This is a genomic window from Klebsiella sp. RHBSTW-00215 (genome assembly GCF_014103785.1).
Lineage (GTDB): Bacteria > Pseudomonadota > Gammaproteobacteria > Enterobacterales > Enterobacteriaceae > Klebsiella.
Map to the genome: position 1 here is coordinate 1,720,495 of NZ_JABXQS010000001.1, position 230,686 is coordinate 1,951,180.

Sequence of the window (230,686 nt, forward strand, 5' to 3'; positions counted from 1 at the left end):
ACTATTTAAAAAACACTAACTTTTGGATGTTCGGCTTTTTCTTCTTCTTCTACTTTTTTATCATGGGTGCTTATTTCCCTTTCTTTCCTATCTGGTTACACGATGTAAACCATATAAGCAAAGGGGATACCGGGATCATTTTCGCCTGTATTTCACTCTTTTCGCTCCTGTTCCAGCCTGCCTTCGGTCTGCTCTCCGATAAGCTTGGTCTGCGTAAACACCTGTTGTGGATCATTACCGGGATGCTGGTGATGTTCGCCCCGTTCTTTATTTACGTTTTTGGTCCCTTATTACAGGTAAATATTTTACTGGGGTCGATTGTTGGCGGGATCTACCTTGGCTTTATTTACAATGCCGGCGCACCGGCGATTGAAGCCTATATTGAAAAAGCCAGCCGCCGGAGCAACTTTGAATTTGGCCGCGCCCGTATGTTTGGCTGCGTAGGCTGGGCGCTATGCGCCTCGATTGCCGGAATTATGTTCACCATCAATAACCAGTTTGTCTTCTGGCTGGGTTCCGGTTGCGCCGTTATTCTGGCATTGCTGCTGTTCTTTTCAAAAACAGATGCGCCTTCTTCTGCGAAGGTCGCCGATGCGGTGGGGGCCAACAACTCAGCTTTCAGCCTGAAGCTGGCGCTGGAGTTATTTAAACAGCCTAAACTCTGGTTCCTCTCGTTGTACGTGGTCGGCGTCTCCTGTACTTACGATGTATTTGACCAGCAGTTTGCTAACTTCTTCACCTCTTTTTTTGCTACCGGTGAACAAGGTACCCGCGTATTCGGCTACGTCACCACCATGGGTGAGTTACTGAATGCCAGCATCATGTTCTTTGCGCCGCTGATTGTGAATCGTATTGGCGGAAAGAACGCTTTGCTGCTGGCAGGCACGATCATGTCGGTAAGGATTATCGGCTCGTCTTTCGCCTCCTCCGCACTGGAGGTCGTGATCCTCAAAACGCTGCATATGTTTGAAATACCGTTCCTGATCGTCGGCTGCTTCAAATACATCACCAGCCAGTTTGAAGTCCGTTTCTCCGCCACGATTTATCTGGTCTGTTTCTGCTTCTTCAAGCAGTTAGCGATGATTTTCATGTCCGTTCTGGCCGGGAATATGTATGAGAGTATTGGCTTCCAGGGGGCTTATCTGGTGTTAGGGATAATTGCGCTGAGCTTTACGCTGATTTCTGTATTTACCCTTAGCGGGCCGGGACCTTTTTCCCGCTCTTTCGCACAATCGGGTAAACAGGCATGAATACAAAAAATAAAGAGGGAATATCATCGATGAACATTTCTATGAGAGACAGAATAAAAGCAGGAGAACTGTTTACCGATATGTGCGAGGGCCTGCCCGAAGAGAGATTACGTGGCAAAGAACTCATGTACGAATTTAATCACACGCGCCCATCAGAGGTTGAAAAAAGAGATAAACTGATTCGTGAGATGTTTGGAAAAGTGGGAAAGCATGTGTGGGTAGAACCGCCGGTTTATTTCTCTTACGGAACCAATATCTATATTGGCGATAATTTCTACGCGAACTTTAATTTTACCATTGTAGACGATTACACGGTCACCATTGGCGATAACGTTTTAATTGCGCCAAATGTGACGATCTCTGTCACAGGGCATCCCGTTCATCACGAGTTGAGAAAAGCCGGAGAGATGTTCTCCTTTCCGGTTACCATCGGCAATAACGTATGGATTGGCAGCAATGTAGTTATCAATCCAGGTATAACGATCGGAGACAATTCGGTTATTGGCGCGGGTAGCGTTGTCACCAAAGATATCCCGCCGGATGTCGTTGCCGTCGGTGTTCCTTGTAAGGTGATCAGAAGTATTAATGAAAGAGATAAAATATTTTATTACAAGAATTACGCTGTTGAGTCAGAGGGGCATGGCGCCAAGTGAGGGCGATTACGCTCATTGGCTTTCAGGATGAATAAATGGAGGCTCCGAGTCCTCAGAGTCTATGATTCCTGGTTTTGTTACGTTGATCGTGATGGTCATTGCCGGAGGTTAGCAATGCCGCCTCCGGCCCCTGATTAATGATGCAATTAGCTCTAGCCTCGCTTCCCGCCATATTGCGCAAACCATGCCAGCATTCGCTGCCAGCCATCCTTCGCCGACTCTTCATGATAGCTGGCGCGATAGTCGGCGTTAAAGGCGTGGTCGGCCTGCGGGTAAACCACGATTTCTGCCGTAGCGTTAGCGGCCCGCAGCGCCTGACGCATGGTTTCAATCGTATCCTGCGGGATGCTGTCATCTTTCGCGCCGTAAAGCCCTAAGACCGGGGCGTTCAGATCAACGGCAATGTCCACCGGATGTTTCGGTGAGTTTAATGTTTTCTCACCGACCAGCTTGCCGTACCAGGCAACGGCGGCTTTTAGCTGCGGGTTATGTGCGGCGTACAGCCAGGTGATGCGACCGCCCCAGCAGAAACCGGTAATAAGCAGACGATGGGCATCGCCACCGTGGCGGGAAGCCCAGCTGGCGACGTGATCGAGGTCAGCCAGTACCTGAGAATCCGGCACCTTTTTGACCAACCCCTGAAATAAAGAAGGAATATCGTTGTAATCATTGGGATCGCCCTGGCGGAAGTACAGCTCTGGTGCGATAGCCAGATACCCTTCCTGCGCCAGACGACGACAAATATCGCGGATATGTTCATGCACGCCGAAAATTTCCTGTACAACGATGACGACCGGTAGCGGAACGTCGACGTTGCCCGGACGGGCATGGAAGGCTGGCATGTTATCCCCCTGAGAAGGGATTGATGTCTCCCCGGAGATGATATTTTCATCTGACGTGTGAACAGCAGTTGAGGCATGCGGCGTGGCTGCAGGTGCAAAGCCGGGTTGCTTAGTTGTGGTCATGGTATTCTCCGTACCCTTATTAATGTATTAGCGCATCGATAACTATAGACGTTTTATACCCGTCATACTTCAAGTTGCTTGTGCGTTGGCTACGCGCACTCACCCGAATCACTTACTTGAGTAAGCTCATCGGGACTATCTTGCTTGCCGCGTTACTCGGCCTGCGGCCTCGCCCCTTCGGGGCCAGCGCAATCGCTGTTCAAGGCACGAGTGCCTTGTCCTGCAACTCGAATTATTTAGGTTATAGACCGGACGTTAACAAACCACAGTGCCCGAAACAGGCTATCTTTTGTTCAGTACTCTCCAGATTAACTTATTAATGTGATTTGTATCACCATTCAATGGCAATCTATTGCAATGAATTTCATCCATGGTGATTGGTGTCACAAAATAGTCTCAGCAGCTTCTGTAAAGTACCGTTTTGCTTCTGCTGATAATTCGACCCACAGAGGAGTTTTTTATGTCTAAGTCTGATGTTTTTCATCTCGGCCTCACCAAGAACGATTTACAAGGGGCTACGCTGGCTATCGTCCCTGGCGATCCGGAGCGTGTGGAAAAGATCGCCGCGCTGATGGATAAGCCGGTCAAACTGGCATCTCATCGCGAATTCACTACCTGGCGTGCTGAACTGGATGGTAAAGCAGTGATTGTCTGCTCTACCGGTATCGGCGGCCCATCTACCTCTATTGCCGTGGAAGAACTGGCCCAATTGGGTATCCGTACCTTCCTGCGCATTGGCACCACCGGCGCTATTCAGCCGCACATTAATGTGGGCGATGTTCTGGTGACCACAGCTTCCGTTCGTCTCGACGGTGCAAGCCTACACTTCGCGCCAATGGAATTCCCGGCGGTAGCCGATTTCGAATGTACTACCGCGCTGGTTGAAGCGGCGAAATCCATCGGCGCGACCACGCATGTCGGCGTTACTGCCTCTTCTGACACCTTCTATCCGGGCCAGGAGCGTTACGACACCTTCTCCGGTCGCGTGGTGAGCCGCTTTAAAGGTTCGATGGAAGAGTGGCAGTCGATGGGCGTGATGAACTATGAAATGGAATCCGCCACTCTGCTGACCATGTGCGCCAGCCAGGGTCTGCGTGCCGGGATGGTTGCCGGGGTTATCGTCAACCGTACCCAGCAGGAAATTCCAAACGCGGAAACCATGAAGCAAACCGAAAGCCATGCGGTGAAAATCGTCGTGGAAGCAGCGCGCCGCCTGCTGTAGTTCTTATCCTTTCTGTCAAAGGCCGGGCTCTCCGGCCTTTCTTTTTTGCGTTGCTCCTCGCAGGAAAAACCTTTCCAACTGGACGTTTGTACAGCACAATTCTATTTTGTGCCGTAAGTGGTTGCCGCAGGGGGCGTTGTGGATATCTCGATTATTATTAGTGCCGTTGTGGCGCTGGCCGCTGGGCTGATTGTGGGCTGGCTGGCGACCAAAGCGCGCGCCGACCAAATCCGAGCCGACCTCATCGAAGAGCGTCGCGAGCTGGATATTGAGCTGAGCGCCGCCCGCCAACAACTGGTGCAGGAGTCCCACTGGCGCGAAGAGTGCGAGCTGCTCAATAACGAATTGCGCAGCCTGCGCGATATCAATACGTCGCTGGAGGCCGATCTCCGTGAAGTGACCACCCGCCTTGAATCCACGCAAATGCATGCGGAAGATAAAATTCGCCAGATGGTCAACAGCGAGCAGCGCCTTAGCGAGCAGTTCGAGAATCTGGCAAACCGAATATTCGAACACAGCAACCGACGGGTGGATGAGCAGAATCGCCAGAGTCTGCACGGGCTGCTGACCCCGTTACGTGAGCAACTGGATGGTTTCCGCCGCCAGGTTCAGGATAGCTTTGGTCAGGAGGCGCGGGAGCGTCATACCCTGGCTCATGAAATCCGCAACCTTCAGCAGCTTAATGCGCAAATGGCGCAGGAAGCGCTAAACCTCACGCGCGCGCTGAAGGGTGATAACAAAACTCAGGGCAACTGGGGGGAAGTGGTATTGACCCGTGTGCTGGAAGCTTCCGGACTGCGGGAGGGTCACGAATATCAAACGCAGGTGAGTATCGAAACCGACAACCGTTCACGGATGCAGCCGGATGTGATCGTGCGTCTTCCGCAGGGCAAAGACGTGGTTATTGATGCCAAGATGACTCTGGTCGCCTATGAACGCTACTTTAATGCCGATGATGATTACACCCGCGAAACGGCGTTACAGGAGCATATTGCTTCCGTACGCAATCATATGCGTCTGCTGGGGCGTAAGGACTATCAACAGCTGCCGGGGCTACGTTCACTCGACTACGTCCTGATGTTTATCCCCGTTGAACCCGCCTTCCTGCTGGCGATTGACCGTCAGCCGGAGCTGATTAGCGAAGCGCTGAAGAACAACATTATGTTGGTTAGCCCGACTACGCTGCTGGTCGCACTGCGTACCATCGCCAACCTGTGGCGCTATGAGCATCAGAGCCGTAACGCGCAGAAAATTGCCGAAAGAGCGGGGCGCCTGTATGACAAAATGCGCCTGTTTGTCGACGACATGTCCGCTATCGGCCAGAGCCTGGATAAAGCACAGGATAACTATCGTCAGGCGATGAAAAAGCTCGCTTCCGGGCGTGGCAATCTGCTCGTTCAGGCAGAATCGTTCCGTGGCCTGGGCGTGGAAGTCAAACGTGGGATTAATCCTGACTTAGTCGAACAAGCAACCGCGCAGGATGATGAATACCGTCTTGAGGACGAAGACAACCCACGGGAAGATAACGATTTTTCATCAGATTCCGCAGCTGCTGCAGTGTACGATGGTCGCTCTCAGCCGCGTTGAAGCGTATGGGAAGCGCGCTAAACCTGTTACACTCGACGAACATTTTCTTGATAAGCAAGCAGGCATTGAGATGGTTGAGGATTCACAAGAAACGACGCATTTTGGCTTTCAGACTGTCGCCAAAGAACAGAAAGCTGACATGGTGGCGCATGTATTTCATTCTGTAGCTGCAAAATATGATGTGATGAACGATTTGATGTCGTTCGGTATTCATCGTTTGTGGAAGCGTTTCACCATCGATTGCAGCGGCGTCCGTCGTGGGCAGACCGTGCTGGATCTGGCCGGCGGTACCGGCGACCTGACGGCGAAATTCTCCCGTCTGGTGGGCGAAACCGGCCGCGTGATGCTGGCGGATATTAATGATTCTATGCTGAAGATGGGCCGCGAAAAGCTGCGTAATATCGGCATTATCGGTAACGTGGAATATGTCCAGGCTAACGCCGAAGCGCTACCTTTTGCAGATAACACCTTTGACTGCATCACCATCTCTTTCGGCCTGCGTAATGTCACCGATAAAGAAAAAGCGCTGCGCTCTATGTATCGCGTGCTCAAACCGGGCGGTCGCCTGCTGGTACTGGAGTTCTCGAAGCCAATAATGGAGCCGCTGAGCAAAGCCTACGATGCCTATTCCTTCCATATCCTGCCGCGCGTGGGCGAGCTGGTTGCGAAAGACGCCGAAAGCTATCGCTATCTTGCTGAATCTATTCGAATGCACCCCGATCAGGACACTCTGAAAGGCATGATGCAGGACGCAGGTTTCGAAAGCGTCGATTACTACAACCTGACGGCCGGTATCGTTGCGCTGCACCGTGGTTACAAGTTCTGACAGGAGGGACGCTATGCCTTTCAAATCACTGGTTTCCGCCGGTATTGAGACGGTCCTGAATACTTTCCTCTGGCGCGACCAGGCGCTTAAACCCGCCCGGCAGCGGCTGCTGGGGAAAGTGCTGCGCGTCGAGTTGCAAGAGCTTTCCGCACCCGTGGTGCTGGTTTTTAGCGAGCGTCAGGTAGACGTGCTGGGCGCATGGGAAGGCGAAGCCGATTGTACTGTGATTACTCGTCTAAGCGTGCTCCCGCAATTACGTAACCGCCAGCAGCTGACGGCGCTGATTCGCAGCGGCGATCTCGAAGTGCAGGGAGATTTGCAGGTGGTGCAAAATACCGTCACCCTGTGCGATCTGGCTGAATTCGACCCGGCTGAACTATTGGCCCCGTATACTGGCGATATCGTTGCGGAAGGCTTCAGTAAAGTATTACGCGGCGGCACTCGCTTTCTTTTACAGGGCGCTCAGCGCCAGCAGCGTTATGTCGCGGAGGCGATCACCGAAGAGTGGCGTCTGGCACCGGGACCGCTGGAGCTGGCCTGGTTTGTTGAGGAAACCGCTGCTGTGGAACGAGCCCTGGCCGCGCTGGAAAAACGGCTGGAAACGCTGGAGGGCAAATGACGCCAGGAGAACTACGGCGCCTGTATTTCATCATCCGCACCTTTTTGAGCTACGGGCTTGATGAGCTCATTCCCAAAATGCGCATCACGCTGCCGCTGCGAATCTGGCGACGTATGCTGTTCTGGATGCCAAACCGCCACAAAGAAAAACCTCTCGGCGAGCGCTTGCGTCTGGCGTTGCAGGAGCTGGGGCCGGTGTGGATTAAGTTTGGTCAGATGCTCTCAACTCGTCGTGACCTGTTTCCGCCGCAAATCGCCGATCAGCTAGCCATGTTGCAAGATCGCGTCGCGCCGTTTGACGGCCTGCTGGCCAAAAAGCAAATTGAGCAAGCGATGGGTGGCCTGCCGGTGGAGGCCTGGTTTGACGATTTCTCCATCGAGCCGCTGGCTTCTGCCTCTATCGCCCAGGTACACACTGCGCGCCTGAAAGAGAATGGCAAAGAGGTGGTCATCAAGGTGATCCGCCCGGATATTGTGCCGGTTATCAAAGCGGATATGAAACTCATCTATCGCCTCGCGCGCTGGGTACCGCGTTTGCTGCCGGACGGTCGTCGTCTGCGCCCACAGGAAGTGGTTCGCGAATACGAGAAAACGCTGCTGGATGAACTCAACCTGCTGCGTGAATCGGCCAACGCCATTCAATTGCGCCGCAACTTTGAAGACAGCCCAATGCTCTATGTCCCTGAGGTTTATTCAGACTACTGCAGCGAAGGCATGATGGTGATGGAGCGGATTTACGGCATCCCGGTTTCCGATGTCGTTGCTCTGGAAGCGCAAAATACCAACATGAAGCTGCTGGCCGAGCGCGGCGTGCAGGTCTTTTTCACTCAGGTCTTCCGCGACAGCTTCTTCCATGCCGATATGCATCCGGGCAATATTTTTGTCAGCTATGAACATCCGGAGGACCCGCAGTACATCGGTATCGACTGCGGTATTGTCGGCTCGCTGAACAAAGAAGATAAGCGCTACCTGGCGGAAAACTTCATCGCCTTCTTTAACCGTGATTATCGCAAAGTTGCGGAGCTGCACGTTGATTCCGGCTGGGTACCTGCGGATACCAACGTTGAAGAGTTCGAGTTTGCCATCCGCACCGTCTGCGAGCCTATTTTTGAAAAGCCGCTGGCGGAAATCTCTTTTGGCCATGTGCTGCTGAACCTGTTTAACACCGCGCGACGCTTCAATATGGAAGTGCAGCCGCAGCTGGTTCTGCTACAGAAGACATTACTTTACGTAGAAGGTGTAGGTCGCCAGCTCTATCCTCAGTTAGACTTGTGGAAAACGGCGAAACCGTTCCTTGAGTCGTGGATTAAGGATCAGGTTGGCATTCCGGCGCTGGTGCGCGCGTTTAAAGAAAAAGCGCCGTTCTGGATTGAGAGAATGCCGGAAATACCTGAGCTGGTGTACCAAAGCTTGCAACAAAGCAAGCAGTTGAAGAATAGCGTCGATACCATCGTGCGTGACATCCAGGTGCGGCACGTACGCCAGGGGCAGTCTCGTTACTTGTTTGGTATAGGTGCGGTTTTACTGCTGAGTGGTACGCTGCTATTCGTCCACCGTCCGGAATGGGGCATGATGCCCGGCTGGCTGATGGCCGCTGGCGTCGTAACCTGGCTTATCGGCTGGCGAAAGACGAACTGACGGCAGTCGCCTTTATCACTGCGCATAATATGTATAATGCGTCCTATTAATTCATCATCTGTCATAGGGGAATGTGTATGGGTGGTATCAGTATTTGGCAGTTACTCATTGTTGTCGTCATCGTGGTTCTGCTTTTCGGGACAAAAAAGCTGAGCTCGCTCGGTTCGGATTTAGGCGCGTCGATCAAAGGCTTTAAAAAGGCCATGAGCGACGAAGATAAACCGGAGAAATCCGCGCCTGATGCCGATTTTGCGGCGAAAACCCTCGCTGAAAAACCGGATGAAGCAAAGAAAGACGAGACCAAACGCCACGACAAAGAGCAGGTGTAATTCGTGTTCGATATCGGTTTTAGTGAACTACTGCTGGTGTTCGTAATTGGCCTCATCGTTTTGGGGCCACAGCGACTGCCTGTCGCGGTAAAAACGGTAGTCAGTTGGATCCGCACGCTGCGGTCTCTGGCGGCTACCGTGCAAAATGAAATAACCCAGGAATTAAAGCTGCAGGAGTTCCAGGAAAGCCTGAAGAAAGTGGAAAAGGCCAGCCTGGATAATCTGACCCCTGAGCTAAAGGCATCGATGGACGAACTGCGCGAAGCGGCTGAATCCATGAAGCGCTCCTATACCGCCAACGATCCTGAAAAAGCCAGCGACGAAGCCAACACGATTCATAACCCGGTAGTGCAGGGTAGTGAAGAGCAGCGCAAAGACATCACGCCAGCGACGGCTGAACATCAGGCCAGCGCGCCAGAGCATGCCCCAGAAAGCGTTGCTGAAGAACCCCTTGTTTCGCAGGTAGAACTTCCGTCTGCGAAAGAGAAAGTCGCCGTGACAGCTTCCGATTCCTCTCCCGCATCGAGTGATAAACAGTAAACATGGGCGTAGACGATACACAACCGCTAATTACGCATCTGATTGAACTGCGTAAACGCTTGATCAACAGCATTCTCGCGATTCTGGTGATTTTCCTGGCGTTGGTTTATTTCGCCAACGATATCTATCAACTGGTTTCTGCGCCGCTTATTCGGCAGATGCCGGTTGGCGCAACGATGATCGCCACGGACGTGGCCTCGCCTTTCTTCACGCCGATCAAGCTGACCTTTATGGTGTCGATCATTTTGTCGGTGCCGGTCATTTTGTACCAGGTCTGGGCCTTTGTGGCGCCTGCGCTGTATAAGCATGAACGTCGGTTGGTGATGCCGCTGCTGGTCTCCAGCACGCTGCTGTTTTACATCGGTATGGCCTTTGCTTACTTCGTTGTGTTCCCGCTGGCGTTTGGTTTCCTGACGCACGCAGCGCCGGAAGGGGTGCAGGTTTCAACCGATATTCGCAGCTATCTCGATTTTGTCATGGCGTTATTTATCGCTTTTGGCGTCTCGTTCGAAGTGCCGGTGGCCATCGTGCTGCTGTGCTGGATGGGGGTAACAACCCCGGACGATCTGCGTAAGAAAAGGCCTTACGTGCTGGTGGGCGCATTCGTCGTTGGGATGTTGCTGACACCGCCGGATGTATTCTCGCAAACGCTATTGGCGATCCCGATGTACTGTCTATTCGAAGTCGGGGTTTTCTTCGCCCGGTTCTATACAGGCAAGCGCATGACGCGTGATGAAGATGCCGCCGCCGAAGAGGCGCAGGGCAAAGAAGAATAAATACCAGCCGCCCGCAAGGGCGGTTGTCATATGGGAGTAGTGATGTTTGATATCGGTGTAAATCTGACCAGCCCGCAGTTTTCTCGCGATCGCGATGAGGTTGTTTCTCGTGCGCAGGCGGCAGGAGTTACCGGCATGCTGCTGACGGGAACGAACCTGCATGAAAGCGCGCAGGCGCAGCAGATGGCACGCCGCTACTCTGGCTGCTGGTCAACCGCCGGGGTTCATCCACACGACAGTAGCACCTGGACGGAATCCGTCGCGGCGGCAGTCTTTGCGTTGGCCCGCGAGCAGGAAGTCGTCGCGATTGGTGAATGCGGACTGGATTTTAACCGTAACTTTTCGACGCCGCAGGAGCAGGAAGCGGCGTTTAGCGCTCAACTGGCTCTGGCGGCGGAGCTGTCGATGCCGGTGTTTTTGCACTGCCGCGATGCGCACGAGCGCTTCCTGGCCCTGCTGACGCCCTGGCTCGATAAATTACCGGGGGCAGTGGTGCATTGTTTTACCGGTACGCGCGAAGAGATGCGTGAATGTGTGGATAGAGGTTTATCCATTGGTATCACCGGCTGGGTGTGCGATGAGCGTCGAGGGGTAGAGCTGCGAGAGTTGCTGGTTGATATTCCGGTCGACCGTCTGCTGGTTGAGACCGATGCGCCTTATCTACTGCCGCGCGATATGCGCCCGAAACCCTCTTCCCGCCGTAATGAACCTGCTTATTTGCCGCATATTTTGGCGAGTATCGCAGGGTGGCGTGGGGAAGACGCGAAGTGGCTGGAAGAAGTCACCGATGCTAACGTCAGAAGACTCTTTGGCGTGCGCTTTTAAGCGCGTCGTCAGATTTTATAAAAGTCCGTATTTTTGACGCTCTGCAATACCTGCTTGTTAAGCAGATTTAGCAGCAGCATAGAACGGGCTTCGCCATCCGGTTCGGTAAAGATTGCCTGTAGACCTTCAAAGGCACCGTCAGTGATTAGTACGTTGTCGCCTTCATGGGGCGTTTCCGGATCGGTAATGCCTTCCGGCTTGTAGATGGAGAGCTGATGAATGACGGCGGATGGCACGATAGCGGGCAGTGCGCCAAAACGCACAAAGCTGTTCACACCGCGAGTCGCGTTGATGGTGGTGGTATGAATAATTTCTGGATCAAACTCGATAAACAGATAGTTTGGGAACAGGGGTTCGCTGACCGTCGTGCGTTTACCGCGGACAATTTTTTCCAGTTCGATCGTTGGCATCAGGCAATTGACGGCCTGCCGTTCGAGATGTTCCTGGGCGCGTTCAAGCTGCCCACGTTTGCAATAAAGTAAATACCAGGCTTGCATAATGACTCTTTCCACAGCTACTGGCAGCAAGCATAACAAAAGCCCGATGCGATCGCGAAATCATTGCGGATGAAAACGAAATTTCAGCGTTCTTTCACGCTAATTTAACAAAAATACAGCATCGCCCTGATGAACGCCGTATAATCAGCCGCCTGTATAGAGGTCAATAACAACTCCATGAAATACCACGATCTACGCGATTTTCTGACATTACTGGAGCAGCGGGGGGAATTGAAACGGATCTCCCTGCCGGTCGATCCTCACCTGGAAATTACCGAAATTGCCGATCGCACTTTGCGTGCTGGCGGTCCTGCCCTGCTGTTTGAAAACCCGAAAGGCTACTCCATGCCGGTGTTGTGCAACCTGTTCGGCACGCCGAAACGCGTTGCGCTGGGGATGGGTCAGGAGGACGTCAGCTCGCTACGGGAAGTGGGTAAACTTCTGGCTTTCCTGAAAGAGCCGGAACCGCCAAAAGGCTTTCGCGATCTGTTCGATAAGCTGCCGCAGTTCAAACAGGTACTGAACATGCCGACTAAGCGCCTGCGCGGCGCGCCATGTCAGCAGAAAATCATCCAGGGCGATGATGTAGACCTGACCCGAATCCCGATCATGACCTGCTGGCCGGAAGATGCCGCTCCGCTTATTACCTGGGGGCTCACGGTCACTCGTGGTCCGCATAAAGAGCGGCAAAATCTGGGCATCTATCGCCAGCAGCTGATTGGCAAGAACAAGCTGATTATGCGCTGGTTGTCCCATCGCGGCGGCGCGCTGGATTTCCAGGAGTGGTGCGCAGCGCATCCTGGCGAACGTTTCCCGGTCTCCGTGGCGCTGGGTGCCGATCCGGCGACCATTCTCGGTGCGGTGACGCCGGTTCCGGATACCCTTTCTGAGTATGCGTTTGCGGGCCTGCTGCGCGGAACAAAAACTGAAGTCGTGAAGTGCGTTTCTAACGACCTGGAAGTGCCGGCCAGCGCGGAGATCGTGCTCGAAGGTTATATCGAATCCGGGGAACTGGCGCCCGAAGGGCCGTATGGCGATCACACTGGCTACTACAATGAAGTGGATAGCTTCCCGGTGTTTACCGTCACACATATCACCCAGCGGGAAGATGCGATTTATCACTCCACCTACACCGGACGCCCGCCGGATGAACCGGCAGTATTGGGCGTCGCGCTGAACGAAGTCTTCGTGCCGATTCTGCAAAAGCAGTTTCCTGAAATTGTCGATTTTTACCTGCCGCCGGAAGGGTGTTCCTATCGCCTGGCGGTGGTCACCATGAAGAAACAGTACGCGGGTCATGCTAAGCGCGTGATGATGGGCGTCTGGTCGTTCCTGCGGCAGTTCATGTACACCAAGTTCGTGATTGTCTGCGATGACGATGTTAACGCGCGCGACTGGAATGACGTGATTTGGGCGATTACTACCCGTATGGACCCGGCGCGTGATACGGTATTGGTAGAAAACACGCCAATTGATTACCTGGACTTTGCCTCACCGGTTTCCGGTTTGGGTTCAAAAATGGGGCTGGATGCCACAAATAAATGGCCTGGTGAGACCCAGCGCGAGTGGGGTCGTCCCATTAAGAAAGATCCCGAGGTGACGGCACGTATTGACGCCATCTGGGATGAATTGGCCATCTTCAAATAACAGTAAGCGGGGCTAACGCCGCTGTTTTGCACAATAGACCCGATAGAGGGGACGCATGACAACCTTAAGCTGTAAAGTGACCTCGGTGGAGGCGATTACCGATACTGTGTATCGCGTTCGATTAGTGCCGGAAGCGGCGTTTTCCTTCCGTGCTGGTCAGTATCTGATGGTCGTGATGGACGAGCGCGACAAGCGTCCGTTCTCCATGGCCTCTACGCCGTCGGAACACGAGTTTATCGAGCTGCATATCGGCGCATCTGAACTCAACTTGTATGCGATGGCGGTGATGGATCGCATTTTGAAAGAACGTGAAATCGAGGTCGATATCCCGCATGGCGAAGCCTGGCTGCGCGATGATGAGGAGCGCCCGCTGATTCTGATCGCCGGGGGGACGGGCTTCTCCTATGTGCGTTCCATTCTGCTCACCGCGCTGGCGCGCAATCCGAACCGTGATATCGCTATCTACTGGGGCGGGCGTGAAGCCAAGCATCTCTATGATCTGTCCGAGCTGGAAGCGTTAAGCGTGAGACACCCTGGTTTACGCGTTGAGCCGGTTGTTGAACAGCCTGAAGAAGAGTGGCGTGGTCGTACCGGAACCGTACTTACGGCGGTTTTACAGGACTACGGAACGCTGGCCGAGCATGATATCTATATTGCTGGCCGCTTCGAGATGGCTAAGATTGCCCGCGACCTGTTCTGTAATGAACGCGGCGCGCGTGAAGATCGTCTGTTTGGCGATGCTTTTGCGTTTATCTGATAGTTATTATAAAAGCATCCGGGATTTTGGCCCGGATGCTTTATTTATTTGGCATCGCTAAAGTAAACGTACAGTGGTCGATCGTTCTCCAGCAAACAGAGCATTTTTCCGACGGTTTTTCCCTCTTTTTCCAGCGTAGCGGCTAACTGCGTCGCGATATACTGGCTACCTATCTTCTCATCGTAGCGTTCGGTATTGATATTGGTGATGACCAGGTTCTTTAGCTGTTCGCTTTCCGGATTCTGCACCATTTTATTCATTCCCCAGGAGAGACATGCCTGAGCGTTATCTTGCTCATCGGCGAGAGCTGCACCAGAGAATGTAGCAAGCAGAAGAATGAGTGGGAGTGTTTTCATAAGTTGTTATTATCCTTAATAATCGTTACCTTCCTGGTGATCATAACTGAATAGCAGAAATAAAAAACCCGCCCCTGACAGGCGGGAAGAACGGCAACGATTAAACCCGCTCAAAGACGGTGGCGATGCCCTGGCCTAAACCAATACACATGGTAGCCAGGCCGAACTGCGCGTCTTTGCGCTCCATCTGATTAATTAACGTTGTGCTAATGCGCGCGCCGGAACAGCCGAGCGGATGGCCCAGAGCGATCGCGCCGCCGTTGAGGTTGATCTTCTCATCTATTTGCTCCATCAGCCCCAGATCTTTAATACACGGCAGGATCTGCGCGGCAAAAGCCTCGTTCATTTCGAAAACGTCGATATCGCTGGTAGAGAGTCCGGCCTTTTTCAGCGCCAGCTTTGAAGCTGGAACCGGGCCATAACCCATGATTGATGGATCACAGCCGACGACAGCCATAGAACGCACTCGCGCGCGCGGTTTCAGGCCCAGCTCGCGAGCGCGGCTTTCACTCATTAACAGCATTGCGGCAGCACCGTCGGAGAGTGCGGAAGATGTTCCCGCCGTTACCGTACCCGTGACCGGATCGAATGCGGGCCTCAGCGCAGCCAGCGCCTCTACCGTCGTTTCAGGACGAATAACTTCATCATAATTGTATGACTTCAGCACGCCGTCAGCATCGTGACCACCGGTAGCAATGATTTCCGTCTTGAACGCGCCAGACTGCGTGGCGGCCCAGGCGCGAGCGTGGGAGCGGGCGGCGAACTGGTCCTGCATTTCACGGCTGATGCCGTGCAGACGCGCCAGCATTTCTGCAGTCAGCCCCATCATACCGGCGGCTTTAGCGACGTTACGGCTCAGGCCCGGGTGGAAATCCACGCCGTGGCTCATCGGGACGTGGCCCATATGTTCCACGCCGCCAATCAGGCATACGCTGGCGTCACCGGTCATGATCATGCGCGCTGCGTCATGCAGCGCCTGCATCGAAGAACCGCAAAGGCGATTGACCGTGGTGGCCGGTACCGAGTGCGGGATTTCCGCCAGTAGCGCGGCATTGCGGGCAATGTTAAAGCCCTGCTCCAGGGTCTGCTGCACGCAACCCCAGTAGATATCGTCAATCGCGCTTGCTTCAAGCGATGGGTTGCGCGAAAGCAGGCTACGCATCAGGTGCGCAGAGAGGTCTTCCGCGCGCACGTGGCGAAAGGCGCCGCCCTTCGAACGGCCCATCGGGGTGCGAATTGCATCGACAATGACAACCTGTTCCATTGTGACTCCTTAAGCCGTTTTCAGGTCGCCTACCGGGCGGGCAGGTTCAACCGGGGGATAGTACGCTTCGTTATGGCGTGCTTTACTGCGCAGGCCTTCCGGCACGTCATACAGTGGGCCGAGGTGCTGATATTGCTGCGCCATATCGAGATATTTTGCGCTGCCGAGCGTATCCAGCCAGCGGAATGCACCACCGTGGAATGGAGGGAAGCCGAGGCCGTAAACCAGCGCCATATCCGCTTCCGCCGGGCTGGCAATAATGCCTTCTTCCAGACAACGCACCACTTCGTTAACCATAGGGATCATCATGCGGGCGATGATTTCTTCGTCGCTGAAGTCGCGTTTCGGCTGGCTGACGTCTGCCAGTAGGCTATCCACAACCACATCTTCTTCTTTCTTCGGCTTACCCTTGTTGTCTTCTTTATAACGCCAGAAGCCGAGGCCATTTTTCTGACCGAAACGGTTAGCCTCGAACAGGGCGTCGATCGCGTCGCGATAATCTTTCTGCATCCGCTGCGGGAAGCCTGCGGCCATGACTGCCTGGGCGTGATGTGCGGTATCAATACCGACCACATCCAGCAGATACGCCGGGCCCATCGGCCAGCCGAACTGCTTCTCCATCACTTTGTCGACTTTGCGGAAGTCCGCGCCGTCGCGCAGCAGCTGGCTGAAACCGGCGAAATAGGGGAACAGCACGCGGTTAACAAAGAAGCCGGGGCAGTCGTTAACCACAATCGGCGTCTTGCCCATTTTGCTTGCCCAGGCGACCACTTTGGCGATAGTGTCATCCGAGCTTTTCTCGCCGCGAATGATCTCAACCAGCGGCATCCGGTGAACCGGGTTAAAGAAGTGCATGCCGCAGAAGTTCTCCGGGCGCTTCAGGACGCTGGCCAGTTCGCTAATCGGAATGGTGGAAGTATTTGACGCCAGCACGGTGTCCGGACGCACTTTATCTTCAGTCTCCGCCAGCACCGCTTTTTTCACTTTCGGATTCTCAACGACCGCTTCGACCACCACGTCCACGCGTTCAAAACCGGCATAGTCCAGCGTCGGCTGAATGGTTGAAATGACGCCAGCCATCTTCAGACCGTCGATCTTGCCGCGCTCCAGCTGTTTATTCAGCAGCTTGGCGGCTTCGGTCATACCGAGCGTCAGCGATTTGTCGTTGATATCCTTCATCACCACCGGTACGCCTTTCCAGGCCGACTGGTAAGCGATGCCGCCGCCCATAATACCCGCGCCCAGTACGGCAGCGTGTTTTGGCGTTTCGGTATCTTTAGTGAGATTCTTCGCTTTCGCTTTGACGTACTGATCGTTGAGGAAGATGCCGACCAATGCGCGAGCTTCGCTGGTGTGCGCCAGCGGCACAAAACTCTGGTTTTCCAGGTTCAGCGCTTCTTCACGACCAAAGCGTGCGGCAGCTTCAATGGTTTTCACTGCGGTACCAGGAGCTGGATAATGTTTACCCGCGGTTTGTGCGACCATGCCTTTGGCGATGGTAAAACTCATCGTGGCTTCAATTTTACTGAGGTGAAGAGGCTCCAGCTTCGGCTGACGCTTGGCCTTCCAGTCGAGATCGCCGTTAATCGCCTGGCGCAGAATGGCTATCGCGCCATCGATCAGCTTCTCATGCTTTACCACACCGTCGACGAGACCGATTTTCAGCGCCTGATCGGCACCAACATCTTTCCCGGCGGCAATAATTTCCAGCGCGCTGTCCGCACCAAGCATCCGCGGCATACGCACCGAGCCGCCAAAGCCCGGCATAATGCCCAGCTTCGTTTCCGGCAGACCAATACGCAGGTCAGGCGTCGCCAGGCGATAATCGGTTGCCAGAACGCATTCGCAGCCGCCGCCCAACGCATAGCCGTTAACTGCGGCAATGGTAGGGACTGGCAAATCCTCCAGACGATTGAAGACACTATTGGCAAAATGCAGCCACTGGCTGAGCTGTTCTTGAGGAACCAGGAACAGTGAAAGGAATTCGGTGATATCCGCGCCGACGATAAAGGCTGCTTTCTCAGAGCGGAGCAGCAACCCTTTAAGATCTTTTTGTTTTTCGAGCACATCCAGCGCCTGGCCGAGGCTGGCTACGGTTGCGGTATCGAGCTTATTGACCGAACCGGGGGCATCGAACACCAGTTCGGCAATGCCGTCTTCCCGCCAGTCGAGGTACAGGGTGTCGCCTTTGTAGAGCATGTCAGTCTCCTGAATCCAGCAATATGATCTGGTCGTACCAGATGAGATGGAGTGTGGAATTTATGTTAATAAATTGCAAATAACTCTTTAAATAAATGCTGGTCGGATCACACCCGGTAGAAATCACCCCGCCTGAGGCCAATGTGCTAAGATGCGAAGAATCACGATCCAATAAAATCAAAGGATAAAAGATGGAATCACTGGCCGGTCTCTATAAAAATCATATCGTTACCCTACAAGAACGTACTCGCGATGTTCTGGCCCGTTTTAAGCTGGATGCGCTGCTGATTCACTCTGGTGAATTGGTTAATGTCTTTCTCGACGATCATCCGTATCCGTTCAAGGTCAACCCACAGTTCAAAGCCTGGGTACCGGTAACGCAAGTCCCTAACTGCTGGCTGCTGGTGGACGGCGTCAACAAACCGAAACTGTGGTTCTATCTGCCGGTTGATTACTGGCACAACGTAGAACCGCTGCCGACCTCATTCTGGACCGAAGAGGTGGAAGTGATTGCCCTGCCGAAAGCTGACGGTATTGGCAGCCAACTGCCCGCAGCCCGCGGCAATATTGGCTATATCGGTCCGGTTCCGGAACGTGCGCTGGGTCTGGAGATTGCGGCGGATAAGATCAACCCGAAAGGCGTTATCGATTATCTGCACTACTATCGCTCCTATAAAACCGATTATGAGCTGGCTTGTATGCGTGAAGCACAGAAATCGGCGGTTAATGGCCATCGTGCAGCGCATGAAGCATTCCTTTCAGGGATGAGCGAGTTTGATATTAACCTTGCCTATCTGACGGCGACCGGCCATCGTGACACCGACGTGCCATACAGCAATATCGTGGCGTTGAACGAACATGCCTCCGTGCTGCACTACACCAAACTGGATCATCGCGCGCCGGCTGAAGCGCGTAGTTTTCTGCTGGATGCTGGTGCGGAATATAATGGTTACGCGGCCGATCTGACGCGCACCTGGGCGGCGCATAGTGATAATGACTATGCTCAACTGGTTAAAGACGTCAATGACGAACAGCTGGCGCTGATTAGTACCATGAAGGCGGGCACCAGCTATGTGGATTATCATATTCAGTTCCATCAGCGTATTGCCAAACTGCTGCGTAAGCATCAGATAGTCAAAGATATGAGCGAAGAGGCGATGGTGGAGAACGACCTGACCGGGCCGTTTATGCCACACGGCATTGGCCATCCGCTGGGCTTGCAGGTTCATGACGTTGCGGGCTTTATGCAGGATGATACTGGCACCCATTTGGCGGCGCCGTCAAAATATCCCTACCTGCGCTGCACGCGCGTGCTGCAACCAAGAATGGTACTGACCATTGAGCCGGGCATCTACTTTATCGAATCTCTGCTGGCCCCGTGGCGCGAAGGGCAGTTCAGCAAGCACTTCAACTGGCAGAAAATCGACGCATTGAAGCCGTTTGGCGGGATTCGTATCGAAGACAACGTGGTTATCCACGAGAATAATGTCGAAAATATGACGCGTGACCTGAAACTGGCGTAATGGAAAGTTGGTTGATACCGGCTGCGCCGGTGACCTTTGTTGAAGAGATCAAAAAAAGCCGCTTTATTACGCTGTTGGCGCATACCAACGGCGTAGCGGCGGCAAAGGCGTTTGTTGAATCCGTCAGAGCTGAGCACCCGGACGCCCGCCACCATTGCGTGGCATGGGTAGCCGGGCCGCCGAACGAATCACAACAGTTGGGCTTTTCTGATGATGGCGAACCGGCTGGCACGGCGGGGAAACCGATGCTGGCCCAGCTTATGGGCAGCGGCGTTGGGGAGATAACCGCTGTTGTCGTGCGTTACTACGGTGGTATTCTGCTGGGCACCGGCGGCCTGGTGAAAGCTTACGGCGGCGGTGTCCATCAGGCGCTTGCTCAGCTAACAACGCAGCGCAAGACGCCGCTGACCGCATATACTTTGCAGTGTGAATATGGGCAGTTGGCCGGGATTGAAACGCTGTTAGCTCAGTTCTCAGGGAAAATTGTCGAAAGCGAATATCAAGCCTCTGTTCAGCTGCGCGTGGCGCTTCCTCAAGCTGAAGTGGCGCTATTTTCAGCAAAGCTGGCTGATTTTAGTCGTGGTTCGTTGCAATTACTGAAGATTGACGAATAATCCCCACCTGATTTTTTTGCATACCAAAGGAAGCGCCAGAGATGCATTTTCGCGCGATAACCCGAATCGTTGGACTGCTGGTCATTCTATTTTCGGGAACTATGATCCTCCCGGGATTAGTAGCCTTAATATACCGCGATGGTGCGGGGCGGGCGTTTACCCAGACCTTTTTTGTCGCGCTGGCGATCGGCTCGCTTCTGTGGTGGCCTAACCGTCGTGAAAAGGGCGAACTGAAATCCCGCGAAGGATTTCTGATAGTCGTCCTCTTCTGGACCGTATTGGGCAGCGTGGGTGCGCTGCCATTTATTTTCGCTGAACAGCCGAACCTGACGGTAACGGATGCGTTTTTTGAATCCTTCTCGGGCCTGACAACGACCGGGGCGACTACGCTGGTGGGGCTCGATTCGTTACCCCATGCCATCCTTTTTTATCGTCAGATGCTGCAATGGTTTGGCGGTATGGGGATCATCGTGCTGGCGGTAGCGATACTGCCAATCCTTGGCGTCGGCGGTATGCAGCTATATCGGGCGGAGATGCCGGGACCGTTGAAGGACAACAAGATGCGCCCGCGAATTGCGGAAACGGCGAAAACGTTGTGGCTTATCTATGTCTTGCTGACTGTGGCCTGCGCGCTGGCGCTGTGGTTTGCCGGAATGCCGGCATTTGACGCTATTGGACATAGCTTCGCTACTATCGCGATTGGGGGGTTCTCTACCCATGATGCCAGCGTCGGCTATTTTGACAGCCCGACGATCAACACCATTATTGCAGTCTTTCTGCTGATCTCCGGCTGTAACTATGGTCTGCACTTCTCTTTACTTAGTGGCCGCAACCTGAAAGTTTACTGGCGCGATCCGGAATTCCGCATGTTTATCGGGGTGCAGTTGACGCTGGTAGTGATCTGTACCCTGGTGCTGTGGCTACATGATGTCTATGCCTCGGCGGTTACCACGCTGAACCAGGCCTTCTTCCAGGTGGTGTCGATGGCGACGACTGCAGGTTTCACTACCGACAGCATTGCGCGTTGGCCGTTATTCTTGCCGGTGTTGCTGCTATGCTCGGCTTTTATCGGCGGTTGCGCCGGTTCGACGGGCGGCGGCTTGAAAGTTATTCGTATTCTGCTGCTCTTTAAACAGGGTAACCGTGAGCTTAAACGTCTGGTACACCCTAATGCGGTATACAGTATTAAGTTGGGTAACCGAGCGCTGCCGGAACGTATTCTGGAAGCCGTCTGGGGATTTTTCTCCGCTTATGCGTTGGTATTCATCATCAGTATGCTGGCGATCATCGCTACCGGCGTGGATGACTTCTCTGCTTTTGCTTCAGTTGTCGCGACGTTAAACAACCTTGGTCCTGGGCTGGGCGTTGTGGCGGATAACTTTGCGACGATGAACCCGGTCGCGAAATGGATATTGATTGCTAACATGCTGTTTGGTCGTCTGGAAGTGTTCACCTTGCTGGTGCTATTTACTCCGACTTTCTGGCGCGAATAACAGGAGTGCCTGTGAAAACTTTGATTCTATTCTCTACCCGCGACGGACAAACGCGTGAAATCGCCTCCTTTCTGGCATCTGAATTAAAAGAGCAAGGAATTGATACGGATACGATTGACCTTAATCGCACCAATGAGATCGATTGGCCTTTATACGATCGCGTAGTGATTGGTGCATCAATCCGTTATGGCCATTTTCATCCGGCGCTGGAGCGGTTCGTGAAAAAACACCTTCAGGCGCTGCAGGCGCTGCCGGGTGCTTTTTTCTCGGTCAATCTCGTGGCGCGTAAGCCAGAGAAGCGAACGCCGCAGACGAACAGCTACACGCGTAAGTTTCTGCTCAACTCTCCGTGGCAACCTCAACGTAGCGCTGTATTTGCTGGGGCACTCCGTTACCCACGTTATCGTTGGTATGACCGCTTTATGATTCGTCTTATTATGAAGATGACCGGAGGCGAAACGGATATCACTAAAGAGGTTGTCTATACCGACTGGCAGCAGGTCACGCTTTTTGCCCGGGAAATCGCACAAATGACCAGCAAATAGGGTGTTAAAACACCTTGATGATGGAAAGTTGAGCGAACAAAAGAAAATTTGAAATTTCCTCTTGTCACGTCGGAATAACTCCCTATAATGCGCCACCACTGACACGGAACAACGGCTTACAGGCCGCCGGGTTAGCGGGGTTCAGCGATGAACGCCGGCAGAGAAAAGCGAAATTAAACGCTTGACTCTGAATGAGGAAAACGTATTATACGGGACCTCGCAACGGTGAGCGAAAGCCGCGTTGCACTGCTCTTTAACAATTTATCAGACAATCTGTGTGGGCACTCAAAGTGACATGGATTCTTAACGTCGCAAGACGAAAAATGAATACCAAGTCTCTGAGTGAACATACGTAATTCATTACGAAGTTTAATTCACGAGCATCAAACTTAAATTGAAGAGTTTGATCATGGCTCAGATTGAACGCTGGCGGCAGGCCTAACACATGCAAGTCGAGCGGTAGCACAGAGAGCTTGCTCTCGGGTGACGAGCGGCGGACGGGTGAGTAATGTCTGGGAAACTGCCTGATGGAGGGGGATAACTACTGGAAACGGTAGCTAATACCGCATAACGTCGCAAGACCAAAGTGGGGGACCTTCGGGCCTCATGCCATCAGATGTGCCCAGATGGGATTAGCTTGTTGGTGAGGTAATGGCTCACCAAGGCGACGATCCCTAGCTGGTCTGAGAGGATGACCAGCCACACTGGAACTGAGACACGGTCCAGACTCCTACGGGAGGCAGCAGTGGGGAATATTGCACAATGGGCGCAAGCCTGATGCAGCCATGCCGCGTGTATGAAGAAGGCCTTCGGGTTGTAAAGTACTTTCAGCGAGGAGGAAGGCATTGTGGTTAATAACCGCAGTGATTGACGTTACTCGCAGAAGAAGCACCGGCTAACTCCGTGCCAGCAGCCGCGGTAATACGGAGGGTGCAAGCGTTAATCGGAATTACTGGGCGTAAAGCGCACGCAGGCGGTCTGTCAAGTCGGATGTGAAATCCCCGGGCTCAACCTGGGAACTGCATTCGAAACTGGCAGGCTAGAGTCTTGTAGAGGGGGGTAGAATTCCAGGTGTAGCGGTGAAATGCGTAGAGATCTGGAGGAATACCGGTGGCGAAGGCGGCCCCCTGGACAAAGACTGACGCTCAGGTGCGAAAGCGTGGGGAGCAAACAGGATTAGATACCCTGGTAGTCCACGCTGTAAACGATGTCGACTTGGAGGTTGTTCCCTTGAGGAGTGGCTTCCGGAGCTAACGCGTTAAGTCGACCGCCTGGGGAGTACGGCCGCAAGGTTAAAACTCAAATGAATTGACGGGGGCCCGCACAAGCGGTGGAGCATGTGGTTTAATTCGATGCAACGCGAAGAACCTTACCTACTCTTGACATCCAGAGAACTTAGCAGAGATGCTTTGGTGCCTTCGGGAACTCTGAGACAGGTGCTGCATGGCTGTCGTCAGCTCGTGTTGTGAAATGTTGGGTTAAGTCCCGCAACGAGCGCAACCCTTATCCTTTGTTGCCAGCGGTCCGGCCGGGAACTCAAAGGAGACTGCCAGTGATAAACTGGAGGAAGGTGGGGATGACGTCAAGTCATCATGGCCCTTACGAGTAGGGCTACACACGTGCTACAATGGCATATACAAAGAGAAGCGACCTCGCGAGAGCAAGCGGACCTCATAAAGTATGTCGTAGTCCGGATCGGAGTCTGCAACTCGACTCCGTGAAGTCGGAATCGCTAGTAATCGTGGATCAGAATGCCACGGTGAATACGTTCCCGGGCCTTGTACACACCGCCCGTCACACCATGGGAGTGGGTTGCAAAAGAAGTAGGTAGCTTAACCTTCGGGAGGGCGCTTACCACTTTGTGATTCATGACTGGGGTGAAGTCGTAACAAGGTAACCGTAGGGGAACCTGCGGTTGGATCACCTCCTTACCTTAAAGAACCTGCCTTTGTAGTGCTCACACAGATTGTCTGATGAATGTAAAGAAGCAAGACGGCTGCGAAGTCGCGACACCTCGTGTCCCCTTCGTCTAGCGGTTAGGACTCCGCCCTTTCACGGCGGCAACAGGGGTTCGAATCCCCTAGGGGACGCCACTTGCTGGCTGTGAGTGAAAGACACAACCTACCGATATCTCAAAACTAACTCAGTGAGTTACGTTTGAGATATTTGCTCTTTAAAAATCTGGATCAAGCTGAAAATTGAAACGACACGCTGCGTCTGTTCTCCGTAAATAAGAACAGCATGACGGTGTGTTCGAGTCTCTCAAATTTTCGCAATCATGAAGTGTTTTACGAAACATCTTCGGGTTGTGAGGTTAAGCGACTAAGCGTACACGGTGGATGCCCTGGCAGTCAGAGGCGATGAAGGACGTGCTAATCTGCGATAAGCGTCGGTAAGGTGATATGAACCGTTATAACCGACGATTTCCGAATGGGGAAACCCAGTGTGTTTCGACACACTATCGTTAAGTGAATACATAGCTTAACGAAGCGAACCGGGGGAACTGAAACATCTAAGTACCCCGAGGAAAAGAAATCAACCGAGATTCCCCCAGTAGCGGCGAGCGAACGGGGAGGAGCCCAGAGTCTGAATCAGTTTGTGTGTTAGTGGAAGCGTCTGGAAAGTCGCAGGGTACAGGGTGATACTCCCGTACACAAAAACACACAGGCTGTGAACTCGAAGAGTAGGGCGGGACACGTGGTATCCTGTCTGAATATGGGGGGACCATCCTCCAAGGCTAAATACTCCTGACTGACCGATAGTGAACCAGTACCGTGAGGGAAAGGCGAAAAGAACCCCGGCGAGGGGAGTGAAACAGAACCTGAAACCGTGTACGTACAAGCAGTAGGAGCCCACTTGTTGGGTGACTGCGTACCTTTTGTATAATGGGTCAGCGACTTATATTCTGTAGCAAGGTTAACCGTATAGGGGAGCCGCAGGGAAACCGAGTCTTAACTGGGCGTTAAGTTGCAGGGTATAGACCCGAAACCCGGTGATCTAGCCATGGGCAGGTTGAAGGTTGGGTAACACTAACTGGAGGACCGAACCGACTAATGTTGAAAAATTAGCGGATGACTTGTGGCTGGGGGTGAAAGGCCAATCAAACCGGGAGATAGCTGGTTCTCCCCGAAAGCTATTTAGGTAGCGCCTCGTGAACTCATCTTCGGGGGTAGAGCACTGTTTCGGCTAGGGGGTCATCCCGACTTACCAACCCGATGCAAACTACGAATACCGAAGAATGTTATCACGGGAGACACACGGCGGGTGCTAACGTCCGTCGTGAAGAGGGAAACAACCCAGACCGCCAGCTAAGGTCCCAAAGTCATGGTTAAGTGGGAAACGATGTGGGAAGGCACAGACAGCCAGGATGTTGGCTTAGAAGCAGCCATCATTTAAAGAAAGCGTAATAGCTCACTGGTCGAGTCGGCCTGCGCGGAAGATGTAACGGGGCTAAACCATGCACCGAAGCTGCGGCAGCGACACTATGTGTTGTTGGGTAGGGGAGCGTTCTGTAAGCCGTTGAAGGTGGCCTGTGAGGGCTGCTGGAGGTATCAGAAGTGCGAATGCTGACATAAGTAACGATAAAGCGGGTGAAAAGCCCGCTCGCCGGAAGACCAAGGGTTCCTGTCCAACGTTAATCGGGGCAGGGTGAGTCGACCCCTAAGGCGAGGCCGAAAGGCGTAGTCGATGGGAAACAGGTTAATATTCCTGTACTCGGTGTTACTGCGAAGGGGGGACGGAGAAGGCTATGTTAGCCGGGCGACGGTTGTCCCGGTTTAAGCATGTAGGCGGATGTTCCAGGTAAATCCGGAACGTCATTCAACGCTGAGGTGTGATGACGAGGCACTACGGTGCTGAAGTAACAAATGCCCTGCTTCCAGGAAAAGCCTCTAAGCATCAGGTAACATCAAATCGTACCCCAAACCGACACAGGTGGTCAGGTAGAGAATACCAAGGCGCTTGAGAGAACTCGGGTGAAGGAACTAGGCAAAATGGTGCCGTAACTTCGGGAGAAGGCACGCTGATGGTAGGTGAAGTGACTTGCTCATGGAGCTGAAATCAGTCGAAGATACCAGCTGGCTGCAACTGTTTATTAAAAACACAGCACTGTGCAAACACGAAAGTGGACGTATACGGTGTGACGCCTGCCCGGTGCCGGAAGGTTAATTGATGGGGTTATCCGTAAGGAGAAGCTCTTGATCGAAGCCCCGGTAAACGGCGGCCGTAACTATAACGGTCCTAAGGTAGCGAAATTCCTTGTCGGGTAAGTTCCGACCTGCACGAATGGCGTAATGATGGCCAGGCTGTCTCCACCCGAGACTCAGTGAAATTGAACTCGCTGTGAAGATGCAGTGTACCCGCGGCAAGACGGAAAGACCCCGTGAACCTTTACTATAGCTTGACACTGAACACTGGTCCTTGATGTGTAGGATAGGTGGGAGGCTTTGAAGTGTGGACGCCAGTCTGCATGGAGCCATCCTTGAAATACCACCCTTTAATGGCTGGTGTTCTAACGTGGACCCGTAATCCGGGTTGCGGACAGTGTCTGGTGGGTAGTTTGACTGGGGCGGTCTCCTCCTAAAGAGTAACGGAGGAGCACGAAGGTTAGCTAATCCTGGTCGGACATCAGGAGGTTAGTGCAATGGCATAAGCTAGCTTGACTGCGAGCGTGACGGCGCGAGCAGGTGCGAAAGCAGGTCATAGTGATCCGGTGGTTCTGAATGGAAGGGCCATCGCTCAACGGATAAAAGGTACTCCGGGGATAACAGGCTGATACCGCCCAAGAGTTCATATCGACGGCGGTGTTTGGCACCTCGATGTCGGCTCATCACATCCTGGGGCTGAAGTAGGTCCCAAGGGTATGGCTGTTCGCCATTTAAAGTGGTACGCGAGCTGGGTTTAGAACGTCGTGAGACAGTTCGGTCCCTATCTGCCGTGGGCGCTGGAGAATTGAGGGGGGCTGCTCCTAGTACGAGAGGACCGGAGTGGACGCATCACTGGTGTTCGGGTTGTCATGCCAATGGCATTGCCCGGTAGCTAAATGCGGAAGAGATAAGTGCTGAAAGCATCTAAGCACGAAACTTGCCCCGAGATGAGTTCTCCCTGACTCCTTGAGAGTCCTGAAGGAACGTTGAAGACGACGACGTTGATAGGCCGGGTGTGTAAGCGTAGCGATACGTTGAGCTAACCGGTACTAATGAACCGTGAGGCTTAACCTTACAACGCCGAAGATGTTTTGGCGGAATTGAGAGAGATTCAGCTTGATACAGATAAACAGAATTTGCCTGGCGGCGACAGCGCGGTGGTCCCACCTGACCCCATGCCGAACTCAGAAGTGAAACGCCGTAGCGCCGATGGTAGTGTGGGGTCTCCCCATGTGAGAGTAGGGAACTGCCAGGCATTAATTAAGTGAAGAGCCCATCCTGACGGATGGGCTTTTTGCGTTTTTGTATACCAAAAATTTTATGCTTGTCAGAATTGCCTGGTCGGCCATAGTAGAGAGTTATCGCTAACGTACTACTGACAATCAGGCAAGCCTTCCCCTGCTATATACGGTAAACTAATGCTGATTTTGCATCAGGAAACCACTATGAACCACTCCCTCAAACCCTGGAATACCTTTGGCATAGACTGCTCGGCCAGAGAGCTTGTACGCGTCGAAAACGAACAACAGCTGGTTGCTGTCTGGCAAAAGGCTGTTACAGCAAAACAACCTGTTTTGATCCTGGGAGAAGGAAGCAATATTCTCTTCCTGGAGGATTATTCTGGTACGGTAATTATCAACCGTATCATGGGTATAGAGGTTAGTGAAACACCTGATGCCTGGCATTTGCATGTTGGGGCGGGGGAGAACTGGCATCGGTTGGTGCAATTCGCGTTGAATAATAAAATGCCTGGTTTAGAAAATCTTGCATTAATCCCTGGCTGTGCCGGATCTTCCCCGATTCAAAACATTGGTGCCTATGGAATTGAACTACAGAGCGTTTGTCAGTATGTCGATTGCGTTGAGTTAGCCACTGGTCAGAAGCGGCGCTTTTCCGCCGCTGAGTGCCGCTTTGGTTATCGCGACAGTATTTTCAAGCATGAGTATAAGGACCTCTACGCTATTGTGGCCGTAGGCCTAACTTTGGCAAAAGTATGGCGACCGGTCTTAACTTACGGTGATTTAACCCGCCTTGATCCTGAAAGCGTTACGCCGCATCAGGTTTTTGATTCCGTTTGTCACATGCGAATGACTAAGCTTCCTGATCCAAAAGTGACGGGTAATGCGGGCAGTTTCTTTAAGAATCCAGTGATTAGTGCTGAAAATGCGCAAGGTTTGCTGGAGCAATATCCAGGTATTCCTCACTACCCGCAGCCTGATGGCAGCATAAAGCTGGCAGCAGGATGGCTCATCGATCAATGTCAGCTTAAAGGCAAGGTAATTGGCGGTGCAGCGGTACACAACCAACAGGCATTAGTATTGATTAATTACGATCGGGCAACCAGTGAAGATGTGGTTAAATTAGCCCACTATGTTCGCCAGCAGGTTGGGGATAAGTTCAATATCTGGCTACAACCGGAAGTGCGTTTTATTAGCAAAACAGGTGAAGTCGATGCGGAGGGGATCATTGTATGAAAGATTATACCGTTCCTCTGACGTTGATATCGATACTGGCCGACGCTGAGTTTCACTCAGGTGAGCAACTTGGCGAGCGCTTAGGAATGAGCCGGGCGGCAATCAATAAACATATTCAAACCTTGCGTGACTGGGGAGTTGATGTATTTACCGTCCCAGGTAAAGGCTACAGCTTGCCGGAACCTATACAGCTATTAGACGAAGAACAGATTTCGAAGCAGATTGAACATGGACGGGTAACCGTGCTACCGGTTATTGACTCTACGAATCAGTATTTACTGGATAGGCTTAGTGAACTGCAGTCTGGTGATGCTTGCGTAGCGGAATATCAACAGGCTGGTCGCGGTCGTAGGGGGCGTAAGTGGTTCTCGCCGTTTGGTTCTAACCTCTACCTTTCAATGTACTGGCGTCTTGAGCAGGGGCCCGCTGCTGCCATTGGTTTGAGTTTGGTAATCGGGATTGTGATTGCCGAGGTACTTCAAAGCCTGGGGGCCGATAAAGTACGGGTGAAATGGCCGAATGATCTCTATTTGCAGGATCGGAAACTGTCAGGGATCCTGGTGGAACTGACGGGTAAAACCGGTGACGCTGCACAGATAGTTAGCGGGGCAGGTATCAATCTTATGATGCGTCGTGTTGAGTCTGATGTTGTTAATCAAGGCTGGATCAGCTTACAGGAAGCAGGAATCTCTATCGATAGGAATACTCTGGCCGCGCGGTTGATTAAAGAATTGCGGGCTAGTCTGCAGCTTTTTGAACAGGAAGGTTTGGCACCGTATCTAAAACGCTGGGAAAAGTTAGATAACTTTATTAATCGTCCGGTTAAACTTATTATTGGTGATAAAGAAATCTTTGGTATTTCCCGCGGGATTGATGCTCAAGGTGCCTTATTGCTGGAACAGGATGGAGTAGTAAAACCCTGGATTGGTGGCGAGATATCGTTGCGCAGCGCTGAATGAAAAAAGGGAGCTAACGCTCCCTGTCTTATTTTCGTAATCGAACTTGATTGACGGAATGATTTGCACTTTTAGTCATTATAAGACTAGCTCGCTCACGAGTTGGAAGGATGTTTTCCTTTAAATTCAAAAGGTTAATCTCGTTCCATAACGATGTAGCAATGTTGATAGCTTCATCTTTAGAAAGCTGTGCGTAATTATGGAAATAAGAGTCGGGGTCGGTAAATGCCCCTTCACGAAATTTCAGAAAACGATTGATATACCATGTTTTGAGCAAGTCTTCTGGCGCATCGACATAAATTGAAAAATCAACAAAATCTGAAACAAATACATGATGTGGATCGTGTGGGTAATCCATTCCACTTTGTAAAACATTTAATCCTTCAAGAATTAAAATATCCGGCTGGGTAACTGTTTTATCCCCATCAGGAATAACATCATAAATCAGATGCGAATAGACAGGAGCAGTGGCGTTTGGAATGCCTGATTTCAGGTCGGAAACGAATTTAACTAAGCGATGCATATCGTAAGACTGCGGGAAGCCCTTCTTCTTCATCAGGCCGCGTTCTTTCAATACCGCGTTAGGGTGCAAAAAACCATCGGTAGTGATCAATTCAACATGGCGATGTTCGGGCCAGCGACTGAGTAAAGCTTGCAGCACGCGCGCAGTAGTACTTTTGCCGACAGCCACGCTACCCGCAATACTGATGATATAAGGGATGCGTTGACCATTGGTACCGAGGAATTGTTCCAGTACCGCCTGGCGGCGCAAGTTAGAACTGATATAAAAATTGAGCAAGCGCGACAGTGGCAAATAAATCTCTGCAACTTCTTCAAGGGAAAGATCTTCATTGATGCCTTTTAACCGCGTGATTTCTTCCTCTGCTAGCGTCATCGGAACAGAATCACGAAGTGCAGCCCATTGGTCGCGGTTAAATTGTAGGTACGGTGTCATTAACGTTTGCTCTTTTTGGCTCATAAGCATGTTCTTGCAGTCGCCGAATGAAAGAAAGGCGGGGGTGCTTCACACTAGTTAATCAGGACAATGGGCAGGAGGGTAACACCAGATTGCAAGGAATAATAAGAAAAAAACTCATTGAATGATGCTTTCTAACGGTACCATCACAGAGGCGAATGAGTTGGTGGTGGCATATAAAGTCTTCTACAGGGCTGCCAGTGTTAATTAACTGAGACCACGGGTAGCTCGTAGCGGTAAGGATGTTATATCAAAAGGGGATTTTACATTTTCAGGAATTACCTCTAAGTAACTTTGTGCGATGAATGGTGTATTTTTGTGCTTCGTTGTTTGAATTTACACCGTTTTTTCTCGATTAAGCACAAAATGTGAGCGATAGAACGTTTTATGCAATTTTTTAGTTGCATGAACTCTCAGGTCTCCCTAGAATGCGCGCTACTTGATGCCGACTTAGCTCAGTAGGTAGAGCAACTGACTTGTAATCAGTAGGTCACCAGTTCGATTCCGGTAGTCGGCACCATCAAGTGCCTGGTGGGGTTCCCGAGCGGCCAAAGGGAGCAGACTGTAAATCTGCCGTCATCGACTTCGAAGGTTCGAATCCTTCCCCCACCACCATCTTTCGGCAACGCTTTGCGAAGCCAGGGTTGATTGGTTAAACTAGTCAACTCAAACAGAAAAAGAGATTCATCTCTTTTTTTTGTTATAGAAAGAACTGGGTAGCCGAGTTTCAGGATGCGGGCATCGTATAATGGCTATTACCTCAGCCTTCCAAGCTGATGATGCGGGTTCGATTCCCGCTGCCCGCTCCAGACGTGCTGATATGGCTCAGTTGGTAGAGCGCACCCTTGGTAAGGGTGAGGTCCCCAGTTCGACTCTGGGTATCAGCACCACTTCTTTATCTCTCCTCCCTGTTTCTCTCTATTCTATTGCATTCAACAAGTCGGGCATGTTGCCTGGTTGATGTGGTGATATCACCGATTTATCCGTGTCTTAGAGGGACAATCGATGTCTAAAGAAAAGTTTGAACGTACAAAACCGCACGTTAACGTCGGTACTATCGGCCACGTTGACCATGGTAAAACAACGCTGACCGCTGCAATCACTACCGTACTGGCTAAAACCTACGGCGGTGCTGCTCGCGCATTCGATCAGATCGATAACGCGCCGGAAGAAAAAGCTCGTGGTATCACCATCAACACCTCCCACGTTGAATATGACACCCCGACTCGCCACTACGCACACGTAGACTGCCCGGGCCACGCCGACTATGTTAAAAATATGATCACCGGTGCTGCGCAGATGGATGGCGCGATCCTGGTTGTTGCTGCGACTGACGGCCCGATGCCGCAGACCCGTGAGCACATCCTGCTGGGTCGTCAGGTAGGTGTTCCGTACATCATCGTGTTCCTGAACAAATGCGACATGGTTGATGACGAAGAGCTGCTGGAACTGGTCGAAATGGAAGTTCGTGAACTTCTGTCTCAGTACGATTTCCCGGGCGACGACACTCCGATCGTTCGTGGTTCTGCTCTGAAAGCACTGGAAGGTGACGCTGAGTGGGAAGCGAAAATCATCGAACTGGCTGGCTTCCTGGATTCTTACATCCCGGAACCAGAGCGTGCGATTGACAAGCCGTTCCTGCTGCCTATCGAAGACGTATTCTCCATCTCCGGTCGTGGTACTGTTGTTACCGGCCGTGTAGAGCGTGGTATTGTTAAAGTTGGCGAAGAAGTTGAAATCGTTGGTATCAAAGAGACTGCGAAGTCTACCTGTACCGGCGTTGAAATGTTCCGCAAACTGCTGGACGAAGGCCGTGCTGGTGAGAACGTAGGTGTTCTGCTGCGTGGTATCAAACGTGAAGAAATCGAACGTGGCCAGGTACTGGCTAAGCCGGGCTCAATCAAGCCGCACACCAAGTTCGAATCTGAAGTTTATATTCTGTCCAAAGATGAAGGCGGCCGTCATACTCCGTTCTTCAAAGGCTATCGTCCGCAGTTCTACTTCCGTACAACTGACGTGACTGGCACCATCGAACTGCCGGAAGGCGTAGAGATGGTTATGCCGGGCGACAACATCAAAATGGTTGTTACCCTGATCCACCCGATCGCAATGGACGACGGTCTGCGTTTCGCAATCCGTGAAGGCGGCCGTACCGTTGGCGCGGGCGTTGTTGCTAAAGTTCTCAGCTAATCACTGATAACATTTGACGCAATGCGCAATAAAAGGGCATCATTTGATGCCCTTTTTGCACGCTTTCACACCAGAACCTGGCTCATCAGTGATTTTTTGAGTCATAATCATTGCTGAGACAGGCTCTGAAGAGGGCGTTAAGTCCGAAACGCAACAGAGCATTTCGGTTTGGTCGCCTCGTATTTCATGCGGGGTGAAGATATTTGTCTGAATTCTTGTGACAGGTTGGTTTATGAGTGCGAATACCGAAGCTCAAGGGAGCGGGCGCGGCCTCGAAGCGATGAAGTGGGCGATTGTTGCCGTGCTGCTGATTATGGCTATCGTCGGCAACTTCCTCTATCGTGACATTATGCTGGCAGTGCGTGCGTTGGCCGTAGTGATTCTGATCGCTGCAGCAGGCGGCGTCGCGCTGTTAACGACAAAAGGTAAGGCGACAGTGGCTTTCGCTCGCGAAGCGAGAACTGAAGTCCGCAAGGTTATTTGGCCAACTCGGCAGGAAACGTTGCACACTACGCTGATTGTTGCCGCAGTGACTGCAGTAATGTCACTGATCCTGTGGGGACTGGATGGTATTCTGGTTCGCCTGGTATCCTTTATCACTGGCCTGAGGTTCTGAGATGTCTGAAGCTCCTAAAAAACGTTGGTACGTCGTTCAGGCGTTTTCCGGTTTTGAAGGTCGCGTAGCTACCTCGTTGCGTGAACATATCAAATTACACAATATGGAAGAGTTGTTTGGCGAAGTCATGGTGCCGACGGAAGAAGTGGTCGAGATCCGTGGCGGCCTGCGCCGTAAAAGCGAGCGTAAATTCTTCCCTGGTTATGTACTGGTCCAGATGGTCATGAATGACGCGAGTTGGCACCTGGTACGTAGCGTGCCTCGAGTGATGGGCTTTATCGGCGGCACCTCTGACCGTCCGGCTCCGATCAGTGATAAAGAAGTGGACGCGATCATGAACCGTCTGCAGCAGGTTGGTGATAAGCCGCGGCCGAAAACGCTATTTGAACCGGGTGAGATGGTACGCGTTAGCGATGGTCCGTTCGCAGACTTTAATGGCGTCGTCGAAGAAGTTGACTATGAGAAGTCGCGTCTGAAGGTGTCCGTTTCTATCTTCGGTCGTGCAACTCCGGTTGAACTTGATTTTGCTCAGGTAGAAAAAGCTTAACTGCCGATCAAAAAAACAGCGATTTAATCATTGCCTGAGGCGCGAAATTGACATACAATTTCGCGCCTTTTGTTTTTATGGGTCATATGCCCATAAAGCGATATTTATCACGGGGAGCCTTTTTTAAAGGCGTTACACCCAAACGAGGAAATTTAAATGGCTAAGAAAGTACAAGCCTACGTCAAGCTGCAGGTTGCAGCTGGTATGGCAAACCCGAGTCCGCCGGTTGGTCCAGCACTGGGTCAGCAGGGTGTGAACATCATGGAATTCTGCAAAGCGTTCAACGCTAAAACCGAATCCCTGGAAAAAGGTCTGCCAATCCCGGTTGTTATCACCGTTTACGCTGACCGTTCTTTTACCTTTGTTACTAAGACTCCGCCGGCTGCTGTTCTCCTGAAGAAAGCTGCAGGCATCAAGTCTGGTTCCGGTAAGCCGAACAAAGATAAAGTAGGTAAAATTTCCCGCGCTCAGCTGCAGGAAATCGCGCAGACCAAAGCTGCCGACATGACTGGTTCCGACATTGAAGCGATGACTCGCTCCATTGAAGGTACTGCACGTTCCATGGGCCTGGTAGTGGAGGACTAAGAAATGGCTAAACTGACCAAGCGCATGTCCGTGATCCGTGACAAAGTTGATGCAACTAAACAGTATGACATCAACGAAGCCATTGCCCTGCTGAAAGAGCTGGCGACCGCTAAGTTTGTAGAAAGCGTTGACGTTGCTGTAAACCTCGGCATCGACGCTCGTAAATCTGACCAGAACGTCCGTGGCGCAACTGTACTGCCGCACGGTACAGGTCGTTCCGTTCGCGTAGCCGTATTTGCCCAGGGCCCGAACGCTGAAGCAGCTAAAGCTGCAGGCGCCGAGCTGGTAGGTATGGAAGATCTGGCTGACCAGATCAAAAAAGGCGAAATGAACTTTGACGTTGTTATTGCTTCCCCGGATGCAATGCGCGTTGTTGGCCAGTTGGGCCAGGTTCTGGGTCCACGTGGCCTGATGCCAAACCCGAAAGTTGGTACCGTAACTCCTAACGTTGCTGAAGCAGTTAAGAATGCTAAAGCAGGCCAGGTTCGTTACCGTAACGACAAAAACGGCATCATCCACACTACCATCGGTAAAGTGGATTTTGACGCTGACAAACTGAAAGAAAACCTGGAGTCTCTGCTGGTTGCGCTGAAAAAAGCAAAACCGACTCAGGCAAAAGGCGTGTACATCAAGAAAGTTAGCCTCTCCACCACCATGGGTGCTGGCGTTGCCGTTGATCAGTCTGGTCTGACTGCGACAGTGGCGAACTAATATTCGCCTTTACGTGGGCGTAGGATTTGTCTACAATTCTACCCCCACGTTTGTTAACGAAAGTTAGCAAATAACAGATTTGTTCGTTGGAGCCTGGCCTATCCAGGCCTCCGTCGAAGACCGCAGGTGTTTCGCAAGAAACTTAATGCCCTGCGTAGACGGTGACAGAACGCTAAGATTATTTTTGGATACTCTGGCTTGTTTCTGCTCACCGTATAAAGACGCTCTTTCGTTGGAAAGAGTGAAGTGAGTTCCAGGGCATAAGCTCTGGCAAACATCCAGGAGCAAAGCTAATGGCTTTAAATCTTCAAGACAAACAAGCGATTGTTGCTGAAGTCAGCGAAGTAGCCAAAGGCGCGCTGTCTGCAGTAGTTGCGGATTCCCGTGGCGTTACTGTAGGCAAAATGACTGAACTGCGTAAAGCAGGTCGTGAAGCTGGCGTTTACATGCGTGTTGTTCGTAACACCCTGCTGCGCCGCGTCGTTGAAGGTACTCCGTTCGAGTGCCTGAAAGACACGTTTGTTGGTCCGACCCTGATTGCATACTCTATGGAACACCCGGGCGCAGCTGCTCGTCTGTTCAAAGAGTTCGCGAAAGCGAATGCAAAATTTGAGGTCAAAGCCGCAGCCTTTGAAGGTGAGTTGATCCCGGCATCGCAAATCGATCGCCTGGCAACCCTGCCGACCTACGAAGAAGCAATTGCACGCCTGATGGCAACCATGAAAGAAGCTTCGGCTGGCAAACTGGTTCGCACTCTGGCTGCTGTTCGCGATGCGAAAGAAGCTGCTTAATCGCAGTTGTCTTTGTAAAGCATCTGCTTACGTATAAACTTATTCTGATATTCAGGAACAATTTAAATGTCTATCACTAAAGATCAAATCATTGAAGCAGTATCCGCTATGTCCGTAATGGACGTTGTTGAGCTGATCTCTGCAATGGAAGAAAAATTCGGTGTTTCCGCTGCTGCTGCTGTAGCTGTAGCTGCTGGCCCGGCTGAAGCTGCTGAAGAAAAAACTGAATTCGACGTAATTCTGAAAGGTATCGGCGCTAACAAAGTTGCCGTTATCAAAGCAGTACGTGGCGCAACTGGCCTGGGTCTGAAAGAAGCTAAAGACCTGGTAGAATCTGCTCCGGCCGCTCTGAAAGAAGGCGTGAGCAAAGATGACGCTGAAGCACTGAAAAAATCTCTGGAAGAAGCTGGCGCAGAAGTTGAAGTTAAATAAGCCAACTTTTCCGGTTGCAGCCTGAGTAATCAGGCTGATGGCTGGTGACTTTTTGGTCACCAGCCTTTTTGCGCTGTAAGGCGCCAGTAGCATTTCACACTGTTTGACTACTGGTTGTCCTGACAATGCTTGTTTCTATAGACGACTTAATATACTGCGACAGGTTAGGGCTCCTGAGCTGTGTAAATTGCAATGAAATGGTTTAAGCGTGATAGAAACAGGTATTGCGGAAAGTGTTCCATTTTCCGGTCAACAAAATAGTGTTGCATAAAAAACTGCCTTATGTGGGCAGATGGGTCGACTTGTCAGCGAGCTGAGGAACCCTATGGTTTACTCCTATACCGAGAAAAAACGTATTCGTAAGGATTTTGGTAAACGTCCGCAGGTTCTGGACATACCTTATCTCCTTTCTATCCAGCTTGACTCGTTTCAGAAGTTCATCGAGCAAGATCCTGAAGGACAGTATGGTCTGGAAGCAGCTTTCCGTTCCGTATTTCCGATTAAGAGCTACAGCGGTAATTCTGAGCTGCAATACGTCAGCTACCGTCTGGGCGAACCTGTTTTTGACGTTAAAGAATGTCAGATTCGTGGCGTGACCTATTCGGCACCGCTGCGTGTAAAACTGCGTCTGGTGATCTACGAGCGCGAAGCGCCGGAAGGCACAGTCAAAGACATTAAAGAACAAGAAGTCTACATGGGCGAAATTCCGCTCATGACTGACAACGGCACCTTTGTTATCAACGGTACCGAGCGTGTTATCGTTTCTCAGCTGCACCGTAGCCCAGGCGTCTTCTTTGACTCCGACAAAGGTAAAACCCACTCTTCGGGTAAAGTGCTGTATAACGCGCGTATCATTCCTTACCGTGGTTCCTGGCTGGACTTCGAGTTCGACCCGAAAGACAACCTGTTTGTCCGTATTGACCGCCGTCGTAAGCTGCCAGCAACGATTATTCTGCGTGCGCTGCAGTACACCACTGAGCAGATCCTTGACCTGTTCTTCGACAAAGTGGTCTTTGAAATTCGCGATAACAAGCTGCAAATGGAGCTCATTCCTGAGCGTCTTCGCGGTGAAACAGCTTCTTTTGATATCGAAGCCAACGGCAAGTTGTACGTCGAAAAAGGCCGCCGCATCACTGCGCGCCACATTCGCCAGCTGGAAAAAGACGATATCAAACATATCGAAGTTCCGGTTGAGTACATTGCGGGTAAAGTTGCATCTAAAGACTATGTTGACGCATCTACTGGTGAGCTGATCTGCTCTGCGAACATGGAGCTGAGCCTGGATCTGCTGGCGAAGCTGAGCCAGTCTGGCCATAAGCGCATTGAAACTCTGTTCACCAACGATCTGGACCACGGTGCGTATATGTCTGAGACTATACGCGTCGACCCAACCAACGATCGTCTGAGCGCACTGGTAGAAATCTACCGCATGATGCGCCCTGGTGAACCGCCGACTCGTGAAGCAGCTGAAAATCTGTTCGAGAACCTGTTCTTCTCCGAAGACCGCTATGATCTGTCAGCGGTTGGTCGTATGAAGTTCAACCGCTCTCTGCTGCGTGATGAAATCGAAGGTTCCGGTATCCTGAGCAAAGAAGACATCATCGAAGTGATGAAAAAGCTCATCGATATCCGTAACGGTAAAGGCGAAGTCGATGATATCGACCACCTCGGTAACCGTCGTATCCGTTCCGTAGGCGAAATGGCGGAAAACCAATTCCGCGTTGGCCTGGTGCGTGTTGAGCGTGCGGTGAAAGAGCGTCTGTCTCTGGGCGATCTGGATACCCTGATGCCTCAGGATATGATCAACGCCAAGCCGATTTCTGCCGCGGTTAAAGAGTTCTTCGGTTCCAGCCAGCTTTCCCAGTTTATGGACCAGAACAACCCGTTGTCTGAGATTACGCACAAACGTCGTATCTCCGCACTCGGCCCAGGCGGTTTGACCCGTGAACGCGCAGGCTTTGAAGTTCGAGACGTACACCCGACTCACTACGGTCGCGTATGTCCTATCGAAACGCCTGAAGGTCCGAACATCGGTCTGATCAACTCCCTGTCCGTGTACGCACAGACTAACGAATACGGCTTCCTTGAGACTCCGTACCGTAAAGTAACCGACGGTGTTGTTACCGACGAAATTCATTACCTGTCTGCTATTGAAGAAGGCAACTACGTTATCGCTCAGGCGAACTCCAACCTGGATGACGAAGGCCACTTTGAAGAAGACCTGGTAACTTGTCGTAGCAAAGGCGAATCCAGCTTGTTCAGCCGCGACCAGGTTGACTACATGGACGTTTCCACCCAACAGGTGGTTTCCGTCGGTGCGTCCCTGATCCCGTTCCTGGAACACGATGACGCCAACCGTGCATTGATGGGTGCGAACATGCAACGTCAGGCGGTTCCGACTCTGCGTGCTGATAAGCCGCTGGTTGGTACCGGTATGGAACGTGCTGTTGCCGTTGACTCCGGTGTAACTGCGGTTGCTAAACGTGGCGGTCTGGTTCAGTACGTGGATGCCTCCCGTATCGTTATCAAAGTTAACGAAGACGAGATGTACCCGGGTGAAGCAGGTATCGACATCTATAACCTGACCAAATACACCCGTTCTAACCAGAACACCTGTATTAACCAGATGCCGTGTGTGTCTCTGGGTGAGCCAATCGAGCGCGGCGACGTGCTGGCAGATGGCCCGTCTACCGACCTCGGTGAGCTGGCGCTCGGTCAGAACATGCGCGTGGCATTCATGCCATGGAATGGTTACAACTTCGAAGACTCCATCCTCGTATCCGAGCGTGTTGTTCAGGAAGACCGTTTCACTACCATCCATATTCAGGAACTGGCATGTGTGTCTCGTGACACCAAGCTGGGGCCGGAAGAGATCACTGCTGACATCCCGAACGTGGGTGAGGCTGCGCTCTCCAAACTGGATGAATCCGGTATCGTTTACATTGGTGCAGAAGTTACCGGTGGCGACATTCTGGTTGGTAAGGTCACGCCGAAAGGTGAAACCCAACTGACGCCAGAAGAGAAACTGCTGCGTGCAATCTTCGGTGAGAAAGCGTCTGATGTTAAAGACTCTTCTCTGCGCGTACCAAACGGTGTTTCCGGTACGATTATCGACGTTCAGGTCTTTACCCGCGATGGCGTAGAAAAAGACAAACGTGCGCTGGAAATCGAAGAGATGCAGCTGAAGCAGGCGAAGAAAGACCTGTCTGAAGAATTGCAGATCCTCGAAGCTGGCCTGTTTGGTCGTATCTACGCGGTGCTGGTTTCCGGTGGTGTTGAAGCTGAGAAGCTCGACAAACTGCCGCGTGACCGCTGGCTGGAACTCGGCCTGACCGACGAAGAGAAACAAAATCAGCTGGAACAGCTGGCTGAGCAGTATGACGAACTGAAACACGAGTTCGAGAAGAAACTCGAAGCGAAGCGCCGCAAAATCACTCAAGGCGACGATCTGGCACCAGGCGTGCTGAAGATTGTTAAAGTGTATCTGGCCGTTAAACGTCAGATTCAGCCTGGTGACAAAATGGCAGGTCGTCACGGTAACAAGGGTGTTATCTCTAAGATCAACCCGATCGAAGATATGCCTTACGATGAAAACGGCACGCCGGTAGACATCGTACTGAACCCGCTGGGCGTACCGTCTCGTATGAACATCGGTCAGATTCTGGAAACCCACTTGGGTATGGCTGCGAAAGGTATTGGCGAGAAAATCAACGCCATGCTGAAACAGCAGCAAGAAGTCGCCAAACTGCGCGAATTCATCCAGCGTGCCTACGATCTGGGTACAGACGTTCGTCAGAAGGTCGATCTGAATACCTTCACTGATGAAGAAGTTCTGCGTCTTGCTGAAAACCTGAAAAAAGGTATGCCGATCGCAACGCCAGTATTCGACGGTGCGAAAGAGTCTGAAATCAAGGAACTGTTACAGCTGGGTGGCCTGCCGACTTCTGGTCAGATCACGTTGTTTGACGGTCGTACCGGTGAGCAGTTCGAGCGCCAGGTAACCGTTGGCTACATGTACATGCTGAAACTGAACCACCTGGTTGATGACAAAATGCATGCGCGTTCTACCGGTTCTTACAGCCTGGTTACTCAGCAGCCGCTGGGTGGTAAGGCGCAGTTCGGTGGTCAGCGCTTCGGGGAGATGGAAGTGTGGGCGCTGGAAGCTTATGGCGCGGCATACACCCTGCAGGAAATGCTCACCGTTAAGTCTGATGACGTGAACGGTCGTACCAAGATGTATAAAAACATCGTGGACGGCAACCATCAGATGGAACCGGGCATGCCGGAATCCTTCAACGTACTGTTGAAAGAGATTCGCTCGCTGGGCATCAACATCGAACTGGAAGACGAGTAACTCTCGCTCAAACAGGTCACTGGTGCCGGGATAATTCCCGGCGCCAGATTGTGCTAACTCCGACGGGAGCAAATCCGTGAAAGATTTATTAAAGTTTCTGAAAGCGCAGACTAAAACCGAAGAGTTTGATGCGATCAAAATTGCTCTGGCCTCGCCAGACATGATCCGTTCATGGTCTTTTGGTGAAGTTAAAAAGCCGGAAACCATTAACTACCGTACGTTCAAGCCTGAGCGTGACGGCCTTTTCTGCGCCCGTATCTTTGGGCCGGTAAAAGACTACGAGTGCCTGTGCGGTAAGTACAAGCGCCTGAAACACCGTGGTGTGATCTGTGAGAAGTGCGGCGTTGAAGTGACCCAGACTAAAGTGCGCCGTGAGCGCATGGGCCACATCGAGCTGGCGTCTCCGACTGCGCACATCTGGTTCCTGAAATCGCTGCCGTCCCGTATCGGCCTGCTGCTCGATATGCCGCTGCGCGATATCGAACGCGTACTGTACTTCGAATCTTATGTCGTTATCGAAGGCGGTATGACCAACCTGGAACGTCAACAGATCCTGACTGAAGAGCAGTATCTGGACGCGCTGGAAGAGTTCGGTGACGAATTCGATGCGAAGATGGGTGCGGAAGCAATCCAGGCCCTGCTGAAAAGCATGGATCTGGAGCAAGAGTGTGAAACTCTGCGCGAAGAGCTGAACGAAACCAACTCCGAAACCAAGCGTAAAAAGCTGACCAAGCGTATCAAACTGCTGGAAGCGTTCGTGCAGTCTGGTAACAAACCAGAGTGGATGATCCTGACCGTTCTGCCGGTTCTGCCGCCAGATCTGCGTCCGCTGGTTCCGCTGGATGGTGGTCGTTTCGCAACTTCAGATCTGAACGATCTGTATCGTCGCGTGATTAACCGTAACAACCGTCTGAAACGTCTGCTGGATCTGGCTGCGCCGGATATCATCGTACGTAACGAAAAACGTATGCTGCAGGAAGCGGTCGACGCCCTGCTGGATAACGGTCGTCGCGGTCGTGCGATCACCGGTTCTAACAAACGTCCTCTGAAATCTTTGGCTGATATGATCAAAGGTAAGCAGGGTCGTTTCCGTCAGAACCTGCTTGGTAAGCGTGTTGACTACTCAGGTCGTTCTGTTATCACCGTAGGTCCATACCTGCGTCTGCATCAGTGCGGCCTGCCGAAGAAAATGGCACTGGAGCTGTTCAAACCATTCATTTACGGCAAACTGGAGCTGCGTGGCCTGGCCACCACCATCAAAGCCGCTAAGAAAATGGTTGAGCGTGAAGAAGCTGTCGTTTGGGATATCCTGGACGAAGTGATCCGCGAACATCCGGTACTGCTGAACCGCGCACCAACACTGCACCGTTTGGGTATCCAGGCCTTTGAACCTGTACTGATCGAAGGTAAAGCTATTCAGCTGCACCCGCTGGTTTGTGCGGCATATAACGCCGACTTCGATGGTGACCAGATGGCTGTTCACGTACCGCTGACGCTGGAAGCCCAGCTGGAAGCGCGTGCGTTGATGATGTCTACCAACAACATCCTGTCCCCAGCGAACGGTGAACCTATCATCGTTCCTTCTCAGGACGTTGTATTGGGTCTGTACTACATGACTCGTGACTGTGTTAACGCCAAAGGCGAAGGCATGGTGCTGACTGGCCCGAAAGAAGCCGAGCGTATCTATCGCGCTGGCCTGGCCTCTCTACATGCGCGCGTTAAAGTGCGTATCACCGAGTACGAAAAAGATGAAAGTGGCGAATTCGTCGCGAAAACCAGCTTGAAAGACACGACCGTTGGCCGTGCCATTCTGTGGATGATCGTACCTAAAGGTCTGCCGTTCACCATCGTGAACCAGGCGCTGGGTAAAAAAGCGATCTCTAAGATGCTGAACACCTGTTACCGTATTCTGGGCCTGAAACCAACCGTTATTTTTGCGGACCAGACGATGTACACCGGCTTTGCTTATGCAGCGCGTTCAGGTGCATCCGTTGGTATCGATGACATGGTCATCCCGGAGAAAAAATACGAGATCATCAGCGAAGCGGAAGCTGAAGTTGCTGAGATTCAGGAACAGTTCCAGTCTGGTCTGGTAACTGCGGGCGAACGCTATAACAAAGTTATCGATATCTGGGCTGCGGCGAACGATCGTGTATCTAAAGCGATGATGGATAACCTGCAAACTGAAACCGTGATTAACCGTGACGGCGAAGAAGAGCAGCAGGTTTCCTTCAACAGCATCTACATGATGGCCGACTCCGGTGCGCGTGGTTCTGCTGCACAGATTCGTCAGCTTGCTGGTATGCGTGGTCTGATGGCGAAGCCGGATGGCTCCATCATCGAAACGCCAATCACCGCGAACTTCCGTGAAGGTCTGAACGTACTTCAGTACTTCATCTCCACGCACGGTGCGCGTAAAGGTCTGGCGGATACCGCACTGAAAACAGCGAACTCCGGTTACCTGACTCGTCGTCTGGTTGACGTTGCCCAGGACCTGGTTGTCACTGAAGACGACTGTGGTACCCTGGAAGGCATCACCATGACCCCGGTTATCGAGGGTGGCGATGTTAAAGAGCCTCTGCGCGATCGCGTACTGGGTCGTGTGACTGCTGAAGATGTTCTGAAGCCGGGCACCGCGGACATTCTGGTTCCACGCAATACGCTGCTGCACGAGCACTGGTGTGACCTGCTGGAAGAGAACTCCGTTGACTCCGTCAAAGTGCGTTCCGTTGTATCCTGTGACACCGACTTTGGTGTATGTGCGCACTGCTACGGTCGTGACCTGGCGCGTGGCCACATCATCAACAAAGGTGAGGCCATCGGCGTTATCGCGGCACAGTCCATCGGTGAGCCGGGTACACAGCTGACGATGCGTACGTTCCACATCGGTGGTGCGGCATCTCGTGCGGCTGCTGAATCCAGCATCCAGGTGAAAAACAAAGGTAGCATCCGTCTGAGCAATGCGAAGTCGGTTGTGAACTCTGCCGGTAAGCTGGTAGTGACCTCTCGTAACACCGAGCTGAAGCTGATCGACGAATTCGGTCGTACCAAAGAGAGCTATAAAGTTCCTTACGGTGCGGTGATGGGCAAAGGTGATGGTGAGCAGGTTGCTGGCGGGGAAACCGTAGCGAACTGGGATCCGCATACCATGCCGGTAATCACTGAAGTAAGTGGTTTCATCCGCTTTACTGACATGATTGACGGCCAGACCATTACTCGTCAGACCGACGAGCTGACCGGTCTGTCTTCGCTGGTGGTTCTGGATTCTGCAGAGCGTACAGCGGGTGGTAAAGACCTGCGTCCGGCCCTGAAAATCGTTGATGCTAACGGTAACGACGTTCTGATCCCTGGCACCGATATGTCTGCGCAGTACTTCCTGCCAGGTAAAGCGATCGTCCAGTTGGAAGATGGCATCCAGATCAGTGCGGGTGACGCTTTGGCGCGTATTCCTCAGGAATCCAGCGGTACCAAGGATATCACCGGTGGTCTGCCGCGCGTTGCGGATCTGTTCGAAGCACGTCGTCCGAAAGAGCCAGCAATCCTGGCGGAAATCAGCGGAATCATTTCCTTCGGTAAAGAAACCAAAGGGAAGCGTCGTCTGGTTATCACTCCGTTAGACGGTAGCGATCCGTACGAAGAGATGATTCCGAAATGGCGTCAGCTCAACGTGTTCGAAGGCGAACGTGTAGAACGTGGTGACGTGGTTTCCGACGGTCCGGAAGCACCGCACGACATCCTGCGTCTTCGTGGCGTACACGCGGTAACGCGTTACATCACCAACGAAGTACAGGACGTATATCGTCTGCAAGGCGTTAAGATTAACGATAAACACATTGAAGTTATCGTTCGTCAGATGCTGCGTAAAGCGACCATCGAAAGTGCTGGTAGCTCCGACTTCCTGGAAGGCGAGCAGGTTGAATACTCCCGCGTCAAGATTGCTAACCGCGATCTGGAAGCGAATGGCAAAGTGGCGGCAACTTATTCCCGCGACCTGCTGGGTATCACCAAAGCGTCTCTGGCAACCGAATCGTTCATTTCTGCCGCATCGTTCCAGGAGACCACGCGTGTCCTGACCGAAGCAGCCGTTGCGGGTAAACGCGACGAACTGCGTGGCTTGAAAGAGAACGTCATCGTGGGTCGTCTGATCCCGGCCGGTACTGGTTATGCTTACCACCAGGATCGTATGCGCCGTCGCGCAGCAGGCGAACAGCCAGCTGTACCGCAGGTGAGTGTTGAAGAAGCTTCAGCTAACCTGGCAGAACTGCTGAACGCAGGTCTGGGTGGCTCTGACAACGATTAATCGTTGATTCGCTAAGCGCTTAAAAAGCCAGTCGGGTTTCCTGACTGGCTTTTTTTATTGTCATTTCTGAACATGGACCCTCTTCTCAGAGGGCCGTCATCTAGCGCCTGCCAACCGATCGGCATTCTTCATCACATCCATTTTAATTTACATTTTATTAATGTTAATAACCCAATTGATTATCAATTGAATGTGCATATAAATTATTAATTGCTATTTATTAATTGCGTCATCAATTGATGGGCGGAAATTCTACACGTATCAAAAAATAAGAACCGTAAACTCTATATAGTCAAAAAACTCAAATAATCATGTGATTACTTTCCCTGTTCTTTTCGGTTTACCACAACTGAGGGGATTGCAACGCCTGTCGAAAAGGCGATAGAGGAGGTGAGCAAATAAAAACAAAGCGTGAGCATTGCCGTTATTTAATAGATAGTTTCTGGGGGATGCATGGAATTTGCTATACAGCTCATCATTATCTTAATTTGTCTGTTCTATGGCGCGAAAAAGGGCGGAATTGCGCTCGGTCTTTTAGGCGGCATTGGGCTAGTTATCTTAGTCTTTGTTTTTCATCTTCAGCCGGGAAAACCGCCCGTCGATGTCATGCTGGTGATTATCGCAGTGGTCGCCGCTTCGGCAACATTACAGGCCTCCGGCGGTTTAGATGTCATGTTGCAGATTGCCGAGAAACTCCTGCGGCGCAACCCGAAGTACGTCTCGATCGTCGCGCCATTTGTCACCTGTACGCTGACGATTCTTTGCGGCACTGGTCACGTCGTTTATACGATTCTGCCTATTATATATGACGTTGCCATTAAGAATAATATCCGTCCGGAACGGCCTATGGCGGCAAGTTCTATCGGTGCGCAGATGGGAATTATCGCCAGCCCGGTTTCCGTTGCGGTTGTCTCACTGGTTGCCATGCTTGGTAATTTCACGTTTAACGGTAAGCATCTTGAATTCCTCGATCTCCTGGCTATAACTATCCCGTCCACGCTATTAGGTATTCTGGCTATCGGTATTTTTAGCTGGTTTCGTGGTAAGGACCTGGATAAAGACGAAAAATTTCAGGACTTCATCTCGATACCGGAAAATCGCCATTATGTTTACGGCGATACGGCCACGCTACTGGATAAGAAGCTGCCGACCAGCAACTGGATTGCGATGTGGATTTTTCTCGCATCGATCGCAGTGGTTGCCTTACTCGGTGCCTTTTCCGAACTGCGCCCGGCGTTCGACGGTAAGCCGCTGTCGATGGTTCTGGTGATCCAGATGTTTATGCTGCTCTCCGGAGCGCTCATCATTATCATTACCAAAACTAATCCGGCATCGATTTCCAAAAATGAGGTTTTCCGTTCGGGTATGATCGCCATTGTTGCGGTGTATGGTATCGCGTGGATGGCGGAGACCATGTTCGGCGCGCACATGACCGAAATTAAAGGCGTGCTGGGGGAGATGGTCAAAGAGTATCCGTGGGCCTACGCCATCGTGCTGCTGATGGTGTCGAAGTTTGTTAACTCCCAGGCGGCTGCGCTGGCGGCGATTGTCCCGGTGGCGTTGGCGATTGGTGTCGATCCTGCCTATATTGTGGCTTCTGCGCCTGCCTGCTATGGCTATTATATTCTGCCGACCTACCCAAGCGATCTGGCGGCGATTCAGTTCGACCGTTCAGGTACCACGCATATCGGTCGCTTTGTGATTAACCATAGTTTTATCCTGCCAGGATTAATTGGCGTCAGCGTCTCTTGCGTCTTTGGCTGGGTATTTGCGGCGATGTACGGCTTTCTTTAAGAGGAGACAGGCGCCGATAGCGGCGCCTGTTAAATGGTCGAGGTTATTGTGCGAGCGGAATACGGCGATAGAGTTCAATCATATCGGTCGCCAGATCCTGAATGACCATCGCGTTCATCAGGTGATCCTGCGAGTGAACGGTAATCAGGTTGACCGGAAGCTTACCGGTACCCTCGTCCAGACCGATGAGCTGAGTCTGGATTTTATGTGCATGCTTAACGAATTCGTGGGATTCAGCCATGGCCTGCTCGGCGGCGGCGAAATCACCTTTACGCGCCAGCTGCAGAGCGGTTAAGGCTGAACTACGTGCTGAACCGGCGTTAACCAACAACTCCATAATGATCGTTTCTAAATCTTCCATCTCTTACTCCATCAACTTCAGGGCTTTATCAAGCACGGCATCGCCTTTCATCATGCCGTAATCCATCATATCGATAACGGCGACTTTTTTACCGAACGGATCGGCCTGCGCCTGTAGTTTCGCCTGCTCATACTTCACTTGTGGTCCGAGCAGGATAATATCGGCAGCCGCGAGGTTATCTTTAAACTCGGCGACCGGTACGGCTTTGATGGAGACTTCGATACCTTTCTGTTGCGCAGCCGCCTGCATGCGTTGAACCAGCATGCTGGTGGACATACCCGCAGCACAGCATAAAACGATATTCTTCATAGTTCGTGGCCCTTGTGTTCCTTGATATACCATCTTTATCGCGGGCAAGAGGGCGGAACAACCGCTTTACGATGATTGTGTGTAAGTCATCACAAAATAATGAAACCGGTTTCTTTTTTGTGGCTGAAAATATCAATAAAGCCCAGCGAAGTGGGCTTGTAGAAGCTGATTATCTCAAGTGCGAATGATACGATTCTTTCCCTGCTGTTTGGCTTTGTAAAGTGCCTCATCGACTCCCATTACCAATTGCTCTAGTGGTTCCATATTCCATTCGCCTAAACCCGCGCTGAACGTTACCGTCAATCCCTCTTCACGCCAGGAGCGCTGTGCGACGTTGGCTCGCCAGTTTTCCAACAACATCAGGGCATTATCGATATGCTCAGCGGCAAATATTACCGCAAATTCTTCGCCACCGTAGCGATAGAGTGAAACGTGCAAAGGTTGCAAGACCTGCAGACCCTCACGGGCCACGTTACGCAGGACGATATCGCCATTGAGATGGCCCCAGGTATCATTTATCGATTTAAAGTTATCAATATCAACCAGCGCGAGGGCGAAAGGCTGATGATCGTTCATCAGCGCGGCAATATCGTTGTCGAAGGCCCGGCGGTTTTTGCAGCCAGTTAGCGCGTCGATGGTTGCCTGACGAACGTAGGTCAGTTCGCGCTGCTTATTGCTCTCAATGGCCTTGCTGAGCATGGCCTCAAGGCGCGGCGCACGCTTAACGTCCCCGGTCTTAATTGCATTGATGATGTTCATCAGTACGGTGCGTGACGCATGGCGTAGGTATAGCCCAAACAGAACAATGACAATGGCGGCAAGGGCAAAACCCCAGGACACAATGTTGGTTTCGTGGCGTGTTAAGTTGATTAGCGTCGAATTGGCGACACGGTAGATAATGAACCAGTCAGGATTGGTAAAAGAGTAGTAATAGTACCAGACGTCTTTATCTGCATCATAAAGCTGGCCTTCGCCGCTGGTCATACTGTCCATCAAGGTGCTGCTAACATAGGGTTTAAACAGAGCGCCAGGATCGGGATGAAGAACGACTTTACCATCGCGTTGCACGACAAAAAATTCGCCCTGAACAGGTGCAACCATTTGTCGTAACGCGTAACCCATTGATGTCAGGTCGAGATGAAAAGCGAGGCTCCCTTTGAGTCGCCCTTCTGGAGAGATAATGGGTTTATAGAGAGTAATGGTTGGATGATGCGTGAAATAGTCGTGATAGGGACTGGTATAGAGGCTGACAGTGCTGGCTTCTGCCTGTTTGATAAACCACGGCCGCGATTTGGCATCAAAGGTCCGACTATCTTCGGTTTCAAGCACCTCGGGCACGCGTAGATAGTGCCCGTCTGTATCTGCCAGCGAGATTGAGGAAACTGTCTGCATCATGTTTTGCAACTGCATTAACAGCATTAAACCTTTTTCAGGGTTGATGTTAACGGCATTGTTTAATTCATCATTACGCGCAAAGAAAGTGGCTGCGCGAGCGAGGATAAAATCATTTCCCCGGAGCAGCGTTTCCGTGTAATTCGTCGCCATGTTATGAGTGAAGTTGCGGTTTGTGTGATGATAACCCTCAATAAAATCGTTGCGCTGAGTCTGAGTGACAAACACCGCGATCAGCAAGAAGCTGAGTAAAATACCCGCAAACCCGATCAAAATCGGCGTGGTGAAAGAGAGTTTTCTGTTATGACGAGCCATGAGTCGTAAATCGTTCCAGAAGAGATAAACCGTGGGTTTAGCCAGCATGCCTGCTGAGCGAATCAGATAAAACTCCGTTAATTATAACTCTCGCTTTGTAAGATGGATTTATTTATATGCGATAACAATGTGAGAGTGGAGCAGGGCGAAAATGAGGAAGAGCTATCATTCGCCCTGGACAGCATCCACTGCTGACGAAGACAGGGTAGAGAAACGGAAATCTGACAACAATCTCCCGTTTCTCTTCTTACGAGCATGCACGAAGAACTTTTAAGGAATTACATTCCTCTTCATGACGACCGGGAAGCGCGTCCCAGCCAGCTGTCCCAATCCTTCCAAACTGGCTGAAGCCCACTGGCAACCAGCGCGCTGGCGACCTCTTCGGGACGACGGTCATCGTGAGGCGCAAACTGTTCGAGCTCAGGATGGTTATCGGCATAGCCACCTGGCTGGGTTTTCGAAAATGCACTGACGTTGTTAATGGCCAGTGGAATGACCCGATCGCGAAACCAGGGAGATTCGCGGGTTGAGAGCGAGAGTTCGATTTCCGGAGCCAGCAGACGGAAGGCGCAAATAGTTTGCACCAGTTGACGTTCATCCATGAGCGAGGCCGGTTCGATGCCTCCGGCGCAAGGTCGTAATCGCGGAAAAGAGATGGAGTAGCGGCTGCGCCAGTAGCGCTGCTGGAGCCACAACAGATGCTCCGCCACCATAAAGCAATCCACGCGCCAGCTGTCGGAGAGACCGATTAATGCGCCGAGGCCAATCTTATCAATCCCCGCCTGGCCGAGCCGGTCCGGCGTATCTAAGCGCCAGAAGAAGTCCTGTTTTTTCCCTTTCAGATGGTGCTTCGCATACATGCTTTCATGGTAGGTCTCCTGGTAGACCATTACTCCGTCCAGACCGAGAGTTTTGAGTTCGGCATACTCCTCCATCGCTAGCGGCTGAACTTCCATATGTAGCGAGGCGAACTGGCGGCGAATAGCGGGCAAATGCTGACGAAAATAATCCATACCGACTTTACCCTGATGTTCACCGGTGACCAGCAGCAGATGCTCAAAGCCCATTTCACGGATTGCCGCGCACTCGCGAGCGATCTCATTATCGTCCAGAGTCTTGCGCTTGATGCGGTTGCTCATTGAGAAGCCACAGTAGGAACAGTCGTTGGCGCACAGATTGGAGAGGTACAGCGGGACGTAAAAGCTGACGGTATTACCAAAACGCTGGCGGGTCAGACGCTGTGCACGCTGCGCCAAAGGTTCCAGATAACCCGCGGCGGCAGGCGAGAGGAGGGCCATCATGTCATCGCGGCTGAGCTGTTTTGCTGCCAGTGCGCGTTCGACGTCAGCCAGGGTTTTACTGTTAATACGCAGGCGAATGTCGTCCCAGTCCAGTTGCCGCCAGCGGTCAGTGAAAGTTTTCATGCCAGCGCCTCCAGAAAGCCGGTCAACGGGCTGGTGGCCTGCGCCTGGCTGCTGCGAGCACCGGGCCCGGCCTGTCTCGCCAGCAATCCTGCCTCGATCGCTAAGCGGAACGCGCGGGCCATGGTTACCGGATCGTCGGCAACGGCGATAGCGGTATTGACCAGGACCGCATCAGCGCCCATTTCCAGCGCCTGCGCCGCATGGCTCGGTACGCCAATACCTGCATCAACGACCACCGGTACCGTGGCCTGTTCGATGATAATCTCCAGCATCGCTTTGGTTTCCAGCCCCTGGTTGGAGCCGATAGGCGCGCCGAGCGGCATCACCGCCGCGCAGCCCGCTTCTTCCAGACGCTTGCACAGCACAGGGTCAGCGCCGCAGTAAGGCAGTACCACGAATCCTTCCCGCACCAATATCTCGGCTGCTCTTAGGGTTTCAATTGGGTCAGGGAGAAGCCAGCGGGCATCTGGATGGATTTCCAGCTTCAGCCAGTTTGTGCCCAGCGCTTCCCGCGCCAGACGGGCGGCAAAGACGGCTTCTTCCGCCGTTTTCGCCCCTGAAGTATTGGGGAGCAGGCTCACACCCGCCGCCAGCAGCGGCGCGAGAATAGCGTCATTATGCTGACGCAGGTCGACGCGTTTCATCGCCAGCGTAACCAGTTGGCTACCGGAGGCGCGAATGGCCTCAACCATGACGTCGGGGGCTGCGAATTTCCCGGTGCCGGTGAAAAGACGCGATTCAAAAGTTTTATCTGCGATACGTAACATGTCAGCCTCCAGCGATAACCTGAAAAAGCAGGATCTGGTCGCCTTCCTGCAAATGTTGATCTTCCCAGCGCTCGCGCGGCAGGATGTGTTGATTGAGCGCCAGCGCGACGCCCGGTTGCTGTTGTTCCAGTTGAGCGAGCAGATCCGCAACGGATGTCGCTTCGGCGCACTGTAACGGCTCATCGTTAAACCACACTTGCATGCTGCCCTCCACATACCGGGCAGCCCTGAGCCCGCTGAAGCGCAAGAGTGCGCCAGTTGCTGGTCCGGGCATCGAACAGACGCAGGCTATTGCGCGGGGCCGCCATACCGCTGAGCAGTTTGATTGCCTCCAGCGCCTGTAAGGTGCCCATCATGCCGACCACCGGGCCGATAATGCCCGCCGTGCGACAGTTGCGTTCCGGTTCGGCAGCGTCCGGCCATAAGCAGCGATAGCACCCCTGTTCCCAGGGCGGCGTCAGCACCATCAACTGGCCTCCGAGTCCCACGGCGCTGGCAGTAATTAGCGGTGTTTCAAGCGCGACGCTGGCGGCGTTAATTTCCTGACGAGTCGCCATGTTATCGGTGCAATCCAGCACTACATCGGCCTTTGCCACTTCGTCCTGTAGCGCCTGACCGCTTAATCGCTGCTGTAGCGTAATCAGTTCAATCTGCGGGTTGAGGCGCGCCAGCCGTTCTCGGGCGGCGGTGGTTTTTGGCTGCGCAATATCATCGCTGGTGAACAGAATTTGCCGCTGTAGATTGCTGACATGCACGTCATCGTCATCGGCCAGCACCAGCGTGCCGACGCCTGCGCCTGCGAGATACAGCGCAGCGGGCGAGCCCAGTCCGCCGAGACCAATAATCAATACCCGGCTGGCCAGCAGCTTTTGTTGACCCTCAATGGCGATATCCTCCAGCAGCAGCTGGCGGCTATAGCGCATAAAATCGCTGTCATTCATCGCCAACTCCTGCTATTTCCAGCAACTGTGCTGTTGCCTGTCGCCAGTCAGCCGCCTGCGTGATGGCGCTGACGACCGCAATACTGCCAACGCCAGTTGCCAGTACCGCCGGAGCGCGCTCAAGGCTAATACCACCGATGGCGACCGTCGGATAATCCCCAAGACGTTGGATATGCTGAGCGAGCTGTTCCAATCCCTGAGGGGCGGAAGGCATCTGCTTGGTTTGCGTCGGGAAAACGTGGCCGAGGGCGATGTAGGAGGGACGAGCCGCCAGCGCGATATCCATTTCCATATCGTCGTGAGTAGAGACGCCAAGGCGCAGCCCGGCGTTGCGGATTGCGCTGAGATCGGTGGTTTCGAGATCCTCCTGGCCTAAATGTACGCCGTAAGCCTGATGTTTAATGGCCAGGTGCCAGTAGTCATTAATAAACAACCGGGCATTGTGCTTGCGCCCCAGGGCGATGGCGGCGATTACATCGTCTTCAACTTCGCTATCGCGTTTATCTTTGATGCGCAGCTGAATGGTACGAACGCCCGCAGTCAATAAACGTTCAATCCACTCTACGCTATCGACGACCGGATAGAGTCCTAAGTGGAAAGGGACGGATGGGAAATCAGGTTGATACATCAGGCTTCCTCCTTTTTCAGATAGATTTCGCCGCCGCGGGCACGGAAGCTATTCGACATATCGCTCATGCCAACTTCGATATCCTGGCGGGCTGCATAATCGCGCACTTCCTGGCTGATTTTCATTGAGCAGAATTTGGGGCCGCACATGGAGCAGAAGTGAGCCACTTTGCCGGACTCCTGCGGCAGGGTCTCGTCGTGGTACGCGCGAGCGGTGAACGGGTCGAGGGCAAGGTTAAACTGATCTTCCCAACGGAATTCGAAGCGTGCTTTTGACATCGCGTTATCGCGGATCTGCGCTCCGGGATGGCCTTTGGCAAGGTCAGCGGCATGGGCGGCGATTTTGTAGGTAATCAGCCCTTGCTTAACGTCTTCTTTGTTCGGTAGGCCGAGGTGCTCTTTTGGCGTGACGTAGCAGAGCATCGCGCAGCCGAACCAGCCAATCATTGCGGCGCCAATGCCCGAGGTGAAGTGGTCATAGCCCGGTGCGATATCGGTGGTGAGCGGCCCTAAGGTGTAGAAAGGTGCCTCGTGGCAGTGTTCCAGCTCCTCGGTCATATTGCGCTTGATCATCTGCATCGGCACGTGGCCCGGCCCTTCAATCATCACCTGTACATCGTACTCCCAGGCGATTTTGGTCAGTTCGCCCAGCGTGTGCAGCTCGGCAAACTGCGCTTCGTCGTTAGCATCCTGAATGGAACCCGGACGCAGACCATCGCCCAGCGATAGGGAAACATCATAGGCAGCGCAGATTTCACAGATTTCGCGGAAATGCTGATAAAGGAAGTTCTCCTGATGATGGGAGAGACACCACTTCGCCATAATAGAACCGCCGCGTGAAACAATGCCGGTCAGCCGCCTGGCGGTCATCGGCACGTAGCGTAGCAGCACGCCCGCATGGATAGTGAAGTAGTCGACTCCTTGTTCAGCCTGCTCCAGCAACGTGTCGCGGAAGGCTTCCCAGGAGAGATCTTCGGCGATCCCGTTAACTTTCTCTAGCGCCTGGTAGATCGGCACGGTACCGATTGGTACCGGACTGTTACGCAGGATCCACTCGCGGGTTTCGTGAATATAGCGACCGGTCGACAGGTCCATCACCGTATCCGCGCCCCAGCGAGTGGACCACACCAGCTTCTCGACCTCTTCTTCGATAGATGAAGTGACCGCCGAGTTGCCGATATTAGCATTGACCTTCACGAGGAAGTTGCGGCCGATTATCATCGGTTCTGACTCAGGGTGATTGATATTGGCGGGGATAATCGCGCGCCCGGCAGCGACTTCATCGCGTACGAATTCCGGGGTGATGTTCTCCGGCAGTCGTGCGCCAAACCCAACTCCGGGATGCTGGTGTCTCAACACTTTGCCACGAATGCGCTCGCGGCCCATGTTTTCACGGATGGCGATGAACTCCATCTCTGGGGTGACAACGCCCTGGCGGGCATAGTGCAACTGAGTCACGCATTTCCCGGAGATAGCGCGTTTTGGTGTTAGCAGGCCGGTAAAGCGCAGTTCGTCGAGGCCATCATCTGACAGGCGCTGTTTGGTATATGCCGAGCTGCGATCGCAGAGTTCTTCGCAGTCGCCACGCGCTTCAATCCACGGCTGGCGTAGTTTTGCCAGACCTTGTTGGACATTGATTACTATCTCCGGGTCGCCATAAGGGCCGGACGTGTCATAGACAGGAATGGCTTCGTTAGCTTCATAGCGGGGATTATCTTTAGCACCGCCGATGAGCGTCGGGCTCAGCTGAATTTCGCGCATCGGGACGCGAAGATCTTCACGTGAGCCGCGGATATAGATGCGTTGCGAATTGGGAAATGCGGTGCCTTCCAGCGTGTCGATAAAGCGCTGCGCATGTTCGCGTTGCTCTCGACGGGTCATTTTTGTTGTAGACATAGCTCATTCCAGGTGAACAGGATATGGCTTGTCAGACGACGGATGGAGTAACAGATGCGATCGGGCCCAGATGGGCTGACGCTAAATGCAGTTTACTCTTGTTCCCTTCGCAGGTATTAGCCTGATCAGGTTCCGCGGATCCCGAATTAACGGTCTCAGCCTTTTCCACTGTGGAAAATGGGCACTCCGACAAGATGACATCCCCTCTCTGAGAGGGGGAATGTATGTAAACTACTCGTTAATAGCGGACAACTCAAGCCGTCGGCGCGATATTGTCGCTGACGGGGTCCTTTCGGCTGTGAGCGATGGCGAGGGCGATGAGTTTATCCTCCAGCGCAAAGCGTGCTTCCAGCGCTTCGCCGATATCTGATAACGCCTGTTGAAACTCAAGGTAGTTATCGTGATCGATGGCGTTTTCGAGGCAAGAGTCGTAGTCATCCATGATCTGCTGAGTGTTGGCTTGCAGCTGTGGATAAAGCTTAGTGGCGGTTAAAAGTGGCGTATCACCTTCCAATTCGGCGATAAAGCGTTCATAAATACTAAAATGACCGGAGGAGAGATAGTCCACCAGACTTTGACAAAAATCATCCAGCGCCTTCTCATTAAGCCGCATAAATGATTCCTTGCCAGGTTTCAGGCCAACCAGGTTGTAGTAAGCCACGAGTAAATGCTTACGTACTTGTAGCCAGCGATCGACCAGTTTATTGCTGCCTCCAACACGTTCCGTCAGGTTTTCCAGCTGGTTTAACATGGTTGACTCCGCAAGTTTTAAAGAGAAATACGTTGCTCACCAAAATGTAAATTTAATGTTAAAAGTGCCAGTAAAATGAAGGTAGTGCAATAGATATGGATCGTATTATTGAAAAATTAGATCGCGGCTGGTGGATCGTCAGCCACGAACAAAAATTATGGTTACCCGGCGGGGAATTACCACATGGCGAAGCGGTAAATTTTAATCTTGCGGGGCAACCCGCTCTGCGCATAGGGGAATGGCAGGGCGAACCGGTGTGGCTGGTTCGTCAGGAGCGTCGACATGAGATGGGATCGCTGCGTCAGGTACTCGATCAGGATGCTGGCCTTTTTCAACTGGCGGGACGCGGGATCCAACTGGCGGAGTTCTATCGCTCGCATAAATTCTGCGGTTATTGCGGGCATCCGATGCACCCCAGCAAAACTGAATGGGCGATGCTCTGCAGCCACTGCCGTGAGCGTTATTACCCGCAAATCGCGCCGTGCATCATCGTTGCTATTCGACGGGATGATTCTATTTTGCTGGCGCAGCACACGCGCCATCGCAACGGCGTGCATACGGTGCTGGCCGGGTTTGTCGAAGTCGGTGAAACCCTGGAGCAGACGGTTGCCCGTGAGGTCATGGAAGAGAGCGGCATTAAGGTGAAAAACCTGCGCTACGTGACCTCCCAGCCGTGGCCGTTCCCGCAATCGCTAATGACTGCGTTTATGGCGGAATACGACAGCGGCGAGATTGTTATCGATAAGAAGGAGCTGCTGGAAGCGGGATGGTATCGCTATGACGATCTGCCGCTCCTGCCACCGCCGGGTACGGTTGCCCGCCGTCTGATAGAAGATACCGTGGCGATGTGTCGGGCAGAGTATGAGTGACATGTTACACTTGGCGCATCAACGCTAAAGGAATGTAAAAATGACCGAATTGAAGAACGATCGTTACCTGCGCGCTCTGCTACGTCAGCCGGTTGATGTCACCCCGGTGTGGATGATGCGCCAGGCGGGCCGCTATTTACCGGAATATAAAGCCACTCGCGCCGAAGCGGGCGACTTTATGTCGCTGTGTAAAAATGCTGAGCTGGCTTGCGAAGTGACGCTGCAGCCGCTGCGTCGCTATAAGCTGGATGCGGCAATCCTCTTCTCGGACATTCTGACTATCCCGGACGCCATGGGGCTGGGGCTTTATTTCGAAGCCGGTGAAGGCCCGCGTTTTACCTCGCCCATCACCTGTAAAGCGGATGTCGATAAACTACCGATCCCTGACCCGGAAGGGGAGCTCGGCTATGTGATGAACGCGGTGCGTACAATCCGCCGCGAGCTCAAAGGTGAAGTGCCGCTGATTGGTTTCTCCGGTAGCCCGTGGACGCTGGCGACCTATATGGTTGAAGGCGGCAGCAGCAAAGCGTTTACGGTGATCAAGAAGATGATGTATGCCGAGCCGCAGGCGCTGCATGCCCTGCTGGATAAGCTGGCGAAAAGCGTCACGCTGTATCTGAACGCGCAAATCAAAGCGGGCGCTCAGTCGGTGATGATTTTTGACACCTGGGGCGGCGCGCTGACCGGTCGTGATTATCAGCAGTTCTCGCTCTACTACATGCATAAAATCGTCGATGGTCTGCTGCGTGAGAACGAAGGCCGTCGCGTACCGGTAACCCTGTTTACCAAAGGCGGTGGGCAGTGGCTGGAAGCGATGGCGGAAACCGGTTGCGATGCGCTGGGCCTCGACTGGACTACCGATATCGCCGATGCGCGCCGTCGCGTGGGCCATAAAGTCGCTCTGCAGGGCAACATGGACCCTTCGATGCTTTACGCTCCTGCGGCGCGTATCGAGGAAGAAGTAGCGACCATTCTCGCCGGATTCGGTCAGGGTGAGGGTCATGTCTTCAACCTCGGCCACGGGATTCACCAGGACGTCGACCCGGAACACGCGGGTGTGTTTGTGGAGGCGGTGCACCGTTTGTCGGCGCAATACCACCGTTAAGGAGTGATTATGGATTTGGCATCGCTACGCGCCCAACAGCTGAGCCTGGCGGAATCGGTGGAGCGAGTCGATCGTCTGGACCAGGATCCGCCGATGCTGATCGGCGGGGCGGATGTTGGATTTGAGCAAGAGGGCGAAGTCACCCGGGCGGCGATGGTGCTGCTGAGCTATCCGTCGCTGGAGCTGGTGGAATATCAGGTGGCGCGCGTTGCCACCGCGATGCCCTACATTCCCGGTTTCCTCTCCTTTCGCGAAACGCCTGCGCTGCTGGCGGCGTGGGAGCAACTTTCACAAAAACCGGATCTTTTATTCGTCGACGGGCACGGTATTTCTCATCCGCGCCGCCTCGGCGTCGCCAGCCATTTTGGGCTGCTGGTGGATGTCCCGACGATCGGTGTGGCGAAAAAGCGGCTATGCGGTAAGTTTGAACTGCTCGGCGATGAGCCCGGTGCGCTGGCTCCATTGCAGGATAAAGGTGAGCAGTTGGCATGGGTCCTGCGCAGTAAAGCGCGCTGCAACCCGCTGTTCGTCAGCACCGGACATCGCGTTGGCCTTGATAGCGCGCTGATGTGGGTAGAACGTTGCCTGAAAGGCTACCGTCTGCCGGAGCCGACGCGCTGGGCTGATGCGGTGGCGTCCCGCCGACCGGCGTTTGTGCGTTGGCAAGCAAATCACGGCTGATTCAGGTACACTGCGGCTAATTTCTGACTTCGAGAATTCATCATGTTACAAAACCCGATTCACCTGCGTCTGGAGAAGCTGGAGAGCTGGCAGCACGTCACTTTTATGGCCTGTCTGTGCGAGCGGATGTACCCCAACTACGCCATGTTCTGCAAGCAAACTGAGTTCGCTGATGGCCAGCTGTATCGTCGTATCCTTGACCTGATCTGGGAAACGCTGACGGTTAAAGATGCGAAAGTGAATTTTGATAGTCAGCTAGAAAAGCTGGAAGAGGCGATTCCGGCCGCTGATGATTACGATCTGTACGGTGTTTATCCGGCCATTGACGCCTGCGTCGCATTAAGTGAATTGGTTCACTCGCGGCTGAGCGGGGAAACGCTTGAACATGCGATCGAAGTGAGCAAGAGTTCCATCACCACCGTTGCGATGCTGGAAATGACCCAGGCTGGTCGCGAAATGACCGACGAAGAGCTCAAAGAAAACCCAGCTGTTGAGCAAGAATGGGATATTCAGTGGGAGATTTTCCGTCTTTTGGCCGACTGTGAAGAACGAGACATTGAACTGATCAAAGGGCTTCGTGCAGACCTCCGCGAGGCCGGCGAGAGCAATATTGGTATAAATTTTCAGCAGTGAGACAAGAAAACGTGATTTACCGCCTGAATTGTAGCGTCTGAAGGCTTCCATTCCGCCCCCCGTCTGGTCTACATTTGGGGGGCGAAAAAAAGTGGCTATCGGTGCGTGTATGCAGGTGGGTGCTTTTTTGGCATTTCCGTCGCACTCGATGCTTAGCAAGCGATAAACACATTGTAAGGATAACTTATGAACAAGACTCAACTGATTGATGTAATTGCGGACAAAGCTGACCTGTCCAAAGCACAGGCGAAAGCTGCCCTGGAATCTACCCTGGCTGCAATTACTGAGTCTCTGAAAGAAGGTGATGCTGTTCAACTGGTTGGTTTCGGTACCTTCAAAGTGAACCACCGCGCTGAGCGTACTGGCCGCAACCCGCAGACCGGTAATGAAATAAAAATCGCCGCAGCTAACGTACCGGCATTTGTTTCAGGCAAAGCACTGAAAGACGCAGTTAAGTAAGACCGCGTGGCAGTTTACAGTTTTATCGAAGGGGCTTTTAAGCCCCTTTTGTCTACCTGGCGTCGTCCGTTGGCGCTGGTGGGCGTATTGCTGCTTACTGCCTGCAGCCACGATTCTTCTCTCCCACCGTTTACCGCCAGCGGGTATGCGGATAACCAGGGAGCGATGCGTATCTGGCGTAAAGATTCAGATGGCGAGGTTCGCCTTCTTGCCGCCTTTAGCCCGTGGCGTCACGGGAATACCTCGACCAGCGAGTACCGTTGGCAGGACGATCAGCTTGCGCTAATCGAACTGAACGTTTACGGCAAACCCCCGGAACATATTCGCGCCCGCTTTGATGCGCAGGGCGAGCTAAGCTTTATGCAGCGTGAAGTCGACGGGCAGAAGCAGCAGCTTTCCAGCGATCAGGTTGCGCTGTATCGTTACCGCGCAGAGCAAATACGCCAGACCAGCGATGCTTTACGTCAGGGGCGCGTGATGCTGCGTCAGGGACGCTGGCATGCCAACCAGACGGTAACGACCTGCGAAGGTCAGACCGTGAAGCCTGACCTTGATGCGCGAGCGCTAGCCCATATTGAACGTCGCCAGAATCACTCATCCATTGAGGTGAGCGTAGCGTGGCTGGAAGCGCCGGAAGGTTCCCAGTTGCTGCTGGTGGCAAACGAAGACTTCTGTACCTGGCAGCCGACTGAGAAAAACTTCTAAATTTTACCAGTGGTTCATGCCCATATGACCGCGGCCACCACCCCCACAGCCTCCACGCCCCATTCCCTCGCCGCGAGGAATACCCGCCTGGGCTAAAGCGACATCAAACTTAACCCGCTGCTGGGCCAGCTTCTGACCGAGAGCTTCCATCTCCTGGGCAACAGATTCAATTTTTGTACTGTCCGGTTTATCCGCAGTTAACAACGCATTGTATTCGTAGCGTTTTGATGTGAGCTGCTGGCGTAGAGCGCGGGTTTGCTCATAGAAATCGCTATGCAGCTTCTGGGCAGTGGCCTGCTGTTCAGTCGTCAGTTGGCTATAGCCCTGCGGACCCATTCCGTTGCCGTTATTCCAGTGGTGTCCTGCCCATGCAGAGCTGCTACCAAAGGTTAAGGCGGCAAGGGCGATGAGTGTCAGAGTGAATTTGTGGTTCCGTTTCATGGTTTATTCTCCTGGTTTATGGTTTCTTCCGTATTTGCATCTTCCGTGCCAGGATGAAAACTCCGCAGGATATAAGGTTTTCTATCGCATCAGCAGATGACAACGAGTAAAAATGACTCGCGGAAAAGATCGATGCGGGTCATTTTTACTCGTTGTCTTGCGGGTTTATGCCTGAGAGCCCGTTTGCCGGGCCGGAAAAATGGCATGATTTCTGCTGGGAACCGTAGAGCCTGATAAAAGGGAGTTGCAATGAACGTGATGCGGTTGTCGAAGGATTCTGTCGCCGTTGGGCTGAGCTGGCTATTGACTGGCCTCATCTTACTGCTGGTGTGCCTGTTTTCCGTACTTATCGTGCGCGACAATGGTCGTGAGAACGACGCCGCGCGCCAGACCATTCAGGAAAAAGGCAGCGTACTGATTCGCGCCCTTGAGTCCGGAACTCGCGTCGGTATGGGAATGCGTATGCATCACGCCCAGCTTCAGGCATTGCTTGAGGAGATGGCCTGGCAGCCTGGCGTACTGTGGTTTGCGGTGACGGATGAGAATGGCAAAATTATTGCTCATAGCGATCCGCAGCAGGTTGGTGGGACGCTGTATCCTGCCGATGCGATGCGCGAGTTGAACATTGGCAGCGAGGAACGCTGGCGGCGGCTTGAAAAACCGGAGCCGGCACTGGAAATCTATCGCCAGTTTCGCCCGCTTAACGGTGGGGGCGCTCACCATATGCGCATGATGATGCGCCGCGAATCTGCCGACCTGCGTGCTCAGGTGCCGCAGGTTATTTTTATCGCCTTTGATGCCCGGGAACTGGATGCTGACAACGCCCGTGGTCTGCGGAATATGATCGTTATGCTGTGCGCGGCAGGCGTGGTGATGGTGGCAACCGTGCTGGCTCAATTTTGGTTCCGACGCTATCAGCGCTCGCGTAAGCAACTACAGGAAGCGATGGCGCGTAAAGAGAAACTGGTGGCGATCGGGCATTTGGCTGCGGGCGTCGCGCATGAAATTCGTAACCCGTTATCATCCATTAAAGGGCTGGCAAAGTATTTTGCTGAACGTACCCCGCCCGACGGCGAAGCGCATCAGTTGGCCCAGGTGATGGCAAAAGAAGCCGATCGTTTAAACCGGGTGGTCAGCGAACTTCTGGAACTGGTGCGTCCGGCGCATTTAAAATATCAATGGGTTGATTTGAATGAGGTTATTACCCACTCGCTGCAACTGATTGGTCAGGATGCGCAGAGCCGCGCTATCGAGCTGAACTTTAACGCTCAGCCTTCGCTACGCCGGATTCAGGCCGACCCTGACAGGCTTAAGCAGGTATTACTGAACCTGTATCTCAACGCGATGCAGGCCATTGGACATCATGGGACGATTCGCGTGGAAGTCGGTGAATGCGATGGTCAGAAAGTGAAAATTGTCGTGACCGATAGTGGAAAAGGGATGACGGCAGAGCAAAGACAGGCCATCTTCACCCCCTATTTTACGACCAAAGCAGATGGTACCGGACTGGGGCTGGCTGTAGTGCAGAATATTGTTGAACAACATGGCGGAACGATCCACGCCGACAGTACGCCGGGAAAAGGCGCCGTTTTTACGCTTTATCTGCCGGTGCGCGCGCAACAAAAGGATGAACAAGGATGACGGATGAGAAGGTAGACATTCTGGTTGTTGATGACGATGTCAGCCATTGTACGATCCTCCAGGCCTTACTGCGGGGCTGGGGCTATAACGTCGCATTGGCCCACAACGGGCTGTTGGCTCTGGAGCTAGTGAAGCAAAAAGTATTTGACCTGGTGCTGTGCGATATCCGTATGGCGGAGATGGACGGTATTGAAACGCTCAAGGAAATTAAGGCTTACAACCCGGCAATCCCGGTACTCATCATGACCGCTTTCTCCAGCGTAGGAACGGCGGTTGAAGCTATCAAGTCCGGGGCGCTGGATTATCTCATCAAACCGCTGGATTTTGACAAACTGCAGGAGACGCTTGCCCAGGCGTTGGCGCATACGCGCCAGTCCGATAGCGGCATGGAACCAGGCCCAGCAGCACAATTTGGCATGGTGGGTGATAGCCCGGCGATGCAGACGCTACTCAGCAATATCGCCCTGGTAGCGCCATCTGATGCGACGGTGTTGATCTGCGGTGAGTCAGGTACCGGCAAAGAGCTGGTTGCCCGTGCGCTCCACGCCAGTAGCAGGCGTAATAATCAACCGCTGGTGACGCTGAACTGTGCGGCCCTCAATGAATCGTTGCTGGAGTCGGAACTGTTCGGTCATGAGAAGGGGGCGTTTACCGGGGCCGACAAACGGCGGGAAGGGCGTTTTGAGCAAGCCGATGGCGGCACATTATTCCTCGATGAGATTGGTGATATCTCGCCGCTGATGCAGGTGCGATTGTTACGAGCGATCCAGGAACGAGAAGTTCAACGCGTTGGGAGTAATCAGACGATTAAGGTTGATGTCAGACTGATTGCCGCCACCCATCGCGATTTAGCCGAAGAGGTGAGTGCCGGTCGCTTTCGTCAGGATCTCTACTATCGCCTGAACGTGGTGACCATCGATATGCCGCCGTTGCGTCAGCGTCGAGAAGATATTCCACAGCTGGCGCGCTATTTCTTGCAGCGTTATGCCGAGCGTAACCGCAAGGCGGTGCAGGGTTTTACGCCGCAGGCGATGGACTTACTGATCCACTACGACTGGCCAGGCAATATTCGTGAACTGGAAAACGCGGTGGAGCGGGCGGTGGTTCTGCTGACGGGAGAGTATATTTCCGAACGCGAGCTACCATTGTCGATTACCGGTACGCCAGTTCCGGCGTTGTCGCTATCCGATGACGTGATTCAACCACTGGTGGAAGTAGAAAAAGAGGTGATTCTGGCGGCGCTTGAAAAAACGGGCGGCAACAAAACTGAAGCCGCCCGCCAGTTAGGCATTACGCGCAAAACGCTGCTGGCTAAGCTTAGCCGCTAGTTTTGCTCGCGCTCGATGGCGCGCCAGCCGATGTCGTTACGGCTAAAGCTGTCGTCCCAGCGAATATCGGTCATCAGGGCGTAAGCGCGTTTCTGCGCTTCGGCAACGGTATGACCCAGCGCGGTGGCGCATAGTACGCGACCGCCGCTAGTCAACACGCGGTCGTCATCAGCGAGCTTAGTCCCTGCATGGAATACTTTACCGTCTGCGGTTTCTGCCAGCGGCAGGCCGTGGATAACGTCCCCGGTACGGTAGTCAGCCGGATAACCTCCGGCGGCAATTACCACGCCTAACGCGGCGCGTTCATCCCATTCGGAGGTTTGTTCGTCCAGCTTGCCTTCACAAGCGGCCAGACACAGATCCACCAGATCCGATTTCATGCGCAGCATGATCGGCTGAGTTTCCGGATCGCCGAAGCGACAGTTGAATTCGATAACCTTCGGGTTGCCCTGTTTATCGATCATCAGGCCTGCGTACAGGAAGCCGGTGTAGGTGTTTCCTTCCGCTGCCATGCCTTTGACGGTTGGCCAGATGATGCGTTCCATAGTGCGCTGGTGAACTTCATCGGTCACGACGGGTGCCGGTGAGTAGGCGCCCATCCCGCCGGTGTTCGGGCCGGTGTCGCCATTGCCAACACGTTTGTGGTCCTGGCTGGTGGCCATCGGCAGCACGTGCTCGCCATCGACCATCACGATAAAGCTCGCCTCTTCACCGTCGAGGAACTCTTCGATCACGATACGATGACCCGCGTCGCCAAAAGCGTTGCCTGCCAGCATGTCATGCACGGCGGCTTCGGCTTCTTCAAGCGTCATTGCCACGATAACGCCTTTACCGGCAGCCAGACCGTCGGCTTTGATGACAATGGGGGCACCTTTCTCGCGCAGGTAAGCCAGCGCCGGTTCGATTTCGGTGAAGTTCTGATATTCCGCCGTCGGAATGTTATGACGGGCGAGGAAATCTTTGGTGAAGGCCTTTGAGCCTTCAAGCTGCGCGGCACCTTCGGTGGGGCCAAAGATTTTCAGACCGGCGGCGCGGAAGGCGTCGACCACGCCAATCACCAGCGGTGCTTCCGGGCCGACGATAGTCAGGTCAATCTTCTCGCTCTGGGCAAAGGCCAGCAGTGCCGGGATATCGGTAACACTGATAGCCACGTTTTGCAGCGCAGGCTCCAGCGCGGTGCCCGCGTTACCTGGTGCGACAAAAACGGTATCGACATTTGGTGACTGTACCGCTTTCCATGCCAGGGCGTGCTCGCGCCCGCCGTTGCCAATAACTAATACTTTCATCGTCTGCTCCGTGGATTAATGGCGGAAGTGGCGCATGTCGGTGAAGATCATCGCAATGCCGTGTTCGTCGGCAGCGGCAATCACCTCTTCGTCGCGAATAGAACCGCCAGGCTGGATAACGCAGCTCACGCCAACGGCGGCAGCGGCATCAATACCATCACGGAACGGGAAGAACGCGTCGGAAGCCATGGCGGAACCTTTGACTTCCAGCCCTTCGTCGGCGGCTTTAATCCCGGCGATCTTCGCGGAGTAAACGCGGCTCATCTGGCCTGCGCCTATCCCGATGGTCATATTCTCTTTGGCGTAGACAATGGCGTTAGATTTGACGAACTTCGCCACTTTCCAGCAGAACAGCGCATCGCGCAGTTCCTGTTCGGTAGGCTGACGCCTGGAAACCACGCGCAGTTCGCCTTCGGTAACCATACCCAGGTCACGATCCTGAACCAGCAGGCCGCCGTTCACACGCTTGAAGTCCAGACCGGCAACGCGGTTTGCCCACTGACCACAGGTCAGGACGCGTACGTTCTGTTTGGCGGCAGTGATTTTCAGCGCTTCTTCTGTTGCAGACGGTGCAATGATCACTTCCACAAACTGGCGGGAGATAATGGCTTGTGCCGTTTCGGCATCCAGTTCGCGGTTGAAAGCGATGATGCCGCCAAACGCAGAAGTTGGGTCGGTTTTATAGGCGCGGTCGTAAGCGTCGAGAATAGAGGTGCTGACGGCCACACCGCATGGGTTAGCATGCTTAACGATAACGCAGGCCGGTTCGTTGAACTCTTTCACGCACTCCAGCGCGGCATCGGTATCGGCGATGTTGTTATAAGAGAGCGCTTTGCCCTGCACCTGGGTCGCAGTGGCAACGGAAGCCTCTTTAACATTCTCTTCTATATAGAAGGCAGCTTGCTGGTGGCTGTTTTCGCCGTAGCGCATATCCTGCTTCTTAATGAAGTTCAGGTTAAGAGTACGCGGGAAGCGACCCGCAGCTTCTTTGCTTTCACCATAATAGGCCGGAACCATGCTGCCGAAGTAGTTGGCAATCATGCTGTCGTAGGCCGCGGTATGTTCGAAAGCTTTGATGGCGAGGTCGAAGCGGGTTTCCAGAGTGAGGGAGCCTTCGTTGGCATCCATCTCATTAATAATAGCTTCGTAGTCGTTGCTCTTCACCACGATGGCCACATCTTTATGGTTCTTTGCCGCTGAGCGAACCATGGTCGGGCCGCCGATATCAATATTCTCTACCGCATCTTCCAGCGAACAGCCTTCACGGGCAACGGTCTCGGCGAACGGATAAAGGTTAACGACAACCATATCGATGGGTGCGATACCGTGCTGTTCCATAATGCCATCATCCTGACCACGGCGACCGAGAATGCCGCCGTGTACTTTCGGATGCAGGGTCTTCACGCGTCCATCCATCATTTCCGGGAAACCGGTGTAGTCAGAGACTTCGGTTACCGGCAGAGCTTTCTCAGCCAGCAGGCGTGCAGTACCACCTGTAGACAGTAGCTCTACACCACGAGCGGAAAGTGCCTGCGCGAATTCGACGATACCGGCCTTGTCAGAAACACTGAGCAGTGCGCGGCGGACTGGACGACGTTGTTGCATGGTATTAAATCCCCAGGATTTGAATATTACAGAGAGCGTTAGGTGAGTTTTTGTCTAAAAACTCACCTAACGCACCCAACCGGGCGTCCTTGTTATAGCGCGGCATTGTAACGAAAACGTTTGCGCAACGCTCGCGAATTTTTATCTTTCTCTTTTTTGCCCTGAATTGCTGCTTATATAGAGAAGGGGGAGGACCGTTGTAGAAGGATATCGCCAGTTGTCTGTGGATAATTCTGTGTGCAACAGGGTATAAAGTGGGCTTCTGCTGGGGATTGCAGCAGTCAGTCATTTTTCTGCAATTTAACTATTGCGGATGCTCGGGAACTCCCTATAATGCGCCTCCATCGACACGGCAGATGTGAATCACTTCACACAAACAGCCGGGTTGGTTGAAGAGAAAAGCCTGAAAATAAGGTTGACTCTGAAAGAGGAAAGCGTAATATACGCCACCTCGCAACGGTGAGCGAAAGCCGCGTTGCACTGCTCTTTAACAATTTATCAGACAATCTGTGTGGGCACTCAAAGTGACATGGATTCTTAATGTCTTCGGACAATAAATGAATACCAAGTCTCTGAGTGAACATACGTAATTCATTACGAAGTTTAATTCACGAGCATCAAACTTAAATTGAAGAGTTTGATCATGGCTCAGATTGAACGCTGGCGGCAGGCCTAACACATGCAAGTCGAACGGTAGCACAGAGAGCTTGCTCTCGGGTGACGAGTGGCGGACGGGTGAGTAATGTCTGGGAAACTGCCTGATGGAGGGGGATAACTACTGGAAACGGTAGCTAATACCGCATAACGTCGCAAGACCAAAGTGGGGGACCTTCGGGCCTCATGCCATCAGATGTGCCCAGATGGGATTAGCTTGTTGGTGAGGTAACGGCTCACCAAGGCGACGATCCCTAGCTGGTCTGAGAGGATGACCAGCCACACTGGAACTGAGACACGGTCCAGACTCCTACGGGAGGCAGCAGTGGGGAATATTGCACAATGGGCGCAAGCCTGATGCAGCCATGCCGCGTGTATGAAGAAGGCCTTCGGGTTGTAAAGTACTTTCAGCGAGGAGGAAGGCATTGTGGTTAATAACCGCAGTGATTGACGTTACTCGCAGAAGAAGCACCGGCTAACTCCGTGCCAGCAGCCGCGGTAATACGGAGGGTGCAAGCGTTAATCGGAATTACTGGGCGTAAAGCGCACGCAGGCGGTCTGTCAAGTCGGATGTGAAATCCCCGGGCTCAACCTGGGAACTGCATTCGAAACTGGCAGGCTAGAGTCTTGTAGAGGGGGGTAGAATTCCAGGTGTAGCGGTGAAATGCGTAGAGATCTGGAGGAATACCGGTGGCGAAGGCGGCCCCCTGGACAAAGACTGACGCTCAGGTGCGAAAGCGTGGGGAGCAAACAGGATTAGATACCCTGGTAGTCCACGCTGTAAACGATGTCGACTTGGAGGTTGTTCCCTTGAGGAGTGGCTTCCGGAGCTAACGCGTTAAGTCGACCGCCTGGGGAGTACGGCCGCAAGGTTAAAACTCAAATGAATTGACGGGGGCCCGCACAAGCGGTGGAGCATGTGGTTTAATTCGATGCAACGCGAAGAACCTTACCTACTCTTGACATCCAGAGAACTTAGCAGAGATGCTTTGGTGCCTTCGGGAACTCTGAGACAGGTGCTGCATGGCTGTCGTCAGCTCGTGTTGTGAAATGTTGGGTTAAGTCCCGCAACGAGCGCAACCCTTATCCTTTGTTGCCAGCGGTCCGGCCGGGAACTCAAAGGAGACTGCCAGTGATAAACTGGAGGAAGGTGGGGATGACGTCAAGTCATCATGGCCCTTACGAGTAGGGCTACACACGTGCTACAATGGCATATACAAAGAGAAGCGACCTCGCGAGAGCAAGCGGACCTCATAAAGTATGTCGTAGTCCGGATCGGAGTCTGCAACTCGACTCCGTGAAGTCGGAATCGCTAGTAATCGTGGATCAGAATGCCACGGTGAATACGTTCCCGGGCCTTGTACACACCGCCCGTCACACCATGGGAGTGGGTTGCAAAAGAAGTAGGTAGCTTAACCTTCGGGAGGGCGCTTACCACTTTGTGATTCATGACTGGGGTGAAGTCGTAACAAGGTAACCGTAGGGGAACCTGCGGTTGGATCACCTCCTTACCTTAAAGAACCTGCCTTTGTAGTGTCCACACAGATTGTCTGATGAATGATGAACTTCTTAATGTACTTTCGAGTGTATTAAGAAGTTTTGCTCTTTAAAAATCTGGATCAAGCTGAAAATTGAAACGACACGCTGCGTCTGTTCTCCGTAATAAGAACAGCATGACGGTGTGTTCGAGTCTCTCAAATTTTCGCAATCATGAAGTGAAACATCTTCGGGTTGTGAGGTTAAGCGACTAAGCGTACACGGTGGATGCCCTGGCAGTCAGAGGCGATGAAGGACGTGCTAATCTGCGATAAGCGTCGGTAAGGTGATATGAACCGTTATAACCGACGATTTCCGAATGGGGAAACCCAGTGTGTTTCGACACACTATCGTTAAGTGAATACATAGCTTAACGAAGCGAACCGGGGGAACTGAAACATCTAAGTACCCCGAGGAAAAGAAATCAACCGAGATTCCCCCAGTAGCGGCGAGCGAACGGGGAGGAGCCCAGAGTCTGAATCAGTTTGTGTGTTAGTGGAAGCGTCTGGAAAGTCGCAGGGTACAGGGTGATACTCCCGTACACAAAAACACACAGGCTGTGAACTCGAAGAGTAGGGCGGGACACGTGGTATCCTGTCTGAATATGGGGGGACCATCCTCCAAGGCTAAATACTCCTGACTGACCGATAGTGAACCAGTACCGTGAGGGAAAGGCGAAAAGAACCCCGGCGAGGGGAGTGAAACAGAACCTGAAACCGTGTACGTACAAGCAGTAGGAGCCCACTTGTTGGGTGACTGCGTACCTTTTGTATAATGGGTCAGCGACTTATATTCTGTAGCAAGGTTAACCGTATAGGGGAGCCGCAGGGAAACCGAGTCTTAACTGGGCGTTAAGTTGCAGGGTATAGACCCGAAACCCGGTGATCTAGCCATGGGCAGGTTGAAGGTTGGGTAACACTAACTGGAGGACCGAACCGACTAATGTTGAAAAATTAGCGGATGACTTGTGGCTGGGGGTGAAAGGCCAATCAAACCGGGAGATAGCTGGTTCTCCCCGAAAGCTATTTAGGTAGCGCCTCGTGAACTCATCTTCGGGGGTAGAGCACTGTTTCGGCTAGGGGGTCATCCCGACTTACCAACCCGATGCAAACTACGAATACCGAAGAATGTTATCACGGGAGACACACGGCGGGTGCTAACGTCCGTCGTGAAGAGGGAAACAACCCAGACCGCCAGCTAAGGTCCCAAAGTCATGGTTAAGTGGGAAACGATGTGGGAAGGCACAGACAGCCAGGATGTTGGCTTAGAAGCAGCCATCATTTAAAGAAAGCGTAATAGCTCACTGGTCGAGTCGGCCTGCGCGGAAGATGTAACGGGGCTAAACCATGCACCGAAGCTGCGGCAGCGACACTATGTGTTGTTGGGTAGGGGAGCGTTCTGTAAGCCGTTGAAGGTGGCCTGTGAGGGCTGCTGGAGGTATCAGAAGTGCGAATGCTGACATAAGTAACGATAAAGCGGGTGAAAAGCCCGCTCGCCGGAAGACCAAGGGTTCCTGTCCAACGTTAATCGGGGCAGGGTGAGTCGACCCCTAAGGCGAGGCCGAAAGGCGTAGTCGATGGGAAACAGGTTAATATTCCTGTACTCGGTGTTACTGCGAAGGGGGGACGGAGAAGGCTATGTTAGCCGGGCGACGGTTGTCCCGGTTTAAGCATGTAGGCGGATGTTCCAGGTAAATCCGGAACGTCATTCAACGCTGAGGTGTGATGACGAGGCACTACGGTGCTGAAGTAACAAATGCCCTGCTTCCAGGAAAAGCCTCTAAGCATCAGGTAACATCAAATCGTACCCCAAACCGACACAGGTGGTCAGGTAGAGAATACCAAGGCGCTTGAGAGAACTCGGGTGAAGGAACTAGGCAAAATGGTGCCGTAACTTCGGGAGAAGGCACGCTGATGGTAGGTGAAGTGACTTGCTCATGGAGCTGAAATCAGTCGAAGATACCAGCTGGCTGCAACTGTTTATTAAAAACACAGCACTGTGCAAACACGAAAGTGGACGTATACGGTGTGACGCCTGCCCGGTGCCGGAAGGTTAATTGATGGGGTTATCCGTAAGGAGAAGCTCTTGATCGAAGCCCCGGTAAACGGCGGCCGTAACTATAACGGTCCTAAGGTAGCGAAATTCCTTGTCGGGTAAGTTCCGACCTGCACGAATGGCGTAATGATGGCCAGGCTGTCTCCACCCGAGACTCAGTGAAATTGAACTCGCTGTGAAGATGCAGTGTACCCGCGGCAAGACGGAAAGACCCCGTGAACCTTTACTATAGCTTGACACTGAACACTGGTCCTTGATGTGTAGGATAGGTGGGAGGCTTTGAAGTGTGGACGCCAGTCTGCATGGAGCCATCCTTGAAATACCACCCTTTAATGGCTGGTGTTCTAACGTGGACCCGTAATCCGGGTTGCGGACAGTGTCTGGTGGGTAGTTTGACTGGGGCGGTCTCCTCCTAAAGAGTAACGGAGGAGCACGAAGGTTAGCTAATCCTGGTCGGACATCAGGAGGTTAGTGCAATGGCATAAGCTAGCTTGACTGCGAGCGTGACGGCGCGAGCAGGTGCGAAAGCAGGTCATAGTGATCCGGTGGTTCTGAATGGAAGGGCCATCGCTCAACGGATAAAAGGTACTCCGGGGATAACAGGCTGATACCGCCCAAGAGTTCATATCGACGGCGGTGTTTGGCACCTCGATGTCGGCTCATCACATCCTGGGGCTGAAGTAGGTCCCAAGGGTATGGCTGTTCGCCATTTAAAGTGGTACGCGAGCTGGGTTTAGAACGTCGTGAGACAGTTCGGTCCCTATCTGCCGTGGGCGCTGGAGAATTGAGGGGGGCTGCTCCTAGTACGAGAGGACCGGAGTGGACGCATCACTGGTGTTCGGGTTGTCATGCCAATGGCATTGCCCGGTAGCTAAATGCGGAAGAGATAAGTGCTGAAAGCATCTAAGCACGAAACTTGCCCCGAGATGAGTTCTCCCTGACTCCTTGAGAGTCCTGAAGGAACGTTGAAGACGACGACGTTGATAGGCCGGGTGTGTAAGCGTAGCGATACGTTGAGCTAACCGGTACTAATGAACCGTGAGGCTTAACCTTACAACGCCGAAGATGTTTTGGCGGAATTGAGAGAATTTCAGCTTGATACAGATAAACAGAATTTGCCTGGCGGCGACAGCGCGGTGGTCCCACCTGACCCCATGCCGAACTCAGAAGTGAAACGCCGTAGCGCCGATGGTAGTGTGGGGTCTCCCCATGTGAGAGTAGGGAACTGCCAGGCATTAATTAAGTGAAGAGCCCATCCTGACGGATGGGCTTTTTGCGTTTTTATGGTATTTAAAAAAACCGGATATCAGCTTTGCCTCATCCGGCCTTGCATATTACTCGTGCACCAAATTGAGCAACGGATACGGTTTTCCCAGATCGTCCGTCTCTGAACGCCCCGTCACCTTGAAGCCCATCTTCTTATAAAATCCAACCGCCTGTTCATTCTGCTCGTTGACGTTGGTCGTCAGTTTTGATGATAGCGTCAGCGCATGGTTGATCAGTAATTTCCCCACGCCACAGCCGCGGACATCGGGATCGACGAACAACGCGTCCATATGTTCACCAGTAAGAAGCATAAAGGCGATAGGCTCATCTTTCTCCGTCACCGCTACCCACAGTGGTGCTTCGGGCAAAAATGATCTCACTAACTCTTCCAGCTCTACCCTATACTCCTTCGACAGGAAATTGTGCGTTGCATCGACCGAACGACACCAGATCGCAATGAGTTTTTCCCCTTCGTCATGCCGTGAACGGCGGATGTTAATAACCATATGTTCTCCTTTTATTCGTTCTTATATTCTAACTCAAATATCTCCGTGAAACTTTCTCACCCTGAACATGCAGGCTCGACATTCTCCTGATTTCTGGGTATCTTCAGCTGTCTGGATGTCTAAACGTTTATACGTATGCTATGAGGTAATCAAGTTATGCCAATTCGGGTGCAGGACGAGCTACCGGCCGTCAGTTTCTTGCGTGATGAAAACGTCTTTGTGATGACGACAACTCGCGCGACAACTCAGGAAATTCGCCCGCTGAAGGTGCTCATCCTCAACCTGATGCCGAAGAAAATCGAAACCGAGAACCAGTTTCTGCGGCTGCTTTCAAATTCTCCGCTGCAGCTTGATATCCAGCTGCTACGTATTGATGCTCGGGAGTCGCGCAATACACCGGCGGAGCACCTGAATAACTTTTACTGTAATTTCGAGGAGATCTGCGATCAAAACTTTGACGGTTTGATTGTTACCGGCGCCCCCCTGGGGTTAGTTGAGTTTAACGATGTTGCCTACTGGCCGCAGATCAAGCAGGTGCTGGAGTGGGCTAAAGATCATGTCACCTCAACCTTGTTTGTCTGTTGGGCGGTACAGGCCGCCCTCAATATTCTCTACGGCATCCCAAAACAGACTCGTTCCGAAAAAATTTCAGGGGTATACGAACACCATATTCTACAGCCCCATGCCTTATTAACCCGTGGTTTTGACGACTCTTTCCTTGCCCCACATTCACGCTATGCCGACTTTCCGGCTGTATTGATTCGCGACTACACGGATTTAGAGATTCTGGCGGAGACGGAAGAGGGAGATGCCTACCTGTTTGCCAGTAAAGATAAGCGTATTGCCTTCGTGACCGGCCATCCAGAGTATGATGCGAATACCCTCGCCAGCGAGTTTTTCCGCGATGTTGAAGCTGGCCTCGATCCACAGGTCCCGCACAATTATTTCCCACAAAACGATCCGCAGAACAAACCACGAGCCAGCTGGCGAAGTCATGGTAATTTGCTGTTTATCAACTGGCTCAACTATTACGTTTACCAGATCACGCCATACGATCTACGCCATATGAATCCGACGCTGGATTAATCTTCTACATAACACGATCCTAAAGCGTTTCAGCATTTTGCCTCTGGCACCTTCGGGTGCCTTTTTTGTTTTCGAAATCTGCTTCATGTTGTAATTTATTTTTAATTTTATTGTTATCAATAAGTTAATTGATATTTAAATTAAAAATGGAAATTGTTTTTGATTTTGGGATTTAATTGCGTAATCTTAATTGTGCTGAACGAAAACCACACAACGATCTTACGTTCGCGCCAACTGGATCAACCAAGAGGAGCAGCACAATGACGCAGCAGGCGACAATCACTGATGAACTGACTTTCAGTCAGCCCTACGGCGAACAGGAAAAGCAAATCTTAACGCCTGAGGCGGTGGAATTCCTGAGCGAACTGGTGAGCCGTTTTACGCCTGAGCGCAATAAATTGCTGACGGCACGAATCCAGCAACAGAAGGCAATTGATGATGGCAAGCTTCCTGATTTTATTTCGGAAACAGCTTCCATTCGTAATGGTGACTGGAAAATTCGCGGCATTCCTGAAGACTTGCAGGATCGCCGGGTAGAAATTACCGGCCCGGTTGAGCGCAAGATGGTCATCAACGCGCTCAATGCGAACGTAAAAGTCTTTATGGCCGATTTTGAAGACTCGCTGGCACCCGAATGGAGCAAAGTCGTTGATGGGCAAATTAACCTGCGTGATGCGGTAAACGGTACCATTAGTTACACCAACGAGGCTGGCAAGATTTACCAGCTTAAGCCGGACCCGGCATTACTTATTTGTCGTGTACGCGGCCTGCATTTGCCGGAAAAACACGTGACATGGCGTGGGGATGCTATTCCCGGCAGCCTGTTCGATTTTGCTCTCTATTTCTTCCACAACTACAAGGCGTTGCTGGCAAAAGATAGCGGTCCTTATTTCTATCTGCCGAAGACTCAGGCCTGGCAGGAGGCCGCGTGGTGGAGTGAAGTCTTTAGCTTCACTGAAGACCGCTTTGAGCTTCCGCGCGGCACCATCAAAGCCACTCTACTGATTGAAACGCTGCCGGCCGTCTTCCAGATGGATGAGATCCTGCACTCGCTGCGTGACCATATAGTGGGTCTGAACTGCGGGCGCTGGGACTACATTTTCAGCTATATCAAAACCCTGAAGAACCACCCGGATCGCGTGCTGCCGGACCGACAGGTCGTGACAATGGACAAACCTTTCCTCAGCGCCTACTCGCGATTGCTGATTAAAACCTGCCACAAGCGCGGTGCGTTTGCGATGGGCGGCATGGCGGCATTTATTCCGAGCAAAGATGCTGAGCGAAATAATCAGGTACTGAATAAGGTAAAAGCCGACAAATCGCTGGAAGCCAATAACGGCCACGATGGCACCTGGATCGCCCATCCGGGGCTGGCGGATACCGCGATGGCCGTCTTTAACGGCGTGCTGGGCGAGAATAAAAACCAGCTGTTCGTCACCCGCGATGATGATGCGCCAATTACCGCCGAGCAACTGCTGGCTCCTTGTGAAGGCGAACGAACTGAAGAAGGCATGCGCGCCAATATTCGCGTGGCGGTGCAGTACATTGAAGCATGGATCTCCGGCAACGGCTGCGTACCGATTTACGGTCTGATGGAAGATGCGGCCACTGCCGAAATCTCCCGTACTTCCATTTGGCAGTGGATCCACCACCAGAAGACGCTCAGCGACGGCAAACCGGTAACCAAAGCGCTGTTCCGTCAGTGGCTGGCTGAAGAGATGCGGGTGATTCAGGACGAACTGGGCGAACACCGCTACAGCAGCGGGCGCTTTGATGAAGCCGCCCGCCTGATGGAACAAATCACCACTTCTGACGAATTAATCGACTTCCTGACTCTGCCGGGCTACCGCCTGCTGGCCTAATTCACCACATAACAATATGGAGCATCTGTACATGAAAACTCGTACCCAACAAATCGAAGAATTAAATAAAGATTGGACGAACCCGCGCTGGGAAGGCATTACCCGCCCATACAGCGCTGAAGACGTGGTGAAATTACGCGGCTCAGTCAATCCGGAATGCACCCTGGCGCAGCTGGGCGCGGCGAAGATGTGGCGGCTGCTGCATGGTGAAGCGAAAAAAGGCTATATCAACAGCCTCGGCGCGCTGACCGGCGGGCAGGCGTTGCAGCAGGCGAAAGCGGGTATTGAGGCCATTTATCTTTCTGGCTGGCAGGTCGCGGCGGACGCCAACCTGGCTTCCAGCATGTACCCGGATCAATCGCTCTACCCGGCGAACTCGGTACCAGCCGTTGTCGATCGGATCAATAACACCTTCCGCCGCGCGGATCAGATCCAGTGGTCTGCCGGTATTGAGCCGAACGATCCGCGTTACACCGATTATTTCCTGCCTATCGTCGCCGATGCGGAAGCAGGATTTGGCGGCGTACTCAACGCGTTTGAGTTGATGAAATCGATGATTGAGGCCGGTGCAGCGGCCGTTCACTTCGAAGATCAGCTGGCCTCGGTGAAGAAATGCGGTCATATGGGCGGCAAAGTGCTGGTGCCGACGCAAGAAGCCATTCAGAAACTGGTTGCCGCGCGACTGGCGGCTGACGTCATGGGCGTGCCGACGCTGGTGATCGCCCGAACGGATGCTGATGCTGCCGATTTAATTACGTCAGACTGCGACCCTTACGATCGCGAATTTATCACTGGCGACCGTACCAGCGAAGGTTTCTTCCGTACCCACGCGGGTATCGAACAGGCGATCAGCCGCGGGCTGGCCTACGCACCGTATGCTGACCTGGTGTGGTGCGAAACCTCTACCCCGGACCTTGAGCTGGCGAAACGCTTTGCCGATGCGATTCACGCCAAATATCCGGGTAAGCTGCTGGCTTACAACTGCTCGCCATCCTTTAACTGGCAGAAAAAACTGGATGATAAAACCATCGCCAGCTTTCAGCAGCAGCTGGCGGATATGGGCTACAAGTACCAGTTCATCACCCTGGCCGGTATTCACAGCATGTGGTTCAACATGTTCGACCTGGCGCACGCTTACGCTCAGGGCGAAGGCATGAAGCACTACGTTGAGAAGGTCCAACAGCCGGAGTTTGCGGCGGCTAAAGATGGCTACACTTTTGTCTCTCATCAGCAGGAAGTCGGCACCGGCTACTTCGATAAGGTGACCACTATTATTCAGGGTGGGGCTTCGTCCGTAACGGCGTTAACCGGTTCAACAGAAGAAGAACAGTTCTGATGATTTCCCCCTCTCCCTCGCTCCGGAGGGAGAGGGATGGGTGAGGGGGAAGATATGACGCGTGGCCTGGAATTATTGATTGCTCAGACTATCTTGCAGGGTTTTGACGCCCAGTACGGGCGTTTTCTTGAAGTCACTTCCGGTGCCCAGCAGCGCTTCGAACAGGCTGACTGGCATGCCGTCCAGCAGGCAATGAAACAGCGCATTCATCTCTACGATCACCATGTCGGTCTGGTTGTCGAACAGCTGCGCTGCATTACCGATGGCAAAAATACCGATGCTGATTTTTTGCTGCGGGTGAAAGAGCACTACACCCACTTGTTGCCGGATTACCCTCGCTTCGAAATTGCGGAGAGTTTTTTCAATTCCGTCTATTGTCGGTTGTTTGACCACCGCTCGCTGACTCCCGAGCGGCTTTTTATTTTCAGTTCACAGCCTGAGCGCCGTTTGTGCTCTATCCCGCGCCCGCTGGCAAAAGATTTCTTCCCCGATCGCGGCTGGGACACCTTATTACGCAAGGTGTTATCCGATCTCCCTCTGCGTCTGCCGTGGCAGGACCGGGCGCGTGATATCGGCTATATCACCGCTTGTTTGCAGGAAGCGCTTGGCAGTGAACTGCTCTCCCGGTCGCATTTGCAGGTAGCGAACGAACTGTTTTATCGCAATAAAGCTGCCTGGTTGGTGGGTAAACTCGTCACGCCAATGGCGACGCTGCCTTTCCTGCTGCCAATCCATCGTACCGATGAAGGCGAACTGTTTGTCGATGCCTGTCTGACTACGCATGCTGAAGCGAGTATCGTTTTTGGCTTCGCCCGCTCCTATTTTATGGTTTACGCGCCGCTGCCCGGCGCGCTGGTCGAATGGCTGCGCGATATCCTGCCGGGTAAAACCACTGCCGAATTGTATATGGCGATTGGCTGCCAGAAGCATGCGAAAACCGAAAGCTATCGCGAATACCTGCACTATATCTCCCGCAGCGATGAGCAATTTATCGAAGCGCCGGGCATTCGCGGCATGGTGATGCTGGTATTCACCTTGCCGGGATTTGACCGGGTATTTAAGGTAATCAAAGACAATTTTGCGCCGCAGAAAGAGATGACTGCTGCTCACGTGCGCGCTTGCTATCAGTTGGTTAAAGAGCACGACCGCGTGGGAAGAATGGCCGACACACAGGAGTTTGAAAACTTTGTGCTGGAGAAACGGCAAATTGCGCCTGAACTCATGGCCCTGCTCCAAACCGAGGCTGGAGCAAAAATCACCGATCTCGGGGAGCGGATTGTCATCAGCCATCTCTATATTGAGCGGCGGATGGTACCGCTGAATATATGGCTGGAGCAGGTGGGCGGTCAGGCGCTGCGCGATGCGGTAGAGGAGTATGGGAACGCCATTCGTCAGCTGGCCGCCGCTAATATTTTCCCCGGCGATATGCTATTTAAGAACTTTGGCGTCACGCGCCACGGCCGGGTGGTGTTCTACGATTATGATGAAATTTGCTATATGACCGAAGTGAATTTCCGCGAAATACCACCTGCTCGTTATCCGGAAGACGAGCTGGCCAGCGAGCCCTGGTATAGCGTTTCGCCGGGAGATGTCTTTCCGGAAGAGTTTCGCCACTGGCTGTGCGCTGACCGGCGCATCGGGCCGCTATTTGAAGAGATGCATGCCGACCTGCTGCGTGCTGATTACTGGCGGGCGCTACAAACGCGGATTCGAGAAGGCCACGTGGAGGACGTCTACGCCTATCGCCGCCGTCAGCGCTTTTGCGTGCGCTACGGTACAACCGACCCCTCTCTTTTGCGAGCGGCTTTCCAGGAGTGAATCAGACGGTTTGCGGGGATTTGCTTAGCGCAGTATTGTTGCCGCTTATTGAGGAATAGGGACGAACCTGTCTGAAGATTTTGCTGGAGATATGGGAGCCTTCTTTCTAATATGTCTATATTAGACATTCGAGCCATTTTGGCCAAAAGGAGGGTGTATGCAAGTCATGCCCGCACAACAAGCGAAGAATCAGTTTGGTGATTTGCTGATGAAAGCTCAGCGTGAACCCGTGGAAATCAGTAAGCACGGTAAGCGTGTGGCAGTAGTGATTTCGCCCGAAGAATATGACCAATTTACCCAGTTGAAGCTACAGCGATTGAAGGCTGTTCTGGCTGAATCTATCGCTCAGGCAGATAGCGGTGAATTGCATGGTATTGATGATGTCTTCGGCCCACTGGCATCCGATGAAAAAAACGGAATTTAAGGATAAAGCTAAGGGATGAGCATCAGGTTTACAACCGCGGCGAAAGAGCATATTCGCGCAATCAGGATTTATTCTACGCGTCGCTGGGGTAAGGATGTTGCAGAAGCCTACGCCTCGGTTTTACGCGTGACGATGACGGATATCCTTGATAAACATCCCTCTCCTGGTCGCGATCGCAGTGACGATCTTTTTCCAGCAGTACGCAGTTTCCCGGTAGAAAGCCATATTATTTATTACCGGGAAGTTCCAGAAGGCATCATTGTTCTGGCTGTACTGCATGAGAAACAAGATCCGCAAAACTACCTGTAAGTGTAAACACTTATCCCGCATATCGTTGTCAGTCGCAGGCGGGGTCAATCAGGCCACTTCAATAACGGTGAATTCTTCGTACACCAGCTCCATATCCGGCGCCCAGGTGCCTTCGCGCTCAAAAAACGCCTGATGCGCAGATTGCCAGTAAGCCAGGCTCAAATCACCTTCGCCTTCCAGCGCGGCCAGTTGCGCGCTCATTTCGTTAAAACGTATCAACCTGAGCGCCAGGGTGCGTATCACGCAGACTGCTTTACCTTTGCCGTCCAGCACAATGTGATATGCCCCAGGCGTTACGGGCGGCAGCTCTTGCTGATAGCTGGCAAGCGAGCCGCAGGTGCCGCGCTTTTTCCCGGCGACGACCAGGGCTGCCAGCTCGTCGGCGAGCTCCGGTGAATCACCGAAAGACCAGCAGAAAGCAGAAGGGTATTTATCTTGCCAGTATGATTTCAGATCGCTCATTTATCGCACTCCTCCATATGCCAGCGTCACTTCTTTCGCCGCCTTAATCGCCAGCGCCCCCAGTTCGGTAACGCGATCGTCGGTAATGCGCGAAATCGGCCCGGAGATAGAAATCGCGGCGAACGGCTCGCGGTGTTCATCATAAATACACGATGCCACGCAGCGCAGGCCAAGCGCGTGTTCTTCATCATCAAACGAATAGCCGCGTTTACGCGTCTGGGCCAAATCTTCTTTCAGATGCACCGGCGACACCAGCGTAGCGTGAGTATAAGCATGCAGGCCTTTACGATGCAGCAGGCTGGTCACTTGCTCTTCACTCAACTGCGACAGAAAGGCTTTTCCCGCGCCGGAAGCGTGCATCGGCAGCTTGCCGCCAATTGGCGCAGACATACGCATCAGTTGGGTACACTGTACCTGGTCGATGATAATCGCCTGATGGTCGCCCTGGTCTAGCACCGCGAGGTTTACCGTCTCGCCGGAATCTTCCATCAGTTGGCGCAGAATCGGATGGACGATAGCCAGCAGGTTGCGGCTTTGCAGGAAGCTGCTGCCGACAACAAATGCATGCGCCCCCACCGACCAGTGTCCCAGCTCGCCAACCTGGCGAACAAAGCCCAACTGCTGCATGGTGGTCAGCAGGCGGTGGGTGGTGGAGTTAGGTAAACCGGCCTGCTGGGCCAGCTCGGTCAGCGCGACACTGCCGTGAGATTCAGAAATCCATTCGAGTAGCTTCAGGCCACGTGTCAGGGACTGAACTTGTCCGCCAGCTGGAGCGGCGGCGGGTGAGGCAGGTTTTCTGCCGCGTTTTGCAGGAACGGGGGTAGCCATCGCGGACTCCTTTTTCTGTATCGTGGAAATGATTTTCGTTTTATTTGGCGATAATGCAATCACTACCCGACTGATCGGATGAGTGAAGCTGAACATGTCTCATGTTGCCGTTGTTTTCTTTTCCACCCTCCAGGTTTATGCCAGTATGGTCTGTTGAGTTTTTTCGGTCTGATTGAGCGTTGTCGGGAGCGAGTGTGAGCAGCAAAGTTGAGCAACTGCATCAGCAGTTAAAAGAACGTATTTTGGTTCTGGACGGAGGCATGGGCACCATGATCCAGAGCTATCGTCTGAGCGAGCAGGACTTTCGTGGCGATCGCTTTGCCGACTGGCCGTGCGATCTGAAGGGCAACAACGACCTGCTGGTTCTCAGCAAGCCGGAGGTGATAGCCGCTATCCACGATGCCTACTTTGCGGCCGGGGCGGATATCATCGAGACAAATACCTTTAACTCGACGACCATCGCGATGGCGGATTACCAGATGGAATCCCTGTCGGCGGAAATCAACTTTGCAGCGGCGAAGCTGGCCCGCGCCAGCGCCGATGCCTGGACCGCCCGCACGCCGGAAAAACCGCGCTACGTCGCAGGCGTTCTCGGCCCGACTAACCGCACCGCGTCTATTTCTCCGGACGTCAACGATCCGGCCTTTCGCAATATCACTTTCGACGGGCTGGTGGCGGCCTATCGCGAATCCACCAAAGCGCTGGTGGAGGGCGGCAGTGACCTGATCCTGATTGAAACCGTCTTCGATACCCTTAACGCCAAAGCGGCGATTTTTGCGGTGAAGGAAGAGTTTGAAGCGCTGGGTGTGGATCTGCCGATTATGATCTCCGGCACCATCACCGACGCCTCCGGGCGTACGCTTTCCGGTCAGACCACCGAAGCCTTCTATAACTCGCTGCGCCACGCCGATGCGCTGACCTTCGGCCTCAACTGCGCCCTGGGACCGGATGAGCTGCGCCAGTACGTGCAGGAGCTGTCGCGCATTGCCGAATGCTACGTCACCGCGCACCCGAACGCCGGGCTGCCGAACGCCTTTGGTGAATACGACCTGGACGCCGACAATATGGCGGCGCAAATCCGTGAATGGGCAGAGGCTGGCTTCCTGAATATCGTTGGCGGCTGCTGCGGCACCACGCCGGAACATATCGCCGCCATGAGCCGCGCCGTTGAAGGGCTGACGCCGCGCCAGTTGCCGGAGCTGCCAGTAGCCTGCCGTCTCGCAGGCCTTGAGCCGCTGAATATCGGCGACGACAGCCTGTTTGTGAACGTTGGCGAGCGTACCAACGTGACCGGCTCAGCAAAATTTAAACGCCTGATTAAAGAAGAAAAATACAACGAAGCGCTGGACGTTGCCCGCCAGCAGGTGGAAAGCGGCGCGCAGATTATCGATATCAACATGGATGAGGGGATGCTCGACGCCGAAGCGGCGATGGTGCGATTCCTCAACCTGATCGCCGGTGAGCCGGATATTGCCCGCGTACCGATTATGATTGACTCCTCAAAGTGGGAGGTCATTGAGAAAGGGCTGAAATGCATTCAGGGCAAAGGCATCGTCAACTCCATCTCGATGAAAGAGGGCGTTGAGCCGTTTATCCACCATGCCAAAAAAGTGCGCCGCTACGGTGCTGCCATGGTAGTGATGGCCTTTGATGAACAGGGCCAGGCCGATACCCGGGCGCGCAAAATTGAGATTTGCCGCCGGGCGTACAAGATTCTCACCGAAGAAGTGGGCTTCCCGCCGGAAGACATCATTTTTGACCCGAATATTTTCGCCGTGGCGACCGGCATTGAAGAGCACAACAACTACGCCCAGGACTTTATCGGTGCCTGTGAAGACATCAAACGCGAACTGCCGCATGCGCTAATTTCCGGCGGCGTCTCCAACGTGTCGTTCTCGTTCCGCGGCAACGACCCGGTGCGGGAGGCGATTCACGCAGTATTCCTCTACTACGCCATCCGTAACGGCATGGACATGGGCATCGTCAACGCCGGTCAGCTGGCGATTTACGACGACCTGCCCGCTGAACTGCGCGATGCGGTTGAAGATGTGATTCTGAACCGCCGCGATGATGGCACTGAACGTCTGCTGGATCTGGCGGAGAAATATCGCGGTAGCAAATCCGACGAAAGCGCCAACATCCAGCAGGCTGAATGGCGTTCGTGGGAAGTGAAAAAGCGTCTCGAATATTCGCTGGTCAAAGGCATTACCGAATTTATCGAGCTGGATACCGAAGAAGCCCGTCAGCAGGCCACGCGCCCTATCGAGGTCATCGAAGGGCCGCTGATGGACGGCATGAACGTGGTCGGCGATCTGTTTGGTGAAGGGAAAATGTTCCTGCCGCAGGTGGTGAAATCTGCCCGCGTGATGAAGCAGGCGGTGGCGTATCTCGAACCGTATATCGAAGCCAGCAAAGAAAAAGGCTCCAGCAACGGCAAGATGGTCATTGCGACCGTGAAGGGCGATGTTCATGACATCGGTAAAAATATCGTTGGGGTTGTACTGCAATGTAACAACTACGAAATCGTCGATCTTGGCGTGATGGTCCCCGCGGAGAAAATCCTTAGAACGGCGAGAGAAGTGAATGCGGACCTGATTGGCCTTTCCGGACTGATTACTCCGTCGCTGGACGAAATGGTCAACGTGGCGAAAGAGATGGAACGCCAGGGCTTTACCATTCCACTGCTGATCGGCGGCGCGACGACTTCGAAAGCGCATACAGCAGTGAAAATCGAGCAGAACTACAGTGGCCCGACGGTCTACGTGCAGAACGCCTCGCGCACCGTTGGCGTTGTTGCCGCGCTACTGTCTGATACTCAGCACGATGATTTTGTTGCCCGCACGCGTAAAGAGTATGAAACCGTGCGCATTCAGCACGCGCGCAAAAAGCCGCGTACGCCGCCGGTCACGCTGGAGGCTGCGCGCGATAACGATCTGGCCTTTGACTGGGAAAACTATACCCCGCCGGTGGCCCATCGTCTGGGCGTGCAGGAGGTTGAAGCCAGTATCGAAACCCTGCGTAACTATATCGACTGGACGCCGTTCTTTATGACCTGGTCGCTGGCCGGGAAATATCCGCGCATTCTGGAAGATGAAGTGGTCGGCGTTGAGGCGCAGCGACTGTTCAAAGATGCCAACGATCTGCTGGATAAGCTGAGCGCTGAAAAATCTCTTAACCCGCGCGGCGTGGTGGGGCTGTTCCCGGCAAACCGCGTCGGCGACGATGTGGAAATTTATCGCGATGAAACCCGTACCCATGTGCTGAACGTGGGGCGTCATCTGCGTCAGCAAACGGAGAAAGTCGGTTTTGCTAACTACTGCCTGGCGGATTTTGTCGCCCCAAAATTGTCCGGAAAAGCGGACTACATCGGCGCGTTCGCGGTAACTGGCGGTCTTGAAGAGGACGCGCTGGCCGATGCTTACGAGGCGCAGCACGATGACTATAACAAGATTATGGTGAAAGCGATTGCCGACCGTCTGGCGGAAGCCTTTGCCGAATATCTGCACGAGCGGGTGCGTAAAGTGTACTGGGGCTACGCAGCGAACGAGAACCTCAGCAACGAAGAGCTGATCCGCGAAAACTACCAGGGGATCCGCCCGGCGCCCGGTTATCCGGCCTGCCCGGAGCACACCGAAAAGGCGACCATCTGGGAGCTGCTGGAAGTGGAAAAACACACCGGTATGAAGCTAACCGAATCCTTCGCTATGTGGCCCGGAGCCTCGGTCTCCGGCTGGTACTTCAGCCACCCGGACAGCAAGTATTTCGCGGTAGCGCAAATTCAGCGCGATCAGGTGGAGGACTACGCGTTGCGTAAAGGGATGAGCGTGGCGGAAGTTGAACGCTGGTTAGCGCCGAATTTGGGATATGACGCCGACTGATTCGCCAATCAGTTATCTTTCCTTACAACTAACAGGGCGCTCAATGAGCGCCCTGTCTCTTTATTGTGTTTAAACCCTTATACTGAAACAAGGTTTGCGGGCGCGGCTTGCCGGATGGCGGCGTAAACGCCTTATCCGGCCTACGGGAGAATCTTTTGTAGGCCGGATAAGCGCAGCGCCATCAGGCATAATGCCGACGCCTTGAGCCTCAGGAACCGATAAATATAAGGAGAAGCTGATTCCGTGTTAACTCTGCTACACCTGCTTTCTGCCGTCGCCCTGCTGGTGTGGGGCACCCATATTGTTCGCACCGGCGTGATGCGCGTCTACGGTGCACGCCTGCGAAGCGTTCTGAGCAGCAGCGTGGAGAAAAAGCCGCTCGCCTTCTGTGCGGGCATCGGCGTCACCGCGCTGGTCCAGAGCAGCAACGCCACCACCATGCTGGTCACCTCTTTTGTCGCTCAGGATCTGGTGGCGCTGGCCCCCGCGCTGGTAATGGTGCTGGGGGCGGACGTCGGTACCGCGCTGATGGCGAGGGTGCTGACCTTCGACCTGTCATGGCTTTCGCCGCTGCTGATTTTTATCGGCGTGATTTTTTTCCTTGGGCGCAAGCAAACGCGCGCAGGCCAGCTCGGACGCGTGGGGATTGGCCTGGGGCTGATTCTTCTCGCGCTGGAGCTGATCGTACAGGCGGTGCATCCCATAACCCAGGCCAACGGCGTGCAGGTGATTTTCGCCTCGTTGACCGGCGATATTATGCTGGATGCGCTGATTGGCGCGGTATTCGCGATCATCAGCTATTCAAGCCTGGCCGCTGTGCTGCTGACCGCCACGTTAACCTCGACCGGTGTGATTTCATTTCCGGTCGCGCTGTGCCTGGTGATTGGCGCTAACCTCGGCTCCGGGCTGCTGGCGATGCTCAATAACAGCGGAGCGAATGCCGCCGCGCGCCGCGTTGCGCTTGGTAGCCTGCTGTTCAAGCTGGTGGGCAGCCTGATTATCCTGCCGTTTGTTCATGTACTGGCCGAGGTGATGCATAAGCTGCCGTTAGCGGAAGCTGAGCTGGTTATCTACTTCCACGTCTTCTACAACCTGATCCGCTGTATCGCCATGGTGCCGTTCGCTGAGCCGATGGCCCGCCTCTGTAAGCGTTTGATTCGCGACGAGCCGGAGCTGGACGCGCGACTGAAGCCGAAGCATCTCGATACTTCGGCGCTGGATACCCCCGCGCTGGCGCTGGCCAATGCCGCTCGTGAAACGCTGCGTATTGGCGATGCGATGGAGCAGATGCTGGAAGGTTTGCGCAAGATCATGCACGGTGAGTCGCGCGAGGAGAAAGAGCTACGGCGGATGGCGGATGACATCAACGTGCTTTATACCGCGATTAAGCTCTATCTGGCGCGCATGCCAAAAGAGGAGCTGGCGGAAGAGGAATCCCGCCGCTGGGCGGAGATCATCGAAATGGCGCTCAACCTGGAGCAGGCTTCGGATATTGTCGAGAGGATGGGCAGCGAAATCGCCGATAAATCTCTGGCTGCGCGCCGCGCTTTCTCCATGGAGGGGCTGAAGGAGCTGGATGGGCTGTACGATCAATTACTGAGTAATCTACAGCTGGCGATGTCGGTCTTTTTCTCCGGTGACGTGCCGAGCGCCCGTCGTCTGCGGCGTAGTAAGCATCGTTTTCGCATTTTAAACCGCCGCTATTCGCATGCTCACGTTGACCGCCTGCATCAGCAAAACGTGCAGAGTATTGAAACCAGTACGCTGCATCTGGCGCTACTGGGCGATATGAAGCGTCTGAACTCGCTGTTCTGCTCGGTGGCCTATAGCGTGATGGAGCAGCCGGATGAGGACGATGAGCGGGATGATTATTAACCGGTGATGTCGCAAAAATCCCCGGTGGCGCTGCGCTGACCGGGCTACAGGTTCACAGCAGTCTGCGGTTTGGTCACCCGGACAAGGCGCGTCAAGCGCCGCCTCCGGGAAATTCCCCGGGTCGCGGCAGACGCCTTACCCGGGGCTACAGGCCCGTGCGGTCTGGGGTTGGGTAGCCCGGACAGGTGCGCAGCACCGCCTCCGGGAAAGTGAGATCAAGGGATCAGAAACGATGCCCTGCGTTAAGAGTTACCGCCTCTTCTCCCGCTCTGAACACCAGCGTCGGGTTCGGGCCGCCGAGGGTGGCGTGGCCCTGCGTCACCTGAATCCAGTTGCCTTCCGGCAAGCCGATAATTGTCAATTCCGGCGCAACCACCAGCAGCTCACGAATCCGCTGTTCGCGGGTTTCGCCTTTATGGCCTTCCGGTAGGGCGTTGGTGAAATGCGGGTTAATTTGTAGCGGGAACAGCCCCAGAGCATCAAAGCCTTGAGGGTCGACAATCGGCATATCGTTAGTGGTGCGGATGGTCGGGCAGGCAAGGTTAGCCCCCGCGCTCCAGCCGACGTATAGCGCACCGCGCTTCACCACATCCACCATCGGTGCCAGCAGGCCGCGCTCGCGGCACTCTTTCAGCAACTGGAAGGTATTACCGCCGCCAACGATAACTATCTCTGCGTTTTCAATCGCCGACACCGGGTCAGCCACGCTGTGAATTCCGGTAACCGCCACGCCCATTGGGCCAAAGACGGCGGCGGTTTTCGCGGTGTAATCGTCCCAGGTTTGCGTCACCCCGGCGAAAGGAATAAATACCGCAGAACGGCGACCGTTTAGCTGCCCGGCAATCGTCGGTAGCGCATGTTCCAGCCAGGCTTTGCCCGGTAGCGTTGAGTTACTTAATAGCAGCAGTTCCATTATTTCTCCATTCAGCCAGATGATTCGTCGGCTGAGGATGTTAGCACAGCTTATCATTCTGCTTGCTGACGTGGCTCACGCTAAAACGAGCTTAACGCGGAAGATAAGCCGCCATAAACACCTCAACGGCACGCGCCGTCACCTGCTGCACTTCTTCATCGCTAACGCGGTCCTGCTGGCGGAATAAAAACCGGTCCATCAGCTCTGCTTGCAACAACGCGCTCAAGTGCAGCGCCGTAATGCGCGGATCGGCATGGCGCAGCAAACCATTCTCCATGGCGAGAGATAAAAAATCGGCGATCAGCTGCTGAACGCGCAGGATGCCGCGCTGATAGATAAGATCGCCTAACTTGTTGTTACCGGAACCGGCAATCGCCAGCCGCTGGTTGGATTGCACATCCGGAGAGTAGATAAAGTGCAAAAAGCGCTGACCAAACTGATTCAGCGCGAGCGTAATGTCGCCGCGCTCCAGCATTGATGGCTCCACCAGCTTGAGCACTGCGGAGAATTCTTCTTCGCACAGGCGCGACATCACTTCAAAAAATAACTCATCTTTTGACGCAAAATGGTTATACAGCGTGGCCTTCGAGCCGCCAACGCGGGCGCAGATTTCCGCCATTGAGGCCCCTTCATAGCCCAGTTCGCGAAATACCTGCGTGGCCTCATCAAGGATATTTTGTCGTTTTGCTTCGGTTCTGGTGCTTTTCATATTTGACGACCGGCTGAGAAAAAGAAAGGGCTGTTCAATTTTATCACGACTCTGATACACTCCAAAGCTGTACCGTACAGTACAGTTTAATATCAGGATAGACATAATTATGGAACAGGATGCCTTACCTTCATTTTTTACACGATCTGCCAGCCGCAGAACGCTGATACCGCTGGCGGCCGCGCTGTGGCTGGTCGGCTGCGCGCAGCTACCGGATGCACCGCCTAAGGCGGAACTCAAAGCCGTTGAAAGCTATGGGGCGAGTACGCTGCCGCTGAATGCGCAGGCGGTCTGGCCGACGCAGCAGTGGTGGCGTAGCTACGGCGACAGCCAGCTCAATACGCTCATTGACGAGGCGCTGGCAAACGCCCCCGATATGACGATTGCCGCCGCGCGTTTGCGCAGCGCCGAGGCCAGAGGCCAGCAGGCGCAATCGGCACTGCTGCCGCAGCTCAGCGCTTCGGCAACGGCCAGCCAGCAGCGTCAGTCCTACAACTATTTACTGCCGCGCGAAATGTCGCCCATTGGCTGGAAAGAGTATGGCCAGATGACGCTCGACCTTTCGTGGGATCTGGATTTCTGGGGTAAAAACCGCGCCTCGCTGGCGGCGGCGACTTCGGTAATTGAGGCGACCCGCGCGGAGCAGTATCAGGCGCAGCTGGAGCTGTCCGCCGCGGTCGCGATGGCGTATGCCGATCTGGCGCAATACTACGCCGAGCGCGACAGCGTAGCGGAGGTGGTGGAGGCGCGGCGTAAAACAGCCGAGCTGTTTGATAAACGCTATCACAACGGTATGGAAACACGCTCGGCCTTGCATATTGCCCAGTCGCGGCTGGCTGCCGCGCAGGGCGAACTGCAGGTGCTTGATGAGCGTATCCAGCTTACGCGTTATCAGCTTGCAGAACTGCTGGGGGCCGGGCCGGATCGCGGGCTGGCCATCAAGCGGCCGCAAATTAATTTGCACAACGTGCGCGGACTGCCGGAACAGCTCCCTGTCAACCTGCTGGGTCGTCGCCCGGATATCGTCGCCGCCCGCCTGATGGCACAAGCGCAGGATAGTCAGGTTAGCGCGCATAAAGCGGCGTTTTACCCCAACATCAACCTGTCGGCGTTTATCGGCTTCCAGGCGCTGGGGCTGGATAACCTCATCGAATCAGGATCGAAATTCGGCAACGCCGGACCGGCTATTTGGCTGCCTATCTTCAGCGGGGGTCGCCTGCGCGGTGAGCTGCGCGGCTCAATGGCTGAGTACGATATCGCCGCCGCCCGCTACAACGCTACCGTCACCCATGCGTTGCAGGAGGTGGCGAGCGCGGGGCTGAGCCAGAAAGCCCTGACGGCGCAAATTGCCAGCGCACAAACGGCGGCAACCGAGGCCAGCGAGGCCTGGCGGGTGGTGAGCAAACGTTATGAAGGAGGCCTGGCGACGTACATCGATGTGCTGTACGCCCAGGATTCGGTACTGGAGTGTCAGCGCCGACTTGCCGTGGTGCAGTCGCGCGCCTTCTCTGTTGATGTCGCGCTACAACGCGCGCTGGGTGGCGGCTACCAGCAGCCGCAGGATGAAGAAGCAAAAGGATCTGATGATGTCTAAAACCCCAAACGTAAGCCAACAACGACGTAAAGCACAGCTGATGCTGCTGGCTGGCGTAGTTATCATCGCCGGGGCGCTATCCGGTGGATACTGGTTTTTGTACGGCTCGCATTTTGTCGCCACCGATAACGCCTATGCGGCGGTGGAAATCACTCAGGTGACGCCGTCTATTGGCGGAACGGTCGGTGAAGTGCTGGTCAAGGATACGCAGATGGTGAAAAAGGGCGACCTGCTGGTGCGTATCGACCCCACCGATGCTCAACTGGCGAAGGCTCAGGCGGACGCAGAGCTGGAAAACACCATCCGGCGGGTGAAGGGCTATTTCACCACCGACAGCAACCTCCATTCGCAGATTCAGGCCCGCGAAGCGGATGAACTGCGGGCGGCGGCGCAGCTGGCGGTTGCGCAGGCAGATTTCTCCCGCGCCAGTATTGACCTGAAGCGGCGTAAAGCGCTGGTGGCTGACGGCGCGGTATCCGGCGACGAGCTGACGCAGGCGCAGAATGCCTGGGATAGCGCCAAAGCCCGGCTGGCGGCGGAGCAGGCGGCGGCCAGCCAGGCGAAAGCTAACCGCGCGTCGGCGCTGAGCGCGCGGGAAACTAACGCCGTGCGGATCAGTGATACCACCGTGGACAACCATCCGGAAGTCGCGCTGGCTCGCGCACGCCGCGATCAGGCTGCCGTCGATTTGGCGCGTACTGAAATTCGTGCGCCGGTCGAAGGCATTATTGCTAAACGTCAGGTTGAACCGGGGCAGCGCGTGCAGGCGGGGATGCCGCTGATGACCGTCGTGCCGGTCCATGAGATGTACGTTAACGCCAACTATAAAGAGGTGCAGCTAACCAACGTCCGCGTCGGTCAGCCTGTGGAGCTGCATGCCGATCTGTACGGCAGCTCCGTGACCTATCACGGCGTGGTGGAAGGCTTCTCCGGCGGCTCCGGCTCAGCGTTTTCAGCTATTCCAGCGCAGAACGCCACCGGCAACTGGATCAAGGTTGTTCAGCGCCTGCCGGTACGTATCAAGCTTGACCCGATCGAGCTGGATAAACATCCGCTGAAGGTGGGGCTGTCGATGCACGCTGAAATCGACACCCGTGGGCGCTGATGGGGGATGGTATGAATCAGTCTGTTGCAGAGCCGCAGATCCAGCCGTTGACCGGCGCAGCGCTGTGGTTAGCCGCGATTATCCTGGCGACGGCCAACTTTATCGCCGTGCTGAATATGACCATCGCCAACGTGGCGGTGCCGCATATCGCTGGCGCCCTGGGGGCCGCGAGCAGTCAGGGCACCTGGGTGATTACCGCCTATGCGGTGGGGGAGGCGATCACCGTGCCGCTGACCGGCTGGCTGGCGTCGCGCTTCGGTTCGGTGCGGGTGTTTATCGCCTCGATGGTGCTGTTTGGTGTCTTTTCTGTTATTTGCGGGATTTCCGGCTCCATTGGCATTCTGGTGGTGGCGAGGGTCTTCCAGGGGCTGAGCGGCGGGCCGCTGATGCCGCTGTCGCAGACGCTGCTGATGCGCATCTTCCCGCGTGAGAAGGTCTCTGCCGCGATTGGCCTGTGGTCGATGACGACGATGGTCGCACCGGTGGTCGGGCCGATCCTCGGCGGTTATCTTTGCGATGACTTCAGCTGGTCGTGGGTCTTCTTCCTCAACGCACCGATTGCCGGGATCAGCGCTTTCTTCGCCTGGAACCTGCTGAAGCGCTATACCGATAAGCTGTCGCGCAGCGGCATTGATATGGTTGGGCTGGTTCTGCTGGTAGTGTGGGTGGGCGCGCTGCAACTGATGCTGGACGAGGGGAAAAATCTCGATTGGTTCTCATCAAGCACCATTATCACTCTCTGCGTTGTGGCGGTAGTGGGGTTTATCGCCTTTCTTATCTGGGAGTGGCACGAGGAGACGCCAGTGGTGGACCTGCGGGTTTTCCGCCATCGCGGCTTTTCGGTCAGCGTACTGACCATCAGCCTGGCGTTTGCCGCCTTCTTTGGCGTTAACGTACTGACGCCGTTGTGGCTGCAAAACTTTATGGGCTACACCGCAACGCAAGCAGGGTTTGCCACCGCCTGGACCGGGGTCAGTTCTTTCCTCGTTGCGCCGCTGGTGGCGATGGCCGCTGGTCGTTTCGACCCGCGCAAGCTGGTGTTCTGGGGCGTGCTGTGGATGGGCGTGGTTTCATTTTGGCGTGCCATCGCCAACACCGATATGGCGTTCTGGGATGTGTCTATTCCGCTGCTGGTGCTCGGGTTCGCGCTGCCGTTCTTCTTTATCCCGACCACCACTCTGGCGCTGGCCAGCGTCGAGGAGCGGGAGATGGATTCCGCCGCCGGGCTGATGAACTTCCTCCGTACCCTCTCAGGCGCGTTTGCTACTTCGCTGGTGACCACCGTCTGGGATAACCGTATCACCTATAACCACGCCGAGCTGGTGGGGATTGTGGACAGCGACGGCAGCGTGCGCGAGATGCTGACCCACAGCGGGATGCCGGTGGATGCGGTGAATCAGGCGATTGACGGTTTGATTGTCGGCCAGAGCTCGATGCTGGCGACCAACCAGATGATGATCGGCATCGGCATCGCGTTTGTGATCGCCGCCAGCGTTATCTGGCTGGCGCCGCGCCCTTCACGCGTTGTGCAGGCCGGCGCGGGCGGACACTAAGTCTTATCTTTACGCTAAACCCCCGGCGCAGCGAGGCTGTTTACGTCGGGGGTTTAAATATCAAACCCCTTCTGCTTTAACTCTTTTCTGATAATTCGCTTAATCCAGGCGGCTAACGATTCGTCTCCATCTAAACGTTGTGCCTCTTCCATTGCCTTTCTCAGTTCCGGGTCCAGGCGAAACTGAAACGGTGGGTTTCCTCTTCTTTCATTCATGTGTGTTGACACCTAAATTACACTAGAGTAGTGTGAGCATGTGTGATGACACATTACTATCACATGCTAAAAATGACAACGCCCCGAAAGTGCAGCAACACGATCGGGGCGTCTGACCACCACATTATGCGAGGTAATGCCATGGCTGCTGCTAATCGTACCACTAACGCCTGTCCCGAGTCTTTCTCCACGATTCCCGAGGCTAATCTGCTCCATTTCCCGTTTGTCGACGCAATCCATCATCTCGATTTTAGCCCGTTAACCCCGGAGGAAAATCTGGCGCTCTCTTTTGGCTGCGAGGAGTGTCTGGCGGGGTTGTGTCACACGCTGCATTTTCTGGGTGACAGCCTTGTCACGATGGCTAACGAAGATCCGGTGCCTTATTCCGCCGAAAGCGTATGTCAGTTAGGGCATAGCCTCGCCTGCATCAGCCAGTTGATTCCTGCGCTGGCACTGCTGGAAGCGAAGGCAGATCGGCAGGTTTTTGCCAGCGGCTCTCTAAATTAATCTGGAAAGCGCCTCGCAGACTGACTCTTCGGGGCGTGTTACCCGTCTGGAAATACGATAAGTTTGAGAGGAAGAAATGTTATCTGGAGAGCCTATTATGCAAAAAGATACGCGAGAAGAAGGGGCACCAGCGGATGAAGCGTCCGGGTGGCAATGGGAAAATCAGCGTTCGATTGATGCCATTAACCAGTGGGTGGCTGAAAATGGCTCATTTAGCGATTTTCAGCGATCATTTTAACTATGTCTTCCCGGTGGCGCTGCGCTGACCGGGCTACACAGGTCCGTGCGGTCTGAGGTTTGGTAGCCCGGACAAGGCGCGTCAAGCGCCGCCTCCGGGACATTCCACGGATAGTTTACTGAGCGTTAACCCTCACCCCAGCCCTCTCCCTTAAAAAGGGAGAGGGAGCACGTTGTGCCTGAGTCTGGGTGGCGACTTACCCTCTGGCAAATGCCGAGGCTTCGGCGACCAGCGCATCGTCAGGGTGTACGCCGGTGTAGAGCGCAAACTGCTCCACGGCCTGTAAGGCAATGACTTCCGCGCCGCTGATCACCTGCTTATCCAGCCGCTGTGCCAGCTTGATAAGCGGGGTTTCCGGCGGCAGGGCGACCACATCAAACACCACGCTGGCCTGTTCCACCATTGTCTGGCTGAAGGCCAGAGTTTCGCTTTCCGCGCCGCCCGCCATACCGAGCGGGGTGACGTTAACCAGAATATCCACCGGGATCCCTTCCGGTTTTGGCTGCCATTGAAAGCCATACTGCTTCGCCAGCGCCAGACCATTATCACGGTTACGGGCGGCGATAATCACGTCGCGGAACCCCGCATCGCGAAATGCGGCGATCACCGCTTTACCCATCCCGCCGCTGCCCTGGATCATCACTTTGGTGGAGGAATCGAGCTGATTGCTGTCAATCAGGCTTTTCACCGCGATGTAGTCCGTGTTCAGCCCGGTCAGCTTACCGTCGTCGTTGACAATGGTATTAACCGAGTCGATCACCTTCGCCGAAGGGTCGATAGCGTCGAGAAACGGCATGCAGCTCTCTTTAAACGGCATCGATACCGCGCAGCCGCGAATACCTAACGCGCGTACGCCTTTGACCGCCGCTTCAATATCCCTGGTCGTAAAGGCTTTATAGATGTAGTTCAGTCCCAGCTTTTCATACAGATAGTTATGAAATCGGGTGCCGAAGTTGCCCGGACGACCAGCCAGGGACATACACAGCAGCGTGTCGCGATTAATCATGAGTAATATCCTCCGCGTGGGCCAGCAGGTACTCTTCCGCCTCTTTTGACCAGATGCCGTGGTTGCGCTCCATAATCGCCGCCAGCTCCGGGTCGCTAATTTTCCCCAGCGGCGTGAGCGGAATGTTTTTCCCGGTGTAGACCAGCTTTTTACCGCCGCCAACCGCCGGTAAATCCAGGGTGGTGTCGCCCGCCGCGTTAAGTCCCAGAATATGGGTCACCACTTTTGCTGTCTGGACTTTTTTCGCCTGCATCAGCGCTACGGCGGCGCGCATATCGTCGGTATTACCGCCGGAGGTGCCTACATAGTGGGTGAAAGCGTAATGCACATCGTAAAAATTAATTGGCGCGCTGAACTGTTTATCCTGCGGGCCGGCGAAGAAGTTCAGACAGCCGTCAGCAGCCAGCAGCGATGAAGCCATGGTGATGAGCTGTTCATTCGGGACGAAAACGAAAATATCGTCAAAACCGTGACCGCCGGTGAGCGCCATCAGCGTTTCGCGGCTGGCATCATGGCCATCAAGATAGTGAATCAGCGTTTGCGGTTCGGATGGATAGTGCTGACGCGCATAGCTGAGTTTTGGCTTATTGGTATCGGTGACCACCAGCAGCGACGGATTGATCGGGCCATGCAGCGCGTAGTCGATAGCCAGCAGCCCCATCGGGCCAGTGCCGCCGAGGATCAGCGTGCGTCCCTGCGGACGAATGCCCATCGTGTGATTATAGGTCCCTTCCTGCAGATGGTAGTTAGCGTTGAACGCGCCAATCACGCAGGAGAGCGGCTCCACCAGCGAGCCTTCAAACCAGGTATCGCCTTCCCATGAGAGCAGACAATCCTGCTCCATCACTTCGTTAGGGATCACTACGTGGGTCGCTTCGCCGCCGATCCACGGGAATGAATAGCCGGGGCAGTCCGGGCGATCCGGTAGCTGCAGGTTGGCCTGAATTACATAGCGCTGACCGGCGTGAAACTTGTGCTGCCACTTTTTACCGACGGCGATAATTTCACCGCAGAACTCATGGCCGATGATGATCGGGTTGGTCGCTACATCGTCCGGCACTTTTTTATGGTACTCGCCCTGATTCGCCTCTTTCCAGGAGGAGAGGCACAGGCTGTCGGTGACCACGCGGGCGAGGATTTCATCATCCTGCATCGCCGGGAGTTCGAAGGTTTCCAGGCGCAGGTCGCGTTTGCCGTACAGGCGAAGAGCAGTTGTTGTTTGCATAAACCACCTCATATTTAGCACAGTAGCCCCGGCATTGCCGGAGCGGAATAATCAGGACAGGAAGCCCAGCGCGTTACCGATAATCCCTAAACCAAACAGGGCGAAAATCAGCCATACGGGGTTCACTTTCTTATTAAGCAGGCGCACCATCAGCAGCGTCAGGCCAAGGGCCAGCAGGCCGGGGCAGAGCTGGTCGAGGATGTTCTGCACGGTCATGGTGACGGTCGAGCCATCGGCGCCCGGCGTTTGTGAGACCACCAGCGGTACGTTGATGGTGGTCCACTTGGTGACCAGCACGCCCATTACAAACAGGCCCAGAATGGAGGCCCCTTCGGTCAGTTTTTGCAGCAGGTTGCCGCCCATATCGCTGACGATATTGACTCCTTTGCGAAAGCCCAGCTGCAGCCCGTACCATTTCATGGCCAGACGTACTGCGTTGAAAATAAAGAAGAACAGCAGCGGACCAAGAATATTGCCGGAGAGCGCCAACGATGCGCCGAGGGCGGCGGTAATCGGCCGCAATGTCCCCCACACCAGCGGATCGCCAACCCCGGCCAGCGGGCCCATCAAGCCCACTTTGATACCGTTGATTGCGCCGTCGTCGATAGCCGCGCCGTTAGCCCGTGCTTCCTCCATCGCCACCGTTACGCCAATGACCGGGCCGCAGACCGCCGGGGTAGTGTTAAAGAACACCAGATGACGTTTCAGCGCGGCAACCTGATCCTCTTTCAGCGGATAGAGACGCTTAATGGCCGGGATCATGTCGTAGCAAAAGCCAAGCCCGTGAATACGTTCGAAGTTGAATGACGCCTGCTGCAGGTTGGATCGCAGAAACATGCTCACCAGGTCGCCTTGGGTAATTTTTCTCTGTTCCATGTTGGGCTCCATCAGTCGTCAAGCTGGTCAAGGGCGGTGGAAGAGGTGGCCGTGGCCTGCGGTTCAGGCTTGCGCCACTGCGGGTTCAGCTGGATATAAATCAGCGCGATGATGACCCCCACGCCGCCGAAGGCCAGCAGGCTGAAGTCGAGGTAACCGCCCGCGAGGAAGCCGAGGAAGAAGAAGGGCATCAGATACTTCACGCCCATCATGCGCAGCACCATGGCGTAGCCGACCACGACGATAAAACCGCCAGCGATTTGCAGACCGCGAGTGACGAATTCCGGGATGGCGTTAAGCATATTGCTGACCATATCGGCGCTGACGAACAGCGAGACCACCAGCGCGGGGATAGCGACGCGCAGCGCCTGGACGCCCAGCGCTGAGACGTGCAGCAAATCGATGGTCCCAAAGCGCGCCTCTTCTGCTGCTTTATCCGCCGCATGCTGGAACACCACGGTAATGGTACGGGCGAACACGGTGAGCACCTGGCCCGCAGCGGCGACCGGTAGCGCGATAGCTATCCCGGTGGCGATGCTTTGATGGCCGACAATCACCAGGATGGCCGAGATAATACTGGCCAGCGCCGAGTCCGGAGACTGCGCCGCGCCGACGTTCATCCAGCCCAGCGCAATGAGTTCCAGAGTGCCGCCGAGCATAATCCCGGTTTTTAAATCCCCGAGAATTAAGCCAATGACGGTACAAGCGATTAATGGGCGGTGAGTCTGGAATTCATCCAGTACGCTGCCCATCCCGGCAATACAGGAAAAAATAAATATGGCTATTATTTGTAGGGTACTAATTTCCATAATTATGACCTTTAAGATGAGTGTAACCCTGCCTGTTACGGCATATCACTACAGGCGCGATTTATTATTCTGTAACGGACTGCTCTGCTATTTTGTCGAGAATATTAACCGATGGATCGGAGGCCACGACGCGTAAATCGAGTTTAACGCCCAGCTTATCCAGTTGCTGAAAGGCATGAATATCCGCCTCGTCTAATGACACCGCTTTGGTTAATTGTTTTTTACCCGGTCGCCAGGCCATGCCGCCAATATTCAGCGTCGCTATTTTCACGCCTTGCTGCACCATGGTTAATACGTCCTGCGGGTTAGTGAATAAATAAAAAACCGTTTCGTCTTTATATTGCGGATTGTGATAGACCGCGACGGCTTTTTCGAGATTCACTACGTTAACCTTCATGCCCGGAGGTGCGGCCTGGCGCAGTAACGTACGGCGAACTTCGTCGTTATAAACATCGTCATTACAGATAATAATTCGCTGGGCGTTGGCCACTTTTGACCACACGGTGGTGACCTGACCATGAATTAAACGGTCATCGATACGGGCAAGCGTAATGTTCATCAGAAATCCTCCTCAACGGTTTCCGGCTGCCGCCAGGTGACGCAGCACTGGCTGGCGATGGTCTCCAGGTGTTGGCACAGTTCGTCAGCGTTCATCGTTTGCTGGTTATCCACCAGTTCCAGAGCCAACGGCAGCGACAAGCCACTGATGACCCGAAGCTGCGGGTTGCTCATCGCCAGACCGGCGGCGGCGTTCCACGGGCTGCCGCACTGTAAATCGACGGCAATAAGCCATTGCTCACCACTGTGAGTGCTTACTAACTTTTCGATCTTTGTGGCGATATCCCCCGCGTTCTCGCCGGGGATAAATTCCACGGCGTTGACGTTGACATCACCGTAGACCATGCGTACCGAGTCGAGCATGGCGCAGGCCAACTGACCGTGGGCACAGAAGATGACATTAACCATTTTTCCTCCTTAGCCGCGCGTTTTTCCGCCCGCGATGTTAGTGGTTACTCCGGTGATATAGCTGGCGCGCTCTGAGAGCAGATAGCAAACAAAATCAGCGACTTCAGAGAGGCGACCTGAGCGACCAATCGGAATGGAGTTCTTGGTATAGCCTTCGCGTAGCTGTTCAACGGTGATGCTGCGGGTCCAGGCTAGCGCTTCTTCGTATTCCGGCGTACGCAGTCCTGTTTTTTCCAGAATGCCGGGCGCAACGCCTACGACGCGGATGCCGTGTTTGCCCAGCTCTTTCGACCAGGAGCGAGTAAAGCTATTCAGCGCGGCTTTGGTTGCGGCATAGCAGCTCTGGCCTTCGGAGCCTTCCAGCCCGCTTTCCGAGGAGACGTTAACGATCACGCCGTCGCGCTGTTTGACCATCTGGCGAGCCACCGCTTGCGACATCAGGAACACGCCTTTCTGGTTGATATTGACCATTTTTTCGAATGCGGCTTCATTTAATTCATAACGACCGGCTGGCGCTTTCTCATCGACTAATAAGCGTGGAAAGTTAACGCCCGCGTTATTTACCAAACCATCAATACGGCCAAAACGTTGAATAATACTGTCGATAGTTTTATTCACTTCGCTGGCACTGGAGATATCGGTCGGCCAGAAAGTATAATTTTCACCGTTCTGATGTTTATCACCGCCGTGAATATCGCTCATCTGCACATTTGCGCCCTGGGCTAATAATTCATCGACAATGGCCAGACCAATTCCTGATGCGCCGCCAGTAACAATAATAATTTTGCCTTTTAAATTTAACCACGTTTCCATTATCGACTCCTGTTTTCTTTAGATAAAGGGATCCCCCGCAGCAGCGCTGCGTGAAATCATATTCTTGAAATTTACTTCAGTAACGACTCGGCAGTTTCTCTGTTTGTCACCAGACAGTTAATATAATTTCCATTTAATGCGCCAAGAATACCGGAGTATTTTTCCTCGCCCATCGCGATACCTACGGAATAACGTGCTTGCTTAAGTTTCGCCATCTCAATAGAGAGCGTTTTTTCGCTCATGGCGGTTTCTACCATTCCGCCATCAATGTCGTAAAAGCGTGAACAGATATCACCAGCGACCTGGCGGGCGTTGAGGTCGTCACTCTCTTCGCTGCCGTAAAATGCATGCCAGTTGGCGCCATCGCGAATCGCCGGAGAACCAATCCCTACCAGTGCGACGTCGAGGTTATCCCAATAGGAGGCAATCGTTTTAAAGTGCTGGGACTGCATAATGCCGTTGCGAATTAATGTGTTATCCAGCAGCGCCGGAAAGTCGGCGAGATGCGATTCTGCCTTTAGCTTCGCCGCCGCGCCGTAGGTCAGCGTATTGACGTGGTAGCGGCTTTCCAGTTTGCCGGAGGGGCCGCCGATGATCGGTACGCAAATAACCTGACGCGACTGGCTGGCTTGGGGTAGATTCTCTACCAGCGCACGCACCGCGCGACCCCAGGAGAAACCGACGATATCGCCTGGTTCCAGCAACCTGTCGACCAACTGCGCGCCGTGCTGACCGATAAGATTAAGCTGATCCTCTTCCAGCAGGGAGTCGCAGGTGGCGACTACCGCCTCTTTGAGGCCAAATTTTTGTTTGAGCTGCTGCTCAAGCCACAGGTATTCGTTGTAGTCGTAGTTGATGGCGATAGTGACGATGCCCTGCTCGCGACCGCGTTTCAGTAGACGGCTGATGGTGGTGCGATAAATCCCCAGTTCGCGGGCAATCTGCGCTTGGGTCATATCCTGCTCGTAATAGAGCTGGGCGATTTTCACGATCAGGCGGATATCGTCGCTATTTTCCATCGTCATCTTTCGACTCCTGCACATTTGTGCAAATCACATATTTGCTGTCCTGATCTGATATAACCCTATCGATGCTGTACTTCAAAGCAATTTTCATCTATTTCATGACGATGTACTGGCGGTTTCTGTTGCACATTTGATGTGTGAGTAGGTGGTTTACGGCACGTTTGTGCTGGTAGTGCTAAAGGCCTGATTCTGCTTTATTTCGCCGGTCAAAGTTGCAGAGGTCTTAAATGAACACTTTTGTGTTGAAAGGCGCGATAGATCACATTTAGTGTCAGGCAGCGAGTACGCGATTATTTTTTATCGTCTGCAAGGTAGGGTATATTTCGCGTTTTAAACGTAAAAGCATTCAAGTGTTATCAAGGCGGCAAGAGAGTGAGCGCCCGGACAACTTGAAGGATGACGTGTTTCAGGAGAAGCTATGCTGCCCGACTCATCAACCCGACTCAATAAATACATCAGCGAAAGCGGAATTTGCTCGCGCCGCGAGGCCGATCGCTTTATCGAACAAGGCAACGTTTTTATCAACGGCAAGCGCGCCACCATTGGCGACCAGGTGAAAGCTGGCGACGTGGTAAAGGTCAATGGTCGGTTGATTGAGCCGCGTGAAGCGGATGATTTAGTGCTGATTGCGCTGAACAAACCCGTTGGCATTGTCAGCACCACCGAAGACGGCGAGCGCGACAACATCGTCGATTTCGTTAACCACAGCAAACGCGTTTTTCCGATTGGTCGTCTGGATAAAGATTCCCAGGGGCTGATCTTTTTGACCAACCATGGCGATCTGGTTAACAAGATCCTGCGTGCCGGTAACGATCACGAAAAAGAGTATCTGGTTACCGTTGATAAGCTGGTGACCGATGAGTTTATCCGCGGCATGGGCGCGGGCGTACCGATCCTCGGTACGGTGACGAAGAAGTGCAAAGTCAAAAAAGAAGCGCCGTTTGTGTTTCGTATCACCCTGGTTCAGGGGCTGAATCGCCAGATCCGCCGCATGTGCGAACACTTTGGCTATGAAGTGACGAAGCTTGAACGCACGCGGATTATGAACGTCAGCCTGACGGGGATCCCGCTGGGGGAATGGCGCGATCTGACCGATGATGAGCTGATCGATCTGTTTAAGCTGATTGAAGGATCTTCTTCAGAAGCGAAACCGAAGGCGAAAGCGAAGCCGAAAACGGCGGGGATTAAACGCCCGGTGGTGGCAATCGAAAAGACGGCTGAGAAATCACGCCCGGCGTCGAACGGTAAACGTTTTGTTCAGCCGGGGCGCAAAAAGAAAGGGCGTTAACGTCTACCGCGCGTCGGCGTACTTGCCGACCAGGAAAACGATGCTTCACTGTCCGGTTTATAAGCCTGCTTTTTCTTCAACTGGCGGGCTTTTTTTGCCTCTGCTTCGCGTAAAACCATCAGTTTATCGATGTACTCTTTTTTCACGCTATTGGTTTCCGCGTTAGTCAGCGGACGGCCATGCGCAATGCGCGCACGGTCAAGCAGGGTTTTCAGTTCGCGCTGTTCGCGCTCGGTCATCTCTTTTTGGGTAATGCGGGGGAGTGCCATAGTGGTGCCCTCAGTTAGCCGATGACTTCAGTGTACGGTATTCGATACAAAATAGAACTAATCCTGAAAGCGACTCGCAGATTATTCCCTTCTGAAGTGACGGGCCGTTCTGGCTGACGTAGCGTAGCAATGGAGAAGCGCTCGTCTCGGCTATCTCTCTTTGTTTTGTATAAAATTTTATACAAGGATGTGGTATGCTATTACAGAAGCGAGAACATAAGTCTATTGCATGGATTGGAAGTTCGTTTCCAGGATGTTCAGCAAGAGCACAGGAGCCATAAATGAGCAAAGTCATCGACAGTAACATTCGCCATATCACCTCTGCGGATGCCAATATTTTTGCCGAATTGGGATTTGATGAGACTCAGGCAAACCTGCTCCAGCAGGGCGCTGAGCGTGAAGTTGAGCAGCTTATTATTCTTAAGCAACAGCTTATGCAGGAGATCTCTGACTGGATCGATGAGAACCATCTGAAACAGACGGAGGCCGCAGCGAAATTAAACATCTCCCGCCCCCGGGTTTCGGATGTCGTTAACCTAAAAACGAATAAATTCACCCTGGATGCGCTGGTGATGATGTTGGGAAAATTAGGCAGACCGGTCACGCTCCTGGTGGGTTAAGACAATGCTTCCAGTGTACGGTAAGTATAAAACCCGCAAACTCGTCGCTTTGGTAAGCGCGGCACCATCAGGTGAGATCCCGGAGGCGGTGCTTTGCACCTGTCCGGGCTACCAGACCGCAAACGGCTGTGGACCTGTAGCCCGGTCAGCGCAGCGCCACCGGGAGATTTTCATCAAAGTTACGTTTTATCTGCTCTTTTTTCCTGCCTTACGCGATTCATCCGCAATCGGCTTCCCTGACCAGTAACCCGCCAGCAGCGAGCCGGACAGGTTGTGCCATACCGAGAACAGTGCGCCAGGCAGCGCGGCCAGCGGGCCAAAGTAGATTTTCCCCAGCGCGGCGGCCAGACCTGAGTTCTGCATCCCTACCTCAATCGCTAGCGTACGGCAGGTGGATTCATCAAAACCAAACAGTCGTCCGCCCCAGTAGCCGCCGAGCAGGCCGATGGTGTTGTGCAGGATGACCGCGATAATCACCACAAAACCAACGGAAGCGATATGCGAAGCGGAACCGGCTACCACGGCGCAGATAATCGCCAGAATACAAACCATTGAGAAGGCCGGGAGGAACGGTTCTACCGCCCTGACGACTTTTGGCAGAAGGTGATGAACCACCAGTCCCAGCGCAATCGGGATCACCACGATTTGCAGAATACTGAGCAGCATTCCCATCACGTCCACCTGAATATGTGCATCGACGTAAAGGCGCGTCAGCAGCGGCGTTGCCACCACGCCAACCAGCGTGGAAACCGACGAGATGGTGACCGACAGTGCCACATCGCCTTTAGCCAGGTAGATCATGACATTGGATGCCGTGCCGCTGGCAACGCTGCCGACCAGCACCATCCCGGCGGAGAGCTCCGGCGGCATATTGAAAATCAGCGCCAGCAGCCAGGCGGCAAGCGGCATCACCAAATAGTGTAGAAAAATTCCCGCGGCCACCGGTGCCGGACGAGAAAGGACGCGTTTAAAGTCGTCCACCTTCAGGTGAACGCCCATGCCGAACATAATCAGCATCAGCAGCGTCGGGACCCAGGGACCAATGGGAGTGAAAGTGGATGGCGTGTAATACGCGATAACCGAGAGCAGCAGCGCCCATAATGGGAACAGCCGCGTAAGCGTGGCGAGCATGTTGTTTTCCTTGCACGTATGTTGTGTTTGCTTGTTATAAACAGGCCGGGATCGAGCCCGGCCATAGCTATTGTTTATCGTGCTAAGGAATATTATTCAAATTAATTATGTTCATGTTCCACTGCGGATACTCTCCCAGCTCAGCCCAAAGCGGGCTAAATACTTGCGCAGGCGGTCGGCATCATTGGGATTGGCCTTTTTCTGACGGGAGATAGCGAACAGCTCGCGTCCGGCTTCGGACAGCGAAGCGCTGCGTTGGCACACCTCCAGAACGGTTTCCAGTTGGCGGCGATCGAACAGATCGATTTCCATTTCGATGTCAGGAGAAGATGTGCTGAGCTGCCAGCTCTCTTGCAAGAGCGCCATCTCCTCTTGCGCAAGAGCGAGCGTAATCCGCCCTTGCTCGGCTAGGGTTGCCATTCGCGCGACGGACGATCCGAGCTCGCGAAAGTTACCGCGCCACTGCGCCTGTGGCGAGCAGGCAAAAGTCAGATAGCGCTCGCGGGCGTCTTTATCGAAACGGATCTGCGTTTTCCGTTCGTTTGCAAAGCGCTGTAATTCATACTCTACGTTTGGTGCGATATCTTCCCGCCGCTGCGCCAGGCCCGGCAGGGCAAAGCGCCACATATTGATGCGCGCATAGAGATCTTCGCGAAAACGACCTTCCGCCACCCATTGCTGCATATTGCGATGGGTACCGGCTATTAACTGGAAATTGCTGTAGACCTCTTTATCGGAACCAAACGGGAAAAAGGTTTTCTCTTCAATGGCTTTTAGCAGCATAGCCTGCTCATCCAGCCCCAGCTCGGCGATTTCGTCGAGAAACAACACTCCGCCATCGGCCTCGCGCAGCAGGCCCGCTCGCGGCGTCAGTGCACCAGTAAACGCGCCTTTTACATGACCAAATAGCGTGGACATGGCGTTATCACCGCGCAGGGTGGCGCAGTTTACTGCCACCAGCCTGCCCGCAACCTGATGGCGCGACTGGCGAAGCTGAAAAATACGTTTGGCGAGGAAAGACTTACCGGCACCAGTTGGGCCGGTGAGAAGGATCGGATCGGTCGATCGGATCGCCACGCGCTCAATACGATCGATAAGTTTATTGAACGTCGCGTTGCGCGTATCAATACCGGCCTTCAGGAAGGAGACGGACTGCTGCTGCTCGCGCTGAAAGCGGCTGGTGAGCGTGGCGTAGCGGCTTAAATCAAGGTCGATAACCGAGCAGGTGCCAGCTGCGATCTGCTCATCTGCTGAACCTTTCGGCGCAGGGCTGGTTTGCAGCAGGCTGGCGGGCAGATAGTGGGCTTCCGTCAGCAGAAACCAGCAAATCTGCGCCACGTGAGTCCCGGTGGTGATATGTACCAGATACTCTTCGTTCTCGGTATCAAACTCGTAGTGAGTCGCAAAATCGAGGAAGGCGGCGTAAACCTCTTCAAAATCCCATGGATCGTTAATTTCGACCGTATGTGGCCGCACTTGGGTATGGGGTGAAAGCAGAGCCACATCTTCAATCAACCTTTGCGCCATGCTTTCATCACGCGGTTGGTGGAGCAGTTCCAGCCTGTCGACGGGAAAATCTGCTTGCTGGCATAGCCCAACGGTGGGCCGCCATTTTTTTAATCGATTTGCCCGCTTACCGCGCTTGTCCAGCACCGTTCCGAGTACGCCAATCACTACCCGCCGCTTTTTCATGATTTATCCAAAAAGATAATGCTCGATATTTAAAGATAAAAAAATTGCTTCCTGGCGGCAATGGTAAAAAAGGTGTGTCAAAATAAACACATAAAAATCAATTGGATAATAATTTATTTTGCCATTTATTCTTTCTGGCACGCATCTGGCAATAACTCTCTCGTCAATACGCTGAAAGCGCAGGGGGTTAAACCCCGCCGGCACCTCAGGAACGGCAGAGGCTGTTTTCCGGAAGTGTTCCGTCAGCCGATGACCACCACGGGTTCGATTCCCAATTTCATCTCCGAATGAAAACTGGTTGTTAATCATAGAAATAAAACGGGGCGTTGAGCTGTCAGCAATCCCCAAAACAGGCCGCCGGTAAAGACGCCGGGCCGCAGGCAAAAGGGAATTCCCCTGCGGCTTCGCCCCTGCATCCGCACCTGATTAACTTTTAAGGAATAAAAAATGACGAAGAAAATTACGATACGCAAAGGTCAACTGGGTCTTTTATCCCGTGAGGGTGACTACTATCAGGTTCTGGAGACGGGTACGCACCGCCTGCCGGGGTTTAACGTCCCTGAAGTGCTGATCGTCAACATGGACGGCAGCGAAGTGCCGGAAGCGCTGGCGGAGTATTTACGTCAGTTTCAGCCTGCATGGGTTGAACGTTATTGCCTGGCGGCGGATCTGACGGATACCGAGACCGGAGCGCTGTATACCAACGGCGCTTTGCAGGAAATTTTACCGCCCTCTACGCGTCGTCTGTATTGGCCCGCCAGCGAGGATATGAAGCTGATACGCATGGATACCCGGCAGGTTCAGGTTCCGACTGCGGTGATGAATGCCGTATTGCAGCCGCGACGTCACGGTGCGGTAAAAGGCCGTGAGTCGATCCTCACCGTATCGGTTCCTGCGTGGCACGTTGGGGTGCTGAAAATCGATGGCGAGACCCAGCCGTTACTGCCGCCGGGCCTGTCTGCTTACTGGAAGATTAATCATCTGGTGGAAGCCGAAGTGGTCGATACCCGTTTACAGGTACTGGAGGTCGGCGGCCAGGAGATCCTGACTAAAGATAAAGTGAACCTGCGTTTAAATCTGGCGGCAAACTGGCGCTATAACGAGGTTTTGCAGGCTTATTGCCAGTTGACCAAACCGCTGGATCATCTGTATCGCGAGCTGCAGTTTGCCCTGCGTGAAGCAGTGGGGACGCGCACGCTGGACGAGCTGCTGGAAGATAAGCAGATGATTGATGAAGTAGTGAGCGCGCAGGTGAAAGCCCGCATGGCGCCCTTTGGCATCGAAGTCGCGTCCCTGGGGGTGAAAGATATTGTGCTGCCGGGCGATATGAAAGCGATTTTGTCACAGCTGGTCGAGGCAGAAAAGTCGGCGCAGGCGAATGTGATCCGTCGGCGTGAAGAGACCGCCGCCACCCGCTCGCTGTTGAACACCGCGAAGGTGATGGAAAACAACCCGGTGGCGCTGCGCTTAAAAGAACTGGAAACGCTGGAAAGAGTGGCGGAGCGTATCGATAAAATCTCAGTCTTTGGCGGTCTGGACCAGGTGTTGCATGGCCTGGTGAATATAAAAGGATAACGAAAATGACGTGTAACGGAGTAGATGCCGCCATGCGCCAGCGGGTGCAGCGGCAACTGGAAGCGGTGGAGCAACGCTATGGCGTCAAGGTGCTCTACGCCTGCGAGTCCGGCAGTCGGGGCTGGGGCTTTGCCTCGCCGGATAGCGATTATGACGTGCGATTTCTCTATGTGCATCCACCGGAATGGTATCTGCGAGTAGAGGTACCGAGAGATGTGATCGAATTGCCGATAGACGATGAGCTGGACGTTTGCGGCTGGGAGTGGCGTAAGGCGCTGGGCTTGCTGAAAGGGGCTAACCCGACGCTTATCGAGTGGCTGGATTCGCCGGTAGTTTATCAACAAGATGCGGCGACGATATCAGCGCTTAAGACGCTGGTTCCGCAATGGTTTTCCCCGGTCCGCGCGCGCTGGCACTACTACTCGATGGCACGGAAAAACTTTCGCGGTTATCTGCAAGGTGACGATGTGCGATTGAAAAAGTACTTCTACGTGCTGCGTCCCTTGCTGGCCGTTCGCTGGGTTGAGGCGGGAAAAGGCGTGCCGCCGATGCGTTTTGCTGAACTGCTGGCGGGGAGCGAACTGGAAACGGGTTTGCGTCAGGAAATAGACGAGCTGCTGGAGCGTAAACAGCGAGCAGGAGAGGCAGAGTATGGCCCACGTCGCCCACTGTTGCATGCGTTTATTCAGTCAGAACTGGCAAGAGGTGAGGTTCCGCCGATGCTGCCGGATAGTCGGACGGGCGATGCCAGAGAGCTGGACAAACTGCTGATGACCACGGTGATGGGGAACTAAAAGTTGGGACGTTTGACACGGATGGTGAACCTGTTGGGGTTATTGTGCCCGCATTATCTGCCGGGCGGCGGCTAGCGCCTTTCACGGCCTACAAATACCACAATATCTTCAGGCTGCTCATTTTCCGTAGGCCCGGTAAGGCGCTAGCCGCCACCGGGCAATTCCAAAGAGGCGCATGTTGTCAGCAGTCTGAAGTGGCCCGGCAAGATTGCGGGCCATTTTATTTGGCAATTACTCGAACAGATTATGATGCAGCTTCTGCACCACTTTCTCGGCATCCGCACCCGGTACGAGGAAGCACAGGTTATGGCTGGATGCGCCGTAACAAATCATACGAATATTGAACGGCTCCAGTACGCCAAACACCTCTTTACCAACGCCGCACGCTTTCGACAAATCGTTGCCAATTAGCGCGACCAGCGCCAGATCTTGCTCGACCTCTACGCGGCACAGAGAAGACAACTCGGTCAGCAGCGCCTGGGTTAACAAGGTGTCGCCTGCGGAAGTGGAACCGGTGGTGTCCATGGTCAGCGCCACGCTCACTTCTGAAGTGGTGATGAGATCCACGGAGATATTATGTCGCGCCAGGATGCCGAACACTTCGGCGAGAAAACCGCGAGAGTGCAGCATATTCAGGCTGTGCAGGGTCAGCAGAGTCTGCTTGCGGCGCAGCGCCAGCGCGCGGAACAACGGTGGATTTTCGGTCGTGTTGCATACCAGCGTACCGCCCGCTTTCGGCTCTTTGCTGGAGCCAACAAATACCGGAATCTCGCTACGCACGGCGGGAAGCAGAGTTGCCGGATGCAGGACTTTCGCGCCAAACGTCGCCATTTCCGCCGCTTCTTCAAAGGCGATGACGTCAATACGTTTAGCCGCCGGAGCAACGCGTGGGTCGGTGGTATAGATGCCGGGAACATCGGTCCAGATATCAACGCGAGTCGCATGCAGCGCTTCGCCCAGCAGAGCGGCGGTATAATCGCTGCCGCCGCGACCGAGCGTGGTGGTGCGGCCTTTGGCTTCGCTACCAATAAAGCCCTGAGTGATCACCAGGCCTTCTGCAAGGCGCGGAGCCAGCAACTGTTGGGTGAGTTCAGAAAGTGCGGCGATATCCGGTTCCGCGCGGCCAAAGCGATCGTTGGTGCGCATAATTTTACGCACGTCAAACCACTGGGCGGCGATACCACGCTCGCGCAGGATCTCGACAAACAATAGGGTGGACATCAGCTCACCGTGACTGACCAGTTCATCAGTCAATGCGGTTGAGCTCGCCAGCGATGCGGCTTCTGCCAGAGCGGTAATATTTTCCAGCAGGCGCTCAATCTCGTCGCGAATCACGTTCGGATAGCGCAGGCGCTCCAGGATATTGAACTGGATCTGGCGCATGGCATCGAGTTTCTCGAAGCGTTCGCCAGGTTCCAGCCCATCCGCCAGAGCAACCAGCAGATTAGTCACGCCCGCAGAAGCGGAAAGCACGACCACGCGGGTATTGGCATCCAGCAGCGCGACGTCTACGCTGCGGTTCATGGCATCAAAATCGGCAACGCTGGTGCCGCCAAATTTGGCGATAACTAAGTCTGTCATAACAACCTCGTGTCAGGGGGCCTGACTTATTAAAACGATTCCTGACAACCAATCCTGGTAAGGCTGGACGCATCCGGATTGCAATAAAATGTCTTAATAAGCCAGGCCAAATTATTCAGCCATGGCACAAGGGAAGAGCGAAAAACAGGGTGGGCGCAGAGCGATAAACAAACTACGATGTCACCCAGAAGTGCTCCACCTTGTAGACCCGCTTCCTGATGCATTGCACCATTTGGCGAGTATGAAACGCCCGACTGCGAACGTTTCTGGTGACAACCCAGAGGATTCAGCCTCTGTGGCCGGTGATGAGCGTAACCAGACGCTTATTCACCTCGGCGCTGCTCCCCCTCACGTATTTTCCCCGGACTGGCTCCTCCAATACGGTTACCTGGGCAACGCACCTCTTCTGGCAATTACCGACGTCTTTCACTTTGCCTGGGGGGACGCGGGTCATTATACCCCCCTGCAATACCCTTTCGCTGTAGCGTGAAATGCGCGAGCAACATACCTACGTGAATGTATAGGTATTGCCGTTATATAAAGGCTTCAGGCGAAGTATGTCAACGTCAAGGTTATGCGGATTTTTCATACACGAGTGGCTGAAAGAAAAAAGCCTTATGATGGCTATACTATCAGGGACGTTTTGCTCCAAATTACCCCTATTTCTGACACGTATCATCGGCATAACACAAAAATCATCACAATTTTCCGCCACCGGCGCTACAATCGACCGCAGTCACAATTCTCAAATCAGAAGAGTATTGCTAATGAAAAACATCAATCCAACGCAGACATCTGCCTGGCAGGCACTACAAAAACACTTTGATGAAATGAAAGACGTTACTATCGCGGACCTGTTCGCGAAAGATAGCGACCGTTTCACTAAGTTTTCCGCAACGTTCGACGATCTGATGCTGGTGGATTTCTCCAAAAACCGCATCACCGAAGAGACGTTGGCAAAACTGCAGGATCTGGCCAAAGAGACCTTCCTGGCAGACGCCATTAAGTCCATGTTCTCCGGCGAAAAGATTAACCGTACTGAAGATCGTGCGGTACTGCACGTTGCGCTGCGTAACCGTAGCAATACTCCGATTGTGGTTGATGGCAAAGATGTGATGCCGGAAGTGAACGCGGTGCTTGAGAAGATGAAATCCTTCTCTGAAGCCATTATCTCCGGTAACTGGAAAGGCTATACCGGCAAAGCGATTACCGACGTGGTTAACATCGGTATCGGCGGCTCCGACCTTGGCCCGTTCATGGTGACCGAAGCGCTGCGCCCGTACAAAAATCATCTGAATATGCACTTTGTGTCTAACGTCGATGGCACCCACATCGCCGAAGTGCTGAAAGGCGTGAACCCGGAAACCACCCTGTTCCTGGTCGCTTCTAAAACCTTTACCACTCAGGAAACCATGACCAACGCCCACAGCGCGCGCGATTGGTTCCTGGCGACCGCTGGCGATGAAAAGCACGTGGCGAAACACTTTGCCGCGCTCTCGACCAACGGTAAAGCGGTGGGCGAATTCGGTATCGACACCGCCAACATGTTTGAATTCTGGGACTGGGTCGGCGGTCGCTACTCACTGTGGTCAGCCATCGGTCTGTCGATCATCCTGTCCGTCGGTTTCGACAACTTTGTTGAGCTGCTGTCCGGCGCGCATGCGATGGACAAACATTTCTCCACCACCGCGCCGGAGAAAAACCTGCCGGTGTTGCTGGCGCTGATTGGTATCTGGTACAACAATTTCTTCGGTGCTGAAACCGAAGCGATTCTGCCGTACGACCAGTATATGCACCGCTTTGCCGCTTACTTCCAGCAGGGCAACATGGAATCCAACGGCAAATACGTTGACCGTAACGGCAACGCCGTGGATTACCAGACTGGCCCAATCATCTGGGGCGAGCCGGGTACTAACGGTCAGCATGCGTTCTACCAGCTGATTCACCAGGGGACCAAAATGGTGCCTTGCGACTTTATCGCCCCGGCGGTTACCCACAACCCGCTGTCCGATCACCATCCGAAGCTGCTGTCTAACTTCTTCGCGCAGACCGAAGCGCTGGCGTTTGGTAAATCCCGCGAAGTGGTTGAGCAGGAATATCGCGATCAGGGTAAAGATCCAGCAACCCTGGACCACGTGGTGCCGTTTAAAGTGTTCGAAGGCAACCGTCCGACCAACTCCATCCTGCTGCGTGAAATCACTCCGTTCAGCCTGGGCGCGCTGATTGCCCTGTATGAACACAAGATCTTCACTCAGGGTGTGATTATGAACATCTTCACCTTCGACCAGTGGGGCGTTGAGCTGGGCAAACAGCTGGCTAACCGCATCCTGCCGGAACTGAAAGATGGCAGCGAAGTGAGCAGCCACGACAGCTCTACCAACGGTCTGATTAACCGCTATAAATCCTGGCGTGCATAATTAGACTGACGTCTGAGCGGGCCTGCGGATGGTAGATTGTTTTGTAGGCCGTGCAAGGCGTTAGCCGCCGCCCGGCAAAAATGCGAGCACAATGCCGACCCACGTGGTCGGCATTTTTTATTCTAACCGCCGCAACAGCTTCGCCGGGTTTCCCGCCCACACGCCTTTCTCGATAATCGACTTCGTCACCACGCTGCCCGCACCAATCACCACGCCATCGCAAATGCTAACGGCCAGAATGGTCGCGCCGCTGCCAATCGACACATCGCTGCCAATCACAATTCTCCCCCAGCTTTCGCGGTCTGCGTTGGGTTTGCCGTCGCGGAACATATCGTTGGCGAACATCACCCCGTGGCCGATAAAACAACGCTCGCCGATGGTGACGTACTCGCAAATAAAGGTATGGGATTGAATTTTGCTGTTGTTGCCGATACGGGTATGGCCCTGAATTTCAACGAACGGCCCGACGAAGACATTATCGCCAAGCGTGCAGTCGTAGAGGTTGGCGGGCTGGTAGATCACCACGTTCTCGCCGCTGGTGACGTTGCGAATAGCAGTTTCTCGAAGCGTATGCATGCTGCCTCTCAGATCTGTTTGGCCAGAATATGTAATGTGCTTTGTTGGGTGGCGGAATGAAATTCAACGTCTTTAACGTGCCGCATCCCCTGGCGCTCATAGAAACGACGGGCGCGGGTATTGGCGTCGAGCACTTCCAGCCATAGCCAGCTTTCACCGGCCTCTTTTGCTCGCGTCTCAACGGCGTTAAAAAACTGCTCGCCGTAGCGATGCCCCGTTGCGTCAGGCAGCAGGTAGAGCTTATGCAGTAGCGTGCCGGACGGGCCATCGGGGTTGATATCCTGGCGGCAGGCGTATTTAGCAAAGCCAATCGGGTGCGTGGCTTCAGCAATTAACCAGCAGCACTGCGTATCGGCCAGGCTGCGTTCCAGAGAAGCCATGGAATACTCTTGCCGCAGGTAGAGTTCCATCTCGTCGGCGTTATGCCAGAGGTGAGCAAAGTGGTGGCGGTAGCTGGCATTACCCATTTCGTTGAGCAAGGCTGCATCTTCTGGCCCTGCAATACGAATTTTGAACATGGTTGTTTCCTTTTTAACCTGTCAGTGTGGCAAGTGATTGTTACATTTACGCCGCCGGTGGCAAAAAGTTAACGAATAATGTCGATCTGGATCACACTTTTGCGTTATACAGGTCACAAATAATGATGATTATGAGGTGTATCTATGCCGCCGGTTTATCGTCCGTTGGTGAGTTTTATCGCAACCGCAATGCAAACCGTTTTGAACCTCGGCCTGCTGTGCCTGGGGATTATTCTGATTGTTTTTCTGGGCAAGGAGACACTGCATCTGGCGCACGTGCTGTTTACCCCGGAGCCAGTCAGCAAGTACAAGCTGGTGGAAGGGCTGGTGGTTTACTTCCTCTATTTTGAGTTTATTGCGTTGATTGTGAAGTACTTCGAATCGGGATTTCACTTCCCGCTACGCTATTTTGTCTATATCGGCATTACCGCTATCGTACGCCTGATTATTATCGATCATGACTCGCCGATGGCGGTGCTGATTTACTCCGCCGCGATCCTGATTCTGGTGATTACGCTCTGGCTGTGTAACTCCAACCGCCTGAAACGCGAATAAAAAAAAGCGGCCTCCAGGGCCGCTGACCAACAGTCACAAATATAATTTATGTAGGGTCCAGTTGAGGATAGCAGTGGCATTTGCCTTACTTTTTCAGCTGAGGGTGACAGCGGCAATACCCGGTTGGGGTCGTGCATTGCCGCTAAATCGTCATCCCTCCTCTGAAATTTGGGGCGGGTGTTACAAAAACTTAACCTTTCACTCCGCCTGCCGTCAGGCCGTTAACCAACCAGCGCTGGGCCAGCAGGAACACCACAGTAATCGGGATAGCGGAGAGTACCGCCGCAGCGGCAAAGTCGCCCCACAGATAGTTCTGCGGGTTGAGATACTGCTGCATTCCGACCGCCAGGGTGTAGCTGTTCACATCGCGCAGCAGTAGCGAGGCTACAGGCACTTCGGTAATCGCGGCGATGAACGACAGAATAAACACTACCGCCAGAATCGGCACCGACAGCGGGAGCAGCACCAGGCGGAAAGCCTGCCACGGGGTCGCGCCATCCAGCGCCGCTGCTTCTTCCAGCGAGCCGTCAATGGTTTCGAAATACCCTTTAATCGTCCAGACGTGCAGCGCGATACCGCCCATGTAGGCGAAGATTACGCCGCCGTGGGTATTCAGGCCGACAAATGGCACGTACTGGCCGAGGCGATCAAACAAGGCATACAGAGCAACCAGCGACAGAACCGCCGGGAACATCTGGAAAATCAGCATCCCTTTGAGCAGCGTGGCTTTACCCGGGAAACGCATACGGGCAAAAGCGTAAGCACAGGTGGTAGAGAGCGCGACGATACCAATCGCGGTAATGCCCGCCACCTTGATGGAGTTCCACAGCCACAGCAGGACCGGGAAGGGGGGCGGCGTGACGCGACCGTCAGCGTGTTCAACGCTAAAGCCTAACGCCAGCCGCCAGTGCTCCCAGGAGATACTTTCAGGGATCAGGCTACCGGTAGCGAAGTTACCTTCGCGCAGAGAGATAGCGATGACCATCAGCAGCGGGAACATAATCGCCGCGATAAAAATCAGTAGCAGGAGATGCGTCGTCAGTAGACGCAGCTTCTGAGATTTGGGTTGAACCATAGCCATAATATTTTTACTCCCCTTGATACCGCTCCAGGCTATTTTGCTTGCCATTTTGAACTCGGGCAGTGCTCAGAATCCTCACGTACTACGTGTACGCTCCGGTTCTTCCGCGCTGGCCGAGCCCAAACTGCCCGCGCCAATGACGCCTGGTTATTCCAATTAATCAAACTTCATACGTGTGGCTTTCAGGTTAATAATCGCCAGCGCGCCTACCAGCAGGAAGATCAGCGTAGCGATAGCCGCCGCGAGGCCGAAGTCCTGGCCTCCGCCGCCTTCGAAGGCGATACGGTAGGTATAGCTCACCAACAGGTCTGTATAGCCCGCTGGCGTGGTGGTGCCGAGTCGGTCCGGCCCGCCGTTGGTCAACAGCTGAATCAGCACGAAGTTGTTAAAGTTAAACGCGAAACTGGCGATCATCAGCGGCGTTAGCGGCTTGATCAGCAGCGGCAGCGTAATCTTAAAGAAGTTCTGGAACGGGGTTGCGCCGTCCATTGCCGAGGCTTCATACAGGTCGTCAGGAATCGCTTTCAGCAGGCCCATGCACAGAATCATCATGTACGGATAGCCGAGCCAGGTGTTGACGATGATGATCATGGTACGTGCGGTAATCGGGTCGCTAAACCAGGCCGGTTTAATGCCGAACAGCGCGCTGAGCATCATGTTGATCTCACCAAAGCTCTGGTTGAACAACCCTTTGAAAATCAGAATCGAGATAAACGACGGTACGGCGTAAGGCAGAATCAGCAGTACGCGGTAAATCGCTTTGCCTTTTAGGGCTTCCCACTGCACGAGGCAGGCGAGAATCATCCCTACCGCGACGGTCAGAATGACGGTCAGGATGGAGAACACTACCGTCCAGACGAAGATTGCGAAGAACGGTTTCTGAATACCTTCGTCCTGGAACACACGGGTGAAGTTATCCCAGCCGATAGTCACGGTGTAACCCGGGCTCAGCTTCTCGCTGCCCCAGCTGCCGTCGGCGTTAATGGCCTGGTAGAAGCCAACGTCGGCGTTCGGGCGGTACTTCACGCCGCTCTGGTTGTTGGTCAGCGTGCCGTCATTAGCCAATGCATACAGCGGCTGGGTTCCGGAGAACTGACGTAGCGAACTCATGATGACTTTGCTTTCGTCGGGCAGTATCGCGGTCAGCTGGTTCAGGGCGGTACGGTTTTGCGTAATGACGCGCAGGTTAGCGCGTTCACCTTCCGGCAGCGCATCGGCTTCTTTAAGGGCCAGCTTTTGCTCGCCGCCGAATTTAAACGCATCGGAAAGGTAGTTTTTGCCGCTGTCGCCGTCGGTCAGCGCCAGCTTCCACTCATCTCCAGCGGGATAGAGTGCGAAGTTGTAGGATTTACCCGCCTGAAAAGAGCGGTCCATCAGTACCTGCTGAGCGCGTTCGAAGGTCAGCTGGTTGGTGCTGCTGTAGTTGGTGAAAGCGATAGCGATGGTGCAGATCAACGGGAACAGAACGAACAGTCCCATCCCGGCAACACCCGGATAAACATAGCGCCAGGCATAGGCCTTGCGATTGGAAAAAATATACAGGCCAACCGAGCTTAAAATCAGCGTCATGATGGCAAACAGGTACTCCCCCTGGGCGTACATCAAAACAACAAGGTAACCCACCAGCAGGCACAGCAAGCCGATCACAGACCATGTGAGCTGCGGGCTTTGCCACCAGTGTTTCTTTTTCACGACATCCATGGGGATCATCCTCTACAGCGTTTGAGCTTTTCTCCCTCTCCTGGGGGAGAGGGCCGGGGTGAGGGCGAGTTTATCAACACAACCCTCTCCCTAACCCTCTCCCTGAGGGAGAGGGGAACAAAAGTATTACTTGGTGATACGAGCCTGTGCATCTTTCAGCGCGGCATCGACGGTCTGACGACCGCTAGCTGCGTTGATAACCGCGGTACGTACGGCATACCAGAAAGCGGACATCTGCGGGATGTTCGGCATGATTTCGCCTTTCTGGGCGTTAGCCATGGTGGCGGCGATACGCGGATCTTTTTCCAGTTTCTCCTGGAAGGATTTCAGCGCAACGGCACCCAGCGGTTTGTCCTTGTTCACTTCATCCAGACCCTGGTCGGTCATCAGGTAGTTTTCGAGGAACTCTTTCGCCAGTTCTTTGTTCGGGCTGGCGGCGTTAATACCGGCGCTCAGAACACCAACGAACGGTTTGGACGCGTTGCCTTTAAAGGTTGGCAGCAGGGTAACGCCGTAGTTAACCTTGCTCTTATCAATGTTAGACCATGCCCACGGACCGTTGATGGTCATCGCGGTATCGCCTTTGTTGAATGCCGCTTCAGCGATGGAGTAGTCGGTGTCGGCGTTCATGTGTTTGTTTTTGATAAGGTCGACCAGGAAGGTCAGGCCTGCTTTCGCACCAGCGCTATCAACGCCAACGTTTTTCACGTCATATTTGCCGTTTTCAAACTTGAACGCGTAACCGCCGTCGGCAGCAATCAGCGGCCAGGTGAAGTACGGTTCTTGCAGGTTAAACATCAGCGCGCTCTTACCTTTCGCTTTCAGTTCTTTATCCAGCGCAGGGATCTCTTCCCAAGTTTTCGGCGGGTTTGGTACCAGGTCTTTGTTGTAAATCAGCGACAGCGCTTCTACCGCGACCGGGTAGGCAATCAGTTTGCCGTTATAGCGTACGGCGTCCCAGGTGAATGGATACAGTTTGTCCTGGAAGGCTTTGTCCGGGGTGATTTCTGCCAGCAGGCCAGATTGGGCATAGCCGCCGAAACGGTCATGGGCCCAGAAGATGATGTCCGGGCCGTCGCCGGTTGCGGCAACCTGCGGGAATTTCTCTTCCAGCTTGTCCGGGTGTTCGATGGAAACTTTAATGCCAGTGTCTTTTTCGAACTTTTTACCGACTTCAGCGAGGCCGTTGTAGCCTTTGTCGCCGTTAATCCAGATAACCAGCTTACCTTCTTCTATTTTCGCGAGGGCAGAGGCGGAAAACATCATCGTGGTCAATGCAGACAGCGCGAGGATGCGAGCGCCAGTTTTGATTTTCATATACCCGTCCTATTTGGTGATGTGCTCGTGGATACACTTGGATGGCTTAACGGTGATGAGTTTCCTTTTTTAACAACCTCTTTCCATCCTCCCTATGTCTACGCCCCACCCATCGTTTGTGTGATCTCCATTGCAGAATCTCCGGTTATGAGCCCTGGAGCACATAAAAACGAGGCCATTTTTGTCGCCTGCATCACGAAATCGGTATCAGCCCGTCCCCCCCGGAGGCGAGACGTCATCTCTCATCCTCCCGTCTCCTCCCCCATAAAAAAGCCGGGGGTGGAGGATTTACCAGATTTATGAATACCGCATAGTCAGCCCATCTTGAATGTGTCGTTAAGTGACTGGTTGTAACGAAGGGAGAAGGGCATGGCGAGCGTACAGCTGCGAAATGTAACGAAAGCCTGGGGCGACGTGGTGGTATCGAAAGATATCAATCTCGAGATCCAGGATGGGGAGTTCGTCGTGTTTGTTGGCCCATCGGGCTGCGGCAAATCCACCCTGCTGCGTATGATTGCCGGGCTGGAAACGGTGACCAGCGGCGATCTTATGATTGGCGATACCCGAATGAACGATGTCCCGCCCGCCGAACGTGGTATCGGGATGGTGTTTCAGTCTTATGCGCTTTACCCCCACCTTTCCGTCGCGGAAAACATGTCTTTCGGCCTGAAGCTGGCCGGTGCCAAAAAAGACCTGATTAATCAACGCGTCACCCAGGTGGCAGAAGTCCTGCAACTGGCTCATCTGCTGGAGCGTAAACCAAAAGCGCTTTCCGGCGGTCAGCGTCAGCGTGTGGCGATTGGCCGTACCCTGGTGGCCGAACCGCGCGTCTTCCTGCTTGACGAACCTCTCTCTAACCTTGATGCCGCGCTGCGCGTACAGATGCGTATTGAGATTTCCCGTCTGCATAAGCGCCTTGGGCGCACGATGATTTACGTGACCCACGATCAGGTCGAGGCGATGACCCTCGCTGACAAAATCGTGGTACTGGATGCCGGTCGCGTCGCGCAGGTCGGGAAACCGCTTGAGCTTTATCACTACCCGGCGGATCGCTTCGTCGCGGGCTTTATTGGCTCGCCGAAGATGAACTTCCTGCCGGTTAAAGTCACCGCTACCGCCATTGAACAGGTGCAGGTGGAACTGCCTAACCGCCAGCAAATTTGGCTGCCGGTGGACAGCGCCCGCGTTCAGGTCGGCGCGAATATGTCCTTAGGCATTCGCCCGGAACATCTGCTGCCCAGCGATATCGCTGACGTCACCCTCGAAGGCGTGATTCAGGTGGTGGAACAGCTTGGTAACGAAACACAAATTCATATCCAGATCCCCGCCATCCGTCAAAACCTGGTTTACCGCCAGAACGACGTGGTGCTGGTCGAAGAGGGAGCCACATTCGCCATCGGCTTGCCGCCGGAGCGTTGCCATTTATTCCGTGAGGATGGCACCGCTTGTCGTCGGCTGCATAAAGAGCCGGGCGTGTAAGGCTTCCCATTAAAAAAAACGTGCACCCTGGAGCGCCGAAAAACAGGCGCAACAACAGGCGAAGCGTTCAAAGAAAAGCAATGATCTCAGGAGATAGAATGATGATTACTCTGCGCAAACTTCCACTGGCGATCGCCGTTGCAGCAGGCGTTATGTCTGCTCAGGCGCTGGCCGTTGATTTCCATGGCTATGCTCGTTCTGGTATCGGCTGGACCGGTAGCGGTGGTTCACAGGAATGTTTCAAAGCAACAGGTGCTCAAAGTAAATACCGTCTCGGTAACGAATGTGAAACCTATGCGGAACTGAAGCTGGGCCAGGAATTATGGAAAGAGGGTGACAAGAGTTTTTATTTCGATACTAACGTCGCGTATTCCGTAGACCAACAGGATGACTGGGAAAGTACCTCTCCTGCATTCCGTGAAGCTAACATCCAGGGTAAAAACCTGATTGACTGGTTACCGGGTTCTACCCTGTGGGCCGGTAAGCGTTTCTACCAGCGTCATGACGTTCACATGATCGACTTCTACTACTGGGATATCTCCGGTCCGGGTGCGGGCTTGGAAAACGTGGATGTCGGCTTCGGTAAACTCTCTCTGGCAGCTACACGTAACTCTGAAAGCGGCGGTTCTTACACTTTCTCCAGCGATGACACCAAGAAATATGCTGCTAAAACCGCGAATGACGTCTTCGACGTGCGTCTGGCCGGTATGGAAATTAACCCAGGCGGCGTCCTAGAGTTAGGCGTGGATTATGGCCGTGCTAACCCGCAGGATGACTACCGTCTGGCTGATGGCGCATCGAAAGATGGCTGGATGTTCACTGGTGAACATACTCAGTCTATCTGGGGCGGCTTCAACAAGTTTGTTGTTCAGTATGCGACCGACTCGATGACTTCCTGGAACAGTGGTCACTCTCAGGGTACCAGCATTGATAACAACGGCAGCATGATCCGCGTTCTGGATCACGGCGCGATGGACTTCAACGATGACTGGGGCCTGATGTACGTTGCGATGTACCAGGATGTGGATCTGGACAGCAACAACGGTTCTACCTGGTACACCGTCGGTGTTCGTCCGATGTACAAATGGACGCCGATCATGAGCACCCAGCTGGAAGTCGGTTATGACAACGTGAAATCCCAGCGTACCAGCGAAAACAACAACCAGTACAAAATTACTCTGGCCCAGCAATGGCAGGCAGGTAACAGCGTCTGGTCCCGTCCGGCAATCCGTATTTTCGCCACCTACGCGAAATGGGATGAAAACTGGGGTAACAGCAACATCTCCGGTCTGCAGACTAAAGACAGCAGCGGTAATGGTCTCCTGACTAACAGCCGCGGTAGCGATAGCGAAGTGACCTTCGGCGCGCAGATGGAAGTTTGGTGGTAATTCAGTAGTCATTATGTCGTAACACGGAGGGGCTTATGCCCCTCCTGATTATTCAGAATTAGCGCGCTATTGCCTGGCTACCGCTAAATCTATGCTATCCGAGGTGAGAACAATGAAAATGAAGAAAACTCTCGTCGCCCTGTGTTTATCCGCAGGGATGTTGGCATGCGTGCCGGGGATTAGCCTTGCCGATGTCAACTTTGTCCCACAAAACACCAGTTCAGCCCCCTCCATACCTGGCGCTGCCCTGCAGCAATTAGTCTGGACTCCAGTTGATCAATCTAAGACGCAGTCCGTTGATTTACTCACCGGCGGGCAACGTTTAGATGTTGCTGGTATCACTGGACCGGTTGCCGCCTGGAGCGTTCCGGCGAATATTGGCGAGCTGACCCTGACGCTCACTAGTGAAGTGAATAAGCAAAAACAAATTTTTGCCCCGAACGTACTGATTCTTGACCAGAATATGACGCCAGCCGCGTTCTTCCCCAGCAGCTATTTTACCTATCAGCAGCCTGGCGTGATGACCGCAGATCGGCTTGAGGGCGTGATGCGCCTGACTCCGGCATTAGGACAGCAGAAGCTGTATGTGCTGGTCTTTACAACGGAAAAAGATTTACAGCAAACCACAACGTTGATGGATCCGGCGAAGGCTTACGCTAAAGGCGCAGGCAACGCGATCCCGGATATTCCAGACCCGATTGCCAGGCACACCACCGATGGCGTGCTGAAGCTAAAAGTGAAAACCAATAGCGGCTCTAGCGTGCTGGTCGGCCCGCTGTTTGGCTCTTCCGGCCCTGGCCCTGTAACCGTCGGTAATACGGCGGCGCCTGTTGCTGCACCGGTAGCCGCCCCAGCTCCGGCGGCGAAAAGCGAGCCGATGCTTGATGACACCGAAACCTACTTCAACAACGGTATCAAGCAGGCTGTCGCGAAAGGCGATATCGACAAGGCTCTGAAATTGATGAACGAAGCTGAACGTCTTGGCTCGAAATCTGCTCGTTCCACCTTTATCAGCAGTGTAAAAGGCAAGGGGTGATCGTCTCCCCACAATGCTGATGTTTAGGCACAGCCTTTAGGTGCGTCCGCCTGGGCGCACCTTTTTTTATCGCGCGATAGCCGCTGTTGCATGGCTGTTGCGCGGATGATCGTATATTGACGTTTGCCCGCCCCCACCGCCCCATTCTGCGATACAATAGTTTCTCGTTATGTTCCGGAGAATCAGGCATGTCACATCCTGCGCTGACGCAATTGCGTGCGCTGCGTTATTTTGCCACTCAGCCCCCGCTGGACGCGCATCTGCGCGATTGGTTATTGCTTGAAGACTCAATGACCAAACGTTTTGAGCAACAAGGGAAAAAAATCAGCGTCATCATGGTGAACGAAGGTTTTGTTGGACGCGAAGCGCTGGCGGGTGAAGAGACCCTGCTCGCGGATGAACCGCGCTACTGGCTACGGGAAATTATCCTTTGTGCCGATGACGAACCCTGGCTGGCCGGCCGGACTATCGTGCCGGAGTCGACGCTCAATGGTCCGGAATTGGCGCTGCAACAGCTTGGGCAGACGCCGCTGGGCCGCTATCTGTTTACGTCGTCTACGTTAACCCGTGATTTTATTGAAATCGGTCGTCATGCAGAGCTTTGGGGGCGTCGTTCCCGCCTCCGGCTGAGTGGCAAACCGCTGCTGCTGACAGAATTGTTTCTGCCTGCATCGCCGTTGTATTAAGAGGAAGAGAAAATGGAGTGGAGTCTGACGCAGAACAAGCTGTTGGCGTTTCACCGCCTGATGCGGACTGACAAACCGATCGGCGCGCTGCTGCTGCTGTGGCCGACGCTATGGGCGCTGTGGGTAGCAACGCCGGGGATACCCCCGCTGTGGATCCTCGCCGTTTTTGTCGCGGGCGTCTGGCTGATGCGCGCTGCCGGCTGCGTAGTGAATGACTATGCAGATCGTAAGTTTGACGGCCACGTTAAGCGCACCGCCCGCCGCCCGCTGCCAAGCGGCGACGTCACCGAGAAAGAGGCGCGAACGCTGTTTGTTGTGCTGGTGCTGTTCTCGTTTCTGCTGGTGTTGACCTTAAACACCATGACCATTTTGCTGTCGGTTGCCGCGCTGGCGCTGGCCTGGGTCTATCCGTTTATGAAACGCTACACCCACCTGCCACAAGTGGTGCTGGGCGCGGCGTTCGGCTGGTCGATTCCGATGGCCTTTTCTGCGGTGAGTGAATCTCTGCCGCTGAGCTGCTGGCTGATGTTTCTCGCCAATATTCTGTGGGCGGTGGCCTACGATACCCAGTATGCAATGGTCGACCGCGATGATGACGTGAAGATTGGCATTAAGTCGACGGCGATTCTGTTTGGCGACAACGACCGTTTAATTATTGGGATTTTACAGGTGGCGGTACTGGCGCTGATGGCGGCAGTGGGCTGGCTGAGCGGTCTGGGCTGGGAGTATTACTGGTCATTGTTTATCGCCGCAGCGCTGTTTGTCTGGCAGCAGAAGCTGATATTTAAACGTGAACGCGATGACTGCTTTAAGGCGTTTTTAAATAATAACTACGTGGGGCTGGTGCTGTTTCTTGGCCTGGCGATGGGGTATATGCAGTAGTTTTGTGGTTTACCCGGCTTGCGGCGTAAACGCCTTAGCCGGGCTACAAAACCGCATTATTCTGGTTGCCCGGCTAAGCGCAGCGCAAGCCGGGATCGCTCTTCAAACGTTACGCTTCATCCTGAGTAACGCTTTCAATCGTTAGACGCACATCAGAAGTAATCAGGTCTGCCAGCATGCGGTAGATCTTCAGCGTCTCTTCCGGCTCGGCATCCCCGGTATCGCTGATATAGCCTGCGTCACGCAGGGTCAACACCAGAGTACTGAACACCGCCTTATCGAAGAACTCCGGCGCGTTAATACCGTGCAGCACGGACAGACGCTGAGCCACGGTGCGGCTCTCTTTCTCCAGCGAACTGCGGTTCATGGACGGGTTGGCACTCAGCAGCCAGAAGGTGATGGCATAACGCTGCAGCGTTTCGCGCGCGCCTGCGGCCAGCAGTTGCAGAGAGCGGGCGTGAGACGGATTGACGCTCACTTCGTCTTCGTTCAGGGCGATCAGCCCCTGACGCTGCATCTCAGCAATCAGCGCATCGACGACGCCCCCCAGCTCGGCTTTCTCCCAACGCAGGAACAGCTCAGCCTTCAGGAATGGATAGAACATCTCGACATGACGCAATATTTCGGCGCGGGTAATGCGACGATGCTGGGTCACAATGGCGGCTAACAGCGACGGCATCACCAGCATATGGGCGATGTTGTTGCGGTAATAGGTCATCAACACTGCCTGCTCGCGCGGCAGAATGATGATATCGCCAATGGTGTCTTTCTCGACTTCGAACTTGTTCATCTGGAGCGCGTGGTCGATAAGCTCGCTGGCGGAGGCCTCAGGTGTTGTGGCATCCGGCGAATAAGGCACGTTGCGCAGCAGAGCGAGATAGCACTCCAGCTGTTCGGTGAGCTGCTCGCGGGTCAGAGAACGCTGACGTGAGGCCAGCAGCGCGGTACAGCACAGGTTCATGGCGTTTGCCGCGCCGGCGTTATTGATACGCACCATCAGATCGGAGGCGATATTGTTCACCGTCGGCGTCAACCATGACGGACGGACCGCTTCGATAGGATCGATAGCCTCGCGCCAGTCAGGGACATGCTGATTGAGATAGGTCATCAACGGCAGCGGTTCGCCGAAGTTGACGTAGCCCTGGCCGAGGTTGCGCAGCTTGCTGAGGCCTTTCAACATCTGCGGCAGGCTCTCTTTCTCTTTCGTCGCCCCGCGCAGCTCTTTGGCGTAGGTACCGACTTCCATCACGTGCTCGTAGCCGATATAAATCGGCACCAGGGTGATAGGGCGGGTACCGCCGCGCAGCATCGCCTGGATCGTCATCGACAGGGTGCCGGTTTTTGGGTCCAGCAGGCGTCCGGTACGTGAACGACCACCCTCAACGAAGTACTCCACGGAGTAACCGCGGCTGAACAGCTCGCCCAGATATTCGCGGAACACCGTCGAATAGAGCTTATTCCCTTTGAAGGTGCGGCGAATAAAGAACGCGCCGCCACGACGGAAAATCGGCCCGGCAGGCCAGAAGTTCAGGTTGATACCGGCGGCGATATGCGGCGGCACCAAACCCTGGTGATAGATGACGTAAGAGAGCAGCAGATAGTCCATATGGCTGCGGTGGCATGGAACATAGACTATCTCGTGGCCTTCATGCGCCAGCTGGCGTACGCGCTCGGCGTTATGGACGTTAATGCCCTGATACAGCCGGTTCCAGGTGAAACCCAGTACGCGGTCGGTCAGACGAATCATTTCATAAGAGAAGTTTGCGGCGATCTCTTCCATCAAGGCGATGGCGTTTTGCTGGGCCTTCTCGTGGGAGATTTTCTTGCTACGCGCTTCGTCTTCTACCGCGCGGGCAATGGCTTTTGACGCCAGCAGCTTGTTGAACAGATCCTGGCGCGCAGGTAGGCGCGGGCCGACCGCCGCCAGACGCTGACGGGCGAAGTGCATACGCGCCACGCGGGCCAGCTTTTGGGCGATAATTTTATCGGTACCGTGCTCGTCTGCCATTTTGCGCAGAGAGACCGAAGGCGAGAAACGCACAAAGCTGTCGCGACCCAACCACAGAACGGCGAAGAATTTTTGAATGCCGTTTAGCATACGCAGCGGCGGGTTTACTTCGCCTTTTTCACGCCCTGGAGCACGACCAAACATCACCGAAACCGGCACCATCTGCACGTCAAGATCGGGATGGTTACGGTGCAGATCCAGGTAATCATGGAACAGCTTGATGGATTCTTCTTTTGGCGTGTAGTAGGTGAAAACACGCGGGCCGCCGTGAATAAACACGTAGCGGGGAAGCAGGGTACCATCGATCTCCAGCGGCTCAAGCGGGTCCGGTAATTCATGTTCCAGACATTGAGCGCGAAGCGTCAGCAGGTCCGCCTTCGAATTGTAGGGCAGGACGTACATGATGGGACGTGAGGTATCCAGGCCTAATTCCTGAGCAGGTTGTGCCGGAATTGACTTGCTTTTTACCAGTGCCCTTAATGGTAAATTCAGTAATTTATAGTAAATTCGTTGCCAGCCAGACATAGACGATGTGAAGCCTCTGGTTAATCATGCAAATGCGCCGCAAGAATAACAGAAAGTGCGCAAAATTTCCGTTGTAACGCGGCAAACGCGTACACTCATTGACGTCATTTACATAAAAAGGTTTGTTTGATGGCCAATAATACCACTGGGTTAACTCGAATCGTTAAAGCAGCGGGGTATTCCTGGAAAGGATTCCGTGCGGCGTGGAGCAATGAGGCCGCATTTCGTCAGGAAGGCATCGCTGCCATTATTGCCGTGGCAATAGCCTGCTGGCTGGATGTCGATGCCATCACGCGCGTTTTGCTGATTGGCTCGGTCCTGATAGTGATGATAGTTGAAATTATCAACAGCGCGATTGAAGCGGTTGTTGACCGTATTGGCCCTGAACATCATGAGTTGTCTGGCCGCGCGAAAGATATGGGTTCTGCGGCGGTCCTGTTGGCGATTATTATCGCGTTGATCACATGGGGAACGCTGTTGTGGGCAAACTACCGCTAAGTCTTGCCATGGCGGCTCGCAAAACGGAAAGAAACTCCTGATTTTTGTGTGAAATGTGGTTCCAAAATCACCGTTAGCTGTATATACTCACAGCATAACTGTATATACACCCAGGGGGCGGAATGAAAGCGTTAACGACCAGGCAGCGAGAGGTGTTTGATCTCATTCGGGATCATATCAGCCAGACGGGCATGCCGCCGACGCGTGCGGAGATTGCTCAGCGCTTGGGGTTTCGTTCCCCAAACGCGGCGGAAGAACACCTGAAAGCGCTGGCGCGTAAAGGCGCAATCGAGATCGTTTCCGGTGCCTCCCGCGGTATCCGTCTACTGACGGAAGAAGAAAACGGCCTGCCGCTTGTCGGCCGCGTCGCAGCAGGTGAACCACTGCTCGCACAGCAGCACATCGAAGGCCACTACCAGGTCGATCCGGCAATGTTTAAGCCGAATGCCGATTTTCTGCTGCGCGTAAGCGGAATGTCGATGAAAGATATCGGTATCCTGGATGGCGACCTGCTCGCGGTACATAAAACTCAAGATGTGCGCAATGGCCAGGTTGTTGTGGCCCGCATTGACGATGAAGTCACCGTGAAGCGTCTGAAAAAACAGGGTAACGTCGTCGAACTGCTGCCTGAAAACAGCGAATTTTCCCCGATCGTGGTGGATTTACGCCAGCAAAGTTTCACTATTGAAGGTCTGGCTGTCGGCGTTATCCGCAACGGCAACTGGCAGTAACCTCTTCATCTCGCAGCATCATCTGATGCATGGTGCTGCGCTGTTTTCCCTCTTCATTTGGGCTCTTCCCCATGCTTTTTAACGCCGCCGATAAAGCCCTGTGGCGCTTAGCGCTGCCCATGATTTTCTCCAATATCACCGTTCCTTTGCTGGGGCTGGTGGATACCGCCGTTATTGGTCATCTTGATAGTCCGGTTTATCTGGGCGGCGTTGCGGTTGGCGCGATGGCGACCAGCTTTCTCTTCATGCTGCTCCTGTTTTTGCGCATGAGTACTACGGGTCTAACGGCTCAGGCATTCGGCGCGAAAGATCCGCAACGGCTGGCGCGTGCGCTGGTGCAGCCGCTGGGGCTGGCACTGGCTGCCGGGATAGCCATCGTCCTATTCAGAATGCCGCTAATTAATCTGGCGCTGCACATCGTCGGCGGCAGTGATGCGGTGCTTGAACAGGCCCGGCGTTTCCTCGAGATTCGTTGGCTGAGCGCTCCGGCATCTCTGGCGAATCTAGTGCTGCTGGGCTGGCTGTTGGGCGTGCAGTATGCCCGTGCACCGGTGATCCTGCTGGTTGTCGGCAATGTACTCAACATCGTGCTTGATTTATGGCTGGTGATGGGTCTGCATATGAACGTGCAGGGCGCAGCTCTGGCGACCGTAACAGCTGAATACGCCACCTTTTTCATCGGACTCGTTATGGCGAAACGCGTGCTGGTACTACGGGGCGTTTCGCTATCGATGCTGAAAAACGCCTGGCGCGGCGATGTGCGTCGTCTCCTGGCGCTGAACCGCGACATTATGCTGCGCTCGCTGCTGCTACAGCTATGCTTCGGGGCGATGACGGTATACGGTGCACGGCTCGGCGCTGATGTTGTAGCGGTCAATGCGGTGTTGATGACGATGCTGACCTTTACCGCCTACGCGCTGGATGGTTTCGCCTACGCCGTGGAGGCGCACTCCGGGCAGGCTTACGGTGCCCGCGACGGCAGCCAATTGCTTGAGGTCTGGCGTGCGGCCTGCCGTCAGTCAGGCATGGTAGCGCTGGCGTTTGCGCTGATTTACAGCCTTGCTGGCGAGCAGATTATCGCCTTGTTAACGTCGCTCCCTTCTCTGCAGCAGCTTGCCGACCGCTATCTCATCTGGCAGACAATACTGCCGGTCATTGGCGTCTGGTGCTACTTGTTGGATGGTATGTTTATCGGCGCAACGCGCGGTGCCGAGATGCGTAACAGCATGGCGGTAGCGGCGGCGGGATTCGCCCTGACGCTGCTGACGGTGCCGGTTCTTGGTAATCATGGTCTATGGTTGGCGCTGGCGGTGTTTCTTGCCCTGCGCGGGGCTTCACTGGCGATTGTCTGGCGGCGTCACTGGCAGCGCGGCACCTGGTTTTCATAGCGTGCATTGTTCAGATGGTGGTTAAAGATTCCGAATAATAAATCTTACTCAGAATACTCATCTATAGTTAAGTCATGTCCGGCACACAGCGGGCTATTCATTCACCGAACGATCACCGAACGATGAGGATGACATGATGAATAAAGATGAAATCGGCGGTAACTGGAAACAGTTGAAAGGTAAAGCGAAAGAACAATGGGGCAAACTTACCGACGATGATATGACCGTCATCGAGGGTAAGCGCGACCAGCTGGTTGGCAGAATTCAGGAACGCTATGGATATGCCAAAGACCAGGCCGAGAAAGAAGTGAAGGATTGGGAAACTAAAAACGATTATCGCTGGTAGCGACTAACGTTCGTGTTTTAACCCGTGGTTATTGCCTGCCCGAATGGTACATGGAGGTACCTATACCCTTGATTCCCGCTGCGGCTAACGCCTCAGCGGGCTTTCTTTTTGATCTGGATGGTGTGGTCATGATGGCAGTGCCCTGGCGTACTGCACGCTTCCACCTCCACACAGGCGGCGCACAGGCCGTGAGCTTCAATCACATTGTGACGCAGGGCAAAACCCATTCTTGCCGCCAGCGTATGCATAATATCTTCTACACCTTCCGCGCACTCTTCTTTGACGCTGCCGCAGCGGTCGCAGATAAACATCGCCGAGCTGTGGGTTGGCTGATCGAAAAGATGGCACAGTACGTAGCTGTTGGTGGACTCCACCTTATGCACGAACCCTTGCTCCAGCAGAAACTCCAGCGCCCGATAAACCGTCGGCGGTTTAGCCTGAGGTTCTTTTTCGCGCAGCAGATCGAGCAGGTCATAGGCGCTAATAGCCCCTTTTTGCAGGCTCATTAGACGCAACACTTCAAGGCGCTGCGGGGTCAGGCGCACGCCACGCTGCGCGCAGAGCTTTTCAGCATGCGCTAACATTTGTTGCGAAGTGGTCTTATCCATGAGCGTCCTCTGGTTGCGTGAATTCGAAGCTGTTACTTTATCACGATCCCAGTAAAACACCGAGACCCACCAGGTGTGCTATACATGATGCATCTCATTTTCGGGAAAAAACGATGAAACGACCTGATTGCATTCGACATTGGCGCGAACTGGAAGGTGCGGACGATTCCACCTATCCCGACAGTACGGAGCTTTTCTCTATTGGCGCACCGTTGGCGCGCGGCCTGCGCCTGAACCGCTTAGGGATTCATCACGAGCGCTTGCTGCCCGGGCGTCGTACCTCTTATCCGCATGCGGAAAGCGATGAAGAAGAATTTATCTACGTGCTGGATGGTTATCCTGAAGTGTGGATCAACGGCTATCTCTGGAAGCTGGAGCCGGGGGATAGCGTCGGTTTTCCTGCCGGAACCGGCGTTTGCCACACTTTCCTTAACAACACCGAACAGGAAGTTCGCCTGTTAGTGGTGGGGGAGGCGAACAAAAAATTTAATCGCATTTACTATCCGCTTAACCCCGGTTATGCCGCCACGCGCCAGGATCGCTGGGTCGATCATCCACCGCAGTTTTTTGGCCCGCACGACGGTAAGCCGCGGAGAAAATAGCGCTTCTTACTGGATAGAGGAAGTGAACGCTGGCGCGATGCGCCAGTGGTTTATCTTTATGCTATAGTAGCGCCCCTTTTTACCCGGATGCTTATTTATTCGCCATGATGTCAGAATCAACGCCTACTGCTTTTGCTGCTCACCGTTTTTCCATCGCGCCGATGCTCGACTGGACCGACAGACACTGCCGTTACTTCCTGCGTCAACTGTCGCGCCATACGCTGCTGTACACCGAAATGGTGACCACCGGCGCGATTATCCACGGCAAAGGCGACTATCTGGCCTATAGCGAAGAAGAACATCCGGTTGCTTTGCAACTGGGCGGCAGCGATCCGGCTGCGTTGGCGCACTGCGCGAAGCTGGCGCAAGCGCGCGGATACGATGAAATAAACCTCAATGTCGGCTGCCCTTCCGATCGCGTGCAAAACGGCATGTTTGGTGCCTGCCTGATGGGCAACGCGCAACTGGTGGCGGATTGCGTCAAGGCGATGCGCGACGTGGTGTCCATCCCGGTGACGGTTAAAACCCGTATTGGCATTGACGACCAGGATAGCTATGAGTTTCTGTGTGATTTCATCGAAACGGTCTCCGGAAAAGGCGAGTGCGAGATGTTTATCATCCATGCGCGTAAAGCCTGGCTTTCCGGCCTGAGCCCGAAAGAGAATCGTGAGATCCCGCCGCTGGACTACCCGCGCGTTTACCAGCTCAAGCGCGATTTCCCGCACCTGACCATGTCCATCAACGGTGGGATCAAGTCGCTGGAAGAGGCAAAGCTGCACCTTGAGCATATGGATGGGGTGATGGTGGGGCGTGAGGCTTACCAGAATCCGGGTATTCTGGCTTCGGTTGACCGGGAAATTTTCGGCATTGAAGGCATCGATCCCGATCCAGTTGCCGTGGTTCGCGCGATGTATCCTTATATCGAACGTGAACTGAGTAGCGGCACTTACCTGGGCCATGTGACGCGTCATATGCTGGGGCTATTTCAGGGGATCCCGGGCGCACGTCAATGGCGTCGCTACCTGAGTGAGAATGCGCATAAAGCCGGTGCCGATATTAATGTGCTGGAGCAGGCGTTGCAGCTGGTTGCCGACAAGCGTTAAATTTTTCACTAAAACCTGGTCAAATTCACCACGCCTTGCGTTAATTACGCAGGGCGTTTTGCTTTAAATTCAATAGGTTAAATTTGGCACGTTTTTTGTAATATCCGGGAAGACATACAGAAATTCTTTGGGGAGAAGACGATGCTGGAACTCTTATTTGTTATTGGCTTTTTTGTCATGCTGTTGGTTACCGGCGTATCGCTGCTGGGAATTATCGCCGCAATAGTCGTCGCAACCGCGCTGATGTTTGTCGGCGGCCTGTTTGCATTAATGATTAAACTGTTGCCATGGTTGCTGCTGGCCGTTGTCGTCGTCTGGGTGATTCGGGCGATAAAATCGCCAACTGAAAGTCGTTATCGCCGTAATAACCGTTGGCGTTACTAAGGTATTGAGCGGTATGTCACAACCTGAAGATTTTTGCATAAAGCAGCGTAGGCTTTGCTTATTAAATCTGTCACTATTAGCGCGTTAACGAATTCATCGAGCTGTACCCTACATACAGCCGAACAAAAAAGTAAGGGCTTCCCATGTGGAAGCCCTAAACTTTTGTGCTCCGGCCATTACGGCAATAGCAAACTCGAACCCTGCGTTGCCCGACTTTCCAGCACCTCATGTGCGCGTCTGGCATCGGTTAATGCATATTTCTGGCTCTCCGCCACATCCACTTTTATCACGCCGCTGGCGATCAGCGAGAACAGCTCATTGCTGGCTTCCGTCAGCTCTTCGCGGGTGGTGATATAGCCTTGCAGCGAAGGGCGGGTCACATATAGCGAACCCTTCTGGTTGAGGATCCCAAGGTTCACGCCGGTCACCGGGCCGGACGAGTTGCCGAAGCTGACCATCAGTCCCCGGCGCTGTAGGCAGTCGAGTGACGCCCCCCAGGTATCCTTGCCTACCGAGTCATAGACCACGTTAACTTTCTTACCGCCGGTTATCTCTTTTAAGCGCTCGACGATATTCTCGTCACGATAGTTAATGATCTCCCAGGCTCCGGCCTGTTTAGCGCGCTCAGCTTTTTGCGCGCTGCCGACGGTGCCGATAAGTTTAGCGCCCAGCGCTTTTGCCCACTGGCAGGCAATCAATCCTACGCCACCGGCCGCCGCGTGAAACAGGAACGGTTCACCCGCCTTAATTTCGTGGGTTTTGCGCAGCAGATAATAGACCGTCAACCCTTTCAGAAATGAGGCTGCCGCCTGCTCGAAAGAGATAGCGCCAGGTAAAATGGCTGCTTTATCGGCAGGTACGTTGTGCACCGAACTGTAAGCCCCCAGCGTGGATTGCGCATAAACCACCCGATCGCCCGCTTTAATATGCTTAACGCCGCTGCCGACTTTTCTTACTACGCCTGCGGCTTCAGTGCCCAGCCCGCTCGGTAGAGAGGGGGGAGGATAAAGGCCGCTGCGGATGTAAGTATCAATGTAGTTGATACCGATGGCTTTGTTTTCTACCTGAATTTCGTGCTCCGCCGGATCCTTCGGTGTGAACTCCGCCGCTTGCAGAACTTCAGGCCCTCCGTGCTTGTGAAATTCAATACGTGTTGCCATGCTTCCTCCATAAATGTGGTAATCTTTCGACCCATTCACTATCTCGGTAACTCCATTCACTATGGCAGGAAATAAACCCTTCAACAAACCACAGACTGAACCCCGTGACCGCGATTATCAGGTCGCCGGGCTGAAAGTCCCGCCGCACTCGATTGAAGCGGAGCAGTCGGTGTTGGGTGGTTTAATGCTGGATAACGAACGCTGGGACGATGTCGCTGAGCGCGTGGTTTCAGAAGACTTTTATACTCGCCCGCATCGCCATATTTTTACCGAAATGGCGCGCCTGCAAGAATCGGGTAGCCCGATTGACCTGATCACGCTCGCGGAATCGCTGGAGCGTCAGGGGCAACTGGACAGCGTCGGCGGCTTCGCCTATCTGGCTGAATTATCTAAAAATACGCCAAGCGCAGCGAACATTAGCGCTTATGCCGATATTGTGCGCGAACGTGCAGTTGTGCGTGAAATGATCTCGGTGGCGAATGAAATCGCTGAGGCCGGTTTCGACCCCCAGGGCCGTACCAGTGAAGATCTGCTCGATCTGGCTGAGTCCAGAGTCTTCAAGATCGCCGAAAGCCGCGCCAATAAAGATGAAGGCCCCAAAAATATCGCCGATGTGCTGGATGCCACCGTTGCGCGTATTGAGCAGCTATTTCAGCAGCCGCATGACGGCGTTACCGGGGTCAACACCGGCTATGACGATCTCAACAAAAAGACAGCCGGTCTTCAGCCGTCGGACCTGATAATCGTCGCAGCCCGTCCGTCGATGGGTAAAACAACCTTTGCGATGAACCTCGTTGAAAACGCAGCGATGTTGCAGGATAAGCCGGTCTTAATCTTCAGTCTTGAGATGCCCTCGGAACAGATCATGATGCGTTCTCTGGCTTCGCTGTCGCGCGTTGACCAGACCCGCATTCGTACCGGTCAGCTTGACGACGAAGATTGGGCGCGTATCTCCGGCACCATGGGGATCTTGCTGGAAAAACGCAACATTTATATTGATGACTCCTCCGGACTGACGCCGACGGAAGTGCGCTCCCGCGCGCGCCGTATTGCCCGTGAACATGATGGTATCGGTCTTATCATGATCGACTACCTGCAGTTGATGCGCGTGCCGTCGCTCTCCGATAACCGAACTCTGGAAATCGCCGAAATTTCCCGCTCTTTGAAGGCACTGGCCAAAGAATTGCATGTCCCGGTGGTCGCACTGTCGCAGCTTAACCGCTCTCTGGAACAGCGTGCGGATAAGCGCCCAGTCAACTCGGACCTGCGTGAATCCGGCTCCATCGAGCAGGATGCCGACTTAATCATGTTTATCTATCGTGACGAGGTGTATCACGAGAACAGTGATTTAAAGGGCATTGCCGAAATTATTATTGGTAAACAGCGTAACGGCCCCATCGGGACGGTACGTTTGACGTTTAACGGTCAGTGGTCGCGCTTTGATAACTATGCCGGGCCACAATACGACGACGAGTAAATCTCCGTCATCCTTCATGCCGCAGATGCGTTGACTACGCCTGTTCACCCCAGCCACTTAGTTTACTAAGCTCCCGGGGATTCTCAGGCTTGTTGCCTTCCTGCAACACGAATGATTTAGGAGATTCTTTTATTAAGGAATTTAAATGCAAGCGGCAACTGTAGTGATTAACCGCCGCGCTCTGCGACACAACCTGCAACGTCTACGCGAACTGGCTCCTGCCAGCAAGCTGGTTGCGGTGGTGAAAGCGAACGCCTACGGACACGGTCTTCTGGAGACCGCGCGAACGCTCCCTGACGCCGATGCTTTTGGCGTCGCCCGTCTCGAAGAAGCGCTACGCCTGCGCGCAGGCGGTATCGCCCAGCCGATCCTGCTGCTGGAAGGTTTCTTTGAGGCCGCCGATCTGCCGGTAATCTCCGCCCAGCGCCTACACACAGCGGTACACAGCCCGGAGCAGCTGGCGGCGCTGGAAGAGGCTGATTTGCCCGAGCCAGTGACCGTATGGATGAAGCTGGATACCGGGATGCATCGATTAGGCGTCCTGCCGGAACAAGCGGAAGCGTTTTATCAGCGCCTGAGCCAGTGCAAAAACGTCCGCCAGCCGGTCAACGTGGTCAGCCATTTTGCCCGTGCCGATGAACCGGAATGCGGTGCCACCGAACGTCAGCTGGATATCTTTACCACCTTCACAGAAGGTAAACCGGGGCTGCGTTCCATCGCTGCTTCGGGTGGAATTTTGCTGTGGCCGCAGTCGCACTTCGACTGGGCGCGTCCGGGAATTATTCTCTACGGCGTATCGCCGCTGGAAAACCAGTCGACAGGTGCGGATTTTGGTTGCCAGCCGGTGATGTCGCTGACTTCGAGCCTGATCGCGGTCCGCGAGCATAAAACCGGTGAACCGGTTGGCTACGGCGGTACCTGGATAAGCGAGCGCGATACGCGTTTAGGTGTGGTGGCGATGGGCTACGGCGATGGTTATCCGCGCGCTGCGCCGTCCGGAACGCCGGTACTGGTCAATGGCCGCGAGGTGCCGATTGTTGGACGCGTGGCGATGGATATGATTTGCGTCGATCTCGGGCCCGGATCGCAGGATAAATCGGGCGACCCGGTCGTGCTCTGGGGTGAAGGCTTGCCCGTCGAACGTATTGCTGAGATCACAAAAGTAAGTGCTTACGAACTTATCACGCGTCTGACTTCAAGGGTGTCGATGAAGTACGTGGATTAATACATACCTCGTTCGGGCTATGCTGAGGTCAGGTAGCCCGGACAGGGCGCGTCAAGCGCCGCCGCCGGGACAGTCCCCGATTTGTTATTGCCCTGTTTTATCCACCAACATCCTCTCGATCTTCCTGCGCATCCGGTTTATTGTGTAATAACCTGCCTTATGTAAACCTGGAGAAACATCACGTGTTTCAGAAAGTTGACGCCTATGCTGGCGACCCCATTCTCTCCCTGATGGAGCGTTTCAAAGAAGATCCGCGTAGTGACAAAGTAAACCTCAGCATCGGTCTTTATTACAACGAAGATGGAATTATCCCGCAGCTACAGGCGGTTGCGGAGGCGGAAGCGCGCCTTAATGCTCAGCCGCATGGTGCTTCTCTGTATTTACCGATGGAAGGTCTGAATACCTACCGTCACGCGATTGCACCGCTGCTGTTCGGGGCTGACCATCCGGTACTGGTGCAGAATCGCGTCGCTTCCATTCAAACTCTGGGCGGTTCCGGTGCGCTGAGAGTGGGTGCTGATTTCCTGAAATACTACTTCGCTGACTCGCGCGTATGGGTGAGTGACCCGACGTGGGAAAACCACATCGCAATATTTGAAGGGGCTGGCTTCGAAGTAAGTACTTACCCTTGGTTTGATGATGAGACCAACGGCGTGCGTTTCGAGGCTTTCCTGGAGAAACTCAACACCCTGCCGGAGCGCGATATCGTGCTGCTGCATCCGTGCTGCCATAACCCAACGGGGGCCGATCTGAGCAACGCCCAGTGGGATGAGGTGGTTAAGGTGCTGAAAACGCGCAATCTGATACCCTTCCTGGATATCGCTTATCAGGGCTTTGGCGCCGGAATCGAAGAGGATGCCTACGCTATCCGCGCGATCGCCAGCGCCGGAATACCGATGCTCGTCAGCAACTCTTTCTCAAAAATCTTCTCCCTGTATGGTGAGCGCGTTGGCGGTTTGTCGGTGGTTTGCGAAGATGCGGAAACCGCGGGTCGCGTACTGGGACAATTAAAAGCGACCGTGCGTCGCAACTACTCCAGCCCACCGAATTTTGGTGCGCAGGTTGTGGCGGCAGTATTGAACGATACGGAGCTGAAAGCCTCATGGCTGGCGGAAGTTGAAGGGATGCGTACCCGTATTCTGGCTATGCGTCAGGAACTGGTTAACGTGCTCAAAGATACGGTGCCCGGAGGTAACTTTGATTACCTGCTTAAGCAGCGTGGAATGTTTAGCTATACCGGATTCAGCGCGGCTCAGGTTGATCGCCTGCGCGATGAATTTGGCGTCTACCTGATCGCCAGCGGCCGCATGTGCGTGGCCGGGCTGAATTCGCGCAATGTTCAGCGCGTGGCGCAGGCATTTGCAGCTGTAATATAAGTCTTTGCCTGATTTGTTGCCCTTGCCAGTATTTTGGTGGGGCAACTCCCTCCCTGAAGTGTGATCATTCTCTTTTTATATGACATCAAAGCAGAAAAACCTTTCTATCCGGGCTCGTCGGGGGTAAGGTTTTGGTGCATTAATAAGCACACACATTATTGAAAACTATAACGATTCGATTATTTAGGGAAAAATATGCGCAAGATTACCCTGGCCTTTGGGGCCGTCTGCTTACTGTTCGCACTAAATAGCTCCGTCGTTGCCCGCGCTTCCACACCGCAACCGCTGTGGACGGGCACTAATATGGCGAAACTCGCCGAACAGGCACCTATCCATTGGGTTTCCGTGGCTCAGATTGAAAATAGCCTGTTGGGACGCCAGCCGATGGCCGTCGGTTTTGATATTGATGATACGGTTCTGTTTTCCAGCCCAGGATTCTGGCGCGGGCAGAAAACCTATTCACCCGGCAGCGATGATTATCTGAAAAACCCGGAGTTTTGGGAAAAAATGAACAATGGCTGGGATGAATTCAGCATGCCGAAAGAGGTCGCTCGCCAGCTGATCGCGATGCATGTTAAACGTGGCGATAGCATCTATTTTGTCACCGGCCGCAGCCAGACCAAAACAGAAACGGTATCAAAAACCTTGCAGGATGATTTCCTGATCCCGGCCACGAATATGAATCCGGTTATTTTTGCCGGCGACAAGCCGGGACAGAATACAAAGACGCAATGGTTGCAGGAGAAGGACATCAAAGTCTTCTACGGTGATTCAGATAATGATATTGCCGCTGCTCGCGACGTCGGTGCTCGTGGTATCCGCATCATGCGGGCTTCAAACTCGTCCTATAAGCCACTGCCGATGGCGGGAGCTCAGGGCGAAGAGGTGATTGTGAATTCAGAATATTAAGCCGCCCGGCGGGTTAATCATTTATCGTAAAAACGGCAGCCCGCAAACTGCCGTTTTTTTGTGCAAAATAAAGCGTCAAAGGTTTTACCTTTTCGCTTATTGCTGCACACTTAGGAGGATTCACTGGTAAAGGAGTCGTTCATGTGGCATCAGCAAACTCTGACCTTAGGGCCGAAATCTCGGGGCTTTCACCTGGTCACTGATGAAGTTCTGGGTCAAATTCGCGAGCTGTCGCGCGTTAAGACCGGCCTGCTGCATCTGCTGCTCCAACATACATCGGCTTCCCTGACGCTAAACGAAAACTGCGATCCGACCGTTCGCTACGACATGGAACAGCATTTTCTCAATGCTGTGCCGGACAACGCGCCGTATGAACACGATTATGAAGGTCCCGATGATATGCCCTCGCACATTAAGTCGTCGATGCTTGGCGTATCGCTGATGCTACCTGTTCAGGACGGGCGCGTCAGACTGGGGACCTGGCAGGGTATCTGGCTAGGGGAGCACCGTATTCACGGCGGATCGCGCCATATCATCGCGACGCTCACAGGGGAATAAAGATGACAATTTCGGAGTTATTGCGCTACTGCATGGCGAAATCAGGTGCGGAGCAAAGCGTGCATAGCGACTGGAAAGCCACGCAGATCAAAGTGGCAGACGTGTTGTTTGCGATGGTAAAAGAGGTGGAAGACAATCGGCCCGCGGTATCGTTAAAGGCCAGCCCGGAGCTTGCTCAGCTGTTGCGGGAGCAGCATCACGATGTTCGTCCCAGTAGACATTTGAATAAAGCCCACTGGAGTACGGTGTTCCTTGACGGCTCCCTGCCGGATTCACAGATTTACTACCTGGTCGATGCTTCTTACCAGCAGGCGCTTGATATGCTCCCTGAAAGTAAGCGTAAGTTGTTGTCATAAAAACTACAGGCCGCCTAATAGCGCCAGCAGCGTGATATCAAAGAGTCGAAGCAGCGTGGACTGAAGATGCGTCTGCATCGCGATACGTTCGTTGTTGGCACGAATGGCGGCAATATCACGCTGCCCTTGCAGCAGCAGAATTAGATCGTCCTGGGTCAACCAGCCCCGCGCCTTCTCCTGTAAGGCCTGAAGCGTTAGCGTTCCGGCGTCGCGGATGCCGCTATCATCATCGTTAATGATGTCTTTTATTAGCTGTAACCACTCCGCCGTATTGACTCCGGCGTCAGTGAACTGGGTGCTGAGTTCCTCTAGGGTAGACATCATTATTTCCCTGAACGTTGTTGTTCGCCATTGATGGCCTGTTGGTAAAGGTTTTCCGTTTGTTTCGTTAGAACCGAGGCTGCGAAAGGCGTCAGTGCGGTATCCTGGCTGGATACTTGCGCGTATAGCCGCTGGTAGTTTTGCTTCAGTACCAGCAGATTATCCTGCCGCAGCGTATCGCTATTGTTTAACGCCTGGCTGAATAGCTGACGAATCTGGCTATCCTCTTGCCTGAGCAGCGGCCGATCGACAGGCGTTACCGCGGCATCGGTGATGAACTGGAGATGAAGTTGTTCCAGCATAAGTAACTGCTGATGCGCTGAGCTACTGTAGCTATCCACCCAACTGCAGGCGGTCAGCGCAAATAACGCAGCGGCGAGGGCGTATCGATAAAATCCGTGTTTTAAAGACATGATGCTTCCTGCAAGTAGTGGTTATGCAGCTATCGTCATGCCAGATGACGAACGGTCGCAAATCACAAATGCTCAGCAGGAAAAAATGAGGTGAAATGAGATTAAATGATGCCTCTTCCCCGCAGAGAAGAGGCAGATGAACTTACTTCAACATTGGTTTGAGGAAGTGTGCCGTATATGAAGCTTCACACTCGGCGACGGTTTCAGGCGTTCCGGAAACGAGGATTTCACCGCCGCCGCTACCGCCTTCCGGGCCGAGGTCAACAATCCAGTCAGCCGTTTTAATAACGTCCAGGTTGTGTTCGATCACCACGATGGTATTGCCCTGGTCGCGCAGCTGATGCAGAACTTCCAGCAGTTGCTGGATGTCGGCAAAGTGCAGACCGGTGGTTGGTTCATCAAGGATATACAGCGTCTGCCCGGTACCGCGTTTGGATAGCTCACGGGCCAGCTTGACGCGCTGGGCCTCACCGCCGGAGAGCGTGGTCGCCGACTGACCAAGGCGAATATAGGTCAAACCGACATCCATCAGGGTCTGGAGCTTACGCGCCAGCGCCGGAACCGCATCAAAGAACTCACGCGCTTCTTCAATGGTCATATCCAGCACTTCATGAATCGTTTTGCCTTTGTACTTAATCTCCAGCGTTTCGCGGTTATAGCGCTTGCCTTTGCACTGGTCGCACGGCACGTAGATATCCGGCAAGAAGTGCATTTCGACTTTGATCACGCCGTCGCCCTGGCAGGCTTCACAGCGCCCGCCGCGTACGTTAAAGCTGAAGCGGCCCGGCGTATAGCCACGTGAACGTGATTCAGGCACGCCCGCAAACAGTTCACGCACTGGCGTAAAGACGCCGGTGTAGGTCGCCGGGTTAGAACGCGGCGTACGGCCGATGGGGCTCTGGTCGATATCGATCACTTTGTCGAAATGTTCCAGTCCCTGAACGTCACGATACGGTGCCGGTTCTGCGATGGTCGCGCCGTTGAGCTGGCGCTGGGCAATCGGAAACAGCGTGTCGTTAATCAGCGTTGATTTACCCGAACCAGAAACGCCGGTAATACAGGTAAACAGGCCCACCGGCAGCGTCAGCGTGACATCTTTCAGGTTGTTGCCGCGCGCACCTGTCAGCTTCAGTACTTTCTCCGGATTAGCCGGAACGCGCTGTTTTGGCACCTCGATTTTGCGCTTGCCGCTCATAAACTGGCCGGTCAGCGACTCCGGCACCGCCATAATATCTTCCAGCTTACCTTCAGCCACGACCTGACCGCCGTGCACACCGGCGCCAGGGCCGATATCGATAACGTGGTCAGCGGCGCGAATGGCGTCTTCATCGTGCTCGACAACGATAACGGTGTTGCCGAGATTACGCAGGTGGATCAGGGTGCCGAGCAGACGCTCATTATCGCGTTGGTGCAGGCCGATAGAGGGTTCATCCAGCACGTACATCACGCCGACCAGACCTGCGCCGATCTGGCTGGCGAGGCGGATACGCTGGGCTTCACCGCCGGAGAGAGTTTCCGCCGAACGGGAAAGCGTCAGGTAATTCAGACCGACGTTAACGAGGAATTTCAGACGATCGCCAATCTCTTTCAGCACTTTTTCGGCGATTTGCGCGCGCTGACCGCAGAGCTTCAGATTGTTGAAGAAGTCCATCGCGTGGCCGATGCTCATATCCGAGATGGTCGGCAGCGGCGTATTTTCCACGAATACGTGTCGTGCTTCGCGACGCAGACGCGTGCCGCCGCAGCTGGTGCAAGAGCGGTTGCTGATGAATTTCGCCAGCTCTTCGCGCACGGCGCTGGATTCGGTCTCTTTGTAGCGGCGTTCCATATTATGTAAAACGCCTTCGAACGGATGACGGCGAACGGAAGTGTCGCCGCGATCGTTCATGTATTTGAATTCAATATTCTCTTTGCCTGAGCCGTAGAGAACGACTTTCTGTACGTTGGCGTTCAGCGTGCCCCACGGTGCTTCAACATCGAATTCATAATGTTCCGCCAGCGATTTCAGCATCTGGAAATAGTAAAAATTGCGCCGATCCCAACCACGAATCGCGCCACCCGCCAGCGATAGCTCCGGGTTCTGGATAACACGTTCAGGATCGAAATATTGCTGTACTCCCAGGCCGTCGCAGGTTGGACAAGCGCCAGCCGGATTGTTGAAGGAGAACAGGCGCGGTTCGAGCTCGCGCATGCTGTAGCCGCAAATCGGGCAGGCGAAGTTAGCGGAAAATAGCAGCTCTTCCGCTTTGGGATCGTCCATATTGGCGACGATGGCGCTCCCGCCGGAAAGCTCCAGCGCGGTTTCAAAGGACTCAGCCAGACGCGTGCTGAGATCTTCGCGCACCTTGAAGCGGTCGATTACCACTTCGATGGTGTGTTTCTTTTGCAGTTCAAGCTTCGGCGGATCGGAGAGATCGCAGACTTCGCCGTCGATCCTTGCGCGGATGTATCCTTGCCCGGCGAGGTTCTCCAGCGTTTTGTTATGCTCACCTTTGCGCTCTTTAATGATCGGCGCCAGCAGCATCAGACGCTGACCTTCCGGCTGCGAGAGCACGTTATCGACCATCTGGCTGACGGTTTGCGCCGCCAGCGGGACGTCGTGATCCGGGCAACGAGGTTCACCGACGCGAGCGTATAGCAGACGCAGGTAGTCGTGAATTTCGGTAATAGTACCTACCGTTGAGCGGGGGTTATGGGACGTTGATTTCTGTTCAATGGAAATCGCTGGCGACAGCCCTTCGATGTGGTCAACATCAGGTTTCTCCATCAGCGACAGGAACTGCCGCGCATAGGCGGAGAGCGACTCAACGTAACGACGCTGTCCTTCGGCATACAAGGTGTCGAAAGCCAGTGAGGATTTGCCTGAACCCGAAAGCCCGGTGACGACAATGAGTTTGTCGCGTGGGATAACGAGGTTGATATTTTTGAGATTGTGGGTGCGGGCGCCCCGAACTTCGATCTTATCCATTCACCTTTCCCGGTAGATACGCGGATTGCCTGATTTGCTTGAAGGACAAACGGCAGAAACGGCTAATTATGACACAATTTAACCTGTTTGAATATACAGTATTGGAATGCATTTTCCGACGGGCTGTGTAAAAATGTCAGGTCGCGCGTGATATCTGGAAGCTTCTTCGCAGCTATCAAAATACCACCTGGAAATGGTACACTCGCGCGTTTACACTATTTATTAATAAACGCATTCAGGAGAGACAAACATGGCCAGCAGAGGCGTAAACAAGGTGATTCTCGTCGGTAACCTGGGCCAGGACCCGGAAGTACGCTATATGCCTAGTGGTGGCGCAGTTGCCAACATTACGCTGGCTACTTCCGAATCCTGGCGTGACAAAGCGACCGGTGAGATGAAAGAGCAGACTGAATGGCACCGCGTGGTGCTGTTCGGTAAACTGGCAGAAGTGGCTGGTGAATACCTGCGTAAGGGTTCCCAGGTCTATATCGAAGGCCAGCTGCGTACCCGTAAATGGACCGATCAATCCGGTCAGGAAAAATACACCACCGAGATCGTGGTTAACGTTGGCGGCACGATGCAAATGCTCGGCGGCCGTCAGCAGGGCGCAGGCGCTCCGGCAGGTGGCAACGCAGGCGGTCAGCAGCAGGGCGGTTGGGGTCAACCTCAGCAGCCGCAGGGCGGCAACCAGTTCAGCGGCGGCGCGCAGTCTCGTCCGCAGCAGCAGGCTCCGGCAGCACCTTCCAATGAACCGCCGATGGACTTTGACGACGATATCCCGTTCTAAGCGCGTCGTTTTGCTTTGTAAGTCAGACGTTGTGAAGTCATCTCTGAAAAAGCCCCATTTGGGGCTTTTTCTATTTTGAAACGTAAATTGTCAGCCGGGTTTCTACGGCGTGGCTGGCGCGGTCTGCGCGTTTGTTGCCGGAGCAGTCTTGTTTTTTGAATCCGTTGTCGCCTGCTGCTTACGCGCCATTTCATCGACGATAAGCCGGTAAGCAATGTAGTACTTATAAATATTGCTCACATAGGTCACGGTCTCAGAACCAATTTTTTCGGCGGCCAGATACTCGACGTTGCCAAACCAAACGTTGGGGTCAAAGCCGCGCTTTTTGGTCTCGGTGCGCAGTCGGGCGATGCGCGCGGGACCGGCGTTATAAGAAGCAAATGAGAACAGCGCCTTATCAAGCTGAGTCATCGGTTCATCCCCGTAATAATGGTCTATCATCCAGCGCATATATTTCACCCCGGCATGGATATTGGGATCGAGCTGCTTAATATCGCCGACCTTCAGCTCCCTACCGGTATTCGGCATCACCTGCATAACGCCAATTGCGCCAACATGGCTACGTACCGACTGATTAAGCCGCGACTCCTGATACCCCTGTGCGGCCATCAGCAGCCAGTCGACGTCATAGCGATCGCCGTATTTACGGAAAATTTCCACCATCGTGAGAAACTTACGTCGCTCCTTCTGCGCCGCCGCGTTTTTAACGTATTTAGCATCTTTCAGATAGCGCAGCAGGATCGTATTACCCAGCTTGCTGCCCTGGCTGTTTTCTTTGATGAAATGATTAAGTAACGTGAGAAGCTGCGGGCTGTTGCTGCGTACCGCCCAGCCAATATTGCCCTCGTTGCGCAGAATGATGTCCTGGTGAACCTGAATTTTTGGAAAAACCTGTTTCCAGAACATCGCCTTATGGCGATCGACCACGGTCAGCGGGATAAGTCCGGCGCTGAGCATCTCTATTAAATCTTCATCCTCCAGCGCTTCGGGGGCTGGTTTAATAATCACGGGCGGCAGGGACTCTTGCGCAAAGCGCGCATTGAGCGCAACCAGACTTGCGTAATAGCTCGACGATGTGCGCACAAATACCGTTTTGCCGGAGAGTTGTTGCAGATTTTCCACTTTAGGAGAGCCGGGGCCTGAAAGCAGCAGCTCCTGAACATGGGAATAGATAGGCGCGGTAAACGTCATTTGCTGTTGACGTTCCGGTGTGATGGTCAGGTTAGCGGCGATAACATCCCCTTTACCGGCGTTGAGCGCGCTGATGAGCTGGTCGCGGGCAACGGGAACAAAAATGATCCGCACTTTGAGATGGCGATGCTTAAGCTTCTTCTCTTTCGCTAATTTTTGATTCAGGCTGCGTTCAAACTCCATAAAGATATCGTGTGTGGCGCCGCGCTGGGTGCCTTTGTTGATAAAGAAAAAGGTTTTGCTGTAGGTGGTTAAAACCCGGATTGTTCGTCGGTCGAGCATACCCGGCAAATCGCCCTGCCATGGTTGCAACATATCCTCGACGTTAACTTCAAGGGCCTCGCGTTCGTCTGGCTCTGCGCGTTTATTTTCTGAGGCCGCGTTAACCGAACTGAAAAATAACAGGGCGGCAAGGCAGGTCAGCCAGCCGATAAGGTATCGATATGACGACAGGGTGTTCATGGCGCGGTGCTCCGCAGGGGGATTGTTTTATTCTAGTCAATCCTGCGCAGTTAGCATGCCAGGCAGCATGTATGAGGGACTACAAATCCGGATGTTAATTATTTAATTAATTAACAAGATCAGTATTTATATTGCAATAATAAAATCGAGTTTATTTAAATAATTGTGGAAATAATATGGATGAATTGTGTTTTTTTAATGTAGATACAATTCATTTGTTTAATTTTGTCATGGTATTAAATAGATTTGAATTTTTTCATCTGTCTGTTTTTGCTTTGTATTTTAATTTATTTGCATGATGAATAACTATCAACTTGATAATAAATCTCATTTCTAATAACGTGGTTCGGCACAATAATCCTATTGCGTGCTGATCGGCAAACACTATCAAAGAATAGCGTGGCGCGTTTATTTCTTCGTGTTGCCAGGGCAAAATTTTCTATTTTTGGCGTAAATTTTGAATCGATATCCCGGTATTGCATCGGGAGGGCTCTGCTTACGCCAAAACCAGAGACGTTGCCCTATGCATGGAAGTCACTGCCGTTGTTTATATGACTGATGAAGAAGGCGTGCCCCGACAGCAATAAAAGAAAACAGGGCATATTCCATGAAACACTCTTCGCACTACTCGCTGGCCGTGCTGATCCACATGGCTATCCTGGGGGTGGCGCTGCCAGCGCTGGCCGCCGAGGGCAACACTTCAGACGAAACAAAGAAATCCGATACGGCGATTGCCGCAGAAAATCATGATGAAACGATGGTCGTGACCGCGGCAACGCAGAACCTGCAAGCCCCCGGCGTATCCACTATTACCGCCGATGAAATCCGCAAGCATCCACCGGCTCGCGACGTTTCCGAACTGATTCGAACCCAACCGGGCGTCAACCTTACCGGCAACTCCACCAGCGGCCAGCGCGGTAATAACCGCCAGGTCGATATTCGCGGTATGGGACCGGAGAACACGCTGATTCTGGTAGACGGTAAACCGGTGACCAGCCGTAACTCCGTGCGCTATGGCTGGCGCGGAGACCGTGATACGCGCGGTGATACCAGTTGGGTTCCGGCAGAAATGATCGACCATATCGATGTCATTCGCGGCCCTGCGGCGGCCCGCTACGGTAATGGCGCAATGGGCGGGGTGGTCAATATTGTCACTAAACCGGCGACCAGCGAGTGGCATGGTTCCTGGAATACCTATATGAACGCTCCTCAGCATCGTAAAGAGGGGTCGACGAAGCGCACTAACTTCAGTCTTAACGGCCCGCTGTCGGATGAGGTTAGCTTTAATTTATGGGGTAACCTGAGCAAAACGCAGGCCGACGCCCAGGATATTAACTCCGGCCACGAAGCGGCACGAACCGGTACCTATGCGGGCTCTTATCCAGCGGGACGTGAAGGCGTAGAGAACAAAGATATCCACGGCAAACTGCGCTGGGAGTTTGCGCCGATGCAGGCGCTGGAGTTCGAAACCGGCTACAGCCGCCAGGGTAATCTGTATGCTGGCGACACGCAAAATACCAACACCAGCACGCTGGTGAAAAGTATGTACGGCAAAGAGACTAACCGCCTATATCGCCAGACTTACGGGGTGACGTGGACCGGCGGCTGGGATAATGGCGTGACCAGCAATACCTATGCTCAGTATGAGCACACCCGTAACTCGCGCATGAACGAGGGACTGGCGGGCGGAACGGAAGGGATCTTCTCCGCAAGCGAATTCTCCGATATTGACCTGTCGGATGTGCTATTGCACAGCGAGGTGAATATTCCGTTTACCTTCGGGTTTGAGCAAAACCTGACGCTGGGGACCGAGTGGAACCAGCAGCGGATGAAAGATGGCGTATCGACGACCCAGTCTCTCTCTTATGGCTCTATTGACGGCATCTCGGCAACCGGCCGTAGTCCGTATTCCAGCGCTGAGATTTTCTCGCTGTTTACCGAAGACAATATTGCACTGACCGATAGCACCATGCTGACGCCCGCTCTGCGTTTTGACCATCACAGCATCGTCGGCAATAACTGGAGTCCGTCGCTGAACCTCTCGCAGGGGCTGTCGGATGACTGGACGTTGAAGCTGGGGATTGCTCGCGCCTATAAAGCGCCGAACCTCTATCAGCTCAACCCGAACTATATTCTGTACAGCAACGGACAGGGTTGCTACGCCAGCAGCTCCGCCTGTTATCTGATGGGAAATAGCGACCTGAAGGCAGAAACCAGCGTCAATAAAGAGATTGGCCTGGAGTACAAGCATGACGGCTATCAGGCTGGGCTGACTTACTTCCGTAACGACTACCACAACAAGATAGAGTCCGGCTACTCGGCGGTCAGTACCGCCAGCAACGGCACCACCAATATTTATCAGTGGGAAAACGTACCGAAGGCGCTGGTCGAAGGGCTGGAGGGCTCGTTAAACCTGCCGGTGAGTGAAACGGTCAACTGGAGCAACAACCTGACGTGGATGCTGCAGAGTAAGAACAAAACCACCGGCGATCGTCTATCGGTGATCCCGCAGTTTACGCTTAACTCAACCCTAAGTTGGCAGGTACGCAACGATCTCTCGTTGCAGAGCACCTTCACCTGGTATGGTCGTCAGAAACCGAAGCGCTTCAACTATAAGGGTGAAGCGGTGTCCGGCAGCGAGCTGAACGAAGTCAGTCCGTACAGCATTGTCGGCCTTAGTGCGACCTGGGATGTGAACAAAAACCTGAGCCTGACCAGCGGAGTGGATAATCTGTTTGATATTCGCCACTATCGCGCCGGGAATGCGCAGACGACGGGGAACTCGACGACCGGTGCTTATCTGTATGGGGCAGGCGCGGAGACCTATAACGAGTCAGGACGGACGTTTTATGTCAGCGTGAATACGCACTTCTAATTATCCGTTAATCACCAGCCGGGATATTTAATTATTCCGGCTTTTTAATTTTTGAAAAATGTGTCGCTGATATAAATGATGACAAAATCTCCACGGCCTCTACACAATTAATTCAACTTAGCAGCTTACACTTGTCTCTGTTGATCGGGTCTGCTTGATCCCGGAAACGATTAACAGTGGCATCCTGCCATTTCCATTCTAAAGTTGTTCCTCTTCCCCCTTCCATTCCCAACCGCAGCAATGCGGAGGAGGGGGAGTCCCTTATTGGTGCGTATTCAGATTTTACGATATTGGCTTGGAGTCACGGTATAATATCTCTTGAAAGTACGGTTAAAAGCGCTGATATCCTCATAACCAGCCATAATACAAATATCGACAATGCGAAAGGCGGGTTGCATCTGTAACAGATTAAGGCATAGCTGCATTCGCTGCTGGCGAATATACTCCATTGGTGACATGTTAAAATAGTGGCGGAATAGGCGAAACAGATGCCACTCGGAATAGCCGGAAAAGAGGCTCAGAGCATGCATGGTGAGCTTCTTTTCAAGATTTTTTTTATCCATTGCACTAATTCGTTGAGTACGGATTGTTGGATCTCATTTCGCGGCATGTTATCTACTCATTTCATCACTATGGGAACAGGACAACAGGACTGCACAATTTATTCAATATCTCTTCATTTTATCTACGGGATTATCAGTTAATTTCTCCTTGCTTCTGGTCTATCCCAGAGAGCATCATTCCTAACAAGATCTTTTCCCCCTTTCAACCAATGAGAAAGGGGGCTTTTTGTTTTTTAAATTAAAAAAACAAAATGATTAAATGGTTTTGCTAGTGTCAGTAAACGCTTATATGACTAATGGTCAGGAAGAAAGTTCAACCCAAAAAAAACTTTTTCAACATTCTCTAACATCCATTTTTTCTCCATTTTATCGTCATAATTGCGTGCAATTCTGCGCCTCGTTCAGGTTATTTCAGGTTGCGTCATATTCTGTCCGCCGGAAAGAACACTGTTATTCCCAGCAGATATCTGCTATTGCCAAATATCTTTTAGACGACACCTCCATGCTAAAAAAAACGAGTATCATCGCCGGGCTATTGATTTCTCCTTTAACGCTTTATGCATCAACCTCATATACCGTTGATGATATTCGTTTTGAGGGGTTGCAGCGCGTTACCGTCGGCGCTGCGCTGTTAAGCATGCCCGTTCATACGGGAGAAGAGGTCTCGAACGAGGATATCAGCGACTCGGTTCGTGCCCTGTACGCCAGCGGAAACTTTGAGAATGTGCAGATTCTGCGGGATGGCAGCACGCTGGTGGTACAGGTGAAAGAGCGACCAACCATTGCCAAAATCAGCTTTTCTGGCAATAAGTCCGTAAAGGATGATGCCCTGAAAGAGAACCTGGCCGCCACGGGTATCGAAGAAGGCAGCGCGCTGGATCGCAACACGCTTACGGAAATCGAAAAAGGATTACAGGATTTCTATTACAGTGTGGGTAAATACAGCGCCCAGGTTCATGCAGTTGTCACACCGTTGCCGCGCAATCGCGTTGATTTAACCTTTGTTTTTCAGGAAGGCGTCTCGGCAAAAATCGCGCAAATTAATATTATTGGCAACCAGACTTTTAGTGAAGAAACATTGTTGGACCAGCTGCAGTTGCGCGATACCGTACCGTGGTGGAACGTGATCGGCGATAAAAAATATCAAAAGCAAAAGATGGCGGCGGATTTAGAAACGCTGCGTAGTTATTATCTCGATCGCGGCTATGCGCGGTTTGTGATTAACTCCAGTCAGGTCAGTATGACACCGGATAAAAAGTCTCTGTATATCACCATTAATCTTGCAGAAGGTGAACGTTATAAAATCGCCAGCACGATGTTGACTGGCGATATGGCGCAGCATAATAAAGAGATTGAGGCGCTGGTAAAGCCGTTAACAAATAAATGGTATAGCGGCGCGGAAATTACGACGGTAGAAAATAGTATTAAGACGCTGTTGGGGAAATATGGCTATGCCTGGCCGCAGGTTAACACCGCCCCGGATATTGATGATGCGAAAAAAAGTGTGGTTTTGCATATCAACGTTAATGCAGGACGCCGTTACTCAGTACGACAGATCCGTTTTGAGGGTAACGATACGTCGCGTGACGCGGTGCTGAGGCGTCAGATGCGCCAGATGGAAGGCGCGTGGCTGAACGATGAAAAAGTCGAACAGGGAAAAACGCGGTTGGATCGCAGCGGATTTTTTGAAACTGTTGATAAGCAAATCATCCCGGTAAGCGGTAGCCAGGATCAGGTGGACGTGGTCTATAAGGTGAAGGAACGCAACACCGGCTCTTTCAACGTTGGTCTGGGCTTCGGTACCGACAGCGGCGTGAGCTATCAGCTTGGCGTCACCCAAGATAACTGGCTGGGCACCGGCAATAGCGTTAGCTTCAACGGCACGCGCAATAGCTACCAGTCTTATCTTGAATTGGGGGCGACGAACCCTTATTTCACCGTCGACGGCGTGAGTTTGGGGGGGAAAATTTTCTATAACAGCTACGATGCCTCTGATGCCGATAGCGGCAGTTACAATCAGCAAAGTTACGGCGTTGGCAGTACGCTTGGATTCCCGATCAGCGAGAACAACTCCCTCAATCTGGGCGTGGATTATGTTCATAACCGCCTGACTAATATGGACCCGGAACTGACGACCTGGAGCTATCTTAACTCACGAGGTATTTACCCCAGCGTGGTGACCAAGGATGGTGATAGCGGCGCAACCTACAGCGCTAATGACTATTTTGTCAGCCTCGGCTGGAGCTATAACGATCTGGACCGCGGCTTCTTCCCGCGTGCAGGGAATAAGAGCAGCCTGACCGGCAAGGTCACGGTACCCGGCTCGGATAACAGCTATTACAAAGTCACTTTTGATACCACGCAGTATTTGCCGCTGAACGAAAACAAAAGCTGGGTGTGGATGGAGCACCTGCGCGCGGGATATGCCGATGGGTTGAACGGCAAATCGGTGCCGTTTTATGATAATTTCTATGCCGGTGGCTCGACGTCGGTTCGCGGATTCTCCTCGAATACGATTGGCCCAAAAGCGGCTTACTATCGTTGTAATGGTTCTGAAAGTAGCTACGGCACCTGCCCGTTGGACTCCTCGTCCGATGCGGTTGGCGGTAACGCGATGGCGGTACTGAACAGCGAGTTTATTGTGCCAACGCCATTTGTGAATGACAAATACGCCGACAGCCTGCGCACGTCGTTATTCCTCGACGCGGGAACGGTATGGAGCACCTCCTGGCAAAATACCGGCCAGACGTTGGCCGCAGGGATCCCAGACTATGGCGATCCGTCGCATATTCGCATGTCCGCCGGGATTGCGGTGCAGTGGATGTCGCCGCTAGGTCCGCTGGTCTTCTCATGGGGCGAGCCGTTTAAAAAATATGATGGTGATAAAGCCGAGCAGTTCCAGTTTAATATCGGAAAAACCTGGTAATAACGCCTGCGGCTTACCCAAAAACGAGTACAGGCTGTCCTGAACGGCAGCCTGTAATTTATTGTAAATATATTTTGGTTTATATACCAAAAATAATTCGAGTTGCAGGAAGGCGGCAAGGGAGAAAGTCCCGATGAGCTTACTTGAGTAAGTGATTCGGGCGAACGAGCGTAGCCAATGCACAAGCAACTTGAAGTATGACGGGTATACATGAGCCTGTGCATACGTTGGCTGTCATCATGAGAATTAGTTATTAATTATTAGAAGTTAGCATTTTATATACATCTAAATAAGTATGCCTGGTGTTTGAGTATTGTCTTATGTCACATTGTTGTGTGATAACCTTGCGGGTATTTATGATGAGTGCTATCAATATATAAAACGTTATTTATCAGTAACAGATGCAAGGATAGAAAATGAAATGGACTATTCATAATACTCTTGTCTGTCCACACTCCGGTGTGGCCTTTTCCTCGATCTCCAGCCTGCGGTTTTTAAAGTTTATCCTTTGGTACGAAGCCGATATTTTACTGTTGCCAGGGGAGTCAATGAAGCTGTACTCCTCAAGAGTTTTAATTAATGATCAGTATCATTCATTAAAAGTTTACAACATCACGCGCTATGACGAAGCGCAGTGGGAGAGGCTGCGGGAACGACCTTCCTGTCCGTATCACTCCACGGCGGCAGCGGCAGAATCCTGCTCTTACCAGGCTCACTGCGCAATTAAACGCTGCCCGAACAATTACCCGCGTGGGGCGATATGGCGGTAGTCCGGACAGCCAAATCTACATGACGCCTGATTTATGCGGGCAGCAGAGCGGAAAGCCGGGCCTGTACATCGACGCACCCGGCCAGCACCAGGTTACCGCGCAGCAAGCCATCGTCGGCTAAAAAGTCATTGCTGGCACCGCCCGCTTCGACGATCAGCAGCATTCCTGCCAGCGCATCCCAGCTATTCATATGTTCTTCGTAATAGGCGTGCACCTGCCCGGTGGCGACGTGGGCCAGCATTAACGCTCCTGCGCCAAAGCGACGGTACTCCATTCCCGCGTTGATGACGCGAGTGAGGGCTCGGGTATAGTTTTCCGCGGGCGCGCGGCTGGAACGCCCCATCCCAATCACCACCGTTTCCGGATCCGGTTCGCGTAATGTCAGGCGCTGATCGTTAAGAAAGGCACCTTTACCGCGGCGGGCAAAGAAAAATTCATTTCGGTCAGGGGCGTAAATAATCCCCAGTTCAAGCGTATTGTGCAGAACGTAAGCCAGAGAAATACACCAGTAGTCCATCCCCTGAATGTAGTTAGTGGTTCCGTCGATAGGGTCGAGCACCCAGGTTCCTTGCTCACCGCTTTCCAGGCCGCTCTCTTCGCCGAGAAAACCATCCTGCGGGCAGTGGATCTTCAGCCAGTCCTTGATCTCTTTTTCCACAAACAGATCGGCCTGCGAGACAAAATCCTGACGCGCTTTTTTATCTATCTGTAGCCCCGTATCGCGCAGCGCTTGTGCCTGCGCGCCCAACTGGCGAATCAATTCGCATAATGACTGCTGTTGTTCTTCCGTCATAGCCTGCTCTTATCGGTTGATGGCGACGTACGCCGATGAATTAACTGCACCCCCACCCACGTAGTGCGCGAAGGCTGTAAAGGATCGCTGGCCCGCTCCAGCAGGCGCGCTAATGTCTGGCGGGAAATCTCCGCGACGTCCTGGTGCAAGGTGCTGAGCTGATAACTGTATTGCGCTGTTTGCGGCGTATTGTCAAAACCAATGAGCTGAAAATCTTCGGGAGCCTGCTTGCCGCGTAGGCGCATGCCGTCAAGGAAACCGCAGGCCAGCTGGGCATTGGCGCAGAAAATACCCTGTAGCCTGTCGTCGGCGCTGGCGGCGGCCTGAAAACCGCCGTCGTAGCCTTCAACCGGTGCGAAAAGGGCGTGCAGGTCACGTTGAGTATCCACGCCGAGTGCCAGGAGTGCTTGAGAAAATGCCGCGCCGCGCGTTTGTCCTGCCCAGGTTGAGTGATGATGGTTGAGCCAACCGAATCGATCACAGCCAGCGCGAACCAGCTGCTCGGCGGCAAGGGTCGCTCCGGCGACATTATCCGAGCAAACGTAATCGACGCAGGGGATATTGGGCTGGCGATTGATGCCTACCACCGGAATTTGCTGCTGAACGCACTCGTTAACCAGCGATTCCGGCGGTTGCCCGGAGGTGACGATAACGCCAGAAACGCGAAATTGGGCGAAGCGCCGCAGGGTTTGCGCCAGATCCTGTTCGCTACGGATTTCACTCACCAGCGCCTGAAAACCGCGGCGCTGGATCTCGCTGAGCAGCGCGTCAAGCAGGCTGCTGCGAAACGGATCGCTGATGCGCGAAACGATCACGCCGATCAGATGACTGCGCCGTCGGTTTAACCCCTGGGCGAGGAAATTGACCTGGTATCCCAGCTCTTCGGCCGCGCGCAGTACGCGTTCTCTGGTATCGGGAGAGATGCTGCCGTTATTGCTCAGGGCGCGGGATACTACGGCCCGTGAGACCCCCGCACGCTGGGCGACATCCTGCGCGGTAATACTCTGTTTACGCGGCAATGAAGTCATATTGAGCGTTCCGAATGATGGAGTTCATACTGCAGGCCGTCGTGGCTAACGAACAAGCCTTCCCATGGCAGGCAGGCGAATTTCAGCGCGGGCAATATCGCGTCGTAGCAGTGATAGAGTCCCATCGTACGCAAATTGAGCTGCTGGAATAGCGCCAGGCATGAAGGGAAATCGCCGTGCGAGGCGTCATCGGCCAGCGCGGTCAGCGAGGCGCACTCCTGAAATACCAAATCGGCCCCTGCCATCAGCGCAATGGAATCCGGTGTCGGGCGACCATCACCGCTGTAGAACAGGGTTTGCCCGCCGAAGGTGATACGAATGGCGCGATTGGTCAGCTCATGCTGCGTTTGTGCAGTCTGAATATGCCAGTCATGCCACGTCCAGGCCTCTGCGCTGTCACGCCAGTCGATGGCAAAACACAACGTTGTTTGCGGCCAGTTTGCCAGCGCTGCCAACTGCATCAGGACCGGGCGCTGCTGCGGCTGGCTGTAGATAATCAGCGGCTTCTGGCGGGAAAAACTCTTCCAGTAGTTGAGCAGCGCCGTCAGCCCGGTGCAGTGGTCCGGGTGAACGTGGGTGAAATAGATAACGTCAATCTCGTTGATATCGCCGCCGCGCCGCCACAGCGCCCGGGGGATTGTGGGGCCGCAATCAATCAGCCACTGTCGGTTTTGGGCGTCGATAACCCGTAGTGCAGAGGTATTTTGTTCGCTGGAGAAAGCGCTGCCGCAGCCAAGAACATCTATTTTCATTTTCCCTCGCCGAAATTTTAGGGTGCTTAATTAAATTGTCACAAATACCCGACAAAGTAGGCCCACATCATGTCGAGTCAACGTTGCATTTTTTTTACATTCAAATGAACACGTGTTCATCAAAACGATAAAAATGCAGGCACAGAGATTTTTGGGTATCGAATATGAGCTATTTACAGATCTCCCGGTTAAAGATTAGCTACGGCGATAAAGTCGTTTTGCATAATATCGATCTGAGCGTTGAGAAAGGGGAAATGATTGCCCTGCTGGGTCCTTCCGGTTGCGGGAAAACAACGCTTTTGAACGCGCTTTGCGGGTTTATTCCGACGCAGACGGGAGATATTTCCGTTGCCGGGCGCGATATTACCCGCAGCGCACCGGAGCAGCGCAATATCACCATGGTCTTCCAAAGCTATGCTCTGTGGCCGCATATGACGGTGGCACGTAATATTGGCTATGGCCTGAAGCTACGCAAATGGCGGGGCGACGACATTGATCGCCGGGTGGCGGAGTTGCTCAATATCGTCAATCTCAACGGTCTGGCTGATGTGAAGGTGACTGAACTTTCCGGCGGTCAACGCCAGCGGGTGGCTCTGGCGCGGGCGCTGGCGATAGAACCGGATGTTCTGGTGCTGGATGAACCGCTCTCAAACCTTGATGCGAAAGTGCGACTCAACGTACGCCACGAAATCAAAGCGTTGCAAAAAAGACTCGGCTTTACCTCGTTAATCGTTACTCACGATCAGCAGGAGGCGCTGGTGATGGCCGACCGCATCGCGGTATTAAATAACGGTCGTATTGAGCAAATAGGTTCGCCAGAGGATATTTATCAGCGCCCGGCTACGCCTTTTGTTGCCGATTTTATGGGCGCGGATAATAAAATTTCCGCCAGCGAACTCTTTGCCGCAGAGGGTATTTATCTACGCGCCGCCGGGCAATATTCCGCTGAGCATTTTCACGACCATATTATTTATTTTCGCAGCGCCGACGCCGCGCTTGATGAATTATCCGAGAGCGCCGCGCCAGAAGGGTTAACGCTGAGCGGCGTGGTTGAACAAAGTGCTTTTCTCGGCAACTTATATCGCCATAGCGTGCGCTGTCACGATCGCGTCCTGCTGGCGGATTCTGCGCACTGCTGGCCCGCGCATTCGCCGGTCAGGCTACATGTCCCGGCGCCCGCACTGCATATTTTTCCTTCATCACAAGCCCATTAACTTCATCGCGTTCATTCTGGGGATAGACCATGTTTACGAAAACGAAAGCTGCGGTAGTGATTGCATTATTTCTGAGCTGCAGCGCGCAGGCAGACACCGTTCTTCACGTCGCTACGGCGGGGGATCAGAATATGGTGGATTATGTCAAAACCTGGCTGGGGCCGAAGTTTGAAGCGGCGCATCCGGGAGTCAAAGTGCAGGTGGTCGGTACCGGTCCGGGAGACGCGGGGTCGAATAAAATCATTGAAAAGCTGACGGCGCAAAAAGAGAGCGGCGCGCAGAGCTGGGATATTGATGTGGCGGTGGTGCATCAGAAAGCTGGCGGTGAGCTGGTGGAGAAAGGGCTGCTGGAGAAGTATCGCCAGCAGATTAAGACCGGTTCAATGGTGAGCGCCGACAACGCGAAGAACGCCCTTGGGGTGAACGTCGACGGCTACGTTATGCCGATGTTTTTAAGCCAGACCGCCATTGCCTGGAATAGCGATGCCATTAAAACGCCTCCGGCGTCCTACGATGATCTGGTGAGCTGGGCGCAAAAAAATCCGCAGGCCTTTGGCTACAACGGCATTAAGAACGGCATGTCCGGCGTCAGCTTTGTGGTGGGCTGGATCTACGCCTATGGCACCGATGCCCAGCGTTTGTCTTCTCTGCCGTACGATAAAGGCGTTGAGAAAAATTGGGGACAGGCTTACGAGAAGCTGAAAGCGTTTAATAAGAACGTCACCTTCACGCCGGGTAACGCCGGGACGCTCGATATGCTGAGCCGCGGCGAAATCATGATGGGGCCGGTGTGGGTGGATATGTTCTACAGCTGGAAAGATCAGGGCAAGCTGCCGCCGTCGATTAAGTTGTCGCTGCTGGCGCCGGGGATGCCGGGCCAACCGATGTACTACGTGACCCCGGCGAAGGCGGCGAATCCGCAGCTGGCGCGTGAGTTTATCGAACTGGCGACCAGCCCGGAAGTGCAGGCGCAGGGGATCGTGAAGCAGTTTAACTGGTATCCGGGGATTGACGCTGAACAGGTGAAGCCGAAGCTTGATGCGCAAACCTGGCAAAAACTGTTTGCTGAAATTTCGCCGCAGGCGCTGGCGGAATACGGTAAGAGCTTCCCGATTACGCCATATTTTGACGACATCAAAGAAGGCTATGAAAGCCAGGTCGCCAATTAATTGACTGCTGATGCTCAGGCGCGGTGTGACGTCGCCCTGAGCTTTTTCTTGTTGCTGACACCAGGTTTGCTATGCGTACTTCGCTGAAATACCTGCTGCTGGTCTCACCGGCCGCGTTGATGATCGCCGTACTCTTTTTATATCCGCTGGGCTTCTCGCTGATCGCCGCCTTTACCGACGATGCGCAGCGGCTTACGCTTGCTCATTTCCGTAAGGTATATGCGCTCTATTCCAGCGATATTCTGTTTACACTGATTATTGTGCTGGCTTCGGTGGCGCTGCTGGCGGTTCTCTCCATTACTCTTTCGGCGGTGATCACGCTCTCGCCCTGTCGACCTATTGTCCGCATGCTGGGGTTTTTGTATCGCCTGCCGCTGTTCATCCCTTTTATCGTCGCCGCGCAGATGATGCGTACCTTTCTGGCCAAAAACGGCTTGATGAATAACGCGCTGGTGGCAACTGACCTCATCACTCCGCTGGAGACCGTCTCCTGGCTGGGCTGGAAAGGGATCATTATTACCTTTGTCTGGAAACAGCTGGCGTTTGCCACGTTGCTTATCTGTGGGGCAATGGCCGCGCTTGAGCAATCGCAAATTCTGGCGGCGCGTAATCTTGGTGCATCGCGTCCGCGTATTCTGTTCGACATTATTTTGCCGCAGGTGCTGCCAGCAATCGGCGTGGCGCTGGTGCTCTCCACCGTCACCATGATGTCGGTGCTGTCGGTCCCGCTGATGATAGGCGTCGGCTCGCCGACGATGATGACCGTGGATATGGCCTTTCGCGTTAATTCTTATGGCGATTACGCCGTCGCTAACGCGCTTGGCGTGGTGTCGTTGCTGATTTGCGGGGCGCTGTCGTGGTTTTATCTGCGCCATAGTTTGCAGCAAAAAGGGAGCGAATAATGAAAGAGGCAATCATGACACGGCCGGGAACGCTGCTGGCGAAAGGCCGCAGAAAGCTGGGCGCCAGCCTGCCGCTACAAACGTTACTGCTAGTCTTTATGCTGCTGGCGATGTTTGGCCCGCTGCTGAACTTGCTCATCTGGACGGTGGCGGAGAGCTGGTTTTTCCCGCATTCACTGCCCAGCCAATGGGGGCTGAAATACTGGTATCAGGTATTCAGCCCCTACAGCGATGTGTCCGGCTCGCTGCTGACCAGCGTGCTGATTGCGCTGCTATCGGTGCTGGCATGTCTGCTGATCTCCATTCCGGCGGGCTACGCGCTTTCAAGGCGCGGGATGCCGCTACGGGTGTTGTTTATGCTGTTGTTTCTGATCCCGCAGGCGTTTCCCAATCTGACGGTGTACATGAATATCGCCCGGCTTTTCTATCAATGGGGGCTTAACGGCACGGTGGCGGGGGTCGTGTTGGTGCACAGCGTACATGGGTTGATGTATTCGGTGTGGATTTGCGTGGCGGCCTTTTCGGCGGTTGATCCGCTATTGGCGAGGGCTTCGCGTAATCTGGGGGCCGGACCGATTTACACCTTCTGGCATATTGTGCTGCCGCAGGCTTCGCCGGGAATTATCGCCGCCAGTATTTTTGTGTTTCTGGAGTCGCTGGACGAATTTACCGGCACCTTTTTTGTCGGCGCGCCGGACATCACCACCTTGCCGCTGCTGCTGTATAACGCCAGTATGTCGGGCAACTATCAAGTATCGTCAATTACGGCGCTGATTTTACTGGTGCCATCGCTGCTGTTTATGCTGGTGATTCATAAATTTATGCGCCCGGAGATGCTGTCGAAGATGGGCAAATAGCGGTAAAAAAAGCTTCCCGTTGGGAAGCTTTTTTTACATCAGGTCATCATCATCGGCCATTCCGGCGGGGTCTGACTCATGACTTCAATCATGACATCTTTGATATTGCCCCAGATCTTTGCAACGTCCAGCAGCGTAATACCTAACAGACCGGTGGCAAACCAACAGGCTGCGGCCAGGCCTACACAGCTACAAATAACCGCTAAACCGGCATAATCACTTTTACGCAGCTGAATATTCATCGAGCTGGCCAGGAACATCAGCACTGCGCTCACGAGTGGCCAGCGCAAAAGTACGACACTGGTAGTAATGGTAGCCATCAACCTTTCCTCAAAGAAATGCGGGAGCCTTTGACAACCTGACGAGACTAACGATGACGTGGTGCTCTGGCTATCTACAGGCAAACAAGAGAGTAATGAAACAACGTTCTTGTTTCATCAACTAATGTGAACTATATCACAATTGTTCTTTTATTCACCAGCCAAAAAAAGTACTTTTCTTGCGCTTATTAACCACTTTATTTGAGTGGTTAATAAGAGAGGGAAGGATGTATCTTTCATTCAGAAGGCGATTATAAACGATAGCCAGCCGCAATTCTTTTTTATTAGCGTTTATGTTCTGCGGATTTTATTACTTATTCCCGCCAATTATACGGATAAACCGAATGAGATAGTGGAGCTAATCTCATTATGTTGAGAATGTTTCTCCAGCCTTCTATAAGTCAGTATTATTCATGATTCATAGTCATGAGGTTTTTACGTCAAAGTGTGGGTTGCTGAATTGCCCTGATTCATATCACAGTAAGCAGAGTCATCGGGGCCTTTCACCTTGATTAAGGCGTATCGCATGGATAAAAAGCGGAAATGAGTCATAGCTCGCCACATAAGGCGTTAAGAGTATTTGGCATCGTGCTGGTTATTCTGCTACCGGTGATGCTGGCATTGTGGTTTGCACAAATACGCGCCAAAGCAGAAACCACCGATCAGCTACGGGTGTTTTCTAAGCTGGCGCTGCAAAAAACTGAGCTGGTCATTCGTGAAGCCGATGAGGCGCGCGATAAAGCCAGGTTATATCAGGGGGAGCTATGCTCGCCACAGCATCAGCAATATATGTTGAGTATTGTTCGCGGCCTGCTCTACATCGATGATTTAATCTATGCCAATGGCACGCATTTTTTCTGCTCGACTTCGGTACGTCGCCAGGCCGGATGGCGCATTCCGGCTGCGACGTATACTAAAAAGCCGGATATTGCGATTTACTACTACCGCGAAACCCCTTTTTATCCCAGCTATGCCATGAACTATATGCAGCGCGGTCATTATGTGGCGGTGATTCATCCGCTTTCCTTTAGCACGTTGATAACCAGCGACCGCGATCTGGCATGGGGCGTTTTTGATACCAAAACCAACCAGTTTTTTTCCGTCAGTACGAATGCAGACTCCGGTCAACTGCATCGGTTGATCCGTGATGAAGAGGCGTTTTTTCATCAGGATGGACGCGTTTATACCATTGCCCACTCCACCGTTCGCCCGATAGCCGTCATTATGTCCACTTCGCGGGTGAGCTATTATCAGAATTTTTATAATCAGGTCACGCTGACCCTGCCGCTAGGGCTGATTTGCAGCATCTTGCTTTTGCTGGTGTGGTCACGCACCCGACAGCAGTATCATTCTCCGCGCAGCATGCTGCAGCGAGCGCTAAGCCGTCGCCAACTGTGCCTGCACTACCAGCCGATCATGGATATCAAAAATAACTGCTGCGTGGGTGCCGAGGCGCTGCTGCGCTGGCCTGGATTTGATGGCCCGGTGATGAGCCCGGCGGAGTTTATCCCGCTGGCGGAAAATGAGGGGATGATTGCGCAGGTCACGGACTATGTGGTGGATGAGGTATTCGCCGATATGGGCGAGTTTCTGGCCCGGCATCCGCATTTATACGTGACAATCAACCTTTCGGCTTCGGATTTCCACTCCGCGAGATTGATTGAGCACATCAACGAAAAGGTCCACCGCCATGCAGTTAGCGTGGAGCAGATTAAAATCGAAGTGACTGAGCGCGGGTTTATCGATGTGCCGAAAACCACCCCGGTGATTCAGGCCTTCCGCGACGCGGGGTATGAAATTGCGATTGATGATTTTGGTACCGGCTACTCCAACCTGCACAACCTCCATTCGTTGAACGTTGACATCCTCAAGATTGATAAATCCTTCGTTGATGCGCTAACGAACAACAGCACCAGCCACCTGATTGCTGAACATATTATTCAGATGGCTAACAGCTTGCATTTAAAGATCGTTGCCGAAGGGGTTGAAACGGCCGACCAGGTGGCGTGGTTACAAAAGCACGGCGTGCAATACTGTCAGGGCTGGCACTTTGCGAAAGCGATGCCACCGCTGGAGTTCATGCAGTGGCTGACTAACGCCCGCACCAGCCTTTGCCCGCATCAACAACATCTTCACGCGGAGATTTGATGGCGATAGGCGCTGGGCGTGCGGTCGAACTCGCGGCGGAAAACCCGCGAAAATGTTTGCTGCGACATGTAGCCAAGATCCATCGCGATATCAAAAATAGGGCGCTGGGTGGTTCTTAGCGCTTCTGCGGCAAGCAGCAGGCGGCGCTGGCGAATGTAATCCCCCAGGGTTTGATGCATTACTGTACGAAACATCCGCTGCAGATACCATTTCGAATAGCCCGATTTTCTGGCGACTACATCAATGTTAAGTGGTTGATCGATATGTTCATCAATCCATTCAATAAGCGTTTGGATAATATCGTGATGGGACATATTGCGGCCTCTCTCAATTCTCGATTCGTCGTTTTGTCTGTGGGCGAGTATAATTCCTCAAGTTAACTTGAGGTAAAGCGCTTTATGGAAAAGAAATCCCCTCGCATCAAAATGCTGCTGACCCCCGGCGAAGTGGCAAAACGAACCGGTGTTGCTGTCTCCGCGCTGCACTTTTATGAAAGCAAGGGGCTGATTCACAGCCAGCGTAACGCCGGTAATCAGCGGCGCTATCGGCGTGATGTCCTGCGCGCGGTGGCGATCATTAAAATTGCGCAACGTATTGGTATTCCGCTATCGACGATTGGCGATGCGTTCGGCGTGTTGCCGGAGGGGCATAACCTCAGCGCCAAAGAGTGGAAGATGCTGTCATCCCAGTGGCGGGAAGAGCTGGATCGGCGCATTCACACCCTGACCGCACTGCGCGATCAGCTGGATGGCTGCATTGGCTGCGGCTGCCTGTCGCGTCGCGACTGCCCGTTACGTAACCCTGGCGATAAGCTGGGCGAAGAGGGGACCGGCGCGCGGCTGTTGGAAGAGGAGTAAAAAAACTAAAGCGCCACAACAGGGCGCTTTAGTTGTTTTCCGGTCTTGGTCTTTCGCACTATCCCGCTGCTTCGCAGGAGGGTTTCCCCCGACGTCGGCTCCCCTCGGTATTGCGCAATGTGTTGATTGAGGTTCCGGTTTGTGCCGACAACTTAAGTGTGGCACTTCCCGCTGATTTTTCCTCTTTGGTTTGCCGGAAAATTTCCGTCATTCGCCGCCTGTTCCTATAGTTAATTTGAACAAACAGCGGGAGAAGCCCATGTTGACGGTACATCATCTTAATCAGTCGCGATCGCAGCGCGTGTTATGGGCGCTGGAAGAGCTGCAACTGCCTTACCAGATAGTCTCTTATCAGCGGGGGAAAAATATGCTCGCCCCGGCGGAGTTGAAAGATATTCATCCGCTAGGTAAATCGCCGGTGGTGGAAGATAACGGCTACATCCTCGCGGAATCTGGCGCAATTCTGGAATATTTGCAGGAGACCTATGACAGCATCCAGCGATTCAGGCCGCAGTCGATAGAAGATAAGCTGCAATATCGTTTTTGGCTGCACTACGCTGAAGGTTCGTTGATGCCTCTGATGCTGATGAAACTGGTATTTGCCAGTCTCGGTAAACCCCCAGTACCGTTCGGCATGCGCACTTTAGGCAACGCATTGGGCAAAGGAGTGCAAAAAGCCTGGCTTAACCGGCAAGTTGAAACCCACGCCCGCTTTATTGAAGAGCACCTTTCCCGGCACCGATGGTTTGCCGGAGCCGAACTGAGTATGGCGGATATCCAGATGAGCTTCCCGGCGATGGCGTTGCTGGCGCGCGGCGGTGTGGACCATTTACCACATCTGACGCAGTGGGTACAGCGCATAGAGCAGCGCCCGGCGTGGCAGAGGGCGATTGAGCGCGGTGGTCCTTTTACCTTACCCGGTGGGTGAAGCATTACTAAAGCCGATGACTGGAAAAATTTGCTATCAGTGCAATGCAAAAATGTTACCGGATTGCGCATGGACGATAACGTTTGCGCATCGGCTGGTTATTTCCTGAACGTCATAAGCGAAATTTAGCGAAATACGGCAATCTTCAGTTGAAAAGGCCCATCTAAAGGCTGGATAATCGTTTGCCTTTTTATTTTGCTCATCATTTCCTCTGCTAACAGGGGGAGCAAAGTCATTCTTCACACCGTATTGTATGCGCGGAGTTAAACGTTTGCTTTTCACAGCCCCTGGCGCTGCGATGTAGCACAAGGAGATCGCGTTTAACTGGCAGTGGATGGTCCACCTCGCATCCAAACGAACGATAAAAATTCTCAGGGGAAGTTTTCTATGTCTACGCCTTCAGCGCGTACCGGCGGTTCATTGGACGCCTGGTTTAAAATTTCTGCTCGCGGCAGCACCGTGCGCCAGGAAATCGTTGCCGGTCTTACGACCTTTCTGGCGATGGTGTATTCCGTCATCGTGGTGCCGGGGATGCTCGGAAAAGCCGGTTTCCCACCGGCGGCGGTCTTTGTCTCTACCTGCCTGGTGGCGGGCGTTGGCTCTCTGCTCATGGGACTGTGGGCGAACCTGCCGCTGGCAATTGGCTGCGCGATTTCGCTGACCGCCTTTACCGCCTTTAGCCTGGTGTTGGGCCAACAGATCAGTATTCCGGTAGCGTTGGGTGCCGTGTTCCTGATGGGCGTGCTGTTTACCGTGATTTCCGCAACCGGCATTCGCAGTTGGATCTTGCGTAACCTGCCGCAGGGCGTTGCGCACGGCACGGGGATTGGTATCGGCCTGTTCCTGCTGCTGATCGCCGCCAACGGCGTTGGTCTGGTCATTAAAAACCCGCTGGACGGCCTGCCGGTGGCGTTGGGTAATTTCGACAGCTTCCCGGTGATTATGTCGCTGGTGGGGCTGGCGGTGATTATCGGCCTCGAAAAACTCAAAGTGCCGGGCGGTATCCTGCTGACGATTATCGGCGTGTCGATTATCGGTCTGATTTTCGATCCTAACGTTCACTTCTCCGGTGTTTTCGCTATGCCGTCGCTGAGCGACGAGCACGGCAACTCGCTGATCGGTAGCTTGGATATCGTGGGCGCGCTGAACCCCATCGTTCTGCCGAGCGTGCTGGCGCTGGTGATGACCGCGGTATTTGATGCTACCGGCACCATCCGCGCGGTAGCCGGTCAGGCAAACTTGCTGGATAAAGACGGGCAGATTATCAATGGCGGCAAAGCATTGACCACTGACTCCCTGAGCAGCGTCTTCTCCGGTCTGGTCGGCGCGGCTCCGGCAGCGGTATATATCGAGTCAGCCGCAGGTACTGCCGCGGGCGGCAAAACCGGCCTGACTGCGGTAACCGTTGGCGTGCTGTTCCTGCTGATCCTGTTCCTCTCTCCGCTCTCTTATCTGGTACCGGCGTACGCGACGGCTCCGGCGCTAATGTACGTTGGTCTGCTGATGCTGAGCAACGTGGCGAAAATCGACTTTAACGATTTTGTCGATGCGATGGCGGGCCTGATTACGGCGGTCTTTATCGTGCTGACCTGTAACATCGTTACCGGCATCATGATTGGCTTTGCTTCACTGGTGATTGGTCGTCTGGTGTCCGGGGAGTGGCGCAAGCTGAACCTGGGGACGGTGATCATCGCGGCGGCGCTGGTTATTTTCTACGCTGGCGGCTGGGCGATTTAACTTTTTCTGCTAATCACGGGCGGCTTTGGCCGCCCGATTTATTTTTAAGCCACATCCTGTTTCCTTTTGCGTTAATCTGAGTAGCGTACTATTTCGAGACATGACGCCTCAGATGTAAAAAAAGAAAACGCAGCAAACAGGGAACACATGGAAATATTCTTTACCATACTCATCATGACCCTCGTGGTCTCTCTCTCCGGGGTGGTTACACGCGTACTGCCCTTTCAGGTTCCACTACCCTTAATCCAAATAGGTATTGGCGCGATGCTGGCCTGGCCTACCTTTGGACTACACGTCGAATTCGACCCTGAACTCTTTCTGGTTCTGTTTATCCCGCCGCTGCTATTTGCTGATGGCTGGAAGACGCCGACCCGCGAGTTCATTGAGCATGGGCGAGAAATATTTGGTCTGGCGCTAGCGCTGGTGCTGGTGACGGTGGTCGGTATTGGCTACCTCATCTATTGGATCGTGCCGGGAATTCCGCTGATACCGGCCTTCGCGCTGGCGGCGGTGCTGTCACCGACGGATGCCGTAGCGCTCTCAGGGATTGTTGGTGAAGGGCGCATCCCGAAAAAAATTATGGGAATTTTGCAGGGGGAGGCGCTGATGAACGACGCCTCCGGCCTGGTCTCCCTGAAGTTTGCCGTCGCGGTAGCGATGGGCACGATGGTCTTTACCGTCGGCGGAGCGACAGTAGAGTTCTTCAAAGTGGCGGTGGGCGGCATTCTTGCAGGCTTCGTGGTCAGCTGGCTGTACGGGCGCTCGATGCGCTTTCTTAGCCGTTGGGGTGGCGATGAACCGGCAACGCAGATTGTCCTGCTGTTCCTGCTGCCGTTCGCTTCCTACCTGATTGCCGAACATATCGGTTTTTCTGGGATCCTGGCGGCGGTTGCCGCGGGAATGACCATCACCCGTTCTGGCGTGATGCGCAGCGCTCCGCTGGCGATGCGCCTGCGTGCTAACAGCACCTGGGCGATGCTGGAATTCGTGTTTAACGGCATGGTTTTCCTGCTGTTGGGGCTGCAGCTGCCGGATATTCTGTCGAGCTCGCTGGTGGCGGCAGAGGCGGATCCGAACGTTGAAACCTGGATGCTGTTCACCGATATCATCCTGATTTACGCCGCCCTGATGCTGGTGCGCTTTGGCTGGCTGTGGACGATGCGTAAATTGAGCCAGCGCTTCCTGAAAAAGAAACCGATGGAGTTTGGCTCCTGGACCACGCGTGAGCTGCTGATCTCCTCCGTCGCCGGGGTGCGCGGGGCGATTACTCTTGCCGGTGTGCTGTCGATTCCTCTGCTGTTGCCGGACGGTAACGTCTTCCCGGCGCGCTATGAGCTGGTATTCCTTGCCGCCGGGGTGATTCTGTTCTCCCTGTTTGTTGGTGTGATTGCGCTGCCGATTCTGCTGCGCCATATCGAGTCGAGCGACCACGTTCAGCAGCGCAAAGAAGAGCGTCTGGCGCGGGCGGCAACGGCGGACGTGGCGATTGTCGCGATTCAGAAAATGGAAGAGCGCCTGGCATCAGACACCAAAGAGAATATCGATAATCAGCTGCTGACCGAGGTCAGTTCGCGGGTAATTGGTAACCTGCGTCGTCGGGTCGATGGACGTAACGATGTGGAAACGTCGATGCTGGAAGAGAGCCTCGAACGCCGGTTCCGCCTGGCGGCGCTGCGTTCAGAGCGCGGGGAGCTATACCACCTGCGTGCCACCCGGCAGATCAGCAACGAGACGCTGCAGAAGATGTTGCACGATCTCGACCTGCTGGAAGCGCTGTTAATCGAAGATCAGTAACTCCGTACCTGTTCCCGGGTAAGGCGTTTACGCCGCAACCCGGGAGCTCACTCCAGCCAGAATGCCTTACTGCACTCCAGCCATGCCCGCGCGCTGTGCGACATATACACGCCCTCCCGCCAAATCATCCCCAATTCCCAACGCAGCTCGCTCTGCAACGGTATCCAGCAAAAACTTTGCGGATCGAGACGCTGGCAAATCGGCTCCGGCAGAATTGCTATCCCAATCCCCGCTTGCACCATCGCGGCCAGAAAATCCCACTGCCCGCTACGCACCGCAATACGTGGTTTAACCTCATGCTGGGTAAAAAGCTGCATCAACTGCTGGCTGAGGGCAAAATCTTCGTTGTAAATCACCAGAGGATGCTCGGCGAGCGCCTTCGGAGACAGTGACGATAGGGTTTCCCATTGCGCTGTTCTCGGGGTCAGCACGCAGAGTGGATGACTAAACAACGACAGCGTGCTCAGGCCGCTTGTCTCATCAACGGGGAGCGCCGTCATCGCCAAATCCAGCTCGCCGTTGCTTACCGCCTGCTGCACCGTCAATCCGCCAAACTCGGCAATCTTGAGTTCAACGCCAGAGTAGCGCTGGCGAAAGTGGCTAATCGGTTCCGCCATCAGCATCCCGACCATCGGCGGGATCCCGAGACGCAGTACGCCTTTATGCAGATGATTGATATCACTCAGCTCCGACTCCAGCTGATGAAACTCGCCAAGAATGGCCTGTCCGCGCTCGAAGACCACCCGTCCGGTATCGGTCAGCAATAGCTTGCGCCCATCGCGAATCAGCAGGGTGCAGTTCAGTTCATCTTCCAGATTTTTGAGCATCTTGCTGATGGTGGGCTGCGTGACGAATAGCTTCTCCGCCGCACGGGTAAAGCTCTGCTGGCGGACCACTTCAACAAAATAACGCAGCGTTCGGATATCCATAATTATTCCCTGAGACTATACCTGTGATGATTTTAATTCATTTCTACCGGGCCTGGCGGCTCTCTATACTGCACGCCTGTCATCTTTTTCAGGAATTCCGCTCATGGCCTTCGCGCCAGCTCGCGTGACGCCCTTCGTCATGCAACGCCTTCAGGTGCCGATTCAGGTACTGATCTACGCCGGATTGTTTGTCTGCGCTGAATATTTGGTTAACTGGTTGCACCTGCCGCTTCCGGCAAATTTAGTCGGCATGTTGCTGCTGCTGGCGCTGATTGTCTGTCGGGTTATCTCCTTAAACTGGGTACGCGCCGGGGCTCGCTGGCTGCTGGCGGAGATGCTGCTGTTTTTCGTGCCAGCAGTAGTTGCGGTCGTGAACTACGCCCAACTGCTGATGGTTGATGGCTGGCGCATCTTTTTGGTTATTGGGCTGAGCACCACCATGGTACTGGGCACGACGGCGTGGGTGGTCGATAAAGTGTATCGCTATGAAGTGAGCAGGATGAAACATGAGTGATTTTCAGCTGAGCGTCCTGTGTCTTATTGTTACGCTGGGGCTCTATTTTGCCAACAAACGTCTCTATCGACGCTTTCATAAGCTCCCGCTGATGCCGCTGGTTTTTACCCCAGTCCTGTTGGTACTGATCCTGGTATTTGGCCATATCTCCTATCAAAGCTATATCGGGGAAACCCACTGGCTGCTGTGGTTGCTGGGTCCGGCGACCATCGCCTTTGCCGTCCCGGTGTATGACAACCTGACGATTATTAAGCGCCACTGGATGTCGCTAACCGCTGGCGTCACTACCGCGTCGGTTGTTGCGGTGACCAGCTCGGTGTGGCTGGCGCGATTATTTACGCTGCCTGATGAGATCCAGCGCAGCCTGGCGGTACGTTCGGTGACGACGCCCTTTGCGCTGGCGGCGGCCAAACCGCTGGGCGGTCAGCCTGATTTAGTCGCCCTGTTTGTGGTCGTGACCGGGGTATTTGGTATGGCGGTGGGGGATATGTTGTTTCTTCGTCTTTCTATTCGAGAGGGGATGGCGAAAGGGGCGGGATTTGGCGCGGCGTCTCATGGTGCCGGAACGGCTCGTTCCTATGAGCTAGGGCCGCAGGAGGGCGTTGTCGCCAGCCTGGTGATGATGCTTTCCGGTGTGGTGATGGTACTGGCCGCGCCGTTGGTCCGTTGGATCATGTTTTGATAATCATTTAACCATCATCACGATTATTATCTTTGCGGGTTGACCGGGAGATATAATGAGGCATTATTTTTTTTAATAGAAATGTTAATTAATGCTACATATATATACTTATGTAATTGATGATTCAATCAGTTGCGATATTAATGTTAAATAGAGATTAGGTGTTTTTTTTGTTTTTTCGCGAATATTCTTAATTGCTTTACGTTTGAATTGTAACTAAATGTTTTATTTTATAGTGGGTTTAAGTTGTTTTGAGTATGTGTCTTTATTTTATATTTTTCGTGTGAATGCATGTTATATTATAATATCATGATTTTTCTAGTTTATTTTCAAATTATACATCGTGATTATTGATGGTGAGTAATTATATCCTTAAGCGAGATGTCTTTACCTTGTTGAGAATACTCCTACTTTCAGTTATCTTAGCGACGTGAGCTTTTATTATTGAATGGATTCATGTGGAGCTAAAGCTCTTGCATTGGTATTTATAATTAATATTATATGCAAGCGATTCATTTCCCAGAAAATATATCAACGTGTATATCAAGTTGGTATCCAATCCCATTCTCTAATATATCGCCATAAACAATTGATGGATTGATTGTTAATCTGGATAAATAGGGGAATACCAATGAAAACCAATGTAAAAACTTTAGCTAAAATTCTGGCCTTATCTGCGGGCTGCTCTCTGGTTGCAATGTCTCATGCGGATAACACTATTACTTTCACCGGAACGGTTTCCGATACGACGTGTACCGCCACTATCGATGGCGGCGTTTCATCTATTGAGATGGGGACTGTCTCGGTAGCAGACTTGAAAGCTAATACCTATAGCGCGGCGAAAAATTTCACTTTCAATTTGACCGCTTGCCCTACGGCCGAAGGGGCTCTGACTAAAGCCAAAATTACCTTTGGTGGTGAAGCTGATACCTACAATAGTGATTATTTTAAAAACCAGGCTTCAGGGACCCCGGCTGCCAATGTAGCTGTCGCTATTTTTGATAACGCCGGAGCTTTACAGAAGAACAATACAGAAGGCTCTAATGTTGATATCACCTCCGGTTCAGCAACTGTTCCGTTTACCGTAAAAATGGCTAAATCTGGTGCCTCTGACCCAACTAAAGGTCCGGTGTCGACAACAGTAACTTATAACGTTACCTATTATTAATTAAGTAACAAATATATAAAGGGAAAGCAGTTTGCTTTCCCTGTTTGGACAATGCTATGAACAGATTATTATGTTGTGTTTTTTTATTTTCCTGTATCTCCGTATCACAGGCCAGCGTGGTTGTTGGTGGCACACGCGTTATCTTCGATGGCACACAAAAGACAACGACAGTCTCTGTTCAAAATAAAGACAATGTTACAAATATAGTACAGTCCTGGGTATCTATCGTTGATGAGACATCGCCAGCGAAAGATTCATTTATTACTACCCCTCCTCTGTTCCGATTGAAGGCGGGTGAGCAAGGGTTTGTACGCATTCTCCGTTCAGGTAAACCTCTGCCGGAAGATCGGGAGTCGATGTTTTGGCTGAATGTTAAAGGGATTCCTGCAATGGAAAACGCACCAGACAAAAACATGGTGCAATTTGCTATCAACTCCCGAATTAAACTTATTTATCGACCCGCAGCCTTAAAAAAAGCCATTCCAGAAAACTACTCTCAGAAACTGCAATGGTCCAGTGAAGGAAGAGCGCTGAAGGTGAAAAACGACTCTCCACTATATATGAATTTCTCAGGAATATTTATTAATGGCAAGGCAGTGCCCGAAGCGTGGTTTGTTGCCCCTTACTCAACGATAAAAATACCGGTAGCAAGCGCATCTTCATCTGGGAAAAGAGAAGTCACATGGAGCGTGATCAATGATTATGGTATGTCAGGACCGAAATATACTGCCATCATTCAATGATATTGAGTGTAATAATACATTTGTATTGAAAAGCAGCTACATTGCTATTCTCTGCTGTCTTGGCACAATCCCATTACCGACTGTCGCTGGGGAATACTTTAACCCACACTTACTTGAAGTGAACGAAACGGGTGCGACAGCCGTAGATTTATCCTATATCTCCCAGGAAACCGTACCTCCGGGTAAATACAATCTCGATGTCTATCTTAACGATAAGTTTATTACTTCTGAATCCATCGTTTTCAAGCCGCAAAATGAAGGTGATGATTCTTCTGTTCAGCCGTGTATCAGCGTTGCGCAACTGAAAGAGTGGTCGATCAAAACCGAAGATTATCCCGAACTCACGGTGGCTGGCTCCGGGTGCGCAAAGCTGTCCGCGATCCCCGGATGGGAGACGGCGGTACAGCTTTCGCATCAGCGGGTCGATTTCACATTGCCTCAGGTCGCCATGTTGCACCGTCCGCAGGGTTATGTCCCCGAAAGCAGATGGCAGCAGGGCATTACTGCCGGGTTGTTTAACTATAATCTTTCCGGGCAAAAAACCGATCCGCGACACGGCGGCGAATCGACGTCCAGCCAGTTTGTCAGCCTGCAACCAGGTCTGAACGTTGGACCATGGCGTTTACGAAATTACAGCACCCTCAATCATAATAATGATGGTAATCAGTGGGACTCCGTCTACAGCTATATTTCACGTGATATTCATGCCCTGAAAGGCCAGATGATAATGGGGCAGACCTATACCTCATCAGGCGTGTTTGACAGTATCAGCTTCACCGGTCTGCAACTGAACTCAGATAAAGAGATGCTCCCGGATTGCATGAATGGTTTTGCGCCGGTGATTAAAGGGATCGCCCGCACGACCGCCGACGTGACGGTTTATCAGAACGGATACAGCATCTATAAAACCACGGTCTCTCCTGGCGCATTCGAAATAAACGACCTCTACCCAACCGGGAGCGCGGGCGATCTCTATGTGACGGTAAAAGAGTCCGATGGCAGCGAACAGAGCTTTGTTGTGCCTTTCGCTTCGCTGGCGATTTTGCAACGTGAGGGACAGGTCGATTACTCTTTCAGCAGTGGTAAAACGCGCTCGGGGAGTTCAGGAGGAAAGGAGTATAACTTCCTGCAATCTACAGTCGCCTGGGGGGCACTGAGTAACGTCACGCTATACAGTGGTTTCCAGCAATTAGAAGATAAATACAGTAATTTGCTGCTGGGGGCTGGGTTTAATCTGGGTTCTGTCGGCGCGCTTTCATTTGATGCTTCCCAGTCTGTGGCTGATATAAAAGAAAAACCTGCATCGGATAAAACATCATCCAGCGAAGGGCAGTCATATCGCGTGCGCTTTAGTAAAGATTTTCCGCTGACGGGAACCAACTTTTCTGTTGCTGGCTATCGTTATTCAACGCATGGCTACTACTCGCTGCAAAATTTTATTGATAACGCGAATTCTTACAGCGGCTGTTGTTCGTCAACCGGGCGGACGAAAGATCGATTTGACGCTTCAGCTTCTCAGGTTTTCTCCGGTTACGGTTCGCTATCCCTTTCACTGGTCAGTGAGTCCTACTGGGATAATTCACGTATGGAGTCTCTGGGCGTGAGTTATAGCAACACCTTTGGTCGGGTGTCATATTTCATCAATTACTCCTATAACCGAAATGTGCAGAGCACTAGCCAGAACAGTGATAGTTCGCCGTCCAGCGATAACATTATTTCCCTCACCGTGAGCGTACCTTTCGGCGCAGATATGTCGGCTAACTACAATATGAACAGTAGTCGGAAGGGCGACACCACGCATAGCCTTGGTTTAAATGGTGCAGCCTTAACGGACCGTTCCCTGAACTGGAACGTGCAGGAAGGATATAACGCAAACGACAGAAGTACCTCGGGGAACGTCAACCTGAACTATCAGGGTTCAAAAGGTGAAGTGGCGGCTGGATACGGTTATGACAGCTATAGCTCTCATTATAATTACTCGCTGCGCGGCGGGATGGTTGCCCACTCCGGTGGCGTCACTTTTTCACGCTATCTTGGCGAAAGCGTAGCGCTGGTTGAAGCGCCCGGCGTCAGCGATGTAGCAGTGCGTGGACAGACTAACGTGATGACTGATTCTGCTGGATACGCCGTCGTGCCCTTTGTTCGGCCCTACCATGAAAATAATCTCTCCCTTGATGAGCAGCAGGTCTCGGGAGCGGAAATTGATAATATCGTCAGGACGGTGGTACCGACGCGCAGCGCTATCGTTAAGGTAAAATACGATACCTGGATTGGCTATAAAGCGATGATGACCTTGCGCTTTCAAAACAAAGAAGTCCCATTTGGCGCGATAGTTTCATTGAATGATGAAGAACAGGATGTAAAAGATAGCAGAAGTACGATTGTGGGCGATGCTGGGCAGGTCTATCTGACGGGGTTACCGGTAAAAGGCATATTGTTGGTTAAGTGGGGTGATAAAAATAACGCACAGTGCCGTTTTAATTATGATTTGTCAGGTAGTAAATCAACCGATGATATTGTTTTTTATCAGGCGAACTGTCGATGAGTAAAATATGAATAGACTTCCTATCCAGGTGGCTAAAATGGCACGATTATCACTATTCAGCAACTCTAAGTTGTTGGCGTCATGTTGTGTCATTCAACTCTTCGCCAGCACCACTGTTTGGGCTTACGACGCTAATAGTACTATTAACTTTAATGTTACCGGTATGATTGAGGAACCCTCCTGTGAGGTGTCTGTAAAGCCTTCGGATAATATTGATTTAGGGACTGTATCTTATCAACATATGACCGGGAAACCTGGGGCTAATAGCGGGAATACACCTGTTTATCTTGAGCTTGAAAACTGCTCGAAAGATACCGCTTCGGTCACTATTACATTTAGTGGCTCATATTACGACGATACTTATTCAATGATATATAAAAATGCGCAGACGGATAGTACTGGAGCAAAAGGCGTTGGATTACAGCTTTTCAGCCTCAAGGATGCAAAATCATTAGGGCCTGGCGATCAATACACTTATATCTTCAGCGATGAGGCCGGCGGGCATGTTTTTGACATGATAGCCAGAATGTATACGCCCTATGGTGTAATCACTGCCGGGAAGGTACTTTTTTCAGCCACATTTAATGTGTCATATAAATAATGTGTAATTTGCAGAGGGCGGTATGTTTAAAAGCATTTTATTACTTTTAACATTGGTTTTTCCTATTTATGGTTGGTCATGTAGTGCCGGTGCTAATTATGGCGATGTGGCGATGACTAATCTACCTGAGCAAATATTAGTCAATGCGGGAAGCTATTCTTCTGGAACCGTTCTATATGATTCCGGGCAAATAACCCGCTCGCAAACTCAGGTCTGGAACTGCGAAGGGAGTATGTATGCCCGTTTTGAATGGTCTTCAGACAATGCAGGTGTACTTACTGGAGAACATATTTATGCTACATCCGTACAAGGTATTGGTTTAAGAGTTAAAGTATGGCTGAATATTACCGGTGAATATGATGGTGATAATGACGATTTTAAACCTGATTATACTGAGCATTATATTGGTGATTCAGAGTTTTATCTTGGAAAAGCAAGTGGTTTTATCGATAGCTTTGCAACAACAAACTACTCCCCGGTATACCAGCTACAACTGGTCGCAACGGGTGGCGCTATTGCCAGCAATAGTTCTCTGACGCTGAAGGATCCCATTTCGTCGGTTTCGCTCAAAGATAGCGCCGGAACGATGGTTATTTCCCAACTGCACGTCACCGGTACGACGAAAATTCAGCTGACGCCGATGGGCTGCACGGCAAGTTCGACCGCGCTAAATTTCCCGATGGGCTCAGTTAAAACGAGTGAATTTAATCTCTCCAGTAAAGCGGGCTCCGCCCAGCAAACGTTGGCGCTGACCTGTGAGCCAGGGACTTACGTGACGATGCGTATTACGGCGACAGAAGCGGAGGGCGATAATCCGGATCACACTGTGATTGCTCTAACGCCTGGCGAAAACGTGGCGACCGGTGTAGGAGTTCAGTTGAATATCAATGGCGCGCCGTTATCTGCGAATACCAACTACAGGGTATTCGATCCGGTCAACAGAACGACGGTGACAAACTCTGGCGCTGAGGCCAGCTACACTGTGTTTACCGATCCAAATAACCCCGGTGGGGCGTCAGGGACAAACACGCTGTACTTTTCGACCAACTATTACAAAACGGGCTCTGAAGTGACGCCGGGAACCGCCAACGCGAGTGGAACGATAACGTTTACCTACAACTAGCATATAAAAATTCCCCGGTCAGCCGACCGGGGAGTGAGTCATCATTAGTGCGCCTGACCTTTCTCAATACCGATACCGGTCTGTGAACGGATAAACTGCGCGCGGAACCGCTCGCGCTCGCGCAATCCTTCCTCTGAGTTATCGGTAGCGGAAAAGAACCAGATACCGACAAAGGCAATGGCGATAGAGAACAGCGCCGGATATTCATATGGGAATACCGCCTTTTCGTGGCCGAGGATCTGCACCCAAATGGTCGGGCCGAGGATCATCAGAATCACCGCGGTCAACAGACCCAGCCAGCCGCCAATCATCGCCCCACGCGTGGTCAGCTTCGACCAGTACATTGACAGCAGGATAATCGGGAAGTTACAGCTGGCGGCGATAGAGAACGCCAGGCCGACCATAAACGCGATGTTTTGATTCTCGAACAGGATGCCCAGCAGAATCGCCACCACGCCCAGAATCAGCACGGTAATCTTCGACACTCTCAACTCTTCGCGTTCGGTTGCGCCTTTCTTAAAGACGTTGGCGTACAGGTCATGCGAAACAGCCGAAGCTCCCGCCAGCGTGAGGCCAGCCACCACCGCCAGAATAGTGGCGAAGGCGACCGCTGAGATAAAGCCGAGGAACAGGTTGCCGCCGACCGCATCCGCCAGATGCACCGCCGCCATATTATTGCCGCCGATCAGCTGCCCGGCCGCGTCTTTAAACGCCGGATTCGCCCCTACCAACATGATGGCGCCGAAACCGATGATAAAGGTCAGGATGTAGAAATAACCCATAAAACCGGTGGCGTAGAACACGCTCTTACGCGCTTCTTTGGCGTCGCTCACGGTGAAGAAACGCATCAGAATGTGCGGCAGCCCCGCGGTACCGAACATCAGTCCAAGACCGAGCGACAGCGCTGATATCGGGTCTTTCACCAGCCCGCCGGGGCTCATAATCGCCGAGCCTTTAGGATGGACCGCCATCGCTTCGGTAAACAGGTTATTGAAGCTGAAGCCGACGTGTTTCATCACCATAAAGGCCATAAAGCTGGCGCCGAACAGCAGCAGAACCGCTTTGATAATCTGCACCCAGGTGGTGGCGAGCATACCGCCGAACAGGACATAGAGCACCATCAGTACGCCGACCAGCACCACCGCGATGTGGTAATTGAGGCCGAACAGCAACTGGATAAGCTTACCGGCACCAACCATCTGGGCAATCAGATACAGCGCCACTACCACCAGCGAACCGCAGGCGGAGAGGATGCGAATCGGCCCCTGTTTCAGACGATAAGAAGCCACATCGGCAAAGGTGTAGCGTCCGAGGTTACGCAGGCGCTCGGCGATCAGGAACAGAATAATCGGCCAGCCGACCAGGAAGCCGAGGGAGTAGATCAGGCCGTCGTAGCCGGAGGTGTACACCAGCGCGGAAATCCCGAGGAACGAGGCCGCCGACATAAAGTCACCGGCAATCGCCAGCCCGTTCTGGAAGCCGGTGATATTGCCGCCCGCGGTGTAGTAATCGCTACGCGAACGCACGCGTTTTGACGCCCAGTAAGTGATGTACAGCGTCAGAGCGACGAAAATCAGGAACATGATAATCGCCTGCCAGTTGGTCGGCTGGCGCTGTACCGCGCCGGTGATGGCGTCTGCGGCGTTGGCGGTAAAAGGGAGCGTGGCGGCGAGCGCCGTCAGAACTTTCTTCATGATGCTTTAACCTCGCTGAGAATGCTCTTCGTCAGCTGGTCAAATTCACCGTTTGCCCGCCAGACGTAAATTCCGGTTAGTACGAAAGAGATAACGATTACGCCGATACCGATCGGAATACCCCGGGTGACGCTGGTTCCCGCATGCAGCGGCGTGCCCAGCCAGCCGGGGGCGAAGGCGATAAGCAAAATAAAGCCCACATAGATCACCAACATAATCAGTGACAGGATGGTGGCAAACCTTTGCCGGGCTGCAACAAGCTCCCTAAAATGCGCACTATTTTCTATCCGCTGACAAATCTGATCGTTCATCGTAGCGTCTCCAGAGGTTCCCTTTCGTCATCCACGCGCCATCTGTCGGCAACACTCATCCGCCCGGCAGTTAACTGTCGGGAATCAGCCTGGTTACCGCTTTCCTGCTACCTGAAATCCTTGGGGAGTTTTTATTTATGTCCTCTCCCCTGACGGGGAGAGGGTGTAGGGGATCGGTCTTTTATGATGGCATAGCGATGGCCTGCTTCTCTTCGAGCAGTTTTTCCACCACGCCAGGATCGGCGAGCGTTGAAGTATCGCCGAGATTACTGGTATCGCCCGCGGCAATCTTGCGCAGAATACGGCGCATGATTTTCCCCGAGCGGGTTTTCGGTAGTGAATCGGTCCAGTGCAGGATGTCCGGCGTGGCCAGCGGCCCAATCTCTTTACGCACCCAGTTGCGTACTTCGGCGTACAGCTCCGGCGAAGGTTCCTCACCATGATTAAGCGTGACGTAGGCGTAGATGGCCTGGCCTTTGATGTTATGCGGAATGCCTACCACTGCCGCTTCAGCGATTTTCGGATGCGACACCAGCGCGGATTCAATTTCGGCAGTGCCCAGACGGTGCCCGGAAACGTTCAACACGTCATCCACGCGGCCGGTGATCCAGTAATAACCGTCTTCATCACGGCGCGCGCCGTCACCGCTGAAGTACATATTTTTAAAAGTAGAGAAGTAGGTTTGCTCAAAGCGTTCGTGATCGCCGAACAGGGTGCGCGCCTGGCCTGGCCAGGAGTCGGCGATGGCCAGGTTGCCCTCGGTTGCGCCTTCCAGCGGCGTACCTTCGTTATCCACCAGCACCGGCTGAACGCCGAAGAATGGACGCGTAGCGGAGCCAGCCTTAAGCTCAATGGCACCTGGCAGCGGGGTGATCATGAAGCCGCCGGTTTCGGTCTGCCACCAGGTATCCATCACCGGACATTTCTCGTTGCCGATCTTCTTCCAGTACCACTCCCAGGCTTCCGGGTTAATCGGCTCGCCGACGGAGCCAAGAATGCGCAGGGAGGAGCGGTCGGTGCCCTCAATCGCTTTATCGCCTTCCGCCATCAGCGCGCGGATCGCCGTGGGTGCGGTATAGAGAATGCTGACATGATGCTTATCGACCACCTGGCACATGCGTGCCGGGGTTGGCCAGTTTGGCACGCCTTCGAACATCAGCGTCGTCGCGCCGCAGGCCAGCGGGCCGTACAGCAGGTAGCTATGGCCGGTGACCCAGCCGACGTCGGCGGTACACCAGTAGATATCGCCCGGATGGTAGTCGAAAACGTATTTAAAGGTCGAGGCCGCATAGACCAGGTAGCCGCCGGTAGTATGCAGTACGCCTTTTGGTTTACCAGTCGAGCCGGAGGTATAAAGGATGAACAGCGGGTCTTCGGCGTTCATCTCTTCCGGCTGATGCTCGGCGCTGGCTTTCTCTATCAGATCGCTCCACCACAGGTCGCGGCCTTCATGCCAGTCGATTTTGCCGCCGGTACGTTTGAAGACCACCACGTTCTCAATGCTTTTAACGTTTGGATTTTTCAACGCGTCATCAACGTTTTTCTTTAGCGGGATCGCGCGACCGGCGCGCAGCCCTTCATCAGAGGTAATAACCAAACGGGAGTTAGAGTCGATGATGCGCCCGGCGACCGCTTCCGGCGAGAAGCCGCCGAAAATCACCGAGTGGATAGCGCCGATGCGGGCGCAGGCCAGCATCGCCACCGCTGCTTCCGGCACCATCGGCATATAGATAGCAACGACATCACCTTTTTTAATGCCGAGGTCGAGCAGGACGTTGGCAAAGCGGCAGACGTCATGATGCAGTTCGCGATAAGAGATGTTTTTGCTCTGGCTGGCGTCGTCGCCTTCCCAGATGATCGCCGTCTGGTCACCGCGCTCCGCCAGATGACGATCGAGGCAGTTAGCGGCCAGGTTCAGGGTGCCGTCTTCGTACCATTTGATGGAAATGTTGCCCGGCGCGAAAGAGGTGTTTTTCACGCGAGTATAGGGTTTGATCCAGTCAAGGATTTTGCCCTGCTCACCCCAAAACGCGTCGGGGTCGGTGATGGATTGTTGATATTGCGCCTTGTACTGTTCCGGGTTAATCAGGCAGCGTTCCGCAATATTAGCGGGAATAGAGTGTTTGTGTATTTGGCTCATGGCTTTTTTTCTCCTGTAGGTTGTTAAATATATGTCAAATAAACGTTAATAGTAGGGCTTTTGGCGGCTTTGTTTACTATTTGGGGGGCAGATCACGCATTAATTAAACTGAATGAAAAGCAATCAAATGAAACTTTGAGGTGAAATAATTTCTTGAGTTGATTTATAGAAATTGAATTTATTAAATATTTTTTATAACAAATACTTATGCAATGTAAGGCGACAATATTAGCGAGTTTATGCAGAAAACAAGATTAAACCCCTGTTCTTAAAGACTTGCGCAGCATGCCGTGCAAATGATACTGATACTGCGCGTTAAATAATCCTATAAAGCAACGCAACACAATTCATACCCCTTTCAGCAGGCGTCATTACCTCCTGGAATGGTGCCTTTCATTGAGGAAGTCTGTAGTGAAGAAAAAAACAAAAGTCAGCCTGGCCTGGCAAATTTTGCTGGCTCTGGTGCTGGGCATACTTCTGGGTAGTTACCTGCATTACCACGCTGAAAGCCGCGACTGGTTAATCTCGAATCTCCTGACGCCTGCCGGCGATATCTTTATCCATCTGATAAAAATGATCGTTGTACCGATTGTGATTTCGACCCTGGTGGTCGGCATTGCGGGCGTGGGTGATGCGAAACAGCTGGGCCGTATCGGCGCGAAAACCATTATCTATTTTGAAGTGATCACTACGGTGGCGATCGTGCTGGGGATTACCCTGGCTAACGTTTTCCAGCCGGGAACCGGGATCGATATGTCGCAGCTGGCGGCGGTCGATATCTCGAAATATCAGAGCACCACGGCGGAAGTGCAGAGTCACGCGCATGGTTTCATGGGCACGATCCTTTCGCTGGTGCCGACCAACATCGTGGCGTCGATGGCGAAAGGCGACATGCTGCCGATTATTTTCTTCTCGGTGCTGTTCGGTTTAGGGTTATCTTCGCTGCCCGCCACCCATCGTGAACCGCTGGTCACGGTGTTCCGCTCCATCTCCGAAACCATGTTCAAAGTGACGCACATGGTGATGCGCTATGCGCCGATCGGGGTATTTGCCCTGATCTCGGTGACCGTGGCGACCTTCGGCTTTGCCTCGCTGTGGCCGCTGGCGAAGCTGGTGATTCTGGTTTACTTCGCGATTCTGTTTTTCGCACTGGTGGTGCTGGGCATCGTGGCGCGTGTATGCGGGCTAAGTATCTGGATCCTGATTCGTATTCTGAAAGACGAGCTGATTCTGGCGTACTCCACCGCCAGCTCTGAGAGCGTGCTGCCGCGTATTATTGAGAAGATGGAAGCCTATGGCGCACCGGCGGCGATCACCAGCTTCGTGGTGCCGACCGGCTACTCGTTTAACCTTGATGGCTCAACGCTGTACCAGAGCATTGCGGCTATCTTTATCGCCCAGCTGTACGGTATTGACCTCTCTATCTGGCAGGAAATTACCCTCGTGCTGACGCTGATGGTGACGTCGAAAGGGATTGCGGGCGTGCCGGGCGTCTCCTTCGTGGTGCTGCTGGCGACGCTGGGCAGCGTGGGGATTCCGCTGGAAGGTCTTGCCTTTATTGCCGGCGTTGACCGTATCCTCGATATGGCGCGTACCGCGCTGAATGTGGTGGGCAATGCGCTGGCGGTACTGGTTATCGCCAAATGGGAACACAAGTTTGACCGCAAAAAAGCGCTGGCGTATGAGCGTGAAGTGCTGGGTAAATTTGATAAAACGGCGCAATGAAATACGTTTCACTTGCGCCAGCGTTTGATATTGTGGGTTTCGTAGGCCGGGTAAGGCGTTAGCCGCCACCCGGCAGAAATGCGGGCACAATGTTTAAAGCAGGCTTGTCCAAATAAAAAGCCCGGTGACATATCGCACCGGGCTTTTTCTTATCTTTTACTGATCCTGTCGAACTCTTCGCACCCGGTATCAAACCCTTCCTGACAGCTGACGTTGAGCCAGTGCAGCGCTTTCTGCTTATTCGGTTCGATAAAGCCTTTTTCCCCTTGCTGGAACAACATTCCGGCCCAGTATTCGGCATAGCCGGTGCGGGAGAGGGCTGAGCTCTCTTTAAAGTACTGCGTCGCCTTTGCGTCATCTTCCGGAGGATGAACGCCGCTGGCGTAGATCAATCCCAGCAGCATTTGGGCGTCGACGGCGGAGTCGCTTTCCGGATCCTGGGCAGCATCCTGCAACAGCGTAATGGCGTGTGGATAGTTCGGTGTTCCGGCCTGCTGGTTCACCAGTACCCGAGCGAGAACAATTTCACCCGCCTTGCTGCCAACCTGCACGGATTGTTCCGCCAGCGCTTTGGCCTGGTGATAGTCGGCCTGCTGCGGATTGCGAATCTTAAGCTGGGCCAGCAACGCCAGCGCATCGCCGTCACCCTTGTCAGCCGCTTTTTGCGCCCAGTATTCGGCCTGCGGAAAATCACCGAAGCTGACGTAAGTATCCGCCAGGTAATATTGTGCGCGCGGATCGCCCGCTTCGGCCTGCTGTTTGTACTGGCTGCCTGGTTCCATGGCGCCTGCGGTGAAGCTTGCTATCACCAACAGTAAATAGAGGTATTTCATTTTTTATTATCGGTAGAGGACATAGTGAGCAGTATAAAGGGAGGCGAAGAAGAAGAAAACGACGGGAACTCGTGGGGAGTTCTCATGCTTTACCTGAACAATCGTGCCGTCTGTTTCCCGGGGGCGGCGCTAGCGCGCCTTGCCCGGGCGACAAATTCACAATCGTTTGCGGTCCGGTAGCCCGGACAGGTGCGAAACACCGCCTCCGGGGAGGCGGCTTGATTAACCCATCGCGCTTTCGCGCAAGCGGGATTTCAGCTTATTGTACTCGTCAATCACGTACTGCTCGGCGGCACGCTGGTCAGTGATCCGCTCAATGTTGACGGCGCAGTACTTGTACTCCGGCGTTTTGGTTATCGGACTCAGGTTCTCGGTCACCAGCTCGTTACAAGCGCCAATCCACCACTGATAGGTCATATAGACCGCCCCTTTATTTGGACGATCGCTAACCTGCGCGCGGGTGATGATGCGGCCTTTACGCGAGTTAACCCACACCAGCGCTTCATCCTCAATGCCCAGACGTTCGGCATCGGCGGTGTTGATTTGCGCATAGCCAGGTTCATCCGCCAGCGCGGCCAGCGCCGCACAGTTACCGGTCATCGAGCGGCACGAGTAGTGGCCGACTTCACGCACCGTCGACAGCACCATCGGGTACTGCTCGGTGAGCTTGTCAATCGGCGCGACCCAGTCGCAAGTGAAGAACTGCGCCAGACCGTTCGGGGTATCGAACTTCTCTTTAAACAGATAAGAGGTCCCCTGATCGGCGTCGGACTCGTCGCGACACGGCCACATGATGTAGCCCAGTTCGCCCATTTTCTCGTAGGTGGCACCGTAGAAATCCGGGCACAGATGACGCAACTCGTCCCAAATTTCCTGGGTATTGTTGTAATGCATCTTGTAGCCCATCCGGGTGGCGATTTCGCTAATAATCTGCCAGTCGGTTTTCAGGTCCCACTTCGGCTCTACCGCTTTAAAGAAGCGCTGGAAGCCGCGGTCCGCTGCGGTATAGACACCTTCATGCTCGCCCCAAGAAGTGGACGGCAGAATGACATCGGCCGCTGCGGCGGTTTTGGTCATGAAAATGTCCTGGACGATAACCAGTTCCAGCTGTTCAAACGCTTTACGCACGGCGGACAGCTCGGCGTCGGTCTGGAGCGGATCTTCCCCCATAATGTACGCTGCCCGTACTTCGCCGTGATCCGCGCGATGCGGCAGTTCGCTGATGCGATAACCGGTATGTTCCGGCAGGCTGTCAACACCCCAGGCTTTGGCGAATTTCTCGCGGTTTTCCGGGAACTTGACGTACTGATAGCCCGGATAAGTATCCGGCAGCGCACCCATATCGCAGGCGCCCTGAACGTTGTTCTGGCCACGCACCGGGTTGACGCCGACGCTCGGCTTGCCGAGGTTGCCGGTCATGATCGCCAGGCTGGTCAGTGAACGCACGGTCTCCACGCCCTGATAGAACTGGGTAACGCCCATGCCCCACAGGATCGCGGCGGATTTCGCGCTGGCGTACATGCGGGCGCAGGTGCGGATCTCCTGAGCGCTGACGCCGGTAATCTCTTCCACCGACTCCGGCGTATAGCCTTCGACGATTTTGCGATACTCCTCGAAGCCCTCAGAACGGCTGGCGACGAAGGATTTATCGTAGAGATCCTCTTCAATAATGACGTGCCCGATGGCGTTGAGTAGCGCGATGTTCGAGCCGTTTTTCAACGCAATGTGCATATCGGCAATGCGCGCGGTTTCGATTTTACGCGGATCGCAGACAATAATTTTCGCCCCATTGCGTTTGGCGTTAATTACGTGATTCGCCACAATAGGATGTGAATCTGCCGGGTTGTACCCGAAGATAAATACGAGATCGGTATTGTCGATCTCAGTGATGGCATTACTCATAGCGCCGTTACCGACCGATTGGTGCAGACCTGCAACCGAAGGGCCGTGTCAGACGCGAGCGCAGCAGTCGACGTTATTAGTACCAATAACGGCGCGCGCGAATTTTTGCATCACATAGTTAGTTTCATTACCCGTCCCGCGGGACGAACCGGTAGTCTGAATTGCGTCCGGGCCATACTTCTCTTTAATGGCGCTGAGACGGGTGGCGACGTAGTCGAGCGCCTCATCCCAGGAGACGGATTCCAGTTTGCCGCCACGCTGGCGACGGATCATTGGGGTTTTGAGGCGCGGGGTCAGGATCTGGGTATCGTTAATGAAATCCCAGCCATAATAGCCTTTCAGACACAGGGTACCCTGGTTGGTTTTCCCCTGCGCCGCCTCAGCCCGGACGATTTTGCCGTTATCGACCACCAGGTTGATTTTGCAACCTGATGCGCAATATGGGCAAACCGTGACGACTTTTTTCATCGGTCTTGCTCCAGTTAATCAATTGGCGCATACGCGCTATCGCGCCGTCACTATGCATCTTCTATGCCATGTTTTCATTGTGGGTATTGACTGATGATACGTCGTTTTTTTGGGCGAAATGCTGACGAAAAACAGGCTATCGTCAGTTTTGACGTGTCGACCTGAATCCATCACGTGACGTCCGTCACAGGATGGGTTCAGATGAAGATTGGGGCAGCGGTGAAATATTCCGGGGGCGAGCCCGCACCCGGAAAGTATCAGGATTAATTAGGCGTAACGACATTCACCCACAGTTCAAATTGATCCAGAGTGGCGATGATTTCATCCAGTTTCGCCGCATCACCCGTGACTTTGGCTTTACCCGATTTCACCAAATCGGCCATTTTCACCTGGCCGGTCAGTACATCATGCAAGTCAGCACGGCTAAGAGAGAATGACGCATCTGCCTTCTGCTGTAAGGTCTGACGATAGTTAAGTACGCTATCATTCAGCGTCAGGTTCAGATTATCGCCTTTATCCAGAGTGAAGTTCAGGCTGATATTTTTGCCCGCTGCTTTCTCGCTATCCAGACGCACAGCCATGTAATCAAACAGCATTTCTACCGTCATACCTTTGATCGTATCGGCTGAGTTCGAGGTGCCATGGGTAAATTTATGCACGCCTTCTCGCAGTTCTTTTGCTCCGGTCAGATAGAAGCCGCGCCAGGTGGCGGACTCAGCCTGATAGCCCAGCTGTTCAAAAGAATTCGCCTGCAGATTTTTTGCCGTCTGATTGCCTGGGTCTGCAGCGATAACCTGCTTGAGCAGTTCTGACGTCCAGCGATAGTCACCCTTGTCATAAGCCTGCTGAGCCAATTCAATAGCGTGTTTTGCGCCCCCCAGCGCTTCGACGTAGCGTTTACCCATATCGGCCTGGCCGTAAGGGTTCAGGTTCGCCGGGTTGCCATCGAAATAACCAAGGTAGAAGTTGTAAACCGCGCGGGCATTATGGCTGACGGAACCATAGTAGCCCCGGCTGGCCCAGTTATTTGCCAACGCTGGTGGCAGCTTAACCATGTTGCCGATTTCGTTCATCGTATAGCCCTGATTCGCCAGGTGCAGGGTCTGATCGTGAATGTACTTGATGGTGTCGCGATACTTGCCGATATAGTCATTAATATGTTGATTGCCCCAAACCGGCCAGGTGTGCGGCATAAACAGCACCTCGGCCTGGCTGCCCCACAGATCCAACGTTTGGTTCAAGTAAGAAGTCCATTTGCTGGTGTCTCGGGTTTTTGCCCCGCGCAGGGTGTAGAAATTATGCAGCGTATGGGTGGCGTTTTCTGCGGTACACAGTGCTTTCAACGCTGGAATATAGAAGTGCATTTCTGACGGAGCTTCGCTGCCAGGAGCCATCAGGAAGTCAAATTCCAGGCCGTCGATCGTCATCTTTTCGCCGGTTTTGGTAATGGATGTTGTGGGGGCGATGATCGTCGGTAAACCTGTCGTTAGCGTTACGCCCAGACCGTTGCCGATGTTACCCTGCGGATTATGTGCAAGGAGCAGACCGTAGGAGTAGAGCGCACGGCGGCTCATGATATTACCTAGCAGGACGTTTTCGCTGATGGCTTCTTCCATAAAGCCTACTGGGGCAATAATCTGCACTTTACCAGACTTCACGTCATCCTCGGAGACAATACCCTTGACGCCGCCATAGTGGTCGGTATGGCTATGCGTATAGATAACCGCAACAATTGGTTTTTGTGGCCGGTGCTGATAATAAAGGGCCAGGCTGGCTTTTGCCGCACCCGCCGTTACGAGTGGGTCGATAACGATAATACCGGTATCACCTTCGATAAAGGTAATATTGGAAATATCCTGGCCGCGTACCTGGTACATACGTTCGGTCACTTTGAACAGGCCAGAAATACCGTTGAGCTGCGACTGCCGCCACAAGCTGGGGTTGACTGTTTCTGGCGATGGGGCGTTGATATCGAATTTATAGTCTTCAGCCCGATAATAGGCTTTTCCGTCCGCATTTTTCAGGATCCCCTCATTAGGAAGCGGGGCGATAAATCCTCGCTGTGCATCGTCAAAATCCTGACGATCGTTAAAAGGGAGTGACTGGAGATATTTTTGGTTCACTTGCTGAGTATATTCAGTCGCAGCCTGCGGGGCTTCACTGGCATATACGGAATGTACAAAAAAACTGCTTGCTACGGTAATGGCGATAAAAGTCCTGTTTAAACGGAATAACTGTGAGTTATTCATATAAATCTCCATTTATCATTTGTATTTTGAATATGTTATAAGTTAGAGGGACGTTGCTTCGATTTGCTATTCATAATAAAGCGATTTTTTATTTTTGCGGAATAAGAAATGTGAGGTGAGTAACTATTTCTGTAAGGTATTTGTGCGGAACGATGGAGGTTAATAATAGAACTTATTACATTTGATTATATTTAATAAAACGTGGGCTGTTTTATTGGATGTTTTTTCAATTAAACATTGAGCCAGATATCGGTGTTGCTGGTATCAGGCCCAATGTCAAAATATTATGCTGTATCACGTTGTGGCAAATAACGACTATGGGCCAGCGCTGCCGCGCCCTGCGCGCCGTTAAAGGCCGATGAGGATGCAGTAATAAAGCGCAGCGCCTGATACGGCAGAGGACGGCGAACGTAGGTTTTGACCATTTCGATTAGCGCGTCGCGCGGAAAGGCGGGCATGTCCATCACGCCGCCGCCGAGGATCACCGCGTCGGGGTCGAACAGGTTGATGCTGGTGGCGATGGCGCGAGCGGCATGGTTCAGCAATGTCTGGACAAACGGTTCCTGTACGGCGTGAATAAACAGCTCGCCAAGTTCATAAGCCCTCGGCTCCTGTTCGTACCAGCGCTCAAGGGCAATGCCGGAGCAGACGGTCTCCAGACAGCCGGGATTACCGCAGCCGCAGGTGAGGGCGTCATTGCCCTGTGGAATATGCCCCAGTTCGCCCGCCACGCCGTGCGCCCCAGTCCACGGTGCGCCGTTCAGCCAGATAGCGAAGCCCATTCCGGTACCGAGGTAAGCCGCCAGCACCTCCTGCTCTTGCAGACCATTTTCCTGGACGTCAAACGAGAGCTGCAAATTAACGTCGCGGGAAAACTCCACCGGGCAGCCTAATGCAGCTTCCAGCCGATCGGCCAGGTTATACAGATCGTCGGCGGTCAGGGGCAGATTGGGAGTAGAGATAATCGTGCGTTTGTCTTTCGCCACCAGCGCCGGAAAGCCCATCACCAGCCCACAACAGTGGGCAGAGTGGTTGGCAAGCTGCCGCTGTAGCAGGTTTTTAATACCACTGACCAGGCCATCGGCGGCGATAACGTCCGCAGTGCGCAGCTTTTCGCAGTGCAGCGCTTCGCCCTGCGCTGTTTGCAGGCAAAAACGGATATGGGTCGCCCCCATATCCACGCCCGCGACGACGTTAAGCTGTTTTTGCATGAGGCAGTACCTCGTTTTTCGCCGCCAGGATCTGCTCCGCCATCACCTGCCACGCGTCATGGATGTTGTCACCATGGTTAAAGAGACCGGACGTGCCGACGATAAAGACATCTGCGCCCGCCGCCATCAGTTTTTCGTAGGTGGCTTTGTTGCAGGAGCCATCAATTTCGATTTCGTAGCTCAGTCCTTCGCGTTCGCGCCAGGCTTTCAACTCAGCGATTTTCTCCAGCATTTCCGGGATAAACGGCTGTCCGGCGAAGCCTGGATCGACGGTCATCACCGTGATTTTGTCGGCTTTATGAATGTAGTACTTCATGGTCTCAACCGGGGTTTCCGGGTTGAGGATTAGCCCCACCTTCATGCCGAGGCGGCGGATTTCCTCAATCAGACGGAAGGCCTGGCCGTTAATGGTTTCCGGATGCAAGGTGATAAAGTCCGCGCCTGCCTGCGCCAGCTGGCTGATGTAATCCTGCGGACGGGTAACCATCAGGTGGCAGTCCAGCGGTTTGCTGGCCAGCCTCTTCACCTGGCTGACGAAAAACGGCGACAGCGTCAGGTTCGGTACAAAATGGCCGTCCATAATGTCGATATGAAAATAGTCTGCGTGCTGGTCGATAAACTCGATCTGTTCTTTGAATTTCAGCAGATCCATACACATTAAAGAGGGAGCAATTTTCATTATAAATTCCTTACTTACTGATAAGACGGTCGAGAGCGACAGCCGCGATGATTAATCCGCCCATCACCACCAGTTGGTAGTAGGTTTGTACTTGCAGAATATTCAGTCCGTTGTTGATGGTGCCGATGATTAAGCCGCCAATGACCACTGAGAAGATGCGTCCCTTGCCGCCGAAGAAGCTGGTGCCGCCGATAATGGCGCTGGCGATGGCGTACGTTTCAAAGCCCATGCCCGCCAGCGGTTCCGCCGCGCCGAGACGCGCCGTAGAAACCACGCCCGCAAGGCCAGCGCAAACGCCGGAGATAATAAACACCAGCAGCATGTGGAATTTGACGTCGATACCGGAGTAGAACGCGGAGTTTTTGTTGCCGCCCAATGCATAGATATTGCGTCCCAGCCGGGTACGGGTGGTCAAAAACCACAGCAAAACCGCCACAATCAGCGAGAAAATGACCGGTACTGGAATGCCCAACGGCGTGGCGGCAAAGAAGTTAACGAAGCCAAATGAGAAGCCGTACACCGAGTTGGCATCGGAAATCACCAGCGTAATACCGCGGAAAATAGCGTTGGTGCCAAGGGTGATAATAAACGGATGCAGACCGGTCCAGTTGACCAGGCAGCCGTTAATCGCCCCCAGCGCACCGCCCACCAGCACACCGCCAATCAGCGCCGCAAGAAACGGATCGACGCCCGCCAGCATTAGCTTGGCTGTGACCATCCCGGAGAGCGCGAGGATCGCTCCAACCGACAGGTCGATCCCGGCGACGAGGATCGCGAAGAATTCGCCCATGCCGATCAGCACGGTCACCGAACTCTGCACGAAGATCTGCGTAATATTGTTGGTCGTCAGGAAATACTCCGACGACAGGGTGCCAAATATCGCGACGATGATTGCGAGGATAAAAAAGGTGCCGTATTTATCCCAGAACAGCGCGAAGTTAAACGGTTTTTTCTCGTCCATGTCGCCTTTCACTCTTGTGGTAGTGCCCATGCCATAATCTCCTCTTCGCTCAGATCGTCGCGATTGCTCAGGATTTGCGTCAGTCGCCCTTCGCAGAACACGGCAATGCGGTCGCAGACGGCGATAATTTCAGGAAGTTCGGACGACACCATCAGGATGACTTTTCCGTCATCGGCCAGCTGGCGCATCACTTTATAAATTTCGGCTTTTGCGCCGACGTCGATACCGCGCGTTGGCTCATCGAAAATAATGACTTCGGGGTTGCAACATAACCATTTGGATATCAGCACCTTCTGCTGGTTGCCACCGGAAAGCTCTCCAATGTTCTGATCGACGGAATGACACTTCAGCCCCAGCAGCTGGCGCTGCTCTTCGGCCGTTTTGTGTTCACTGCTTTCGTGAAATAGCCCCATTGCGCCTTTGTAACCGCCGCGCTTCAGGCTCTGGCTGACCGCCATATTCTGGGCGATGGAAAAATTGGGGAAAAAGCCGTTTTCCCGGCGACTTTCGGTGATGTAGCCCATGCCTTTCTTTAAAGCGTCCAGCGGTGAGCGAGGGGAGATCTCTTTGCCGTTCAGGTAGATTTTGCCGCCTGCGCGCTTATCGACACCGAACAGGCAGTTCATCAATTCAGTGCGCCCGGAGCCCACCAGTCCGGCAAAGCCGAGAATTTCACCGCGATTAACGCTAAAGGAGATATTGCGAACTTTTTTCTTGTCGTGGCTGGTGACGTTTTTCACTTCGAAGACCGTTTCGCGCACGATGTTGCCGGTACTCTCTTTCATGGCGTTAAAGCGGTTCTGTAGCTCGCGACCGACCATCAGGCGCACGATGTCATCGTTATTCACTTCGCTGACCATCCCGCTGCACACGCTGCTGCCGTCTTTCATCACCGTATAGCGATCGCAGATGCGGCGAATTTCCGCCAGCTTGTGCGAGATATACACGATGGCGGTGCCCTCTTTGCGCAGTTGGTTCATGATCAGAAACAGGTAATCCACCTCTTTATTGGTCAGCGAAGAAGTGGGTTCATCCATAATCAGTACTTTGGCGTCGAGCATCAGCGTCTTGGCGATTTCCAGCATCTGTTTGTGGCTGATGGACAGGTTCGCCACTTTCTCGTCCAGGCCGACTTTTAATCCAACGCGCAGCAGCATCATTGCCGCCCGCACGCGCATTTCTCGCCAGTCGATAATATTGACGCCGCAGAATTTTTTCGTCAGATGACGACCAATATATAAATTTTCCAGCACCGTTAATTCATCAATAACGCTGAGTTCTTGATAAATAATACCGATGCCGAGCTGGGCCGCTAATTTATGGTCCAGCTTGTGGTAGTTGACGTTATTAATGGTAATGGTGCCTTTGGTCGGTTCATGTATTCCCGACAGAACTTTCATCAGCGTTGATTTACCGGCACCATTTTCCCCTAATAACGCATGTATTTCGTGAGGGTAAACAGTTAAATCAACCGATTTTAATGCGTGAACCGGACCAAAGGATTTGCCGATCCCCGCCATTGAAATATATGGCGTGAGCATAGAGAATTTCCTTTATTACCTATTACTGGGAGCGTGCGGTCTTCCCCTCACCCTAACCCTCTCCCAAAAGGAGAGGGGACAGCCTGGCGCTATTGGTGAGTTTGGCGCGGTCTGCCCTTCTCCCTCTCCCTGTGGGAGAGGGTTGGGGTGAGGGCACCAGACCGCAAGAAACCTAAATTATTTCGTCACCAGAATAGAATCCACCAGCTTAAATTGCGGGGCTTTATCCAGCGGGATCACCTTGCCGCTCTTCTCGGCTTCGACCATCAGCTTAAGGCCGGTTGCGCCGATATCCGCCGGGTTCTGCGCAACGGTAGCCGTCATCTGCCCGGCTTCGACCATCTTGCGTGCTTCCGGAATGCCATCGGTGCCGACGACCAGAATTTTGCCCGTTTTGCCAGCATTAGCGACGGCTTGTGAGACGCCCATTGCCATGGTGTCGTTAGCGCAGTAAATCGCTTTGACGTTCGGGTTACGCTGCAACACGTTAGTCGCAACATCCAGTGCTTTAATACGGTCCCAGTCGGCGGGTTGGCTGGCAACTAGTTTGATCTGGCTGGCTTTTTTGAAGGCTTCGGTGGCGCCGTTACGACGAGCTTCACCGGACGCGTTACCGGCTTTGCCTTCGATAATAGCGACTTCGCCGCCTTCAGCGCCCAGCTTGTCGATGATAAAGTCTGCGCCTTTTGCCCCGACCGCCACGTTGTCGGTGGTGACAAACCCTTCTACGTTGCCGCCGGCTTTCTTCAGGTTATCCATATCGATTTTTTCATCGAGGTTGACCAGATAGATGCCCTTTTTCCAGGCTTTAGCCACTGGCATCACCAGGTTTACGGAGGAGAGCGGCGCAAAGGCGATACCTTTGTAGTTTTTGTTGCTCAGGTCTTCAAATAGCTGCAGCTGCGACTGGAAATCGCCTTCCGAAGGGGAGGCGAAAATATCGACGCTCACACCCAGCGTTTTCGCTTCGTCTTCAATACCTTTTTTCATATCAACCCAAAATGGGTTGGATAATGTTTTTAATACGACAGCGTAATCGGCGGCGGCAAAGGCGCTGGTGGATAACATGACGCCCATGAGCGTACCGCTGAAAATTTTCAGATATTTATTCATATCAATACTCTCGGTGTAAGGTACAGTTTTATTGATCCCACTGATGTGGGATCGGCTTTTTATTTACTTCAGCGCGCCTGGTGAAAAGAAATTAACAATTGCGCCGGTTTTTTGCATATTTAAATTCGCTTGCTCAATATCTAGTTGTGCAACTGAAACAAAGAACGCATCTAATAATGTCAGTTGTAATATACGCGCTGAGGCGTTTCGTCCCAATAAAGGTGTTTCTGGTGCTGGCGAACAAATAATAAAATCAGATAATTTGGCAATCGGCGAATGGTAGCTGTGGGTGATACAAATAATTTTCGCCCCATTCTTCTTCGCGAGCTCCACGGCCGATTTAATATCGCTGGTGCGCCCGGAGTGGGAAACCACCAGCACTACGTCGCCTTCTTTCAGCAGCGACGCGGACATCATCATGATATGCGCGTCCGGATAAGTCTGGCAGCGCACGCCGATGCGTAAAAATTTGTGCTGCACATCAGCACAGATGGCGTTAGAGCCGCCCGCGCCGTACAGGTCGCGCTGATTGGCCTGGGCAAAGAAGCGCGCCGCACGGTGAATCTCATCAACGTTGACGATCGACTGGCCTTCCATAATGGTGCGCAGGGTGATGTTAAAGACCTTGTTCACCACGTCCTGCGGCGCTTCATCAAAAGAGAGCTCTGCCGGGAGGACCTGTTCAGATTGCGAAAAATACGCTTCCAGCGCGCTGCGCAGATTACGAAAACCGCTAAAGCCCAGCAGTTTAGAAACCTTCACGATCATGGCTTCGGATACCGACAGCGCTTCCGCGACATCCTTTATAGCTGGCGCATCGCTCAGATTGCCGGGCTTAAGCAACCATTCGACGATTCGGCTTTCGTTTTCGGTCATACCTTCCTGTTTCATGCGAAGCCAGGGGGCGAGGCCGATACCGTTGGGGAGCGAACTGGATTCTGACTGACTCATCGCTTTCTCTTTGTCCATAAAATGAAGACGCCACTATATCACCACAGGCAAAACAGAAAAGATACAATCAACTTCACAAAAAATGTATTTTTATAAAGTTTTGTATTTTGTGAAGTTTTATTGAATCTTTAAAAAATGGATTTATGATTTAAATGTATAAAAATCATTTAGTTATGTTGTTTATTTTAACGTTGTAAAAAATGAAAATATTCGACATAAATATTTTTTACACTTGATTTGTGAAATTGTGCCGTGTAGAACAGGCGCAGATGACGGTGGATTTGCTGTTTAAATCGGCAAAAGTTGCCGTTTAAATCACAAGACACCCTATATTCGTAAAGTTAACAACAGGCGAGGCTATGTATGAAAAGGATTGCATTTGGCTGCGATCACGTCGGGTTTATCCTGAAAGACGATATTCTGGCGTACCTGCACCAGCGCGGTATCGAGGTCGTGGATAAAGGAGCATGGTCAACGGAGCGCACCGACTATCCGCGCTACGCCAGCGCCGTCGCTCAGGCCGTTGCCGCCGGGGAAGTGGACGGCGGAATTCTTATCTGCGGTACCGGCGTCGGCATCTCTATCGCCGCTAATAAACACCCCGGCATTCGCGCCGTCGTGTGCAGCGAGCCTTATTCCGCGCAGCTTTCACGCCAGCATAATGACAGCAATATCCTGGCTTTTGGTTCGAGGGTGATTGGTCTTGAACTGGCGAAAATGATCGTCGATGCCTGGCTGGCAGCCGAGTTTGAAGGCGGGCGTCATCAGGGCCGGGTTGACGCTATCGGCGCGATTGAACAGCAGCGGATTTGAGATTCCTCCGCTACTCGCGATGATAGCCGTTGATTAACGTAGAGCCAGCCCACCGATGAGACTGGCTTTATGAAACGTTACTCTACCGCTTTGCTTTTCTGCGCTCTGGCGCTGGCCAACCCGCTGGCGCACGCTGATATTATTGACGACGCCATTGGCAATATTCAGCAGGCCATTAATGATGCTTATCACCCCAACGATAGCCGTTCGGATGATGATTATGATGACGGGCGCTATCAGGGCAGCCGTCAGCAAAACAGCGATCGCCAGCGGCAGTATGACGACAGGCAACGGCAAATTGAGGATCGTCGCCGCCAGCTTGACGATCGTCAGCGCCAACTGGACCAGGATCGTCGGCAACTGGAGAGCGATCAGCGTCGGCTGGATGACGATTACTGACGTGGGGCGACTCGCGGTGGTAACCAGGGAACGATCAGCCCCATAACGATGCCGGACAGCAGCGCCGAGATAAGTAACAGCGGGATTAAATAGAAAAGCATCGGGATAAATGCGCCAATGATGCCGCAACAAATCGCCGTTATCACAACGCCCGCTATTCCCCCAGTCAATAAACGCCAAAACCAGATGCGATAAACTTGCCCTGACAGGATGGCCATAAAAATACCGGTTAACAATGCGGGTAAAAAGCCAATACCCCAGGTGAGGGATATTATCTCAGGGAGATGGCTGAGGAGTTCGTCAATTGAGGTGCCCCTGGGAAAAAACAGGAGTAGCGGCAGCGGTATTAACGGCCCAAGCCCCACGTACCAGCAAATATGGTGGAGAAATTTATTCATCAGGCGCTTTCCTCCGACTTCATCCCCGGCAGATAAGGTATCAGCCACCCCATAATCATCCCGGCAAGTAGACCTGAGCCAGTAAAAATCCAGAAAACCTCTTCATTCAGGATAAAGTGCAGAAGATCTCTATCAGTAAAAAGTAACACGCTTAATATTGCCGCCATCACGCTAATCCCCAGACCGATTGCCGCACTGGCGAGTGTGCGCCTGTAGTGGAACGCGTAAATGTATGTAGGCAGGCAGGCGACGGCAATACCCGTCAGCAGAGCAGGGAGGGCGCCGATTAACCATGTCACGATAAGCAAGAAGGGCAGCATGGAGACAATATTCCGAAGAAAGACGCCCGGTGACTCGTGATACTGCAATGCGATGGCGACGATTGAAATGATCGCAACCGGCAAACCAGCGCATGATGGCCCCAGCAATGTAAACCAGCCAGCATGGTGAATAATTCGTCGTGTTGTCGTCATTTCCTTTCCCTGAGTTTTTTTTGTCCTTCAGAAAAGGTATTTCATTATTGTGAAGTGAGAATGAAGTCAGGGTGAAGCGGCGGTCTAAAGTGAGTTTAGTTCGGGCAGGGTGGGGACAACCTCTTCCAGCAGCGCGACGAGTTCGGGGTCCATATAGCGATAGTCGTCGGGGATATCCAGCACGTAAAGCGGTTTATTTTCGACCAGGCGACGATATTCGGCGACAAGACGATTTTTATGTTTTTGCTCCATCACGCAGATGATATCCGCCCAATTGAGGAGTTCCGGGGATAGAGGTTTTCTGGCGTTCCGACTGGTGCCCGCAGAGCGAACGTTCATACCAGGATAACGGCGGAACACCTGTTCCGCCGTAGGGCTTCGCCATTGATTGCGGCTACAAACAAAAAGCACGTTGATCAATTTGATAACAGCTCTTCTATTCCTTGGTGCGCCAATTGGCGACGGGTTTTACGGGGATATTCCATTCCCAGCTGTGCGGCCCGTAGCAGTTTTTCTGAACGCATATAGAGCAGCTTCCAGTTTTTTTCACTACGAAAACGTAAGAGGGCGGTGTGAACATCGCGAGACTTATTGCGCTGCTTTTGCGCAATGCGCCAGTCCCGGTTACGAGTTGTTTCCATTGTGTTTTCTCTCTCAGATTGATCGGGTTCAGCAGCCGCGATAATACGGAGAGTAAAACGTCGTTATGTTAACGCTGTCGGGAACCGTTTATCCAGCGTTTTCCTCCGACTTCATCCCCGGTAGATAAGGTATCACCCCCCCCATGACAAGACCGGCAAACAGACCAGAACCCGCAATTGTCCTGAAATCGTTGTCATGGAAGATGAGGATAAAATTTTTAAGGTTTGGGTTGGAAAGAAGCAGCATCGCTAATATCACGGCTGCCGCGCTAATGGCCACGCCGATTATTGCGCTGGCGAGGATACGCCGATAGTGAAACGCGTAGATTTCCGCAGGTAAACAGGCAATGGCAATGCCCGCTAACAGCGCAGGGACGACGCCAATCAACCATGTGATGATGAGAAAAACCGGCAGCATGGTGACAATGTCCCACAGAAAGCTGAATGACGGATTTCGAGATTGTAATGTGATGGCGACAATCGCCCACAGTACGCCAACATAGGGTCCCAGTAATGCAAACCAGCAGGCATGATGAAAAATGGGGCGCGTTGCGTTCATGTGATTCCCTTCAGATGATTAAGTCTGAAAGGAAGGTAGTGATGTTTAGTGAAGAGACGATGAAGTGCGCTTAGAGCCAATCCCATTAGGGCTATTTTGCTTGCCATTTTGAACCTGGGCAGTGCTCAGAATCCTCACGTACTACGTGTACGCTCCGGTTCTTGCGCGCTGGTCGTGTTCAAGCTGGCTGCGCCAATAACGCCTACTGGGATAGGCTCTTAATCCAGCACAATCTCCATACCGTCAAATCCCGCTTCAAATCCCGCAGGCAGAGAATGCGCCATCATCCACGCATCGAACTGGTGGCTGATATGGGTGAGGATCACTCGAGGGCAGCCAATCACCTGATTAATCGCCCGCACGATGTTGAGATCGCAGTGGTTGCGCGGCGGCTGCGGGCGCGGCTCGTGGCTACAGTCGATGATGATCAGCTGCGGCTGGTTGTTGAGCAGAAATTTCAGCGTTTTTTCCGGCAGGGCGGCGGTGTCGGACAGCCAGGCGACCCGGCTATGGGCTGACTCCAGCAGATAGCCAAAAGTGAGCTTTGAGTGGTTTAGCGGCAACGGCGTGACGCGTAGTCCTTGCAGCTCGAACATGACAAACGGCTCGACGGTGTGGCTGAAGTCCAGCAGGCCCGGATGTTTGAACAGATCATCGCAGCCCTGTTCATCAGGCGGGCCGTAGACCGCAATGGTTTCGCCTACACCCCAGCGCAGCGGGAACAGGCCCTGAACATGATCCATATGATAATGGGTGAGCAAAAACTGCTGAAAGCTACCGGCAGGCCACTGCTCCATCAGATCCGGCAGCCCGGCATCGAGCAGCGTTACCGCGCTGTTGAATTTGACCACCGCGCTACAGGGGCGACGGCGGTGCGCTTCGTCGCTGCGGGCGCGGCGGCAGGCGGGGCAATCGCAGCCGAAAACCGGCACCAGCTGCGCGCCGCCGGTCCCGGTTAAGCGGATAGTCAGGCTCATGTTTTCACCTCGCGTCATTCAGGCAAGCTGCTGTTCGCGTCGGTTGCCGTGAACGCGGATCAGCGACACCATGGCATCCACCGACTGGCTCAGGCGACCATCGTTGTTGAGGGTCAGGCACGCACTTGGCGTATAACGTGCCGCGCGCTCCAGCCGCTGAGCGATCTCCGTTTCGTTCTCTCGCCCGCGCTGCTCCAGACGTTGACGCAGTACTTCTGGCGAAACCTGCAAACAGATGGGTAGCAGGGCGTCAGCATAGCGCGTTTTTGCCTGAGCCAGATGAGCGCGGGAGCCGTTAGCGACGACGTCAAACCCGGCGTGCAGCCACAGATCAATCTCGATGCCAATGCCGTAGTAATTGTTATTGGCGTGCCAGCTAAGCGCAAACAGATGCTGCTCGGCGCGGGTGAAAAACTCATGCTCGCTGAGGGCAATATGGTTCTCACAGCCCGCATTGTGCGGGCGAGTGATGTAACGGTGCGCCACCAGTAGCTGCGGGTGTTCGCGCTGGCGCAGGGCCGCCAGCAGGCTATCTTTGCCGGAGCCGGATGGGCCGACCAGCCAAATCAGTTTCCCTGTCATTAAAAGACCCTCTTACCTTGACGCCAGACGTTATCGATATGGACATGCTCGCCGCGACGGTGTGCCAGCACCAGATCCGCGCGTTTACCTTCGGCAATCGCGCCGCGATCGTGTAGCCCCAGCGCCTGCGCGGGATTTTTGCTCACCAGACGAATAGCCTGGGCGAGGGTAAACGCGTTGCCGTCGTCATCGGCGATGCGGAAAGCGGCATCCAGCAGGCTGGCGGGATAATAGTCGGAAGAGAGAATATCCAGCAGGCCGTTGCTCGCCAGGTGATGAGCGGCGACATTGCCTGAATGCGAGCCGCCGCGCACGATGTTCGGCGCGCCCATCAGGACGTTCATCCCGTGCTGACGCGATGCCTGCGCTGCGGCTAATGTGGTAGGAAATTCGGCGATCACGCTGCCAAGCTGGTGCGATTCGACCACATGTTCATGGGTGGCGTCGTCGTGGCTGGCCAGCGCGATATTGCGCTCACGGCACATGGCGGCAATGCTCTGCCGGTTGGGCTGCGACCAGGCCGCCGCCAGCGCCATCTGCTCCTCTTCGAATTTATCCATCTCTTCGTTGGTCAGATGATATTTCCCCTGGTAGTAGTCGCGATATTTGCTGCGGTCGGCGTACTGGCGCTGGCCAGGGGAGTGATCCATCAGGGAGACCATGCTTACCGGCTCGCGGCTAACCAGCTTCTCAAACAGTGGCAGAGTGGTGTGATGCGGAAGCTCGCAGCGCAGATGCAGTCGGTGCTCGGCGCGGTTGAGGCCGCGTTTTTGTGTCTCTTCTACCGCGTTGATCATTTTTTCCAGATTCTCCAGACGGTCGCCACCATCGCGCACGTCACCAATGGCGACGGCATCCAGCACGGTGGTGATGCCGCTGGCGATCATTAGTGCGTCGTGGCTGCTCATCGCCGAGTGGGCGGGCCAGTCCACCTTGGGACGCGGGGTGAAAAACTTGTCGAGATTGTCGGTATGCAGTTCAATCAGCCCCGGCAGCAGCCAGCCGCCTTCGCCGTCAATCGCTTCTGCCTGGCGACTCTGGCTTTCGGCAAAGGCAGAAATTCTGCCATCCTGCACTTCCAGCGAACCGTTGATCACCTCATCGTCGAGGACCAGCTTTACATTATTGATAATCATGCTGAAATCCCCATCGGGTGCAGGCGGTCGGCGACCTGGTTACGCGTTGCCTCATCGTGAAAAATGCCGACGATCGCCGCGCCGCGCGCTTTGGCCTCGTTAATTAGTTCCACTACCGCAGCGCTGTTTTTCGCGTCCAGCGAGGCGGTAGGTTCGTCGAGGAGCAAAATCGGGTAATCGACCGCGAAGCCGCGGGCGATGTTGACGCGCTGCTGTTCGCCGCCGGAAAAGGTGGAAGGAGCCAGGTGCCACAGGCGTTCAGGGACGTTCAGGCGCGTCAGCAAGCGGGCAGCCCGTGAGGCGCTCTCTTCGCGCGGAATGCCCAGTTCGAGCAGCGGCTGCATGACCACGTCGAGAGCCGAGATGCGCGGGATCACCCGCAAAAACTGGCTGACCCAGCCGATGGTGGTTTTACGGACTTCCAGCACTTTACGCGCCGAGGCGCTGACCAGATCGACCCATTCGTCACCGTGGCGAATATGGATGTGGCCGCTATCGGGCAGGTAGTTGGCATACAGCGAGCGCAGCAGGGTGGACTTTCCGCTGCCGGAGTGGCCGTGCAGCACCACGCATTCACCGGTATTGACGGTCAGCGAGGCGTCGGCGAGAACCGGCAGACGAGCGCCGTGTTGCTGGTGCAGAACAAAGGTTTTATATACGTTTTCAACGCGGATCATGTTGGCCTCTGGGGGTTGATTGCCGGGTGGCGGCTGCGCCTTACCCGGCCTGCAGGTGCGCTGTTCGTAGGCCCGTGCAAGCTAAGCGCCGCCGGGCAACAGCAACATCAGTTCTGCAATACCGACGACACCAGCAACTGGGTGTAGGGGTGATGCGGATCGTCGAGCACCCGGTCGGTTAAGCCGCTTTCCACCACCTGACCCTGCTTCATCACCAGCAGGCGGTTAGCCAGCAGGCGGGCGACGCCGAGGTCATGGGTCACAATCACCACCGCCAGGTTCAGCTCTACCACCAGACCACGCAGCAGGTCGAGCAGGCGTGCCTGTACCGAAACATCCAGCCCGCCGGTAGGCTCATCCATAAACACCAGCTTCGGCTGGGTCACCAGATTGCGAGCGATTTGCAGACGCTGCTGCATGCCGCCGGAAAAGGTGGTGGGCAGGTCGTCAATGCGTGAAGGCGGGATCTCTACCTCCTGCAACCACTGTTCGGCGGTGGCGCGAATATCACCGTAGTGCCGCGCGCCGGTCGCCATCAGGCGCTCGCCGATATTGCCCCCCGCCGACACCTGGCGGCGCAGGCCATCCATCGGATGCTGATGCACTACGCCCCATTCGGTGCGCAGCAAGCGACGGCGATCCGCTTCGCTCATCGCGTACAGCGAACGACTCTGATACAGCACTTCGCCCTGCTGCGGCGTCAAGCGGGCGGAAATCGCCTGCAGCAGAGTGGTTTTCCCCGAACCAGATTCGCCGACGATACCCAGCACTTCGCCCGGCCACAGTTCAAACGACACATCGCTGAAGCCTTTGCCCGGCGCATAAAGGTGGGTCAGGTTATTGACCGCCAGTAATGGATGACTCATTTTTTCTGCGCCTCGCTCTGTTGGCGGCAATAGTCGGTATCGGAGCAGACAAATATTCGCTTGCCGCTGTCGTCGAGCACCACTTCATCAAGGTAGCTATGGCGCGACCCGCAGATGGCGCACGGCTCGTCCCACTCCTGGACGGTAAACGGATGATCGTCGAAATCGAGGCTTTCCACCGGGGTATAGGGCGGTACCGCGTAGATACGTTTTTCGCGCCCGGCACCAAAAAGCTGTAGCGCAGGCATCATATGCATCTTCGGATTATCGAATTTAGGAATCGGCGACGGGTCCATCACGTAGCGGCCATTGACCTTTACCGGATAGGCGTAGGTGGTGGCGATATGGCCGAAACGGGCGATGTCCTCGTACAGCTTCACCTGCATCACGCCGTACTCCTCCAGCGCGTGCATGGTGCGGGTCTCAGTTTCGCGCGGCTCGATAAAACGCAGCGGCTCCGGGATCGGCACCTGGAAGATCAGGATCTGATCTTCAGCCAGCGGCGTTTCCGGGATCCGGTGGCGGGTCTGGATCAGCGTGGCGTCTTCGGTGCATTCGGTGGTGGCGACGCCGGTGACGCGCTTGAAAAACTGGCGAATCGACACCGCGTTGGTGGTGTCGTCGGCACCCTGATCGATGACCTTCAGCACGTCATTTTCACCAATCACGCTGGCGGTAAGCTGAATACCGCCGGTTCCCCAACCGTAGGGCATTGGCATTTCGCGTCCGCCGAACGGCACCTGGTAACCGGGGATCGCCACCGCTTTGAGGATAGCGCGGCGGATCATGCGTTTGGTCTGTTCGTCGAGATAAGCAAAGTTGTAACCGGTCAGCGCGTTAGCCACGTGGATTCTCCCGTTGCAGGCGTTTGAGTAGCGCCAGTTCGGCCTGGAAATCGACATAGTGGGGAAGTTTGAGGTGCGAAACGAAACCGGCGGCCTCGACGTTATCGGCATGAGCCAGCACAAACTCCTCGTCCTGGGCAGGGCCCGCCACCTCTTCGCCGTACTCCGGCGCCTGGAGCGCGCGGTCCACCAGCGCCATCGCCATCGCTTTGCGCTCGCTCATGCCAAACGTCAGGCCGTAACCGCGGGTAAAGTGCGGCGGCTCATCCTGCGGGTCGACAAAGCCGTTGACCATTTCGCATTCGGTCATCAGCAGTTCGCCGATATTGACGGTGAATCCCAGCTCTTCAGGGGTAATTTCCACCGCGACGTAGCCACTGCGGATTTCGCCAGCAAACGGGTGATTGCGCCCGTAGCCACGCTGGGTGGAGTAGGCCAGCGCCAGCAGATAGCCCTCGTCGCCACGCACCAGCTGTTGCAGGCGCGACGAGCGCGAGCAGGGGTAGACCGGCGGATTACGGGTGATGTCATCGGGCTGCGCGTTGCTATCTTGCTCGGCTTTTGCCAGTTCTTGCTGGACCAGCAGATTAAAGACGTGCGGCGTCGGTTCCTGTGGTGCGCTATTGGCTGCCAGCGGCGGCGTTTCGCCGTTGGCCAACAGGGTAAAATCGAGCAGGCGATGGGTGTAATCGTAGGTCGGGCCGAGCATCTGGCCGCCGGGGATATCTTTATAGACCGCCGAAATTCGGCGCTCAAGGCGCATATTGGCGGTATCGACGGGCTCGCTGACCGCCAGTCTTTGCAGCGTGGTACGGTAAGCGCGCAGCAGAAAGATGGCTTCAACGTTATCGCCGCTAGCCTGCTTTAGCGCCAGCGCAGCCAGCTCCCGGTCGGCGATGCCGCCTTCGGTCATCACCCGGTCCACCGCCAGATTGAGCTGCTGGGTAATCTGTTCAACGCTGATTTCCGCAAGCCGTCCATCGCCCCGGCGTTTATGTTCCTGTAGGGCGTGAGCGGCGACGATCGCCTTCTCACCGCCTTTGACGGCTACGTACATTAGCAGACCTCTACATGCGTGGTGCGCGGGATGGCCAGCAGCCGTTCGCCGCAGGTCAGGATCAGGTCGATGCCCAGCGGGAACGGATGCGGGCGCTCGGTCAACTCTTCAATAATGCATTCCGGCAGCTGCGGGGCGATCATGCGCTCCTCGGCGATACCCGCGCCGGTCAGACGCAGCATGCGTCCGCCGCTAAGGCTGGCAAGCTGGACAATCAGCGTCACACCTGTTTCAGGGGCGACGACGGTTCCGGCAGAAAGCACGTTCAACTGTTCGGCGCTGATGCTGTCGTTGGCGATGGCGAAGGTCGCCTGCTGCGGCTGTTCAACCAGCGGCGCGCCGGTATGAAATCGCAGATTCTGCCCGACAAGGTCGTTATGCAGCGCTGGAGCCAGCCAGACCGGGGTGTCGTGATCGACCAGCGTCAGCAGCAGGCTGGTGGAGGCGATATTCAGCGGCTGCCAGCCATGCTGGAGCTGTTGCAGGGAGACGATCACCCCCGGCTCGCTCATCGCTTTCAGCAGACGGCGGAAACTGTGTTGGGCGTCCTGCACAGCCAGGGTAAAAGCGGGTTGTAATGTCATGCGTTATCTCCGCGAACCAGAGTAAAGAAGTCGACCCGGCTGGCGTTGACTTCGGCGCGTCGGGCTTCAATGCGCGCGCTACGTTGTTCTTCCAGCGGGGTTATCAGGGTTTCCATCAGGGTGTGAAAATGGTGTGGCGACTGCATCAGGGCATCGATAGCCGCACAGCGTTCGGCGTGCGGACGGTCGCGGCCGAGGATCCAGCTATAGCCGAGCGTTCCGTCGGCCAGGCGAATCGCGGCGCGAGTTAATGTGGTATCACCAGCAAAGAAACGATCGCCGATGCCGCCCATGCGCGCCTGTAGCTGCACCAGGCCGGTTTCCGGGGTGCGAATCAGCTCATACTGCGGCGCGAGGTTTAGCGTTTGCATCCGCGCAGCAAGTTCTTGTGGTTCACTGTGGGCCAGCACGGACATCCAGCGCTGGCGGGTAGCGGTATCAAAGTGCATTCAGTGCTCCATCGTGAATTCAATCATGTCGGCGCGGGTCAGGCTGACGGAGTACTCCGTCGCGCTCTGTTCGTTCTGACGATGATTCAGCGTGCGCACGCACAGTAGCGGCGCCATATTGGGAATGCTGAGGATCTTGCTCTCTTTAGCCTGCGCGCGGCGGGCGCTGATTTTGGTGCGTACGCGGGTCAGCTCGATATCAAGCTGGTCGCGCAGCAGGTCATGGAGAGAGCCGTGGGTAAAGGTTTGCAGCACCGGCCACAGGCGCAGGTCGGTAAAGTAGTGGTCAATCAGGCACAGGGCGACGCCGTTAACGCGGCGCAGGGTGCGCAGGTGAATAACGTTATCGCCTTCGTTAATGGCAAAGGCTTCGGCCACGTGGCTGCTGGCCGGGCGCAGGACCGACAGCAGCTTCTCGCTGGTCGGATGGCTGCCCTGTTCGAGAAGATTCTGGCTAAAGCGAGCCTGGGCATTGAGCGGATAATCAATCGGGCGCATCAGCACCAGTACGCCGACGCCCTGACGGCGCTGGACCCAGCCGCGATCAACGAGCTGATCGATAGCCCGGCGCAGGGTGTGGCGGTTGACTTCGAAGCGGGTCGCTAGCTGCTGCTCAGCGGGAAGATAGTCGCCGCAGCGGTAGTGGTGGCGAAGCTCTTGCTCAAGTTTGGCGGCAATTTCCTGATATCGTGTCGGGTAACTGGTCGGATGTCTGGATAAGTACATGTCAATCGAGCCTCACTAAGGACAAGAAGGTTTTTCCCCTCTGAGCGTGGGCCGATCCTGACGGATTATTGTTACATTTCGGTTAAAACATGATGACCGGAGGATGAAGAGTGGGTGCCAGTGAGATGACAAGGTGAGGGGATATCTGCGCGCTGACCCTCACCCCGGCCCTCTCCCGGAGGGAGAGGGAGAAAAGCGGGTTCGGAGCGGTCTGCCTGCGGGGCTAACAGAACGGCTCAGTAGCTGAAGATGGTACCGTCCTATCCCCTCTCCCTTTGGGGAGAGGGTTAGGGTGAGGGGAAAATGTCAGCGTTAAGGCTCTTTCACCACGTTGACCATCCAGGGGACGCCGAAGCGGTCGGTCACCTTACCGAAACCGTGGGCCCAGAAGGTTTCCTGCCAGACCATCTCTATCTGCCCGCCGTCGGCGAGGCCGTCAAACCAGCGTTTACCTTCCTCAATATCTTTTGGATCCAGCACGAGTGTAAACCCGGCGTAGCGCTCCGTTTTGCTGGAGGGGCTGTCGCTGAGCATCAGGATGCCGTCCGCCACGCGCAGGCTGGCGTGGGCGATACCGTCGGCGGCGAGATGCTGGCCCGAAGGGCAACCGTCTTCGGCATCCTGTATATCCTGCGGCATTTCGCCGTAAGTGATTTGGTGGATGAGCTCAGCACCCAATGCCTGCTGGTAGAACGCGATGGCTGCGGCGCAGTTGCCGCTAAAAGCGATGTAGGGACTTAAGGGCATAACCATTACCTCAGGTAACGAATATCTCATTAAGCGTAGAAGGGGATTGCAAAATTAAGCCAGGCGGCAGCGGCGGAATACCCGATACGGCCAGCAGGTAAGCGCAGGGTAACCGGGGAATAATGACCACTTTTCAGATTTTTCTATCGAGAAATATATTCCCGCCCGACGGCGTGCGCTGGGGAATAATAGCGACGCCGGGCAGGAAATAAATCAGTTCTTTTTAACAAATTCAGATTTTAACTTCATCGGGCCAAAACCATCGATTTTGCAGTCAATATTATGATCGCCTTCAACGAGGCGGATATTCTTCACTTTTGTGCCGATTTTCAGCATAGAAGAGCTACCTTTAACCTTCAGATCTTTCACCACGGTAATGCTATCGCCGTCGGCCAGTAAATTACCGTTGGCATCTTTGACGACCAGTGCGTCGTTATCGTCCGCAGGCTCGGCATTGTTCCATTCATGGGCGCATTCTGGGCAGATAAACATGCTGTTGTCTTCATAAGTGTATTCAGAATGGCATTTTGGGCAGTGTGGCAGTGACATGACGTTCCTCGCGATTACTGGATAAAACAGGACGTTGGTCCATTAAATAGCGGCTGATAGCCGAAAGTGACGCTGATTATAGCGCAATCCCGCACTTTTGTCGGGCCTTTTTTACGGGCGTTCTCGGGGAAGAAAGCAAATATATATCGCGAAAAACCGCCGGGTTATTTCCATAAAATCGGCCAGATATTTCCGGAAATGTATCGTTAACTTCCAATATTCATTGAATTTATTGGTTATGGGCGACTCTGTTTAAGGGTAGGTAAATTTTTGTGAAGTTGATCCCATAATTAAACGCTGTTAGGGTAAAAAGGCGAGATCGCAAATTCACCATACTTATAGCGACTCCGTTTATTCATTTATGGCCAGAGCAGGCGTCAACAGGTTCGGTTGTACAGACTGTCAGCAGACAGTGCAGGCAAACCTGCTACGCTTGAAAGGTGGAGCACAGCAATGAATTGCTCCCAACGCATGACGCGAATGACCTTGTCATTCGGCGGAGATTCGTGCGCTCAAGGCGAGAGCAAAAGAGGAAAATTATGCTTAAAAGGAAAAAAGTAAAGCCCATCACGCTTCGGGATGTGACCATCATTGATGACAGCAAACTGAAGAAAGCGATTACCGCAGCGTCGCTGGGTAACGCGATGGAGTGGTTCGATTTTGGGGTATATGGTTTTGTTGCGTATGCCTTAGGTAAAGTCTTCTTCCCCGGTGCAGACCCCAGCGTGCAGATGATTGCCGCACTCGGTACATTCTCGGTTCCCTTCTTAATTCGTCCGCTAGGCGGCCTGTTCTTCGGGATGCTGGGCGATAAATATGGCCGACAAAAGATTCTGGCGATAACTATCGTCATTATGTCGATAAGTACATTCTGTATCGGTCTTATTCCGTCGTATGCCACCATTGGTATCTGGGCACCGATCCTGCTGCTGCTGTGTAAAATGGCGCAGGGCTTCTCGGTAGGCGGGGAATATACCGGTGCATCAATCTTCGTCGCTGAATACTCGCCTGACCGCAAGCGTGGCTTTATGGGCAGCTGGCTGGACTTTGGTTCGATTGCCGGTTTTGTCATGGGTGCAGGCGTGGTGGTGCTGATTTCCAGCGTGGTGGGCGAAGAGAACTTCCTCGACTGGGGCTGGCGTATCCCGTTCTTCCTGGCGCTGCCGTTAGGGCTTATTGGTCTTTATCTGCGCCACGCGCTGGAAGAGACCCCGGCGTTCCAGCAGCATGTTGATAGCATGGAGCAGGGCGATCGTGAAGGCCTGCAGGAAGGACCAAAAGTCTCGTTTAAAGAAATCGCCACCAAACACTGGCGCAGCCTGCTGACCTGTATCGGTCTGGTGATCTCTACTAACGTCACCTACTACATGCTGCTGACCTACATGCCGAGCTATCTGTCGCATAACCTGCACTACTCGGAAGACCACGGGGTGCTGATTATTATCGCGATCATGGTCGGGATGCTGTTCGTGCAGCCGGTTATCGGTATGCTCAGCGACCGCTTTGGCCGTCGTCCGTTTATTCTTATTGGTAGCGTTGCGCTGTTTGCGCTGTCGATTCCGGCCTTTATCATGATCAACAGTAACGTTCTCGGCCTGATTTTTGCCGGCCTGCTGTTGCTGGCGGTGATTCTGAACTGCTTTATCGGGGTGATGGCTTCGTCGCTGCCGGCGATGTTCCCGACCCATATTCGCTTTAGCGCCCTGGCCAGCGCCTTCAACATCTCGGTGCTGATTGCGGGTCTGACGCCAACCCTGGCGGCCTGGCTGGTGGAAACCACGCAGAACCTGATGATGCCAGCTTACTATCTGATGGTGATTGCGGTTATCGGTCTGCTGACTGGCCTGTCGATGAAAGAGACCGCCAATCGTCCGTTGAAAGGGGCGACGCCAGCGGCGTCCGATATCCAGGAAGCGAAGGAAATCCTCGGTGAGCACTACGATAACATCGAGCATAAAATCGAAGATATCGATCAGGAAATCGCCGACCTACAGGAAAAACGTTCTCGTCTGGTGGATCAGCATCCGCGTATTAACGACTAATCTGTTAGCGTTGTGAATAATGCCGCCGCGGGCTTTCCCCGGCGGCATTTTTTATGCTTCTGCGGGCGGCAGGCTGTGGCGACGCTGTTGGCTCAGCTTGCGATACTGCTGCGGCGGCATGCCGACATACTTGTTAAAGGTGCTGTAGAAGCGGCTGCTGGAGCGAAAACCGGCGGCCAGGGCAATATCAAGGATGGTTTTATCGGTGTCGCTGAGCAGGGCGCGAACGTGGTTAATACGCATCGCGGTAATATACTGCTTCATGGTCTGCTGCATCACCCGCTGAAAAATCCCCATCGCGTAGTTGGCATTCAGCTTCACATGTTCGGCGACGTTGTCGACGGTGAGCGCCTGATCGTAATGGGCGGCGATATATTCCAGCATCTGGCTAACGTAAAACTGAGCGTGGCGCGACACGCTGTTCTTGTGCGTACGCGAGGTTTTGTTCACCAGAATCGGCTGCCAACCGGAGAGGCTCAGACGCTTGAGCATCAGGGCGATTTCATCGATAGCTAGCTGGCGAATCTGCTCGTTGTCGCTGTTCAGCTCATGCTGCCAGCGCTGGATTTCAAACACGCTCAACTGCTGGGCGGCCAGCGATTTCACCACCATCCCGTGAGTGACGTGGTTGATAAGCTCCCGGTCCAGCGGCCAGGACAAAAACAGATGCATCGGCAGGTTAAAGATAGCCATCTGCTTGCAGTCGCCGGGACGAGTCAGCCGATGAGGCGTGCAGGCCCAGAACAACGTGATATAGCCCTGCTTAATGCGTACTACTTCATCGTTGATCAGATATTCCACATCGCCATCGAAGGGAACGTTTACCTCCACCTGACCGTGCCAGTGGCTGGCGGTCATCGCATAAGGCGTGCGCAGTTCGATATCCATCCGCTGATATTCAGAGTAGAGCGCCAGCGGGCTGCGGGGTTGATGCTCATCGCTACTGCTCATATAGGAGTCGGCAGGCTGCGCCGCGTGGGATTTATCGATCATGATGTGGATTCCTGAATCATCATACTTGCCGATTTTTGCGCCAGTGAGCCCTCATCTTAGTCGAAATAACGGCCCGTTTTCTCTTCTTTTCCGTCTATTTATTCCCGGAATCTCATATTTTATGCTTGCAGATTGTCGATCTGAGCTTCCGGGAATGCTCCAGGGGGAACAGGGCAGCGCGGCAAAGGCCCGGCGTGCCACTCTGTCACCGTTCAATGACCTTATGGAGAGAGCCCTATGTCTGCCCCAAAAATTACCTTTATCGGTGCCGGTTCGACGGTGTTCGTCAAAAATATTCTCGGTGATGTTTTTCAACGCCCGGCGCTGAAATCGGCGCATATCGCCCTGATGGATCGGGATGCGACCCGCCTGGAAGAGTCACATACTGTGGTGCGTAAACTGATGGATTCACTCGGCGCTGACGGCGAAATCAGCTGCTATCGCGACCAGAAAGCGGCGCTACAGGATGCGGATTTCGTGGTGGTAGCCTTCCAGATTGGCGGCTATCAGCCCTGCACGGTGACCGATTTTGAAGTCTGTAAGCTGCATGGCCTGGAGCAAACCATTGCCGATACCCTTGGCCCGGGTGGGATCATGCGCGCGCTGCGTACCATTCCGCATCTGTGGCGTATTTGCGACGACATGACTGAAGTTTGCCCGAACGCCACGATGCTTAACTACGTCAACCCGATGGCAATGAATACCTGGGCGATGTACGCCCGCTATCCGCATATTAAGCAGGTTGGGTTGTGCCATTCGGTGCAGGGGACGGCGGAGGAGCTGGCCCACGATCTGGACCTCGACCCGGCGGATTTACGCTACCGCTGCGCCGGTATCAACCATATGGCTTTTTATCTGTCGCTGGAGAAAAAGCTTGGTGACGGCAGCTACGTCAGTATTTATCCGGAGATGTTGCAGGCGTTTGCTGAGGGCCGCGCGCCGAAGCACCGCGAGGATTCGCGCTGCCAGAATATCGTGCGCTACGAGATGTTCAAAAAGCTCGGCTACTTCGTGACGGAATCCTCCGAGCACTTCGCCGAATACACGCCGTGGTTTATCAAACCGGGGCGTGAGGACCTTATCGAGCGTTATCAGATACCGCTGGACGAATACCCGAAACGCTGCGTGGAGCAGGTGGCAAACTGGCACAAGGAGCTGGAGCTGTATAAAACCAGCGAGCGCATTGAGGTGAAACCGTCGCGCGAATACGCCAGCACCATTATGAACGCCATCTGGACCGGTGAGCCGAGCGTGGTGTACGGCAACGTGCGCAACGATAATCTTATCGACAACCTGCCGCAGGGGTGCTGCGTGGAAGTGGCCTGTCTGGTGGATGCTAACGGCATTCAGCCGACCAAAGTGGGCAAGCTGCCTGCTCATCTGGCGGCGATGATGCAAACCAACATCAACGTGCAGACTCTGCTGACCGAGGCGATCCTCACCGAAAACCGTGACTACGTCTATTACGCGACCATGATGGACCCGCATACGGCGGCGGTGCTGGGTATTGAAGAGATCTATGCGCTGGTGGATGACCTGATCGACAGCCACGGCGACTGGCTGCCGGCGTGGGTGCATGGTTAATTATTGTGCGGTATTTGTGCCGGATGGCGGCTGACGCCTTATCCGGCCTACAAAACCCACAGTATAGAACCTGTAGGCCCGGACAAGGCGCGTCAAGCGCCGCCTCCGGGGAAACAGCGTGCAATGTTGCTTCAGGTTATCTTCCCGGTGGCGCTGCGCTGACCGGGCTACGGGTTCACCGCCGTCTGCGGACGGGTTTAACTATGCGTCAGAAAGCGCGCCAGCCGATGCTGCAGGATTTGATTTTCGCGGCTCAGGCGCGCGTTCTCATCCAGCAGCGTCAGCGCCACGGCGATACCCGGCCAGTCCAGTTCCAGCTCCTGTCGCAGGCGTAGGGCGCGGTGAACGAGCGTCACCGCGCTATCATCAAACAGCCAGTTTTCCCGCTGCGGCTGGCGTGGTTCAATCATGCCGAGGCCGACGATTTCGTTCAGCTCCTCCTCGGAAACGCCGGTGTGGAGACAAAACTCGGTAATCGTGAACGTCACTGTTATCTTAGCCATCAGGCTTTCCCCCATGTCTTACGCGGCTCGAAGCTGGCTTGCGCATCGGCCAGCTGTTGCCAGAGTTCGCGGCTCTTCTCATCTGGTTTTGGCGGCATAACGATTTTAATCACCGCATACAGATCGCCGGTGGCGGTTTTACTGACCAACCCTTTACCTTTCACGCGCAGGCGCTGCCCGGCCTGGCTGCCCGGTGGGATAGTCAGCAGAATGCTCTCTTTCAGCGTCGGGATGGTGACTTTGGTTCCTAACGCAGCTTCCCACGGCGACAGTGGCAGGACGATTTCAAGATTATGGCCGACGACATCAAACAGTGGATGCGGAGCGATATGAATCACCAGCCACAGGTCGCCGCTCGGGCCGCCATTTTCGCCGGGGGTGCCCTGGCCTTTGAGGCGGATGCGTTGACCGTCAACCACGCCCGCAGGAATTTTCACGTTCAGCGTTTTCGGCGTTTCGCTTTCAACCATGCCAAAGACGTTATAAACCGGCAGCTTATAGCTGATGGTGCGCGTCTGCTCGGCCAGAGTCTCTTCGAGGAATACCGCGACTTCTATCTCTAAATCGTGCCCCCGGACGCCGTGCTGGCGGCGGCTGTGGTGTGCCTGCTGGCCAAACATGGTTGAGAAAATATCGTCGAAGTCCTGCTGGCTGTAGCTCTGCTCGTGGGAGTGTTGCTGCTGACGACCAAACTGCGGATCGTTGCGGTGCTGCCAGAGCTGGTCATATTCGGCGCGGCGCTGGTCGTCTTTGAGTACTTCCCAGGCTTCGGCGAGGTCTTTGAATTTGGCTTCGGCCTCGGTTTCTTTGCTGACATCGGGGTGATATTTGCGTGCCAGACGGCGATAGGCGGTCTTGATGGTTTTCAGATCGTCCGTTGGCTGAACCCCTAAAATGGCATAATAATCCTTTAATTCCATGATGTTATCTCATTTATGCGCAATATTACGGTTACAGATCCCTGGATCAGGTGTCTTTAATAAGCGTAGGGCAAATGAGAGCAGGTGTGGGGGAAAAGTGGCGCAAACTTGACGCCGTCGGGATTGACGGCGTCGGAGCGGACGCTATTCGGCGGAGGGCCTGCGGTTTCTGCGCAACCCTTCCAGTAGCACCAGTATTGCGCCAACCGCCCCGCCTATGAGCGGTAGCGCGTCGGGCGCGTTGGGGAACAGATGCACGATGGTCACATCGGTCACCATCATCGAACCGGCAATCCAGCCAATCAGCGCGCCGCCCAGCATCACCACGGACGGGAAGCGGTTAAGGATCGCCAGCACCAGTTTACTGCCTGCGACGATAATCGGGATGCTGATCAGTACACCCAACGCGACCAGCGCCAGGTGGCCTTTCCCGGCAGCGGCAACCGCCAGTACGTTATCCAGCGACATAATCACATCGGCGACGGTAATGGTGATCGCGGTGCGCCACAGGCTGCTGGAGCTGCTGACTTCGCTCTCTTCTTCCTGATTGGTGACCAGCTTGATGCCAATCCACAGCAGCATCAGCGCACCGACCACTTTTAACCACGGTAGTGAGAGCAAATAGATAGCCACTGCCAGCAGCAGTACGCGCGCTACTATCGCGCCGAAGGTGCCGATAATAATGGCTTTGGTTCGCTGATGTGGCGGCAGCTTACGGCAGGCCATCGCGATCACCACCGCGTTGTCGCCGCCTAATAACAGGTCGATAGCAATAATTTGCAGCAGAATAACCGCCACGTCCCACTGACTGAAAAACTCGTTCATACCCAACTCATCTAACTAAAAAAGGATCCCACAGGGAAAAGCAGGGGGCGAAGCGTACTCCCGTTCGGTCGCGTTGACCACCGGGCGGAAAGCCGGAACGTATCCGGTTATTGAAAAATATAGTTACCAATCATTGCCCTGTCTGGTGATGATTCGCCGGCAAAGGATGATATTTTGTGCATAAGACTCACCTGTCGTTTACCTATCGCAAGGACTACCCACATGCCCGGCCATAAGAATTTACTGACACTCGCCTTTATTGGCGCCGCTCTGCTTCCGGTGATGGCGACCGCCGCTGATGCGCCTGCGCCGACGTTTACGCCCGAACAGGAAGCCCGTATTGGCAAAATTGCCGCGGATTATTTAGTTGCGCATCCTGAAGTGCTGTTGCAGGCCAGCCAGAAGCTGCAACAGATTCAGGAGCAGCAGCAGGCCAGCGCCGCAACTCAGGCGGTACTGAAGAACGCCGCCGCGCTGACTCAGGATAAAAATACGCCGACCTATGGCCCTAAAGAGGGCAAAGTGACGGTCATTGAGTTCTTTGATTATCAATGCGTTTACTGCAGTCGTCTGGCGCCGGTTATGGAGCAGGTGATCAAAGAGAACCCGCAAACCCGCTTCGCTTTCAAAGAGTGGCCTATTTTCGGCAGCCGTTGGGAAACTTCTCTGGAAGCGGCAAAAACCGGTCTGCAGATTTACCAGCAGAAGGGCGTAGAAGCCTATCTGACCTACCACAACGGGATCTATTCCACCGGGCATAACGAAGGCAAGCTGAAGGCTGCCGACATCCAGCAGCAGGCGAAGAAAGTGAATTTCGACGCGAAGAAAGCGGCGGATGTTGGAGCGGTGCTGGATGGCACGAATCAACTGGCGCAGGAAATCGGCCTGAGCGGCACGCCCGGGGTTATCGTGATGCCGACAACGGGTGCCACGGAAGCGACGATTACCGTGTTCCCTGGGCTGGCGGATAAAGCCTCGCTGGATGCGGCGATTAAGAAAGCAGGCGGCTGATAATTAAAACGCCCACCGGGTGGCGGGCTTTTGTGAGTACGGACCTACGAAAAAATTATAACCTGATGATATTATGGGTTTTGTAGGCCGTGTAAGGCGTTAGCCGCCACTCGGCAGTGCTCCTTAAGCACGGCAGCAGCGCTGCAACATCGACATAATCACCTGAAATAGCTCATCTTTAGCCTGTTGTTCTGTGATGACGCCGTTCACTACCGCGGCCGCTAGCCCGTCAGCGGAGCCGAGCATGGCAAGAATGGCGGCCTCGCTGAGATTATCGCTCCCACAAAGCGGTGAAAAGTATTGCCGGCATTTTGCGGTAAATGCGGCGATGCACTCTTGTTTGATCTTCTCCAGCTCAGGCGTCCCGGCCAGCGCGGCCATCACGCTCGGCATTTCCCGTCCCTGATGTAGCACGCACTCGATGTAAGCGTTGGCGATCGCCGAGGCCAGTTTTTCCGCATCAGGCTCAGTGTTGCGTAATATCTCATCCATCTTCGCCGTCTGGCGTTGGTCGTACTCGGTATAAAGTGTGGCGAAAAGTCCCGAACGGCTGTCAAAATGATCGTAAACCACCGGTTTGGTGACGCCCGCCTGTGTCGCCAGGTAGCCTAGCGTCAGGGCTTCGGTCCCTTCTTCACGAATAATATGCCAGGCGACATCAACCAGTTGCTTGTGCCGCTCTTCTCGCGATAAACGCTGCCGTACGAGTGGTTCAGACATTGAGCATTCTCCCGTTGACAAGCTTATATACCAAAGGTAACTTACCATTGGTAGGTTACTGTTAGTATATAAGACTACATCCGATATCGTCATATGGCAACTGGAGTCTCCGTCATGCATGCATTAATCGTGGTTTCTCACCCCCTCAACACTTCTTTGACGCATAGCGTCGCCACGGCGATTGCCCAAGGGGTCGCTGAATCTAACCCGCACAATACTGCTGAACTCGCTGATTTAACTCAGGAAGGTTTTAACCCTGTTTTTGCTGCGCCGGATATCGCAGCTTTCCTGCAAACCGACGCCACGCCGGCAGATGTGATTGCTGAACAGGCCCGGATCGACAACGCCGACGCGCTGGTGCTGGTTTTCCCTATTTATTGGTGGTCGATGCCAGGGCTGCTAAAAGGATGGATCGATCGCGTGTTCTCAAATGGCTGGGCTTATGAGGAGACCGCCGATGGTAACGTAGTGAAGAAGCTGGGCCACCTGCGGGTGCATCTGGTTGCCTTAGGCGCAGCGAATCAGAAAACGTATGATAAGCATGGATTTACGGATGCGTTTAATGCACAAATCTCCCATGGGATTTTTGACTATTGCGGAGCTACGGTGGTGAGTTCTCAGATGATGTTGTTGCCGGAACTGGAAACGGCGGAAGCTCATCTGGAAGCGGGGCATCAGCTTGGAAGGACGATGTTTAGCTGAAAGCAGAAAAGCAAAAACCCAGCCATAGGCTGGGTTCTTTAAATAGTGGTGCCCGGACTCGGAATCGAACCAAGGACACGGGGATTTTCAATCCCTGAGTCAAAGTTAATAGTTTGTAAACAGGCGTATTTGCATACTGTAAAGAGTGTGCAAAATGAAAATACTTCCCGTTATCTCTCCCAAAGGTGGAGAAGGCAAATCCACGTTTGCTGCTTACCTTGCCGGTTTTCTTGCCGATGCCGGCCTGAACACCCTTCTTGTGGATGCAGACTATTCCCAGCCCACAGCCAGCAGTATCTTCGCGCTGGAGCATGAATCCCCTTTCGGTCTCTATGAATTGCTGATGCAGATGGTCAGTGACCATACGCAATGCATTTCGCAGACCGCCATAAAAAATCTCGATGTCATCTACTCTAACGACCCGGACGAACTGTTGCCGACCGCGATGCTCCACGCTGCAGACGGCCGTCTGCGCCTGCGTAACATACTTCAGCATCCTTTCTTTAACCGTTATGACGTCATTATTGTGGATTCGAAAGGCGCAACAGGCGTCATGACCGAGCTTTCCCTCCTTTCCTCTACCGGTAATGTGATGGGCGTTGTTAAACCCATCCTTCCGGATGTCCGTGAATTTATCCGCGGCTCCCTTCATATGCTTACCCGCCTGAAAACCTATGAAAATTACGGTATCCGCCTTCCTGATATTTCCATTCTCGTCAACTGTATCGAAAACACTCTGCTTGACCGTGAAGCAATGGACGGTCTTGCCGCCATCATTAACGAAAAACATTACGACGCCTCTGCGCTGGGCAACCGTGACGTTTATCGTTTACTCGATACCCGTATCGAGGCGCTGGATATTTTCAAACTGGGGCACGTCAAGCAGCAGCCCGTGCATCGTCTGGAATACAAAACACGCCGCAAAGGTCCGGCCGCAGCCGTCACCATGCACGACCTCGCGTCTGAACTGTTCCCCGAGTGGCAGAGCCATTTCAGTGACGTTCTGACCCGGGAGGTGCGTCATGTCTGAGATGATGATGCCCTGCTCTTATGAGGCTGAGCAGGCCGTACTGGGCGGACTGATGCTTGATAACGACCGGTGGGATGAGGTGATACTGCAAATCTCCCCGGAAGATTTGTTTTCCCGGCCGCACCGTATGGTCTTTCGCGTGATGGCCGAGCTGGCCGGAGAAGGGCTACCGCTCGATCTCATCACTATTACGGAACGGCTGGAGAACAGAGGCGACCTTGAACAGTGTGGCGGCTTTGCTTATCTGGCTGAAATGAGTAAAAACACGCCGTCTGCAGCCAATATCCTGGCATACGCCGGGGTGGTGGCGGAGAAAAGCCGCCTGCGGCAGCTGATGACTGTGGGTAACAGTCTTCTTTCCGATGTGCAAGCCCCGAAAGCCAGCTCGGCGGGCATTCTTGAGTCGGCCGAAGGTAAGTTGTTTAACATTGCCGAACAGGGAGCCATGCAGCTCAACAGTGAGACCGGTGTTAACGAGGCGCTGGATAAACTGCTGACGCAGCTGGAAAGCATGTCCGCCAGTGACGGCCTCACCGGGACACCGACAGGGTTCAGTGAACTGGACGCGATGACCTGTGGTCTCCAGCCCGGCGATCTGGCCCTGCTGGCCGCCCGTCCTTCCATGGGGAAAACGTCGCTGGCCATGGCCGCCTGCACAGCGGCCGTGAGCGCAAAACCTGACGATCACGTCTTTGTGTTCAGTCTTGAAATGCCCTCAGAGCAGCTGATGATGCGCCTGCTGGCGATGGAAGGCCGGGTGGAACTGTCCCGGCTTCGCAGCGGCAACATGGATGATGAAGACTGGGCTCGCGTGTCCGAGGCAACCGGTCGCATTATTGAGTGGAAAAACCGTCTGATCATTGATGATACCAGTTACCAGACCCCGGCCACACTGCGCGCCCGCGCCCGTCGCTATGTCCGCAAATACGGCAGACCCTCTCTCATCATGCTGGACTATCTGCAGCTTGTCCGCTCCCCCGAGCAGGAAAACCGCACGCAGGAAATAGCGGAAATTTCCCGCTCGCTTAAGGCGCTCGGTAAAGAGCTGGGCTGTCCGGTACTGGCGCTTTCCCAGCTCAACCGCCTGGTGGAGCAGCGGGCCGATAAACGCCCCAATAATGGTGACCTGCGTGACTCCGGTGCGCTGGAGCAGGATGCGGACCTCATCATGTTTATTTACCGGGATGAGGTTTATAACCCCGGCACCCCTGATGCCGGGGTGGCTGAGATCATTGTCGGCAAGCAGCGGCAGGGGCCAACCGGCACGGTAAAAGTCAAATTTGACGGGCGTTACACCCTCTTTTCGGAGTTTCAGGAAGGCAGCTATGACTTCGGTTACCGCAGCGGGAGGAAACAGGCATGAGCCGTAAAAGTTCTAATGTGGGGGCTGCCATGCTGCAGCCCGGACGCCAGTCGCAGGCGGCCGGCAATATCAGCGTCATGCCGGCGGCTGAAATGCCCATGGTCCTGACGCTCGACCAGTTAAGCCCGAATCCTGATAATCCGCGAACATCACGCAATCCGCGTTATGACGATATCAAGGCTTCCATCCGTTCGCGCGGGCTGGACACCGTGCCCAAAGTCACCCGTGACCCGGATGGTGAGCCCGATATGTACATCTTCAGCGACGGGGGTAATACACGTTATCAGATCCTGTCAGAACTGTGGCAGGAAACCGGAGAAGACCGGTTTTTCCGCGTCCATGTGTTGTTCAAGCCGTGGCCGGGACGGCTGCAGTGTGTTATTGGCCATCTGGCAGAGAATGAAGTGCGCGGGGAGCTGAGTTTTATTGAAAAAGCGCAGGGGATCCACAAAGCCCGCTCTATATATGAAGAGCAGATGGGAAAGACGGTTTCGTTGCGTCAGTTGTCAGAGCTACTGACCCGTGAAGGTTTGCCAGTCCATTACTCAACAGTCAGCCGTATGGAAGATGCGCTGAAATATCTTTATCCGTGGATCCCAGACCTGCTTGAGTCCGGGCTTGGCAGGCCACAAATAACGTCACTGCTGGCGCTCCGGCATGATGCGGAACGCGTGTGGGATGAGTTTTGCCTGATTTCAGACACAGGCGATAAATCCTTCAGCGACGTTTTTGGCCAGTGTTGTGGCCGTTTCAACTCCCCGGAACTGTGGTCTCTGGAGATGTTTCGCGATGAATTTATTGGTGATTTACTGCAGGCGTTACCCCATCCGGAACTGGACTATGACCGCTGGATGATGGAACTCGATCCTAAAGAACGCAACCGCAGACATCACTTTGGCGAGCCGGAGACGGTTGCCTTTCCCGCCGCAAACAAGTCTGTTAATGCTGATCACGCCCTGCATACCACAGGCTCAGATGAGAGTGAAGGCGTCCCGCTACCTGTCTCCAGTTCACGTCCTGAGGTCTCAGGAGGGGCTGTAACGCCCGTTCCGGGTAATGCGTCTTCTCCTTCTGAAACACCGATTAATGAGCCCCCTCGGCATGAGGTTCAGCCAGATATGTACGGTGCCGCGCCGGTTATTTCAGGTGAGAGTGGGGATGTTAGCGGGCTGGTTACCCTCTCCGATGGGTACGGAGAAGAGAATGGTGGAGAAGAGGACAATGGGGAGGATGGCCTGCTTTCTCTTTTAACACCAGAACCTGAAGTTGTCCTGCAGGATGACGCGCCGGTGAGTAATGACAGCATCTGGCATGTGCCGGCCCATCAGGACGATATCGAACACCTGCAGAATACCGCTTTTCGTCTTGCATGGGAGCTGGGTGAGGTCCTTGGCTGCGAAGATGAAATTCTTCCTCAACGCGACAAGGACATGTCTGCCGGTTACGTCGGGGCAGGTGAGGTGTGTTCTGAAGCCGCCGCATTTCTGCTGGGCCTGACCGGCGAAGCGCCTGTGCTGCATCCGGCGGCAGGGGTGTGTGGTCTGCCGGAGCTTTTCACCGGCGGCCCGGGTGAGGGGGAAGCACCTGCCCTGACAGATGAAGATGCTCTGAAACTGCTCCGCCTGATGCGCGTTATGCGCCGTCTCCGGGAGCTGCAACGCGGTCTGAAGTACGGGGAGGATAACAGTGATGAATAACTCACAGCGACAGTTGCGACTGCTGAATCTTGTCAGGAAACTGCTGAAGCTGGGCCGCAGCAACAGTAATGCCCATGAGGCAGGACTGGCCCTGCAGCGTGCCCAGAAGCTGATGGCCAGATACGGTATCAGCGAGCTTGATGCCGGCCTTACATCCGTGCGCGAAGCGTCTTCCCGCACGGCCCCTTCGGATGCTGAAAAAGTTCCGGAATGGATGGTGACCCTTGTCCGGGGCGTCTGTCATGCCTTTGGCTGCCAGGCTTATTACTCATGGCGTCAGACCTCTGCCGGGTATCGCCGTTCGGTAACCTTTTACGGATTCAGTGAAAAACCTGAGATAGCAGCCTATGCCTTTGATGTGCTGACGCGCCAGCTGAAAGATGCCACAAATTCTTATCTCAAAACCCAGAGTAAGCGGCTGAAACTGGCCACACGCCGGGCGAGAGCGGAGCAGTTCCGTGACGGCTGGGTATGTGGGGTGCGTGAGGTGATATCGGCAACTGACATCAGCAGCGAGGAGCAGCAGGTGATGAGTCACTGGCTGGAAAGCCGCAGTATGAAAACAGTCACAACCCGTGAACTGAAAGCCTGCCGCGGGGCGGATACAGCACGTTATCAGGGGTATGAAGCCGGACAAAATGCCCGTCTTCATCAGGGTGTCAGCGGCCGGGGTCCGGCAGCCATTGGTTACCGTCAGGATTAAGGGGGAATGATGAACAGTTTATCTCAGGCTGCAAACGGATTATTGATGCAGCTGGTTATGGATCTCAGAAGTGGCTATCTCCGCCGCTGCGAATCGCTGGGACTGAACCGCGAGGAAATGCAGATGCTGCAGGGGCTCTCGCTCGAAGAGCTTCACTACCTTTCCGGCAGTGAGGTGTCGATCATCAGTGTGGGCATCAATCACGGCAATCTGGTGCGCATGCTACAGCAGGCCCGGACGGAACAGAAACGACTCCAGCGTATCGATCGGGCGCTGGCGCTGGGCGGCTCCATTGAACTGATGGCCAATTACTTCGGGCTCTCCAGTACGGACGTGGCGGCCCGCCGTCGCATTGCCGGTATCGATGTCCGGCCGGGGCGCGGTAACGCACTGGGTGATGAGGAAAACGCCGCCCTGTGGCGTCAGTGGCAAAAGTCCGGCGTTGAAGACGCGGAAAGTGCTGACGGGCTGGACGTAATGATGCTGGCTGCAGAACAGATGAACGTCTCGCTGACGTCGGTCTGGCATGCCGTCCGCGGCTGGCACAAGACCCGGCAGCCTTCTCCGGCCCGAACGCCGGTAAGGAAGACGGCATGAAATACAGAATGGTTGCGCCGGGCCTGCGGGCTCCCCATGGTACGCCGCCGCAATGCTGTCAAAAGGCGTTACGTCAGGTTCGCCGTTTCCGGCAGGGGGCGCGTAATTACACCCGGCTCGATGAGAAAGGCTGCGGTTACTACAAAATCGATCTCGGCCCGTTCTGGCGTCTGCTGAGTCGCAACGAAGGCCGGACATGGCTTCTTCTCAGCCACGAACGCTATAACAGCGCCATACGGAAATAGCAGCATGACAGCCTGTTTACCCTGCACCCGTACGCGGGTGCAGTACTAAGCATACTGACAGTTCAGAACGGCCGTGATGGCGGCCGAAAAGGAAAAATAATGAGTCTGCCTGCAGAAAGCCTGATTGCTTATACGCTGGATAAAATGAATGCCCGCCTTGCGGCCAGTCCCCGGCGGGATGATGGCAGGATACGTAACGGCCTGCTGTTTACTGGAAATGTGCATGATTCCATTCCCCGCCGGCTGTTGCTCGACACGCGGTTGTCACCACTGGACAAGATGGGCTGGATGATGATCCGGCTGTATGCACAAAATAATGAGGGGGCGGTTTTCCCCAGCTATGACGAACTGCAGCTGCAGCTTGCCTCACCCGGAAAGGGGAAAGCCTCAAGGGAAACGGTAAGCCGCGTCCTGCTTATGCTGCGAATAACCGGCTGGCTCAGCCTCTGTAAACGCGTGCGGGATGATAAAGGGCGGGTGCGGGGGAATATCTATGCTCAGCACGATGAGCCCCTGACGTTCAGCGATGCGGAAATGCTCGACCCCCGCTTCCTTGATACGGTGGCGGATGCCTGCCTGAGTAAAAACCGGACTATCAGCCAGACCGCCCGCGAAGTGCTCGACGATATAAAAAACGACCCCACCATGCGCCATTATCGCAGCCATCTTGCGCTGATCGAATCGCGTCTGGACCGCCCACAGACGCCCAGCCAGATGGCGAAACATCATCACCGAATACCCTGTCCCGCACCGGGTTCGGAAACCGAACTCAGTCATAAACGGCCAGGAATCGCCGCTAAAAAACAGGGTTCGGATACCGAACTCAGTCCAGAAAGGCATAACAACTCACTAAGTTCGGAATCCGTACTGCCAGTAAAAACAGTCAGTTATGGCCGGGTTCGGAAACCGAACCATTACGTACGTAGTATCACACACAGTGTGAATAAAAATACGTACGTACCGGGTAAACCTGTGCTTCCCGACAGTCTGCATGAACTTGTTCCGGCAGAAGATATTGCCATGCTGACCGCACAGCTGCAGGCGTTGCCTGAGGAGCAGGCACAACTTGTGCTGCTCAGCCTGCAAAAGGTGATGGCACGCCAGCAGCTCAGCAACCCGGTAGGCTGGTTGCTGGCCGTGATGAAGAAAGCGCGTGAGGGCAGGTTATACGCGCCCCGTCAGGGTGGCGATATATCTGACAGTGTCGGGCAAAAAACAGTTCAGCGTCCCGAACAGCAACAATGGAAACCCGAACCACGCGCCTCTGCCCGCCCGGTATCGGAGGAAAATATCAGGGATCTGGTGAAGAAAATTCGGGAAAAAATCATAAATTCATGAGATTGCAGATTTTTACAGGCAGCGGCGCATGAAGTCTTGCACTTTTGTCAGCAAAAATGCTGGCTAAAAAGTGAGCGCTGTTGCCAGTGGCAACACTGACTAAAAAGTAAGCACTGTTGCCAGTGGCAACAGTGCTTAAAAGCCAGGCAATATTTCTTCGCCATAAAAGAGATGAAGGTCCTGCAAATTTGTAATGGTGACGATCTGATTTTAAGTTGTTCATATACCCCTCTCGCCCGGACTATCTCAAGCGTGTCAAAACTCATTACCCACTAAAGAGAGGCGTTAGACATGTCTGATGGTAAAACAAAGGGCGGAACGACCGCTTCACGAGCGGGGGCCCTACAGTCCTCTGTTAATATCCTGCTCCATACACATTATGCAATCCGGCTTTGGGAGGGCAGGAAACGTGATGCTCCGGACGATACAGGGGTGAAAAAAAAGAGGCCTGAAATAATCAGCATGCCGCAAGCCATTGCGCGAGCTGGTAATGCTTCCCGAGACTCAGCGGCAGATAATCCCTATGCCGATATGGCTCTGGTACGGCTCGAAGAAGCCCTGCAACGAGCAACACTTAAAATTAATGAAAACTTCAGTTCACTGGATGCCATATTGTCAGCCGTACCCAAAGGGGTAACGCTCTCGGAAGTTGAATCAGCCGATCCGTTAAATGTCAGCGTTTTCAGCCGTTCACCGTTAGGATACCGGTGCGTATGGCTTCTGGTTGGATATGATCAGTTAGCAATGAAAGCTTTCCAGGCTTTTCATTACGGGCTGATTTCGCGTTCGCAACGTGACACTATCCTGGACAATGGTGGCCATGCTGTTCGTCAGGTCTATGGCGTGATTCAGCCTTACCGAACACTTGCAGTGACTCGCCGTGATATTGCAGAAAAAACCACGCAAGGGCTTGTTGCCATTGAGCGAAATGGCGAACCTGATCCGGATGTGTTAAGCGGTAAAAAACGCTCTTCGTTCTCACCTCCGCTTAAAAACAACATAGCAGAGGAGGAATAATATGATTCGTCCTGTGTTCCTCCTCACCTCCTTCTTTTTACTGAGCGGATGCGCAACAACGGACTGGGCTGCGATTAATAAACAGGTCAGTGACACAGCCGCAAACCTGACAAAAACGTTGGGCGGCAACAGCAGCGGAGAAAGTGGCGGGATGCCGCTGATGAGCCCGGCAGGGCAACAGGCCATGCAGTCCGTCGATAAAACGTTCTCCGTGCCGGTCGATGTGGATACGGCAGCGGCCCGCTTAAAGCGGCACTATAAATTCATTTCCACGCAGGAGCTTGAGTCCATGCGCCAGGCAGCAAATGACGGGGACTGGAAAGCGGCGGCTGAAGATGATGCGCATCCCGTCTGGGACGCCATGCCGGGCAGCTACTACAAAATGGGCTCCGACTGGAACGGACGTGATCACCTGGATATCGAAATCGAAAAAAACGGGTCCGGCAGCAGGCTCTATGTTGTCTATCGCTCATCATCATCACAGCGCCTGGCCCGGTCCGGCGTCACGAAACTGATGAATGATGTCCGCGCTGTTGCGGCGGGTGAAAAAAGCTGATGCGGGAGGCAACACATGCAACTCTTTCTGTGTGAAAAACCCTCCCAGGCAAAGGATATTGCCCGCGTGCTGGGCATCAGCAAGCGTGAGCAGGGATTTATCAGCGGCGGTAACATCGTTGTGACCTGGGCGGTCGGCCATTTACTCGAAACTGCCAGCCCTGAAGCCTATGGCGAGCAGTATGGCAGGCCGTGGCGTGCCGATGTTCTGCCTGTGCTGCCTGAGGCCTGGAAAATGGTCGTCAAGGAGCAGACAAAATCGCAGTTCACTGTTATCAGTAAGCTGCTCAAAAAGGCCTCTGAGGTGGTCATCGCCACCGATGCCGACCGCGAGGGCGAGGTGATCGCGCGTGAGCTGCTGGAATACTGCCGCTACAGTGGCGCGGTACGCCGGCTCTGGTTGTCAGCCCTGGATGAGGCCAGTGTGAAGGAAGCACTGGGCAATATTCTTCCCGGAGAAAAAACAGCCCTGCTGTACGATGCCGGCAAGGGCCGGAGCCAGGCTGACTGGCTCATCGGTATGAACCTGACCCGCCTTTATACTCTCAAGGCCCGTGACTCAGGGGTGTCAGAAGTGCTGTCCGTCGGGCGGGTACAGACGCCGACGCTTGCCATGGTGGTTAACCGGGATAATGAAATTACGTCCTTCGTGCCAAAGCCCTGGTGGCAGGTACATGCGCTTATTGAAAAAGAGGGCGTCCGGTTCCGGGCTGGCTGGGTGCCCGTTGAGCAGTACTGTGATGAGGAAAAGCGTTGCATCAATCCTCAGGCTGCCCGGGCGGTGGGACAGCTGTGTCAGCAGCAGGGCAGGGCTGCGGTACTGGAGGTGACACAGAAGCGGGAGAAAACGGCGGCACCCCTCTGTTTTGACCTGGGCACCCTTCAGCAGGTCTGTTCCCGAAAATTCGGCATGGGCGCAAATGATGTGCTCGCCATTGCTCAGTCACTTTACGAAACCCACAAAGCGACCACCTACCCCCGTACAGACTGCGGTTTTCTGCCAACTTCCATGCAGCAGGAAATATCCGACGTGCTGGCGGCAGTGGCGAAATCCGATCCGGCTGTGGCCCCGGTACTGAATCAGCTGGACAGGCAGTTTGTCTCGCGTGTCTGGAATGACAAAAAAATCACCGCGCACCATGCCATCATTCCCACCCGACAGGCATTTGATTTGTCACGCCTCAGCGCCGATGAGCTGAAGGTCTACCAGCTGATTCGCCAGCATTATTTCGCCCAGTTCCTTCCGCTGCAGGAATCTGACGTGACGGAGGCCTCTTTCAATATCGGTGGACAGCTGTTCCGTACACGCGGGAAAGTCGGTGTGGTGACGGGCTGGAAGTCATTGTTCCTGGCTGAAAAAGATGACGATGAAGAGGACGTCGACGGTGACAGTATGGCGCTGCCGGCGCTGGCAAAAGGGGATATTTGCGCTGTCACCGGTTCTGAGGTTAAGGATATGAAAACCAGTCCGCCCAAACCGTTCACGGAGGGGACGCTGATTGCTGCCATGAAGAACGCGGCCAGTTTCGTCAGTGACCCGAAGCTGAAGAAAGTGCTGCGTGATAACGCCGGTCTGGGCACAGAGGCGACGCGTGCGGCCGTGCTTGAAACCCTCTTCAAACGACACTATCTGGAGAAAAAAGGGAAGCACATCCACTCAACGCAGATGGCCCGGGAGCTGATTGCGGCCCTGCCGGAAACGCTGACGAGCCCGGGCATGACCGCATTATGGGAGCAGGCACTGGATGATATTTCGCAGGGGAAAATGTCGCTTGCGGTCTTTATGCAAAAGCAGCTGCAGTGGACCCGTCACCTTGTCGAAAAAGGCCGCCAGGACAGTGTGAAAATTACTGCTCCCGTCACGCCTCCCTGCCCGTTATGCAAAGGACCCCCGCGTAAACGTAAAGGTAAAAATGGTGATTTTGGGGGGTGCATACGCTATCCGGACTGTGAGGGAATTATCAGTACAGGTAAGAAGAAAGCAGCGAAGCGTAAAAAAACATCGGTTAAGGCTAAAACAGAATAATCCGCGCAGTATTGAACTATTTCACTGTACAACCCCGGGCCGGGTTCTGCTATTGTTGCCAGGCTTTGATGCATAGGTGCCCCGCTGGCCACGGTGCTGTAAGGTAAACTTTAACGGGATTTACCCCCAGCAGGCCTGGCAGGAAGTTATTGCACACTAACTGACCTGTAAGACGCATGCACTCCGTGAAAACCGCGTCGGGATTATTCCCCGGAGACAGATGAGACGACCGCAGGTTAAGGCACTGACCCCAGGGCACCGGAAACGGTGCCCTTTTATTTTTACGGATCACGTTTTCCATTTTGACCGTTGACATTCAGGGAGGACGGTTTAATTATAAAAGTGCTAAACCGTCGTTCATACGACCACCAATGATTCAGTAGCCTGTGAGAATCGCCTTCGGGTGGCTACAGCGAAAGCTCCTGTAACCTGAAAGGGAGCAAACTTTGGTACATCTGCGCACCTTTGAAAGCAGATATCGCCTGTACAAGCGCATTACGACGCGGCGATGAAGGTTCCTTCAACATACCAGACTCTCAGGATTCAACCGATCCTGACCCCCGACGGGAAACCACTCCCGTCAGGGCAGATGGTTTCTCCGTCGTACCTATTTTTACCTCCATGGAGAAAACATCATGTCTGCAAACAATACTTCTGCATCTGCAAAATCTGAGTACTTCAACCTGACTATTAAAGGCATCGGGTATCTCAGCAACATCCGCCAGGTTAACCATCAGAATGGCTCGTTCCTCAGCTGCGTAATCAATGCACTGAGCGGTCCGACTGACAATCCGGCCTACGTCCGTTTTGACATTTCTGTCGCAGGTAAAGAGGCTACCAGCCTTATCGCCCGCTGCCAGAAAGCCGTCGATGAAGACAAAAAAGTCCTGCTGGGCTTTAACCTGAGTAATCCGTCCACGGACATATTTACGCTGAACAAGGGCGAGCATGCCGGCGAACAGCGTGTCAGTCTGAAAGCCCGCCTGATAAAGGTGGACTGGATCAAAATAGGCCAGGACATGGTCTACAAGACTGAAAAATCTGACTCCGTGCCGCCGCAGAATGGCTCTGCCGCACAACAAAACTACGCAGAAAACTCATTCTGATGCGCACCTGACACACCCCGTTCGCGGGGTGTTTCTTTATTCTTTACAGGAGAAATGATTATGTCCTCACGCGGCGTTAACAAGGTGATTCTTGTCGGTAATCTCGGCCAGGATCCTGAAGTGCGTTATATTCCCAATGGCAGTGCAGTTGCCACCCTTTCTCTGGCCACGTCTGAGAGCTGGCGTGATAAGCAGTCCGGTGAACAGAAAGAAGTGACCGAATGGCACCGGGTGGTTATTTTCGGCAAGCTGGCAGAAATTGCGGGTGAATATCTGCGCAAAGGCTCCCAGGTTTACATCGAGGGCCAGCTGCGCACACGCAAATGGACCGATCAGTCTGGCCAGGAGAAATACATCACAGAGGTGGTGGTAAACATTGGTGGCACCATGCAGATGCTTGGCGGTCGCCAGTCCGGCAGCGGTCAGAATACGTCTTCCCGGAATGACTGGGGCCAGCCTCAGCAACCTTCCGGACCGACTCACAGTGGCCAGGCTTCCGGCAGCAGTGCCGGTGCGCCACCGATGGACTTCGATGACGATATACCGTTCATTGGATTCGGGTATGGAGTACCAAAATCGGCAATCCATGCACTCTGAACAGCCTTTATGGCAGTTGCTCTGAACTTACACATAATCCGGTCAGCATTTAAGGATAACTGACATGCCTGTTATACTGAGGATCAACGGTTTCCGGTTCTTTTTTTATTCTAATGAAGGTAACCCGCTCGAACCTGCACACATTCACGTAATGAAAGCAGGTAGTGAAGCCAAATTCTGGTTAACGCCATCAGTGGCTCTGGCCAGTAACGATGGGTTTAATTCACGGGTATTAAAAGAACTGACGGGGATCGTTGAAGATAACCAAGCATTGTTTCTGGAGGCCTGGAATGACTATTTCAGCTAAACGGGTCAGCTTCGATGAGGCCACGATGTGGGTTGAACTCAACGACGCCCGTACCATCGGTGTGCCGCTGGCATGGTTTCCACGCCTGTTGCATGCTTCAACTGAACAGCTTAACAGCTATGAACTGAGTCCCCGTGGTATCCACTGGGACGCGCTGGACGAAGACATTTCTATTGCGGGGTTGCTTGAAGGCCGCGGCGATGTGACCCATCGTCCCCATAAAGTAGCCTGACAGCGCGCTATTAGTGAAAAACGCTGGCTTTTGCCGGCGTTTTTTTTCATCAACGGAAAATCAGTTGTTAATTGAGTGAAACCGGACTGATTCCGCACAGTGAGGGCTGTTTTATCACTGTACAGGAAAATTCCGGATGAAACGTAACACCTCTCACAACATATTTTCACCAGGCAGGCTTGCCACTGTTCTTCCCCTGCTGCTCCTTGCGGGCTGTGTTTCCCAGCCGCAAAAGTTGCAGCAACGTGAGCCTGCGGACCCGACACCCGGCACCACCGTCACCCGCAACGTTCAGCCGGTCTCTCCGGACGAGTATGCGCGGACGCCGGAAGTGGTGCGCTACGATCGTTATCTGCTGGTCAGTACCGATCCGCAGGCGGCCCAGCGTGACCCTCTCTCGCAAATTATTGATATTCGCATCCCGTCATCCCTGCATCCTACTGTGGCGGATGCGCTGCGTTACGCCCTGCGCCAGTCCGGTTATTCCCTGTGCGCGACCGGCTCCGCCAACGGCGTGCTTTACCGCCAGGCATTGCCGGCCGTCCAGTACCAGCTGGGCCCGATGCGCCTGCGTACTGCCCTGCAGGTCCTGGCCGGTCCGGCCTGGCAGCTTGAGGTGGATGATGTACAGCGTGTGGTCTGCCACAGCCTGCGCGACGGCTACCAGCTGCCGGTCTCCCAGCTTCCGCCGCCGGTCAGCACCTGGTCCACGCCTGCGCCGTCCGCCGTGTCACAACCGGCCATCAGCGCCCCTCAGTCAGTACCCGTTAAACCTGTCAGCGGAGGGTTTCTGAGAAAATGAGCGAACAGCAACCATTCCATACTGACCCCGCTCCGGCCCGTAAAAGATTCAGCTGGCGTCCCCGCCGCCGCCTCATCTGGGGCGCTGCCAGCGGTGTGGCGCTGGCCGGCATTCTGGCGCTGGGCTACACCGCCTTCAGTCTGGGCATATCGAACCTTGATGAACGCCTTGCACGCCTTGAATCTCAGGGCAGTACAGCGGCCACTGTTGAGACAGTCGCGGCCCTGCAGTCAGATGTGACCACGCTCAAAACCGGCCTGCAGGATACCCGGAAAAAACTTGGCGAGATGCAGCAGGAGCTGAGCGCAGCAGCGAAACAGGCCGGCAGCGACGACGCCGTGCGTCAGTCATTGCGAACCCTTCAGGACGCCCAGCAGGGGCTGGAAACCCGCCTGAGTGCGCTGACTGAGCAGCTGACAGCGCTGAAATCACAGCCGGCACCCGCACCCGCCGCACCTGTCGCCTCACCGGTAAAAAAAAACGAGCCTGCTGCAAAAAAGCCCCGTCCCGCTGACACACGTCGTTCTGCTCCATCCCTTCGCGTGGCCCGCACTGCGCCTTTTGTGCTGACGGGAGTGGAGAAGCGGGGGGCAGAGTCCTGGGCTGCCATCGCGCCCCGGGGCTACAGCAACCTGTCGCAGGTGGCCCTGGTCGGAGAGGGTGAAACCGTGTCCGGCTGGACGCTGGTCAGTGCCGGTTATGGTGAGGCGACGTTTCGGGTTAACGGCCGCCAGACCGTGCTCAGAGCAGAATAACGGAGCGAATGATGAAACTGAAACATACCTTTTTAGCCGCCATGCTGCTGAGTCCCCTGACCCTGGCCGCGACCACATCAGGACAGATGGATGTCAGCCGACAGGAATCAACACAACGGGCGGACTCCGCACAGCAAAACCTGCAGCAGCAGGCCGGTCAGTGGGGACTCAGTGCCGACGATTATCAGCGTTATCAGCAGCTGATGAAGGGACCCCGGGGTACCCAGTCGCCGGGTCTCGATCCGCTTTCCACCCTCGGTATCGAGGCGCAGACGCCGGCAGAGCGCCGTAAGTTTGCTGAAAAGTGGGTGAAGGAAGAGTTTGCCCGCACCCAGAAAGAGCTTGATTTCCAGCGTGAGGTGAACGCGGCCTGGCAGCGCCTGTATCCGGGCACACTGCCGGTCAATATGGGGAACGCCTCCGGCGTGGCGCACGACAGTGGCGGCCGGCTGGCGCTGTTCGTCAGGTCAAAAGACTGCGCAACCTGCGACGCGAAACTGTCTGCCGTGCTGGCTGACAACCGGCCGGTGGACATCTATCTGGTCGACAGCCAGGGCAGTGATGATGCGCTTCGCAGCTGGGCGCGGGACCATCACATTCCCGTGGAAAAGGTCCGCAAGCGCCAGATCACGCTTAACCACGACGGCGGCCGGTGGATGCGCTTTGGTAACGGCCTGATGCCGGTTTTACTGCAGCAGGCGGGAGACGGTAAATGGGCAATCGCAGCATTCTGACCGGCGCACTGGCGCTGGGCTTACTGATGGCGGCCGTCCCTGACGGCCATGCTGACCAGACGGTGCCGGAGGGTTACGTCCGCGTGGCCATGGCGCACGGCGTGCCCCCCGAAGCGCTTTACTCGGTATCACTGAGCGAGTCTTCGCGCAAACTTCCCCGCGGAATACGGCCATGGCCCTGGACCATCAATGTGGCAGGCAAAGGGTATCGCTATGAGACGCGCCTGCAGGCCTGGCAGGCGCTGCAGGTCTTTATGAAGAGTCACCCGCTTAAGCGCATCGATGTCGGTATTGCCCAGGTCAATCTGGGCTGGAACGGTCATCATTTTGCCTCGACGTGGGATGCGTTTGACCCTTACACCAACCTGAACGCCGCCGCCACCATTCTGCGTGAGTGCTGGGCGCGTAAGCCAGGCAGCTGGCTGGATGCGGCCGGCTGCTACCACCATCCCGCAGGTGGTCAGCCTGCTGCACGTTACCGCGCCATTGTGAGAGGGCATCTGGCAAAAATCAGCCCTGCACCCCGCATTTCTGCGCCGGCAGCTGAAGCGCCCCGCTCGGTTGCTGCGCTCACCCCCGATCCAGGCTTCGTCTGGACTGAACCCGGGAGATAACCCTGATGAAAACGCTGTCCTTACTGCTGTTTACCCTCCTTCCCCTGACCGGCCATGCTGAACTGAATGTGATTGCTGATCTGGGCGGTGAAGATGCTGCGCCGTATTTTGAGGCCGTTAATAAACAGCCCGGCATGCCCGGCGTCAGTGACGTACAGCCTTCACGCCAGCCGGACCACGGTGTTCCGCTGGCTGACGGGATGGCGGGTATGTTACCCGTTAACACACCTGAACTGAGCCCGGGGAATACAGCAGACCGGCCGCTGCAGTTGCCCGGCATCGGGGCGTTGTTTCTGATCGGGGATGATGCTCTGTCCCGTGAATGGCTGAAAGCCAATGCCGGCGCGCTGGCTGAACAGCATGCGGCCGGGATGATAGTCAACGTCACAGACATGGATACCGTGCGCGAGCTGCGCGAACTGGCACCCGGTGTCAGCCTGGCCCCGGCTTCCGGCAGCGAGCTGGCCCGTCGCCTGCAGATTGAGCATTATCCGGTACTCATCACCGATACCGGCCTGACGCAGCAGTTTAAGCCGTAATGAGCACGCCAGATATCAACGGTCTGCTGATGGCACACCCTTATGGGGCGGTCATACTGATAGTCCTTTTCCTGGTGGTGATGGCCTTTCTGAACCTGCGCTGGCGTGAGAAAGCCAGCACCCGCCGTCACCGGCGATACCGGGCAACGGCGGGGCGGGTACTGAATAAACTGACCCTCCTGCCGGGAGACGGGCAGCGTCTGACCTATCTGCGCAAAATCAGCCCCTATGTCTTTGAAGAGCTGTTGCTGTCTGCCTTTGAACGTCAGGGGCTAACCGTGGTGCGCAATGCCTCCTACAGCGGTGACGGCGGCCTTGATGGCCAGGTCATCATCGACGGCGAGCACTGGCTTATCCAGGCCAAACGGTACAGTCGTGCTGTTTCCCCCGCACATGTTGAGGACTTCGACCGACTTCTCCTGCACTCCGGCCGCCGGGGGCTCTTTATCCACACGGGCCGTACCGGAAAAATGAGCCGCACCCTTCATATGGCGTCACCGCGCCTGCGCATCATCAGCGGGCAACGCCTGCTGGCCATTCTCGCCGGGCAGGACGTCCGGCAGTATCTCTGAGGAATCTTTTATGCACATCATCCTGAACAGCCTGCGCTACGCTTTGTGGCTTGTGTTCTGTTTATTCCGTCATGCCGTTTTCGTGCCTGCCGCTTTCGGCGGTGTCTGCCTGCTCGCCTGGCTTGTTTTCGGCCATCCGGTCAGTGACCTGAACGACCAGTTGCAGAAGGAGGCAACGGCATGGCGCACCGCGCCGCCCGGACATTACATGTGGGAGGAATGCCCGGTGCCTGATAATGCGGCTCCGCCTGAGGCAAAGCCGGCAGCCTGTACCGTCACTGCCGTCTCCACAGAAACCGCGGCGAACAATTACCTGCTGTCATTGCGGGCCGTATGGATCATTTTTTTCATCCTGTCGAATGTTCTGTATGTGCTCTGGCGCTTACTGGCGGATGCCCTGC

At 53.9% G+C, this 230,686-nt stretch carries 214 protein-coding genes, 5 tRNA genes, 6 rRNA genes, 1 pseudogene and 2 riboswitches (2 of these 228 running past the window's edge); of the genes and pseudogenes, 133 read left to right on the top strand and 93 right to left on the bottom strand.

Annotation, left to right across the window (positions count from 1 at the left end):
- Both HV127_RS08200 and lacA read left to right on the top strand, forming a co-directional pair.
- On the top strand, window positions 1-1,250 hold the 3' portion of the coding sequence (locus tag HV127_RS08200; protein ID WP_182235578.1) for an MFS transporter. Its footprint begins 4 nt before the window's first position; the window shows 1,250 of its 1,254 coding nt (coding positions 5-1,254); the start codon falls outside the window, past its left edge; the stop codon is at window positions 1,248-1,250.
- Window positions 1,251-1,279: 29 nt separating this feature from the next.
- Window positions 1,280-1,903: a galactoside O-acetyltransferase gene (gene lacA / locus HV127_RS08205; RefSeq protein WP_182240595.1), complete on the top strand. Its 624-nt coding sequence runs from the start codon at window positions 1,280-1,282 to the stop codon at window positions 1,901-1,903.
- A 152-nt stretch (window positions 1,904-2,055) separates the two neighbouring features.
- Here the strand turns inward: lacA and HV127_RS08210 are convergent, their stop codons facing one another.
- A complete protein-coding gene (locus HV127_RS08210) occupies window positions 2,056-2,868 on the bottom strand; it encodes a dienelactone hydrolase family protein (RefSeq protein WP_182235579.1) in 813 nt (270 codons plus the stop codon).
- 460 nt (window positions 2,869-3,328) lie between these two features.
- Here HV127_RS08210 and udp point away from each other — a divergent pair, with 460 nt between their 5' ends.
- The 9 genes from udp (at window position 3,329) to tatD (ending at window position 11,229) form a co-directional block, all read left to right on the top strand.
- Entirely contained in the window at window positions 3,329-4,090 is a 762-nt protein-coding gene (gene udp / locus HV127_RS08215; protein WP_003828923.1) for a uridine phosphorylase, read from the top strand.
- Between the two features lie 138 nt (window positions 4,091-4,228).
- Complete coding sequence (gene rmuC / locus HV127_RS08220) at window positions 4,229-5,677, top strand: DNA recombination protein RmuC (protein WP_182235580.1); 1,449 nt, start codon at window positions 4,229-4,231, stop codon at window positions 5,675-5,677.
- A gap of 70 nt (window positions 5,678-5,747) precedes the next feature.
- Entirely contained in the window at window positions 5,748-6,503 is a 756-nt protein-coding gene (gene ubiE / locus HV127_RS08225; RefSeq protein ID WP_110277498.1) for a bifunctional demethylmenaquinone methyltransferase/2-methoxy-6-polyprenyl-1,4-benzoquinol methylase UbiE, read from the top strand.
- 13 nt (window positions 6,504-6,516) lie between these two features.
- The gene (locus tag HV127_RS08230) at window positions 6,517-7,122 is read left to right on the top strand and encodes an SCP2 domain-containing protein (protein WP_112217100.1); all 606 of its coding nucleotides are present in this window, start codon (window positions 6,517-6,519) and stop codon (window positions 7,120-7,122) included.
- Window positions 7,119-8,759, top strand: a complete 1,641-nt coding sequence (ubiB, locus tag HV127_RS08235) for a ubiquinone biosynthesis regulatory protein kinase UbiB (protein ID WP_182235581.1) — start codon at window positions 7,119-7,121, stop codon at window positions 8,757-8,759. Before HV127_RS08230 ends, ubiB begins: the two co-directional genes overlap by 4 nt.
- Before the next feature lie 77 nt (window positions 8,760-8,836).
- Window positions 8,837-9,088 (top strand): Sec-independent protein translocase subunit TatA, encoded by a 252-nt coding sequence (gene tatA / locus HV127_RS08240; protein WP_181484101.1) that lies wholly within the window; start codon window positions 8,837-8,839, stop codon window positions 9,086-9,088.
- 3 nt (window positions 9,089-9,091) lie between these two features.
- A complete protein-coding gene (tatB, locus tag HV127_RS08245; RefSeq protein ID WP_182235582.1) occupies window positions 9,092-9,628 on the top strand; it encodes a Sec-independent protein translocase protein TatB in 537 nt (178 codons plus the stop codon).
- 2 nt (window positions 9,629-9,630) lie between these two features.
- On the top strand, window positions 9,631-10,404 hold the full coding sequence (gene tatC / locus HV127_RS08250) for a Sec-independent protein translocase subunit TatC (protein WP_181484099.1): 774 nt from the start codon (window positions 9,631-9,633) through the stop codon (window positions 10,402-10,404).
- Between the two features lie 30 nt (window positions 10,405-10,434).
- Window positions 10,435-11,229, top strand: coding sequence for a 3'-5' ssDNA/RNA exonuclease TatD (gene tatD, locus HV127_RS08255; RefSeq protein WP_182235583.1), 795 nt, complete (start codon window positions 10,435-10,437; stop codon window positions 11,227-11,229).
- An 8-nt stretch (window positions 11,230-11,237) separates the two neighbouring features.
- On the opposite strand, the gene rfaH is transcribed toward tatD, so the two are convergent.
- Window positions 11,238-11,726, bottom strand: a complete 489-nt coding sequence (rfaH, locus tag HV127_RS08260; protein WP_110277484.1) for a transcription/translation regulatory transformer protein RfaH — start codon at window positions 11,724-11,726, stop codon at window positions 11,238-11,240.
- Between the two features lie 177 nt (window positions 11,727-11,903).
- Here rfaH and ubiD point away from each other — a divergent pair, with 177 nt between their 5' ends.
- Both ubiD and fre read left to right on the top strand, forming a co-directional pair.
- Window positions 11,904-13,373, top strand: a complete 1,470-nt coding sequence (ubiD, locus tag HV127_RS08265; RefSeq protein WP_182235584.1) for a 4-hydroxy-3-polyprenylbenzoate decarboxylase — start codon at window positions 11,904-11,906, stop codon at window positions 13,371-13,373.
- A 55-nt stretch (window positions 13,374-13,428) separates the two neighbouring features.
- A complete protein-coding gene (gene fre / locus HV127_RS08270) occupies window positions 13,429-14,130 on the top strand; it encodes an NAD(P)H-flavin reductase (RefSeq protein WP_182235585.1) in 702 nt (233 codons plus the stop codon).
- A 44-nt stretch (window positions 14,131-14,174) separates the two neighbouring features.
- On the opposite strand, the gene HV127_RS08275 is transcribed toward fre, so the two are convergent.
- The 3 genes from HV127_RS08275 to fadB form a co-directional block, all read right to left on the bottom strand.
- The gene (locus HV127_RS08275; RefSeq protein ID WP_182235586.1) at window positions 14,175-14,486 is read right to left on the bottom strand and encodes a hypothetical protein; all 312 of its coding nucleotides are present in this window, start codon (window positions 14,484-14,486) and stop codon (window positions 14,175-14,177) included.
- 100 nt (window positions 14,487-14,586) lie between these two features.
- Window positions 14,587-15,750: an acetyl-CoA C-acyltransferase FadA gene (gene fadA / locus HV127_RS08280; protein ID WP_181484091.1), complete on the bottom strand. Its 1,164-nt coding sequence runs from the start codon at window positions 15,748-15,750 to the stop codon at window positions 14,587-14,589.
- A gap of 9 nt (window positions 15,751-15,759) precedes the next feature.
- On the bottom strand, window positions 15,760-17,949 hold the full coding sequence (fadB, locus tag HV127_RS08285) for a fatty acid oxidation complex subunit alpha FadB (protein ID WP_182235587.1): 2,190 nt from the start codon (window positions 17,947-17,949) through the stop codon (window positions 15,760-15,762).
- A 191-nt stretch (window positions 17,950-18,140) separates the two neighbouring features.
- On the opposite strand from fadB, the gene pepQ reads away from it, so the two are divergent.
- The 10 genes from pepQ to birA all read left to right on the top strand — a co-directional run bounded on the left by pepQ (window position 18,141) and on the right by birA (window position 29,702).
- The gene (pepQ, locus tag HV127_RS08290; RefSeq protein WP_182235588.1) at window positions 18,141-19,472 is read left to right on the top strand and encodes a Xaa-Pro dipeptidase; all 1,332 of its coding nucleotides are present in this window, start codon (window positions 18,141-18,143) and stop codon (window positions 19,470-19,472) included.
- The gene (locus tag HV127_RS08295) at window positions 19,472-20,086 is read left to right on the top strand and encodes an IMPACT family protein (RefSeq protein WP_182235589.1); all 615 of its coding nucleotides are present in this window, start codon (window positions 19,472-19,474) and stop codon (window positions 20,084-20,086) included. The genes pepQ and HV127_RS08295 overlap by 1 nt, the downstream gene beginning before the upstream one ends.
- 41 nt (window positions 20,087-20,127) lie before the next feature.
- Window positions 20,128-21,579 (top strand): Trk system potassium transporter TrkH, encoded by a 1,452-nt coding sequence (gene trkH, locus HV127_RS08300; protein WP_112217112.1) that lies wholly within the window; start codon window positions 20,128-20,130, stop codon window positions 21,577-21,579.
- An 11-nt stretch (window positions 21,580-21,590) separates the two neighbouring features.
- Window positions 21,591-22,124, top strand: a complete 534-nt coding sequence (gene hemG / locus HV127_RS08305; protein ID WP_182235590.1) for a menaquinone-dependent protoporphyrinogen IX dehydrogenase — start codon at window positions 21,591-21,593, stop codon at window positions 22,122-22,124.
- Window positions 22,125-22,515: 391 nt separating this feature from the next.
- Window positions 22,516-24,055: ribosomal RNA gene (locus HV127_RS08310) — 16S ribosomal RNA — on the top strand.
- An 87-nt stretch (window positions 24,056-24,142) separates the two neighbouring features.
- Window positions 24,143-24,217, top strand: a tRNA-Glu gene (locus tag HV127_RS08315).
- Between the two features lie 219 nt (window positions 24,218-24,436).
- Window positions 24,437-27,343: ribosomal RNA gene (locus HV127_RS08320) — 23S ribosomal RNA — on the top strand.
- Window positions 27,344-27,408: 65 nt separating this feature from the next.
- Window positions 27,409-27,524: ribosomal RNA gene (rrf, locus tag HV127_RS08325) — 5S ribosomal RNA — on the top strand.
- Together the 16S, 23S and 5S rRNA genes with 1 tRNA gene alongside form the textbook arrangement of a ribosomal RNA operon.
- 190 nt (window positions 27,525-27,714) lie before the next feature.
- Window positions 27,715-28,743, top strand: a complete 1,029-nt coding sequence (murB, locus tag HV127_RS08330) for a UDP-N-acetylmuramate dehydrogenase (protein WP_182235591.1) — start codon at window positions 27,715-27,717, stop codon at window positions 28,741-28,743.
- Window positions 28,740-29,702 (top strand): bifunctional biotin--[acetyl-CoA-carboxylase] ligase/biotin operon repressor BirA, encoded by a 963-nt coding sequence (birA, locus tag HV127_RS08335; RefSeq protein ID WP_182235592.1) that lies wholly within the window; start codon window positions 28,740-28,742, stop codon window positions 29,700-29,702. Before murB ends, birA begins: the two co-directional genes overlap by 4 nt.
- A gap of 25 nt (window positions 29,703-29,727) precedes the next feature.
- Here the strand turns inward: birA and coaA are convergent, their stop codons facing one another.
- Window positions 29,728-30,678, bottom strand: coding sequence for a type I pantothenate kinase (gene coaA / locus HV127_RS08340; protein ID WP_112217424.1), 951 nt, complete (start codon window positions 30,676-30,678; stop codon window positions 29,728-29,730).
- A gap of 441 nt (window positions 30,679-31,119) precedes the next feature.
- Between coaA and HV127_RS08345 the strand changes: the two genes are divergently transcribed.
- The 14 genes from HV127_RS08345 (at window position 31,120) to dcuB (ending at window position 46,995) form a co-directional block, all read left to right on the top strand.
- A tRNA-Thr gene (locus HV127_RS08345) sits at window positions 31,120-31,195 on the top strand.
- Window positions 31,196-31,205: 10 nt separating this feature from the next.
- Window positions 31,206-31,290 (top strand) — tRNA-Tyr (locus tag HV127_RS08350).
- A 119-nt stretch (window positions 31,291-31,409) separates the two neighbouring features.
- A tRNA-Gly gene (locus HV127_RS08355) sits at window positions 31,410-31,484 on the top strand.
- Window positions 31,485-31,489: 5 nt separating this feature from the next.
- Window positions 31,490-31,565: transfer RNA gene (locus HV127_RS08360), tRNA-Thr, on the top strand.
- 115 nt (window positions 31,566-31,680) lie between these two features.
- A complete protein-coding gene (gene tuf, locus HV127_RS08365) occupies window positions 31,681-32,865 on the top strand; it encodes an elongation factor Tu (protein ID WP_182235593.1) in 1,185 nt (394 codons plus the stop codon).
- A gap of 232 nt (window positions 32,866-33,097) precedes the next feature.
- Entirely contained in the window at window positions 33,098-33,481 is a 384-nt protein-coding gene (secE, locus tag HV127_RS08370; RefSeq protein WP_110277335.1) for a preprotein translocase subunit SecE, read from the top strand.
- A 1-nt stretch (window position 33,482) separates the two neighbouring features.
- Complete coding sequence (nusG, locus tag HV127_RS08375; RefSeq protein WP_041143537.1) at window positions 33,483-34,028, top strand: transcription termination/antitermination protein NusG; 546 nt, start codon at window positions 33,483-33,485, stop codon at window positions 34,026-34,028.
- A gap of 156 nt (window positions 34,029-34,184) precedes the next feature.
- Entirely contained in the window at window positions 34,185-34,613 is a 429-nt protein-coding gene (gene rplK, locus HV127_RS08380; RefSeq protein WP_004097640.1) for a 50S ribosomal protein L11, read from the top strand.
- Between the two features lie 3 nt (window positions 34,614-34,616).
- A complete protein-coding gene (gene rplA / locus HV127_RS08385; RefSeq protein ID WP_110277336.1) occupies window positions 34,617-35,324 on the top strand; it encodes a 50S ribosomal protein L1 in 708 nt (235 codons plus the stop codon).
- Window positions 35,325-35,617: 293 nt separating this feature from the next.
- Window positions 35,618-36,115: a 50S ribosomal protein L10 gene (rplJ, locus tag HV127_RS08390; RefSeq protein WP_110277337.1), complete on the top strand. Its 498-nt coding sequence runs from the start codon at window positions 35,618-35,620 to the stop codon at window positions 36,113-36,115.
- Between the two features lie 66 nt (window positions 36,116-36,181).
- The gene (rplL, locus tag HV127_RS08395; protein ID WP_049842133.1) at window positions 36,182-36,547 is read left to right on the top strand and encodes a 50S ribosomal protein L7/L12; all 366 of its coding nucleotides are present in this window, start codon (window positions 36,182-36,184) and stop codon (window positions 36,545-36,547) included.
- A gap of 325 nt (window positions 36,548-36,872) precedes the next feature.
- On the top strand, window positions 36,873-40,901 hold the full coding sequence (rpoB, locus tag HV127_RS08400; protein WP_181484082.1) for a DNA-directed RNA polymerase subunit beta: 4,029 nt from the start codon (window positions 36,873-36,875) through the stop codon (window positions 40,899-40,901).
- A 76-nt stretch (window positions 40,902-40,977) separates the two neighbouring features.
- On the top strand, window positions 40,978-45,201 hold the full coding sequence (gene rpoC, locus HV127_RS08405) for a DNA-directed RNA polymerase subunit beta' (RefSeq protein ID WP_112217118.1): 4,224 nt from the start codon (window positions 40,978-40,980) through the stop codon (window positions 45,199-45,201).
- A 453-nt stretch (window positions 45,202-45,654) separates the two neighbouring features.
- A complete protein-coding gene (dcuB, locus tag HV127_RS08410; protein ID WP_182235594.1) occupies window positions 45,655-46,995 on the top strand; it encodes an anaerobic C4-dicarboxylate transporter DcuB in 1,341 nt (446 codons plus the stop codon).
- 43 nt (window positions 46,996-47,038) lie between these two features.
- Here the strand turns inward: dcuB and HV127_RS08415 are convergent, their stop codons facing one another.
- From HV127_RS08415 to rsd, 10 genes are all read right to left on the bottom strand, one after another.
- Window positions 47,039-47,356, bottom strand: a complete 318-nt coding sequence (locus HV127_RS08415; RefSeq protein WP_110277341.1) for a PTS lactose/cellobiose transporter subunit IIA — start codon at window positions 47,354-47,356, stop codon at window positions 47,039-47,041.
- A 3-nt stretch (window positions 47,357-47,359) separates the two neighbouring features.
- Window positions 47,360-47,665 carry a PTS sugar transporter subunit IIB gene (locus HV127_RS08420; RefSeq protein ID WP_110277342.1) on the bottom strand — a complete coding sequence of 102 codons (306 nt, stop codon included), beginning with the start codon at window positions 47,663-47,665 and terminating at the stop codon, window positions 47,360-47,362.
- A gap of 174 nt (window positions 47,666-47,839) precedes the next feature.
- Window positions 47,840-49,372 carry a sensor domain-containing diguanylate cyclase gene (locus HV127_RS08425; protein WP_182235595.1) on the bottom strand — a complete coding sequence of 511 codons (1,533 nt, stop codon included), beginning with the start codon at window positions 49,370-49,372 and terminating at the stop codon, window positions 47,840-47,842.
- Between the two features lie 290 nt (window positions 49,373-49,662).
- Complete coding sequence (gene thiH / locus HV127_RS08430) at window positions 49,663-50,796, bottom strand: 2-iminoacetate synthase ThiH (RefSeq protein WP_182235596.1); 1,134 nt, start codon at window positions 50,794-50,796, stop codon at window positions 49,663-49,665.
- The gene (thiG, locus tag HV127_RS08435; RefSeq protein WP_182235597.1) at window positions 50,793-51,563 is read right to left on the bottom strand and encodes a thiazole synthase; all 771 of its coding nucleotides are present in this window, start codon (window positions 51,561-51,563) and stop codon (window positions 50,793-50,795) included. Before thiG ends, thiH begins: the two co-directional genes overlap by 4 nt.
- 1 nt (window position 51,564) lies before the next feature.
- A complete protein-coding gene (gene thiS, locus HV127_RS08440) occupies window positions 51,565-51,765 on the bottom strand; it encodes a sulfur carrier protein ThiS (protein ID WP_182235598.1) in 201 nt (66 codons plus the stop codon).
- Window positions 51,749-52,504: a HesA/MoeB/ThiF family protein gene (locus HV127_RS08445; protein ID WP_182235599.1), complete on the bottom strand. Its 756-nt coding sequence runs from the start codon at window positions 52,502-52,504 to the stop codon at window positions 51,749-51,751. Before HV127_RS08445 ends, thiS begins: the two co-directional genes overlap by 17 nt.
- On the bottom strand, window positions 52,497-53,132 hold the full coding sequence (thiE, locus tag HV127_RS08450; RefSeq protein ID WP_181484076.1) for a thiamine phosphate synthase: 636 nt from the start codon (window positions 53,130-53,132) through the stop codon (window positions 52,497-52,499). The genes HV127_RS08445 and thiE overlap by 8 nt, the downstream gene beginning before the upstream one ends.
- The gene (thiC, locus tag HV127_RS08455) at window positions 53,132-55,027 is read right to left on the bottom strand and encodes a phosphomethylpyrimidine synthase ThiC (protein WP_182235600.1); all 1,896 of its coding nucleotides are present in this window, start codon (window positions 55,025-55,027) and stop codon (window positions 53,132-53,134) included. Before thiC ends, thiE begins: the two co-directional genes overlap by 1 nt.
- A gap of 85 nt (window positions 55,028-55,112) precedes the next feature.
- Window positions 55,113-55,226: riboswitch (TPP riboswitch) on the bottom strand.
- Between the two features lie 54 nt (window positions 55,227-55,280).
- Window positions 55,281-55,778, bottom strand: a complete 498-nt coding sequence (gene rsd, locus HV127_RS08460; protein ID WP_110277349.1) for a sigma D regulator — start codon at window positions 55,776-55,778, stop codon at window positions 55,281-55,283.
- Between the two features lie 95 nt (window positions 55,779-55,873).
- On the opposite strand from rsd, the gene nudC reads away from it, so the two are divergent.
- From nudC to HV127_RS08490, 6 genes are all read left to right on the top strand, one after another.
- The gene (nudC, locus tag HV127_RS08465; protein WP_181484073.1) at window positions 55,874-56,647 is read left to right on the top strand and encodes an NAD(+) diphosphatase; all 774 of its coding nucleotides are present in this window, start codon (window positions 55,874-55,876) and stop codon (window positions 56,645-56,647) included.
- 40 nt (window positions 56,648-56,687) lie between these two features.
- The gene (gene hemE / locus HV127_RS08470; protein WP_112217126.1) at window positions 56,688-57,752 is read left to right on the top strand and encodes a uroporphyrinogen decarboxylase; all 1,065 of its coding nucleotides are present in this window, start codon (window positions 56,688-56,690) and stop codon (window positions 57,750-57,752) included.
- Window positions 57,753-57,761: 9 nt separating this feature from the next.
- On the top strand, window positions 57,762-58,433 hold the full coding sequence (gene nfi / locus HV127_RS08475) for a deoxyribonuclease V (RefSeq protein ID WP_182235601.1): 672 nt from the start codon (window positions 57,762-57,764) through the stop codon (window positions 58,431-58,433).
- A 42-nt stretch (window positions 58,434-58,475) separates the two neighbouring features.
- On the top strand, window positions 58,476-59,066 hold the full coding sequence (locus tag HV127_RS08480; RefSeq protein WP_182235602.1) for a YjaG family protein: 591 nt from the start codon (window positions 58,476-58,478) through the stop codon (window positions 59,064-59,066).
- A gap of 186 nt (window positions 59,067-59,252) precedes the next feature.
- Window positions 59,253-59,525: a nucleoid-associated protein HU-alpha gene (gene hupA, locus HV127_RS08485; RefSeq protein WP_004097675.1), complete on the top strand. Its 273-nt coding sequence runs from the start codon at window positions 59,253-59,255 to the stop codon at window positions 59,523-59,525.
- A gap of 6 nt (window positions 59,526-59,531) precedes the next feature.
- The gene (locus HV127_RS08490) at window positions 59,532-60,230 is read left to right on the top strand and encodes a DUF1481 domain-containing protein (protein ID WP_112217128.1); all 699 of its coding nucleotides are present in this window, start codon (window positions 59,532-59,534) and stop codon (window positions 60,228-60,230) included.
- A 3-nt stretch (window positions 60,231-60,233) separates the two neighbouring features.
- On the opposite strand, the gene zraP is transcribed toward HV127_RS08490, so the two are convergent.
- Window positions 60,234-60,671: a zinc resistance sensor/chaperone ZraP gene (zraP, locus tag HV127_RS08495; protein ID WP_182235603.1), complete on the bottom strand. Its 438-nt coding sequence runs from the start codon at window positions 60,669-60,671 to the stop codon at window positions 60,234-60,236.
- A 249-nt stretch (window positions 60,672-60,920) separates the two neighbouring features.
- On the opposite strand from zraP, the gene zraS reads away from it, so the two are divergent.
- Together zraS and zraR are read left to right on the top strand one after the other, a co-directional pair.
- On the top strand, window positions 60,921-62,312 hold the full coding sequence (gene zraS, locus HV127_RS08500; protein ID WP_182235604.1) for a two-component system sensor histidine kinase ZraS: 1,392 nt from the start codon (window positions 60,921-60,923) through the stop codon (window positions 62,310-62,312).
- Window positions 62,309-63,640 carry a sigma-54-dependent response regulator transcription factor ZraR gene (gene zraR / locus HV127_RS08505; RefSeq protein WP_182235605.1) on the top strand — a complete coding sequence of 444 codons (1,332 nt, stop codon included), beginning with the start codon at window positions 62,309-62,311 and terminating at the stop codon, window positions 63,638-63,640. Before zraS ends, zraR begins: the two co-directional genes overlap by 4 nt.
- Here zraR and purD read toward each other — a convergent pair.
- Both purD and purH read right to left on the bottom strand, forming a co-directional pair.
- Window positions 63,637-64,926 (bottom strand): phosphoribosylamine--glycine ligase, encoded by a 1,290-nt coding sequence (gene purD / locus HV127_RS08510; RefSeq protein WP_182235606.1) that lies wholly within the window; start codon window positions 64,924-64,926, stop codon window positions 63,637-63,639. The two genes, zraR and purD, sit on opposite strands and share 4 nt — an antisense overlap.
- Before the next feature lie 15 nt (window positions 64,927-64,941).
- Window positions 64,942-66,531, bottom strand: a complete 1,590-nt coding sequence (purH, locus tag HV127_RS08515) for a bifunctional phosphoribosylaminoimidazolecarboxamide formyltransferase/IMP cyclohydrolase (RefSeq protein ID WP_182235607.1) — start codon at window positions 66,529-66,531, stop codon at window positions 64,942-64,944.
- Window positions 66,532-67,156: 625 nt separating this feature from the next.
- Between purH and HV127_RS08520 the strand changes: the two genes are divergently transcribed.
- The 3 genes from HV127_RS08520 to rrf (HV127_RS08530) all read left to right on the top strand — a co-directional run bounded on the left by HV127_RS08520 (window position 67,157) and on the right by rrf (HV127_RS08530) (window position 72,010).
- A 16S ribosomal RNA gene (locus tag HV127_RS08520) occupies window positions 67,157-68,696 on the top strand.
- A 226-nt stretch (window positions 68,697-68,922) separates the two neighbouring features.
- Window positions 68,923-71,829 (top strand): 23S ribosomal RNA (locus HV127_RS08525).
- Window positions 71,830-71,894: 65 nt separating this feature from the next.
- A 5S ribosomal RNA gene (gene rrf, locus HV127_RS08530) occupies window positions 71,895-72,010 on the top strand.
- Between the two features lie 100 nt (window positions 72,011-72,110).
- Here the strand turns inward: rrf (HV127_RS08530) and HV127_RS08535 are convergent.
- A complete protein-coding gene (locus HV127_RS08535) occupies window positions 72,111-72,548 on the bottom strand; it encodes an acetyltransferase (RefSeq protein WP_182235608.1) in 438 nt (145 codons plus the stop codon).
- Between the two features lie 156 nt (window positions 72,549-72,704).
- Between HV127_RS08535 and metA the strand changes: the two genes are divergently transcribed.
- From metA to HV127_RS08565, 6 genes are all read left to right on the top strand, one after another.
- Window positions 72,705-73,634 (top strand): homoserine O-succinyltransferase, encoded by a 930-nt coding sequence (metA, locus tag HV127_RS08540; RefSeq protein ID WP_182235609.1) that lies wholly within the window; start codon window positions 72,705-72,707, stop codon window positions 73,632-73,634.
- Between the two features lie 260 nt (window positions 73,635-73,894).
- Complete coding sequence (aceB, locus tag HV127_RS08545; RefSeq protein WP_182235610.1) at window positions 73,895-75,496, top strand: malate synthase A; 1,602 nt, start codon at window positions 73,895-73,897, stop codon at window positions 75,494-75,496.
- Window positions 75,497-75,527: 31 nt separating this feature from the next.
- Window positions 75,528-76,832: an isocitrate lyase gene (aceA, locus tag HV127_RS08550; RefSeq protein ID WP_182235611.1), complete on the top strand. Its 1,305-nt coding sequence runs from the start codon at window positions 75,528-75,530 to the stop codon at window positions 76,830-76,832.
- A gap of 54 nt (window positions 76,833-76,886) precedes the next feature.
- Entirely contained in the window at window positions 76,887-78,650 is a 1,764-nt protein-coding gene (gene aceK / locus HV127_RS08555; protein ID WP_182235612.1) for a bifunctional isocitrate dehydrogenase kinase/phosphatase, read from the top strand.
- A 157-nt stretch (window positions 78,651-78,807) separates the two neighbouring features.
- Window positions 78,808-79,074 carry a type II toxin-antitoxin system Phd/YefM family antitoxin gene (locus tag HV127_RS08560; RefSeq protein ID WP_182235613.1) on the top strand — a complete coding sequence of 89 codons (267 nt, stop codon included), beginning with the start codon at window positions 78,808-78,810 and terminating at the stop codon, window positions 79,072-79,074.
- 15 nt (window positions 79,075-79,089) lie between these two features.
- On the top strand, window positions 79,090-79,383 hold the full coding sequence (locus HV127_RS08565; protein ID WP_182235614.1) for a type II toxin-antitoxin system RelE/ParE family toxin: 294 nt from the start codon (window positions 79,090-79,092) through the stop codon (window positions 79,381-79,383).
- A 48-nt stretch (window positions 79,384-79,431) separates the two neighbouring features.
- On the opposite strand, the gene HV127_RS08570 is transcribed toward HV127_RS08565, so the two are convergent.
- Both HV127_RS08570 and iclR read right to left on the bottom strand, forming a co-directional pair.
- Window positions 79,432-79,836, bottom strand: a complete 405-nt coding sequence (locus HV127_RS08570; RefSeq protein WP_182240597.1) for an ASCH domain-containing protein — start codon at window positions 79,834-79,836, stop codon at window positions 79,432-79,434.
- A gap of 9 nt (window positions 79,837-79,845) precedes the next feature.
- Window positions 79,846-80,673, bottom strand: a complete 828-nt coding sequence (gene iclR, locus HV127_RS08575; RefSeq protein WP_110277248.1) for a glyoxylate bypass operon transcriptional repressor IclR — start codon at window positions 80,671-80,673, stop codon at window positions 79,846-79,848.
- A 194-nt stretch (window positions 80,674-80,867) separates the two neighbouring features.
- Here iclR and metH point away from each other — a divergent pair, with 194 nt between their 5' ends.
- Together metH and HV127_RS08585 are read left to right on the top strand one after the other, a co-directional pair.
- Window positions 80,868-84,551, top strand: coding sequence for a methionine synthase (metH, locus tag HV127_RS08580; protein ID WP_182235615.1), 3,684 nt, complete (start codon window positions 80,868-80,870; stop codon window positions 84,549-84,551).
- Window positions 84,552-84,794: 243 nt separating this feature from the next.
- Window positions 84,795-86,426 carry a Na/Pi cotransporter family protein gene (locus HV127_RS08585; RefSeq protein ID WP_181484057.1) on the top strand — a complete coding sequence of 544 codons (1,632 nt, stop codon included), beginning with the start codon at window positions 84,795-84,797 and terminating at the stop codon, window positions 86,424-86,426.
- A 223-nt stretch (window positions 86,427-86,649) separates the two neighbouring features.
- Here HV127_RS08585 and pepE read toward each other — a convergent pair whose 3' ends face one another.
- Both pepE and HV127_RS08595 read right to left on the bottom strand, forming a co-directional pair.
- Complete coding sequence (gene pepE / locus HV127_RS08590) at window positions 86,650-87,339, bottom strand: dipeptidase PepE (RefSeq protein WP_182235616.1); 690 nt, start codon at window positions 87,337-87,339, stop codon at window positions 86,650-86,652.
- Between the two features lie 91 nt (window positions 87,340-87,430).
- Window positions 87,431-88,048 (bottom strand): TetR/AcrR family transcriptional regulator, encoded by a 618-nt coding sequence (locus tag HV127_RS08595; RefSeq protein WP_182235617.1) that lies wholly within the window; start codon window positions 88,046-88,048, stop codon window positions 87,431-87,433.
- A gap of 109 nt (window positions 88,049-88,157) precedes the next feature.
- On the opposite strand from HV127_RS08595, the gene HV127_RS08600 reads away from it, so the two are divergent.
- Genes HV127_RS08600 through HV127_RS08610 form a run of 3 tightly spaced genes read left to right on the top strand, consistent with a single transcriptional unit; the run spans window position 88,158 to window position 92,300 of the window.
- Window positions 88,158-89,642, top strand: coding sequence for an efflux transporter outer membrane subunit (locus tag HV127_RS08600; protein ID WP_182235618.1), 1,485 nt, complete (start codon window positions 88,158-88,160; stop codon window positions 89,640-89,642).
- On the top strand, window positions 89,611-90,747 hold the full coding sequence (locus HV127_RS08605; protein WP_220471422.1) for an HlyD family secretion protein: 1,137 nt from the start codon (window positions 89,611-89,613) through the stop codon (window positions 90,745-90,747). The genes HV127_RS08600 and HV127_RS08605 overlap by 32 nt, the downstream gene beginning before the upstream one ends.
- Before the next feature lie 11 nt (window positions 90,748-90,758).
- Complete coding sequence (locus HV127_RS08610) at window positions 90,759-92,300, top strand: DHA2 family efflux MFS transporter permease subunit (RefSeq protein ID WP_182235619.1); 1,542 nt, start codon at window positions 90,759-90,761, stop codon at window positions 92,298-92,300.
- 53 nt (window positions 92,301-92,353) lie between these two features.
- On the opposite strand, the gene HV127_RS08615 is transcribed toward HV127_RS08610, so the two are convergent.
- On the bottom strand, window positions 92,354-92,515 hold the full coding sequence (locus HV127_RS08615; protein ID WP_182235620.1) for a hypothetical protein: 162 nt from the start codon (window positions 92,513-92,515) through the stop codon (window positions 92,354-92,356).
- 141 nt (window positions 92,516-92,656) lie between these two features.
- Between HV127_RS08615 and HV127_RS08620 the strand changes: the two genes are divergently transcribed.
- A complete protein-coding gene (locus HV127_RS08620; RefSeq protein WP_182235621.1) occupies window positions 92,657-93,022 on the top strand; it encodes a hypothetical protein in 366 nt (121 codons plus the stop codon).
- Between the two features lie 97 nt (window positions 93,023-93,119).
- Entirely contained in the window at window positions 93,120-93,260 is a 141-nt protein-coding gene (locus HV127_RS08625) for a type II toxin-antitoxin system CcdA family antitoxin (protein WP_228288578.1), read from the top strand.
- Window positions 93,261-93,456: 196 nt separating this feature from the next.
- On the opposite strand, the gene HV127_RS08630 is transcribed toward HV127_RS08625, so the two are convergent.
- The 8 genes from HV127_RS08630 to HV127_RS08665 all read right to left on the bottom strand — a co-directional run bounded on the left by HV127_RS08630 (window position 93,457) and on the right by HV127_RS08665 (window position 99,974).
- The gene (locus HV127_RS08630; RefSeq protein ID WP_182235622.1) at window positions 93,457-94,266 is read right to left on the bottom strand and encodes a shikimate 5-dehydrogenase; all 810 of its coding nucleotides are present in this window, start codon (window positions 94,264-94,266) and stop codon (window positions 93,457-93,459) included.
- Window positions 94,259-95,491, bottom strand: a complete 1,233-nt coding sequence (gene sorE, locus HV127_RS08635; RefSeq protein ID WP_182235623.1) for an L-sorbose 1-phosphate reductase — start codon at window positions 95,489-95,491, stop codon at window positions 94,259-94,261. Before sorE ends, HV127_RS08630 begins: the two co-directional genes overlap by 8 nt.
- 51 nt (window positions 95,492-95,542) lie before the next feature.
- On the bottom strand, window positions 95,543-96,367 hold the full coding sequence (locus HV127_RS08640; protein WP_105889496.1) for a PTS system mannose/fructose/sorbose family transporter subunit IID: 825 nt from the start codon (window positions 96,365-96,367) through the stop codon (window positions 95,543-95,545).
- 11 nt (window positions 96,368-96,378) lie between these two features.
- Window positions 96,379-97,176 carry a PTS mannose/fructose/sorbose transporter subunit IIC gene (locus tag HV127_RS08645; RefSeq protein WP_142514418.1) on the bottom strand — a complete coding sequence of 266 codons (798 nt, stop codon included), beginning with the start codon at window positions 97,174-97,176 and terminating at the stop codon, window positions 96,379-96,381.
- Between the two features lie 64 nt (window positions 97,177-97,240).
- Window positions 97,241-97,735: a mannose/fructose/sorbose PTS transporter subunit IIB gene (locus HV127_RS08650; protein WP_142464690.1), complete on the bottom strand. Its 495-nt coding sequence runs from the start codon at window positions 97,733-97,735 to the stop codon at window positions 97,241-97,243.
- Entirely contained in the window at window positions 97,735-98,142 is a 408-nt protein-coding gene (locus HV127_RS08655; RefSeq protein ID WP_182235624.1) for a mannose/fructose/sorbose PTS transporter subunit IIA, read from the bottom strand. The genes HV127_RS08650 and HV127_RS08655 overlap by 1 nt, the downstream gene beginning before the upstream one ends.
- A 9-nt stretch (window positions 98,143-98,151) precedes the next feature.
- Window positions 98,152-98,955, bottom strand: coding sequence for an SDR family oxidoreductase (locus HV127_RS08660; RefSeq protein WP_182235625.1), 804 nt, complete (start codon window positions 98,953-98,955; stop codon window positions 98,152-98,154).
- Window positions 98,956-99,026: 71 nt separating this feature from the next.
- A complete protein-coding gene (locus HV127_RS08665; protein ID WP_182240601.1) occupies window positions 99,027-99,974 on the bottom strand; it encodes a sugar-binding transcriptional regulator in 948 nt (315 codons plus the stop codon).
- A 424-nt stretch (window positions 99,975-100,398) separates the two neighbouring features.
- Here HV127_RS08665 and rluF point away from each other — a divergent pair, with 424 nt between their 5' ends.
- Complete coding sequence (rluF, locus tag HV127_RS08670; RefSeq protein ID WP_182235626.1) at window positions 100,399-101,268, top strand: 23S rRNA pseudouridine(2604) synthase RluF; 870 nt, start codon at window positions 100,399-100,401, stop codon at window positions 101,266-101,268.
- On the opposite strand, the gene HV127_RS08675 is transcribed toward rluF, so the two are convergent.
- The gene (locus tag HV127_RS08675; RefSeq protein ID WP_110277236.1) at window positions 101,265-101,537 is read right to left on the bottom strand and encodes a DUF3811 domain-containing protein; all 273 of its coding nucleotides are present in this window, start codon (window positions 101,535-101,537) and stop codon (window positions 101,265-101,267) included. The two genes, rluF and HV127_RS08675, sit on opposite strands and share 4 nt — an antisense overlap.
- 281 nt (window positions 101,538-101,818) lie before the next feature.
- Here HV127_RS08675 and HV127_RS08680 point away from each other — a divergent pair, with 281 nt between their 5' ends.
- Window positions 101,819-102,157: an XRE family transcriptional regulator gene (locus tag HV127_RS08680; protein ID WP_139540801.1), complete on the top strand. Its 339-nt coding sequence runs from the start codon at window positions 101,819-101,821 to the stop codon at window positions 102,155-102,157.
- 186 nt (window positions 102,158-102,343) lie between these two features.
- Here HV127_RS08680 and panS read toward each other — a convergent pair whose 3' ends face one another.
- The 3 genes from panS to HV127_RS08695 all read right to left on the bottom strand — a co-directional run bounded on the left by panS (window position 102,344) and on the right by HV127_RS08695 (window position 105,328).
- Entirely contained in the window at window positions 102,344-103,288 is a 945-nt protein-coding gene (panS, locus tag HV127_RS08685) for a ketopantoate/pantoate/pantothenate transporter PanS (RefSeq protein ID WP_182235627.1), read from the bottom strand.
- Window positions 103,289-103,399: 111 nt separating this feature from the next.
- Window positions 103,400-104,980, bottom strand: a complete 1,581-nt coding sequence (rtcR, locus tag HV127_RS08690) for an RNA repair transcriptional activator RtcR (RefSeq protein ID WP_182235628.1) — start codon at window positions 104,978-104,980, stop codon at window positions 103,400-103,402.
- 3 nt (window positions 104,981-104,983) lie between these two features.
- Entirely contained in the window at window positions 104,984-105,328 is a 345-nt protein-coding gene (locus tag HV127_RS08695; RefSeq protein ID WP_182235629.1) for a hypothetical protein, read from the bottom strand.
- Window positions 105,329-105,427: 99 nt separating this feature from the next.
- Between HV127_RS08695 and HV127_RS08700 the strand changes: the two genes are divergently transcribed.
- Window positions 105,428-106,555, top strand: coding sequence for a slipin family protein (locus HV127_RS08700; RefSeq protein ID WP_182235630.1), 1,128 nt, complete (start codon window positions 105,428-105,430; stop codon window positions 106,553-106,555).
- Window positions 106,556-106,560: 5 nt separating this feature from the next.
- Window positions 106,561-107,349 (top strand): nucleotidyltransferase domain-containing protein, encoded by a 789-nt coding sequence (locus HV127_RS08705; RefSeq protein ID WP_182235631.1) that lies wholly within the window; start codon window positions 106,561-106,563, stop codon window positions 107,347-107,349.
- 231 nt (window positions 107,350-107,580) lie between these two features.
- On the opposite strand, the gene lysC is transcribed toward HV127_RS08705, so the two are convergent.
- Window positions 107,581-108,930 carry a lysine-sensitive aspartokinase 3 gene (gene lysC, locus HV127_RS08710; RefSeq protein ID WP_112215905.1) on the bottom strand — a complete coding sequence of 450 codons (1,350 nt, stop codon included), beginning with the start codon at window positions 108,928-108,930 and terminating at the stop codon, window positions 107,581-107,583.
- Between the two features lie 180 nt (window positions 108,931-109,110).
- Window positions 109,111-109,344, bottom strand: a riboswitch (Lysine riboswitch).
- A gap of 353 nt (window positions 109,345-109,697) precedes the next feature.
- On the opposite strand from lysC, the gene pgi reads away from it, so the two are divergent.
- Complete coding sequence (pgi, locus tag HV127_RS08715; RefSeq protein WP_112215904.1) at window positions 109,698-111,347, top strand: glucose-6-phosphate isomerase; 1,650 nt, start codon at window positions 109,698-109,700, stop codon at window positions 111,345-111,347.
- Between the two features lie 117 nt (window positions 111,348-111,464).
- Here the strand turns inward: pgi and HV127_RS08720 are convergent, their stop codons facing one another.
- Window positions 111,465-111,923: an acyltransferase gene (locus tag HV127_RS08720; RefSeq protein ID WP_182235632.1), complete on the bottom strand. Its 459-nt coding sequence runs from the start codon at window positions 111,921-111,923 to the stop codon at window positions 111,465-111,467.
- Between the two features lie 8 nt (window positions 111,924-111,931).
- Complete coding sequence (locus HV127_RS08725) at window positions 111,932-112,441, bottom strand: GNAT family N-acetyltransferase (RefSeq protein ID WP_182235633.1); 510 nt, start codon at window positions 112,439-112,441, stop codon at window positions 111,932-111,934.
- A gap of 144 nt (window positions 112,442-112,585) precedes the next feature.
- On the opposite strand from HV127_RS08725, the gene psiE reads away from it, so the two are divergent.
- Window positions 112,586-112,996, top strand: coding sequence for a phosphate-starvation-inducible protein PsiE (gene psiE, locus HV127_RS08730; RefSeq protein ID WP_110277227.1), 411 nt, complete (start codon window positions 112,586-112,588; stop codon window positions 112,994-112,996).
- Window positions 112,997-113,186: 190 nt separating this feature from the next.
- Here psiE and malG read toward each other — a convergent pair whose 3' ends face one another.
- From malG to malE, 3 genes are all read right to left on the bottom strand, one after another.
- A complete protein-coding gene (malG, locus tag HV127_RS08735) occupies window positions 113,187-114,077 on the bottom strand; it encodes a maltose ABC transporter permease MalG (protein WP_004109572.1) in 891 nt (296 codons plus the stop codon).
- A 156-nt stretch (window positions 114,078-114,233) separates the two neighbouring features.
- Window positions 114,234-115,778, bottom strand: a complete 1,545-nt coding sequence (gene malF, locus HV127_RS08740; protein ID WP_182235634.1) for a maltose ABC transporter permease MalF — start codon at window positions 115,776-115,778, stop codon at window positions 114,234-114,236.
- Between the two features lie 126 nt (window positions 115,779-115,904).
- The gene (gene malE / locus HV127_RS08745; RefSeq protein ID WP_110277224.1) at window positions 115,905-117,095 is read right to left on the bottom strand and encodes a maltose/maltodextrin ABC transporter substrate-binding protein MalE; all 1,191 of its coding nucleotides are present in this window, start codon (window positions 117,093-117,095) and stop codon (window positions 115,905-115,907) included.
- Between the two features lie 369 nt (window positions 117,096-117,464).
- On the opposite strand from malE, the gene malK reads away from it, so the two are divergent.
- From malK to ubiA, 5 genes are all read left to right on the top strand, one after another.
- Window positions 117,465-118,574, top strand: coding sequence for a maltose/maltodextrin ABC transporter ATP-binding protein MalK (gene malK / locus HV127_RS08750; RefSeq protein WP_110277223.1), 1,110 nt, complete (start codon window positions 117,465-117,467; stop codon window positions 118,572-118,574).
- Between the two features lie 98 nt (window positions 118,575-118,672).
- Window positions 118,673-119,962 (top strand): maltoporin, encoded by a 1,290-nt coding sequence (locus HV127_RS08755; protein ID WP_182235635.1) that lies wholly within the window; start codon window positions 118,673-118,675, stop codon window positions 119,960-119,962.
- 112 nt (window positions 119,963-120,074) lie between these two features.
- On the top strand, window positions 120,075-120,998 hold the full coding sequence (gene malM / locus HV127_RS08760; RefSeq protein ID WP_182235636.1) for a maltose operon protein MalM: 924 nt from the start codon (window positions 120,075-120,077) through the stop codon (window positions 120,996-120,998).
- Between the two features lie 188 nt (window positions 120,999-121,186).
- Window positions 121,187-121,684 carry a chorismate lyase gene (gene ubiC / locus HV127_RS08765; protein ID WP_181484035.1) on the top strand — a complete coding sequence of 166 codons (498 nt, stop codon included), beginning with the start codon at window positions 121,187-121,189 and terminating at the stop codon, window positions 121,682-121,684.
- A gap of 12 nt (window positions 121,685-121,696) precedes the next feature.
- Window positions 121,697-122,566 (top strand): 4-hydroxybenzoate octaprenyltransferase, encoded by an 870-nt coding sequence (ubiA, locus tag HV127_RS08770; protein WP_181484034.1) that lies wholly within the window; start codon window positions 121,697-121,699, stop codon window positions 122,564-122,566.
- 109 nt (window positions 122,567-122,675) lie between these two features.
- Here the strand turns inward: ubiA and plsB are convergent, their stop codons facing one another.
- Complete coding sequence (plsB, locus tag HV127_RS08775; RefSeq protein ID WP_182235637.1) at window positions 122,676-125,099, bottom strand: glycerol-3-phosphate 1-O-acyltransferase PlsB; 2,424 nt, start codon at window positions 125,097-125,099, stop codon at window positions 122,676-122,678.
- 129 nt (window positions 125,100-125,228) lie between these two features.
- Between plsB and HV127_RS08780 the strand changes: the two genes are divergently transcribed.
- From HV127_RS08780 to HV127_RS08795, 4 genes are all read left to right on the top strand, one after another.
- The gene (locus tag HV127_RS08780) at window positions 125,229-125,597 is read left to right on the top strand and encodes a diacylglycerol kinase (RefSeq protein ID WP_182235638.1); all 369 of its coding nucleotides are present in this window, start codon (window positions 125,229-125,231) and stop codon (window positions 125,595-125,597) included.
- A 122-nt stretch (window positions 125,598-125,719) separates the two neighbouring features.
- Window positions 125,720-126,328 (top strand): transcriptional repressor LexA, encoded by a 609-nt coding sequence (gene lexA, locus HV127_RS08785; protein ID WP_182235639.1) that lies wholly within the window; start codon window positions 125,720-125,722, stop codon window positions 126,326-126,328.
- Window positions 126,329-126,399: 71 nt separating this feature from the next.
- A complete protein-coding gene (dinF, locus tag HV127_RS08790) occupies window positions 126,400-127,716 on the top strand; it encodes an MATE family efflux transporter DinF (protein WP_182235640.1) in 1,317 nt (438 codons plus the stop codon).
- 136 nt (window positions 127,717-127,852) lie between these two features.
- The gene (locus HV127_RS08795; protein WP_110274589.1) at window positions 127,853-128,062 is read left to right on the top strand and encodes a CsbD family protein; all 210 of its coding nucleotides are present in this window, start codon (window positions 127,853-127,855) and stop codon (window positions 128,060-128,062) included.
- A 92-nt stretch (window positions 128,063-128,154) separates the two neighbouring features.
- On the opposite strand, the gene zur is transcribed toward HV127_RS08795, so the two are convergent.
- Complete coding sequence (gene zur / locus HV127_RS08800; RefSeq protein ID WP_110274588.1) at window positions 128,155-128,670, bottom strand: zinc uptake transcriptional repressor Zur; 516 nt, start codon at window positions 128,668-128,670, stop codon at window positions 128,155-128,157.
- A gap of 113 nt (window positions 128,671-128,783) precedes the next feature.
- On the opposite strand from zur, the gene HV127_RS08805 reads away from it, so the two are divergent.
- The 3 genes from HV127_RS08805 (at window position 128,784) to pspG (ending at window position 130,759) form a co-directional block, all read left to right on the top strand.
- Window positions 128,784-129,272 carry a cupin domain-containing protein gene (locus HV127_RS08805; protein ID WP_110274587.1) on the top strand — a complete coding sequence of 163 codons (489 nt, stop codon included), beginning with the start codon at window positions 128,784-128,786 and terminating at the stop codon, window positions 129,270-129,272.
- Window positions 129,273-129,376: 104 nt separating this feature from the next.
- Window positions 129,377-130,375: a tRNA dihydrouridine(20/20a) synthase DusA gene (dusA, locus tag HV127_RS08810; RefSeq protein WP_181484030.1), complete on the top strand. Its 999-nt coding sequence runs from the start codon at window positions 129,377-129,379 to the stop codon at window positions 130,373-130,375.
- Window positions 130,376-130,516: 141 nt separating this feature from the next.
- Window positions 130,517-130,759: an envelope stress response protein PspG gene (pspG, locus tag HV127_RS08815; protein ID WP_182235641.1), complete on the top strand. Its 243-nt coding sequence runs from the start codon at window positions 130,517-130,519 to the stop codon at window positions 130,757-130,759.
- A 176-nt stretch (window positions 130,760-130,935) separates the two neighbouring features.
- On the opposite strand, the gene HV127_RS08820 is transcribed toward pspG, so the two are convergent.
- On the bottom strand, window positions 130,936-131,919 hold the full coding sequence (locus tag HV127_RS08820; RefSeq protein ID WP_182235642.1) for a quinone oxidoreductase: 984 nt from the start codon (window positions 131,917-131,919) through the stop codon (window positions 130,936-130,938).
- A 61-nt stretch (window positions 131,920-131,980) separates the two neighbouring features.
- On the opposite strand from HV127_RS08820, the gene dnaB reads away from it, so the two are divergent.
- The 6 genes from dnaB to HV127_RS08850 all read left to right on the top strand — a co-directional run bounded on the left by dnaB (window position 131,981) and on the right by HV127_RS08850 (window position 137,820).
- A complete protein-coding gene (gene dnaB, locus HV127_RS08825; RefSeq protein WP_182235643.1) occupies window positions 131,981-133,396 on the top strand; it encodes a replicative DNA helicase in 1,416 nt (471 codons plus the stop codon).
- A gap of 145 nt (window positions 133,397-133,541) precedes the next feature.
- Window positions 133,542-134,621: an alanine racemase gene (gene alr, locus HV127_RS08830; protein ID WP_182235644.1), complete on the top strand. Its 1,080-nt coding sequence runs from the start codon at window positions 133,542-133,544 to the stop codon at window positions 134,619-134,621.
- A gap of 182 nt (window positions 134,622-134,803) precedes the next feature.
- Window positions 134,804-135,997, top strand: coding sequence for an aromatic amino acid transaminase (gene tyrB, locus HV127_RS08835; RefSeq protein WP_182235645.1), 1,194 nt, complete (start codon window positions 134,804-134,806; stop codon window positions 135,995-135,997).
- A gap of 195 nt (window positions 135,998-136,192) precedes the next feature.
- Window positions 136,193-136,906 carry an acid phosphatase AphA gene (gene aphA / locus HV127_RS08840; protein WP_181484024.1) on the top strand — a complete coding sequence of 238 codons (714 nt, stop codon included), beginning with the start codon at window positions 136,193-136,195 and terminating at the stop codon, window positions 136,904-136,906.
- 141 nt (window positions 136,907-137,047) lie between these two features.
- Window positions 137,048-137,464, top strand: a complete 417-nt coding sequence (locus tag HV127_RS08845; protein WP_181484023.1) for a secondary thiamine-phosphate synthase enzyme YjbQ — start codon at window positions 137,048-137,050, stop codon at window positions 137,462-137,464.
- A gap of 2 nt (window positions 137,465-137,466) precedes the next feature.
- The gene (locus tag HV127_RS08850) at window positions 137,467-137,820 is read left to right on the top strand and encodes an MmcQ/YjbR family DNA-binding protein (protein WP_112215887.1); all 354 of its coding nucleotides are present in this window, start codon (window positions 137,467-137,469) and stop codon (window positions 137,818-137,820) included.
- A gap of 3 nt (window positions 137,821-137,823) precedes the next feature.
- Here HV127_RS08850 and HV127_RS08855 read toward each other — a convergent pair whose 3' ends face one another.
- The 3 genes from HV127_RS08855 to uvrA all read right to left on the bottom strand — a co-directional run bounded on the left by HV127_RS08855 (window position 137,824) and on the right by uvrA (window position 141,522).
- The gene (locus tag HV127_RS08855) at window positions 137,824-138,144 is read right to left on the bottom strand and encodes a hypothetical protein (protein ID WP_228727452.1); all 321 of its coding nucleotides are present in this window, start codon (window positions 138,142-138,144) and stop codon (window positions 137,824-137,826) included.
- A complete protein-coding gene (locus tag HV127_RS08860) occupies window positions 138,144-138,554 on the bottom strand; it encodes a hypothetical protein (protein WP_181484020.1) in 411 nt (136 codons plus the stop codon). The genes HV127_RS08855 and HV127_RS08860 overlap by 1 nt, the downstream gene beginning before the upstream one ends.
- 142 nt (window positions 138,555-138,696) lie before the next feature.
- Window positions 138,697-141,522: an excinuclease ABC subunit UvrA gene (uvrA, locus tag HV127_RS08865; RefSeq protein WP_182235646.1), complete on the bottom strand. Its 2,826-nt coding sequence runs from the start codon at window positions 141,520-141,522 to the stop codon at window positions 138,697-138,699.
- 250 nt (window positions 141,523-141,772) lie between these two features.
- Between uvrA and ssb1 the strand changes: the two genes are divergently transcribed.
- The gene (gene ssb1 / locus HV127_RS08870) at window positions 141,773-142,309 is read left to right on the top strand and encodes a single-stranded DNA-binding protein SSB1 (protein WP_110274575.1); all 537 of its coding nucleotides are present in this window, start codon (window positions 141,773-141,775) and stop codon (window positions 142,307-142,309) included.
- Window positions 142,310-142,411: 102 nt separating this feature from the next.
- Here ssb1 and HV127_RS08875 read toward each other — a convergent pair whose 3' ends face one another.
- Entirely contained in the window at window positions 142,412-143,962 is a 1,551-nt protein-coding gene (locus HV127_RS08875) for a lytic transglycosylase F (protein WP_182235647.1), read from the bottom strand.
- 607 nt (window positions 143,963-144,569) lie between these two features.
- Between HV127_RS08875 and HV127_RS08880 the strand changes: the two genes are divergently transcribed.
- Window positions 144,570-146,837 carry a TonB-dependent siderophore receptor gene (locus HV127_RS08880; protein ID WP_182235648.1) on the top strand — a complete coding sequence of 756 codons (2,268 nt, stop codon included), beginning with the start codon at window positions 144,570-144,572 and terminating at the stop codon, window positions 146,835-146,837.
- A 275-nt stretch (window positions 146,838-147,112) separates the two neighbouring features.
- On the opposite strand, the pseudogene HV127_RS08885 reads toward HV127_RS08880, so the two are convergent.
- Window positions 147,113-147,447 (bottom strand): annotated as a pseudogene (locus tag HV127_RS08885) (helix-turn-helix transcriptional regulator).
- Between the two features lie 455 nt (window positions 147,448-147,902).
- On the opposite strand from HV127_RS08885, the gene bamA reads away from it, so the two are divergent.
- Window positions 147,903-150,326 carry an outer membrane protein assembly factor BamA gene (gene bamA / locus HV127_RS08890; protein ID WP_182235649.1) on the top strand — a complete coding sequence of 808 codons (2,424 nt, stop codon included), beginning with the start codon at window positions 147,903-147,905 and terminating at the stop codon, window positions 150,324-150,326.
- Window positions 150,327-150,742: 416 nt separating this feature from the next.
- On the top strand, window positions 150,743-151,096 hold the full coding sequence (gene iraM / locus HV127_RS08895; RefSeq protein WP_182235650.1) for an anti-adapter protein IraM: 354 nt from the start codon (window positions 150,743-150,745) through the stop codon (window positions 151,094-151,096).
- A gap of 31 nt (window positions 151,097-151,127) precedes the next feature.
- Here iraM and HV127_RS08900 read toward each other — a convergent pair whose 3' ends face one another.
- From HV127_RS08900 to HV127_RS08910, 3 genes are read right to left on the bottom strand one after another with little or no spacing between them, the layout of a single operon-like run.
- Entirely contained in the window at window positions 151,128-151,889 is a 762-nt protein-coding gene (locus HV127_RS08900) for an inositol monophosphatase (RefSeq protein WP_228727453.1), read from the bottom strand.
- Window positions 151,886-152,917: a LacI family DNA-binding transcriptional regulator gene (locus tag HV127_RS08905; protein ID WP_182235651.1), complete on the bottom strand. Its 1,032-nt coding sequence runs from the start codon at window positions 152,915-152,917 to the stop codon at window positions 151,886-151,888. Before HV127_RS08905 ends, HV127_RS08900 begins: the two co-directional genes overlap by 4 nt.
- Complete coding sequence (locus HV127_RS08910) at window positions 152,914-153,669, bottom strand: ribonuclease Z (RefSeq protein WP_182235652.1); 756 nt, start codon at window positions 153,667-153,669, stop codon at window positions 152,914-152,916. Before HV127_RS08910 ends, HV127_RS08905 begins: the two co-directional genes overlap by 4 nt.
- 164 nt (window positions 153,670-153,833) lie before the next feature.
- Between HV127_RS08910 and HV127_RS08915 the strand changes: the two genes are divergently transcribed.
- From HV127_RS08915 to HV127_RS08930, 4 genes are all read left to right on the top strand, one after another.
- Window positions 153,834-154,883: an ABC transporter ATP-binding protein gene (locus HV127_RS08915; RefSeq protein ID WP_182235653.1), complete on the top strand. Its 1,050-nt coding sequence runs from the start codon at window positions 153,834-153,836 to the stop codon at window positions 154,881-154,883.
- A gap of 29 nt (window positions 154,884-154,912) precedes the next feature.
- Window positions 154,913-156,052, top strand: a complete 1,140-nt coding sequence (locus HV127_RS08920; RefSeq protein WP_182235654.1) for an extracellular solute-binding protein — start codon at window positions 154,913-154,915, stop codon at window positions 156,050-156,052.
- A gap of 71 nt (window positions 156,053-156,123) precedes the next feature.
- Window positions 156,124-156,954: a sugar ABC transporter permease gene (locus HV127_RS08925; protein ID WP_182235655.1), complete on the top strand. Its 831-nt coding sequence runs from the start codon at window positions 156,124-156,126 to the stop codon at window positions 156,952-156,954.
- The gene (locus HV127_RS08930; protein ID WP_182235656.1) at window positions 156,954-157,811 is read left to right on the top strand and encodes an ABC transporter permease subunit; all 858 of its coding nucleotides are present in this window, start codon (window positions 156,954-156,956) and stop codon (window positions 157,809-157,811) included. Before HV127_RS08925 ends, HV127_RS08930 begins: the two co-directional genes overlap by 1 nt.
- 38 nt (window positions 157,812-157,849) lie before the next feature.
- Here HV127_RS08930 and HV127_RS08935 read toward each other — a convergent pair whose 3' ends face one another.
- Window positions 157,850-158,131 (bottom strand): YjcB family protein, encoded by a 282-nt coding sequence (locus tag HV127_RS08935; RefSeq protein WP_181484005.1) that lies wholly within the window; start codon window positions 158,129-158,131, stop codon window positions 157,850-157,852.
- 543 nt (window positions 158,132-158,674) lie between these two features.
- Between HV127_RS08935 and HV127_RS08940 the strand changes: the two genes are divergently transcribed.
- A complete protein-coding gene (locus tag HV127_RS08940) occupies window positions 158,675-160,279 on the top strand; it encodes an EAL domain-containing protein (protein ID WP_182235657.1) in 1,605 nt (534 codons plus the stop codon).
- Here HV127_RS08940 and soxS read toward each other — a convergent pair.
- Window positions 160,264-160,593 (bottom strand): superoxide response transcriptional regulator SoxS, encoded by a 330-nt coding sequence (gene soxS, locus HV127_RS08945; RefSeq protein ID WP_182235658.1) that lies wholly within the window; start codon window positions 160,591-160,593, stop codon window positions 160,264-160,266. The genes HV127_RS08940 and soxS overlap by 16 nt on opposite strands.
- Window positions 160,594-160,677: 84 nt before the next feature.
- Here soxS and soxR point away from each other — a divergent pair, with 84 nt between their 5' ends.
- Both soxR and HV127_RS08955 read left to right on the top strand, forming a co-directional pair.
- Complete coding sequence (soxR, locus tag HV127_RS08950; protein ID WP_110274561.1) at window positions 160,678-161,136, top strand: redox-sensitive transcriptional activator SoxR; 459 nt, start codon at window positions 160,678-160,680, stop codon at window positions 161,134-161,136.
- A gap of 259 nt (window positions 161,137-161,395) precedes the next feature.
- Window positions 161,396-162,064 carry a glutathione S-transferase gene (locus tag HV127_RS08955; RefSeq protein ID WP_182235659.1) on the top strand — a complete coding sequence of 223 codons (669 nt, stop codon included), beginning with the start codon at window positions 161,396-161,398 and terminating at the stop codon, window positions 162,062-162,064.
- Between the two features lie 36 nt (window positions 162,065-162,100).
- Here the strand turns inward: HV127_RS08955 and HV127_RS08960 are convergent, their stop codons facing one another.
- Window positions 162,101-162,346: a hypothetical protein gene (locus tag HV127_RS08960; protein ID WP_228727454.1), complete on the bottom strand. Its 246-nt coding sequence runs from the start codon at window positions 162,344-162,346 to the stop codon at window positions 162,101-162,103.
- 105 nt (window positions 162,347-162,451) lie between these two features.
- Here HV127_RS08960 and HV127_RS08965 point away from each other — a divergent pair, with 105 nt between their 5' ends.
- Together HV127_RS08965 and HV127_RS08970 are read left to right on the top strand one after the other, a co-directional pair.
- Window positions 162,452-163,801, top strand: coding sequence for an NCS2 family permease (locus tag HV127_RS08965; RefSeq protein ID WP_181484002.1), 1,350 nt, complete (start codon window positions 162,452-162,454; stop codon window positions 163,799-163,801).
- A gap of 147 nt (window positions 163,802-163,948) precedes the next feature.
- Window positions 163,949-165,595 (top strand): Na+/H+ antiporter, encoded by a 1,647-nt coding sequence (locus HV127_RS08970; protein WP_112215868.1) that lies wholly within the window; start codon window positions 163,949-163,951, stop codon window positions 165,593-165,595.
- Window positions 165,596-165,642: 47 nt separating this feature from the next.
- Here HV127_RS08970 and HV127_RS08975 read toward each other — a convergent pair whose 3' ends face one another.
- Complete coding sequence (locus HV127_RS08975; protein ID WP_182235660.1) at window positions 165,643-166,524, bottom strand: LysR family transcriptional regulator; 882 nt, start codon at window positions 166,522-166,524, stop codon at window positions 165,643-165,645.
- A gap of 103 nt (window positions 166,525-166,627) precedes the next feature.
- Here HV127_RS08975 and HV127_RS08980 point away from each other — a divergent pair, with 103 nt between their 5' ends.
- The 7 genes from HV127_RS08980 (at window position 166,628) to HV127_RS09010 (ending at window position 173,900) form a co-directional block, all read left to right on the top strand.
- The gene (locus tag HV127_RS08980) at window positions 166,628-167,038 is read left to right on the top strand and encodes a CidA/LrgA family protein (RefSeq protein WP_182235661.1); all 411 of its coding nucleotides are present in this window, start codon (window positions 166,628-166,630) and stop codon (window positions 167,036-167,038) included.
- On the top strand, window positions 167,031-167,720 hold the full coding sequence (locus HV127_RS08985; protein ID WP_182235662.1) for an LrgB family protein: 690 nt from the start codon (window positions 167,031-167,033) through the stop codon (window positions 167,718-167,720). The genes HV127_RS08980 and HV127_RS08985 overlap by 8 nt, the downstream gene beginning before the upstream one ends.
- 631 nt (window positions 167,721-168,351) lie before the next feature.
- Entirely contained in the window at window positions 168,352-168,888 is a 537-nt protein-coding gene (locus HV127_RS08990; protein ID WP_182235663.1) for a fimbrial protein, read from the top strand.
- 56 nt (window positions 168,889-168,944) lie between these two features.
- Window positions 168,945-169,631: a fimbrial assembly chaperone gene (locus HV127_RS08995; RefSeq protein ID WP_182235664.1), complete on the top strand. Its 687-nt coding sequence runs from the start codon at window positions 168,945-168,947 to the stop codon at window positions 169,629-169,631.
- Window positions 169,585-172,176 carry a fimbria/pilus outer membrane usher protein gene (locus tag HV127_RS09000; protein WP_182235665.1) on the top strand — a complete coding sequence of 864 codons (2,592 nt, stop codon included), beginning with the start codon at window positions 169,585-169,587 and terminating at the stop codon, window positions 172,174-172,176. The genes HV127_RS08995 and HV127_RS09000 overlap by 47 nt, the downstream gene beginning before the upstream one ends.
- Before the next feature lie 37 nt (window positions 172,177-172,213).
- The gene (locus tag HV127_RS09005) at window positions 172,214-172,777 is read left to right on the top strand and encodes a fimbrial protein (protein ID WP_228727455.1); all 564 of its coding nucleotides are present in this window, start codon (window positions 172,214-172,216) and stop codon (window positions 172,775-172,777) included.
- Between the two features lie 22 nt (window positions 172,778-172,799).
- The gene (locus HV127_RS09010) at window positions 172,800-173,900 is read left to right on the top strand and encodes a type 1 fimbrial protein (protein ID WP_182235667.1); all 1,101 of its coding nucleotides are present in this window, start codon (window positions 172,800-172,802) and stop codon (window positions 173,898-173,900) included.
- Window positions 173,901-173,944: 44 nt separating this feature from the next.
- Here the strand turns inward: HV127_RS09010 and actP are convergent, their stop codons facing one another.
- From actP to acs, 3 genes are all read right to left on the bottom strand, one after another.
- A complete protein-coding gene (gene actP / locus HV127_RS09015) occupies window positions 173,945-175,594 on the bottom strand; it encodes a cation/acetate symporter ActP (protein WP_181483991.1) in 1,650 nt (549 codons plus the stop codon).
- On the bottom strand, window positions 175,591-175,905 hold the full coding sequence (locus HV127_RS09020; protein ID WP_110274548.1) for a DUF485 domain-containing protein: 315 nt from the start codon (window positions 175,903-175,905) through the stop codon (window positions 175,591-175,593). The genes actP and HV127_RS09020 overlap by 4 nt, the downstream gene beginning before the upstream one ends.
- Before the next feature lie 181 nt (window positions 175,906-176,086).
- Window positions 176,087-178,045, bottom strand: a complete 1,959-nt coding sequence (gene acs, locus HV127_RS09025; protein WP_182235668.1) for an acetate--CoA ligase — start codon at window positions 178,043-178,045, stop codon at window positions 176,087-176,089.
- 411 nt (window positions 178,046-178,456) lie between these two features.
- On the opposite strand from acs, the gene gltP reads away from it, so the two are divergent.
- A complete protein-coding gene (gene gltP, locus HV127_RS09030) occupies window positions 178,457-179,770 on the top strand; it encodes a glutamate/aspartate:proton symporter GltP (RefSeq protein WP_112215858.1) in 1,314 nt (437 codons plus the stop codon).
- Window positions 179,771-179,919: 149 nt separating this feature from the next.
- On the opposite strand, the gene HV127_RS09035 is transcribed toward gltP, so the two are convergent.
- The 9 genes from HV127_RS09035 to alsR all read right to left on the bottom strand — a co-directional run bounded on the left by HV127_RS09035 (window position 179,920) and on the right by alsR (window position 191,678).
- The gene (locus tag HV127_RS09035) at window positions 179,920-180,603 is read right to left on the bottom strand and encodes a tetratricopeptide repeat protein (RefSeq protein WP_182235669.1); all 684 of its coding nucleotides are present in this window, start codon (window positions 180,601-180,603) and stop codon (window positions 179,920-179,922) included.
- 222 nt (window positions 180,604-180,825) lie between these two features.
- Window positions 180,826-182,973, bottom strand: a complete 2,148-nt coding sequence (fdhF, locus tag HV127_RS09040) for a formate dehydrogenase subunit alpha (RefSeq protein ID WP_182235670.1) — start codon at window positions 182,971-182,973, stop codon at window positions 180,826-180,828.
- A gap of 263 nt (window positions 182,974-183,236) precedes the next feature.
- Entirely contained in the window at window positions 183,237-185,222 is a 1,986-nt protein-coding gene (locus HV127_RS09045) for an alkyl sulfatase dimerization domain-containing protein (RefSeq protein WP_182235671.1), read from the bottom strand.
- A gap of 284 nt (window positions 185,223-185,506) precedes the next feature.
- Window positions 185,507-186,433 (bottom strand): allose kinase, encoded by a 927-nt coding sequence (gene alsK, locus HV127_RS09050; protein WP_182235672.1) that lies wholly within the window; start codon window positions 186,431-186,433, stop codon window positions 185,507-185,509.
- On the bottom strand, window positions 186,417-187,112 hold the full coding sequence (gene alsE, locus HV127_RS09055; protein ID WP_182235673.1) for a D-allulose 6-phosphate 3-epimerase: 696 nt from the start codon (window positions 187,110-187,112) through the stop codon (window positions 186,417-186,419). The genes alsK and alsE overlap by 17 nt, the downstream gene beginning before the upstream one ends.
- A 10-nt stretch (window positions 187,113-187,122) precedes the next feature.
- Complete coding sequence (alsC, locus tag HV127_RS09060) at window positions 187,123-188,103, bottom strand: D-allose ABC transporter permease (RefSeq protein ID WP_110274541.1); 981 nt, start codon at window positions 188,101-188,103, stop codon at window positions 187,123-187,125.
- Window positions 188,082-189,614, bottom strand: a complete 1,533-nt coding sequence (alsA, locus tag HV127_RS09065; RefSeq protein ID WP_182235674.1) for a D-allose ABC transporter ATP-binding protein AlsA — start codon at window positions 189,612-189,614, stop codon at window positions 188,082-188,084. The genes alsC and alsA overlap by 22 nt, the downstream gene beginning before the upstream one ends.
- A 177-nt stretch (window positions 189,615-189,791) precedes the next feature.
- On the bottom strand, window positions 189,792-190,727 hold the full coding sequence (gene alsB, locus HV127_RS09070) for a D-allose transporter substrate-binding protein (RefSeq protein ID WP_182235675.1): 936 nt from the start codon (window positions 190,725-190,727) through the stop codon (window positions 189,792-189,794).
- 63 nt (window positions 190,728-190,790) lie between these two features.
- On the bottom strand, window positions 190,791-191,678 hold the full coding sequence (gene alsR, locus HV127_RS09075; protein ID WP_110274538.1) for a D-allose utilization transcriptional regulator AlsR: 888 nt from the start codon (window positions 191,676-191,678) through the stop codon (window positions 190,791-190,793).
- 363 nt (window positions 191,679-192,041) lie between these two features.
- Here alsR and rpiB point away from each other — a divergent pair, with 363 nt between their 5' ends.
- Window positions 192,042-192,491 (top strand): bifunctional allose-6-phosphate isomerase/ribose-5-phosphate isomerase RpiB, encoded by a 450-nt coding sequence (gene rpiB, locus HV127_RS09080; protein ID WP_182235676.1) that lies wholly within the window; start codon window positions 192,042-192,044, stop codon window positions 192,489-192,491.
- Window positions 192,492-192,560: 69 nt separating this feature from the next.
- On the top strand, window positions 192,561-192,890 hold the full coding sequence (yjdP, locus tag HV127_RS09085; protein WP_182235677.1) for a DDRRRQL repeat protein YjdP: 330 nt from the start codon (window positions 192,561-192,563) through the stop codon (window positions 192,888-192,890).
- Here the strand turns inward: yjdP and HV127_RS09090 are convergent.
- The 17 genes from HV127_RS09090 to HV127_RS09170 form a co-directional block, all read right to left on the bottom strand.
- Complete coding sequence (locus HV127_RS09090) at window positions 192,884-193,288, bottom strand: hypothetical protein (RefSeq protein WP_182235678.1); 405 nt, start codon at window positions 193,286-193,288, stop codon at window positions 192,884-192,886. The two genes, yjdP and HV127_RS09090, sit on opposite strands and share 7 nt — an antisense overlap.
- On the bottom strand, window positions 193,288-193,761 hold the full coding sequence (locus tag HV127_RS09095; protein ID WP_228727456.1) for a hypothetical protein: 474 nt from the start codon (window positions 193,759-193,761) through the stop codon (window positions 193,288-193,290). The genes HV127_RS09090 and HV127_RS09095 overlap by 1 nt, the downstream gene beginning before the upstream one ends.
- Window positions 193,762-193,845: 84 nt before the next feature.
- Window positions 193,846-194,178: a phosphotyrosine protein phosphatase gene (locus tag HV127_RS09100; RefSeq protein WP_182240607.1), complete on the bottom strand. Its 333-nt coding sequence runs from the start codon at window positions 194,176-194,178 to the stop codon at window positions 193,846-193,848.
- A complete protein-coding gene (locus tag HV127_RS09105; RefSeq protein ID WP_182235679.1) occupies window positions 194,178-194,402 on the bottom strand; it encodes a hypothetical protein in 225 nt (74 codons plus the stop codon). The genes HV127_RS09100 and HV127_RS09105 overlap by 1 nt, the downstream gene beginning before the upstream one ends.
- A gap of 88 nt (window positions 194,403-194,490) precedes the next feature.
- Window positions 194,491-194,961: a hypothetical protein gene (locus tag HV127_RS09110; protein WP_182235680.1), complete on the bottom strand. Its 471-nt coding sequence runs from the start codon at window positions 194,959-194,961 to the stop codon at window positions 194,491-194,493.
- A gap of 218 nt (window positions 194,962-195,179) precedes the next feature.
- Entirely contained in the window at window positions 195,180-195,938 is a 759-nt protein-coding gene (phnP, locus tag HV127_RS09115) for a phosphonate metabolism protein PhnP (RefSeq protein WP_182235681.1), read from the bottom strand.
- An 18-nt stretch (window positions 195,939-195,956) separates the two neighbouring features.
- A complete protein-coding gene (phnN, locus tag HV127_RS09120; RefSeq protein ID WP_182235682.1) occupies window positions 195,957-196,520 on the bottom strand; it encodes a ribose 1,5-bisphosphokinase in 564 nt (187 codons plus the stop codon).
- Window positions 196,520-197,656, bottom strand: coding sequence for an alpha-D-ribose 1-methylphosphonate 5-triphosphate diphosphatase (gene phnM / locus HV127_RS09125; RefSeq protein WP_182235683.1), 1,137 nt, complete (start codon window positions 197,654-197,656; stop codon window positions 196,520-196,522). Before phnM ends, phnN begins: the two co-directional genes overlap by 1 nt.
- A complete protein-coding gene (gene phnL / locus HV127_RS09130; RefSeq protein WP_182235684.1) occupies window positions 197,653-198,333 on the bottom strand; it encodes a phosphonate C-P lyase system protein PhnL in 681 nt (226 codons plus the stop codon). The genes phnM and phnL overlap by 4 nt, the downstream gene beginning before the upstream one ends.
- 107 nt (window positions 198,334-198,440) lie before the next feature.
- On the bottom strand, window positions 198,441-199,199 hold the full coding sequence (gene phnK, locus HV127_RS09135; protein WP_181483976.1) for a phosphonate C-P lyase system protein PhnK: 759 nt from the start codon (window positions 199,197-199,199) through the stop codon (window positions 198,441-198,443).
- Window positions 199,196-200,044 carry an alpha-D-ribose 1-methylphosphonate 5-phosphate C-P-lyase PhnJ gene (locus HV127_RS09140; RefSeq protein ID WP_182235685.1) on the bottom strand — a complete coding sequence of 283 codons (849 nt, stop codon included), beginning with the start codon at window positions 200,042-200,044 and terminating at the stop codon, window positions 199,196-199,198. Before HV127_RS09140 ends, phnK begins: the two co-directional genes overlap by 4 nt.
- A complete protein-coding gene (locus HV127_RS09145) occupies window positions 200,037-201,101 on the bottom strand; it encodes a carbon-phosphorus lyase complex subunit PhnI (RefSeq protein WP_182235686.1) in 1,065 nt (354 codons plus the stop codon). The genes HV127_RS09140 and HV127_RS09145 overlap by 8 nt, the downstream gene beginning before the upstream one ends.
- The gene (phnH, locus tag HV127_RS09150; protein ID WP_182235687.1) at window positions 201,101-201,685 is read right to left on the bottom strand and encodes a phosphonate C-P lyase system protein PhnH; all 585 of its coding nucleotides are present in this window, start codon (window positions 201,683-201,685) and stop codon (window positions 201,101-201,103) included. The genes HV127_RS09145 and phnH overlap by 1 nt, the downstream gene beginning before the upstream one ends.
- A complete protein-coding gene (gene phnG, locus HV127_RS09155; RefSeq protein WP_110274526.1) occupies window positions 201,682-202,134 on the bottom strand; it encodes a phosphonate C-P lyase system protein PhnG in 453 nt (150 codons plus the stop codon). Before phnG ends, phnH begins: the two co-directional genes overlap by 4 nt.
- Window positions 202,135-202,860 carry a phosphonate metabolism transcriptional regulator PhnF gene (gene phnF / locus HV127_RS09160; RefSeq protein WP_182235688.1) on the bottom strand — a complete coding sequence of 242 codons (726 nt, stop codon included), beginning with the start codon at window positions 202,858-202,860 and terminating at the stop codon, window positions 202,135-202,137. It lies immediately after the preceding gene.
- Between the two features lie 312 nt (window positions 202,861-203,172).
- Window positions 203,173-203,607 (bottom strand): VOC family metalloprotein YjdN, encoded by a 435-nt coding sequence (yjdN, locus tag HV127_RS09165; RefSeq protein WP_110274524.1) that lies wholly within the window; start codon window positions 203,605-203,607, stop codon window positions 203,173-203,175.
- 213 nt (window positions 203,608-203,820) lie between these two features.
- Window positions 203,821-204,156 (bottom strand): zinc ribbon domain-containing protein YjdM, encoded by a 336-nt coding sequence (locus HV127_RS09170; RefSeq protein ID WP_182235689.1) that lies wholly within the window; start codon window positions 204,154-204,156, stop codon window positions 203,821-203,823.
- A gap of 539 nt (window positions 204,157-204,695) precedes the next feature.
- Here HV127_RS09170 and proP point away from each other — a divergent pair.
- Window positions 204,696-206,198, top strand: coding sequence for a glycine betaine/L-proline transporter ProP (gene proP / locus HV127_RS09175; protein WP_182235690.1), 1,503 nt, complete (start codon window positions 204,696-204,698; stop codon window positions 206,196-206,198).
- Between the two features lie 51 nt (window positions 206,199-206,249).
- Here the strand turns inward: proP and melR are convergent, their stop codons facing one another.
- Window positions 206,250-207,191: a transcriptional regulator MelR gene (gene melR / locus HV127_RS09180; protein WP_182235691.1), complete on the bottom strand. Its 942-nt coding sequence runs from the start codon at window positions 207,189-207,191 to the stop codon at window positions 206,250-206,252.
- Between the two features lie 237 nt (window positions 207,192-207,428).
- Between melR and HV127_RS09185 the strand changes: the two genes are divergently transcribed.
- The gene (locus HV127_RS09185) at window positions 207,429-208,775 is read left to right on the top strand and encodes an alpha-glucosidase/alpha-galactosidase (RefSeq protein ID WP_182235692.1); all 1,347 of its coding nucleotides are present in this window, start codon (window positions 207,429-207,431) and stop codon (window positions 208,773-208,775) included.
- A gap of 197 nt (window positions 208,776-208,972) precedes the next feature.
- Here the strand turns inward: HV127_RS09185 and cbpM are convergent, their stop codons facing one another.
- From cbpM to HV127_RS09200, 3 genes are all read right to left on the bottom strand, one after another.
- Complete coding sequence (gene cbpM, locus HV127_RS09190) at window positions 208,973-209,278, bottom strand: chaperone modulator CbpM (protein WP_139540885.1); 306 nt, start codon at window positions 209,276-209,278, stop codon at window positions 208,973-208,975.
- Window positions 209,278-210,198 carry a curved DNA-binding protein gene (cbpA, locus tag HV127_RS09195; RefSeq protein WP_182235693.1) on the bottom strand — a complete coding sequence of 307 codons (921 nt, stop codon included), beginning with the start codon at window positions 210,196-210,198 and terminating at the stop codon, window positions 209,278-209,280. The genes cbpM and cbpA overlap by 1 nt, the downstream gene beginning before the upstream one ends.
- A 144-nt stretch (window positions 210,199-210,342) precedes the next feature.
- Entirely contained in the window at window positions 210,343-211,023 is a 681-nt protein-coding gene (locus tag HV127_RS09200) for a TerC family protein (protein WP_182235694.1), read from the bottom strand.
- A 222-nt stretch (window positions 211,024-211,245) separates the two neighbouring features.
- Here HV127_RS09200 and HV127_RS09205 point away from each other — a divergent pair, with 222 nt between their 5' ends.
- Window positions 211,246-212,034: a DsbA family protein gene (locus HV127_RS09205; protein WP_182235695.1), complete on the top strand. Its 789-nt coding sequence runs from the start codon at window positions 211,246-211,248 to the stop codon at window positions 212,032-212,034.
- A gap of 123 nt (window positions 212,035-212,157) precedes the next feature.
- Here HV127_RS09205 and HV127_RS09210 read toward each other — a convergent pair whose 3' ends face one another.
- On the bottom strand, window positions 212,158-212,754 hold the full coding sequence (locus HV127_RS09210; RefSeq protein ID WP_182235696.1) for a TetR/AcrR family transcriptional regulator: 597 nt from the start codon (window positions 212,752-212,754) through the stop codon (window positions 212,158-212,160).
- Between the two features lie 114 nt (window positions 212,755-212,868).
- On the opposite strand from HV127_RS09210, the gene HV127_RS09215 reads away from it, so the two are divergent.
- The 8 genes from HV127_RS09215 (at window position 212,869) to HV127_RS09250 (ending at window position 220,429) form a co-directional block, all read left to right on the top strand.
- Window positions 212,869-213,456, top strand: coding sequence for an NAD(P)H-dependent oxidoreductase (locus HV127_RS09215; protein ID WP_182235697.1), 588 nt, complete (start codon window positions 212,869-212,871; stop codon window positions 213,454-213,456).
- 154 nt (window positions 213,457-213,610) lie between these two features.
- Window positions 213,611-214,486, top strand: a complete 876-nt coding sequence (locus HV127_RS09220) for a ParA family protein (RefSeq protein WP_016807981.1) — start codon at window positions 213,611-213,613, stop codon at window positions 214,484-214,486.
- Entirely contained in the window at window positions 214,479-215,849 is a 1,371-nt protein-coding gene (gene dnaB-PI / locus HV127_RS09225; protein WP_004115579.1) for an SPI-7-type island replicative DNA helicase, read from the top strand. The genes HV127_RS09220 and dnaB-PI overlap by 8 nt, the downstream gene beginning before the upstream one ends.
- Window positions 215,846-217,546, top strand: a complete 1,701-nt coding sequence (locus HV127_RS09230) for a ParB family protein (RefSeq protein ID WP_016807980.1) — start codon at window positions 215,846-215,848, stop codon at window positions 217,544-217,546. Before dnaB-PI ends, HV127_RS09230 begins: the two co-directional genes overlap by 4 nt.
- Window positions 217,539-218,249, top strand: a complete 711-nt coding sequence (locus HV127_RS09235; RefSeq protein ID WP_016807979.1) for a DUF2786 domain-containing protein — start codon at window positions 217,539-217,541, stop codon at window positions 218,247-218,249. The genes HV127_RS09230 and HV127_RS09235 overlap by 8 nt, the downstream gene beginning before the upstream one ends.
- 6 nt (window positions 218,250-218,255) lie before the next feature.
- Window positions 218,256-218,846 carry a DUF2857 domain-containing protein gene (locus tag HV127_RS09240; RefSeq protein ID WP_006777722.1) on the top strand — a complete coding sequence of 197 codons (591 nt, stop codon included), beginning with the start codon at window positions 218,256-218,258 and terminating at the stop codon, window positions 218,844-218,846.
- Window positions 218,843-219,091, top strand: a complete 249-nt coding sequence (locus HV127_RS09245) for a hypothetical protein (RefSeq protein ID WP_004115572.1) — start codon at window positions 218,843-218,845, stop codon at window positions 219,089-219,091. Before HV127_RS09240 ends, HV127_RS09245 begins: the two co-directional genes overlap by 4 nt.
- Window positions 219,092-219,190: 99 nt before the next feature.
- Window positions 219,191-220,429 carry an STY4528 family pathogenicity island replication protein gene (locus tag HV127_RS09250; RefSeq protein WP_016807978.1) on the top strand — a complete coding sequence of 413 codons (1,239 nt, stop codon included), beginning with the start codon at window positions 219,191-219,193 and terminating at the stop codon, window positions 220,427-220,429.
- Here the strand turns inward: HV127_RS09250 and HV127_RS09255 are convergent.
- Window positions 220,416-220,652, bottom strand: coding sequence for a hypothetical protein (locus tag HV127_RS09255; protein ID WP_134892789.1), 237 nt, complete (start codon window positions 220,650-220,652; stop codon window positions 220,416-220,418). The genes HV127_RS09250 and HV127_RS09255 overlap by 14 nt on opposite strands.
- Before the next feature lie 68 nt (window positions 220,653-220,720).
- Here HV127_RS09255 and HV127_RS09260 point away from each other — a divergent pair, with 68 nt between their 5' ends.
- From HV127_RS09260 to HV127_RS09325, 14 genes are all read left to right on the top strand, one after another.
- Window positions 220,721-221,446 carry a PFL_4669 family integrating conjugative element protein gene (locus HV127_RS09260; protein ID WP_016807977.1) on the top strand — a complete coding sequence of 242 codons (726 nt, stop codon included), beginning with the start codon at window positions 220,721-220,723 and terminating at the stop codon, window positions 221,444-221,446.
- A gap of 1 nt (window position 221,447) precedes the next feature.
- Window positions 221,448-222,002, top strand: a complete 555-nt coding sequence (locus HV127_RS09265) for a hypothetical protein (protein WP_016807976.1) — start codon at window positions 221,448-221,450, stop codon at window positions 222,000-222,002.
- 15 nt (window positions 222,003-222,017) lie between these two features.
- Window positions 222,018-224,027: a DNA topoisomerase III gene (locus HV127_RS09270; RefSeq protein WP_016807975.1), complete on the top strand. Its 2,010-nt coding sequence runs from the start codon at window positions 222,018-222,020 to the stop codon at window positions 224,025-224,027.
- 635 nt (window positions 224,028-224,662) lie between these two features.
- Window positions 224,663-225,133: an STY4534 family ICE replication protein gene (locus tag HV127_RS09275; RefSeq protein WP_016807974.1), complete on the top strand. Its 471-nt coding sequence runs from the start codon at window positions 224,663-224,665 to the stop codon at window positions 225,131-225,133.
- Between the two features lie 60 nt (window positions 225,134-225,193).
- On the top strand, window positions 225,194-225,730 hold the full coding sequence (locus HV127_RS09280) for a single-stranded DNA-binding protein (protein WP_016807973.1): 537 nt from the start codon (window positions 225,194-225,196) through the stop codon (window positions 225,728-225,730).
- Between the two features lie 64 nt (window positions 225,731-225,794).
- On the top strand, window positions 225,795-226,037 hold the full coding sequence (locus HV127_RS09285; protein ID WP_016807972.1) for a DUF4160 domain-containing protein: 243 nt from the start codon (window positions 225,795-225,797) through the stop codon (window positions 226,035-226,037).
- The gene (locus HV127_RS09290) at window positions 226,021-226,269 is read left to right on the top strand and encodes a DUF2442 domain-containing protein (protein ID WP_004115558.1); all 249 of its coding nucleotides are present in this window, start codon (window positions 226,021-226,023) and stop codon (window positions 226,267-226,269) included. Before HV127_RS09285 ends, HV127_RS09290 begins: the two co-directional genes overlap by 17 nt.
- A 136-nt stretch (window positions 226,270-226,405) precedes the next feature.
- A complete protein-coding gene (locus HV127_RS09295; protein WP_016807971.1) occupies window positions 226,406-227,071 on the top strand; it encodes a PilL N-terminal domain-containing protein in 666 nt (221 codons plus the stop codon).
- Window positions 227,068-227,826, top strand: a complete 759-nt coding sequence (locus tag HV127_RS09300) for a hypothetical protein (protein WP_016807970.1) — start codon at window positions 227,068-227,070, stop codon at window positions 227,824-227,826. The genes HV127_RS09295 and HV127_RS09300 overlap by 4 nt, the downstream gene beginning before the upstream one ends.
- 11 nt (window positions 227,827-227,837) lie before the next feature.
- The gene (locus HV127_RS09305) at window positions 227,838-228,560 is read left to right on the top strand and encodes a TIGR03759 family integrating conjugative element protein (protein ID WP_016807969.1); all 723 of its coding nucleotides are present in this window, start codon (window positions 227,838-227,840) and stop codon (window positions 228,558-228,560) included.
- Complete coding sequence (locus HV127_RS09310; protein WP_088221852.1) at window positions 228,539-229,174, top strand: transglycosylase SLT domain-containing protein; 636 nt, start codon at window positions 228,539-228,541, stop codon at window positions 229,172-229,174. Before HV127_RS09305 ends, HV127_RS09310 begins: the two co-directional genes overlap by 22 nt.
- A 5-nt stretch (window positions 229,175-229,179) precedes the next feature.
- On the top strand, window positions 229,180-229,713 hold the full coding sequence (locus tag HV127_RS09315) for an integrating conjugative element protein (protein WP_016807967.1): 534 nt from the start codon (window positions 229,180-229,182) through the stop codon (window positions 229,711-229,713).
- Entirely contained in the window at window positions 229,713-230,285 is a 573-nt protein-coding gene (locus HV127_RS09320; protein ID WP_017145109.1) for a restriction endonuclease, read from the top strand. The genes HV127_RS09315 and HV127_RS09320 overlap by 1 nt, the downstream gene beginning before the upstream one ends.
- Before the next feature lie 10 nt (window positions 230,286-230,295).
- Window positions 230,296-230,686 carry the 5' portion of a hypothetical protein gene (locus tag HV127_RS09325; RefSeq protein WP_016808264.1) on the top strand. Its footprint extends 98 nt past the window's final position, so only the first 391 of its 489 coding nucleotides appear in the window; the start codon lies at window positions 230,296-230,298; its stop codon lies off the right edge, out of view.

Bases quoted from the DNA above. Each gene is read 5' to 3' on its own strand.
- lacA (WP_182240595.1), top strand. From the start codon at position 1,280: ATGAACATTTCTATGAGAGACAGAATAAAAGCAGGAGAACTGTTTACC.
- HV127_RS08210 (WP_182235579.1), bottom strand. From the start codon at position 2,868: ATGACCACAACTAAGCAACCCGGCTTTGCACCTGCAGCCACGCCGCAT.
- udp (WP_003828923.1), top strand. From the start codon at position 3,329: ATGTCTAAGTCTGATGTTTTTCATCTCGGCCTCACCAAGAACGATTTA.
- ubiE (WP_110277498.1), top strand. From the start codon at position 5,748: ATGGTTGAGGATTCACAAGAAACGACGCATTTTGGCTTTCAGACTGTC.
- HV127_RS08230 (WP_112217100.1), top strand. From the start codon at position 6,517: ATGCCTTTCAAATCACTGGTTTCCGCCGGTATTGAGACGGTCCTGAAT.
- ubiB (WP_182235581.1), top strand. From the start codon at position 7,119: ATGACGCCAGGAGAACTACGGCGCCTGTATTTCATCATCCGCACCTTT.
- tatA (WP_181484101.1), top strand. From the start codon at position 8,837: ATGGGTGGTATCAGTATTTGGCAGTTACTCATTGTTGTCGTCATCGTG.
- tatC (WP_181484099.1), top strand. From the start codon at position 9,631: ATGGGCGTAGACGATACACAACCGCTAATTACGCATCTGATTGAACTG.
- tatD (WP_182235583.1), top strand. From the start codon at position 10,435: ATGGGAGTAGTGATGTTTGATATCGGTGTAAATCTGACCAGCCCGCAG.
- rfaH (WP_110277484.1), bottom strand. From the start codon at position 11,726: ATGCAAGCCTGGTATTTACTTTATTGCAAACGTGGGCAGCTTGAACGC.
- ubiD (WP_182235584.1), top strand. From the start codon at position 11,904: ATGAAATACCACGATCTACGCGATTTTCTGACATTACTGGAGCAGCGG.
- fre (WP_182235585.1), top strand. From the start codon at position 13,429: ATGACAACCTTAAGCTGTAAAGTGACCTCGGTGGAGGCGATTACCGAT.
- HV127_RS08275 (WP_182235586.1), bottom strand. From the start codon at position 14,486: ATGAAAACACTCCCACTCATTCTTCTGCTTGCTACATTCTCTGGTGCA.
- fadA (WP_181484091.1), bottom strand. From the start codon at position 15,750: ATGGAACAGGTTGTCATTGTCGATGCAATTCGCACCCCGATGGGCCGT.
- fadB (WP_182235587.1), bottom strand. From the start codon at position 17,949: ATGCTCTACAAAGGCGACACCCTGTACCTCGACTGGCGGGAAGACGGC.
- pepQ (WP_182235588.1), top strand. From the start codon at position 18,141: ATGGAATCACTGGCCGGTCTCTATAAAAATCATATCGTTACCCTACAA.
- HV127_RS08295 (WP_182235589.1), top strand. From the start codon at position 19,472: ATGGAAAGTTGGTTGATACCGGCTGCGCCGGTGACCTTTGTTGAAGAG.
- trkH (WP_112217112.1), top strand. From the start codon at position 20,128: ATGCATTTTCGCGCGATAACCCGAATCGTTGGACTGCTGGTCATTCTA.
- murB (WP_182235591.1), top strand. From the start codon at position 27,715: ATGAACCACTCCCTCAAACCCTGGAATACCTTTGGCATAGACTGCTCG.
- birA (WP_182235592.1), top strand. From the start codon at position 28,740: ATGAAAGATTATACCGTTCCTCTGACGTTGATATCGATACTGGCCGAC.
- coaA (WP_112217424.1), bottom strand. From the start codon at position 30,678: ATGAGCCAAAAAGAGCAAACGTTAATGACACCGTACCTACAATTTAAC.
- tuf (WP_182235593.1), top strand. From the start codon at position 31,681: ATGTCTAAAGAAAAGTTTGAACGTACAAAACCGCACGTTAACGTCGGT.
- secE (WP_110277335.1), top strand. From the start codon at position 33,098: ATGAGTGCGAATACCGAAGCTCAAGGGAGCGGGCGCGGCCTCGAAGCG.
- nusG (WP_041143537.1), top strand. From the start codon at position 33,483: ATGTCTGAAGCTCCTAAAAAACGTTGGTACGTCGTTCAGGCGTTTTCC.
- rplK (WP_004097640.1), top strand. From the start codon at position 34,185: ATGGCTAAGAAAGTACAAGCCTACGTCAAGCTGCAGGTTGCAGCTGGT.
- rplA (WP_110277336.1), top strand. From the start codon at position 34,617: ATGGCTAAACTGACCAAGCGCATGTCCGTGATCCGTGACAAAGTTGAT.
- rplJ (WP_110277337.1), top strand. From the start codon at position 35,618: ATGGCTTTAAATCTTCAAGACAAACAAGCGATTGTTGCTGAAGTCAGC.
- rplL (WP_049842133.1), top strand. From the start codon at position 36,182: ATGTCTATCACTAAAGATCAAATCATTGAAGCAGTATCCGCTATGTCC.
- rpoB (WP_181484082.1), top strand. From the start codon at position 36,873: ATGGTTTACTCCTATACCGAGAAAAAACGTATTCGTAAGGATTTTGGT.
- dcuB (WP_182235594.1), top strand. From the start codon at position 45,655: ATGGAATTTGCTATACAGCTCATCATTATCTTAATTTGTCTGTTCTAT.
- HV127_RS08415 (WP_110277341.1), bottom strand. From the start codon at position 47,356: ATGGAAGATTTAGAAACGATCATTATGGAGTTGTTGGTTAACGCCGGT.
- HV127_RS08420 (WP_110277342.1), bottom strand. From the start codon at position 47,665: ATGAAGAATATCGTTTTATGCTGTGCTGCGGGTATGTCCACCAGCATG.
- HV127_RS08425 (WP_182235595.1), bottom strand. From the start codon at position 49,372: ATGGCTCGTCATAACAGAAAACTCTCTTTCACCACGCCGATTTTGATC.
- thiH (WP_182235596.1), bottom strand. From the start codon at position 50,796: ATGAAAACTTTCACTGACCGCTGGCGGCAACTGGACTGGGACGACATT.
- thiG (WP_182235597.1), bottom strand. From the start codon at position 51,563: ATGTTACGTATCGCAGATAAAACTTTTGAATCGCGTCTTTTCACCGGC.
- thiS (WP_182235598.1), bottom strand. From the start codon at position 51,765: ATGCAAGTGTGGTTTAACGATGAGCCGTTACAGTGCGCCGAAGCGACA.
- HV127_RS08445 (WP_182235599.1), bottom strand. From the start codon at position 52,504: ATGAATGACAGCGATTTTATGCGCTATAGCCGCCAGCTGCTGCTGGAG.
- thiE (WP_181484076.1), bottom strand. From the start codon at position 53,132: ATGTATCAACCTGATTTCCCATCCGTCCCTTTCCACTTAGGACTCTAT.
- thiC (WP_182235600.1), bottom strand. From the start codon at position 55,027: ATGTCTACAACAAAAATGACCCGTCGAGAGCAACGCGAACATGCGCAG.
- rsd (WP_110277349.1), bottom strand. From the start codon at position 55,778: ATGTTAAACCAGCTGGAAAACCTGACGGAACGTGTTGGAGGCAGCAAT.
- nudC (WP_181484073.1), top strand. From the start codon at position 55,874: ATGGATCGTATTATTGAAAAATTAGATCGCGGCTGGTGGATCGTCAGC.
- hemE (WP_112217126.1), top strand. From the start codon at position 56,688: ATGACCGAATTGAAGAACGATCGTTACCTGCGCGCTCTGCTACGTCAG.
- nfi (WP_182235601.1), top strand. From the start codon at position 57,762: ATGGATTTGGCATCGCTACGCGCCCAACAGCTGAGCCTGGCGGAATCG.
- HV127_RS08480 (WP_182235602.1), top strand. From the start codon at position 58,476: ATGTTACAAAACCCGATTCACCTGCGTCTGGAGAAGCTGGAGAGCTGG.
- hupA (WP_004097675.1), top strand. From the start codon at position 59,253: ATGAACAAGACTCAACTGATTGATGTAATTGCGGACAAAGCTGACCTG.
- zraP (WP_182235603.1), bottom strand. From the start codon at position 60,671: ATGAAACGGAACCACAAATTCACTCTGACACTCATCGCCCTTGCCGCC.
- zraS (WP_182235604.1), top strand. From the start codon at position 60,921: ATGAACGTGATGCGGTTGTCGAAGGATTCTGTCGCCGTTGGGCTGAGC.
- zraR (WP_182235605.1), top strand. From the start codon at position 62,309: ATGACGGATGAGAAGGTAGACATTCTGGTTGTTGATGACGATGTCAGC.
- purD (WP_182235606.1), bottom strand. From the start codon at position 64,926: ATGAAAGTATTAGTTATTGGCAACGGCGGGCGCGAGCACGCCCTGGCA.
- purH (WP_182235607.1), bottom strand. From the start codon at position 66,531: ATGCAACAACGTCGTCCAGTCCGCCGCGCACTGCTCAGTGTTTCTGAC.
- HV127_RS08535 (WP_182235608.1), bottom strand. From the start codon at position 72,548: ATGGTTATTAACATCCGCCGTTCACGGCATGACGAAGGGGAAAAACTC.
- metA (WP_182235609.1), top strand. From the start codon at position 72,705: ATGCCAATTCGGGTGCAGGACGAGCTACCGGCCGTCAGTTTCTTGCGT.
- aceB (WP_182235610.1), top strand. From the start codon at position 73,895: ATGACGCAGCAGGCGACAATCACTGATGAACTGACTTTCAGTCAGCCC.
- aceA (WP_182235611.1), top strand. From the start codon at position 75,528: ATGAAAACTCGTACCCAACAAATCGAAGAATTAAATAAAGATTGGACG.
- aceK (WP_182235612.1), top strand. From the start codon at position 76,887: ATGACGCGTGGCCTGGAATTATTGATTGCTCAGACTATCTTGCAGGGT.
- HV127_RS08560 (WP_182235613.1), top strand. From the start codon at position 78,808: ATGCAAGTCATGCCCGCACAACAAGCGAAGAATCAGTTTGGTGATTTG.
- HV127_RS08565 (WP_182235614.1), top strand. From the start codon at position 79,090: ATGAGCATCAGGTTTACAACCGCGGCGAAAGAGCATATTCGCGCAATC.
- iclR (WP_110277248.1), bottom strand. From the start codon at position 80,673: ATGGCTACCCCCGTTCCTGCAAAACGCGGCAGAAAACCTGCCTCACCC.
- pepE (WP_182235616.1), bottom strand. From the start codon at position 87,339: ATGGAACTGCTGCTATTAAGTAACTCAACGCTACCGGGCAAAGCCTGG.
- HV127_RS08595 (WP_182235617.1), bottom strand. From the start codon at position 88,048: ATGAAAAGCACCAGAACCGAAGCAAAACGACAAAATATCCTTGATGAG.
- HV127_RS08600 (WP_182235618.1), top strand. From the start codon at position 88,158: ATGGAACAGGATGCCTTACCTTCATTTTTTACACGATCTGCCAGCCGC.
- HV127_RS08605 (WP_220471422.1), top strand. From the start codon at position 89,611: ATGAAGAAGCAAAAGGATCTGATGATGTCTAAAACCCCAAACGTAAGC.
- HV127_RS08610 (WP_182235619.1), top strand. From the start codon at position 90,759: ATGAATCAGTCTGTTGCAGAGCCGCAGATCCAGCCGTTGACCGGCGCA.
- HV127_RS08615 (WP_182235620.1), bottom strand. From the start codon at position 92,515: ATGAATGAAAGAAGAGGAAACCCACCGTTTCAGTTTCGCCTGGACCCG.
- HV127_RS08620 (WP_182235621.1), top strand. From the start codon at position 92,657: ATGGCTGCTGCTAATCGTACCACTAACGCCTGTCCCGAGTCTTTCTCC.
- HV127_RS08625 (WP_228288578.1), top strand. From the start codon at position 93,120: ATGCAAAAAGATACGCGAGAAGAAGGGGCACCAGCGGATGAAGCGTCC.
- HV127_RS08630 (WP_182235622.1), bottom strand. From the start codon at position 94,266: ATGATTAATCGCGACACGCTGCTGTGTATGTCCCTGGCTGGTCGTCCG.
- sorE (WP_182235623.1), bottom strand. From the start codon at position 95,491: ATGCAAACAACAACTGCTCTTCGCCTGTACGGCAAACGCGACCTGCGC.
- HV127_RS08640 (WP_105889496.1), bottom strand. From the start codon at position 96,367: ATGGAACAGAGAAAAATTACCCAAGGCGACCTGGTGAGCATGTTTCTG.
- HV127_RS08645 (WP_142514418.1), bottom strand. From the start codon at position 97,176: ATGGAAATTAGTACCCTACAAATAATAGCCATATTTATTTTTTCCTGT.
- HV127_RS08650 (WP_142464690.1), bottom strand. From the start codon at position 97,735: ATGAACATTACGCTTGCCCGTATCGATGACCGTTTAATTCATGGTCAG.
- HV127_RS08655 (WP_182235624.1), bottom strand. From the start codon at position 98,142: ATGGTTAATGTCATCTTCTGTGCCCACGGTCAGTTGGCCTGCGCCATG.
- HV127_RS08660 (WP_182235625.1), bottom strand. From the start codon at position 98,955: ATGGAAACGTGGTTAAATTTAAAAGGCAAAATTATTATTGTTACTGGC.
- HV127_RS08665 (WP_182240601.1), bottom strand. From the start codon at position 99,974: ATGGAAAATAGCGACGATATCCGCCTGATCGTGAAAATCGCCCAGCTC.
- rluF (WP_182235626.1), top strand. From the start codon at position 100,399: ATGCTGCCCGACTCATCAACCCGACTCAATAAATACATCAGCGAAAGC.
- HV127_RS08675 (WP_110277236.1), bottom strand. From the start codon at position 101,537: ATGGCACTCCCCCGCATTACCCAAAAAGAGATGACCGAGCGCGAACAG.
- HV127_RS08680 (WP_139540801.1), top strand. From the start codon at position 101,819: ATGAGCAAAGTCATCGACAGTAACATTCGCCATATCACCTCTGCGGAT.
- panS (WP_182235627.1), bottom strand. From the start codon at position 103,288: ATGCTCGCCACGCTTACGCGGCTGTTCCCATTATGGGCGCTGCTGCTC.
- rtcR (WP_182235628.1), bottom strand. From the start codon at position 104,980: ATGAAAAAGCGGCGGGTAGTGATTGGCGTACTCGGAACGGTGCTGGAC.
- HV127_RS08700 (WP_182235630.1), top strand. From the start codon at position 105,428: ATGACGAAGAAAATTACGATACGCAAAGGTCAACTGGGTCTTTTATCC.
- HV127_RS08705 (WP_182235631.1), top strand. From the start codon at position 106,561: ATGACGTGTAACGGAGTAGATGCCGCCATGCGCCAGCGGGTGCAGCGG.
- lysC (WP_112215905.1), bottom strand. From the start codon at position 108,930: ATGACAGACTTAGTTATCGCCAAATTTGGCGGCACCAGCGTTGCCGAT.
- pgi (WP_112215904.1), top strand. From the start codon at position 109,698: ATGAAAAACATCAATCCAACGCAGACATCTGCCTGGCAGGCACTACAA.
- HV127_RS08720 (WP_182235632.1), bottom strand. From the start codon at position 111,923: ATGCATACGCTTCGAGAAACTGCTATTCGCAACGTCACCAGCGGCGAG.
- HV127_RS08725 (WP_182235633.1), bottom strand. From the start codon at position 112,441: ATGTTCAAAATTCGTATTGCAGGGCCAGAAGATGCAGCCTTGCTCAAC.
- psiE (WP_110277227.1), top strand. From the start codon at position 112,586: ATGCCGCCGGTTTATCGTCCGTTGGTGAGTTTTATCGCAACCGCAATG.
- malG (WP_004109572.1), bottom strand. From the start codon at position 114,077: ATGGCTATGGTTCAACCCAAATCTCAGAAGCTGCGTCTACTGACGACG.
- malF (WP_182235634.1), bottom strand. From the start codon at position 115,778: ATGGATGTCGTGAAAAAGAAACACTGGTGGCAAAGCCCGCAGCTCACA.
- malE (WP_110277224.1), bottom strand. From the start codon at position 117,095: ATGAAAATCAAAACTGGCGCTCGCATCCTCGCGCTGTCTGCATTGACC.
- malK (WP_110277223.1), top strand. From the start codon at position 117,465: ATGGCGAGCGTACAGCTGCGAAATGTAACGAAAGCCTGGGGCGACGTG.
- HV127_RS08755 (WP_182235635.1), top strand. From the start codon at position 118,673: ATGATGATTACTCTGCGCAAACTTCCACTGGCGATCGCCGTTGCAGCA.
- malM (WP_182235636.1), top strand. From the start codon at position 120,075: ATGAAAATGAAGAAAACTCTCGTCGCCCTGTGTTTATCCGCAGGGATG.
- ubiC (WP_181484035.1), top strand. From the start codon at position 121,187: ATGTCACATCCTGCGCTGACGCAATTGCGTGCGCTGCGTTATTTTGCC.
- ubiA (WP_181484034.1), top strand. From the start codon at position 121,697: ATGGAGTGGAGTCTGACGCAGAACAAGCTGTTGGCGTTTCACCGCCTG.
- plsB (WP_182235637.1), bottom strand. From the start codon at position 125,099: ATGTCTGGCTGGCAACGAATTTACTATAAATTACTGAATTTACCATTA.
- HV127_RS08780 (WP_182235638.1), top strand. From the start codon at position 125,229: ATGGCCAATAATACCACTGGGTTAACTCGAATCGTTAAAGCAGCGGGG.
- lexA (WP_182235639.1), top strand. From the start codon at position 125,720: ATGAAAGCGTTAACGACCAGGCAGCGAGAGGTGTTTGATCTCATTCGG.
- dinF (WP_182235640.1), top strand. From the start codon at position 126,400: ATGCTTTTTAACGCCGCCGATAAAGCCCTGTGGCGCTTAGCGCTGCCC.
- HV127_RS08795 (WP_110274589.1), top strand. From the start codon at position 127,853: ATGAATAAAGATGAAATCGGCGGTAACTGGAAACAGTTGAAAGGTAAA.
- zur (WP_110274588.1), bottom strand. From the start codon at position 128,670: ATGGATAAGACCACTTCGCAACAAATGTTAGCGCATGCTGAAAAGCTC.
- HV127_RS08805 (WP_110274587.1), top strand. From the start codon at position 128,784: ATGAAACGACCTGATTGCATTCGACATTGGCGCGAACTGGAAGGTGCG.
- dusA (WP_181484030.1), top strand. From the start codon at position 129,377: ATGATGTCAGAATCAACGCCTACTGCTTTTGCTGCTCACCGTTTTTCC.
- pspG (WP_182235641.1), top strand. From the start codon at position 130,517: ATGCTGGAACTCTTATTTGTTATTGGCTTTTTTGTCATGCTGTTGGTT.
- HV127_RS08820 (WP_182235642.1), bottom strand. From the start codon at position 131,919: ATGGCAACACGTATTGAATTTCACAAGCACGGAGGGCCTGAAGTTCTG.
- dnaB (WP_182235643.1), top strand. From the start codon at position 131,981: ATGGCAGGAAATAAACCCTTCAACAAACCACAGACTGAACCCCGTGAC.
- alr (WP_182235644.1), top strand. From the start codon at position 133,542: ATGCAAGCGGCAACTGTAGTGATTAACCGCCGCGCTCTGCGACACAAC.
- aphA (WP_181484024.1), top strand. From the start codon at position 136,193: ATGCGCAAGATTACCCTGGCCTTTGGGGCCGTCTGCTTACTGTTCGCA.
- HV127_RS08845 (WP_181484023.1), top strand. From the start codon at position 137,048: ATGTGGCATCAGCAAACTCTGACCTTAGGGCCGAAATCTCGGGGCTTT.
- HV127_RS08850 (WP_112215887.1), top strand. From the start codon at position 137,467: ATGACAATTTCGGAGTTATTGCGCTACTGCATGGCGAAATCAGGTGCG.
- HV127_RS08855 (WP_228727452.1), bottom strand. From the start codon at position 138,144: ATGATGTCTACCCTAGAGGAACTCAGCACCCAGTTCACTGACGCCGGA.
- HV127_RS08860 (WP_181484020.1), bottom strand. From the start codon at position 138,554: ATGTCTTTAAAACACGGATTTTATCGATACGCCCTCGCCGCTGCGTTA.
- uvrA (WP_182235646.1), bottom strand. From the start codon at position 141,522: ATGGATAAGATCGAAGTTCGGGGCGCCCGCACCCACAATCTCAAAAAT.
- ssb1 (WP_110274575.1), top strand. From the start codon at position 141,773: ATGGCCAGCAGAGGCGTAAACAAGGTGATTCTCGTCGGTAACCTGGGC.
- HV127_RS08875 (WP_182235647.1), bottom strand. From the start codon at position 143,962: ATGAACACCCTGTCGTCATATCGATACCTTATCGGCTGGCTGACCTGC.
- HV127_RS08880 (WP_182235648.1), top strand. From the start codon at position 144,570: ATGAAACACTCTTCGCACTACTCGCTGGCCGTGCTGATCCACATGGCT.
- bamA (WP_182235649.1), top strand. From the start codon at position 147,903: ATGCTAAAAAAAACGAGTATCATCGCCGGGCTATTGATTTCTCCTTTA.
- iraM (WP_182235650.1), top strand. From the start codon at position 150,743: ATGAAATGGACTATTCATAATACTCTTGTCTGTCCACACTCCGGTGTG.
- HV127_RS08900 (WP_228727453.1), bottom strand. From the start codon at position 151,889: ATGACGGAAGAACAACAGCAGTCATTATGCGAATTGATTCGCCAGTTG.
- HV127_RS08905 (WP_182235651.1), bottom strand. From the start codon at position 152,917: ATGACTTCATTGCCGCGTAAACAGAGTATTACCGCGCAGGATGTCGCC.
- HV127_RS08910 (WP_182235652.1), bottom strand. From the start codon at position 153,669: ATGAAAATAGATGTTCTTGGCTGCGGCAGCGCTTTCTCCAGCGAACAA.
- HV127_RS08915 (WP_182235653.1), top strand. From the start codon at position 153,834: ATGAGCTATTTACAGATCTCCCGGTTAAAGATTAGCTACGGCGATAAA.
- HV127_RS08920 (WP_182235654.1), top strand. From the start codon at position 154,913: ATGTTTACGAAAACGAAAGCTGCGGTAGTGATTGCATTATTTCTGAGC.
- HV127_RS08925 (WP_182235655.1), top strand. From the start codon at position 156,124: ATGCGTACTTCGCTGAAATACCTGCTGCTGGTCTCACCGGCCGCGTTG.
- HV127_RS08930 (WP_182235656.1), top strand. From the start codon at position 156,954: ATGAAAGAGGCAATCATGACACGGCCGGGAACGCTGCTGGCGAAAGGC.
- HV127_RS08935 (WP_181484005.1), bottom strand. From the start codon at position 158,131: ATGGCTACCATTACTACCAGTGTCGTACTTTTGCGCTGGCCACTCGTG.
- HV127_RS08940 (WP_182235657.1), top strand. From the start codon at position 158,675: ATGAGTCATAGCTCGCCACATAAGGCGTTAAGAGTATTTGGCATCGTG.
- soxS (WP_182235658.1), bottom strand. From the start codon at position 160,593: ATGTCCCATCACGATATTATCCAAACGCTTATTGAATGGATTGATGAA.
- soxR (WP_110274561.1), top strand. From the start codon at position 160,678: ATGGAAAAGAAATCCCCTCGCATCAAAATGCTGCTGACCCCCGGCGAA.
- HV127_RS08955 (WP_182235659.1), top strand. From the start codon at position 161,396: ATGTTGACGGTACATCATCTTAATCAGTCGCGATCGCAGCGCGTGTTA.
- HV127_RS08965 (WP_181484002.1), top strand. From the start codon at position 162,452: ATGTCTACGCCTTCAGCGCGTACCGGCGGTTCATTGGACGCCTGGTTT.
- HV127_RS08970 (WP_112215868.1), top strand. From the start codon at position 163,949: ATGGAAATATTCTTTACCATACTCATCATGACCCTCGTGGTCTCTCTC.
- HV127_RS08975 (WP_182235660.1), bottom strand. From the start codon at position 166,524: ATGGATATCCGAACGCTGCGTTATTTTGTTGAAGTGGTCCGCCAGCAG.
- HV127_RS08980 (WP_182235661.1), top strand. From the start codon at position 166,628: ATGGCCTTCGCGCCAGCTCGCGTGACGCCCTTCGTCATGCAACGCCTT.
- HV127_RS08985 (WP_182235662.1), top strand. From the start codon at position 167,031: ATGAGTGATTTTCAGCTGAGCGTCCTGTGTCTTATTGTTACGCTGGGG.
- HV127_RS08990 (WP_182235663.1), top strand. From the start codon at position 168,352: ATGAAAACCAATGTAAAAACTTTAGCTAAAATTCTGGCCTTATCTGCG.
- HV127_RS08995 (WP_182235664.1), top strand. From the start codon at position 168,945: ATGAACAGATTATTATGTTGTGTTTTTTTATTTTCCTGTATCTCCGTA.
- HV127_RS09000 (WP_182235665.1), top strand. From the start codon at position 169,585: ATGATTATGGTATGTCAGGACCGAAATATACTGCCATCATTCAATGAT.
- HV127_RS09005 (WP_228727455.1), top strand. From the start codon at position 172,214: ATGGCACGATTATCACTATTCAGCAACTCTAAGTTGTTGGCGTCATGT.
- HV127_RS09010 (WP_182235667.1), top strand. From the start codon at position 172,800: ATGTTTAAAAGCATTTTATTACTTTTAACATTGGTTTTTCCTATTTAT.
- actP (WP_181483991.1), bottom strand. From the start codon at position 175,594: ATGAAGAAAGTTCTGACGGCGCTCGCCGCCACGCTCCCTTTTACCGCC.
- HV127_RS09020 (WP_110274548.1), bottom strand. From the start codon at position 175,905: ATGAACGATCAGATTTGTCAGCGGATAGAAAATAGTGCGCATTTTAGG.
- acs (WP_182235668.1), bottom strand. From the start codon at position 178,045: ATGAGCCAAATACACAAACACTCTATTCCCGCTAATATTGCGGAACGC.
- HV127_RS09035 (WP_182235669.1), bottom strand. From the start codon at position 180,603: ATGAAATACCTCTATTTACTGTTGGTGATAGCAAGCTTCACCGCAGGC.
- HV127_RS09045 (WP_182235671.1), bottom strand. From the start codon at position 185,222: ATGAATAACTCACAGTTATTCCGTTTAAACAGGACTTTTATCGCCATT.
- alsK (WP_182235672.1), bottom strand. From the start codon at position 186,433: ATGCAAAAACAGCTTAACGTCGTCGCGGGCGTGGATATGGGGGCGACC.
- alsE (WP_182235673.1), bottom strand. From the start codon at position 187,112: ATGAAAATTGCTCCCTCTTTAATGTGTATGGATCTGCTGAAATTCAAA.
- alsC (WP_110274541.1), bottom strand. From the start codon at position 188,103: ATGGGCACTACCACAAGAGTGAAAGGCGACATGGACGAGAAAAAACCG.
- alsA (WP_182235674.1), bottom strand. From the start codon at position 189,614: ATGCTCACGCCATATATTTCAATGGCGGGGATCGGCAAATCCTTTGGT.
- alsB (WP_182235675.1), bottom strand. From the start codon at position 190,727: ATGAATAAATATCTGAAAATTTTCAGCGGTACGCTCATGGGCGTCATG.
- alsR (WP_110274538.1), bottom strand. From the start codon at position 191,678: ATGAGTCAGTCAGAATCCAGTTCGCTCCCCAACGGTATCGGCCTCGCC.
- rpiB (WP_182235676.1), top strand. From the start codon at position 192,042: ATGAAAAGGATTGCATTTGGCTGCGATCACGTCGGGTTTATCCTGAAA.
- yjdP (WP_182235677.1), top strand. From the start codon at position 192,561: ATGAAACGTTACTCTACCGCTTTGCTTTTCTGCGCTCTGGCGCTGGCC.
- HV127_RS09090 (WP_182235678.1), bottom strand. From the start codon at position 193,288: ATGAATAAATTTCTCCACCATATTTGCTGGTACGTGGGGCTTGGGCCG.
- HV127_RS09095 (WP_228727456.1), bottom strand. From the start codon at position 193,761: ATGACGACAACACGACGAATTATTCACCATGCTGGCTGGTTTACATTG.
- HV127_RS09105 (WP_182235679.1), bottom strand. From the start codon at position 194,402: ATGGAAACAACTCGTAACCGGGACTGGCGCATTGCGCAAAAGCAGCGC.
- HV127_RS09110 (WP_182235680.1), bottom strand. From the start codon at position 194,961: ATGAACGCAACGCGCCCCATTTTTCATCATGCCTGCTGGTTTGCATTA.
- phnP (WP_182235681.1), bottom strand. From the start codon at position 195,938: ATGAGCCTGACTATCCGCTTAACCGGGACCGGCGGCGCGCAGCTGGTG.
- phnN (WP_182235682.1), bottom strand. From the start codon at position 196,520: ATGACAGGGAAACTGATTTGGCTGGTCGGCCCATCCGGCTCCGGCAAA.
- phnM (WP_182235683.1), bottom strand. From the start codon at position 197,656: ATGATTATCAATAATGTAAAGCTGGTCCTCGACGATGAGGTGATCAAC.
- phnL (WP_182235684.1), bottom strand. From the start codon at position 198,333: ATGATCCGCGTTGAAAACGTATATAAAACCTTTGTTCTGCACCAGCAA.
- phnK (WP_181483976.1), bottom strand. From the start codon at position 199,199: ATGAGTCATCCATTACTGGCGGTCAATAACCTGACCCACCTTTATGCG.
- HV127_RS09145 (WP_182235686.1), bottom strand. From the start codon at position 201,101: ATGTACGTAGCCGTCAAAGGCGGTGAGAAGGCGATCGTCGCCGCTCAC.
- phnH (WP_182235687.1), bottom strand. From the start codon at position 201,685: ATGACATTACAACCCGCTTTTACCCTGGCTGTGCAGGACGCCCAACAC.
- phnG (WP_110274526.1), bottom strand. From the start codon at position 202,134: ATGCACTTTGATACCGCTACCCGCCAGCGCTGGATGTCCGTGCTGGCC.
- phnF (WP_182235688.1), bottom strand. From the start codon at position 202,860: ATGTACTTATCCAGACATCCGACCAGTTACCCGACACGATATCAGGAA.
- yjdN (WP_110274524.1), bottom strand. From the start codon at position 203,607: ATGCCCTTAAGTCCCTACATCGCTTTTAGCGGCAACTGCGCCGCAGCC.
- HV127_RS09170 (WP_182235689.1), bottom strand. From the start codon at position 204,156: ATGTCACTGCCACACTGCCCAAAATGCCATTCTGAATACACTTATGAA.
- proP (WP_182235690.1), top strand. From the start codon at position 204,696: ATGCTTAAAAGGAAAAAAGTAAAGCCCATCACGCTTCGGGATGTGACC.
- melR (WP_182235691.1), bottom strand. From the start codon at position 207,191: ATGATCGATAAATCCCACGCGGCGCAGCCTGCCGACTCCTATATGAGC.
- HV127_RS09185 (WP_182235692.1), top strand. From the start codon at position 207,429: ATGTCTGCCCCAAAAATTACCTTTATCGGTGCCGGTTCGACGGTGTTC.
- cbpM (WP_139540885.1), bottom strand. From the start codon at position 209,278: ATGGCTAAGATAACAGTGACGTTCACGATTACCGAGTTTTGTCTCCAC.
- cbpA (WP_182235693.1), bottom strand. From the start codon at position 210,198: ATGGAATTAAAGGATTATTATGCCATTTTAGGGGTTCAGCCAACGGAC.
- HV127_RS09200 (WP_182235694.1), bottom strand. From the start codon at position 211,023: ATGAACGAGTTTTTCAGTCAGTGGGACGTGGCGGTTATTCTGCTGCAA.
- HV127_RS09205 (WP_182235695.1), top strand. From the start codon at position 211,246: ATGCCCGGCCATAAGAATTTACTGACACTCGCCTTTATTGGCGCCGCT.
- HV127_RS09210 (WP_182235696.1), bottom strand. From the start codon at position 212,754: ATGTCTGAACCACTCGTACGGCAGCGTTTATCGCGAGAAGAGCGGCAC.
- HV127_RS09215 (WP_182235697.1), top strand. From the start codon at position 212,869: ATGCATGCATTAATCGTGGTTTCTCACCCCCTCAACACTTCTTTGACG.
- HV127_RS09220 (WP_016807981.1), top strand. From the start codon at position 213,611: ATGAAAATACTTCCCGTTATCTCTCCCAAAGGTGGAGAAGGCAAATCC.
- dnaB-PI (WP_004115579.1), top strand. From the start codon at position 214,479: ATGTCTGAGATGATGATGCCCTGCTCTTATGAGGCTGAGCAGGCCGTA.
- HV127_RS09230 (WP_016807980.1), top strand. From the start codon at position 215,846: ATGAGCCGTAAAAGTTCTAATGTGGGGGCTGCCATGCTGCAGCCCGGA.
- HV127_RS09235 (WP_016807979.1), top strand. From the start codon at position 217,539: ATGAATAACTCACAGCGACAGTTGCGACTGCTGAATCTTGTCAGGAAA.
- HV127_RS09240 (WP_006777722.1), top strand. From the start codon at position 218,256: ATGATGAACAGTTTATCTCAGGCTGCAAACGGATTATTGATGCAGCTG.
- HV127_RS09245 (WP_004115572.1), top strand. From the start codon at position 218,843: ATGAAATACAGAATGGTTGCGCCGGGCCTGCGGGCTCCCCATGGTACG.
- HV127_RS09250 (WP_016807978.1), top strand. From the start codon at position 219,191: ATGAGTCTGCCTGCAGAAAGCCTGATTGCTTATACGCTGGATAAAATG.
- HV127_RS09255 (WP_134892789.1), bottom strand. From the start codon at position 220,652: ATGAACAACTTAAAATCAGATCGTCACCATTACAAATTTGCAGGACCT.
- HV127_RS09260 (WP_016807977.1), top strand. From the start codon at position 220,721: ATGTCTGATGGTAAAACAAAGGGCGGAACGACCGCTTCACGAGCGGGG.
- HV127_RS09265 (WP_016807976.1), top strand. From the start codon at position 221,448: ATGATTCGTCCTGTGTTCCTCCTCACCTCCTTCTTTTTACTGAGCGGA.
- HV127_RS09270 (WP_016807975.1), top strand. From the start codon at position 222,018: ATGCAACTCTTTCTGTGTGAAAAACCCTCCCAGGCAAAGGATATTGCC.
- HV127_RS09275 (WP_016807974.1), top strand. From the start codon at position 224,663: ATGTCTGCAAACAATACTTCTGCATCTGCAAAATCTGAGTACTTCAAC.
- HV127_RS09280 (WP_016807973.1), top strand. From the start codon at position 225,194: ATGTCCTCACGCGGCGTTAACAAGGTGATTCTTGTCGGTAATCTCGGC.
- HV127_RS09285 (WP_016807972.1), top strand. From the start codon at position 225,795: ATGCCTGTTATACTGAGGATCAACGGTTTCCGGTTCTTTTTTTATTCT.
- HV127_RS09290 (WP_004115558.1), top strand. From the start codon at position 226,021: ATGACTATTTCAGCTAAACGGGTCAGCTTCGATGAGGCCACGATGTGG.
- HV127_RS09295 (WP_016807971.1), top strand. From the start codon at position 226,406: ATGAAACGTAACACCTCTCACAACATATTTTCACCAGGCAGGCTTGCC.
- HV127_RS09300 (WP_016807970.1), top strand. From the start codon at position 227,068: ATGAGCGAACAGCAACCATTCCATACTGACCCCGCTCCGGCCCGTAAA.
- HV127_RS09305 (WP_016807969.1), top strand. From the start codon at position 227,838: ATGAAACTGAAACATACCTTTTTAGCCGCCATGCTGCTGAGTCCCCTG.
- HV127_RS09310 (WP_088221852.1), top strand. From the start codon at position 228,539: ATGGGCAATCGCAGCATTCTGACCGGCGCACTGGCGCTGGGCTTACTG.
- HV127_RS09315 (WP_016807967.1), top strand. From the start codon at position 229,180: ATGAAAACGCTGTCCTTACTGCTGTTTACCCTCCTTCCCCTGACCGGC.
- HV127_RS09320 (WP_017145109.1), top strand. From the start codon at position 229,713: ATGAGCACGCCAGATATCAACGGTCTGCTGATGGCACACCCTTATGGG.